Here is a 230,686-nt window from a genome sequence, read left to right as displayed (position 1 = left end):
AAGCGGAATATCTAACGCTTTAATAGGTTGTTCTTCAGATATTGCTTCCAGCGAAAGTTTTACTTCTCCTGCGGACTTTCTTTTAACGTAAACAAAATCTAAAGAAATGGTTCGAGGCTCAGCATCATGAATAGGCTGGAATATATACGAATTATTGACCATGAAACGATCATCATCCGCAATATTGAAACCGTACGCATAATCTCTCTTTAGGACGTATTTTTTTCCATCGCTTTGGGATAGTGAAACCCATCCAACTCGCGATATTTGTTCATCAGTCCTTGATACGCTTAATGCAGGCTGGATCATCGAAATCTCAGGAGTCTGTGCAGTGTTTAAGAGCGAAAAGAAAACGCCAGATTTTTCATCGATGACACTTTTTTTTTCGATACGCTGTCGGGAATCACCAGCTTCGAAGTCTAATACAATGACAGCTCCTTCTTTCAATGGCTGCTCATCAAAAGGAATTTGGTTAAAATCGAACGACACAATTTCCGGTGTTTCGTTTGTGAGGAATTCCAGTAATCCGGCGATAATCAATGTATCGCCCTGATTAATGAAACTGAAATGAGAACCGGATCCAGGAGTAAGCCATTCACCGGAAGGGATCCCTAACTCAGCTATTGGCAGATAACTGCCATTCAAACGATTCTGATCAGAAATCTTTGACTCCCAACTTTGCGGGAGTCCCCAAACAATGAAGCGTATCAGAATGCTGCCTTCATTGACGATTCCATCATTAATCTCGATGACCGCTTTTTCATCGGCTGATGTCAGAATTTCCGCGGTTTTGTTTTCCTTGAGAGAAAAAAGTGCCTCGTTTTTCCCGATCAACGTCACATCATCCGCATCCAATGCATCGACAGATCGAATGAAAAGGGACAAACTGAGTATCAGGAGGAAAAAGCATCCTGAAAAAAAAGCTTTAATTTTCATGGATTGAGCCCCTCTCAAATTTTTGCAGAATCCCGGGATTAATCAAACCGGGGAATGCATAAGGGTATTCTCCTGCTCCTAGCCTACAAATTTTTCGAATCACATCACAAACTGCATCAGCAATTGCTTGCCGCGCCTCGCTGGTATTTGCACTGATATGGGGAGTCAGAACGACATTGTCTATCTGTTTTAATCTTGTCGGGATATGTGGTTCATCGGGAAACACATCCAACCCTGCTCCATAGAGTTTCCCATTTTCTAAATAATGGATCAGGGCTTCATAATCAACAATCTTGCCTCTTGCTGTATTGATCAGAACAGCTCCGTTTTTCATTTTTTGAAATACATCTGCAGAAAAGAGATTTTCGGAATCTTTGTTGAATGGACAATGGATTGAAATGATGTCAGAAGTCTCCACTAATTCATCGAACGAAACAAAACGGATGGCTTTTTCGATGGCAAGCGGTTTTCGGTGCCGGCTGGTATAGATCATATTCATTTTTAATGGACTGCAAATCTCAGCTAATGCCGACCCGATATGGCCTAATCCGACAATGCCGAGCGTTTTGCCGCATAAATTCCTGGAAAGATTTTTCCCGGGTTGGAAGATTTCCTCCTCGTTGTTGACCGGATTGCGCAATTGCCGATCGTTTTCTGTAACTTTCCGCATGACATCCAGCATTAACGCAAGTGTCAGCTCGGCTGTTGTCATCGCTGTTGTGTCAGGTACGTTGACAACAGGAATTTTTCGAGCAGTGGCTGCGGCAATATCAATATGATCGAATCCGGCTCCGTTAACGACGATGACTTTCAGAGACAAAGCCTTTGCAATCATGTCCGAATTGATACCGGTCAATGCTACGATCGCTTTAGTATGCGGAAGGATTTCAGCCAATTCGTCATTGGAAAAGGCAGCGTAATCATTTATCGGTTCAACGATTGTAAATTCCGGTTCCAATGAATGAAAATTTTCTCCAGGTATTTTTACAGGAATTAAAACGATATTATCAGAGTCCGATAATAGAATCATAATCAATCCTTCTCAATTCTATGTTTGTATTCTTTGATTTTATTGGTCTTTTCGTTCTTCTCATATTTCAAGTCTCTGGGTCAGATTGTGCACTGTGATCCGTCATCAATATCAATTGCATGTAGCCGAATGAGACGGCTGTTTATTCTTTCTGCTGTCATGGCAAAATGAAACAGGTCAAACGAACAAACAAAATCGAGATCCTCTTTCGGCAGATCCTTTGAAGACGGATTCTGAAACCGCATACCATTCTTTGAATTGATCACCCGTTCCTTCAGCGTTTCTTCGGGAATCCTCTGGTTGGTTATGATTCCTTCGACATATTCTGCACATGCAATATCTTCATCCCCTCTGCCATCAGCTGTGACTCCGGTTTCGACAAAAAAAACTTCATCCGGCTGATGTGTTTGAATGTATGCTGCAGTTGCTGATGCGTTGACAAAGCTGCAGGCAAGTATCGTTTCTGCATGAACGGATCGAATTAATCCCTGTGTTCCGGCTGTCGTGCGCATAATGATGGTTTTGCCGGTTAAATCCACACTGCTGATCGCTGCCGGAGAATTATTGTAATGAAATCCTGGAATTCGATAGCCATTTATTTCTCCCAATAAATATGAATTTTTCATCTGTGTATGCAGGTGAAAAGCTTCTTCAACTTCAGAGACACAGAACATATCCTTCGCTCCTGACTGGAAGGCATAGGCTGCTGTCGTAAATGCCCTTAACACATCGATGACGACAACAAAATCTGTTGCAGTATGACAATCTGACAACGTCCCATGGCGGAATTTTATTTTTTGATTCATTGATTTCGATGATCGATCTCCGTATTGTTCGAACGGAACGAGAAAATTTGTTTGATATTTTTCTTTTATTCCGAAATTCTCATCTGTAATTCGAATTATGAAGAGAATTCTTTATCGTTCTTATGGTTTTTATCCGAAGCGTAAAACCATAAGAACAACCGTTTTTTTTTATTTATTCGAAATGTCAATCCATATTTCGAATTGGTGTTTTCCATCAATTATAATTACAAACGATGAGATCAATTCTGAATGTGGATTTAAATACGACCTGCAAATGTCCGATGACCGTTGTTGTATTGGGAGATACGCATATTCCTTCGGACATGGACAGGATCCCTGATGACACAATCGACCGGATCCGGGACTTAACTCCATCGATCATTTTTCATACCGGGGATATCGAAAAACCGAATGTAATTCAAGAATTGAACTTAATCGCTCCTGTCTTTGCTGTAAGAGGCAATCGGGATGTCCTGTATTGGAATCATTATCCGGCTATCTGTAACTTTACATTTCAAGGGGTAAAAATCTCGCTTTTTCATGGGCAAGGTGATTTCTGGCATTATTTGCGGTTAAAAATAATCAGTATTTTTAGAACCATTAACCCGTTGTATCTTTTGGATCAGATACCTGAGGAAGCAAAAGATGCGCAAATTCTTATTCATGGACATACTCATTTCCCGTTTCTTTGGAATGACGATCAACGCGTATTATTGAATCCGGGATCTCTGTTTATTGAAAATCCTGATAAGCATTTCCCGGAACCCTCCTTTGCTGTAATTCGGTGGTTTGAACCGCAGCGGATAAGCATAGAGATATTTTATAAAACAACAGAATGGCATAGTTATTGCAATAAGGAATTAGACAGGAAAATTTTTTGTTCTGAGGAGAGATAAAATGAGTGCGGGATGGATTTTTGGATTTTTCCTGGGTGTTTTAGGTATTATCAGTCATTTTACGTATATTCGATTTGCATCTGAGTATAACTATTGGCTGCTCGTAGTTGGTTTTTTCCTTGTCTGTGTAAATGCTCGCCGATAAACGGCAATTGAAAGCGAAAAAACACGCTTTCTAAGCGTGTTTTTTTTATGTTCTCAAGGGATAGCGGATGCTTTTGCCCTTAATGGTAATTAAAAATGACAAGATTCATAACAATGTAACTCATAAGATAATCTGTCATTGTGAGGAATGCATTAGCCTGAGGAAGCAATCATTTAAATTTTGAAAAAACATGTGTTCTGCAAGTGACGAAATGAAGTTTTGCTTATAAAGAAGTACATCCAATGTGAAAATGAGTACAGACTGACAATCGTGTCATAGGATAGCAACAGAAGAAAGCATAGAAGGGAACTGTTTAGCCGATGGTTGCGATTTTGATAATTTATCCTTCGTAAAGATTCAACGGTGCTATGTTCTGAAAGATTACTCTGATAAAAAAGATCAGCTATTCGATTATAAAGAAAACATTATTCGTTGTGGAACGATTTTGTGCTTGGCGAATAACAACACAAGAACAAGTTTTCTTGATAGAATCGGAATACAAGTCAATATTTAGAATTGATTTTTATTAAGACATCAAGCTTTTTTTTCTGAAAACCATTTACTCATCGATTGGACATTGAATTTATGAATTATGAAGCGATGGTGAAGTTATTTGGTTGTTGTATTCCTGTCTGTAAAACACAAAACAATGAAATCCGATATCTAACAGATACTATCCATGATTGGATGGAGATTATTTGCTATGCTGAAAAGTTTGGTTTTACCTCTTTATTGTATGGAAAAATAAAAGAATTTGATATTTCCTTACCTGCGGAAGCGGAATTGATGTGTCAAATAATCGTCAAACGGCATTATCTTTCAAATGAGGCAAAAATGCGCGTCCTGGAAAAGATTACTATGGCTTTTCAGGAGAATTCAATTCAGTCCATCGCTTTGAAAGGTGCTGCTTTGGCGAATGTCTTGTATCCGAATCTATCTGATCGGCCAATGGCTGATTTAGATGTGCTCATTTCTCAATCCATGACCGCGAAGGTTTCAGCTATCATGAAAGAAATGGGCTTTTCTTGTGTAACCAATGCCAATTCTTATCACTCCTGTGCTCATCTGCCGACTTTACAAATTAAACAAGACGGTTTCCCGGTTAATGTTGAAATTCATCAATTTTTATGTCAGGATACATCGTCACATCCGTGGTTGACATTGGATGATCTGCAGTATCCGACGCAGCAGTTTATGTTGTTTGATCGATGTCCGGTTTCGTATCTTTTCCATGAGGAAATGCTTTTCCATCTTTGCTGGCATGCTTTTTATGATCATCGCAGCTTCCAGCCTTTGAATTATCTTTGGATCAGCGATATTCTCAATTATGCAGAAAAATTTAAAGAACAAATTAACTGGGATGTAATTCGAAGAGATTTTTCGATTGTCATTAACTCATTATCTGTATTAAATGGTTTTGTCCCCCTATCCGAAAATTTGATTTCAAAATTGGGATTTGATACATCCTGTCGCTATCATCATGCTGGAAGTGAATCATTCGGTTGGCCGATGATTCCTATTTCAGAATTCCGGCGCAGAGGATTTTTAAAAACACTCAAGAGGACATTATTCCCTTCGGATTGGTGGCTTTATCTGCATTATGGAAAAAATGGTCAAACCTCTATTTATCCATACTGGCAGAATCATATAACCGATTTATTTGCTGAATCACGGGAACGAATTCAGTTGCGGATCAGAAAAAATTTTGGCCATTTTTTGCGAATTCCTCATGGTTAAGTAAATATCTCCAATATGAATTGAAACCAACTCAAAAAAATGGAAAAAAGGAAGACAGATGAATTTATGCGGAAAGCCACAAGCCAGAAGTAACTTTATAATCGAAAAGATCGATAAGGAATTTGTTCTGTTCAATACAGAAAATTTGGAAATCATGTATCTGAATCAATCCGCTGCCTTAATTTGGAGCCTGATGAATGGAATATTAACCACACAGGACATGATTGATTTGTTGATTGAGACCTATCCTGAGGCTGCATCTGAAATTCGAACAGATGTAATTGAGACTATGCAACGATTCCTTGAGCGGGATGTGATCCAATTCATATGAGCAGCCTCTGCACCAGAGAAGTTGTGTTTGCAGGAAGCCGTGCTGTGATTGAATGCGATGGGCTTATTGCGCGCAGGATTTGTGATTTTATCATTCCCCCGGATGCAGATAGAGGTAATGAAACTACGCAATCCAGTGTATCTTTTTTTCTAAGCGCGAACAATTCCGGAAATTTTTCATTATTCCAGAACGATGAATTAATATGGAAAGGAACCGACTCCGGATATCTGGCTGAAAAATTCTTGAGTCAGTTATGCTGGTATTTCGCAGACCGGTGCAACAATGGCCTATTATTTCATGCAGGTGCAGTTCAATACCAGGAGAATTGTATTTTAATTCCCGGTAAATGCGGATCAGGGAAAACAACCTTGATAAGCTGGTTAGTCAAGCAGATGGGGTGTAAGTATTTAACGGACGAGTTAGTTTTTTTCCCGTTCGGGAAAAAAGTTGTTCAATCGTTTCATCGTCCGCTTCATCTAAAAAAAGCATCACTTCCTGTCATTCAACCATTTTTGGATGTCGATCGTATTGAAGAAAAGTATCATATCTCCTGTCAGTTTTCCGATTTGATAGCTGTTCCCGGAAATTACTCCGGTGAATCGCAGATCAGGAAAGATACTCTTAAAGTTATTCTATTCCCTCAATATCAATATGATTCATCTGTTCAGTGGTCTTCCTTAACGGCTGCTGAGACCAGTTTTCATCTGATGCAAAACCTTGTAAATGCAAGAAATTTGGAAGGATATGGTTTTTCTGAAACCACTCGATTAATGAATAAAGTTCAAGGATATCTATTTACATATTCCTCTTTTAATCAAATCTATGAGAATATTCTTCGCGTGATCCACACAGAGAAGAAGCATACATGAAAATTTTTACATTTATTGCGCTCAGGTAATACGATCGAAAATCAGGATCGCTTATAAAGTGATTCTTTTTTTTCGAGATACTGGTTAAAATTACAAATTAATGGTTTACTCTTTGAGATACTGAAAATAACTATTATTTGATGAAGGGATCGATGAATGGGAAAAATGATTTCACGTCGCAATGTATTCAAGTTAGTATTAGCCGCAACTGGCAGCATCACTGCTTCAGCCTTCTTGCCAGAGAAATGGATTAAACCAATTGTCAGAGCCGGAGTTATTCCCGCTCATGCTCAAACATCTGTGACGCTGACTGCAACTACTCCGTCTGCAACGAACATCCCGACAGAAACTCCGACGGAACAACCATCCGGAACTCCGACGGAAACTCCGACGGAACAACCATCCGGAACTCCGACGGAAACTCCAACGGGAACACCAACAGAAACCCCGACTGAAACACTTACAGGAACTCCATATATTGAACCTACACCCACAGGATACTAAAAAAAATATTTTAATATAAAAAAATCAACACAAAAAAGTTAATTCAGGATTTTTTTCCGACTTTGGCAGATAAAAATCATTAAAAGGTGACATTTACGAATAAAAGAGAGAAAAAAAGCAACTTTTATTTTGGCTATTGTATATATAATAATGATATATTGCGATTGAATTGAATCTGACAGAGAAAAAAGCAGATGAGTAGTTTACACATACAAAATAGCCAGGGAAATGAATATGCCTGAATCATGGAAGATTATCGCGATTTAATGACGAAAGAGCCAAAGTCAAGAAAGTTTGCGATGGCAATTCAGATTTTTTTTATTATTTTGGATACTATGCAGCGGGTCTTACCTGTTTTCGCTTTTTTTCAGCGATTTGTGCGAACAGAATGCTGATAAAGAATAAGGCGATCAGCGGAATCATCAGGATTGTCATGTTTACCGGATCGACTGTCGGAGTGATCAGCATTGCGAGGATTGCGCAAATTACGACCGCATATCTCCAATTCCGCAACAGTTGTTTCGCAGTGATCCATCCGATGCGGGCAGGTATATAAACCATGATGGGCAATTCAAAGACGACCCCCACCCAAAAAATCATGCTGGTTACAAATGAAATGTAATTTGCAGGACGAACTTCGGTTTCAATTCCCATAAATGTCGTTAAAAATGGAATGGCAGTCGGCAGCAGCAGAAAATATGCAAAGCTGATTCCGCACAGGAAGAGGAAAATGGCTGAAGGAAGAAATGAAAACAATAGACGTTTTTCATTGGCTTTTAATGCTGGCAGGATGAAAGCAAAAATCTCATATAAGATTACCGGAAATGACAGAATTACACCGCCCAGAAGCGCAATACGGAAAACCGCACTGACATTTTCGGTGATTTCGATTGATCGCAGTTTATCAATACCTCCGATGGGGATACAAATAATCTCAAATAATTTCTCCGAGAAAAACAAACAAAGCACTGTCCCGAAAATCAGGGCGATGATCGCGATGATCATGCGATTCCTGAGCTCATAAATATGTTCGCTCATCGCACTCAGGAATTCTTTTGCAGACAAAGATTCATTTTCTTCATTGCTCATGAATTTTCTCCGGATCAATATGCGCTGCCGATTGTTCTTGTTGTGATTCCGCGTTGGTTTCTCGTGATTGTTCAGTTTCTTGTAAATTGATCTTTTGCGGGTTTATTTCCTGATTGATTTTTTGAATTTCATTGTCTGTTTTTTGTTGAATATCTCTTAGCTCCTTTTTGATTTCTTCCATGTTGACTTCCTGCATAATTTGCGAAGGATATTGTTTAATTTCTTTATAGATATCGAAAAAATTACGCCACGTATCAGATCGCATGATTTTCCTAAGAAATCTTGCAAAGCGATAGGCTGCGGAAGTCATGCGATGCGGACCCAGAAAAATCAGCATGATTACGAGAACGACCATTAATTCTGAGAATCCAATATTAAAAAAGTTCATTTTTTCCAGGTATTATCCTTGTCAAAATCTAAAAATACATTCACTGCGCATTGAATTTGATTGAGAGGAAAACGATATACCTTCTCTCTTACGAATCAGCGATTCGATACATAAAAAGGATTATTTGTATCAGTGATGTTTTTGCGATCTGTGCAAAAACATCACTGATAAAGGCTTCCTTTTTTTTCTTATAAGGCTTTATCAAATTTCGAATTGCTGCTTATCAACATGAAAATTATATCGTTGAATTCATACCGATAAGCGATCTGCTATTTTAATTATGGGGAAGATTCTTTGTTGTTGTGATGCGTTTGTCTTTTGTGAAAATGGATCACAAAAACAAATTTTTTCTCTTTATCCGAACAGAAAATTTATTTCTCGAATTATAGAAAAGCGATTTAAAATTACCAAAGAATTCTCTCCTGTATTTCGGATTGGTGATTGCTGTTTCGGCAAAAGATTTGAAAAAGCCGTTACAATAATATCTACAAAACTTCTTGAATTCGCGCGAACAACCAGCGATTCGAAATTGGGGAAGGATTTTTAAGTATTGTGCGGTGCAGAAAATCGATACAATAACGGATTTTCTCAATTTTTTCAAATGATGTTTCTAAATCTTGAATTGCCGGTAAATGAAATGAGGACTACGTGCTAAAAGTCTTTTTAGTGGAAGATGAAATTGTTGTGCGTCAGGGAATTAAAAATAAAGTCAATTGGGCGGAGCACGATTTTGAATTTATTGGGGAAGCCAGTGATGGCGAGCTTGCTTACCCGATGATTCAAAATTTAAAACCGGACATTCTGATTACTGATATCAAGATGCCCTTTATGGACGGTTTGGAACTGAGCCGCCTGGTTAAACAGGAAATGCCCTGGATAAAAATAGTCATCCTCAGCGGATATGACGAATTTCAATATGCCAAAGATGCAATCAGCATTGGCGTAACTGATTATTTATTAAAACCGATAACAAGCTCGAAAATCCTTGAAACGATGCTTCTCATCAAAAAGAAGGTCGAAGATGAAAGAAACCTGCAGAACTTGAGCCGTCAGTATAAATTGGAAATGCAGGAAAATGAAGAATTTCAAAGACGTAATTTTTTTACGCAGCTTGTGGATAATTCTCTATCGGTTACTGAATTATTGCAGAAAGCCAAAAAACTTGATATTGAACTGAGCGCACAAAGCTATAACATCATATTGTTCAAATGTTATCAAGATGAAGAGGAGATAAGCGAACAATACTCCGAATTAATAATTCAAATGGAGGAGCGGATTCAAAAAAGCTTTGCAATCAGAAATCATATGGTTCTATTCAGCCGGTCTTTGGAAGGATGGGCGATTCTGGTAAAAGGAAGCGAACATGAACCCGCATCGGCGGTTACGCGAAGATGCATCCAGGAACTGGAAACATTGTTTAAAGCAGAAAAAAATTTGGATTATTACATTGGCTCCGGTATGCCGGTGCAACGTCTGCAACAAATTCGGAAATCTTTTGATGAAGCCTGCAGGGCATTTGCATATCGTTATATTATTGGTAAGAATCAGGTTGTTTTTTATGATGATATTGCAAAAGCTCCCATTGCACAGAATGCAGGATTAAGCCTGAAAACCCTTGACACGGCAAAGATTGACAAAACGATCATCGAACGATTTTTCAAGAGCGGATTACGAGAGAATGTCGCGCATTTTGTGGATGATTATTTTGAGAGTGTTGGAAGAGAGCATATCAATTCGCTGATGTTCAGGCAATATATCGCGATGGATATCCATATCAACGCCGCTTCCTTTTTGGAAGAAATCGGTATCGGAAAGAAAGCGTTGATTGATAAATGCGGTGATTTGGATCAGATTACTGCTGACTTATCTTCGCTTGAAACAACCAAAGCAAATATTAAAAAAATTATTGATGGCACACTCTTGCTGCGTGATCAATCTGCAAAACAAAAATATCGAACGCTGCTCCAAGAGGCAGAAAATTTTATTCGAGATCATTATAATTCTGAAGATTTGTCATTGAATATGGTCTCACAGGCTGTTAACGTCAGTCCCACCCATTTCAGCACGATTTTCAGTCAGGAAAAGGGTGTGACTTTTATTGAATATCTGACTGAAGTCAGAATGGAGAAGGCAAAAGAACTGCTGCGTTGTTCCAGTCTAAAAAGTTCAGAAATCGGATATGCGATCGGTTACAAGGATCCGCATTATTTCAGTTATATATTTAAGAAACTTCAGGGTTGTACACCGAAAGAATATCGGGCGGGTAAAACGGAAAACGGATGAGACATACTCGCTTTTTTGAAAAGGTTCAGCATTCTTCATTAAGCGTAAAATTGAATTCGCTGATGACATTAATCATGATGACGATGGTTTTCATGATTGTTGTCATGCTGGCTATCCTGATCCGATCAACCAATCAATATAATCTGATCGTGCAGAATCTTGTGACTGCCAGTCAGTTTAATTTTGATTTTAAAGAAACACTTGATTATAAGATGTTTCAATATGTGATTGGCGATGGTAAAAACTTCGATACGTTGGATCCTTTGGCGGATGTAAAAAACGCAAGAGATGTCACAAAAAAGCTCAAATTGACGACCACGCGAAATGACAGTCTCAAGCGCTTGCAGAATATCGAAGATTTTCTGACGAATCTTGAAAACAAAATTATCAATATTCACAACACCAGCGGATATGAGAAAAATTACACCAGTTTGAAATATGATATTCGCGTTTTAACAGCGCTCATCCAGGAAAAAGTCCAGGAATATATCTTTTATGAAACAAATGAACTGGCAGTGATTCAACAGCGGACGAATCGCGAAATCCGCAATACAATTCTTTTATTTGCTTTGGGGTCGATTATTCTTATCGGCGTTTTGTGGTTTGTTTCCATCTTAATTGCGAACAGTATTACGCATCCGATTAAAGAATTATCTGAAAATATTCGTCTGGTTGGAAGCGGCGATTTTACGGTTCGATCTGTTGAAAGTTATGATGATGAGATCCAAACACTGAGTGTCGCTTTTGATGGAATGGTGGGTCAAATTGGAAGTCTGCTGGAAGATGTAAAAGAAGAACAGACCAATTTACGCCAAACGGAATTAAAATTGCTTCAGGCACAGATCAATCCTCATTTTTTGTACAATACGTTTGACACGATTATCTGGCTGGCTGAGGATCATCAGGATGAACAAGTAGTAAAAATGATCACTTCGCTTTCCAATTTTTTCCGGACGACTTTAAGTCGTGGCGAGGATTTTATCAGTCTCAAAGAAGAAGAAATTCATGTTCGGAGCTATCTGGAAATACAACAATCACGTTATCGGGATATTTTGGACTATGAAATAAACGTGCCAAGCGATCTTTATGATTCCAAAGTACCAAAATTAACATTACAGCCGCTTGTCGAAAACGCTTTATATCATGGTATTAAAAACAAGAGAGGCAAAGGTCGAATTGATGTATTGGCAAAAACCGATCAGAATAATCTGATTCTTGTCGTAACCGATAATGGTATCGGGATGGAAGAGGATGTTTTGTCGAAACTGAGGACGTCTATTAACACCGGCAATAAAATCGGATTCGGTTTGACAAACGTCCAGGAGCGGATCCGTTTGTATTATGGAAATAAATTTGGTTTGAATATTCAGAGCGAATATGGAACGGGGACCGTTGTAACCGTTTGTATCCCTCTGGAAAAAATTGACCAGACAAAACATGATTCATGATAATGGAAGGTTCGATTTGCGTAGTAAGGCGGATTTATGTTGAAAAAAATGAGAAAATTCTTTTTTTATTTTGGTATCTTGATGCTCATTTCAGGTTGCAGCGATATCAGAAAGTCAATAGAAATTCCAACTGAAGAAGGCATGCATCGAGATTTGATTAAAGTAGGATATGCTCAAGTTGGAGCGGAATCAGATTGGCGGGTTGCAAATACAGAATCTTTCAAGTCCACTTTTACTGAGGAGAATGGTTATGAATTGATTTTTATTGATTGCCAGCAGGAATCAGAAAATCAAATAAAAGCTTTACGAAATTTCATCCAGCAGGAAGTGGATTATATCGTTTTAGCTCCGATCATTGAATCGGGCTGGGACAGTGTTCTTGCAGAAGTGAAGGAAGCGAATATCCCGCTCATTTTATCCGATCGCATGGTCAATGTGGAAGATGATTCACTATATATGACATGGGTCGGAGGAGATTTTATACAGGAAGGCCGAAACGCGATCCTTTGGCTCAATCAATATCTGGAAAAAATGGGACGGGCAGATGAATCGATCAACATTGTCGAATTGCAGGGGACGTTAGGCGCTTCTGCTGAAATCGGGCGAACAAACGGTGTCGCTGAAATGATTGCGCAAAAACCGAATTATCATCTTATCGCTATTGAGACCGGCGATTTCATCCAATCCAAAGGAAAAGAAGTGATGGAATCTTTTCTGAAGACCTATCCTGATATTGATGTTCTCATCGCCCAAAATGATAACATGGCTTTTGGAGCTATAGAAGCGATAAAAGCAGCCGGAAAAGTTCCTGGAAAAGATATTATTATCATATCGTTCGATGCTGTACACGCGGCTTTTGAAGCAATGATTCGCGGTGAGCTGAATGCATCTGTTGAGTGCAATCCGCTGCATGGGCCGCGTGTGGCAGAAATTATTCAGAAACTGGAGTCCGGTCAAAAAGTCGAAAAAATCCAGTATGTCCCTGAAGGGGTTTTCGATCAGGAAAATGCTGCGAAAGAATTGCCGAACCGATTGTATTGATACAAAAATTCTGATCTGGCAAGCTACAAAACAGGTTTTCAGTATCGGCAGCGATTCGAAATTTGGGGAGGATTCTTTGTAGTTGTGAAGTTTTATGAGTATTGCGGAAAAACATTAAAACTATACAATTACAAGTCTTTCTTAGTTGATTCGAATAGCAATAGCAAGTCTTTTTTTGAATTACTGCAGAATCAGTGACAGGATTGCTGAAGAATTACCTGCCTGTTGTTGAAAACTCGATCCACCAATTTTCCGAATTAACCAAAAAACTGGACAAGCGAAATAAAAATCGAAGTGAATAACCCGCTCAATCCCATGGCGATTCCACTGACAGCCCCTTCGATTTCCCCAAGTTCGATAGCTTTGGATGTACCGATTCCATGACTGCTGACACCAATCGCGGTTCCAGCTGCAATTCTCTCTGAAATATGAAAAAAACGGATCAGAAATGGTGAAAATAAAGCCCCCAGTATTCCAGTGAGAATTACCAGAGAGACTGTGATGGATGGCATTCCCCCTAATTGAGCGCTGATTTCGATTGCGATAGGTGTTGTTACTGATTTTGGAATTATCGATGACGTTAAAGCATCATTGAAACCAAAGACCCTGCATAAGAAATATACGCTGCCGATGGAAGCGAGTGATCCACCAATACAACCGGCAATAATTGGAATTGCCCATTTTTTTAATATTCTGATTTGCTTAAAAACGGAATAGGCGATTGAGGCAGTTGCTGGTCCAAGAAATAAATTGATAATTTGTCCACCCTGATTATAGTCATCAAAGGGGATCTTAAACAATATTAATGTCAAGACGATTCCAATTATCGTCAGCAAAAGCGGATTGATGAAATCCGATTTGATTTTTTCCCTTAGAAACACACCGAACAGATAAAAGGCAATACTGATGATGATCCCGAATAATGGCTCTGCAGCGAAGTTATTCATGGTCTACCTCTTCACATCCTTTTATTCGCTTCATCATTGTTTCAACGATGATTGCGGTTACCCAAAATGAGCATACAAATGTTATAAAAAGAATGAAAAGGATCAAATGAATTTTATTAAGAAGAAATGGAATTTCATCCATGATGGCGACTCCTGAAGGAATAAAGAAAAACGCCATATTTTTCAATAGGAATTCAGAAAAATCACGAATTGACTCAGGTTTTATGGCTTTTGTAATTAAAAGCAAAAATAGCAGGATCATGCTGATGACATTGGATGGAAATTTCGCTGGGATCACAGTAGATATTATTTTTGAAATGTAACAGATCAAAAAAATAATACCAATTTGTCTTAAGTATCGCATAGTTATTATTCTTTATAGAACGAATTTGTTTTTATTTTATCAAAACGGCTGCTGAAATAAGATCCGTTCGATTTTCTAAATGATAGCATGGATTTTTTCAATAAAATTCAAATGAAATCAGAAATTCGAAATTTGATAAAGCCATATAAGATAAACGGGAAAAGTTGTTATAGTGTTATTTTTACGCGGAGCGTAAAAATAACACTATAACAAAAAACGCTTTTCATATTTCGTAATAGCAATTCGAAAAGATAATCCGTACTACAATTTGCTGATATTAAATCAATGATTTGAAGTATTGAAGCATATTCTGATGCTGTAATGCTATTGCGTTTTATGAAAAAAGCATCCAATGATTTTCTTTGATATTTTCAAAAAAAGATTTTTAAGAAAAATGGTGCAAAAGCATGTAATAAAAGATTTTCATTCAACTGGAATAAGAAATACAAAAAAATACTGAAAAAAACGAACAAAATGAATAGATCAAAAAAAAAACCTTCTAATGTCAAAAGAATGTCAATTGAAAAAAAAACTTGAGTCTCATAGAATAAGAATAACATTGATTCAATGCGGATATTCCGTATGATACAGATTCCTTAGGAGGGAAAATGAAAAAGTTTGTAAGTATGCTTGTTTGTGTTTTGATTTTCGCGAGTTTGTTTGCGATGACAGTCAGCGCTGCTGATCTTATTACTGTTGGTTATGCTCAAATTGGCGCTGAATCCGATTGGCGCACAGCAAATACAGAATCTTTCAAATCCACTTTCACTGAAGAAAATGGCTTTAAATTGATTTTTGATGATGCACAACAGAAACAGGAAAATCAGATTAAAGCAATCCGAAACTTCATTCAGCAGGAAGTTGATTACATCGTCTTAGCACCGATTGTTGAAACCGGATGGGAGACTGTTCTTGGTGAAGCAAAAGAAGCAGGAATTCCTGTGATTCTTTCTGACCGCCAGATTAAAGTTACCGATGATTCCTTGTATGTTGCATGGGTCGGTGGTAACTTCCTTCAGGAAGGCTACAATGCTGTTGAATGGCTCGATGGCTATCTGAAAGAAAATGGCAGAGAGAACGAAGATATCAATATCGTGTTATTACAGGGTACTATCGGTTCATCCGCTCAGGTTGGCCGTACAGAAGGCGTCGAAAAATTACTTGCTGATCGCCCGAAATACCATCTGCTTGCCAAGCAAACCGGCGAATTTACCCAGGCCAAAGGTCAGGAAGTTATGGAATCCTTCCTGAAATCCTATGACGATATCGATGTCGTAATTGCAGAAAATGATGACATGGGCTATGGCGCCATGGAAGCAATCAAAGCAGCTGGTAAAGTTCCTGGAAAAGATATCATCATGATTTCCTACGATTCCGGCCGCCGTGCATTTGAGAAGGTGATTGCTGGTGAATTAAACGTGACTGTTGAATGCAACCCGCTGCATGGTCCTCGTGTTGCTGAAATCATCAAGAAATTGGAAGCTGGCGAAACAGTTGATAAGATCCAATATGTTGATGAAGGTGTATTTGATATCAAGAACGCAGCAGAAATTCTTCCAACTCGTACATACTAATTTGTAAGATAGGATGATCAAAATGGCAGGTGGTAGCCCACCTGCCATTTTTTTCAAAAAAAAATAAATATAGATAGGGGAATATCAATATGAGCAAAGAGTTATTGACGATGCGACATATCACGAAAAATTTCCCGGGTGTCAGAGCATTATTTGATGTTGATTTTACGTTGCGAAGCGGTGAGATCCATGCACTGATGGGAGAAAATGGCGCCGGGAAGTCCACATTAATTAAAGTACTGACCGGTGTTGAGGATTTTGAGGAAGGCGAAGTTCTTGTCTCATGGATGGATCAACCCTTGATCAATCATTCACCTCAAGAGGCTCAAAAGAACGGAATCAGTACGGTCTACCAGGAAATCAATCTATGCCCTAATCTTTCAGTGGCCGAAAATATCTTTATCGGGAGAGAACCCAAGAAGAATGGCATGATTGATTGGAAAAAAATGAATGATTGTGCAAAGAAACTGCTTGCTGATCTGAATCTCGCTCATATTGATGTAACGAAATCATTGGAACATTATTCCGTAGCCATTCAGCAAATGGTGGCGATTGCACGCGCAGTGGATATCGAATCAAAGATTTTAATCTTTGATGAACCGACATCTTCGTTGGATGAACAGGAAACGGAAAAACTGTTTCAAATCATGCGGCAATTAAAAGACAAAGGAGTGGGAATCATTTTCATCACCCATTTCCTGGAACAGGTTTATCAGGTTTGCGATCGGATTACGGTCTTGCGGAATGGTGAACTGGTTGGTGAATACTTGATTAAAGATTTACCAAGAGTGCAATTGGTCGCAAAAATGTTAGGAAAAGATTTTGATGACCTGGCAGCGATCAAAAAAGAAGGAATCGAAAGACGCAACAGAGCGAATGAAGTACCATTAATCACAGCAAAAAATATCGGGCACAGAGGGACGATTAAACCTTTCAATGCGGAGATTTTTGAAGGGGAAGTGATCGGTTTAACCGGATTATTGGGGTCCGGCCGTTCCGAAATGGTGCGATCTATTTATGGAGCGGATCGTCCGGACAGCGGCGAATTGTCCATAAAAGGAAAAAAGAAAAAAATTACCGCACCAATCGATGCGATGAAAGCCGGCATGGGTTTTTTACCGGAAGACCGTAAAGCGGAAGGAATTATCAGTGATTTATCCGTGCGTGAAAATATCAACATCGCTCTTCAAACAAAAAGAGGGATGTTTCGACCTTTAAACAAAAAAGAACAGGCAGATTTTACAGAGAAATATATCAAATTACTGCAAATAAAAGTTGCAAATCCAGATAGTCCGGTCAAACAACTCAGCGGAGGGAACCAGCAAAAAGTAATCTTGGCTCGCTGGCTGCTGACACATCCGGATTTCTTAATTTTGGATGAACCTACACGCGGTATTGACGTTGGAACAAAAACAGAGATACAAAAATTGGTTCTAAAATTGGCTGAAGAGGGAATGACCATCATGTTTATTTCATCTGAAGTCGATGAAATGCTTCGAACGGTTGGCAGGATGTATGTTTTACGGGATGGAGAGCTGGTCGGCGAGTTGGCAGAAGACCAGATGAATGAAAATGCGGTAATGGCAGCGATCGCCGGAGGTGAAAAAGATGAGTAAATTCATACAAAAGATCACACGATCTCAACTGTTTTTACCGATTGTAGCATTAATTCTGGTGCTGGTATTTAATGTTATCAAAACCCCGACATTTTTCAAAATTACCATTATGAATGGAACGCTGTATGGTTTCATAATTGATATTATCAATCGAGCGAGCGAACTGGTCATTCTCGCCATTGGTATGACTGTGGTTGTTGCTTCTTCCGCCGGAACCGATATATCAGTTGGCGCTGTAGCTGCAGTTTCCGCCGCAATCATATGCTATTCTCTCGGACCTAGTCAGGAAGCCTATCAGGTCCCGTACCTTGTCGGTATTTCTCTGGGTTTATTAGGCGGGGTTCTATGCGGGATATGGAACGGTTTTCTTGTTGCAAAGATGAAAATCCAACCGATGGTGGCAACATTGATTCTATATACTGCCGGCAGAGGCATTGCGCAATTAATCTGTGCCGGGCAAATCATTCACGTGGAAAAGACGGATTATCGACTATTGGGGAGTTTCCTGCCAGGTGTTCCGTTTCCAACACCTGTTTTTGTCGCGATTCTGGTCGTTTTTATCACATGGGCAATGCTGCGTTATACTGCTCTGGGAATGTATATACAGGCTGTCGGTATCAATAGTAAAGCGGGCAGACTTGTCGGAATTAATTCGTCCATGATCATTTTTCTGACCTATATTTATTGTGGTTTGTGTTCTGGAATATCCGGTTCGATTATGAGCTCCCGAATTGCAGCCTGCGATGCAAATAATATCGGGCTGAATTATGAATTGGATGCTATTCTTGCTGTTGCTTTGGGCGGTAACAGTTTAGGCGGCGGGAAATTCTCTTTGGCAGGATCCGTCATTGGTGCAATCACAATTCAGGCATTGACGACATCCCTTTATGCGATGCAGGTGACTGCAGATCAGTTACCAATATACAAAGCCATTGTTGTGGTTATCATTGTTGCAATTCAATCTTCTGAGTTTAAAAAATGGTTCTCAAATTTGAAACGGAAACATGCGATCAAAGCAGAGGCGGCATCATGATCAAATTTTTCAAAGAACGCATTGACGAAAAGACTTATTTATTGCTGATCACCATTTTGATGTTTATCGTTATGTATGGTGCCGGCATGATCATTTTTGCTGACAAAGGTTTTGCAAAACCGCAGATGTTTTTTAATTTGTTTATTAACAATGCCGGATTGATCGTGACAGCCGTTGGTATGACAATGGTCATGATTACAGGGGGTATTGATATTTCTGTTGGTTCCGTTGTAGGTTTGACGTGTATGATGCTGGCTTACATGATGGAATTCATGAAGATACCTGCCGGACTTGCAATGGCTGTTGTACTGGTTTATGGAATTTTATTTGGCTGCGTCCAAGGCTTTCTGGTCGCATATTTAAAGATACAGCCGTTTATTGTAACCCTTGCTGGCATGTTTTTCTGCAGAGGCTTGACGGCGGTCATTAATTCAGAAATGATTAATATTTCCAATGCGGTTTTTCTCAAAATTGCCCAATTTAAAATCTATTTTCCATTTCTTGCCACATTAAATAAAAAGGGCAAATTGATCACGCCATTTATTTATCCAAGTGTGATCATCGCATTCGTAGTACTGATTCTGATCTATATCATGTTAAAATATACAAAGTTTGGTCGAGCAATTTATGCAGTTGGTGGAAGTGAACAATCCGCATTGTTGATGGGGTTGAATGTACGAACCACCAAGATGAAAACCTATATTTTCAACGGCTTTCTTGCTTCACTGGGAGGCATTCTGTTTTGTTTGAATACGTGCGCAGGATTTGTTGAACAGGCACGCGGTTTTGAAATGGAAGCTATTGCTTCTTCCGTGATAGGCGGTACCTTACTGACGGGTGGTGTCGGAAATGTCATCGGATCTTTATTCGGTGTTCTGATTAAGGGAACGATTGAATCTTTCATTACAACGCAGGGTACTCTTTCATCCTGGTGGACAAGAATCGTCATCTCTCTATTGCTGGCTTTCTTTATTGTTCTTCAAAGTATATTTGCTTCGATTAAAGCTAAAAACAAATAAGTATTATGAATCAGTACTATCAAATTAAAATCACTAAAAAATACGAGGAATTGGATGAAAAGATATACTATTGGTGTTGATTTTGGAACACTTTCCGGGCGGGCAATTCTGGTGGATGTCTCCAACGGGATTGAACTTGCGGACAGCGTATTTGATTATCCCCATGCTGTGATGGATACGACACTTCCGGATGGAACAAAACTGGGAGTCGATTGGGCTTTGCAGCATCCACAAGACTATTTGGATGTGTTTTATCATACAATTCCGGAGTTGTTGAAGAAAAGTGGTGTAAATCCTTCGGATATCATCGGGATTGGAATCGATTTTACAGCATGTACCTTTATGCCAGTGAAAAAAGATGGTACGCCTCTTTGTTTCTTAGATGAATTTCGTTCCAATCCGAATGCTTATGTAAAACTGTGGAAGCATCATGCAGCACAAGACAAGGCAAATCGTCTGAACGAAATTGCATACGAACGCGGTGAAGACTGGATTTCTCGATATGGCGGAAAAATTTCTTCAGAATGGCAGGTTCCCAAAGTCTGGCAAGTTGTAGATGAAGCTCCGGAAGTATATGCGGCAGCTGACCATTTCATGGAAGCTGCAGATTGGGTCATCTGGGCATTATCCGGCCAGATCACAAAAAATACCTGCACAGCCGGTTACAAGGGAATTTGGCATAACCGGGAAGGATATCCATCAAAGGAATTTTTTAAATCATTAAACCCGCTGCTGGAAAACTATGTGGAAGACAAATTGAATTATCCCATTGTCCAACTTGGAAGCCGTGTCGGAGGTATCACCGCAGAAATGGCGACAAAGACCGGACTGCGTGAAGGCACTGCAGTTGCAGCCGCCAATGTTGACGCACATGTTACTGTTCCAGCTGTGAAAATTACCGGATCCGGTAAAGTCCTTGCAATCATGGGAACTTCCACCTGCCATATTCTGCTTGGCGATGAAGAACATACAGTTCCAGGAATGTGCGGTGTGGTTGAAGGCGGTGTCTATCCTGGATTTTATGGATATGAAGCCGGTCAGAGTTGTGTCGGAGACCATTTTGCCTGGTTTGTAGAAAACTGTTGTCCGCCAGAATATTTTGAAGAAGCCAGACTTGAAAAGAAAAGTATTCACGAATATTTGACAGATAAGGCTTCAAAACTTGCCGTTGGTGAGAGCGGGCTTGTTGCATTGGACTGGTGGAATGGAAATCGTTCCGTCCTTGTTGATGTGGACTTGACCGGGATGATTCTTGGAATGACGCTCCAGACAAAACCGGAAGAAATCTATCGGGCGTTAATTGAAGCAACGGCATATGGCACGCGGAAGATCATTGAAACCTTTGTTCAAAACGGAGTACCTGTCGATGAATTCTATGCTTCTGGTGGAATCGCACAAAAGAATCCGATGATGATGCAGATTTATTCCGATGTAACCGGATTGCCGATTCGGATTGCAGGATCTTCTCAGGGACCTGCGCTTGGCAGTGCAATCTTCGCAGCAGTAGCAGCAGGAAAAGAAAACGGCGGTTATGATGATGTGTTTTCAGCTGCATTAGCAATGGGTCAACTGGATGAAAAAATATATACACCAATTCCTGAAAACAAGGTTGTATATGACAAAATTTATGCAGAATACAGTATTTTACATGACTACTTTGGCCGTGGTGAAAATAACGTAATGAAGCACATGAAAGAAATCAAGAAACAAGTAAAGAAGGCTTAGGGGAAATATGTCTGAATTGTCAAAAAGTGAATTTTGGTTTGTTGTGGGGTCTCAATTTCTGTACGGTCCTGAAGTTTTGGAAACAATTGAAAAACGGGCTGCTGAAATGGCTGAGGTGTTAAGTGCCAGTCCTTGGATCCCCTTTAAAGTTATTTATAAAGTAACTGCCAAGAGCCCTGAAGAAATTACGAAAATTGTAAAAGAAGCGAATTATGATGATCATTGTGCTGGAATAATTACCTGGATGCATACATTTTCTCCATCGAAGATGTGGATCAACGGATTAGCCCTGCTTCAGAAACCATATTTGCATTTACACACACAATATAATCGAAACATTCCGAATCTTGATATTGATATGGATTTTATGAATTTGAACCAGGCTGCGCACGGTGATCGGGAACATGGTTTTATCGGAGCACGGATGCGGCTGGCGCGTAAGGTTGTCGTCGGATTCTGGAAGGATCAGCAAGTTCAGGAGAAAATCGGAAGCTGGATGCGATCTGCGATCGGTTATAAAGTCAGTAAAAACTTGAAAGTAGTGCGGTTTGGCGACAACATGCGAAATGTCGCAGTGACCGAAGGGGATAAAGTCGAGACGCAAATTGTTCTGGGATGGCAAGTCAATACCTGGGCTACCGGTGATCTGGTTTCAGAAATGAAGCGTGTTACAGAATCTGAAATTGACCAATTAATGGATGAATACCGGAGGAATTATGAAATTGCATCCGATGATTTGGACGCAATTCGTTATCAAGCCCGAGAAGAAATTGCCATAAAGCGAATTCTGGATCGTGAGGGCGCTGGCGCATATTCGAATACGTTTGAAGATTTATGTGGAATGGATCAACTCCCCGGTCTGGCATCTCAGCATCTGATGGAAATGGGCTACGGATATGGCGGAGAAGGTGACTGGAAGGTTTCTGCAATGACTCATATTGTCAAACAGATGACTGAAGGACTTCCTGGTGGAACAACATTTATGGAAGACTACACCTATGATCTGGAACCTGGAAAAGAATTATCTTTAGGCGCTCATATGTTGGAGGTTTGTCCATCCATTGCAGCCGATAAACCACGAATTGAAGTACATCCATTGGGTATCGGCGGGAAAAATGATCCTGCTCGTCTTGTTTTTGAAGGGCATAGCGGAAAAGCGATTGTCGCCTCATTGATTGATATGGGTGGCCGACTGCGCCTGATCGTTCAGGATGTGGAAGCCGTAAAACCAATTTATGAGATGCCGAATTTGCCGGTTGCCCGAATCATGTGGAAAGCCATGCCGGATCTTCTTACCGGAGCACACTGTTGGATTATTGCTGGCGGTGCTCATCATACGGTATTGACATTTGCTGGTACTGCAGAGATGCTGGAGGATTGGGCGGAGATGATGGGCATCGAATATGTTCATATTTCTGAGACGACGACAGTTGAAACATTAAAGAACCAACTGTTTCTTGCGGATCTGGCATGGAAACTTCGGTCGCTATAGGATGATCGCTTATGCTTGAGTCGCTGAAAAAAACAGTTTGTGAAGCTAATTTGATGCTTCCGAAATATCAATTGGTGACCTTTACCTGGGGAAATGTTTCCGGTATTGATCGAGAAAAAGCGCTGGTGGTTATAAAGCCGTCCGGTGTTGAATATGAGAGCATGAAGCCCGAGGATATGGTGGTAGTTGATCTTGAGACTGGCAAAAAGGTGGAAGGATCTCTGAACTATTCTACTGATACAGCGACACACCTGGCTTTATATCGTGCATTCCCAGAAATTGGGGGAATCATTCATACGCATAGCCGCTGGGCGACAATTTTTGCACAATCAGGCCGGGGAATACCGGCTTTCGGAACTACGCATGCAGATTATTTTTACGGCGAAATTCCATGCACTCGGCGAATGACTCGGGATGAGATTGAAGGAGATCCCGGTTACTATGAACAAGAAACCGGTTCTGTCATCATCGAACGTTTCAGGGGTATGAATCCGATGGATATACCAGGTGTACTGGTTCATAGTCATGGACCTTTTGCATGGGGAAAAGATCCAATGGAGGCTGTGCATCATGCAGTAGTCATGGAAGAAGTTGCGTTTATGGCATGGCACAATCTTTCTCTTTCGGGAAATGCGCTTCCTCCAATGCAGTCAGAACTTCTTGACAAGCATTTTTTACGCAAACACGGAAAAAATGCATATTATGGACAGGGAAAAAAGGATAAATAATCCGGAATATTATCAGTACTTCGAACTATGAAAAAAATTCATTGTTGTTCTTATGGTTTAACGCTTCACGTAAACCATAAGAACAATCAATTTCCTTTCATTATTCGAAAAGTCACTCCATATTTCGAATTACTGACATACACTTAACGTTTTGAAAAATTCTGCTTTTTTTAAAGGCTTTTTCCAAATTTCGAGTGACTGGTTATTTGTCACATGTTTATGCGGCTCTCTTGACCGGTAATTGAAAAAATACTAAACTAATCTTTATGAATCATTTGTTTACGATGGGGTACGGAATGTTGATGTGCAGCCGCCGGGAAGGGCGGTGGAGCTTAACGTATCTCTGATCAAATTCAAATTATTGAAGTTCATGTATCGAATCGTGAGGCTCTTTTATTTCAAAGTAAAAGAGCTTTTTTTTTATAACACTCCATCAAAAAGAAAAACAAAGCCAGTCGGGTAAGTGAAATCAGGAAAACCGTAATGATTCGAATCCAAAATTTAACAAAAGTATTTAAAACAGAAAATTCACCATTTACAGCTCTTGAAAATGTTTCTCTTCATGTAGAATCGGAAGATATATACGGCATTATTGGTATGAGCGGTGCTGGTAAGAGTACATTGGTACGCTGTATCAATTTGCTGGAAGAACCTACTTTTGGCGAAATCCACATTGCTGGTCAATGTGTTTTTCGTCATACGATTTCTGAAAATTCCGAAAATTCCGCTCAGAATGAAAAAATTCGGCTTGTTGGCAGGGATTTACTTGAGCTGCGGCGTGAAATCGGAATGATTTTTCAATCTCCAAATTTGCTGATGCAGCGAAATGTTGAGGAGAATATCGGTTTTCCGATGGAAGTTGCCGGAGTTCCCAAAGAGAAAATTCAGAAGCGGGTAAATGAATTATTAGAGCTGGTAAATCTTCAAGAGAAAGCCCGTAACTATCCTTCGCAATTATCCGGTGGTCAAAGACAGCGTGTTTCAATTGCCAGAGCACTGGCTAACACGCCGAAAATACTTCTTTGTGATGAGCCAACTTCAGCTCTCGATTCGCTGACTACGAACCAGATTTTGGATTTATTGTGGGATATCAACCAAAAATTGCGCGTAACCATTGTGGTCATTACGCACGAAATCGACGTCGTCAAGAAAATTTGCAACAAGGTCGCTGTTATTGATCAGACAAAGATTGTAGAACAAGGAGAAATTGGTCAAGTGTTGTTAAATCCCTGCATGGAAATTACGCGTCAATTATTAATGGGAACCAGGGGGAATCATGACTGAATCAATCCCATTTTTCCAAGGCATCATTAATTTGCTGGCAGAGTTTAAAGATTTGTTGCTGATTGCAACCTGGCAGACGTTATACATCACGTTTATTTCGACATTTCTTGCCTATTTACTGGGCGTCCCTTTGGGCATCTGGGTTGTTGTGACAGCGCCAAATTCAATAGCTCCAAATCGAACTGTGAACGAAATATTAGGCGGAATTATCAATATCGGACGTTCAATTCCTTTCATCATTCTACTGGTTGCAGTTCTTCCTTTTACACGGTGGATTGTCGGTACGACAATCGGTCCAACCGCGACAATCGTCCCGTTGACGATTGCAGCAACACCCTTTGTTGCTCGAATTATCGAGCAATCTCTTGTTGAGGTTGATTCAGGACTGATTGAAATGGGTGAGGCAATGGGCGCGACATCCTGGCAGATTATTTTTAAAGTGCTCTTACCTGAAAGTCTCCCTTCGATTATTCGAGGTGTTTCGATTACGATTATCAATTTGATTGGTTATTCTGCCATGGCTGGAGCAGTTGGCGGAGGTGGTTTGGGCGATCTGGCAATTCGATACGGCTACTATCGGTACCAATCCGATGTCATGATTGTAACGATTATTCTTCTTGTGATTATCGTTGAACTGATTCAACTTATTGGGAACTATAGTGCAAAACGGATTGACAAGCGAAATATTCGTTAGTGATTTACCATAATGAGAATTTTCTCTGTTTCATAAACAGAGTTGTTGGGGATTATAAAAATTCTGATCCCATCATTATTTTATCAACGTAAAGTAAGAGGTATTTTATGAAGAAAAACATAATTTTTGTTGTTTGCGCTGTTCTTATCAGTGCGTTTGTTCTAACCGGATTTTCTCCCAAACCGGAAGAAACTGCGACATATTCTAAAGATAACCCGATTACTTTAAAAATTGGCGCTTCTCCTGTTCCCCATGCCGAAATTTTGAAATCTGTAAAAGACACGCTGGCTGAAAAGGGAATTAATCTGGAAATTATCGAATTCACAGATTATGTGCAGCCGAATACCGCGTTGGAAGATGGCAGTCTTGATGCGAATTTCTTCCAGCATTTCCCATATCTGGATGATTTTAATAAAGCAAGACTTGCGGAAGACAAAAACTGGACTGAATTGGTTCCGCTTGTTTATACACACTTCGAACCCATGGCAATTTACGGCGGAAAGACAAAAACGCTGGCAGAGATTAAAGAAGGTGCAAAAATTGCAGTTCCAAATGATGCAACCAATGAGGCTCGTGCCCTTCTGCTTCTCCAGGCAAACGGTTTGATTAAAATCACCGAAGGGAAAGGACTGGAAGCAACGGCGAAAGACATTGTAGAAAATCCGAAAAAAATCCAGGTGGTTGAATTAGAAGCAGCACAAGTTGCCCGTTCATTAGCCGATGTAGATTTTGCTGTCATTAATGGTAACTATGCATTAGAAGCCGGATTAACAACCGCGGATGTGCTTGCTGCTGAATCCGCTGAATCAGAAGCAGCCCAAAAGTATGCAAATCTGGTGGCAGTCCGGAAAGGCGAAGAAGAATTACCTCAGTTCAAAGCGCTTTCTGAAGCGTTAACCTCAGAATCGGTCAGAAAAATGCTTGAGGATACTTACAAGGGATCAGTAGCTCCGGTTTTCTAACGAAAAACATTCAAAAAGAGGTGTCTCACAATATGAGACACCTCTTTTTTTTATGGATTTTAAAATAATTTCATGATTTCGAATTGCTGCTTGTATTATGAATATCCTTTTCCCATCGATACTAAGAATTGATCAGGATCGTTTCTTTCCAATCAGGAGACCATGATTGCTGATTCCAAGGATTGATGGTTCCTCGCAGGTGCGGATATGAAATTCAGCCCAGCGTTTGAAATATTCAGAATTCATTGCATTCACCTGATCTGCAAGGATTCTTCCGATGCCATCTTGCGCAAGATGATGGATTTTTTCCAGATGAAATTTATTTACCAACGTTTCAATTTCGCCTGGTGTCGTGAACCAGGTATCTGTCCAGAAACAGTCTTCATCTGAGGAACGCATCACGCCTTCTTGGATGATCTTTTGGAACCATTTTTCTTGTAAGAACTGTTTGTTTTCTGATGAAAGATGAGAAAAGACGAAGTATTTATTGATATATGCCAGGAACAACAGCCCGCCAGGTTTTAGAACCCGTATACTTTCGCGCATTACCTTTTCACGATCTTCCTCGTCTGGCAGATGGTAAATTGGACCCATACAAAAGACATGGTCAAATGATTGATCACTGAACTTTGAAAGGTCTCTGGCATCATTAACGAATGTGCTTAAATGTATGTTCTGATCGGTTGCTTTTTGACGAAGAATATCGATATAGGAAGGAGTGATGTCTAACGCTGTCATTTGCACACCGCGCGCTGCGTAATACAGCGCGTAAGCTCCAGTTCCGGCAGCGACATCCAAAACACTGTCGCCAGGTTTCAGATACTTATTCATATATTCAATTGCGGTCATATATTCCAGCCGTCGTACGTTATCAGCAGATAAGCGTAAATCTTCATCGTATTTCTCGTACGATTGAACTACTGGATTCGACGTCATTTTTCCGTTTTCCATTTTTTCTCCCGTCATCGATAGCAATGGATTAATTATACAACAAGCGATTTCAGAATTTGGCTGCGATTCAAAATATCGACTTGCTATTCGCATCGAGAGAGAAAACTTATTGGTGTGATGGTTTTACGTGAAGCACAAAACCATCACACCAACATAGAATCCTACTCATATTGCGAATTGCTGGAAAAGAGGGGAGAATCTGTTTTATAATCTACGGCATGAGAACGCAACGATTTTCGATCATTTCACGTTTTGGTCCCTATTTGTTTTTTGCACTTTATGCCGTAATTGGTTTATTTTTGTTCAACGATTATGGATGCGGTCCGGATGAAGGGATGGAACGTCAAACATCCCTGGTGAATTTTCGATATGTCATCGAAACCCTTCAAATCCCTGTCCCTGAATCGACCACGACATGGCTTGCGTATCTGCCGGATCTTCATGAATACCGCGATCGTTACTACGGAATAGCGCTTCATTTTCCGCTTGTCGTGATTGAAAGCCTCTTTAATTTTCAAATGCAGCCAATTGAATTTTATTCGCTGCGTCATTTTTACACATTTCTTAATTATTTTATTGCAATGATTTGTTTCTATCGACTGCTTCTGTTTCGCTTTAAGGCGGTTCACTGGGCTTTGCTGGGAACACTGATGGTGATTCTGACTCCGCGGTTCTTTGCAGAGAGTTTTTATAATAATAAAGATATCCTTTTTTTTGCATGGTATATCATCAGTCTGGCATTCATCCTTCGCTGGTTTCACACCAAAAGTTATAAAAATGCGGCTCTTACAGGTATCATATTGGCATTTACCTGTAACACAAGACTGAATGGTATTGTATTCTACCCGCTCATTATTGCCTTTGTATTCCTTGAATTTCTCAACCAGAAGAGAATTTCAAAACAGACACTCGTTTCAGTTTTATTTTTGTTCCTTGTCAGCGCAAGCGTTTTCTATATCATCACGCCAAATTTCTGGGAGCACCCGATTCAGACTGCTTTGGAAACTTTTGCTTTTAACAGACGGCATCCGAACCACGGATCAACCGGAAACTTATTTCTTGGCAAACTTGTCGATACAACACAAGTCTGGTATTTTATTCCTGTATGGATCACAATCACTACTCCATTTATTTATCTTTTTTACAGCGGAATTGGATTTTTTATTGTCTTGTGGCAACAAGTTAAAAATCGATTCATCAAATTTCAAAATTTTTCAGAGTTGATGGATCTATTTGTGATTTCCTCCGGTTTTCTGCCGATAATCGTGATTATTGCTTTTGATGTGATTATTTATAATGGCTGGCGGCACTGTTATTTTGCCTACAGCGCTATCGTATATTTGGCGGTAGCTGGGATTGTTCGGATCTGTCGAGGTTCAGACAATCCATCTTTTTGGCACTCTGCAAAAAAAGTCGGATTAATATTTTTTCTAGTGCTTTCATTCGGTTTTAATGTTATTTGGATATGGGTCAATCATCCCTATGAATATGTCTACTTCAATCCCTTTGCGAGTAAATATTCGGTTTATTTTTCTGGTGATTATTGGGGAGTTGCATCCAGAGATCTTCTACAGTACATTATTGATCATGATTCGAGGCCTCAGATAATCATTGATCATTCTTACACACAAGCAGGAAGTATTAATCGAGGATTACTCGCAGAAAGCGATCGCGCTCGTATCAATTTGGTTTATGAGAAAGAAAACGCGGATTATATCCTTTTCAGCAGGGATGATAAGAAACCTGAAGAAGCAAATATCCCTGGATTTGAAAAGATTTTTTCAATTCAAGTTGATGACGATGAAATTGGAATTGTTCTGCGAAAAACTGGAAACGAATAGAAATACAGAGTTTATGGAATGAAAAAAGGAGCGCTTTCGATAATGCGCTCCTTTTTCTTCATATTTCTTGTGAACTTTAATGCAAACGATTCGAAATGCGTTTTCTTTCCTTATCGGATGAATCATTCACGTTTCGAATAGTCAGCTCAATTCAGGACATATAACTCGACGTCAGAAAACTTGCATTGAATTCCGTCACCCAAATTTGTGCCTGAATCGATGACAAATCCAAGTGTACCGGGATCCTTCAATGCCAGATCACTGCGTTTGAAAACGACTTTTCCGTCAACCATCATTGATATGCGATTTTCATAAACTGAGAGAACCACATTTTTTGAACCGGTCAGACTTGCAGGCCCATAAGGTGTTTTTTGATAAGAAAGATCGTCAAATCCCTGGATTCCTTTCAGATGAACAAATCCGTCCAGAAAGAGAGAAGCGCGAAGATGTTCGCCGTCATTTTCGCGGAAAATGAATCCGCAACCGGAACTGTCCCATTGCGGAGTATCGCTGGCAGAATTCCAACTGATTTTTGCCCGAATGACAAAATCTTTGACATCCTCTTTGAACGAATTCCAGCGATACCAATACATTTGAGCCCAATGGTCTTCAAAATCATCGATTTTTGAATAGGACCAGGTTCTGGTAGGGAGACTGCCATTCTTTTGAAGTTTCATGATGTCTGCTTCAAAGGAATCTGAACCTTCCGCTGCAAAAACAACGGCAGAAACCGATAATAAGAGGATCAATACCCCTAATAGAATAATGAACCACCGAGACGTTGACATTTTTATGTCTCCTGATTATGTCCCTGATTCCCATGAATTCAGATAGTGTACCTGTTCTTCTGTCAGAACATCACAACTGATACCCATGGATTTTAATTTAAGAGCCGCTATGGCAGTATCGATATCGGTCGGTACTGTATACACCTGTTTCTCAAGCGTTTTGTAATTTTTAACCATGTATTCTGCTGAGAGCGCCTGATTGGCGAATGACATATCCATAACCGATGCAGGATGTCCTTCTGCTGATGCCAGGTTGATGAGTCGTCCTTCGCCTAAAATATGGATCAAGCGTCCATCCTTTAATCGATATTGATCAACAAACGGGCGGACCAACCGTTTCTCTACAGACATTTTTTCCAAAGCTGGAATATTGATTTCGCAATTAAAATGTCCGGAATTGGCAACAATCGCTCCATCTTTCATAACTTCAAAATGGTTTTTATCGATGACGTTAATATCGCCGGTCATTGTGCAGAAAATGTCACCAATTTTTGATGCTTCCAGAATCGGCATGACCGTGAAACCATCCATCACAGCTTCCAGTGCTTTCAATGGATCAACTTCTGTAACGATCACGTTTGCACCCATTCCTCGTGCTTTTTGGGCTAAACCACGGCCGCACCAACCATAACCCACAACGACAAATACTTTGCCGGCAATAAGAATATTGGTCGCGCGGATGATACCGTCTAACGTAGATTGACCCGTGCCATAGCGATTGTCAAAGAAATGTTTTGTCATCGCATCATTGACAGCGATTACCGGGAACATTAACATTTTATCCGCAGCCATTGCTCTGAGGCGGATCACTCCGGTTGTCGTTTCTTCTGTACCGCCAAGAATATCCGGAAGTAATTCACGATGGGATTTATGAATAGTACTGACGAGATCTGCGCCGTCATCCATTGTAATTTGAGGTTTATGTGCTAATGCCGCTTCAATGTGTTTGTAATAAGTAGCGTTATCTTCCCCCTTGATTGCATGAACCGGTATTTCCTCATGGAGGACCAGCGATGCAGCGACATCATCCTGTGTTGAAAGCGGATTGGATGCAACAAGCACAACGTCAGCACCACCAGCTTGAAGTGTTCGCATCAGGTTCGCAGTCTCGGCAGTCACATGCAGACATGCAGACATACGTAAACCTTTCAGCGGCTTTTCCTTCAGAAAGCGTTCTTTAATCTGGCTTAAAACAGGCATTTCTCGTGCTGCCCAATCAATGCGGCGTCGGCCGCCTTCGGCAAGCGACTCATTTTTTATATCAAAATTTGACATGCGAACTCCTTATGTATTATAGAAACAGGTAAATTTTACTACAGATTGTATCCATATTGAATTTCAACCAACTGAAATTCGAAATAAGGACAAGCTTTTCGAATTATGAGCGATAATTCAGATTACAGGAAAGAAAAATTATAGATCTTATGGTTTTGCCCAAAGCGCAAAACCATAAGATCTATAAAAAATTTCCCCCTCATTCGAAATATTGTATTCAATCAGTCATTTATAACTTCAATTTGATAACAGGTAATCATCATCCAGCAATTTGAAAAGTCAATCGATATTTCAAATTGCTGATCATCACCGCTATCCAACTCAAATCTTAAATGATTGAAATAGATGGATTAACTGAAATCAGCGTTGTCCATGGGAAAATACAACGAAAATAAGTCGAATAGGTTGGAAAAAAAGCCTGTTCGTTTCAGTTTCATCTGTCTTTATCTTTTATTTTTGATCATAAACCATTGATCCCAAAAGGCATCAATGGTTTATGAAATTTGCCATTCATACTTTAATCCTTTGCAATCAGCCGCATAAATGGCGGCACGTCTAATTGACTGTTTGATAAAAAGTCGGATTGTTCGTTCTGTTTTTTCTGACGATTTTGCGGCAGAATATCTTTTCTGTCATTTACCGGTGTCATTGGTGTCCGGCTTCCCATGACCTTAAATCGGGAATCCATCTCGTTGTAAGACTGTTTTGCATTAATAATCGGTGTCGTTTTCGTTGGTTGATCGTAACCGGTTGCTACCACAGTAACCCGTATTTCATCCTTAAGATTGGGATCGACGACCGCACCAAATATGAAATTTACATCCGGGTGTGCGCTTTCTTTGATAATCGCCGCAGCTTCATTGACTTCATAAAGTGTCAAATCTTCACCACCGGTTACGTTGAACAGAATTCCTCGGGCTCCATCGATGGTAATATCTAACAATCGATTTGAAATTGCCATTTCTGCTGCTGCCCGAGCGCGATCCTCGCCTTTTCCGATTCCAATTGCCATCAATGCTGCTCCGCCTTCCGACATAATGGTTCGGACATCAGCAAAATCGAGATTGATTAATCCAGGGACTGTAATTAATTCGGAAATACCCTGAATACCCTGACGGAGAACATCATCAGCCTGGCAGAAAGCATTCTTCAGTGAAACTTTTTTGTCAACAATCTGAAGCAATCGGTCATTTGGAATTACGATAAGCGTATCCGCACGATCTTTCAGGTTTATTATGCCATCTTCCGCAGATTTTGCACGACGCGGTCCTTCGAAATCAAAAGGTTTTGTGACAACGCCGATTGTCAATGCATTCATCTCGCGGCAAATCTCGGCAACGATGGGAGCTGCGCCCGTACCGGTTCCGCCGCCCATGCCGGCGGTGATAAAAACCATGTCGGCGCCAACCAGTGCTTCACGAATTTCATCACGGCTTTCTTCAGCAGCTGTGCGGCCAACCTCCGGATTTCCGCCGGCGCCCAATCCGCGGGTCGATTTATCGCCAATTCGGACACGTTTATCAGCTTTTGATGCAATCAGTGCCTGAGAATCAGTATTGATTGCGATGAATTCCAAACCCTGCATTCCTTCATCAATCATCCGATTGACTGCATTGCAGCCGGCTCCGCCAACACCAATCACTTTAATTCTTGCGAAGCTTTCACCAAAATTTTGATAATTTGCTTCCATCGGTTCCTCTTCTTTCTCTAATTTGTTTTCCATTGCATTGTTGAACGATTCTTTTTTTCCTGCTTTGTCTAAATCCTCAGGTACGATTTAAGGAAGCAGATTTCTAAGAAAGGTTTTAATTTTATCCAGTGACTCATTACCGATTTTCTTTTTCGATTGCGTTTCTGTACTTTCCTGCATGATCATTGCCCAATAAAGCAAGCCGACACTGGTTGAAAAAGCCGGACTGTTCAACTGGTCGATCATTCCGGTCAGATTTTCAGGTTTGGCAATTCTGACAGGCATTTTGAGAACGTTTGAAGCTAATTCATCGATACCAGGAAGAAGAGCTGTTCCGCCTGTAAGTACCATTCCGGCTGGCAATAAGTTGTCATAACCGGATCGCTTAATTTCCTGAAGAACCAACTGAAAGATTTCTTCAGTTCTCATATGGATGATTTGAGATAATTCTTTGCGGTTGAATTTGGCAGCCTCATTTTTTCCAAATGTTTTACAGTAAAAATATTCTTCTTCACCAATATAATCCGGCAGTGCATGGCCATGCTGCTTTTTGACCTCTTCCGCCTGGCTAATCGGAAGGTGGAAAGCTTGTGCAATATCCGATGTAATATGGCTGCCGCCGACCGGGATCACGTTCGTATGCCAGACATCACTGTCAATATATAGCGCCAGATCTGTCGTTCCTCCGCCAATATCACATACAATCACACCCATTTGCTTTTCGATATCGGTCAGGACTGTTTCGCCATCTGCCAACGGATTGAGCACCCATTGATTTACTTCAACTTCAGCAGTCATAATGCACTGCCGCAGGTTTTCAATCGAGGATTCTGATCCAATAATAATATGAGCTTCTACATCCAATCTGGATCCGAACATTCCGATGGGTGAGCGAATTCCATCGACGCCGTCAACACTGAATGTTCTTTGGAGTGGATGAATAATTACTTTATTGTGAGGGACAGGAATCGCCCGTACAGCTTCCAATACTCGATTGACGTCATAGTGATCAATCACGCCACCGACAATACCGACTGTTGCTTTATTGTTAATCGAAGAAATATGAGATCCGGCTACACTCACGATTGCGCTTGTAACTTCCAGCCCGGAGGTTCGTTCTGCCTTTCGAACGGATTCAGCAATTGAACTGGCAGCAAGAGGAATATCAACAACGGATCCTTTGCGAATTCCTTGAGATGGTTCAATCCCAACGCCAAGGATTCGCATATGATTTTCACTTTCGATTTGTGCTATCAAAGTGCACACTTTTGTGGTTCCGACATCAATTGCGACGACAATCCTTTTTTCCATGCGTTTTACTCCGAAAACCGATAATATGGGGCATGCGTGAATTCGAGACTTAACATATCAGGCTCAATTTCTTCTTTTTTAAAATATTCCTGAATACTTTCCGCCATTTTCAGCTTTTCATCCAGCGCGTTACTATTTTTCCCAAGCCATAAACGATAACCTGACTGTGTGTCCCATCCAAAACCATTGTCATAGGTATAAAAAAGGGTTTTCCCTTTCGGACACTTTTCATTTATTCGAATGATGCTTTGCAGAACATTCTTACTGAAGGAGGAGGGTATTTTCCGATCAGAACGACTTTTTGCTCCTGGAAAGCTGTTGGCAAGAACATAAATTAATTCTTCATCCGAAGAATTCTCTTTAATTACAGTTCCTTCTTCGTCAATCCAAAACTTGCTTCCTCCAAAATCCCATTCGATAATCGGCTTTCTTTGTTCCATCAGGATTTCAATTGAGGATGGGAAACTTAGATTGATTTTGACATCTCTGATTTCCGGATATCTTTTTAATAAGGTTTCTCGGATGAATTTAGGATCAGCTTGATAGAAAGGTAAATTATTCAGACCTGTATAATACGCAATTTCCTCAACATTAATCACAGAATATCCATGAATGACTGGCTTATGAATTCGAAAAGTTGGCAGATAAGTAAAAGCTGCTGCTGCAAGTCCAAGAAAAATACTAAGAATCCCGGAAACGGCTCTTGAACTGACCGATCGGTTTTTCGCTTGTCTATGACCACCCGAATGCGTTTCTTGATTAGAAAGTGGATCGTGATAAATTCGTTTTTGCAGGCGAACAGGTTCAGCAGTTTTTTGCTGAGTACGATTAGTTGTGCTGTTTCGTCTGTTCCGATTTATCATAGGATTCCTCTTTGCAGGTTGTGTCAGGGTAGAACTTCAATTTCAGGGATCAGATCAATCCCGAAACGCTCTTTGACTTCTTTTTGCATCAATTGCATTAAAGCCACATAATCAGCGCTTTTCGCACCGGGTTCCGTAATAATCGTATTTCCATGTGCCTCACTAATGTGAACCCTTCCGATAGTTTTTCCTTTTAATCCGCATTCTTCGATCAGTTTTCCAGCATAAAATCCAGCTGGATTCTTGAATACTGATCCTAAACTACCTTTACCTTCCGGATGAACAACGCGTCGTTTCGCGATGATCTGATCCATTTTTTCTTTAATGACGAGCGGATCGCCATAATTCAGCTCCATTGCAACTCGTAGAACGGTACCCCTCATCAATTTGTCTTTTAAGATGCTGGATCGATAACCGAATCCCATTTTTTCATTGGGAATTTCAATTACTTCAGTATCTTCTTTTAATAATGTGATTGTTTTTACAAGTTCTTTGGTTTCATGGCCAAAAGCGCCTGCGTTACCGTAAACAGCCCCTCCCAACGTTCCAGGAATTCCATATGCCCATTCAAATCCTTCCAATCCTGTTTCGGCGCATGTTTTGACAACCGAAATCAACGGTAAACCGGAATCGGCAATAACTACCGCGGAATCACCTTGGGGATAGATGGCAATTTTTGCAGAATGATTCAAAATTACGGTTCCATCAAATCCGTTATCGCTGAAAAGGACATTGGTAAGCCCACCGAATACTTTATACGGATCGTGATTGATTTGATAGAACTTTATGATTTCTATCAATTCTTCTATTGAATTTGCTGTGATGATTTCTTTGGCAGGGCCGCCACAGAGCGCACGCGAAAATTGCGATAATGGCATATTGTGTTGAATCGTATTGCTGTATTTAACGTTGAAATCCGTTTTCATATCATCGATCATGCGATGGATGGCAGCCGGTCCGAACTGATTGGCATCACCGGCAGAGAGGGTGACGACAACATCATCGGGACGAAGCTGCTGTCTTAACAATTCAACTGCCATTTCGTTGGTATCCGCAAAGAACGCCTTCGGATATTTTTGTTTGAGAGCTGTTTTTAAATCCTCAAAACCGAAGTCAGTCTGTTTTTCTCTGGATGCATAAATATTGGTTACGAAAAGCACGTCCGCAAGATTAAAAGAATCACAAAACTCGTTTAGAAGCGATTTTGTTCGACTGTATGTATGCGGTTGCCAAAGAGCCCAGATCCGTCTATGCGGGAAAGCATCCCGCGCCGCAGTCAGAGTCGCTTTGATTTCAGTCGGGTGATGAGCATAATCATCAATGACTTTAATCCCGTTCCATTCGGCGATGGTTTCGAATCTTCGTTCAATTCCCTGAAAATTTTTCAATGCATCTGCTGCATCATCCAGATTCAGTCCTTTCAAAGAGCAAATGCTCAATGCTGCCAGTGCGTTATAGACATTATGCTTGCCTGCAATCGAAAGCTGAATAATGGTTTGTTTCTTTTGAAGATTGTCTGAAAAAACAAATCGATAACAGCCATTTTCTGTGATTTCACATTTCTCTGCCTGAAAATCAGAAGCTTTTTCGATGCCAAAAGTATATATTTTAACGAGAGAATTTACTTTTTCCGACAATGAGGCTTGTTTCGGATCATCTGAGTTCAGCAAAATAATACCGTTTTCCCGTGTGTTTGCCAGGAATTCAGAAAAAACACTCAAATATTGCGATTCTGTTGGATAGCAATCAGGATGATCGTGTTCAATCTTTGTCACTACAGCAATCGCTGGATGCAACCCAAGAAACATGCGATCATATTCATCCGCTTCGATCACAAACAAATTTCCTTTGCCTGCTTCGGCATTTTTACCGATATTTTTTGGAGTACTCCCTATGATGAATCCGGGCTGCATTTGTAGTGATTTTAAGATCCATGCAGTCATACTGGTTGTTGTGGTTTTCCCATGTGTTCCTGAAATCGCAATTACCTCGCGTTCCGACAGAATGCTGTCCAGAAACTCCATTCGTTTTTGTGCAGGAATGCCCATCCGACGGGCTTCGATCAATTCCGGATTCTCCTCTGCAATAGCAGAGGAATATACAACGATATCAGCATCCTTCACGTTTTCTGCGGAATGTCCGATCTTGACGTAAATCCCGTTTTTTTCTAATTGGCTTACAGAAATCGAGTTGGACCGATCCGATCCAGTCACATTTACTCCCAATTCGTGCAGAACCAATGCGATTGCTGACATACCAGTACCGCCGATTCCGATGATGTGAATATGTTTCCCCTTTAAATTTTTCATATCGTTATTATTTCCGAAGGCTTAATTCTTCTAACAGCAGGGCGATATTTCTGGCAGCGCCATGAACTGCCAAAGCACTCATTTTTTTCCTCATTGATGTAAGCTTTTCCCGGTTTTTCATCAGGTCCTGTATAACGGAAACGACGCTGTCCTTCAATTCTTCATCTTGAATTACAATCGCAGCTCCTTTTGAAGAAAGATAATCCGCGTTGACTTTCTGATAGCGCCACGCATATGGGTATGGAACTAATATTGCTGGCAGACCGAACAGCGGCAGTTCTCCAATCGTCGATGCGCCTGCACGGGAAAGTACTAAATCTGCAGAACAAAATGCAGCTCCCATTTCTTCATTCAAGTAAGGCGTTATATGATAATCTCCTTTTAACATTGGATCGATCGATTCATGAATTTTTTGCATCTCAATCCAATCAGGTTCTCCAGTGATATGGATAATCTGACAAATTGAAAGGAGGTTATCGAGATTCGAAGTAATTGCCTGATTAATGGATCGTGCTCCTTTGCTTCCGCCAAATACAAATAAAACTGGCTTGCTGGAAGAGAGATTCATCGTTTTTCTGGCTTCTGCCGGAGACCAGCTTTTCAAATCTCTTCTTGTTGGATAACCGGTCACGGCGATCCGTTTATTTTTTGGTAAGAATTTTTTGCTCTCTTCACAGATTACAGCAATTGTGTCAGAAAATCTTGTCAGGACTTTCAAAGCAATCCCGGGTTCAATGTCTGGAACAAACAGCAATTGTGGATAGCGAATTGCTGCCAGAGACATTGGAAATCCGACATATCCGCCTGTGAAAAAAAGGACATCCGGTTTAAATTGCTTCAGGATTCTTCTGGATGCAAAAAACCCTTTGATCAACTTAAAAATATTCCCCGGCAATTTTGCGAGACTGATCCCATGGACACCTGCAGACGGAATTTCTGTATAATCAATCCCAGCCCGTTGGATGATGGTTGATTCCATCCCGCCTTCAGACCCAACCCACAGAACGGCATCTTCCGGATTATTATTTCTTTCTTGAATTACGGCCAAGGCTGGATATACGCCACCCCCAGTCCCGCCTGCGCAGACTAATAAACGCATCCGGTGTTGTCCTTTCATTTTCCAAAGAATCAATTGCTGTACAACGTGAAATACTCATCAGAATTCCAATTCCAGCCATCGTACAGATCATGCTGGATCCGCCAAAACTGATAAACGGCAGTGCATTCCCCGCAAACGGGACGATATTGAGCATCACTCCGATATTAACGGCTGCTTCTATGGTGATCCAGAGCGTGATTCCGGCTGCCAGCAATTTTCCGAAATTATCCGGAGCCTTGACTGCAATCGCAAAACCGCGCCAAAGAAGAATCAGATAAAGGGCAGCGATCAGCGTTCCACCGATCAAACCTGTTTCTTCCAGGATGACTGCATAGATACTGTCTGTCCAGGCGACAGGTAATCCTGTCAGCTTAACAACCCCTTTCCCGATTCCGACACCGGTCCAGCCACCTCGAAGAATCGCTTCAATAGACCGCTGAATATGGTAGGATGCTTGTGCCGGATCGGTTAAACCATGGATAAAATCATCGATCCGGGTACTGACCTTATCGAATAAAAAGTAACCGCAGAAGATCATGATCATTGCCAGCACAATGATTGCCCCAATATGTTTGGTGTTTCCCCCTGCGATGAAAAACATGATTCCACCGAGAAAAACGACTGTAATAGTCGCACTGACATCGGGTTGAGCCAGGATTAACCCGCCGATGATTCCGATAATGACGATGACCGGAATAAAACCCCAGTAAAGTGTAGAGAGGCTTTCCTGTTTTTTACTTAACCAATGAGACAGGTAAATGATCAAAGCAATTTTTGCAAGTTCGGACGGTTGAACAGATCCGGTTAAAACCGTACGAGTAGTTCCCTGGATGCTGGAGGGCATAAAGAGAACTATTAGCAACAGTCCACAAGTCCCTGCCAGAATGAGCGTTGCTGTATGTTTCAAAAAATGATAATCAATCATCGTCAAAACAATTGCCGTAATGGAACTCAAAAAAATCCAAACAGCCTGTCTTGTCACCATATAGGTGCTGGATCCAAATTTTTGCAAACCGTAGTTCCAACTGGCTGAATAGAGAATCAACAGTCCAATTATGACGAGGATAATCACTGTAATCAAAAGGGGAACATCGATTAACAGTTTTGTTGATACTCGTGTCTTTTTGCTCTTAAAAAAAGTTACTTCAGTTGAAGTACCCATTCGATGAATTGTTTCCCCCTTTCCTCAAAGTCTTTGAAGGCATCATAACTGGTTCCACCTGGCGATAAGAGAATGACATCACCAGCCTGTGCCTGAGAAGCTGCAGCAGCCACTGCTTCCTGTAATGTGTGACACACAATAACTGCAAGGCTGCTGTCTGTTGTCTGTGCCTTTTCCAATGCAGTTTTTATCAATGGTGCAGCTTCTCCGAAAAGAATTGCACAGCGAGCACGGTGATGGATTTGGTCAGCTAATTCATCCCAGGGTAAATGCTTATCGCGGCCTCCCAACAGTAAAACCAGCGGTTCGTCGAAACTTTTCAACGCTGCCATCGTTCTTTCAGGTGCTGTCGCGATGGAGTCGTTATACCAATTGACGCCATTGAATTCTCTGACCCATTGAAGACGATGATCTACTCCTGAGAAATTTTCTATTCCTTCTCGCATGGCTTTTGGTGAGAATCCGGCAGCTGAGGCAATGGCGCATGCAGCCATAACATTCGCTATGTTATGACTTCCTCGTAGACGAATTAAATTAGCGCTAAAAAGATCTTCCTCTATACCTTTCATGCAGCGTTTGATCATCCCATTTTCCAAAAAGATCGCTGCTTCATGATCACAATCAACGGGTTTTACAAACCCAAAACTCATCAGTCTGCCATGAATTTCTTTTCTTAAATTCCATGAAATCTTATCATCGCGGTTTAATACTGCGATATCCATCTCATTCTGGTAATCTATGATATGTTTTTTCGCCGCTATGTAAGCTTCCATTGTTCCATGACGATCCAGGTGATTCGGTGTAATATTCAGAATTGCTGAAATTCTTGGACTGATTGTTGCGATTTCTAATTGAAAACTTGATAGCTCCAAAATTACAATATCGTCTTTTTTGATATCATCCACGAATGTCAGCAGTGGATTACCAATATTTCCACCAACCCAAATATGCTGTTCTTCTTTTTTTTGTGCCTCTGCGATTCGTCCGGTAAGGGTGGTAGTTGTCGTTTTGCCCGAAGAGCCTGTGATTCCAATCACCGGAGCCTGAACGGCGCTTAAGAAAACCTGCGTGTCATTTTGTATCGGAATGTTTCGAAAGACAGCTTCTCGAATAATCGGGATTTGAAGATCTGCGCCTCCCGTTACAAAGACAGAATCGACATCCGACAATAATTCGACAGGGTGTCCGCCAGTGACCCAATGGATTGGAAGATCTTTTAATGCGTCAAAAGCCGGGAATAATTTGTTGAATGGTTTTGCATCACTCAGCATCACTTCAGCGCCGTGTTCCGACATGTATCGGGCAATAGCCTGTCCCTGACGAGCTGCTCCCAACATCAAAATTTTTTTCCCGTACCAGTCAAATTTTTTCAAAGATTCTCTCCTCGCGAAGAATTCATCATAACTTAAGACCGAATTTGCGAATTCTGGACCTACAGCATCGCAATTGCAAATCCCAACATCAAGAACAATAAACTGACCAGCCAAAACCGTTGAACTACCTGAACTTCGCTCCATCCCAGTAATTCAAAGTGGTGATGAAGCGGTGCCATTCGAAAGAGGCGCTTGCCATGTGTATATTTGAAATACCCTACTTGGAGGATATCTGATAAGGCTTCACTGACTGGAATGATGGCAATGATGGGAAGGACTAAAATATGACCGGTCAGCAATGCGACAACTGCTAATGTCGCGCCTAATGCGAGGGATCCGCAATCCCCCATAAAGAGTTCTGCCGGATTGACATTAAACCAAAGAAAGCCAAATAAAGCACCAACTAAAATGAAACAGAATCTGCCGACATAGGTTTGACCTACCATGAGTGCGATGGCTCCATAACCGGCAAAAGCAGTAGCAGATATCAAGCCGGCTAATCCATCCAGTCCATCCGTTAAATTGATAGCATTTGACATGCCGACGATAAAAAAGACGGCGATTGGAATGAACCAATTGCCTAAATCGATTGGAAATTGATAATTTGGCCAGTAAATATAGGAAACGTTCAGATAATGTTTCATGATCCAGGCAAGAAAGATGGCGATGATGATTTGAAGTAAAAATTTCGTTTTCGCTCGCATACCCAATCCGCGCCGCGGTCCGCGAATTCCTTCCCAGTCATCGATCGATCCGAGCAAGGCATACAGAATCAGAGTAATCATTGGAAGGACAAAGGTCTGCCCCATGATATTTACTCCCAACAACGATGCTGCATTCAACATAGCATTGACTAATAAAGTGGGGATGATGAACATAATACCGCCCATTGTCGGAGTCCCCATCTTTAACATATGTGTGTCCGGTCCATCAATGCGGATCATCTTTCCGATTTTTAGGACATGGAGCAACCGTATAAAGGGACCGCCCCAAATAACAGTCATCATGAATCCTAAAATGGATAAGGCAAGGGTCAGGGGAGTCTCTTTCATTGTTTTGTCTCCATTACATCAACGATTCGTTCCATTTGCAGTCCTCTGGATCCTTTGATCAAGACTACTTCACCTTCTTTTAGTTTTCGAATTTTCAGGAAATCAATGACTTCCGGAACCGTTTCAAACCAGTGAATTTTTGATGATGCCAATCCGGTTTTATAAGCGCTTTCTGCTAAGATTCTTGCCTTTATACCCACTGTAATCAGTTCATCGCAGACTTCTGCTGCACGGGCTCCAACAATAGTGTGTCCATGTATTTCGTATTGTCCGAGTTCACGCATCTCTCCTAAAATTGCCAGTTTATATCCGCTCATTTCATGCAGCAGGTTTAAAGCAGCCATGGTTGAATCAGGTGATGCATTGTAGGTGTCATCAATGATCAGAGCGCCATCTTCTGAGTGAATGACTGCCATGCGAAGCTGCGATTGCGCATGATTTAATCCCTTAAAAATTTCACTCCAGTTTAATCCCTCAACTCTACCAACCGCTGCAGCACGCAGAGCGGTGTGAACGGAATGACGTCCAATCAGCGGAATCCGCAAATAATAACTTTCATTTTTGTAATGAAGACAGAAACGAATTCCTTCCAAACCAAATGATTCGATCTGGTCAGCCCATATCGTTGCATCCGGATTTAAACCATAATAAAAGGATTTTGCTTCGGTCAGCTCAGCCATCGGTTTAACAAGCGGATCATCATAATTCAGAATTGCATATCCATTTGGCGGCAATGACCGTATCAGTTCACTTTTCCCTTTTGCAATAACATCAATCGATCCGGCTCTTTCTGCATGAACGGTGCCGATGTTGGTGATGACGCCGATTTCTGGCTTAGCAATTTGACATAGCAAATCAATTTCTCCAGGTACATAGAATCCCATTTCCAGAACAGCACGTTGATGCCCTTTTCCTGCACGCAGTAAAGTAAGCGGTAATCCAATTTCGTTATTTAAATTTCCTGTATTCTTTAATGTGTGATATCGTTGGCTGAGGACTTCTGCAACCAATTCTTTTGTTGTCGATTTGCCTACTGTACCTGTGATGCCGATTACTTTCAGATCAATCTGATTCCGATGGTAAGCTGCGATGTCCTGTAGTGCTTTCAGTGTGTTATCTACGCGGATGCAAAACGGAAATGAGGGTATTTGATCCGGCTGAAAAGCATCAACAGCTTCTTTTCGTAAATCAATCGATGTAAATTGTTCCGCACAGTCTTTTTGTACAAGGGCTATCAGAGCTCCTTTTTTAAATGCCTGTGGAATAAACTGATGGCCGTCCGTATTTTCCCCTTCCATTGCAACAAACATGGCGCCACGAATTGCTTGACGGCTGTCTACAGTCGCTTCGCTGAAAAAGCGATCCTGTGTGTTGATTGGTTTACCGGTTATCGCCCGGAGGACTTCATTTAATGTGAACACGGCATTTCCTTTCTTTCATATTTCTACTGTGCGAAAAGGTTCCTACATGAAAACTACCAATAATAATATTCATCGGAATCTTTTGAAGGACATTTCTCCGTATAGATGCATGCCAACTGACGATCTGTCGGAAGATGCAAATAAGGATAAACTTTTGTCATAACCTCGCTGAATAATGGCGCTGAGACTTCAGATCCCCATATGTTTACCAACGGTTCCTGAAGCCATACATAGGTTACAAATTGCGGGTCATCGACAGGTCCCCATCCAACGAAAGATGCATTCGTCACGCTTAGAACATAACCAACACCCTCTTTCGCAATTTCTCCAGTTCCTGTTTTCCCTGCGATTCGAGTATATTCCATCAGTGAATCTGATGCTTCCACTTCCAGAGAAGTGGCAAGCATTTCTGTAACAGTCTTTGCTGTTTCAGCGCTAATGGGTTGTCCAATCACCTCAGGTTGTGTAATTTCCGTATGATCATCAAAATAGATGGCTTTTACGATATGAGGCTTCATCATTTTCCCGCCGTTGGCAAGCGCATTTACTGCTGTAATCATCTGAATCGGTGTGGACATGATTCCTTGTCCGAAAGAGTTCGTTGGCAGGTTGATAGGTGTCCAATATTTATCGCCGGGTTTGGAAATCGGGTAATACTCTTCATGCGCCAGCTCAATTCCTGTCGGTTGATTCAATCCAAATGCATCGAGATATTTGTAAAACCTTTCCACACCGATTTGTTCCGAAATCCAGGATAAACAGGTGTTCAATGAATGCTGCATGCAGCCAATCATTGTTTGCGGTCCCCAGGCGCCACGATCCCAATTATAGATACTGACTCCCATGATATTATAGGTTCCGGTGTCATTGAAAATCGTCTCGGGTTTAATCACTCCGGCATCGATTCCAGCTGCCAATGTTATTACTTTAAATACTGAACCGACTTCATACGGCTGCATCACAGCCGGATTAAAGCGATTGTCTTTTGTGAACACTTCTGAAGATTTCCAATATTCATTCGGATCAATTCTTGGATAAGTAGCCATCGCCATAATTTCACCGGTTTTTGGATTCGAAATGATAATTGTTCCACTCTTCGCTTTGTTATTGACCACTGCTTCTTTGATTGATTCTTCGACGATGCTTTGCACTTTTCGATCGATCGTTAAAACAATGGAAGCCCCTTTGGGCATGTCCGGTATTGTATCCGGTATATTGGGATCCAGCGAAAAAAGATGTTCAATGGAGTGGCCAGATAAAATGTCATCATATTCTTGCTCAATTCCATAGGATGCTCCTGCTGATGGATTCAGAAAAGGAAAGAATCCAATGACATTGGATGCCAGATCTTTATTAGGATAATAGCGGTGGATATTTGGATAATAGACAACGGAGTCCAAATCTTCCATAGCTTTTGACTTGCTTTCGATTTTTGACACTTCCCTTTGACTAAGGAAGGATTTTACCTGATCAATTTTTTCGATTTGTTCTTTGGTCGCAAAATTGGTTAATGGCATTTCAACCGCTTTTTTTTCATCGAACTTTATCTCTGCTGATTTCTTTATTACATCATGATCCATGTTTAAAATCGGAGCGAGATAATTCGCAATAAATTCTCCATGAGAATTGGATGCTTGTAATTTCAGTGATACTGTGTAGGATACTGAATTTCCTGCTAAGAGATATCCCTGACGGTCATAGATATTTCCGCGTTCCGAATTTATCTCCAATGTTCGATATTCAAAAGCCTGTCCAATGGTTTCTTTCAGCGCAATTGCAGAAGCATTCGTCTGGAGATAGAGAATTCGGAGGAATACTACCCCGAAAAAGACGCTTAAACCAATCACCAGTAATTTGAGACGGAAATCAATACGGTCCATTATTCACCACGCTTTTTAATCGATACGTGTTCTTTTAACCATCGTTGAAGACTTTCTGTATATTCTGGTTTTACAATCGATACCGGTATTGAAAGATTCCGAGGAACATTATCTAAACCGCTGTAATTGTCCTCTCGAAATCCTGCAATTGGAAGATAGGTGTATGTTTCTTCATCATTCATATCGATAGGAATATAACCAGCCTGCTGGGATCTTTTTTCCATTTCGTCGAAAGATGTTATTTGTCCTTCACGTGTCAAATAATCTGCAATCATTCTGGTTAAATTGCTTCTCTCTTCATGTAACTTCTGTATTTCCAGTTTCATTTTTGTCATTTGAGCTGAACTATACAGGTAGATCATCGTTACGGATGCAATGAATACCAACACAATGATTACATTTAGAATGTTTTGAACTTGTTTCCGCCATGGAGCTAATCGATAAGCGCTTTGAATGGTTTTCATCGTATTTCTCCAATTTTTTCTGCAACTCGAAGTTTTGCACTTCTGGAACGAATATTCGTATCGATTTCAGCACTGTTTGCAATCTGCGGATGTTGTGTAATGATTTTTATCGAAGCTGTGTGATTGCAGGTGCAGATCGGCTGGTTGGGCGGGCAGATACAATTTCGGCTTTCGAATTGGAAAAAATGTTTAATTATCCGATCTTCCAATGAGTGAAATGATATGATTGCCAGCCTTCCTCCGGGCTTTAAATAACTGACCGCCATCGGTAAAACTTTTTCAATTGCATCGAGCTCGCCGTTGACGGCAATTCGAATCGCCTGAAAACTTTTCGTGGCAGGGTGGATCTTTTGACGTGGTTGTTTCATGGCATCTGCTATGATAGCAGCCAATTCTGTCGTGGTCTGAATCGGTTTGTTTTTTCGGATGGAACAAATTCTGGCTGCGATTTGGCGGCTTTTACGTTCTTCTCCATAAACGAATAAAATACGTGCCAGTTCTTCTTCCGGATATTGATTAATAATCTGGTATGCCGATATGGATTGATCCGGATTGAATCGCATATCCAGAGGACCCTCTTTTTGAAATGAAAAGCCTCTTTCGGGATTGTCGATTTGCATGGATGAAACGCCAAGATCCAACAGTATACCGTCCACTGGTTTATTCTGATCCAAATAGGAGGACATTGAACTATACGAATCATGTATGATTTTTAAACGATCACTGAAAGATTTTAATCTTTCAGTGGCAATTTGGATCGCTTGTGGATCTAATTCGAAGGCAATTACTTTTCCGTCCGGTGAAGATGCTGATAATATCGACTCTGTATGCCCTCCCGCGCCTAAGGTTCCATCGACATAGGTTTTGCCTGGACCGGGCAATAAGGCATCCATCACAACTTGTCGCATCACTGAATAATGAGGAATCTCGTCGGTTATCATTAGCGGTTGTTCAAAAGATTCGCAAAATCTTCGGAGATTTTCTCGTCGTGGAAAGCTTCAATTTCTGCTTTTTTCCATTCTTCTTCCGTCCAAATTTCGATATAGTCAGAAGAACCTGCAAAAATGATTTTGTCGCCATCCTGGAAGTTGAATTCATCACGAAGGTAGGTCGGAAGCAGGAATCGACCGTTGGCATCAAATTCGATTAACTCTGCTTTGTTAAACATGCGGCGCCGATATTTTCGGGCTACCGGATCAGCAAGGCTGAAATCAGATACGTCATTTGCCATTTTTTCGAAGAATGGTATAGAATAAATGACCAGGTTTTTATCAAGGCCAACCGAAATATAGGCGCCTTCTATCAGTAAACTGCGAAAGCGAGCCGGAAGCGATGTTCTGCCTTTTTTGTCGATTGTATGTTCGTATATACCTGTGAACATATATTCTATTTTGTCCTTTAAAAAAACAGAAGACTGGCTGGCCAGTCTACCACTTTATGGGAATCTTTACCACTTCAATGACTTTATTATAGCAAGTTGGCTTAAAAATTGCAAGAGCTAATTCTTTTTATCAGCGATTTGAAATTTGGAAAATTTAAAAAAAAGGGGGGAATTATTTTTTTTGAATAAAAACGACACGACACTAACCGATTCATACAAATATTTCGAATCATAGGCTGATTGAAAACAGCTTGCATCTGATTTTAAATTATGTTAGAATATATACACACAGAAGTTGTAGCAACAACGAAAAGTGGGGATTTCCCCACTTTTCTGTTTATAAGGAAAAATGTGGGAGATGTGATCAAGGATGAAGAACGAATTTGTCCTGGCTTTTAATGAAATGTTGGACGAGAAACAATTGCCTCGTGATACCGTTATCAAGGCTTTGGAATCAGCGATGGTTTCAGCTTATCGAAAAGCTGTTGTGGCTTCAGCTGCGCAGCACATTGAGGCAAAACTCGATCCGGAAACCGGAAATTTTCTGATTTATGCAGAAAAAGAAGTCGTCGATGAAGTCGTCGATGAACGTACCGAAGTATTATTAGCTGACGCAAGAAAAGTGATGCCGGATGCAGAAATCGGTGATATGGCGATTGTTGAAAGTACACCGAAAGATTTTGGCCGTGTAGCAGCACAGACTGCTCGTCAGGTGATTCAGCAGCGTCTCCGTGATGCGGAACGAATGGATCAAATTGAGTTCTATGAAAAGAAGGTTGGTGAAATTGTCAGTGGAGTAGTGCAGTCGATCAGTAATGATGGATATACTATTGGCCTGGACAAAAAAGCGGAAGGAACCCTTTTGCGTAAGGACGTTATTAAAGGAGAACGTTTTCGACTCCATGAACATGTCCGCGCTTTGATCGTCGAAGTAAAGGACACTGCAAGAAATCCTCAGATATTGCTCTCAAGAACGGATCGCAAATTTTTGTTCCGGCTTCTTGAGATCGATGTTCCTGAAATATTCCACGGAATCGTTGAAGTTCGTTCGATTGCGCGTGAACCAGGTGCACGCGCAAAAATTGCAGTATCTGCGACCCAGCAAGGGATTGATCCGGTGGGTGCGTGTGTCGGCATTCAGGGGAAACGCATCCAGCCAATTGTCAAAGAATTACATGACGAAAAGATCGATGTTATCGAATGGAATCCGGATCCGGCTATATTTATTTCCAAAGCGATCAGCCCTGCGAAAGTAGTTGGCGTGTACCTGGGAAATGGGAAGACGGCAACCGTTGTTGTACCAGAAGATCAACTTTCGCTGGCAATTGGCCGTGATGGACAAAATGCGCGTCTTGCTGCAAAGTTGACGAGCTGGCGGATTGACATTAAGAGCGTTACCGAAGCTGCTTCCGATATTATCGGTATCTTCGAATCAAAACGAGATCTGATTGAGCATAACGATGAAACTGGTGAAAGAACAACGATCATCACACATAAAGAATTGTTCGATGGCGAAGAGAAAAGTATTGATTCAATTCGTGTGATTCTTTCCAAGAGGAATGAAGGGCGCAATCTTTCCGTTGATGAGATTGAAACATTGAATCGGTTTGTTGATCGAATCGAAAAACGAAAAGTAGCCGGTTTTAATGAGAGCAATGTTTCTGAGGTCATTCGAACTCTCATGAACAGTCAACTGTTAAAAGAAGATATTTCAAAGAAACATATCAACGAAAGTGGTCTGCCAAAGCATGTGGCTGCAATTCTGCAAAATGCTGGATTATTCACATTTGGTGATTTATATGAACGGATGAAAAAAGATCCGGATGAGATCTTTAAACTTCAGGGTATTTCAACAAAATCTATGAACGAAATCGCATCACTGGTCAAATTTATTGGCATCAGCACCAGCGTCGAACCGAATATGCAAACAGTTCCGACTGAGATGAATTCGGATTCAGGAATAGCTTCTGAGAGTACTGCATTGGAAGTACCAGCGGAAGTTGAAAATCAAGCGGAAACAGAACCCGAAAAACTTATTGCAGAAACGGTGATAATACCGCAAGTTCAAACTGAATCAGAAATGACAGAAAGTATACCGGAAAAGCCCGTTGAGCAAGAGGAAACAGAAGATATTTCTTTTGATGAGCTATTTAATACAATACGAACTGATGCAATTTCTCATGTCGATTATATAGACGATGAGGATGAAGATCGTATTGATGGCAATACGAAGAAAGATAAAAAGAAGAAAAAGAAGAAAAATGTCCAGGTCGAGTATGATCCGGAAAGCGATGTTACTTTAGTTCATAAGAAACATAAACGTACCGATGATGAGGATTGGGGCTGGTAAAGTGGCAAAAAATACTTTTAAGCGTTCAAAGCATGTTCCTCAACGTACATGCATTGGTTGTCGGGAAATATTGGGGAAACGATTATTAATTCGGTTGGTGAAGACCGCAGATGGATTGATGATCGATACAACCGGAAAGATTCCCGGCAGAGGCGCTTATCTGCATAATAAACGGGAATGTTGGGAAAAGGCGCTCTCCAGAGGATTATTAGCTAAGAGTCTGAAGACAGAGCTAAGCGCGTTGGATATCGAAAATATGAGAAAGTGGATGGAAGAATTTCCTGATTTGATCGATTCTTCGTCATAAACAGGAACCCCCCCGTTTTCGGAAAGTGAGCAGGTTATGGGTGAGAATGTAAAGAAAATTGAAATCCCTTACGCAATTACAGTTCGTGATTTAGCGAAACTGTTACAAAGCAACAGCATCCAGGTCATCAAAGTTTTAATGGCGAATGGCGTTATGGCAAATATTAATCAAATGATTGATTATGACACTGCTGCCATTGTTGCAAATGAAATTGGCTTTGAAGCGGTACCGGAATCAGAGAATGAAGTAGAAATTGAAAAAGATTTGGGAGAAGTTCCTTTATGGCGCCAAATCATTGAACGTGAAGACCAGAAGAATTTGATTCCGCGGCCTCCAGTTGTAACGATTTTAGGTCATGTCGACCATGGAAAAACGTCATTATTGGATGCCATTCGGCATACCAATGTAACCGCCGGTGAGGCTGGAGGAATTACACAACATATCGGCGCCTATCAAATAGAAAGCCATGGGAAAGCGATTACATTTTTGGATACGCCGGGACATGCTGCATTCAGCGCGATGCGTGCTCGCGGAGCTCAGGGTGCGGATATTGTCATTCTGGTTGTTGCAGCCAATGATGGCGTGATGCCTCAAACGAAAGAGGCGATTTCACATGCAAAAGCGGCTCGCGTCCCTATTATTGTGGCGTTAAATAAAATTGACAGGTCGGATGCAAATCAGGACCTTGTAAAAAAACAATTATCAGAACAGGGATTGATGGCGGATACCTGGGGTGGGAACACGATGGTTGTACCAGTTTCCGCAAAACAAAAAATCGGCATCGAAGATTTGATGGAAGCAATTTTAATGACCGCTGAAGAAATGAAAATTATGGCAAATCCGAAAGGAAAAGTTTTCGGAACGGTTGTTGAAGCTTCTGTTGATACAAAAAAAGGCGTTATGGCGACATTGCTTGTCCAAAATGGTACGTTAAAAATGGGAGATGTCGTTTTGGCTGGGAATTCTTATGGAAAAATCCGTGCGATGTTTGATTTTCGCGGCAAGAAGATTCAAAAAGCCGGACCTTCGACGCCAGTACAGATCATGGGATTGACCGATGTCCCGACTGCAGGCGATATTTTCCAGGTCTATTTTTCGGAAAAAGAGGCCCGAGCTGTCGTCAGTGCAGCGAAAGCGGATGCTGCTTTAAATCGAAATCTTCCGAAAGCAACACTGGAAGAATTATTTGCCAAATTTAAAGCTGGTGAAACGAAAGAACTATGTCTGATCATCAAAACCGATGTTAATGGATCTCTTGAACCGATTATTAATTCTTTGAATGAATTAAGTAAAGAAGGCGAAATTAAGGTAAACATACTTCATGCAGAGGCAGGAAACATCAGCGAGAACGATGTGATGCTTGCGGCTGCATCTCATGGCGTTGTGATCGGCTTTAATGTTCAGGCTGATCCTGTTGCCAGGAAAAAAGCTGAAAATGAAGGCGTCTCAATCCGAATATATGACATCATTTACCGCTTGACTGAAGATATTGAAAAAGCGCTGAAGGGTATGCTGGAACCGGAATATAAAGAAGTGACAACTGGAAAAGCTGAAGTTCTGGCGGTATTTAAAATCTCCAAACTTGGTTCCATTGCAGGAAGCCGTGTTCGTGAAGGCGAGTTACGCAAGAATTCAAAAATTCGTGTGGTTCGAAAAGGTGAGATTATTTATACTGGTGAAATTTCTTCTTTGAAACATGAAAAAGATGATGTTAAAGAAGTCAAAAATGGCTTGGAATGCGGCGTATCTATTAAAGGTTTTGACGCTTTTGAAGTTGGAGATATCTTGGAAGCCTTCACTTTAGAGCGATCTGGTTCCTGAAAGGAGTAAAAGATGCCATCACCAATACGTCTGCAGAAGATTGCTGACAGAATTCGCGAAGACCTTTCAGAGCTACTGATTTTTCAGGTGGATGATCCTCGTCTAAGCGGAGTTATGGTAACCGATGTAAAAGTTGATCGGGAATTATATTATGCTAATATTTATGTCTCTGCGGTTGAAGGGAAAGAACGGAGCAGTGAAATTCTTGCCGGTCTGGAAAGTGCAAACAGTTTTCTGCGACGGTCACTTTCGCAAACGATTGAGCTAAGGACTTTTCCAAAGTTGAGATTTTTTTGGGATCCAACTCCGGAAAATGCAGATCGTGTCGAGTTCTTGTTGAAACAAATTCAAAAGGAACGCGGGGAACAAGAGGGAGAAGTTCCAAAACCCGCTGAAGATACCGAAGAACAATGAAACACGAAAGTGAGGAATTCAAGATATGAATTTCTCACTTTTACACTATGAACAGTTATTTGAAAAATGAAAAGAATTCATTGTTGTTCTTATGCTTTGTGAGAAGCGCCAGAACCAGCCATTTTATAAGGCATTTATTAAATAACTAATAGCTGACGATCATTGTTTGTATTTACGAAATTAAACTTTATGATCATTTCTCCTTTTTTAGAAAGAAAATCAGATGAATTACGAGATTCATGACAAAACAATATCGGCGATTCATCAGTGTATTCAGAATTCAGACAGAATAGCATTATTTTGCCACATACGTCCGGATGGCGATACAATAGGTTCTGTCTTGGGATTTGGATGGGCTCTGCAGGCTGCTGGAAAAGAAGTTCAATTCATTTCGCAGGATGATATTCCCTCTCAGGATCGGTTGCGGTTTGAAGACTATGTTGACACTTCACCTTTTCAAAAAACTCCTGGATTATTTGATTGTTCCATTTTACTGGATATCAGCGATATTCAACGGGCAGGAGATTATTTTTCGAAAAATGAAACCTGCATCCCGGATATTTGTATTGATCATCATTCCTCCAACATCGGAATTGCGCGGATCAATTGGATTGATTCAGAAAAAGCTGCCACTGCTGTTATCATCGCAAAGCTCATTCCGCTGCTCGGATTATCTTTTAACAAGAAAACAGCCTCTGCCTTGCTGTCTGGAATATTAACGGATACACAAGGTTTCACAACACGAAATACCGATTCAGAAACACTCCAGATTGCATCCGAAATGATACAACATGGCGCCGATCTTTATGAGATTACACAAAGCGTGATGATGGCACATTCCTTTGAAGCCGGAAAATATTGGAGCTTTGGATTGGCAAAAATGCAGCGGGACGGAAAACTGTTGTGGAGTGTATTAAAATCCGAGGATAAAGAAAAATCCGGATATCCTGGAAACGATGATGCCAATTTGATCAATTACCTCTCGACGACTGAGGCTATTCAAATTGCCTTATTATTTGTTGAACAATCGCCTCAAAGTGTGAAAATTTCCTGGCGTGGCAGGCCGGGAGTAGATGTCGCTTCAATCGCGAAAAAATTCGGCGGTGGCGGTCACGTTTTAGCTGCCGGCGCAACAATCAATCAATCGTTCGAGAGCATTTTTCAGGAAGTTCTTAACGAAACAAAAAAAGCGATTGCATAATCAAGGATAAAAATACTTATCATTGAATGGGGAGATGTGTTTTTTGATTCGCATATCTCCGATATTTGTGGAACGATAGCAGGAAAAAAATGCGTGATGAAGATAGCAGAAAATTAAAAAGCGCAATTTCAGGTGTCATCGTCGTTGACAAACCTGTTGGCAAGACTTCTCATGATGTAGTACAGATTATTCGAAAAGGGACCGGTTTACGAAGAATCGGACATACTGGAACTTTGGACCCTCGTGCCTCCGGTGTTTTAGTCATTTTGATCGGACCGGCTGTGCGATTGAGTGAATACTTGCTGACTGATCGCAAGCGCTATGAAGCTACAATTCGACTCGGTGCTGTTTCCGATACCTATGATGGGGATGGTGTGATTCAATCGACAGGTGTTGAAGTTCGTTTGACAGAAGATCAAATCTTGGAAGCCATGAAAGAATTTACCGGTGAATTTGATCAAATCCCGCCAGCATATTCAGCAATTAAATTACAAGGGAAAAAAGCATATGAGTTGGCAAGACAAGGAAAACCTGTCCAAATTCCAAGCCGTAAAGTGAATGTATTTTCGTTTGATCTCGTTGAGTTCAACCTACCGGAAATTTCTGTTGATATATACTGTTCCTCTGGAACGTATATTCGTTCCATTGCCCACGATCTTGGAAAAAAATTAGGCTGTGGGGCATATCTCAACGGATTACGTCGAACAGTCAGCGGACATTTTTCTCTCAGAGATGCCATAACGATACCTGATCTGCAGACATGTTTTGAAGAAGGAACCTGGTATCAGCATCTCATCCCCGCTGCCGATTCGTTGGAGGGAATGCAGGAAGTACTGCTGGATATGGAACTGGAAGCAGCGATTCGATATGGCAAGAAAATACCTGCAAAACCGGAAGACGCAGCACTCGCCAAAGCAGTTTCTGAACAGGGCGAATTAATTGCAATTTTGGAGAAATCTTCTGATGGAATGGCCTGGCAGCCAAAAAAAGTATTATATTCATAAACTATGCTATCCGAATATCATTCATTTTCTTCTTTGCATTTAGAAAAAACCTGTGTCACAATCGGAGCTTTTGACGGTATTCATCTCGGTCATCGTTCTTTGTTGGATCCATTTATCGATTACGCTGAGCGTCTTCATCTCCCAACAGCTGTTGTGACATTTGATCCGCTTCCCACAGTTTTTTTTCAGAGAAATGGTATACAGAAGAACATCATCCTTCCGGAAGAGCGTGCTTCAATACTGAGCCCTCTGGGAATCCAGTATTTAATCACACTGAAATTTGATCAAAAACTTGCCGATCTTTCTCCGCATGAGTTCATTTCTGAAATGAAACACGCGTTGAACATGGAATCAATTTGGGTTGGAATGAATTTTTCCCTGGGAAAAAATCGATCCGGTACAACCGATGTCATTCGTGGATTGATGCAGGAATTCAATTTTTCCTTGTATGAAGTTCCTCAATTGACTTTAGATGGCGATGTCGTTTCTTCAACGAGAATTCGTGGATTATTGACAACCGGAAACATACGAGAAGCTAATCATTTGCTGGGTTATTCATTTTTTATCAATAACGAAATAATCCATGGAGAAGCCAGAGGCAGGAAACTCGGAATTCCTACGATAAATATGGCGTATCCGGAAAAGAAAGTAATGGTAGCAAAGGGTGTATATGCAACAAGAATTACTATCCAGGATGACATCTATGCTGCAGTAACAAATGTCGGGACTCGTCCAACGTTTCATGACGATGAAGAGCAAGTTGTAATTGAGTCTTTCCTAATGGAAAATGCTTTTAACGATTTATACGGAAAAACAGCCAGGATCGAGTTCGTCGAATATTTACGGACTGAAAAGAAATTCCCATCAGCGAAAGATTTAGTGGATCAGATTCATCAAGATATCGCTGAAGCGAGAGAAATTTTAAGCTGATAGCGGATCGTTCAACGGTGCAACAGTTTAATGACGGACTTTCCAGTTTTCCGAATACCAAATCAGGTAATTTAATAACTGTGAACTCCAGTAATTTTCATCATGTCCACCCGTGTTTATGATTCGGATATTGCTATAACCGTAATAATTCAGTTGATCGCTGAAAATCCGGCCTTTATGACGGTAGTTATCTTCACTCCCGACATCAATATAAACTCTTAGCATCAAATTGTTCTGAATTTGATTCTTAATCAGTACCTGTAAAGACTGGTCGTCAAAAAAAGTTCCGGGAATACTGTGGAGTCCTACTGATCCAAAAACTTCCGGATTGCTGAAAGCCATTTTTTCTGCCCATAGCGCTCCGCGGGATATCCCGCCAATTGCTCGGCAGGTACGATCTGTGCAGGTGTTGTAATTCTCATCAATCCATGGAATGATTGTCTCGAGAATCGCTGTATCCAGTTTTGACAGATAAATGTCTTCGAGAAAATTATCTTCCTGGATTGTGACCACAAGAAAATGCGGCAGAATCATACGCGCAAATCCATCCTGCATTTTATCTTGCAGTCCCATTTTTTGCCAAACAGAATTGTCCATATTCTGCCCGTGAATTAAATAAATTACCGGATAACCATCGGTAATTCTGTCATCGTAACAGGGGGGAATATAAATGGAAAAACGGACAGGATGCGCCATGACTGGCGATGTCATTTGAACGTTTTGAATTTTCACCGGCATGTCGGAACAAGATGCGAATCCCGGAATAAAATCACATAGAATTAATAGAAAAAAGAAACTGATTTGGATCTTTCGGGTAAGAATATTTGCTGCCTTCTTCATCGAACTAATTATAATCAATGCAGATGAATTTGAATTGGCAGCAATTCGATTTATGCAAAATATACTATGATGTTGTGATAATTTTGACGCTTTGAGTCGGATGATTCATTCATGGATGAATCGATCATTCCGAGGAGGGCGTCAGCCCGATGAAGTACTCTATTCTCGCGTATGGCGGGAGATCGCTTTGCATCTACGACAGTTTCACCCATTCCATTTGACATGTTTTCAAAACATCCTTCTTTAAGGTAAAAACCTTTATTTTTTTTAGACAATACTTATACATTCCTCTTTTATCGATTGATTCGGAAAGTCATTCGATATTTCGAATTGCCGAAGTTTCATCAACACATTAAAATTTGATAAACCCCTTTTATAAAAAGAGCAACAAAGAATAATCCCTCTCATATTCCGAATAGATGTTTCATGATCTGCTTCAAACTGTAAAAAATTACGTTATAAATAAATAGAATGTTTTTATTATTTGTTTACAAATGAAAGAGTACGATTATGGAGAAAAACCAACAGATTCATGAGATTCAACCAGAATCAGCGCTGACATTCCCATGCGATATGCCGATGAAAGTAATCGGACTGAATATCAGTGAATTTGAAAATACAATTTTTGAGATCATTGAGCGGAGAGATCTACGTATTGCAAAAGAGGATGTGACATCGATATTAAGCCGAAATGAAACATACCGATCCATGTCTTTCCATTTTTTTGCTGAAAATCGTGAACAGGTTGATGATCTATATCGGGAATTAACCTCAAATCAATATGTCAAGTGGGTGTTATAAAATGAGTAATCCAGTTTATCGAAAACCTGACCGGCGCGATTTCCTAAAAATGGTTGGGGCAGGAGCTGGAGCGTTTGCTTTTCAGCCTTTCTTTAGTGAAAATGATTTATTAACAAAAGGTGGAAAAACTGCCCGTGTTGCGATTGCCAATGTCAGTGTCTATAAAGAACCCTGGGATGAAAGCCAGATCCAATATCAAAAATATCGGGATGAATTGGTGAATGTTTATTATCAGGTTAAGTCAGAATATGGCCCGGGATACAATCCAATCTGGTATCGTGTTTGGGGCGGTTATATTCACTCCGGACATCTGCAATTGGTTGAAACACGGTTGAACGAAGTGGATTATTCTGTCATTGGCGCTAATCTTCCCGGAAAATTGGCAGAAGTGACAGTTCCGTTTACACAGGCACGGCTGCATAATTCAGATGGGTCGTGGCGCGATGTTTTTCGTTTGTACTATGAATCCGTTCATTGGGTAGTCGGGTTGATAGATGGACCGGATGGCAGGCCATGGTACAGAATCAAAGATGAAATCTTCGATGTCGATCGGTTGGATTACTATGTACCAGCTGAGCATATCCGAATCATTTCAGAATCAGAATTACTGCCGATTTCTCCCGAAGTCCCCTGGATTGAAAAACGAATTGAAGTATCGATAGCAATGCAGGAATTGACGGCTTATGAATACAATAAAGTCGTTTTAAAAACCAAAGTGTCCACTGGGATTCCAAGCGCTAAAGTTGAAGGAAAGATTCCAACTTCAACACCGACCGGGACTTTTAATATCCAAAACAAAATGCCTTCTAAACATATGGGAGATGGGCAGATGACGGATGATTTAGAAGCATATGAACTGCCGGGTGTCCCTTGGGTTTGTTTCTTTGAACCAAAAAATGGAGTGGCGACACATGGTACCTATTGGCATACCAATTACGGAATGACAATGAGCCATGGATGTGTCAACATGCCAAATGATAAGGCGAAATGGCTATATCGTTGGGCTTTACCGGCTGCAACCGAGTTTAAGTTGGAGACCATCGGTTATGGAACAACGGTGATTGTCTCATAGAATGGCGATTCATCCATGATCAAAGAAAATAAACCAGAAATAATAATGTTTTAAAGATTATTGATCCTGGATTTTATGCCCTACACTGAAACAAATTCCATAAAAACCTGATTCGCAATCAATATCGATTTTTTCTTTAAAAATAACCGTCCATCCGACGCAACTTCTATAAGTTTTTTCTGCAAAAGCCTTTCTATTTCATAATGGAAAATATCCTCTAATTCAATTCCAAAACGTTGTTTAAAAATTGCGGGATCCACCCCTGTCTGGATCAATCGAAATCGGAGCATGACGAAATCCTGCATTTCCATCATTTCCGTCTGCGGAATAATCTCCTTGGATGCCGGAAAGATTATACGATTTTTCCTGGCGAGTTTCATGCTTTCAAGATAATCATCGATCGTCGACATATTTACGGTACGTACGTGATCAATATTGCCATGCGCTCCGGTTCCAAAACCTAAATAGGGCAGGGTCAACCAGTACTGCATATTATGCCGGCTCTGCAGTTTTGGACTTTTTGCCCAGTTTGCAATCTCATAATGGATATAACCGCTCTTTTCCAGAAAATCTTCAGCATAATCATACATATCTGCGCTGATATCTTCATCAACCGGTTGCAGTTTCCCTTCAAAAATCCTTTTTTGGAGGAGTGTACCTTCTTCAATGCTAAGCGCATATAGTGAGATATGAGCAGGATTCAATTCAATTGCGGATTGAATGGAATCCTGCCAGCTCTGCATCGTTTGCGTAGGAAATCCGTAGATGAGATCGACGCTGAAATTTTGCAGGCCCGATTCACGTAGAAGCCTGACTGCCTCGATTGTCTGTTGCGGAGAATGACGTCTTCCCATGATTTCCAGTTCATCAGGATTGTTTGACTGCATACCGAGACTGACCCGGTTGATTCCGATTTGTTTCAGATCGCGCAGGTAATCAGCATTGGCGTCTCCAGGGTTCATTTCCAGTGTGATTTCTGCATCTGCATCAACCTGAAAGTTTTCCTGAATTGTTTCAAGGATGGAAGCAAGATTTTTCGCTTCGATCATGGAGGGCGTTCCGCCACCAAAATAAATACTGTGCACAGGGTTTTGAAGACAGAGTAAATCAGAATTTATCTCAATTTCGAGTTTCAGCGCTTCAATATATTCAGGAATTAATTCTTTCTTTCCTGCAAATGTTGTAAAATCACAGTAACTGCAGCGCGAAACGCAAAAAGGAATATGGATATACAGCGAGAGTGGATCATTCATGCTCATAAGATTACCATGTTATAATACGATTATTAAATTCAGGCAGCTATTTGAAGGAGAAAATCTATTCCAATAAGTTATACATACGGCAGCTTGCTGTTGCTGATCAAAACTTCTCTTCGAAATTCTGCCTGCTAATGAATCTCATCTTCATTCCATTGCGAATGAAGCTTTGTGCCATGGAATACATTTTGCAGAAATTATTATTCATTTTGTTAAAATTTATTTTAATATAAAAATTACAAACAGATTAAATGAATCAATAGCGTGGTCTCATGAGTCCAGAAAATTCAAATACACCGAAAACAAAAATATGCCCAACCTGCGGAACCCGCATGAATGAAACAGCTACACGCTGTCTGGTCTGCGGTCGGACTTTTACCGGATTACCTGATGAATTCGGAGTTCCGAAAAAGGGTGCTGCCAAAAGAGAAAATTCTCTTCAGAAGAAACCTCGATTACCTGAAATTACCTTAAGTCTCCCGATAGCCATTGGTCTGGCAATATTAATCCTGGGAGCCGGTGCTGCAGTTGTCTTTTTTATGCTGCAAAGTACCGGCAGAGTGGTGGAACCAACCGCAACGGCAACCAATACGTTTACACCGACCATTACGTTCACACCGACAACGACTTATACTCCAACGATGGAAATGACATCGACACCGCTCGCACCGATTGAATATACCGTCAAGGAAGGTGATTTGTGTGCTTCGATTGCGGCTTTGTTTGGCATTTCCGTTCCCAGTATCGTACTGGAAAATAATTTATCCTCTGATTGTTATCTGAATCCTGGGATGGTTTTGAAACTTCCGCAACCGACACCAACGATTACGCCGCTCCCGACAAACACATTATCCGGTTCTGAAGCGACGCTTGCAGCCTGTGGATCCTATGATTATGTCGTTAAGAATACGGATACCTTATTTGGAATTGCCTTAAATTTTGGTGTATCGACAGATATCATTCGGGAATATAACGGTCTTGCCAATGATATTGTCGTTGCAGGTTCAACCCTTCATATCCCATTGTGTGAGCGCGTTACTCCAGGACCAACTTCGACACCGACCAATCCACCTCCCTATGAAGCGCCGAATCTGTTACTGCCTGCTGATGGCGCATCCTATAATACGAGCGGTGAAACCATTTCACTTCAATGGGCTGGCGTTGGCACCTTATTGGATAACGAAGCTTATGAAGTTAATATTGAGGATATTACGGAAGGCTCAGGAAGAAAATTGATCGATTATGTCAAAGATACAAAATATATCGTTCCCATATCATTCCGTCCGAGTGATCCTGCTCCTCATGCGATTAAGTGGTATATACAGACGGTACGACAGACAGGAAGCCAGGAAGACGGCACGCCCATTTACAGCTCGGCAGGCGCCAGAAGCGACAGTCGAACCTTTATCTGGTCTGGCGTAGCGATTCAATAATATAGCGATTATTTTTCGAGCAGTTCAGATTTCACCGAATAATTCGAAATTTGGACTGACCTTTCGAATCATAAGAGAAAAATTAAATTCCATATATTTTTTGGGAGAAGCTCAAAAATATATGGATTTTAATTTAATACTCACTATATTTAGAATTTATGGATTACAACAACAATCTAAGCATTTTTTTATCAAACAGTAGCCAGACGATCATTTTGGATTATGTATCCTCTCCCATTGAAAATTTAGTCGAAAAAGTTCAGTTGCAATCCGCCATGCGCATAGTCGGAAATTTGTTTTGCATTAATTCCAAATGGATACAGAATCGTGCCGGCAGCCCGGGCTAAAAGTTCCCGATATTTGGATTTATCGATTTGCTCACGCTGAATCGGTTCGGGTATTTCCCATGCAAATACATCCGGTGTTCCGACGGTATACAGGTAGCGTATTTTTTGTCCGGGAGCAGTATTCTTACCAGTTGCCTCTAATAACTGCCGTGCAGCCCGTACAGCTGCAGTCGGCGCTTTATACTCACACAATTTCCGGCTGATTCTGTTTGTAACGATCAGTTTTTCCGGAGGTATTCTGTCCGCATTGATATCTTCCAGCGCATTATGAAAGATTCGAAAAGCTTTCGGCAAATAATCCGGCAGTTTTCGTGCATCCGCAGCTTTGGCCAGACAATTCAGCATTTCGAGCTGCGTTTCAATGATCCAGACTGGAACATCCCTGCGTCTTGCCTCGATACCGCGAATTTTCAGACTGCCATCTTCGAAAACGCCAAAATAACGATTGGGAACTGGCTGATCATCGTTGGCACGGGATGGCAAAAAAGCAATCCATCGGTAAATGCCGTCCATGGAAATGATCATTCCGGTTCGACGGGAAATTTCATCCAGTACCGGTTGAAAGTCGGACACTTTTTTGCATCCGGATTTTTGAATCCAGAGTGCGTCGACAAACATATGCAGCACTTCACAGTCCATTTCCTCGGAAGTCTCTTTGGCAATCAGCAGCGCTTCCCTTCCTCCGCGCGTAACCGCTTCATGGGCTTCGATCCGCCCGAATCGTGCATTTTTATACCCCAAAAAACCGAAGCAAACAACCAGCAGCCATTTCAGTGCAGAAGCTCTTGCCGTATAGCTTTTTGCAAGCGGGGCGCTTTTATCTGGAAAATGCAGCAGTTTTTCTTTAATAAGAACCCGTTTTTCATAAAGCGGTTTGAGTGTCAGCGGGACTATTCCGAGAACACTGCTGGCAGGTTTTAAACCATCCGGAAGCGGCACTTCTGGTGATATATTCCCATTGATGATAACAGCCGGATACATTGAGGTAAAATCAATTTCTGCCACATTGCAGTGAAGCCCGGTACGCGGTTGGTATATCAGACCGCCACGATCAAATTGGATTAGATCCAATGCGGATTTCGAAGCTTCAATCTGCTGCTTCTGTTCCGGAACCAGGACATCTTGTTCCAGTGCAGTGATCATTTGCATGGCGGAAATGCCGGACCCGGGAGAAACGCGTGCAGCCTGTTCTATGGGCAGCGTGGTGACACGGGCGGATTCCAGTGCGCCGTCCAGGTGATAATCACTCCACATTACCGCATTTTTTGTATCAATATGACAGCGTCCGAACAGATGTGCCTCTCGTCCGCGAAATACAATCTGGCCATAAGAGTAATAGGTGATTTCTTTTTTCCAGAATAGCTTTCGTTCTTCATCCCGATTCATTTTCAGCGGAATTCCGGCGGTGCTTTCCATTTCCAGCAGTTCCGGAAAAAGCCAATCGTCACCCCATTTTGTCTGAATCAGATCTGGATCGATTTTCTCAATCAACTGGTTGATATGATTCAGCACATTTGCTGGATCACTCATTCTGATTTGCTGTGTATGATGATTGTAACTGAGCCTTAGTGATTCCGGATTTTTCTTATTTGGATCACAGGACGGTTCCATTTCCAATATACGAAGTACCGGATGCAGTGGCGCCACATCCCAGCGGCTGTTTAACACTTCCAGGTTTAGAATTTCCTGGTTTTCCGAGTCATATGTAACGGAACAAAATGCCAGAGGGAAGGTATGATAACGGGCAGCATGGTGGATGTGGACAGCAAGGTCGGCATTGTAATAAATGAGATCAGGAAAATCTTTTTTTAAACGCTGAAAGCAGAGACGCTGGCGAACTGGATTGTCCATTTCAATTTCCAGAACACAGACCGGTTCGGGTTTAAAAACATCGCGTTTATTCTCACGGCTTAGATGAAGCAGTCCCGGCGTCCCTTGGATTGCCAGACAGTATTGATGAAGACGTTCCCGAGGACCCGCCGCAAAAAAGCGGACAGGCAGGTACTGTTTCAGGCAAATTCGCTGATTTTCTTCGGTGATGAACCAGATTCGTACGCCGTCTGTTTCATCTTCATAAATATCTAAAATCCATCCTTTCAGAAATGTTTTCATAGGACACGGCGTTTTCTTTGTTCATAGATGGATTAACGTTGAACAACAAGAATTTTTTGCGTATTTCGAATTACTGACATATTACGAGAATATTTGCAAAAAAATTTATGGCTCCTCGTCCAAATGCTCAATCAGTTCAGTCAAGCTAGGCAGGTCGGGGATTTCAGATTCCGGCGGAGGCTCAATCCCCTGCAATTTGCAGAGCTGAGCCACTTTGTTTTCCGTGCGTCTCAGCTTTTTGTACGTCTCAAGCAGCATGCTGATCAGATAAATATCCATCGGATACAAATTGCTGGCGTAAGACGCCTCCGCAATATGAAGACGCGAGAGATTGGTTAATTCCTGCAGTAACTGCTGATCGTCTTTTCGCAGTGCGCGCGTAAAACGCGAGAGCGCTTTTTCCTCTTCAATCCAGGTTTGTGTGGCGGAACGAATTGTCCTTCCCATACGTAGCCTCCCCTGCTTCTATCAAATTATCAGCAATTCGAAATATTGACTTGCTATTCTGATAACGAAGGAAAAACTTGTCGTTGTGATGTTTTTGCGCTTTGCGCAAAGACTTCACAATAACTAAGAATCCTCCCTCTATTTCGGATTGCTGTCGAATAATGGCAGTTGTTGATATTTTTCATTTTCAGTGTTCTGCGCTGTGTTCTGAAGCTGCTGAAACTGATCTGCCGCTTCTTTTAACTGATACATCAGATCGACTCGATCTGCAGCGAGTTCAGGAATGGGTTTAACGCCGACGAATACAGGATTTTTACGGCTTATTTTTTGGATATGATCCAACACATTTCCAAACAACCGCTCCGCTTCCTTTTTCTGAACACTTTCATCGAAAAACGTGGTTAATAGATCCAGTATCAGGATGGGCATATTCTCAAGAGACCGGCTTTCTGACAATAGCGCTTCAGTCTGATAACAGGTAAAGGCACGCGACAAACGAATATTCAGCATGGCGGCTGCAGGATCGCGTGTGATTTCTCGTAATTCACGTGCGACAAGATGCATATCCGATCGATTGCCGCAGTCCAGAATTCTGACCGCATTTTTCAATGCCAGCTTTGCGCAGAGCTGCAGTAATTGCGGCGTGGCCGCCTGCGGGCCATACAGAACGAAGAAACCGCAGGATAACGGCTGCTGCATAGCAACTGCTGTTTTATCAAGTGAATAACGTTCAATATTTGTTTCCATATTTCAATTATAGAACAATTATTCTATTTGTCAATGAAACGTAATTCGAAATATGAAATTCAGTTAATTTGTTCAACCGTAGCGTAAAAAAATCCTGCATTGTTCTTTATACAAAAAACAGTGCAGGATAAAAATATCAAGATTTTGGTCAGAATGATGATTTTAGGATTTTAATTGGATCCGGCAGATTTATTGACACGGATTTCATAGTTGCTGAAAGCGCAATCGACATATTGCGTATTCTCCCCAATGTAAGTACCCAGAAACATGGTGACATTGTTGGTAATCCCGTCATCCACTTCGCCAATGAAGACTCCATCAATAAAAACGTTGGCGATTCCATCGATTCGAATGATGTCAATGCTATACGTTTTGCCGATTTCGCCATAATTGCTGAGGTCGAAGAATTCATATGACTCGTCTTCCGGATAAGTGTATGTGTTGATTGAGTATCCCGGTTCAACATCAAACCATTTATATCGTTTTTCTCCGGCAATTTCCTGGTCGGTATACGAAATATAACAGTCGCCATAGCCATCGGCAGGGCGTACTGTTGTGATAGTAACATCTGTGTGAAGTGCAAAATTGCGAAAAGATCCTAATCGCGTGCTTAAATAATGTCCATAACTTTCATCTTCGATTGTACCTCCCGGTGCATCCAGTATGGTGTGGTATGTATTATTCTCCAATCGAGAATGGTAAGTTACTCCATCGCTGACAGTTTCATCGTTTTCTGAAATCCCCCAATTGTTTGGATTAACAGCAATATTCGGGAAAAGCGTTTGAACCTGGTCCAGCAGATTCTGCTTTTCCGGATTGATCTGCGGCGCAGCATTTTGCGTCGGATTCTGGATGGTCTGAACATTTTGTGTGGTTCGAATCTCAAAATTATTGAATGCACAATCGGTATAGGTACCTCCGCTTCCAGTGTATGAACCGAACCACCAGTTGATATTACCGTCTATTTCATCATCGAATTTTCCTATGTAGATACCATCAATAAAAAGATTCGCTGTTCCATTCAGCCGGATTATATCCACACGATAATTTTTGCCGATATTGCCGAAAGCGCTCAGATCAATCCCGTCCAGATAGGTTCCCCCATTTTTGTTCGAATAAAGAAATGACTCATAACCAAAATAAAAATTCACGGATTGATATTGATCATCTCCGATCATCCTGCCATTGGAATATGAAAGTACACAATTACCAGCGCTTCCATTCGGAAGAACCTCGGACAAGGTTATGTCTGCATGAAAAGCGAAGTCACTGATCGAGGCAGTATTTTGCCGGAAATACTCTCCATAGCTGTAACCTTCTGTCAGAGGGACTGATGCACTGAAAATGGTATGATAAATTCCATTTTTAAAGAGCGTAGTGTAATTCTTCCCGTCCCCAAGGTTTGTCTGCAAATTTTGCAGTCCCGAATTATTTCTATCCAGTATGATGGTTGGAAACAGTGATTCAATTTGTTCCACTTGTATTGGCTGATTCTCAACGGCTTGATTGCCAGGCTCGGAGATCAGGCTTATCGGACTGAAATCTTCCGGTGGCGTTGGTATATCGTCAAGAGTGCGAATCTGAAAATTTCTGAATAAACAATCAACAGACTGCCCTCCTTCACTCAACATGGCGCCAATTTTTACTGTGACATCTTCGATAGCGTTATCTTCCACTTCACCGATGAAGACCTGATTAAAGTAAATATTGGCTACACCGTTTACTCGGATGATATCAATACTATCTTCTGTTCCGATTTGCCCATAGGATGGAACACTGAACCAATCCTTATATTTTGAAGAGGATGGGTTCGCATTGTTGCCTGTATAAATATAATATCCTGGTTCGATAACGACCCATTGATAATTATTCAAATTTGTCCGGTCGGGATTTAAATTGGAATAGGATAAATAACATCTGCCTCGATTATCCGCAGGCAGCATTTCATTTTTGGTGATATCCACATGAAGATAGAAATCATGCAAAGGGCTTAAATCTGGTCTGATATCATGGATTGAATAAGTGATTTCTTTCAGTGGTGATTGCGTTCTTATTCCCAGGTGATAGTACTCGTTCTCCGCTTTCCCTTCAAAAATAACCCCTTCGCCTTTATCCTGTTGAAAATCGCTTTGTCCCCAGTTGTTTTGGTCAATTGCAACTTTCGGGAATATTGTCGGGACAAGGTACAGCAATAATCCTTTATCAATACCCTCGATAAAAACATTTGAAATCGCCGGTTCTGTCTCGGATTTTTCGATTTGACTGTCTTCAATTTGAGACGGGAGGGAAGTAGGTTTTGGCTGTATCAATCTATCAAAAATTGAACCGGAAGCAGGTTCATCTATAGCAGAAGCATTCAGTTGGCTGTTATCTTCTTCAGTTTCATCTGCAACCAATGATATATTCTGATTGATTAGCGTAATTTCATTTTCATCGGATGCAGTTTCAACATCTGCTCCTTCGACTATGTTATCGATTTGCCAAACCATATCATCTGTTGAGGGTCCCAAACCAGGCTGGTAATAAACTTTGTAAGGTGCAGGTTCCAGAATTTTAAAACAGACAGATCCGGATAGCTCGGAATTAGGCTGAATTGTTCCATTGATGGCTGGATGATTACAGCTGAAAGAATCATTGATCAGATCTTTTCCGGCAGCGTTTTCTGCCCGAAAATTGAGAAATGATGATATCTGGATATCGGAAGCACCCGTATTTCGAATTGAAAAATTGACCTCTAAGCGGCTGTCATCGATTACAGCTGTAAGGAGTGTAGTACTCCGATCACTCCTGGTGATCGTATCCCCAATTTGCGAAGTCCTCCAGAACGATTCAGCGGTAACGGAGGGGAATAACAGCAATATCAGGATCAACAAGCGAATACTTCGACAGCTTTTCATATATCCCTCCTTAAACTCAACGATATCTGCTTTCTGCTTTTATTCGAATCGATTTCAGATCGAACCAGCAATTCGAAATTATTATCAGTTTTTCGAATCAATCGAGAAATCTTGTTGTTGTGCTGTCTTTATGCGACGCGCAAAAACAGCACAACAATCTGTCATTCTTCCCGCATTTCGAATCGCTGGGATTGAACATTGAAACACTTACCTCGGTTTTTTGATAATCTTGTCAAAAAGTGAACCGGAATTTTCAGGCTCTTCTTTCGTTTCTTCTGTCGGTTCAATTATTTCCTCCTGTACAATTTCTGGTTCTCCGAATGTGCGAATTTCGAAATTATCAAAGGCACAATCTGCATATTGACTGCCTTCAATGAGATCGGTTCCAAGAAACATAAAGACATTTTCATTGATTTCATCTTTGATTTCACTGATGAATTGTCCATCGATGAAGAAATTCGCGATGCCATCTTTTCGAATGATATCGACGCTGTAATTCTGTCCGATTGTCTGATAATTTTGCAAATCTATTAAATCTCGGGATTCCCGACCTTTTGATTCTGAGAAAGCATAGGAGAAGGCTTTGTGTCCTGGAATAAAATACAAATTTTTAAAATCCTTGGTTCCAGTTAATCCATTATTGGAATAGGCAATCCAACAATAACCGCCATTTTTTACTGGTTGAGCTTCATTGACTTTTATATCTATATGAAGGGCAAAATCGGTAAAGGTTCCTAAATCTTTGCTGATCTGTTCAGCGTTTCCCCAGCGATTGGCAGAAGGAGCTTGTGCGCTCAAGATGATATGGTGCATACCTTCTTCATTTTTTGTTATAAAGGTATTTCCATTTCCCAGGTCGGTTTGTGTATCCGTTAATCCCCAATTCTCTTTATTGATAGCTGTTTTCCCAAAATTCACTGCAGCATCTTGCAGCATCTGCTGTTTCAGCGTAACCGCATCCTGACTCAGGCAGTTAGCCCTTAATCCCGAAACAACGCCATCCATCGGTTTCGGGGCAGGCATTGCATTTTTCAGATAGCATTTTGCTTCCTCTCCCAATATCCCCGGTGAAGCATAGGTAAATGCAATACAACTGACATCATCTACACAAGCGGCAGAACATTCTGAGGGATCTGGTTTGGTCAGACTGACACTGCGATAATCCAATCCGGGACGGTCGATATTTTGCTCGAGACAAGTGGATGAGACAATTTGGTTGAAATCGGCCGGTTTCTCTGTTGGCACTTCTGATTCAGTCGGTTTGACTTCCGGTTCATTGAGGGATGCCTGTTTTTCAGCAGTTCGGATTTCGATATTGTCAAAACTGCATGCGGCATTCTGACCTCCGGTTCCTAAAGTCATTCCAATGAAGCCGGAAACATTTCCATCGATTCCATCGTTGACTTCGCCGATAAAATTGCCATCAATAAATGCATTCGCCACACCATTTTGTCGGATTATATCCAGATGGTATTTTTTTCCTGATTCTTTGTAAGCACTCAGATCGATCAGGGTATTGCTCTTTCCGCCTTCTGCTTCTGTGTATGTGTAGGTATAAATGCCGTAGCCGAGTTTGAAAACCAGTTCATTAAATTCATTTCCTTGCACGAGGTTATGATTCGTGTAGACAAAAAAGCAATATCCGTTGCTTCCTTCCGGCTGTACTTCGGATATGGTTATGTCTGATCGAAATGCAAAATCTCCATAGGATCCCAGATCCGGGTTAATATAGGTACCTGCGGTGATACTTTTTGAAAGCGGAGCGGGTGCATTGATTCTTTCTGTGTAAATTTCATTGGCGTAGTCCGTCTTGTATGTTTTCCCGTCACCTAAGTCACGAGTTTCCAAAGGCAACGCCATGTTGGCTTCATTTATAAAAATCTGGGGAAAAGTTATTTCCAGATTATTCAGTAATTGTTGCTTTTGGGGATCAATTGTCGGGATTTCCGGTGGAACTGAAGTCGGTTCAGCGGTTGGAGCTGCTGGTGGTATTGCAGTCGGAGCAGGGATGGCTGTTGCGGTTGGAATCGGAGTTGGCGGGACAGGCATTGGAACTGCATTCCAAACAAAATCTTCAGGAGAGGCTCCCCATCCCGGTTGATAGAATACCTTATATGGGGAAGGTTCTCTGGTTTTAAAACAGACTGATCCTGTTTTTGTGTCACCGGGGATCAGTTTGCCGTCAATCGTAGGATTCTTACAACTGAACGAATCATTAGAAAGCGCAACTCCGCCATTATTTTCAGCTCGAAAACTCAAAAAAGAATCAATCTTAATATCTTCGATTCCCGTATTCTGGATTGTAAAGTTCAATTCAATCAAGTTTGGGGTAATATCAATTGAATTAAGTGTTACAGACCTTCCATTTCGCTCAATCGTTGATCCAATATAATATGTATCAGATTGAGCTGCGACGTTTGAAACGAAAAGAAATATGAGCAACAAAACAAGGATGGATATTCGATTCTTCATAAGTTTTTCCTTCTTTTTCCGGTTTTATCGATTGACTGTGTAAGAAAAAAGATTTTGTTGATGAATGATGCGAAAAAGGTTTGTGTTGCTGATCATTACGACTTTTTTACAGAAACCACAAACCTTTTTTGAAAATAGATCCGATCCGATTTTTTTTCGATGAAAATGTTGCATCCAAATTGGAAATTCGGCAGTTCAAAATTTAGATGGACATTTCGAATCAAGTGAGAATATTTGCTGCTCTTTTTTTATTGTTTTTCACAAAAACGTCAGAACCACAAATAATCTCTTTACGATGTTAAAATACGGTTGAAAAACAGTAAGCCTTAAGTTAGCTGACTATTTTGTCCGAATTGTAAAATTATCATAGGAACAGTCAACAACTTGACTGCCCTTGTCAAGGTACGTGCCAAACCATATCGTAACTTCTCCGGGGATACCATCTTCCGCTTCTCCAATATATTCACCATCGATATAGATATCAGCAAATCCATCTTGGCGGATGATATCGACACTGTATATTTTGCCGATTTCCCAATACGAACGCAAATCATACCAATAAGTGTTTTTCTGACTTGCCGAATCGTAAGCGTCAATGTTGTAGCCCAATTCCACATCAAACCAATTGCTCTTTCCTTCATCGACAAATTTTGAATTTGTATAAGAAATGAGACAGTCACCATAACCATCTTCAGGATAAACTTCATAAACCGAGATATCCACATGCAGAGCGAAATCGGTAAAAGGACCGATTTCTGAATTGAAAAACTCTCCATAGGAATCACCTTCAGTCAGTGGTTCCGACGCGCTGAAATTTACGTGATATACGCCTTTTCGAAAACGGGTTGTATACTTTTTTCCATCTTCAAGATTATCTTGCCAGCCATATAAGCCCAACCCTTTTTCATCATATGCGATTTTGGGAAATAGTTTTTCAATTTTGTTTGCAAGCTGCGAGTTTTCAACAGGAACATCTGTTATGATTTCCGGCTCAGGCGTTGGAGTACCTGGTATTTTGGGAAGCAGTTTATCAAAAATTGATCCGGATTGTGTGCCAGCCGATTCGGTTCTGACCGGTTCAACCGGTATAACCGTCGGAACTTCGGTTTCTTCTGCTGTAGGTTTAATAACATCCTGCGAAAAAACGAATCCGGATTGGGCTCCGGCATTGCTGAAAGAAATCAGAATGACAATAAAAATGAGGAAAAAAATCTTCTTTTTCATAATACTACCTGTCCTTTTGACTAATCCGGAAAAAACCTGTTAATTCAAAATTTGAAAGCCTAAAAAAAAGAGGATAAATCAGCCGCTTTGTTTTCTTATAGAAGATCGCTCATACAATATAATCGCTAATTATCCTTCCCATATTTCGAATCGTTGGAAAAAAACAAGAAATTTCATCGATTCCATCGATATCATTTTGTTGGGACTAATTCCATGTATCTATTTTGAATTATATTGAAAAAAAGATGATATTTCAACATCATTTCGTCATCGGTTCAGCAGCAGCAATTCGAAAAATGGATTTGCTTTTTGAATAAATTAAGAAATCATTGTTATTTATATTTCGAATCACTGGTTTGAATAACCGAGTTTGTCCATCCGCTCTGTAAAATGGTAAAATCATAGATCGTCAGTTTATCAAGAGGATATTTTTTATAGAAATCTATTCCATATCAAAGATGGCTGATCAAGGAAGGTAAAAAACATGAAAAAACCGATCGTGGCGCTGGTTGGGCGCCCTAATGTAGGAAAGAGTACATTGTTCAATCGCATGTCCGGCACACAAGATGCGATCGTGGATGACGTACCTGGCACGACGCGCGATCGTCTGTTCGGTCATGCTGAATGGTGTGGAGTCGAATTTGATATTGTTGATACCGGTGGTATTGATCCGGATTTTTCAAAACAGAACACCCCGTTATCGATCGGGTCATCCGAATTTATATCGGAAATTCGATCGCAAGCGTTGATTGCTGTAAAAGAAGCAGACGTTGTTCTTTTTCTGGTGGATGCTATTTCAGGTGTTACGTTGGCGGATCGTGAAATTGCAGAAATTTTGCGTAAAAGTCAAAAAATCGTTGACGGCGTAGAAAAACCGCCTGTTTTGTTGGTTGTCAATAAAGCTGATTCATCCAGACAACGGAATTTAGTTGCTGAATTTTATGAATTAGGAATGGGCGAGCCTTTCCCGATTTCAGCAATTCATGGGACAGAGACCGGTGATATGCTGGATGCATTGATTCAATTATTCCCTGCACAGGATAAAGAGCCAGAGGATGATTCTGTAAAAATCGCAATTGTCGGAAAACCAAATGTTGGTAAATCCAGTCTGCTGAACTGCCTGGTTGGTGAGGAACGCGTCATTGTAAGCGATATTGCCGGCACAACCCGAGATGCAATCGATACGAAAATGATGTATGGAGATATACCCGTAACGCTGATTGATACTGCCGGCATTCGCCGCCGCGGAAAGATCGAACCTGGCGTTGAAAAATATTCCGTGATTCGTTCCATGCGGGCGATTGAACAGGCTGATGTTTCATTATTGGTAATCGATGCAACACAGGGAATCTCTGTTCAGGACGCTCATATTGCCGGTTATATATTGGATGAATGGAAGAGTGTAGTAGTTGTTGTCAATAAATGGGATGCCATTGAAAAAGACACCTATACAATGCAAGCCTATACGGAAAAAATTCGTAATGAGTTGAATTTTATGCCGTACGTTCCAATCCTATTTGTTTCTGCTCTGACGAAATTACGCGTCAACCAGATCATGCCAATGGCTTTGCAAGTTCAGGAAGAACGACTGGTCAGAATAAAAACATCTGCTTTGAATGAAGTGATTCATGAAGCACAGGACAAGCACCACGCGACATCGAAAACCGGCAGATCCTTAAGTATGTATTATGCCACCCAGGTTCGCAGCGACCCGCCAACTTTTCTTATTTATGTCAATGATCCGGCGCTGGCACATTTCAGTTATAAACGATATATTGAGAACCAGATCCGTGAACGTTTCAGTTTTATTGGGACTCCGATACGAATCGCGTTTAAGGCGAGAAGATAATCCAGAATACCGAGCTTTTTAATCAACATGAAGAAGATTAAAAGCACTGAAAAGTAGTGATGCAGTCTTAAGAAAGATTTAATACAGACTTTTTCAGTTTTCCAAAGGAAGGCTTCGCGCTTAAATCCGGCAATTTGGCCTATAAATCGAACTTAAGTAACCCGAAATTTGTAAGATCTTTCAAATCAATTGAGAAAATTTGCTGCGTGGTTTTTAAACTTTGCGCGAAAACCACGCAGCAACAATTTATTCTCTTGATATTTCGCGTTGCTGAATTATCAATTATTTTTAAGACCTTTCAGAAAACAGGTGTATGATTATTAAAATATTGAGAATTTCTGATTTGAATGGAGTGAAATCAGCAGACAATGGCAAAGCAGCAACCCTATAAAAAAGAACCATCAAACAAACGGCCGCTTGAGAAAAAGAAGGAGCCGGTGAAGAAGAAAACGACATTAGGGATGATTTGGGAAATTGTTCAAACGTTATTAATGGCCGCAGTCTTGTATTTTGCGATTGATTATTGTATTGCACGAGTTCGCGTTGAAAATATCAGCATGGAGACCACTTTTACTGAGGGTCAATTACTGATGGTTAACAAACTGAATTATAAATTCAGCGAACCAAAACGCGGTGATGTTGTCATTTTTGAAGCACCAAAAGCTCCGGGAGAAGATTATATTAAACGGATGATTGGGCTTCCAGGTGATCATGTAGAGGTGAAAGAAGGAAAACTATTTATCAATGGGAATGAAATTGTTGAAGAGTGGATTCATGAACCGATGATCTATACTGGTTCATGGGATGTTCCGGAGAATTCTTACTTTGTTCTGGGCGACAATCGAAACCATTCTTCAGATTCTCATAGCTGGGGTTTTGTACCCCGTGAAAACCTGGTCGGGAATGCATTTTTCCGTTATTGGCCGCTGAACCGCATTCGGATTATCAATAACGAGATTGTACTGCCTGGCGAGGAGGAGATTGCTGCAATCAAGGAGGAAAAGAATGGAACAGGAACGAATTAAGTATTGCCCTGAATGTCAGGTCGGGATACCGCGTTTCGGATTTGCTACCTATTTTACCTGGATTGAAGATGAGCTGATTACCGTGCCGGATTTTCCCTGCTGGATCTGTGATGTATGCGGACGCAGAGAGTGGGATTCTCATTCATTGATGCAGCTCAATCTCTTGCTAAGCCCGAATGCAGGGAAGATTTCACAGAAGAGACGACCAATAACAAGCGATCGAGATCTTCCAATCCGCAAAACCACGCGCAAAACACTGCATTAATAAATTTTTCTTCAAACAGTGAGATAAAAAAGCAATATTCCAGAAAATAGGATGAGAACTATTCGACCGGCGAAACGGCAGTAAGCTCGCTTTCGCCGGTTTCGTTTGTTTCTCCATCTGGCTCTGCTGTCGTTTGCGTTTCTGCAGTTAAAACAATATCAAATTCTCCGGATTTGCATACGTCGGTCATATAAGCTGCATTTTCAACGGCGATGGCATCTTCCGGGATTCCTTGTGTTATTGCCCGCACAATTTCTGCTGCTTCCTGGCACATTCCGGAGCGGGCTAGAATCAAACCGTACATATAATAAAGCTCGGGGATCCGATTATCATAACTTAGCGGGATGCCTTTGATGATCTCTCCATCTGGCGTGATGCCTCCTTGAATTGCCAGTTTGAAATATTTCAACGCATCTGCAAATTTCTCGGAACGATAATATTGCGTTGCCAGATTCCAATAAAAAGTGGTTTCTGTTGGATCTAAATTAATAGCATCTTCTGCCTGTTGAATCGCTTTCGCGTATTCCCCGTTCCCGCTGTATGTGCGTGAAATATAATAAGGTGCCCATGGATCATAGGGATTCAGGGACCGAGCTCGCTCAAATGCTGTGATTGCATCCGAATCTTTTCCTGCCGCGCGCAAATTTCTGCCGAGCGCCAGATATAGATCTGCAATGTTGGGATTCATGGATATGGCAATTTGGAATTCATTAATAGCGTCTTCATAATTGCCGGTGATTTCAAGCAGCAATCCCCTTGCCCGATGTGTCTCCATCAAATTATTGCCATTGGTGACGCCCAGCCGTGAATATTCTGTGGCTTTTTCAAGGGTATTCAGGCTGTCTTCTCCATTGTTGATCTGTTCAACCAGGACTTCAGTCTGGTAAGCATACGTCAACGCGTTATTCGGATCGATTTCCAAAGCTCGATTAAAAGCGGTCTCGGCATCCAAATAATTTCCCTGTTTCCCAAGCGCCCAACCGCGGATTGCATGGGCAACTGCATTATTGCTGTTCAATAAAATGGCATTTTCTGCGTTTTTCAAGGCATCTTCATAATCAGATTCGAAGATTTGCAATTTGGCAACGTTGATGTAAGTGGATGAATTCTTGGGATCTGAATCAATCGCTTTTTGGTACAACTCAATCGCACGGGACAGTTTGCCTTCCTGTTCCAACTGTTCCGCTTCATGAATATAGGATTCCGGAGGAGTTGTTGGTGTGCTGGTGGGGATAAAAAGAGGCTGTGTCTCAGGGACAATCACGATACTGAAATACAGCCCGGCTGCTGCCAATACCATTAATAGGAACAATCGCCAGGGGCTGGATCGTCTCCTTCGATTGTTATAACTGTATTTTGAGCCTTTCAGATACACTTTTTCCTCAATTCTTTATGCAGTGCTCTGGTTTCAGCATATCCAAAACACCTCCCCAATTATAAACGATTCTCTTTTGTCAAAATTTCCTTGCCTAACCAGCAGTTCGGAATAAGAATAATTTTTTTGGATTGAAAGAGAATATATATTGTTGTGATGTTTTTGCACTTCGCGCAAAAACATCACAACAACAAAGAATCCACCCGATATTTCGAATTGCTGATAGATTTATAGGCGAGTGGCAGATCATGAGTTATTATTCCTGATACGGGATGAGCAAAAATCGTCAGTAAAGAAAGTTCACATCTTTTTTTGTCATTATATTAACACTGAAAAAGTGATATGTATGGTGGCAGTTTTTCGTCAAGTTAGTTAGGACCATATTGGCTTTTTTCTATATTCCATCCTTTCCGAACCATTTTTTGAGGTCCCCAGAAAACCGTTACAACTATCGCCGCAAGAATATAGAATATTATGTAAAACAACTTTGCCTGGGTAGTTAATTGAAACAGCTCGCCAACGAAATTCACCGAAAAATGAAATAATACTGCCGACAAGGTGCTCCGTCGATTGTTGTTATACACCCATGTCATGAGTACTGATAGAGGAATCTTGTCAGCCATAAATAACCAAAACGCTTCTGTTCCCAATCCCAATCCATGCTGATAACTCCCCGGAATGAGGAACAACGGAAGATGCCAAACTGTCCAGACTGTTCCCAGGAACAAACTCGCTGCTAAAGCATTCCATCTTTTTTGCAGCTGCTCAAGCGCATATCCTCGCCAGGCTAATTCTTCTGGCAGAGGGCCAAACAGCAGCATGAAGACTGCGAACAGCAACATGGCGAGAGGATGGGTAGTAAAATGAGCTGCCGTCTCTGATGCAATGCCTTTACCTCCGGTCATCACATCCAAGATTGCACCTAAACCAGCAAGCACGGGAGCCGTGAGAAAAATAACAGCATACCATTTTGTGCCTATCCATTTGAATCCAATTACTCGTTGGAAGTAATCCCGCCGCTCTTCTGGGGTATGTCGCATATAGATCAGAAGTATCGCAACGATCGGGGGGATAACTCCACCTATGTAAAGAAAAATCAGAACAGGGATTGTGGACTCTGCTTCGTATAAAAGAAATCCAATTATCCAGAACAGCCAAGAGAACATAAATGTCAAAATAAAGAACAGCCATAGATTCTGAATTCGTAGTGGTGGCAATTTTTTAAAGATCATCAATCCACGACCTATCTATGGGCTATCCAAGCTGGTTTATTCGTCATGACAATAATAGCAGCTATAACCCATAGTAGCGAAACAGCTATCCACAATGGTCTTAAATCGCCACCTGTGTCCATTGGTAGAATGGGCAACACCCCAAGCGTTGTATTACTTGCAGCATGAAATAGATTTACGATCAACAGACTTTTCTTTGTGCTGTTGTAGAGCCATGTTAGAACTATGGATAATGCAATATCCTGCAAAAGGAACAATATAAAAGGTATTTGATGATGAAAGTTGCTTTTCATCCAAAACTCCGGTAGATGCCACAAACCCCAAAGCAATCCAATGATCAAGCTGGCAAAAAGAGCGCTATGCTTCTGTTCTAATCTTGGTAAAATATATCCCCGCCATCCTATCTCTTCTCCCAACACGCTTAAAAAAAGAACGTAAGCAAAAACGGGTATTACCAGGTAAATCTGTCTGGGATCATTGAATTTTGGAACTTTCCCCCCCATAATCAGATGGATACCGATTGAAGCCATGACTACCAACATCGTCGAAAAAAAACTGAACAAATACCAAAAAAAGTTTAATCGCCAGATAAAAAAATGGCTGAGAAGTTCCTTCAGACCATTTCGTCCCGATTTTAGACCAGTCAGTAAAATCGCTACCGATGTTGGTCCAAATGTCCCTATTATTATAAATAAGCGACTTTCTTTGTTAGTAAATACCATTGGCATCCAGATTAACCATGAGAAGCTATAAGTCAACACGAAAAAAATGATTGCGGGGTGGCTTTCCAGCAAGCTTAATCTTTTCACAATTCAGCTCCAAAATTATATCGTTGTTGTAAATTTATTCTTTATAAATTATTTAGTACTTGAATATAAGAGGTAAGTCAGAAGAATTCTTATTGTTACAAAAATTATATGGGAGATCAACATGGCATATAAAACCGATTATAGCTTGTTTTTAAATTTGGAGGGTTAATCCATATTTCGCGACGTGAATCATAATTAATGTTACCGAAGAAGTATCGGTGAATCAAAATAAATTGTTACCATAAGCTGCGGAGGAAAGGCTGATGGGTAACAAAATGAGTAAGAAGAGCAGGCTGGAATTAGCAACGCAAATACAATCCCGATATCTAAAAGCGAACAAGGCGGCGAAAGAAAAAATTCTCGATGAATTTGTCGAGAGCACTGGTTACCACCGGAAGACGGCGATACGTTTATTGCATTCAGATCTTCGGCCAAAGACGTTCAAAAAGAGACCTGGGCGGAAAAAGAAGTATCCACGAGAGATAATCGAAAAGTTGGAACGGTTGTACGAGATCAGCAATTATATCTGCGGACAGCGATTACAGCCATACATTTCCGAGCTGATAGATATACTGGAGCGATGCAATGAAATGTACTTCACATCTGAGGAAAAACGTCTGCTAACTGAGATGAGTTCGGCAACTATCAATCGAAATCTGAGGGAATACAAGAAAAACCATCAAGGAAAAGGCAAAACCATGACTAAGCCCGGCGGATTACTCAAGAAACAGATTGCGATCCGAACGGGGATGGACTGGGATGATAATCGCCCTGGATTTCTGGAGATAGACCTTGTTGCTCATTGCGGGCAATCAGCAGCAGGAACTTTCTTTTACACATTGACAGCTACCGATGTATGCACCGGTTGGACAGATAACTTCATTCTCCGGAACAAATCAAAGGAAGCCGTTGTGGAAGTGATGACTTTGCTTGAATCCCTTTTACCTTATCCCATCCTTGGTATTGATTCTGATAATGGCTCCGAGTTCATCAACCATCTCCTTTTTGATTATTGCAATAATCGGGAAAGAAAGATAATCTTCACCCGATCAAGGCCCTACAGGAAGAACGATCAAGCTCATGTTGAACAAAAGAACTGGGCCGTAGTCAGACGTTTGCTTGGATACAACCGCTTCTATACTCCAGACCATTTTGCACTCATTCAACGTATTTATCAGCTGAACCATGTGTTCAATAATTTCTTCCAACCTGTACGTAAGACCATTGCCAGACCAGACAAAGATGCCGGTGTCTTTTCTCCAAAATATGATTCTGCTAAAACACCTTACCGTCGAATCCTTCAATCTGGCGACTTATCCTCTCCCAAAAAGGCTTCTCTTGTATACCTGTATGTTGCATCAAATCCCGTCAATATCCTTGCAGAAATCAATGATCTGCTCCGTATTCTTGCCGAAACTTCTTCTTATCAAACATAGTAACGATAAAAATTGGCTGTTTGGGTTTTTCGCTTTGGGCCAATTCCTATCGTTTATGGTAAAATGCCCCTGCACTTCCAGGGGATAGAGCTCTGCTGGGGAGCAACTCGAGCACTGGATGTGCCCAATTTACTATCGTAGAGATGCCTACACATCTCTACATTTTTCGTGGCTGTTGGGTAACATTTTTATTTGATTCTTCGATCCCCGCAAAGTAACATTTTCTTTTGATACACACCGTTCGAATCACTGAAATAAACTGGATATTTTTTGTGTTCGCTTGTATAATAAATTTACGAGAATGGAAACATAAATTCACCCAAATAAGGAGAGAAGAATGAAGAAAATCAGTTTGATTCTTGCATTATTGGTTGTATTGGTTTTGTGTATGCCAGTGATGGCGGCTGATCCAATTAAGATTTGTCAGGTTACCGATACGGGCGGCGTTGATGATAAATCCTTCAATGAGACAGCCTGGAACGGCGTTTTGCAGGCAGAAAAAGAGTTTGGTGTCGAAGGTGTTGTCCTGGAATCAACTTCGGATGCAGATTATGCACCCAATATTGAACAATTCATCGATGATGAATGTGATCTGATTATTACTGTTGGATATATGCTTTCTGACGCAACAATTGCTGCTTCTGATGCGTATCCGGATTTTAAATTCAGCACCATTGATGCCAGCATTTCGAAACCGAATACGGTTGATCAGGTTTTCCAGACTGATGAAGCTGCTTTCCTGGCTGGTTACGTTGCAGCCTCTGTAACGAAAACCGGTGTAATCGGCACCTATGGCGGTATGTGCATTCCGACTGTCACCATTTTCATGGACGGATATGCCCGCGGAGCTGCTTATTACAATGAAACACATGATACCAATGTGAAAGTACTGGGCTGGGATGTTGAAAAACAAGAAGGAACCTGTGTTGATTCCTTCGACGATCTGGAAAAAGGTAAGCAGGTTACCATCACCATGATGGACCAGGGCGCTGACATCATCATGCCGGTTGCCGGACCTGTCGGCGGTGGCACGATCGCAGCGATGGAAGATCGCGGATCCGGTTACGTGATCGGTGTCGATTCTGACTGGTATTATGCTTATCCTGAAAATACAGACATGATTTTGACATCCGTTGTGAAAAAGATGGATTCAACCACGTTGGAAGTGATTAAATCCGTTGTTGACGGGACCTTTAAAGGCGGTTTGATTGTTGGTACGCTTGCAACCAAGGGCGTTGATCTGGCTCCGTTCCATGATTTAGAATCTGTTGTTCCTGCCGATGTGATTGCCGACCTGGATCCAATTCGGGAGAAGATAATCAGCGGTGAAATTGCATTGAATCCGGCATTTAAACAGGTAAAATAGCCTGAAAGTCTTACAAAGATAAAAAGGAGGCGGAAAAAAACCGCCTCCTTTTTCATTCGATCAGAAATTCAATATATAGAGGGGAATCGTTGTTGTTGTGATGTTTATACGCTTTGCGTATAAACATCACAACAACAATTCTTTTTATTTTTTAAATTTTAAATCGGTGGCATAGTTGCATTTAGGGGATGATGATAAAATTATTGAAAAAATAGGATTCACGCAACGATAAGCCGAGTATGCAGAACGTTTCAATTTAATCTTATTTTTTCTGACATATTTTTATTTGAGAATCGCAAAAACGGGCATAAGAATATGGCATTGCAGTTCTTCACCCGTGTTTCTTTTCCAGAAAAAATACACAAAAGAGGAGAAGAAGATGACTCCAGTACTTGAATTAAAAGAAATCACAAAACAATTTCCGGGGGTTCTGGCAAATGATCATATTGATTTAAAGCTGGAAAAGGGCGAGATATTAGCGCTCCTGGGTGAGAATGGCGCCGGAAAATCCACACTGATGAATATTCTGTATGGATTATATCAGCCGGATGGCGGAACAATTTTCATTAATGGACAACAAATTAATGTCCATTCGTCGATTGACGCGATTAAGGCCGGAATTGGAATGGTTCATCAGCATTTCATGCTGATTCCAGTTTTTACAGTGACAGATAATGTGATGCTGGGTGAAGAATCTCTTATTTTGGGCGATATCCTTGATCGAAAAACAGCAGCAGCCAGGATCATGGAGATCTCCAAGCAGTTCAACCTGAATGTGGATCCGAATGCGATGGTAGGCGATTTACCTGTCGGTGTACAACAGCGCGTTGAAATTATTAAGTTGTTGTATCGCGATGCCAATATTCTGATATTTGATGAACCCACGGCTGTATTAACCCCGCAGGAAGCGGATGAGCTGTTTAAAATTATGCGCTCTTTGACGGATAAGGGAAAATCGATCATTTTCATTACGCATAAACTGCGCGAAGTATTGGAGTATTCCGACCGGATCATGGTAATCCGGCGCGGCAGAGTCATCGGGGAAACTACACCTGATAAAGCTGATCAGGAAAAATTAGCGGAAATGATGGTTGGACGGGCAGTCAATCTGAATCAGGAGAAGAACAAGGCAAAAAAGGGGGAGGTCGTTTTACAAGTCCAAGACCTTGTTGTGGCAGATTCGACCAAGAAAATTACTGTCCATGGCATATCCTTCACACTTCATAGCGGGGAAATCCTCGGAATTGCCGGAGTCCAGGGCAACGGTCAGACCGAACTTGAGGAAGCAGTAACCGGTATGCGTGAGTTTGAAAGCGGGGAAATCCAGATTTCTGGTAAGTCGATCCGAAAAATCAAACCGCGTGAATTTGTTGAAGCAGGTGGGGCTCATGTTCCGGAAGACAGGCAACGAGATGGATTAATTCTCAGCTTCCCGGTTGAGGATAATCTGATGTTATGCACTTATTACAAGCCGCCTTTTTCGAAAAATGGCATCTTAGACCGCAGAGAGATTCGCAAAAATGCTGAAAATCTAATTTCCGCGTTTGATGTACGAACTCCCAGCCCGCTGACCGATGTTGGAACTTTATCAGGTGGAAATCAGCAGAAAGTCATTGTTGCCCGTGAGTTAAGCCGAGACAACCGTCTGATTGTAGCGTCTCAGCCGACAAGGGGTCTGGATGTCGGTTCGATTGAATATATACATGGACAATTGTTGAAAAAACGGGATGAAGGATGCGGCATTCTGTTGATTTCTTCTGAATTGGATGAAATCATGGAACTGTCAGATCGAATTCTTGTTATGTATAAAGGCGAAGCCATTGTGACAGTCGATACAGAGGCCGTCTCAAAATCTGAAATCGGGCTTTATATGGCGGGCATCAGCCAGCAGAGCGTTTCCGGATCTGAAACCGTGGCTGAGAAATCTTCGACGGGAGAATGAATATGAGCGCATTAGAAAAAGATTCTGAACAGAAAAAAAATGAAGCGAAACAAGCCGGTGAAATCTTTTTGCAGGAATTATCACGAAAACCTTCTAACGACAGCAGCTTCTTTTCGAAGCTATGGTCTGCGATCCAGATCCCTTTTCTGGCAATATTTTCCGGTTTATTTTTAGGAGCGCTGATTATTGTCTTTACATCGCCGGACGTTTACGAAGCTTTTAGTAAAGGACTGGGGACAGGATTAAAAGCGGTTTTTTCCGTTGTGGGGAATGCATATGGTGCCTTATTTGCAGGTGCTTTCGGCAGCCCGTCAAAAATCATGGAGGCTTTGCGGACCGGTGAAAAAATTGACCGTGTGTTCAAACCGATTAGCCAGAGCCTGGTTGAAACCACTCCGTATCTTCTGTCCGGTCTGGCTTTGGCACTTGGTTTTCGTGCCGTTGTTTTTAATGTTGGCGGTGAAGGGCAGATTTATGTGGGTGGGACTGCAGCGGCCTTTGTCGGATTTGCTTTTGCCGATTTACCGAGAGCCATTCATTTGCCGTTATCGGTGCTGGTGGGAATTATCGCCGGAGGTATCTGGGGTTTTATTCCAGGCTGGTTGAAAGCAAAAACGGGTTCTCATGAGGTGATTAACACCATCATGCTGAATTATATAGCGCTGCGTCTGGTAGAATTTTTGCTGACCGGACCGATGACAAAAGCCGGCAGCGGCGGAATGCCGATTTCCAATTCTGTGCAGGAATCTGCGAAAATCCCGCTGATTTTCAAAAAGCCTCTGACGTTGCATTGGGGCTTTCTGTTTGCGCTGTTGATGGCAGTACTGATCTGGTTCTTCCTTTTCAAAACCAAATGGGGTTTCAATTTACAAATGGCCGGAGCGAATAAGCATGCTGCAAAATATGCCGGATTAAATATCGGAATATGGACTGTTCTTGGCATGACGATTTCCGGAGCATTGAACGGTTTATGCGGTGCTAATCAGGTGTTAGGAGTGACCTATACGATGGGTTTGGGTGTTTCTGCCGGATATGGCTTCGATTCCATTGCACTGGCTTTGCTGGCGAATAATAATCCGCTGGGCTGCATTCTGTCAGCACTGTTATTCGGTCTTTTAAGAACAGGATCGCGAAATATGATGTCGAACACAGGTATTCCCTTGGATATCGTTTCCATCGTCCAGGCATTTATTCTGATGTTCATTGCAGCTCCGGCAATTATCCGAACGGTTTATCATCTGCGTGCGAAGAAAACTCAAGCGCCGGCAGCGGTTAATGTCTCTGGTTGGGGAGGGAAATAATGATAAAGGCGAAACCTGTTTATCTGAAACATGAAGTCAGTCCGCGGGATCGTATCATGGGATTTGTTTTTCTTCTGTTGGGTCTCTTTGTTTTGTTGGTCTTTAATAGACATTTTTCTGCAGATACGGTTACTACTTTTGCAATGACTCCCGGTGGCATTACCCGCGGTATGATGTCGGATTGGCTGATCCAGACAAATCGTACACTTTGGATCTGTGGCATTCTGCTTTTTTTGATCGGGGCTTATCAATTTGTGTTTGGATTTGGGCGCCGCTCGAATTTGATTTTGATATTGGTGTCTCTGATTTTTGTCTTCGCCTTTACCGTCTATGTTGCAGCCAATAAAATGCTGAATTTAGCGGGACTGCTGGCATCTGCTTTATCGATGGCAGTACCGATTATTCTTGGCGGATTCTGTGGAATTCTGTGTGAGCGGGCTGGAGTTGTCAATATTGCCATTGAAGGAATGATGCTGATGGGTGCGATGCTGGGATCGGTTGTGGGTTCCACGACGAAGAATATTTGGCTCGGTCTGGCAGCAGCTATGTTAGGCGGCGGTATTTTGGCGTTGGTTCATGCCTGGCTTTCGATTAAATATAAAATTAACCAGATTGTATCCGGTACAGTTATCAATATATTTTCTACCGGAATGACCAGTTATATTTCTTCCATGTACCTGCAGAATTTTCCAAATCTGAATAAAACACCACGTTTTCCGAGTGTTGCCATTCCAGGACTTGCGGATATTCCATTTATCGGGCCGATCATCTTCGATAACAGTCTGTTTGTCTACGGCATGTTTCTTCTTTTGATCCTGCTGCAATTTGGTTTGTTTAAGACTCGCTGGGGTTTGCGTCTGCGTGCAGTAGGAGAACATCCTAAGGCAGCAGACACCTTGGGAATTAACGTGTTTAAGACGCGTTATATGGCTGTTATCCTGGGCGGGTTGCTGGCAGGTTTTGCCGGGGCTTATTTTTCACTTGGATCAGTCGGCCGCTTTGATGAGGGAATGACTTCCGGCAAAGGGTTCATCGGCCTTGCTGCTATGATCTTTGGCAACTGGATCCCCTTCCGCACGATGTTGGCTGGGATACTGTTTGGTTTTGCCGATTCATTGTCCTCATCTGTATCGATCCTCGGATCTTCCATTCCTGGCCAATTCATCAATATGCTGCCATATCTGGTGACGATTGTCGTATTAGCAGGTGTAGTTGGCAGCAGCTCAGGTCCGGCTGCCAGCGGTACTCCTTATGAAAAAGAATAAATAAATCTTTGCGTGACAACAGCGATTCAAGTATGAGTGGAATTACTTCATGATGGGGAGTTTTCACAGATCGCAAAAACAACACATCAGCGAGCTTTCTCGTTTTTAATAGAAGCCTTTTCAAAATTTTACATTATAGACTGTATTAAAAAACTCCGATTTTTCGGAGTTTTTTAATCTTTTATTTCCGGCCAAAGTCATCTTCAATACGGACGATGTCATCCTCCGGGCAGATTCCGATTTGTGTTTCGATGAGGACAAGCATTGTATCTGAATCATTTTCGACGCGATGGGGTTGTTCTTTTTCAATTTGAATGACATCTCCGGCTTTAATCGGAAATGTTTTTTCTCCCAGTGTCATTTTACCTGCACCTTCAACAATGACCCAGACTTCTGAGCGCATGCGGTGGTATTGCAGTGATAACCGTTTGTGCGGAAAAACCATAATGCGTTTTACGCGATAACCAGGTTCAAAAAGGTATTCTTCCCAGCGACCCCAAGGGCGATTATCGAAATCGATCATAGTGAGCGTCCTTTCTAATTATCTCAATTGCAGTGATTAATTATATGATTGCATAAATCAGCATAAAGGATGTGATCTGCAGCAGCTTCTTTGGGAAGCAAGCTGTTGGGTGTCATACCTGGAAGTGTATTGGCTTCCAGACAGTAAAAATCGCCGCTGGAGTCTGTTTTAAAATCGATCCGTGAATAGAATCCGAGTTTCAGCACATTGTGAATTTTTATGGCTGCCTGCTGCATGGCATCTGACAGTTTCTCGGAAATATCAGCCGGACAGATTTCAGCAGTTAAGCCGGGCTGGTATTTTTTTTCATAATCAAACCAGCCGTCTTTAGGGATGATTTCAATGACCGGCAGCGCTTTTTGATCGAGGATTCCGACGCAAAATTCCCGACCATCCAAATACTTTTCGATGATAATTTCTTTGTCACAATTGGCAGCTTTTTGAATGCCTTCTTTTAGTTCATCAATTGTTGTGGCAATGCTGACGCCAATGCTGGATCCCCCGTTCACAGGTTTAATCACGCAAGGAAGACCGATTTTACTGATTTTTTCAAAATTTGGACGATGAACATCTTGAATGTGAACCCAGGGAGAAGTAGGTAAACCATTGGCGTATAAGATCTGTTTTGTCAGATTTTTATCCATAGCCAACACGCAGCCCGGAAAACTGGATCCGCTGTAATGGATATTTAATAGATCAAAGGCAGCCTGTATCTGACCATTCTCTCCGGCATTCCCATGCAAACCGAGGAAAACAGCGTCAGCCATTCGGCATATTTCTAAAACATTTTCACCAAAGAACATTCCAGTATCCGGCTTTCGTTCCGCCCACATTTTTTCAAGATCCGGTGGAACGGTGGGTATTGGATACTGACATGGGACGTAGTCCGGATTCTTTTTAAATAATGACACAAGTCCAGCGGCAGGTTCTTTTATCCCGAGGAATGCATCCACAAGGACAACCGCATGTCCTTTTTCGGCTAAAGCATTGCTGATCATACAGCCTGATGAGAGCGATACGTCTCTTTCAGGTGAGTATCCTCCTGCAAGTACGACAACTTTCATAAGTCTTCCCTAAAAAATAAATTTCCGGAGATCCGGATGTTTCTAAATATCAGTGGAAATTTTATCATGATCCCTGAAAGACCAGTAATTTGAAATATGGGGAGGATTCTTTGTTGATGAGATGTTTTTGCGCGGAGCACAAAAACATCTCATCAACAATTTTTTCACAATTGATTCGAAGTATGGATTAACCTTTCGAATTAAAAGAGGGAATAAGTTGTTCTTATGGTTTTGCGCGAAGCGCAAAACCATAAGAACAACAAAGAATTATTTTCATATTTCGAATTCCTGGGTTATTAAGATTTTCAAACGTCAGTTTTCCAGCGCCTCACCGTTAGGCGGGAGCAATACAATGCTTTGAGAAGGCTGGTGTTGGTCTGGCTTTTGAAAACAAACATAACGATTTCTGCCGGATTCCTTTGCCTTATATAAGGCTGCATCTGCAGCGTGATACAGCTCATAAAAATTGCTGCCATCCAGATTATAAAAAGAGATCCCAATGCTGCAGGAGTAACCGATTGGACAATCGCAATGATTTACGTTATATAACCTGCAGTTCATTTTCTCTTCATCTGAAAAATTATTTCGAACATATTTTTTTTGAAATGCAGCAATCAGTCTACCGGCTTTTTCTAAAGCATCGCCCGAATCCCGAATGTCCCGCATAAAGACCACGAATTCATCTCCGCCGATTCTGCCGATTATATCATTCGTGCGAAATGTCTCTGTTAATAATCTTGCGAAGAGTTTCAGAATTAAATCACCAAATGGATGTCCAGCGGAATCGTTGATTATCTTGAAATGGTCGATATCCAGCAGCAGGAAAGCGTGTTTTGTGGAGCTGTTGTTTTCAATCGATTGATTGATAATTTGTTCGACAGATAATTTATTGTACAGTTTTGTCAGGCTGTCACGTTCCGCTTTCGTGGTCAGGTCTAAAATTCTCTTCTTTTCTGTATCAACAAAACGCAGCATTCCGATATAGCGGTTTTCTCTGCCATCCGTACCGCGACTGACCGATCCATAGACCTCATGCCAATAATAGTCAGCCGGATCCAGCCCTGCCACATGAAAACGCATTTCTGATCCGTTTAAAGGCTGTCTGTTTTTCAAAAACCAGATGGCGCGGTCGCGATCTGCAGGATGGATGATTTCCAGATCCGTCGCTCCAGGTTCACTGAAATGCTTTATGGTTATTGACCGATAACTTTTAACCTTTGATGTTTCAGCTAATAGGAACAATTCCATTTCATCCAGATCCATATTGTATTCAAAAATTGTCGTTCCTGTGCTCTCGACAAGCCTGCGATACTGATCCTTATGATCTGTTTTGTGCAGATTTAATACTTCAGGGGAACATTGATGCAGAAGGACGGAAGATATGTAATACTTGCCTTGATCATTGACCAGTTTGAAATATGCAATATCCGGACAGGTGTGTTCAAAATTAGAGGATTGTTCAACGGATTTGCTGAAAATAACAGCATAGAGGACCCCTTCATTAGGCAATATTTTTACAGAACTAATTTGATATGAAGTACAACCTGAATGCTGTTCTGATGAAATGACTTCTCTTAAGTAGCCTATAAACGCTCTTTTATCGCAAAACTCTCCCGGAACCCCAGGAATTGTTGCAATTAGATTTTCTGATAATACGGGAACTACCTGATCCAATTTTTTCTGGATTAAAATTTCATCCAAAAAAAAAGTGAGGATTGTCTGAGCTTTTCCTACATGTTCCTGCATTGCAAACATCCCCCGAATATTTTTATAGCCAAAATATTACTAAGTTTATCCTGATTATGTAAATGCTTCTGTTTTACCAGTTCGTGTTGCTTGAGAATCGATAAAAACGGCGCAATAGATTGCAACTCATTGCTGCTGTTAATTATTACATAGAATTATAAACAAAATAGCGTGCTTAATATTTTCCAGTCATTTTAATTTTCAAATTTTATCTATTAATATTTTGATATTATAAATCAAAAGAAAAAAAATGGAAAAACTTCCTTCCAGTAATTGATATATTGAAAAACTTCTCAAAAAAAGAGGGGATTTGTTGTTGCGGTGTTCTTGCGTAAAATTGAACACCATAGAAACAGCATATTTTCTTTCCTGATTCGAAAAGTTATTCCATTTTCTGAATTGCTGTTTATTTGATCATTCATAAAAAAACCTCCGTTTTTCTGACGGAGGTTTTTTAATCTTTATTTTTTAGTATTCAGGCATTGGAGCCGGCGCCGGTTTTTCCGGTTCCGGAATGTCAGTGACAAGCGCTTCGGTTGTCAGAATCATTGCAGCAATGGATGCGGCATTTTCCAGTGCACCGCGAGTGACTTTTGCAGGATCGATGACGCCGCCTTCCACCATATTGATATATGAGTCTTTCAGAACATCATAACCGATATGTTTGGATTTTTTGGCTTTTTGCTGTGCGCGAATGTTTGCAACGATTACTGCGCCGTCTTTGCCTGCATTTTCAACGATCTTTCGCATCGGGACTTCCAACGCTTTACGAACGATATTGACACCTGTCTGAACGTCTTCATCAGCGAATTTGAGCGCTTCCACTTTGGCAATGGTATTGATCAGTGCGACACCGCCGCCAGGAACGATACCTTCTTCAACGGCTGCACGTGTAGCGGAAAGTGCATCTTCAACACGATGTTTCTTTTCTTTAAGTTCTACTTCTGTCGCAGCGCCAACACGGATGATTGCGACACCGCCGGAAAGTTTTGCAAGGCGTTCCTGCAGTTTTTCACGGTCATAATCGCTGGTGGTTTTGTCGATTTCAACACGAATCTGATCGATGCGGGCTTTAATTTCAGCAGGATCACCTTTACCGCCGACAATAGTGGTATTGTCTTTATCGGAGATGACTTTTTCACAGTGACCGAGGTCAGAAAGCTGTGTAGTATCAAGTTTGCGGCCAGTTTCTTCAGAAATAACGGAAGCGCCGGTCAGAGTGGCAATATCTTGCAGCATGGCTTTGCGGCGATCCCCGAAACCGGGTGCTTTTACAGCCAGAACGTTCAGCATTCCGCGCAGTTTATTGAGGACCAATGTAGCAAGCGCTTCGCCGTCAATATCTTCCGCAATGATGACTAAATCACGTTTGCCGGTTTGGACAAGTTTCTCCAGAACTGGAACCATATCCTGTGCAGCGGAAATTTTCTTGTCATAGATCAGCAGGTAAGGATCAGAAATATTGGCTTCCATCTTGTCATGGTCGGTCATGAAATAGGAGCTGATGTAGCCGCGATCAAATTTCATACCTTCGACAAATTCAGTTTCGAATTCCAGACCTTTGGATTCTTCTACCGTGATAACGCCATCTTTGCCGACTTTATCCATGACATCTGCGATGAGATTACCAATTTTTTCATCCTGTGCAGAAATGGTTGCAACGTTGGCAATATCGTTTTTGGTTGTAATATCGATTGCCTGTGCTTTAATTTCATCGGCAACGACTTTTGCTGCAGATTCAATACCTTTTTTGAGGAGCATTGGATTTGCACCAGCTGCCAATGTTTTCAAACCTTCGGAAACAATGGAATGTGCTAAAACAGTTGATGTGGTTGTTCCGTCACCGGCGATATCATTTGTTTTTGAAGCAGCTTCTTTCAGAAGCTGGGCGCCCATATTTTCAAATGGATCTGGCAGTTCGATTTCTTTTGCAACAGTAACACCATCGTGTGTGATGGTCGGAGAACCATATTTGCGGTCAATCGCAACATTGCGGCCTTTTGGACCGAGTGTGGTTGCAACTGCGGAAGCTACTACATCAATACCGACTTTCAGACTTTTTCGTGCTTCTTCACCAAATTTTAATTGTTTTGCCATGATTTCTTTATCTCCTTAGAGTTCTTTCGAAAAATTATTCAACAATTGCGAGGACGTCACTCTCGCGGAGGATGAGCAGTTTCTTGCCGCTGACTTTAATTTCAGTGCCGGCATATTTTGCATACAGAACAACGTCGCCTTTTTTGATGTCCATCAGAATTCGGTCACCTTTTTCATTTCTTTCACCAGGACCAACAGAAATTACATTGCCTTTTTGCGGTTTTTCTTTAGCGGTTTCAGGAAGTACAATACCTCCGGCGGTGATATCCTCTTCTTCAATCGGTTCAACAACAACTCGGTTACCTAATGGCTTTAAATTCATTTTTTTCCTCCAAATATGGACTGTTTTAAGACTTTTTCATTATTTTAGCACTCAAAAATAGTGAGTGCTAATTACAAATCTTATAATAATCCTCTCAAAGGGGATTGTCAAGATTATTTTTATATTTCTAACAAATTTTTAATAATAAAATCGGGAAAATTTTAGAAATACTGTTTTATCAACCATTCATTTGAAATTTGGGTTGGTGTAACATATTTTCTGTAAAATAAAGAACCTTAACAAAAGAGGTGAGTCAGAAGTATCCTTATAGTAACCAAACCATAAAAGGAGACTAGAAATGACTCACCCAAATAATTATACCTTTGCAGAGGAAATAGCGGAAAAAGGATTGGAAGCAATTCCAGAAATGATGCGAGTGCTGATAAATAACGCCATGCAAGTAGAAAGATCAAGGTACTTACAAGCTGAACAGTACGAACGCACAAAGGATCGCAAGGGACATGCAAATGGTTTCAAACCGAAGACGATACAGACCAGGATAGGAAACATTACCTTTGCAGTTCCACAGGTTAGAGAGGGTGGTTTTTATCCCAGTGCTCTGGAAAAGGGACTGCGAAGTGAAAGAGCCCTTACGATCACACTGGCTGAAATGTATGTACAGGGAGTATCGACTCGGAAGGTAAAAACCATTACGGAACAGCTTTGTGGGATTGAGGTCTCAGCCACACAAGTCAGCCGGGCAACAGCGCAATTGGACGAAGTACTGCAAGAATGGCGTGAAAGGCCATTAGGAGAGATCAGCTATCTCTTTGTGGATGCCCGATATGAGAAGATTCGTGAAGCAGGACAAGTAAGAGATGCAGCGGTTTTGGTGGCCTCTGGCATTACGCCAGAAGGCGAACGGCAAATACTTGGGGTTTCAGTTTCGCTTAGTGAGCATGAAACACATTGGAAAGCATTTTTAAAGAGTCTAAAAGAGCGAGGGTTACACGGAATAAAGCTGATTATCAGTGATGACCATGAAGGTCTAGGGGCAGCCAGAAGAGCAGTTTTTGGCGGTATTCCCTGGCAACGGTGTCAGTTCCATCTGCAACAGAATGCCGGAGCTTATCTGCCCAGACAATCGATGAGATTGGAAGTGGCAGCAGACATCAGAGCCATATTTAATGCTCCTGATCGAAAGACAGCAGAAGAGCTCTTGCAGAGCGCCATCCAGAAGTATGCTATTTCTGCTCCGCGGCTTTCATCTTGGCTCGAAAATAACCTTTTTGAGGGTTTTTTGGTTTTTGATTTTCCATTGGAACATCGAAGAACGATACGAACAACCAATAGTCTGGAGAGGATTAATAAAGAGATTCGCAGACGGACAAGAGTGGTTGGTGTGTTTCCAAATCAAGCTTCTTGTCTCAGGTTGGTCTCGGCATTACTGATGGAGACCTGCGAAGAATGGCAGATCGGAAAACATTTTTGTACTGGCAAGTTTATGAATTCTTAAAGATCTATGGATATTTCAGACTCTAATTTACAGAAAAAGGGTTGCATAATCAAATTTGGATTGACTTTTCGCACAAAAAGCGGGAAATCTGATATTGTGATGGCTTTGCGCTCTGCGCAAAGCCATCACAATATCAAAGAATATTCCTTATCTTTCGAATTGAAAAAATAAAAAGGTACAACAAAAATTTCTTAATTGGAACGGAAGTTTGATTTAAATTTCGAATCGCTGTTATTTAACAAGAACAGATCTAATTGATTATTAATGTTGCTGAACCGGCTCTGAGAAAGCGCAGCGAAATCCTAAATCATAGGAAAATGCGTATGCATCTGCCCTGTTGCGGATTGTCATGGACTGATAGGTTGCGTTATAAGCCCAGGAAAGACCGCGAACAGTATGTATTTGACCTTCTATTCCGCCTTTTGGATTTTCACGCGGACTGTTGCTGTACGCTTTCCTGTCAAATAAATCAGCAGTCCATTCCCATACATTGCCTGCCATATCCAATGCTCCATATGGGCTTGCACCATCTGGATATGATCCGACTTTTTCCGTATCACCATCCTGTAGATGACCGCAGTTCATCAATTCAACCGGATCTCCTTCATTGCCCCAGGGATAGTAGTTGCTGTCAGTTCCTCTGGCTGCCTTTTCCCATTCTGCTTCAGTTGGAAGTCGCTTCCCAACCCAGGCGCAATAGTAATAAGCCTGATTCCAATCAACATAGATGACTGGATAATCTGCGAAATCCGCTAGGCCATAGTATTGTGGCCTGGTTTTACTGGCAACCGATCTTGGCTGAACACAATAACCCGAGGCGACACATTTAGCAAACTGCCCGTTGGTCACTTCATGCTTGTCAATCCAAAATGCGTCGAGAATAACTTCATGTGATGGTTTTTCCCAGGACATCGCCTGATGATTCTCTGAATCAGCCCCCATGATAAATTCTCCGGCTGGAACATAGACCATTTCGGACGTATCCAGACCATTCCCTTTCGGCTGATCGGAAAAATCCGGCTGCGGTGTACTTTGATCCGATAGATACGTTTCGAATTTCTGAATGTCTTGCGGTGAGATCACCGCAGTGCCAGTATCTTTTGCATATATTTCTTTTTCCGAAAAACTCAACATCAGCAACAGAAGGAAAATCTTAGCTATCCAGTGGACCGAAGATTTCGTAATTACTATTTGCCGCAATGATGCGAGAAGTATCTTCATATGATGTCCCTCCAGTTAAAGGTCGACTCATCCCTATTTATACCTTTATTTTTAGAATTTCTGCAAAGGTTGCAATTCGTATTAATCCTGCAATTACCTCGAATAACTGATCGTAATTCGAAATATAGACTCGCTATTTGAATCAATCGAGAAAGAAGTTTGTTGTTAAGATGTTTTGTGCAAAGCACAAAAACATCTTAACAACAAAGAATCCTTTTCATTTATTAAACTGCTGAATTACTGATGATTTCCTTTACAATCATGCATTTCAACATACAATTGAACCATGAAATTTGACGTTTTTTCACTCTTCCCCCAGGTTTTTAATGATTATTTAAACAGCAGTATACTGTTGAAAGCGATCGAAAATCAGTTAATCGAGGTGGCTGTGCATGATATCCGGGATTGGGCTTCCGGGAAGCATCATGTCACCGATGAACCACCTTATGGTGGTGGCGGCGGTATGGTCATGAAACCTGAACCGGTGTTTCATGCAATTGAAGGCGTGTTAGGTGTGCCCCCGGAATGCCCGATTATCCTTTTAACACCGCAAGGGCGAGTTTTTACACAGAAAGATGCGCAAAATTTCGCCCGCATTCCTCATGTTGCGCTGTTGTGCGGACGTTATGAAGGGTTCGATGAACGAATTCGACAGCATTTAGTGACTGATGAAATCTCGATTGGCGATTATGTTCTTACAGGAGGGGAACTTCCTGCACTGGTTCTTATCGACGCGATCAGCCGGAATATTTCTGGTGTGCTTGGTGACCCGGATGGAGCTCAAGATGATTCGCATGCGGAAAACTTGTTGGAATACCCGCATTACACACGGCCGGAGAATTTTCGCGGTTGGAAAGTTCCAGAAATTCTTCTCAGCGGAAATCACGCATTGATTGCTGACTGGCGGCGCGAACAATCACTCCGGCGGACATGGGAACGCCGCCCGGATTTACTGGAGAAAGCGGCACTATCTGCTGCTGATTATGCAAAATTGAAAAAAATCGGTTGGAAACCTGCTGAAAAAGAAACAGACCAGTCATAACCGGTCTGTTTTTTTATAGCTGATCAGATTTTATTAAGATACGGTTTTGTAGTTTTTCAAAAAATTTTCTGCGTATTGTGTATAAGTCCCATCGAAAATTGCTTGTCGTGATTGTTTGACCAGTTTTTCCAATGTCGCAATATTATGGATGGAAAGCAAAGTCGCTGCCAGCATCTCTTTGGATAGGATTAAATGGCGGATATAAGCGCGGCTGAAATTACGGCAGGCATAGCAATCACACTCTTCTGTGATCGGTCTGGAGTCATGAGCAAATATGGCATTATTCATATTTAAGCGACCCAAAAAAGTCATGGCAGCTCCATGCCTGGCAAGCCTTGTCGGAAGAACACAATCAAAAATATCAATTCCTCGCAAAATTCCGTTAATCAAATCTTCCGGAGAACCTACTCCCATCAGGTAACGCGGTTTGTTATTCGGAAGCATGGCCGGCACAATATCCAGTATGGCATTCATTTCCGCTTTACTTTCTCCTACCGACAGCCCGCCGATCGCAAAACCGGGAAGGTCAAAGGATGAAACAAATTCTGCGGAGGCTTTTCGTAAATCTTCAAAGATGCCGCCTTGGACAATTCCAAACAGCGCTTGATCATTCCGCTTTTTTGCCGCTATGCAACGCTCCAGCCAGCGATGAGTTCTTTCCATGGATTTTATGTTGTAGGCATAATCATTGGGATTTGAGCATTCATCAAAAGCCATGATGATATCCGCGCCCAATTTTTCCTGAACTGCGATCGAAATCTCAGGGCTGAAACGGTGTATGGAGCCGTCCAGATAACTTTTAAATGTGACGCCATCATCATCGATCTTTCGCAATCCTGTCAGGGAAAAAACCTGAAATCCACCCGAATCGGTGAGAATCGGTTTGGGCCATGCCATGAACTGGTGCAGTCCACCAAGTTCAGCAACCAGATCGGCGCCTGGACGGAGATAGAGATGATAGGTATTGGATAATACCAGACTGGCATCCAACGCTTCCAGTTGCTCAGGGGTGACTGCTTTAACAGTAGCCTGTGTGCCAACAGGGGCAAAGATAGGCGTAGGAATCGGACCATGCGGTGTATGAAAAATACCGGCGCGCGCTTTTCCATCGGTTGCTAATAATTCAAATGAGAAATTGTCTTTTGTCATAACAGAAGATATTTTACCATTGATAGAATTTGTTTCCAGCAATCCGAATTATCCAAAAAACTATCAGATGTTGTTTTAATTCTGTTCTATGTGCCAAAATTTTATTTGGTGAATCATTCTTGGATGAATCCGTCATTGCAATCATAGAGAAGCAATCTATTTTCGCCTATTGTAGGAGATTGCTTCAATCCTATGACAGGTTTCATCCATTCCCTTTGATTTGTTTTCAAATCGTTTTAAAAATTGCATGATTCATTTAGGTAAGAGTCTTTTTATTTTTTAGACATTTCTTAATTGTTCCTCTTACTTCCCATATTTCGAATTTCAGATTCGTTTTGTTGATCGATATGATTCGAAATAGCGGTTAAATTAATATTGGTTATTTATTTCTTACATGAAACGCAAAAAATAAATAACCAATCATTTTCACTTTTTTAATTTGGAAATCCAGTTCAACTCTCAAATTATTTTACAAAAAACCATCATGAAACTGGAATTCAGGAGTATACGGTGGCTAATTTCTTTGGAAAGCCCGTTTAACGTACAACGAGGAAATGAGCAATACAATCAATGTCATTACGATTGCGCCGGCTGAACTGAAGCCGATCCGATAATTACCGACGCCGTAATTGTAAATGTATTGAGTAATTGTGGCTGTTGTATTCGCCGGACCGCCTCTTGTCAGTATATTGACTTTGTCAAACAAGCGGATCGAATCGATCGACCGCAACAGGATGACGAGCACGATCCCACCCATGATATTGGGAATGGTTATGTACCAGAAACGATGGAAGGCATTGGCTCCGTCAATTTGTGCAGCTTCATATTGTGATTCAGGCACGGATTGCAAAGAAGCATAAATCAACAGGAAAGCAAATGGCATGTACTGCCAGACATCGATCACCAGGATGCAATAAAAGGCAGTTCTGACATCATTCAGCCAACTGACCGGTGCAATACCGATGAGCTCTAATAATTTATTGATAATGCCATAATTATTAGATAGCATAATACGCCAAATTAATGCTACCGTGACCGGAGGCAGAACAACAGGCAGCAAGAGTAAAGTGCGTATGATTTTCTGGTCTTTTGTCAGACTGTTAACGAGTAACGCAACCAGCAATCCAATTCCTGTTTCAAGAATGACTGCCAGTACCATAAATTTCAATGTGTTCAGCAGTGCCTGCTGGAAATAGGAGTCCGCGAGGATTTTTTCGAAATTGGACAGGCCGATAAATTTCAATGTTTTCGGCTTCAGCATATTGAAATTGGTAAAACTGTAATAGATCGTATATCCCAGCGGAAAAACCGTCAAAAATGCCAGAATGATGACGGTTGGAAGAGACATCAAATATGAAAACTTTTTGTTTTGTTTCAAAAATGACCTCAATCAGGAAACCTGTCATCCCTTAAGAGATGACAGGTTTGATACGATAAACGAAGGACAAATTACTCAGCCATTATAGCGGTGATAGCGGCTGCGGCATCAGTCAGAGCCTGATCCACAGTCTTGACACCCGATATGGCGCTGGAAAGCTCTGTTCCTAATGCGGTTTCTACATTGCTCCAAAGCGGAGTTCGCGGCCGGACAACCGAGTTGTTGGTGGCTTCCAGAAGTGTTGGGAAATATGGATATTTCGCGGTTAATTCTGGATCAGTCAGGACGCTTGCTCGTGTTGGAACTCCACCGAAGGTTGCTTCAATTTTTTGATTTTCAGCAGAAGTGACAAATTTCAAAAACTCGAGCGCTAATTCTTTGTTATGAGAATTGGCGGTGACTGCCATCATCCAGTTTCCAATCATACCGGAGCCGTGCAATTCAGAATCCGCATCTACTTTACCGGGGATCGGGGCATAGGCAGCTTTTGCGTCTGCGCCAGAAATGTACCAGGAAGGCCATCCCAGAGACATTGCGGCTTTCCCTTCAGATACAGCGGCAACGATGTCATTCTTTTCATAGTTTACGCCGTTGGCAAGCAATTCCATATAGAGTTCCAATGCTGCTTTAGCTTCCGGAGAGTTAATCGTTACATTCCAATCTGCATCAAATACATTTCCGCCGAATGACCAGAGAATCGGCAGATAATCGGTTACAATCGGATTTCCTTGCTGACCGCGGATGACATAGCCGATTTTTCCATCGCTTTTCATCTGTTTTGCGATATCCAAAACGGACTTCCAGTCAGTGGGAACAGAAAGCGATTTCGAATCGAAAAGGTCTTTATTGTAGAAGAAAAGCATCACATTTCCGGAATATGGGAGCGCATAGACATCACCTTCACCATAGGGGTCTTTTCCGATTGCGCGGGAAGGCGCAGCAAAATCCTCATCTTCCACATAACCCATCTCTGTCAGGTTGGCCATGATCCCGCTTTCAGCAAATTCCGGCATCCATGGATCATCAATCATGATCAGATCCAATTGTCCGGTCTTGTTGACGGAATCGAGACCAATTTTTTGTTTGAGATCGGCGCTTTCAAGACCTAAAATCTCAATTTTAACATTATTGGCGGTTTCAAATTCACCTTTGACTGCTTCCATTGCATCCACGTGGGATCCGCCGCGGGCAGCAATCGTCAGCGTTTCCTGATTGGCTGGTGCGAACGCACTGGTCAAGAGGATGACAGACAACAACATGATCGTGACAACTAAAATTTTCTTCATTTTTTTCCTTTCAATTCTTATAAGGTTTTTATAATTTTCCTGCAATAAGGAATTCTTAGAATCCTTACTCTTTTACAGCGCCGCTGGAAAGGCCGCTGATCAGATAGTTTTGAGCGAAAATAACGAACAGGAGTATGGGAATTAAAGATATAGTCCCGCCGGCTGCAATCAAACCGTAATCCGCTAATTCCTGTTCTGAATTCAATGTAGCCAGAATCAGCGGAATTGTATAATTTTTTGGACTCTGTATAAATATCACCCCATATAAATACTCATTCCAGGAGGTCATAAACGCAAGGATTGCAACTGAAGCTACTCCCGGCATTACCAGTGGAAAAATAATTTTTGTCAGAAGCTGCATTTCAGATGCACCGTCAATTCGGGCGCTGTCTTCCATTTCTTCAGGCAGTGTGATGAAGAAGGTGATCATAAACCAAACAATAAAAGCAATATTGATCATGATGTGTGCGGAAATGATCGGTATTTTCGTTTGAATCAAATTGAGCCGAGTCATGATAAGATACAGCGGAATCGCAAATGCAATTGGCGGTAAGATTCTGACTAAAAGAATCCAAAATAATGAGACGTCTCCGCCGGTAATTTTCAATCGCTTTCGGGACAGAATATATGCTGTGGCCAATCCAAATGCCAAAGCAAAAAATAAGGATATTACGGTTACCTGAAGACTGTTAAACAATGCTCTGCCAAAATCTTTTTCTGTAAATAATCTTGAAAAATGTTCGGTTGCGAAGGATTGGGGTATTAATGGAATTGATGATCGCAATTCTGCACTGTTTCGCAGCGAAAGAGAGATCATCCAATAAATTGGAAATAATGTCCAGATCAGCAATATCCCGATCAGAATGATTTTATACCACGAAGTTTTCTTTTTCATTATTCTGTAATCCCTAGCAGTCCAAATTTTTGCAGGATTTTATCTTTTCTTTATTATTCGATTTGTATATTAACAAATTACCATCAAACTTACTTTCCTGATTTATTGGATCTTCCAAATTATAAATTGCTGAATCTCCAATGGTTTGTTTTCTATTTGTAATTATACAAAGGAACCTTCTGCTTTTTGTCATGATTCTGTAAAGTTTTTAGCATGTATTTACGTCGAATAGTAGTGATTCGATATATGAAATGAAATATTTGTTATTCTTATGAGTTTACGCTAACCCATAAGAATAACAAATTTTATTGATGGATTCGAAATGTCAATCCATAATTCGAATTGCTGCGAGATTTGATCATGCTTTCCGATTGAGAAAATTAGATTTCTATTTTCTTTGTTTGACTTTTTCAAGGAACTGATCGATGTTGACAATGAAGCGCTCGTGTACTCCGCTTCCAATTTCTCCATTTTCATCTGAAACGACAACATGGAAAACAAGTCTTTTACGGTCAATTTCAATCAGTTCGCTTTCACAAGTAACAGTGGATCCAATTGGTGTTGCCGCTTTGTGCTGAATATTTACAAGCGTACCTACGGTTGTCATTCCCGGGTCCAGATATGGTTGAACACTGTATAGGGCAGTACCTTCCATCAATGCTATCATGGCTGGTGTGCCGTAAACATCCAAACCGCCGCTTCCCAGTGAACTGGCTGCTTTTTCCATGGTCACAATTTCTGTATGTCTACCTCTAATTCCAAGTATCAGCATGATAAACCCTCCGTTTGAATCTGGTATTTATTTTGGTAATTCTAAATATCAAAAGGATTTTTTGTTGTTCTTATAGTTTTTCGTTTCACGCACAACTATAAGAACAACTATAAGAACAACTGATTTTCTTTCTTAATTCAAAAAGTCAATCCATATTTCGAATTACTGTATCCGAAGATTATAAAAGAAATCAGGAATTCAATCGAATAACAAAGAATTCTTTTCATAAAACAAGTAATTATACAAAAAGGAAAAAACTAATCATTGAATTTACTAATTCTCTGTGAAAAAATATCAAAACAATAAAGGATCCTTTCTAAATTTTTTAATTTCCAGAATAAGACTGGTCTTATAAAATAGAAAACAGGATAAAATTTTTTTATGAAGAATTTTTCCGATGAAATCTCCAACTTCAGGCAAAATAGAAAAACAATTTCTTAAAAATCTATTTTGGTAATCGCAAGTATTTTAGGAACAGGTATAATCCTTCTGTATTTTTGCTGATTCAGAACCGTGTTTGTCATTGAATGTACATCGAATTGGGGAGTTTTTATGACAAAATTTATTTTTGTAACAGGAGGGGTTGTTTCCGGCCTCGGAAAAGGTATCACGGCAGCATCACTCGGCCGTTTGTTAAAAACACGCGGTCTGAAAGTCGCTGCGCAAAAACTGGATCCTTATATCAATGTGGATCCAGGAACGATGAATCCATATCAGCATGGTGAAGTTTTTGTTACCGAAGACGGTGCAGAAACCGATCTCGATCTGGGGCATTACGAACGATTTATTGACGAGGATCTGAACAAGTTTTCGAACCTGACAACTGGAAAAGTCTATTGGAATGTATTAAATAAAGAGCGCAATGGAGAATATTTAGGAGAAACAGTTCAGGTTATTCCGCATATCACCAATGAAATCAAATCCTTTATTTATAATGTTGGCTCAAAATCCAATGCGGATGTTGTCATTACAGAAATCGGCGGAACAGCCGGCGATATTGAAAGCCAGCCATTTTTGGAAGCAATCCGCCAGGTTGCGATTGAAGTCGGACAGGAAAACTGCCTGTTTATTCATGTTACTTTGGTTCCATTTTTAAAAAGTTCGGGGGAACAAAAATCCAAACCGACACAACATTCCGTAAAGGAATTGCAATCAATGGGAATTTCTCCCCGTATCATTGTTCTGCGCTGTGACGAACCCATTGAACACGAAATTATCAATAAAATCTCCCTGTTTTGTAATGTAAAACCTGATTGTGTTATCGAGAATAAAACCATTTCCGTATTATACGAAGCGCCTTTAATGCTCGAAAAGAGCCATTTTTCCGAAATTGTGTGCAGGGAATTAGCGATTAAAGCATCCGACCCAGACCTTTCTGACTGGAAAAAGATGGTGGATCGAATTGAAAAACGGAACAAGACAGTAAAAATCGCTCTGGTAGGCAAGTACACGAAGCTGCATGATGCGTATCTTTCTGTGATGGAGGCGCTGCAGCATGCAGGTTATGAGCTGGGATCGAAGGTGGAAATCAACTGGGTCGATTCAGAATGTGTCTGTGAAGAAAACATCGATCAGCTGCTTTCAGGTTGTTCTGGTATCATCATTCCCGGGGGCTTTGGGAACCGTGGAATTGAAGGTATGATCCTGTCCGCAAAATATGCTCGTGAAAAGAATATTCCATACCTTGGATTATGCCTGGGTATGCAGATTGCCGTTATTGAGTATGCGCGTACCATCTGTGGCCTGAGCGATGCAAATTCAAGAGAGTTTAATGAAAATTCACAGAATTTGGTTATAGACTTTATGCCGGATCAAAGCAATGAAATTGCCAAAGGCGGGACCATGCGGCTTGGCAGTTATCCCTGTAAAATTGTGAAGGGTACCTTGTTGGAGCGCTGCTATCAGCAAGAACTGATTTCGGAACGCCATCGCCATCGCTATGAGTTTAATAATGAGTATCGGGAAATGATCGAGAAGATGGGAATGAAAATCAGCGGGATTTCTCCGAACGGGCACATTGTCGAAACAATTGAAATTCCTTCAAATTCATTTTTTATTGGTGTTCAATTTCACCCGGAATTTAAGAGCCGTCCGAATCGGGCTCATCCGCTTTTTCTTGGTTTTGTGCGCGCAGCTTTGGAAAAACAAGGATCTTAATGGAATGATAAATGAATGACTGATCGAAAAGGAATGAAAGATTTTTAAATGATTGATCAGTAATTCATAATATAAACCATTCTTTCGAATCAATCGAGAAGATTTGTTGTTGTGATGTTTTTGCACAAAGTAAAAAAACATCACAACAATAATTTAACAATAAATATTTCTCCCCATATTTTGAATTAATACTGATCGATAAGCATCATATAGAAAAATTGGCTGTCCTGTTTCTTTAAAATTTTCTACTAATGACTTAGACTTGGTTCTTCGATTATTCGGTTTAAAAGGAAAAAAGAAACGCGCTTATTTCGAGCGCGTTTCTTTTGATCAGCCATAGAACGCTTTCTTATACAGCTCCTGAAGCTCGGAGATCAGCGGATACCTTGGATTTGCATTGGTACACTGATCTTCGAAGGCATTTTCTGACATTTTTTCCAAAGAAGCGAGAAATGTCTTTTCCTCAATACCGCATTCCTGGATACTTTTTGGCAAAGCCACCCGTTCCATCAAGTTTTTAACGGCTTTTATCAGATTTTGGATTTGTTCTTCTTTTGTTTCGCCTCCAAATCCCATAAACCTTGCGATCTGAGCATATTTTTCATCAGCTACAAATTCCGAATATTTTGGAAAGGAGGTGAACTTCGTAGGTTTTTGCGCGTTATATTCGATGACATGCGGCAATAACAGTGCGTTGGCTCTGCCGTGCGGAATGTGAAACTCTCCTCCCAATTTATGAGCCAGTGAATGATTGATGCCTAAAAAGGCATTGGTAAATGCCATGCCGGCGATGCAGGAAGCGTTGTGCATCTTTTCGCGGGCGATCTCATCCTTTGGATCATCCCAACTGCGGGGCAGATAATGGAAGACCAGTTCGATCGCTTTCAACGCCAAACCATCGGTGTAATCGGAGGCAAGTACCGATACATAAGCTTCAATTGCATGCGTCAGAACATCCAATCCAGTATCAGCTGCAATTGATTTCGGCATCGTATCCACAAATTGCGGATCAATGATTGCAACATCCGGCGTTAATTCGTAATCAGCGAGCGGATATTTAATATTGCCGTTCTTTTTGTCGGTGATGACAGCAAAGGATGTCACCTCGGATCCGGTACCGCTTGTTGTCGGAATCGCTACCATCTGTGCTTTCTTTCCAAGATTGGGAAAATGAAAGGCACGTTTGCGGATATCCATAAATTTCAATCGAAGCCCGTCAAAATCTGTATCGGGATTTTCGTAGAAAAGCCACATCCCTTTTGCTGCGTCGATTGCGGACCCGCCGCCTAAAGCGATAATGACATCCGGCTGAAAGCGATTCATAGCTTCCACGCCACGTTGAATGGTTTCAACGGATGGATCGGATTCTACTTCTGAAAAGACTTCATAATGAATATGATCCGGACGTTTTCCGAGATAATAGGTTAATTTTTCTACATATCCTAACTTAAGAATGATCGGATCTGTGACGATGAAAGCCCGCGTGATATTTGGCATCTTCTCCAGATATTGAACGGATCCTCTTTCAAAGTAAATTTTCGGAGGTATTTTGAACCATTGCATATTGACTCTCCTTTGAGCCAACCTTTTCTTATTGATCAAATTTACACTGGAGACATTGGCAGTTGTCGAATTCCGTCCATATGAACCGCAGCCTAATGTAAGGGATGGCGTATTCGTATTGTAGATATCTCCGATCGCTCCCTGCGAAGAAGGCGAATTGACAATAACTCGCCCGACTTTCATTTCCTGACCGTACCGAACGCATAAATCCTGATCGTTGCTGTGAATGACGGCGGAGTGACCGAGCCCTCCCAATTCCAGCATTTTTTTTGCATATTGAAAACCCTGATCGGAGTCCTTACACACAAAATAGGCTAAAACCGGAGATAATTTTTCCAATGAGAGCGGATAATTCAGCGATGGCTCGGGTAATTTTGCCAGCAGAATTTTCGTATCGGCAGGAACATGGACTCCTGCTTGCGCTGCAATCTCAGCGGCCGGATGCCCGACAATCTTTGCATTAAGCGAATGCAAATCGGGAGGAAAGATAAAATCCGATACCTTTTTCGTTTCATCTTCATTCAAGAAGTAGCAATGATTCTCTTGCATGAAAACTTCAAATTCAGCTTGAATATCCTGATCAACGATGACTGCCTGTTCGGAGGCGCAGATCATCCCGTTATCAAAGGATTTTGAAAGAATCAGGTCTGTACAGGCGCGTTTCAGATTGACGTTTTTGTTGATATAGCAAGGTACATTTCCCGGACCGACACCCAGGGCTGGTTTACCGGCGCTGTATGCTGATTTGACCATTCCTGATCCGCCCGTTGCCAGAATCATAGAAACTCCCGGATGATTCATTAATAAATTCGTTGCTTCTATTGAAGGGACCTCAATCCATTGGATACAATGTTCTGGCGCTCCATGCTTGATTGCTGCTTCTTTAAGAATACGGGCAGCCTCTGAAGAACATTTTTGAGCTGACGGATGAAAACCAAAAATAATCGGATTCCTCGTTTTAATACAGATCAAACTTTTGAACATCGTAGTCGATGTCGGATTGGTCACCGGCGTCACGCCTGCCACAACGCCGACTGGTTCAGCTACTTCTATGTATCCTTCCATTTCGTTTTCATCCACGACGCCGACGGTTTTTTGGTCTTTGATCGAGTGCCAGATATACTCAGTTGCAAAGATATTCTTGATATCTTTATCTTCAACAATGCCGCGACCAGTCTCTTCAAACGCCATTTTCGCCAGTTTGAAGTGATTTTCAAGCCCTGCGAGTGTCATGGCATGGACGATTTCGTTAATCTGCTCCTGATCCATCTTCAAAAATTCTTTCAGCGCTTCTTCAGCGTTTCGGACCAGTATGTCGATCATTGTTTTGGGTTCCATATTTTCTGTTTCAAGACTTATTTTTGTTTTCATTTTCCCCTCAATCTTCTTCGATTTCATTCAATAATTTGCATTTCGAAAGGTCGTTCCACATTTCGAATTGCTTGAATTCAGTCGTTTTTCTTCAGTTTGACTGACAAATGTTTGGACAGGATCGCAAGCGAAACGGCCATATTTTCATTTTGAACCAGGATATCTTGCGGAACATTCAATAAAACGGGTGCGAAATTCCAGATAGCGCGAATTCCGCTTTTGACAAATTGATCGCAGACGAGCTGTGCATAAGCTGCCGGAACGGTAATAATTCCGATCTGGATATTCAGAAGATGACAGATTTCCGGCATTTTTTCTATCGGATAGACCATTTTCGCATTTACACTTTGATGGATTACAGCCGGATCTGAATCAAATGCCGCCAGGATATTTAATCCATATTCTGAAAAGCCATCATAACAAAGTAGTGCTTGTCCCAATTTTCCTGCGCCTGCAATGACAGCATTGTTGACATCATCGTAACCGAGATATGCTTTGATATCTTCAATCAGCATATGAATATCAAAGCCTTTCCGCGGTTTTCCGCCGGATGAGCTGACTGCAGCTAAATCTTTTCTTACTTGAATTTCGTTCAGATTCAGATCACTGGCAATTGCGGAAGCAGAAATTGATTGACGTTCTTGTAAATCTAAATTTTTCAGATATAGAAGATATGCCGGCATGCGGTTCAATGTCTGTTTGGATATTGGCGCTTTGTTTTGTTCATCCCTATTCATGCAGATCTCCTTTGACTATTCGATATATATTTATCGATATATTTATATCGATAAATATATATCGAATAGTCAAAGACGTCAACATCCTTTTTGCAAAGAAATGACAAATTTTTAGAAGGAATTCGAAATACGGGGAAATTTTTTTGTTGTTGTGGTGTTTTTTGCGCGAAGCGCAAAAAACACCACAATAATCGTTTTTCTTTTGCTATTCGAGAAGTTTGTCCATATTTCGAATTTCTGTTTCTCGAGTCAGGTGATTGACCCTTTCACTGGTCAGAAGCATAATGGAAGTAAAAAGAAACAGAAAAAATGGCAAAATTACCATGGAAGTCCGTGCTCCGATAAATCCGATGATTGGGGGAAAGAAAGTGGACCCAGTATAAGCCGCAGCCATCTGAATACCCATGATTTCCTGCGACTGATTTTTTCCAAATCGGACTGGTGTCTCATGCAGAATGCAGGGATAGATCGGAGCGCAGCCAAGTCCGGCAAGTAATATCCCTGCTGGCAGGAAAAATTCTGGCAGCGGAAGGATAATCACCAGCAACCCGATCAATATTGTGATCTGCCCAATGCGAATTATACGGATGTTATCGATTCTTAAAGTGACAAATCCGGAGAGAAATCGTCCGACCGTAATACCTCCAAGAAAGAGTGAAATCCAGGCTGCCGCTGTCGATACCTGAATTTCGTGAATCCGGATCAGGTAGGTAGCCCCCCATAACATCATGGTTTGTTCAGTCCCGCAGTAGAATAACACTGAGAGGAGCACTGCGACAACTCCTTTTAATCGGAACACTTCTTTTAATCCGGATCGTTTTTTCGGATTTGTTTTTTCAATTGATTCCAACGGGAAAGCTTCTTTTTGCATTGCATCTCTTCGCGCTACTTTTTTCCACATTGGCAAGGTCAGGAATATGACGACAGCCAGAGTCAGTTGAATGATGGAGACGATTTGATACACACTGCGCCAATTTTGACCTCCAGCCAGTAATTGGGAAAGCAGAATCGGCCCTGCCATCGCTCCTACTCCCCAAAAACAATGCAGCCAGCTCATGTGGCGGGATTCATAATGCTCTGCAACAAATTCATTCAAACCGGCATCAATAGACCCGGCGCCCAACCCCAGAGGGATTGCAAAAATTGGCAACCAGAAAAAAGAGGGGGCAAAGTGAAATCCCATTAGAGAAATTGCAGTCATCAGAATGCTGATGAACGTTACATTCCCGGTTCCAATGCGGCGAATAATCTTGCTGCTGAAGAAGCTGGAAATGATTGTTCCGCCTGCGATAATCATGGAGATGATCCCAGCGCTGTCGGTGGAAACTTGAAAATCCGCTTGCATCAAAGGCCATGCTGTTCCCAGGAGAGAATCCGGAAGCCCCAGGCTGATGAAAGCGGCATAGATGATGAGGATAAAAAAAGTTGTCATGGTGTAGGTTTTCTATTTTTTTTGTATGAATAAATTTGGTTCAAGAACGTTGAGAGTTGTTTCGATCATACCGTTCTCAAAATCCTGATGAAATGATTCTGTAAGAAAAAATTTTGGGATGGCACGAGAGTCCAGGTCCATTTTACATTGACGGATTATTTTTTCTGCATACGATTCCTGAATGGTAGTGCCGGACAATACCACAACATGCGGACTGAGAATCGCGCAAATACCGATAATGAATTGTGCGATTTTTGAACAATATTGATTCTCGTTTTTCAAGAATTCTTCATCCGTCCAGGGAATATGAAAGTAGTTTTCGCGTATTTCTCCGGCAAAATTGCGGAATCCTTTATGGATCTTTCCATTACAGAAAATTGCAGTTCCAGGACAGTATTTTTTCGGGAAAAATAAATACAATACAGTCTGTTCAGGATCAATCTGGTGGCTGCGACAATAGCCCAGACAGGCAGCATTGACGTCATTTTCAAATATGGTCGTTTTTTGAAATTTATTCCGAAAGAATTCCAAGAAACCTGACTGGTTTAAATCGGGGTAGTCGCAGTGAAGCTGCCCATTAAATTCAACTCCCGGCAATCCCAATCCGATCACTTGAATGGATGGAACTTGATGAAACATATCCTGAAGCAGCATTTCCAGCGTTTGTAATGAGATACGGGTAAACTTTTTTTGATAACTGATGACAATATCCCCGTACAAATCTACAATTCGAAGGAAAATCGTATCTTCTGCTACAAATTCATGAGCATAGAGAATGGCAGCATGCGCAAATTGATGATTGAAGCGGAACAATTGTGCAGGTCGACCTCCGCTTGAAGGGCTTTTTTCCACTTCAAAAACCTCGCCGTTTTGGAGCAGTATGTTTATGATGGAATGAATGGTTACAACACTTAACCCTGTAGCTTTTGCGAGTCCTTGAATACTGGCTGTATGTTCTTCTTTTAGCGTTTTTTTCACGAGATTGATATTGATCTCTTTAATCATTAAGGAATTACAAGACAAATTATCCATTGCAATGATCATCTCCCGTTTTAGAATTTTTAAATACTTGCTTCGAAATTTATAAAAATATATTAGAAAAGTGAGAAAAAAATTTCTCTCATATTTCAAGTTGCTGATTCCGAAGCGGGATCACTACGATAGTATGGTTTTAAACCACAACAACCAACTTTATAAAATAGTTTATTAAACTATTTTATAAAGTATATCATTTTATTACCTGAGTTTCTCACTTTTTAAAAAATTTCCCTTTTTATGTTCAGATTTGGAGATTTCAAGGCACTAATTTGAGGAACGCAGGATGACACACACGGCAATTTGTCATTGCGAGGAGGGCGTCAGACTGACGAAGCAATATCTTTTCGTGCGGTAATCTTTTCTTAATGAGGAAGGAAGATTGCCATGCCACTTCGGGGCTCGCGATGACAAGTTTTTTCGGGATCGCACGCATTAATTCGAAAAATGAAAAGAATTATTTGTTGTTCTTATGGTTTTGTTCAAAGCGCAAAACCATAAGAACAGCAAATTTTCTTGATTGATTCGAAAAATCAGTCCATATTTTAAATTTACTGTACTGGTATTTCGAAATTTGGTTTGGCTTTCCGAATTGCAGATCATGCAAATTAACTGGTCTTTTTCTCGGAATATATTTTTACAATTTCAACGATCATATCTGCGCAGCTTTCAAGGCTTTCTGCTGTGATATGCTCAAAAGGGCCGTGAAAAGCATATCCGCCGGTGCACAAATTGGGACAGGGAAGCCCTTCATATGTCAGTCGGGCGCCATCTGTTCCTCCGCGAATCGGGACAAGAACCGGTGTAAAACCGACATTTTGCATCGCTGCAATGGCTGTTTCGATGAGATGGCGGTGTGGTTCGATCAATGCAGCCATATTTGCATATTGATCCTTAATCGATAGCTGAACAGTCCCTGTGCCATATTTCTCATTGATCACTTTTTCGATATGTCGCAGCATTTCTTTACGTATTTCAAAATATTCATTGGAATGGTCTCTGACAATATATTCCAATTTAGCATTTTCGACCGTTCCTTCCATTTTTGTCAGATGGAAAAAGCCTTCATATCCCTCTGTATTTCTGGGAGTATCAGCACAAGGTAACATACTGTTGATTTCAAATGCTACAAGGGAAGCATTCACCATGATGTTTTTTGCGGAACCTGGATGGACATTCACACCATGAATTTGAAAGACTGCTTCACAGGCATTGAAATTTTCGAAATTTATTTCTCCTTCCTGATCACCGTCCACGGTAAAGGCAAATTTTGACGTGAACAAATCTCTGTCGAAAAATTCTGTCCCTTTACCAATTTCTTCATCCGGAGTAAAGGCAATACATAGCTTTCCATGTGGAATTTTTTCTCGCATAATAATTTCGCATGCAGTCATTATCTCGGCAATTCCTGCTTTATTATCGGCTCCCAATAACGTCGTTCCATCTGTTGTGATGAGCGTTCTTCCTTTCAATAAAGACAGATGCGGAAAATTATCGACTGACAAGCAGCGATTTCCGTTTTTCAGCCAAAGGTCATTTCCATCATAATTTTCAATAATCTGCGGATTAACGTTTTCACCTGAAAAATCCGGACTTGTATCCATATGGGCAATAAAACCGGGCATGGGTGCATTTTCATAACCTTCTGATGCATCGATCGTTCCGTACACATAACAGTGGTCAGTCACAACGACATTCTTCATTCCCAGCTTTCTCATTTCTTCAGCAAGTTCATTCGCAAGGTCAAACTGTCGGGAAGTGGATGGCGTTATATTTGCGGTTGGATCGGAAGTGGTATGTACCTTTACATATTTTAAGAATCGTTCTGTAGCTTTCATGGTTTTCCTTTTTTCGAATCACGATCTGATGACAGTGATTCGAAACACTCATTTACTTTTGGAACCAATGGGAAAAGTTTTTTGCGAGAAACACAAGAAAAACACAAAAATAAATACTTCATCCCAAATCTCGAATCGCTGATCTGATGAACGATTTTAGCATTATTTCGAAAAGTCAATCCAAATTCCGAATGCTGGAATTGTTGAGACTAAATCTTTTATCTGATAACTATTCGAAAAATCACTTGCTTTTTGATTAAGGAAAAGATATCCGTTTTTTTATAGGATCAGATCCAGATATAGACTGTTTTTATAAATGGAAAGGGGGAATCTTTAATTGTTAATCAACTTATCTTTCGATAAGAAAGATTGGATCATATTTGTATAATCGGAAATTACTGCCAAGCAATTTGCAATTACAGGCGTGAAGGGTACTTCTTCAGCGTATCAATCAGGTTTGTTTTTGTCCTCAACGCCAGATTCGGATTCATCTTGTATTTCCAGATTTTTTTTGGCGACCCGAATTAAGTCATCATATAATAATCCATCATCCGGAAATTGTGAAATGCCGATTCGGATCGATAATTTCATTTTTTCCGTGAAACTCTGACGCAATCGATCAATCAGGAAATGGGCATTTTGTTGGTATGTATTGGGCAGTACGATGACATAATAATCATTCATCTCAACAAACACATCGGTTTCTCGAATCGTTGCGTAAAAAATCTTCAATACATCGTTAGCTAAATATTGTTTAAAAAATTTACCCATGATCCGATATTTCCATCTTTTTTTGATGGTTTCAAAGGATTGATAATCCGGCTCAATCAGAAGCAACGTCAATGGATATTCATATCTGCGGCTTCGATTGATTTCATAATTAATAATTCGGTCAGATTCATTATGATCAAAGACGTTGGTCGGGATGTTTGAGAAAGCCAACTTCCGTGATGTGCTGATAATTTCCTCAAAGGAACTCTTCATATCGCTGGCTAAAATCATACCAATTAAGACGAAAAGCAATTCTATTAAGAAATTGGTGATATTCAGATCGCCCAGCGCTGTGTGCGCCATGTAATATACCATTGTATAGAAAATCACACATAAAAAAGTCTGTGCGAACATTGTCAGGTATTTTGGAGGATCAAAGACAAAAACGATGATATAGACAAAAAGAATATAGATATAGGTGATGTTCGATATATAAATATTAATTCCTGAAATATTTAACATATCTATGTTGCCAAGACCAAATGCATAGATGATCATCAATAACACAGAAAAACCTATTTTATCCACTCGATTCTCCTTTCACCTGTGATAAGTATGTCGATGATTATATTATCATTGTTTTTGGATCGAGAAAAAAGTTAGTTTTATTTTTTTTAGAGGTAAGAATGTTTTGAAATCGTTTTCCGAATCATCATACAAATCAATTAATAATCCTATTATAATCGACAATATTCAAAAATCACCGTTTCGAAAATTTCTATTTTTAACTGATGTAAATCCGTTATGGTTCTATAATCACAGCGATTCAAAATTTGGAAAAAATATTGGTATTGTGGTGTCTCTGCAAGTCGCAAAAACGCCGCAACAACATATTTTCTTTGCTCAAATTGAGAAGTTTGTCGATATTTAGAATTGCTACTGCAATACGAAATTTAGAACAATTTTAAAAAGTAAGAAAACTTGTTGTTCTTTCTTTTCCAAAGTCATTCCAAGTTTCGAATTAATGCGAAATTCAAAAAGTCCCTTTTTTTCTTGATTGTGCAATTATCGTACCTAATTTAAAATCAGTTCCGATTCTTTTTTTCTTCTTTTTGATTCATATCAGATTTTTTTCTTCTTATTTTATATTGAAGTATTTTTATGCTGGTGAAAACGATCAGAAAAATCACAAGACTGGCATAGAGTGTCAGCGTCACTTCAAACAGTTGCTTTTCCAGAAATTCGGAAATCTTGTGAATATTTTCTTCTTGTAAAAAAGAAGGAATTTTAATACATTGATTTTGGATACAAAACGCCTTTTGATCCGATTTGGATTTTTCCTGTCGGTTTTCTTCTGATAATACAGTATCCAATGCAGTAAGACTGGCAGTCGTTAAAATGAATGTTGGTTTCAAAGGGACCGGCAGGTATGTATTGGTGCGGCTCGGGGCAGGCAGCGGCGAAGATGTGGCGGACGGGATGCGTGTCGGTGAAGCAACAGCCGTAGGCGAGGAAGTCGGCGGAATGGTCGAAGTAGAAGTCGGCAGGGACGTATTGGTGCGGCTCGGGGCAGGCAGCGGCGAAGATGTGGCGGACGGGATGCGAGTTGGTGAAGCAGCAACCGTTGGCGAGGAAGTCGGCGGAATGGTCGAAGTAGAAGTCGGCAGGGACGTATTAGTGCGGCTCGGGGCAGGCAGCTGCGAAGATGTGGCGGATGGGATGCGTGTCGGTGAAGCCGCAACCGTAGGCGAGGAAGTCGGCGGAATGGTCGAAGTAGAAGTCGGCAGGTATGTATTGGTGCGGCTCGGGGCAGGCAGCGGCGAAGATGTGGCGGACGGGATGCGTGTCGGTGAAGCAACAACCGTTGGCGAGGAAGTCGGCGGAATGGTCGAAGTAGAAGTCGGCAGGGACGTATTGGTGCGGCTCGGGGGAGGCAGCGGCGAAGATGTGGCGGACGATATGCGAGTTGGTGAAGCAGCAACCGTTGGCGAGGAAGTCGGCGGAATGGTCGAAGTAGAAGTCGGCAGGGACGTATTGGTGCGGCTCGGGGCAGGCAGCGGCGAAGATGTGGCGGATGGGATGCGTGTCGGTGAAGCAACAACCGTTGGCGAGGAAGTCGGCGGAATGGTCGAAGTAGAAGTCGGCAGGGACGTATTGGTGCGGCTCGGGGCAGGCAGCGGCGAAGATGTGGCGGACGATATGCGTGTTGGTGAAGCCGCAACCGTAGGCGAGGAAGTCGGCAGGGATGTCATGGTCAGTGTCTTTGAGATAATCGGAGAAGCGGCCGTAAAAAATGATTGAAATACAGGAACTCTTGTTGCGTCCATAGCTGTTTCTGAATTTTCAGTAAGCATGGAATTATCCTCGAACAATTTCGGGACAACGGTTGCTTCAATTAACGGTTCGATTTCAAGGACAGTTGAAACAGCAGGTTGAAAAAATTCCGGGGGGAGGCTGACGGTTTGTGTAATTTTTGCGAGGATGGTCTGATCTTTTAATAACGAAAGGGAGAGAATAATCGGATCATTATCCTTCGAAATCAAGTTTTCCGGGATGGTTCCCTGAATGACCAGCTTTTTATTGATAGCGGTTAAAAGGCGATCTTTGAAAATTGCTGTTTGATTTATTGCTTCAGCGGAAGTGACTAATCCTCCAGTATCGAAAACAAATTCAGTAAACCAGTTGGGAACTGAGGAGTTCAACGATTCAGTATCCGTGCTAACCATATCAACAAGGTGAATCGTAATTCCACTCGATGCAATCATTTGTTCGATTTTCTCTTTGTCTATCTGATTCTCGTTATAACCAGTTCCATCGGTAATTAAAACGATTTGGCTCAATCCCGATAAAAACGTATCATCATTCTTGATTGAATTGATCGAATTTAGCAGTTTATTTTCGAAATTCATATCCGATGTCTCGAAATCCAAATGTTCAACTGCAGTGATTATTGCGGCTTGATCTTCAGGAGAAAAGAATTGTAACTCCGCGTTTTCGTGAAAAATACCGATGCGCAATTTTTTTTGATCTTTTGACAAAGGGGCGCCGGCGAATTGCAGGATCAGTTCCGTTATCCATAACCGATTTGCTCTTAGAAAATCTTTTGATCCATCCAGGAAAAATATCAAATTGATTGGTAGGCTGCTTTCTTCCAGGTCGGTTATGTTAACCTTTTCTAATGCTGTCTGGTTGATCTGGATTTCAGCGTCGAAAGGCTGTAATGCCTTCCAATCGGATGAACCATATCCCACGAAGGTGACCTGGTGATTATAAAAAAACGAATGAAAAAGCGGATTGATTTGTACATTCTGCGCTGAACAAATGAAGCATGAAATGACTAATAAGATCAATATGCAAGTATGTTGTCTTTTTTTCATAGTCCCTGGAACAGATCCGCTATCGTCTTTTAATCATACAATGGGGAAAATTTGACTTACATTTAATACCAAATCAAAACACAATGAATCAGTAATTGAAAATATTGATATGCTAATCGAAACCGTCGAGAAAAACTTATTGTTATGATATTCTTACGCTTCGTGTAAAAAATATCATAACAAATAAGAATCCTCTCACAAATTCGAATTGCTGTTTACTAATGAAAAGTATATCAGAATCGCCCTAAAAATGAGGATCATCAACAATTAGAACAGTAATTCGAAATATAAACCAACCTTTCTTATCAATCACAACAACAAAAAACTGTCCTCATATTTCAAATCGCATGAAGTTGATCATTCTCCTGAAGAATAAGAAGTTACAGCCAAAAGTGAAAAAAAAGGTGGGATTCTGTTCTCACCTTTTTTTATGGGATGATTGATTATTTTACTTCGAGGGTCCAATGGAATGTGTCTTCGATTTTTCCCAGTTGAATACCCGTAATGGTATCGTAGAGTTTTTGGCTCAAAGGACCTATTTTCCCGGGATTGACCGGCATCAGATGATCTTTCCATTTTAATTGATCTACCGGAGAAATGACTGCAGCGGTACCTGTACCCCAGACTTCTTCCAACTGACCTTTTTGGAAAGCTTCAAAAACCTCATCAATCGAAATCTTTCGTTCTTCGGTCGGGTATCCCCAGCTTTTGCATAGATCAACGACAGATGACCGTGTGACGCCTGGAAGAATACTGCCATTTAATTGCGGGGTAATTACTGTACCATTTATCTTGAAGAATATATTCATTGCACCGACTTCTTCGATGTACTTTCGTTCGACACCATCCAGCCACAGAACCTGATTGTACCCGCCGTCGTGTGCTTTTTCTTGTGCTTTCAGACTGGCTACGTAGTTGCCGCCAGTTTTTGATTCGCCGATACCGCCGCGAACTGCACGGACGTAATCGTCTTCAATCCAGATTTTGACAGGATTAAAACCGTTGGCATAATATGCGCCGCTTGGTGAAAGAATGATGATGAAGAGATAGGAGGAAGAAGCTTTCACACCCAGATGCGGTTCGGTTGCGATGACAAATGGTCTGATATACAAGGATGTACCTTCTGCGGTCGGAATCCAGTCTTCATCCATTTTAACTACTGCTTTTAATGCATCCAGGAATATTTCAGGGGGAATCTGAGGAATGCAAAGCCGTGCATTCGAATTATTAGCCCGTTCAATATTTTTTTGAGGACGAAAGAGAAGCGTTCTTCCATCATCGGTTTTATATGCTTTGAGTCCTTCGAACATTTCCTGTCCGTAATGAAAAACCATTGCGGATGGCTCTAATGAGAGATTCTGATACGGAATGATTCTGGCATCATGCCAGCCTTTTCCTTCATCATAATTCATTACAAACATATGATCAGTAAAAATCGAACCAAAGGGAAGTTTTGCACTGTTTTCCGGCTTCTGTTTTGGCTTTGTTGTTTTCTCGATCCTGATTTCCAACATAATTTCTTCCTTTCTTATCTAACATTTATCTGATAACTAAAAAATTACCACGCATTAAGCGGAGGTTCCTGATGAATGAAAACGTATTGATCAGCGATTTGAAATATGGAAACGATGATTTGTTGTTGTGGTATTTTTGTGCTTTATACAAGACAGCACAACAACAAGCTTTCTCTCTTTTCTTTAAGTACGCTTCCATCTTTCGAATTACCGGGTATCGATTGGATGATTAGCAATAGATTATACACCGTCTGTGACATTGCCATAGAAAATCCAGCGGTTCAAATTATGAGAGGGAGTATTTATTGTTGTGTCGTTTTTGCACGGAGTGCAAAAACATCGTACCGAAAAAATATCTTTCTGTTCTCAATAGATTTTTTCATCTATCGAATTCCGGTGAAAAAAGAAGAGGATATTTTAAAGCCAGAGAACACCTTTTTTCACCGGAAATGATGCAATCGATATTATTTATTCTACAGTTACACTTTTCGCAAGATTTCTTGGCTTATCCACATCCAGATCTCTTATTACAGCAGAGTAATAAGCCAATAATTGCAACACAATGACTCCGACCAACGGCATGAAGATATCATCGAGCGCCGGCAGATCAATCCGATGATTATATAACTCGGGATCAATTTCCATTCCCTCTTTGGTAATCAGCAGCACATTGGCGCCACGGCTTTGAACTTCTTTAATGTTTCCGATCATTTTTGAGAGCAAAAATTCCTGTGTACAAACTGCAACAACTGGAACATCGGGAGCAATCAACGCAATGGTTCCGTGTTTCATTTCGCCGGCAGCATAGGCTTCACAGTGAATATAGCTGATTTCTTTCATCTTCAGAGAGCCTTCCAGAGAGAGCGAGTAATCAAGTCCACGTCCGAAGAAAAACAGGTCTTTAATCTTTGCGAACTGCTGTGCGCAAAATTTGGCTTCTTCTTTCAGTTTCAGCACCTGTTGAGATGCTTCAGCTGCCTCTAAAAGTCCTTTGGATAATGTGCGTATTTCTTCAAAGCTGCGCGTACCGGTCGTCATTGCCAGTTTCATGGCAACCAGGTACATAATCGATAACTGGACGGAATACGCCTTGGTTGAAGCAACGGAGATTTCCGGACCGGCATAGGTGTAAATGGTATAATCCGCTTCCCGTGAAATGGATGACCCTGGAACGTTAACGATGGCAAGTGTAGGAAGACCGCGCAGTTTGGCCAGACGTACTGCAGCCAGTGTGTCCAGGGTTTCTCCGGATTGGGAAATGACGATAACCAGCGTGTTTTTCGTCATGATCGGATTGCGATACCGAAATTCGGAGGCAATATCGCATTCTACAGGGATATGGGAAAGTTTTTCAATAATTGCTTTTCCGACCATTCCAGCGTGCAGTGCTGTACCACAGGCAACGATGGAAATGCGGTTAAAATGGAGCCAGAAATTATCATTAATACCGTCCTGTGTGAAAGACGGGAATCCGTCGATGATGCGAGGGTGGATCGTATCAGACAGAACCTGCGGTTGCTCAAAGATTTCTTTCAACATAAAGTGGTCAAAACCGCCCTTTTTTGCCTGTTCCATCGTCCATTTTGCGGTCTGCCATTCCGGATTACGAGTTTCTTTTTCGGATGTATAAATCGTGATTTGATCGGATCCTAAGCATACGACTTCAAATTCATTAATTAGAGTGTATGTCTGCGTGTATTTTAAAATTGCTGGCATGTCGGAAGATAAGAATGAACCTTCCTCGTTCTTTGCGCAAATTAACGTACTGGAATTCCGCATGGCATAGATTTGGCCCGGGTGATCAGCGAAGATCATTGCAAAGGCGTAGGATCCTTCCAGTTTTTTCTGGATATCAAATAAAGTCCTGATCGGATTCCCAGTGTAAAGGCTGTCTATCAATTTAACCGCGACTTCGGTATCCGTCTCAGAAACAAATTCATAGCCTTTGTCATAGAGATCTTTCCGGATGGCTTGATAGTTCTCGATAATGCCGTTGTGAATCAGCGATAATTTCTCCGTGGTATGCGGATGTGCATTTGTGTCAGACGGCTTGCCGTGCGTCGCCCAGCGTGTGTGTCCGATTCCGCAGGTGCTGTAAAGATTTGGATATAATTTCTCTATCCGATTTCGTAATCTTTCTAAACGTCCGACAGATTTTATTGTCGTTATGTCCTGATTTACAAAAATTGAAATACCAGCAGAATCATACCCCCGGTATTCGAGACCGGATAATGAATCCAGAAGGATTTCCACCGAATTGTTTTTACCTGTATATCCAACAATACCACACATAGAGTTTCTCCTTATGAAAACTGCATCAGTAATCTGTTCAAGACCTTAAAATGTTGGAAAATCTCATTAAAGCGCAAATTCTCAGCGAATTATAAAAGCTAATCTTCAATTCAAATTGCTGGTATATTCTAACAGCAGTTCTTTATTTTTTCTATGACTATCGATTCAGGTCTTCGATTATAGGGTTCCACTTCACCATCTATGAAAAAAAATGTTGTTGTGTCGGTTTAAGATTTCACGATACAACAACAATTTTTCTCTCTTTATTTAAAAGGTGTTTCTAAATTTCCAATCTCTGATCAGGAGCCGAAATAATGGAAATTATTTTATAATTATTTTAAGGAATCAGAGTCAGGAAAGGAAAAAATATGATTAAACATATTGTAATGTGGAGATTTCTGGATAAGGCGGAAGAACATACAAAACAGGAAAATATGGATATCGTCCGCGAACGCGCGCTTGCTTTGCGGCCAATTATTCCACAGATAAAATCGATGCAAATTGGAAAAGATATCCTGCACACAATAGCATCTTATGATTATGTTCTGATTGCAGATTTTGAAAATGAAACTGATCTTCAGATTTATATTAACCATCCAGACCATAAAAAAGTAGGAGAATATCTTTCAAAAGTAACAGCTTCACGGGTAGTGGTTGATTTTCAATACAATCCGTGATCTGCTTGCAGAATTTTTACGAGGTTGTTTTCATGCTTCTTATTGAAAACAACCTCGTAATTGCTGCTGCTGAATGGTTATAAAATCCCTACAAATTATCGAAAATTCCCGGAAGCAACTGGTAAATAGAACAACTGGTTTCTTTTTCAAAGTATTTTTTTAATTCGATCACTTTCCTCCAGGCTATGATCGAATGATCGCTGACGCCATACCGTAGACCTACATCTACAAACCGTTTTTCAATAATACAAAATCCGTACGGCATTGCCAAACAATCGCACAATTGTATTAGACGGTCGTAATCATCAAAAGTGGTTTCCTCCACAAAGTGCCGTAAAAACTCGCAATCCGTATAGGGAATGTCCCAATTCTGGAAATTGGCTGAAACCACCTGGGTCGGATGGCTATGAGTAAGACAGATTCGGGCAGCATCTTCCCATCCACGTTCCATGCAATACTGGTATCCGGCAATCTGGTGCTTCTCTTTAACAACACCAACGTACCGACCGATGTCATGCAGTAAACCCAAAACAAACGATTTCTCTGCATCCAGATTTTCGCATCGCTCGGCGATCGCTTTGCAGGCCATGGCAGTATACTCTGAATGTGGAACCCAGTTGCCGGGATTGCGCAGCGCAGCTTCTGCTAATGCTGCTTTTGCTTCTTCCATGGAAGGGTATTTTCTGCCGTTTTGATTTCTTTCCATACTTGAATTTCCATTTCTGTTAATCATCAGATTTTATTGAAAAAATATCGAATCAATCAAGAAAATTTGTTGTTCTTATGGATTTACGCATAGCGTAAATCCATAAGAACAACTATGAATTCTGTTCCGATTTCGAATTTCTGGCAGCCGGTGTGTATCAAAAGAAAATGTTACTTTGAGGGGATCGAAGAATCAAATAAAAATGTTACCCAACGACCACGAAAAATGTAGAGATGCGTAGGCATCTCTACGATAGTAAATTGGGCACATCCAGTGCTCGAGTTGCTCCCCAGCAGAGCTCTACTCCCTGGAAGTGCAGGGGCATTTTACCATAAACGATAGGGATTGGCCTAAAGCGAAAAAACCCAAGCAGCCAATTTTTATCGTTACTTTGTTTGATAAGAAGAAGTTTCGGCAAGAATACGGAGCAGATCATTGATTTCTGCAAGGATCTTGACGGGATTTGATGCATTATACAGGTTTACAAGAGAGGCCTTTTTAGGAAATGATAAGACGCCAGATGGAAGGATACGACGGAAAGGTGTTTTAGCAGATTCGTATTTAGGAGAAAAGACACCGGCATCTTTGTCTGGTCTGGCAATGGTCTTACGTACAGGTTGGAAGAAATTATTGAACACATGGTTCAGCTGATAAATACGCTGAATGAGTACAAAATGGTCTGGAGTATAGAAGCGGTTATATCCAAGCAACCGTCTGACTACGGCCCAGTTCTTTTGCTCAACATGAGCTTGATCGTTTTTCCTGTAGGGTCTTGATCGGGTGAAGATTATCTTTCTTTCCCGATTGTTGCAATAATCAAAAAGGAGATAATTGATGAACTCGGAGCCATTATCAGAATCAATACCAAGGATGGGATAAGGTAAAAGGGATTCAAGCAAAGTCATTGCTTCCACAACGGCTTCTTTTGATTTGTTCCGGAGAATGAAGTTATCTGTCCAACCAGTGCATACATCGGTAGCTGTCAATGTGTAAAAGAAAGCTCCTGCTTCCGATTGCCCGCAATGAGCAACCAGGTCTATCTCCAGAAAACCTGGGCGATTATCATCCCAGTCCATCCCCGTCCGGATCGCAATCTGTTTCTTGAGTAATCCGCCGGGCTTCGTCATGGTTTTGCCTTTTCCTTGGTGGTTTTTCTTGTATTCCCTCAGATTTCGATTGATCGTTGCCGAACTCATCTCGGTTAGCAGACGTTTTTCCTCAGATGTGAAGTACATTTCATTGCATCGCTCCAGTATATCTATCAGCTCGGAAATGTATGGCTGTAATCGCTGTCCGCAGATATAATTGCTGATCTCGTACAACCGTTCCAACTTTTTGATTATCTCTCGAGGATACTTCTTTTTCCGCCCAGGTCTCTTTTTGAATGTCTTTGGTCGAAGATCTGAATGCAATAAACGTATCGCCGTCTTCCTGTGGTAACCAGTGCTCTCGACAAATTCATCGAGAATTTTTCCTTTTACCCCATTGTTCGCTTTTAGATATCGGGATTGTATTTGTGTTGCTAATTCCAGCCTGCTCTTCTTACTCATTTTGTTACCCATCAGCCTTTCCTCCGCAGCTTATGGTAACAATTTATTTTGATTCACCGATACTTCTTGGGTAACATTAATTATGATTCACGTCGCAGCGGATCGAATCGCTCAATAACAAGCTGTATCGTTTATAATTTTTAAAAGTTCTTAAATAATTCTACTTTCTGAAAGAATAAAACACTAAAAATAATGCTGATCCATTCGGATATTAATAAGGAGTGAATAATGATTATTGATCAAATCGAACGTGCAAATTCCTACGCTTATTTGGGAGAAGGTTTTGAGAAAGCGATGAATTTCCTGTATGATCACCGCAATGGCGACCTTGAGCTGGGACGTTATGAAATCAGCGATGATGATTATGCGCTGGTACAGTCTTATGAGACGAAACCCATCGAGGAATGCCATTTTGAAGCCCACAAACGCTATATTGATGTCCAGTATAGTATTTCCGGCTCTGAAGGCATCAGTTGGGCGTTGACAGACCATCTGCATCAGGCAGATTATGATGAAAAGAAGGATTTTATCCGCCTGGAAGGAAAAGGCGATATTTTCCCGTTAACCGCCGGAAATTTCTTCATCCTGTTTCCGAGCGATGCCCACCAGCCGAAAATTATGATCGGAAAAAGCGAACAGATCCGGAAAATTGTTCTGAAGATTCGGATTCGTTAACTTTAAGATTCACATCGATTCATAAGCATCTGTCCGTTTGAAAAGGGAAGGATCCTATGGCAGTATCCATTCGGATTACGGAAAAAAGTGACTCAGTACGGCACCTATCTTCTGTGGATGGGAAGATGAAATCCCTCATCCGATCAATCGGCGCAATCGAATATCACTGCGATTTTGACTCGTACGAATTTCTCGTCAAAACGATTATCGGGCAGATGCTCTCCAATAAGGCTGCCGATGTGATTACGCAGCGCTTTGAAAAGATATGCGGCGGTGTAGTGACGCCGCAAGCGGTTTCCGGCCTTTCGGTTGCTGACTTACGGGGTGTCGGGCTTTCGAATTCAAAAGCCGGATTTATTCTACAATTGACTGAAAATGTGCTTTCAGAAAAGCTGAATTTTTCGATTTTCGAAGCGATGTCGGATGCAGAAGTCCTCAAGGCATTGACTGCACTTAATGGGATCGGACCCTGGTCAGCCAAAATGTACCTGATTTTTATGCTGTGCCGTGAAGATGTCCTTCCGTATGAGGATGGCGCTTTTCTACAGGCTTATTCCTGGCTGTATCCGATGGTCGGACAGAAACCATCCGAGATTGCCGCAGCGTGTGCGCATTGGCGTCCCTATTCGAGCATCGCTGCCCGCTATCTGTATAAGGCGCTGGACATGGGCATGACGAAAGGTCTGCCGCCGGAATAAGATCAGGATTGCTCTTGAATTCTCTTTGGATTATTGACTGAATAAAGCGCCCGATAGGATCACCGCGATGAAAATCAACAGCCAATTTCCCTTTCTGATACCGCTGATGGTTAAGATCATCGGTAGGATCAACGATCCATAAGTTCCAGGAGCACTGATTATCAGACCAATCTGACCAATCAACATCAGCCATCCGATCAATTTCAATAGAGAGTGCTTCTTTTTCGGTTTCTCTGGCACATGAACATTACTGACCGTGTTGAACAGTTGTGGCTGAGGAGCGACAGGCTGGTTGTAATAATAATAGTTATTGTTATGCGTGATCACCTGCGGATTCATTCGATCAGGAGTTTCGCCAAAATCTGAGGGAAGAGGCTGCGAGGGAGCCGCAACCGGGAATTGAACGCCGCAATATTCGCAGCTGGAAGATTTGTCTGCGCTAAGCGCTCCGCAATGTTGACATTTTTTCATAATTTGCTCGCTGTTTATTCCTATTATTGCATGTACGTGACATTAATTATACATAAAAGAATGAATCGGAATAGCCTGTCTTTTGATTTATATCTCGTGGAATGAGATGTTGATGATGGGAAATTAGAAATAGATATTAAAATGAGTTAAAAAAACTCATAGAAGATGTTATATTAATTATGTTATATTTGTAAGTGATAATAATTATGCATGCTATTAATTGTTATAATTGCGATTGTGACATCATCGTACGATAAAAAAAATTGAACCGCCTGGCCGGACAGGCTCCCCGGCATCAATTGCTCGCGCGTAATAGCGCCTGTCTCTCTACCTCAAGCGGTTCCTTAATGATCTGGCTGGGCCACCACATCCAGCGTCTTCCTTGACTGGCCGTTTACGGACTCAGTGCGTGAGCGGTGGATTTCCTCACCTCAGATCTATATATGATAAAGGATTTTTTCATCTTTTTCCATGCCCGAAATTAAAAAATAAATTCGGACAACGTGTGTTAAATAGAATCCATGACAGCGATTCCAAATATGGAAAGGAATAAATGTTGTTGTGTTGTTTTTGCGCTTCGCGCAAAAACAACACAACAACAAGTTCTCCCTTCTTTCTTAAAAGACTTTTCCAAATTTCGAATTACTGAATCCATGAAAAGCGTTAAGACAATAATAAGACAATATGATAAGGTGATCCTCAAAACGAGAGAAGAGGCAACGATCGTCGAAATTTATGAGCATGGCGTCACTTATGAAGCTGATATTCGTGATGGTGATGATTATCGCACGGAATTAATTTGCCAGGATGATATATTATCTCTGAGGGATCAATAAAGACTAAAATTCTGGAAATAAAAAATAGAATCATATCGAAATGAAAAATCCTTACTACTGTTACCTGAACGATATAGGAATTATCGCAAAAAAAGAAAATTCTATCCCATATATATACATCAAAGGGAAAGGCTGGATAGTTGATAATGATAATGTGATGGAGGATCGTATCATGGATTATGGTACGCACTCTTGGGCGGATGTGGATGATATCACTTTAGAACAGGCGAACAAATTTATAGAATTGTTAGAGTCTGGAAAAAAACCAAAACCGGCGACAGAGCTATAAAGCCTAAATATCTGGGAATTAAATAAAAATAGAAAAATCAGAAAATTTTTCTATTTAGATAATCCCGTACGCCGTGCGCCACGTCGGCATCGCTCAATGACAGTGAGGGGCGCCTTCTCACCCCAGGATTAACTATATTATATCGGAATTTATAGCAGGAATACAACACGGTCGACAAATAAAAAAGTAGCCTGGCGATTAATCAGGCTACATAATTATCTGGCTGGGCCACCCACATCCAGCGTCTTCCTTGACTGGCCGTTTACGGACTCAGTGCGTGAGCGGTGGATTTCCTCACCTCAGATATCTAAATTATACAGAATATTTCCATGATTTCTAGCCCTTGACATGAAAATAAAACCGTTTAGTGCAAAACACAAAACAAAAAGAAAAGAAAAAGTGTAACGGGGAGAGGATGAATGCAAGAGAGGGAAGGGTTTGCAATCCCAGCAACTCGAGATATGGATAAATTTTTCGAATCAAAAAAGTATTAAAATTGAATATTTTTTGTCGAAATAGTACTATTTGTTGATGATTTGGAAGGAGAAAATAAGATTCGAAAGCAGTCAAGAGGGGCGGATTCACATCTGTCTTGATGCTGTTTTATCCATTCAGTAATTTTCAGCCCAATATATATCAGACGATTTGTTTTTCAATTTGACATGATCACTGTAACTGATAAAAAAAATCGAAAAAAAAACTTTATGTTTCGTTTTCTCAATATCGATTAATAATTGTAAAAAAATGGATTGTGACCCATCTGGGACTCGAACCCAGAACACATTGATTAAGAGTCAATTGCTCTGCCAAATTGAGCTAATGGGCCTTGTTCGTGCTGAACAATGCAGGATTATACCATAATTCTTTTGGATTCAACCTTTTTTGCGAAAATTTGCATTTCTCGAGACGTGAGGATTCACAATTCAAAATTACCGCTGATCAAAAAACATATTTATGCGATTTTACTTTACGAAAAATCTATTATTTGGTAGAATACAAAGCGTTTCAAAAATTTGGGGACTCGTCTAATGGCAGGACAGCAGACTCTGAATCTGTATGTAAGGGTTCGACTCCTTTGTCCCCAGCAATCAAAAGGTTCAAGGAAAACTTGGACCTTTTTTATTTAAGTGTTAAAGCTCTCGGTTATAAATGGGAAGGAAGAAGATTCAGTCGAAAAGGAGAGCTTCCAATGCGAACATGGAAACAGGATGACAATTTGTCGTTGCGATCATAGAGAAGCAATCACTTTTCGTATGACACTCTTCCCTTCATACGGCAGGGAGATTGCCATGCCCTTGCAGGGCTCGCAATGACAGGTTTCGCCCTTGTTCGGCTCACGATGATCGGATTGAACAAACTCTGTTGGCTTAACCAATGGTAATGATTGTTGTTTTTCTTTACGGCAATTCGGATTTGTATTTTGCACAGAACTAAAAAACGCGTCATTTCAAATGATAATGACGCGTTTTTTTTATGGCTGAATGAAACGATTAAATATTTTTAGAATTCGTCCTCTTCATCTTCCATCCAAGGATCATCATCTTTATCTTCATCATCTTCTTCAGTGAGATCTTCCCAGTCTTCCAAATCTTCTGTATCGGTATCCACCCAATCATCTTCAACCGGCGTTTCGGCGTTGGGGGAATAGGTCAAACAGCCTTTATTCGAGTCCAACTCGACCAATGCTGCACTGCAGTAACCCTCATCTAAAAACGCGCAGTCAAGATACTTACATCGAATTCTAGCCATTATTTCAGCCTCCTGATTTTTGTGGAATCGATTCACACGAACCGTTTATTTCATATGGCGACAATTTGGCGATATTCTACCGCAAGGAGTCAACTGTGTAAAGGATGAAATTTGAATTCGTGCAATCGAAAGGAACCCGTTTTTTCGCTTCGCTTCAGGATGTGCGCAAATTTATTGCAAAATTGTCGGGAAGTATACAGTTTTCAACCTGGACGATTGCGGTAGGCTTCAACAACATTCGGCAGTCCTTCGATTTTTGTCAGAATGCGGCTGAGCTGATTGATATCCAGAACATCGATCACGATCTGAATGTTAGCGTAATTATGCGCAACATTGACATTGATGTTTTCCAGATTGACCGCTTCGGTAACCAGCATGTTGGTGATGTCGTTAACCAGCCCCTGACGATCATACGCTTTGATGGTGACACCGACGGGATAGCGTTGTTCAGGCTGTCCCCAAGTGACGTTGATCAGTCTTTCACGGTCTTTCACGCGTTTTACATTAGGACAGTCGCTTTTGTGAATGGTTGCGCCGCGTCCTTTTGTGATGTAACCGATGATATCATCCCCTGGCGCGGGGCTGCAGCATTTCCCGAAGGTAGTGTAGATGCTGCCTGCTCCTAAAACGGATATACCGGACTCTTTTGTATGATCAAATTGTTGGGGACGCGGTGTCAGTACTTGCTGCTCGTTGGTTTTCAGTCCTTCGTTAATTTTATTGATTACCCGATAGGATGATAAATCACCGCAGCCAATGGCGATGTATAGTTCGTCTACGTTTTTATAATCAAGGTCACGAGCAATCTCGCTCAGGTCTGTGTCACTCATACCTAAGCGCTGCAGATCCTTTTTAATGGTTTCTTTGCCCTGAGTCAGATTCAGTTCACGATCCTGCCATTTGAACCAGGCGCGAATTTTTGATCGGGCACGTTGTGTATTAGCAAGCCCGAGATTCGGATTCAGCCAGTCTCGGCTGGGACCGCCCTGTTTGGAAGTCATGATCGAAACCTGATCTCCGGTTTTCAGTTGATAGGTTAATGGAACCATTTTGCCGTTGATCTTGGCGCCTCGGCAGCGATGTCCGATTTCCGTATGAACGCCATAGGCAAAATCAATCGGGGTTGAGCCAACCGGCAAATCGATCACATCACCACGGGGTGTGAAAACAAAGACTCTGTCCTGGAGAACATCCGATTTCATCCCTTCCACAAACTCACCGGCGTCTTCGACATCCTTCCGCCAGTCCATGATTCGGCGAAGATAGTCCAGACGTTTTTCAAAGTAGGCATCGGATTTGGCGTGTTCTTTATAACGCCAATGAGCCGCGATACCGTACTCTGCATTTTGATGCATTTCCGGCGTTCGGATTTGAACTTCCAGCGGTTTTCCGTCGTCATAATAAACAGCGGTATGAAGAGATTGATAAAAATTATCTTTTGGGACTGCGATGTAATCATCGAATTCCTGTGGGATCGGTCGCCAATGCGTATGAATTTGACCTAAAGCCATATAACAGGAAGGTATATCCTTGACGATTACACGGACACCGCGCAGATCGCGGAGCATTTCAAACGGTTTATTCCGATCCAACATTTTATTGTAAATGGAATAGATGTGTTTCGGCCTTCCGGAAATTTCACATTCAATCTGTGCCTGTTCCATGACAGATTTCAGTTTGGCTATAATTTCCTCGACTTCTTTTTCTCTTAAGGCGTGGGTGGTGGCAAGATTTTCAGCAATCTGGATGTATTCTTCCGGATGGACATAACGGAAAGCCAGATCCTCTAATTCCCATTTGATGCGCCAAATGCCCAGCCGATTTGCCAGCGGTGCATAGATATCCAATGTTTCTTGAGCGATGCGTTTTTGCTTTTCTTTGCTGGTGTGGCTTAGCGTTCGCATGTTATGAAGGCGGTCTGCCAGTTTGATGATGATAACGCGGACGTCATCTACCATTGCGATAAAGGTTTTCCGCAATGTTTCATTTTTTAATCTGCGCTTGCTTTCGCGAATGGCGGCTTCTTTTTGTTCCGGATCTTCAATATTGGATTCGCCTTTTTCAGGATTGTCTGCAGCGGCAGATGACGTAAACGATTTTTCATAGCGGTGGGCGTCCGGTAAATTGGTGAGCTTTGTGACGCCGTCCACCAGTTGAGAAATTTCATCACCAAATTCTTTTCGGATTTGATCCAGTGTGATTTCCGTATCTTCAACAGTATCATGCAGAAGTGCTGCGGCAATGACGTTGCTTTGAACCTTTAATTCGCACAGGATCATCGCGACGGCAACGCAATGTGTAAAATACGGTTCACCGGAAGCTCGTTTTTGCCCTTCATGCGCTTTTTCTGCAAAGTAATAAGCTTTCTCAATGAGATCTTTGTCGGATTGTGTAAAGGAATCGGGTGAGACTGCAAAAAGGTCGTCCAGCAGCATGTGGTATCGTGCCTTTCCTAATTTGAGTAATTTTCAATAAAAAAAATCGACCTTCATTGTGAACAACTACAAGCGTTAGTATTTCTCTGCATAACAACAAGTTTTTTCTTCTTTATTCAAATAGAAAATCGAAATATCGAATTACTGTTTTCTCTGTATGACTGTGATATACCAGCACGCTGCTATTCCTCTTGTGATTCGAAATTTGAATAAAATTTTGTGTAATGTTTTTTAGGTGGAGCGTAAAATAATTTCAAAATAAATAAGTGATTTTTCCATATTTCGAATCATTTCTGCATCGGCTGTTTTCAGCAGAAAACCGGTTGATGTATTGCATTAAATTATACGGTATTTTGATTGATTGAGAGAAACCAGCATTCTTTGTTCATGATACCAAATACCAGGAATCCTTCCCATAAAGCAATTCGAAATATCGATTAACTTTTCTTTCCATATTTCAAATTACTGATTGACGATGATCGAGAGAGAAAAAAGTGAGATAAAATTAGCAGCATTGAACAACCTGGAAAATGAGGAAGCCGAAATATGCTGGCTATAGCTGGAAAAAATAATATCGCATGCGATTTATTGGAATATGCACTCGAGCGGATTGATCATCATGAAATTTGTGCGATTGTAAATCAAACCGATCAGGGAATTGATGGCTGGCAACGATCCTTTAAAAAAGCTGCAGCGCAATGGAATATTCCGATAGTCCCACTGGAATCGGTTTATGGCGTTCCGAATCTGATTTTTTTATCATTGGAATTTGATACGATCATTCGTCCTGATTTGTTTCAATCTACCCGTCTTTACAATATTCATTTTTCGCTTCTGCCGAAATATCGCGGGATGTATACCTCTGCCTGGCCGATTCTTAATAATGAATCTGAATCCGGAGTGACGCTGCACTGTATTGATTGGGGTATCGATACAGGAGCTATCATCGATCAGATTGCTTTTCCAATCACTATAACGGATAACGGCAAAGATTTGTACTTGAAATATATCCGTTACGGAACGGAACTCACAAAAAAGAATTTTGATCTCCTTTTAAGCGGAGAAATCGTTGCGAAACCACAAAACAGATGGAATGCAACCTATTATTCAAGGAAGAGTATCAATTACAAGGATTTGAAAATTGATTTTCAACAGCCTGCCATTGCCGTATATAATCAGATTCGAGCTTTTTCATTCGATGTTTATCAACTTCCGATTGTCTATAACAGGACGATTAACCGTTGCGTGATCACGGATGATCGTTCCCGAGGGAAAGCCGGTGCGATAATTCGTCAGGATCAGCAGAAAATGACAGTTTCCACCCTGGATTTTGATGTGATTTTATACTTCTCAATGGATCAAACGATCGTTTAGATATTGGAATCAGTGACGAAAATGAAGCAAATCAAAGCGAATGATATATCCCGCCTTTATTTTCGATATCAGGATGAGTTCGAAGAGAAGGCATTGTCTGTCTTACGAAGCGGTCATTACGTTCTTGGACCGGAAGTGACGTCATTCGAAAAAGAATTTGCCGCATTTGCTGGTTCGGATTTCTGTGTTGGATTAGGCAGCGGGTTGGATGCTTTGTGGCTCTCTTTTCGAATCTTGGGAATCGGCCGAGGGGATGAGGTGATTGTCCCTTCCAATACCTATATCGCCAGCGTCATGGGAATCACAATCAATGGAGCGAAACCTGTTTTTGTCGAGCCTGACGCGTATTTTACAATTGATCCGGATAAAATTGAATCAAAGATCTCTGAGAGAACAAAGGCGATTTTGTCGGTAAATTTGTATGGTCAATCCTGTCATATGCAGCGGCTGCGAGAGATTTGTGACACTTATCACCTCCTTTTAATAGAAGACAGCGCACAATCTCATGGCGCCAAATTCGATGGAAAATTCACGAATACCTATACCGATATTTCTTGTTTCAGCTTCTATCCAACGAAAAATTTGGGCGGTTTTGGAGAAGGCGGCGCGATTCTCACGAACAATCCGGATTATGACAGAGCTTTCCGCATGTATCGCAATTACGGCAGCGAAAAACGCTATTACAATCAGGTTGTCGGAACGAACTCGCGCTTGGATGAACTGCAGGCTGGCTTGCTGCGGGTAAAGCTGGCACATTTGAACGAAACGAATGAAGAACGCCAAAGATTGACTGATCGATACGCATTGGAAATCCAAAATCCGATGATTCTGCTGCCGAAAGTGCGGCCTTATGCTTCGTCTGTCTGGCATCAGTATGTGATCCGTTGTACAAAAAGAGACCATTTGAAAGCTTACTTGCAGGAACATGGCGTTGACAGCATCATTCACTATCCGATTCCGCCTCATTTATCCGAAGCCTACGGATATTTAGGTTTCCGTCGGGGGGATTTGCCGATCGCTGAGGACTATGCGGATACAGTGTTATCCCTTCCGCTTTATAATGGGATGACTGAATCCGAACAAGCGTATGTAATTCAGATCCTGAACAGTTATACAGGTTAACCGAATGAGAAAAGCGAAACTGATTGAATTTCCGCAGCATGGTGATGAAAAAGGATACCTTGTTGTCATTGAAGAAAAATTAGATGTTCCGTTTGAAATTAAACGAGTATTTTATATTTACGGAAGTCAGCGCGATGCGTTGAGGGGAAAGCATGCCAACCGGAAAAGTGAATTTATGCTGATCAATGTCAGCGGAACTTCCAAAGTGCGGGTGGATTATGGTAATTCAACCGAAGAATTCGATCTGAATCGTGCGCATGTAGGAGTATATATTCCCAAAATGGTCTGGAAAGAAATGTTTGATTTTTCTGAGGATTCAGTCTTGCTGGTGTTGTGCAGCGAACTGTATGATCCTGATGAATATATCCGAGATAAAGCAGTGTATTATTCGGAGGTTAATCAGTAAATGAAGAAAATTTCGATCATTATTCCGGTTTATTATAATGAAGAAAATCTTATCCCGCTGTATGAGGATCTGAAAGAAAAGGTTCTGGACCAACTGGTTCGATATGATTTCGATTATGAGATCATCTTTGTCGATGATGGATCCGGCGATCATTCTTTTCAAGTGATGACAGATCTGGCTGAAAAAGACGAAAAAATTGTCAATTTGCGTTTATCGAGAAATTTTGGTTCCCATGCTGCAGTTCTGGCGGGGCTGTCTGTGAGTACTGGCTGCTGTGCAACTATGAAAGCGGCAGATTTGCAGGAACCCTCGGAAATGATTCTTGAAATGATCGAAAAATATCTAGAAGGGAATAAAGTGGTTTTGGCGGTTCGGGAGGGCAGAGAGGAAGGGTTTTCTCAGCGATTCTTTGCAAACGCCTATTATTTTTTGGTTAAGAAAATCGCATTGAAAGAAATGCCCAGAAACGGATTTGACTGCTATCTGATCGACAGGAAAGTCATCGATGTCCTCAACTTGATGGAGGAAAAAAATACTGCATTAACTGGACAAATACTTTGGAGTGGGTTTCAGAGAGCGGAAGTCCGATATGTACGCAAAAAGCGGAATATCGGAAAATCACGCTGGACATTAGGAAAAAAATACAAACTGGTCGTCGATTCTTTATTGGGATTTTCATATTTTCCAATCCGCTTTATTTCATCGATCGGTGTATTGATGTTTTTTGGAGCATTCATCTGGATGGTTTTCTTGCTGATTAATAAACTGAGCGGAAAGATTCCTGTTACAGGATATACAACGCTGGCAATATTACTTTTAGGCGGTTTTGGTATTGTGATGCTTTCACTTGGTGTGTTAGGTGAGTATTTATGGCGTATGTTTGATGCAGCTCGAAATCGTCCGCCTTACATTATTGATGAAAACTCGAAAAAGAAGGATCCGATTTTAAAATAACTGCGTAATCCCCGCAAGTTATTAACGTGGTATTCAGCAATTCGAAATATGGGGAGGATTCATTTTTATTGTGATGATTTTGATCTTCACGCAAAATCATCACAATAAATAGTTTTTCCTTCTTAATTTAAATAGCACATCGATATTTCGCATTGTTGCGTGGTGATTCCAAAACTCCTGACGGAGAACTTAATCATTTGTTGAAGAAAAAAATATGAAATTAAGTGAAAAAATTTTATTAGGTCGCTGGTTCCCCTTTTTGCTTTTGTTGATTATGATCTGTACCTGGGCAATTCAACTGCCGCAGGTTGGTTTTTATCTGGATGACTGGGTGAGTCTTTCCGGATATGATCAGGGCGGTTATCAGGCACTGCTGGATTATTCCATCAATGACAGCCGTCCGGTCATAATGGCGTGGGTGCTGTCAATGGATTTTAAGATTGCCGGGACCAGTAAGATCGCCTGGCAAATCTATTCCCTCTTCTGGCGTTTTCTGGCAGGTGTCATCAGTTGGGCATTAATACGCCGTTTATGGCTCGAATGTAAAGAAATTGCCGCAATTTCTGCGATTCTATTTTCGATCTTTCCATTTTTTAAACATCAGGCGCTAAGTATCACGTACAATCAGATTTGGATGCAGTATCCCGTAATTCTTGGCTCTTTTCTGCTTACAGCGGCAGCAATTCAGACACAGAATATGCGGAAGCGGATACCGCTTTTTCTGATTTCTGCCGTATTGAGCGCATTTCAACTGCTGGTGACCGAATATTATCTGACGCTTGAATTATTGCGTATAGGTATTATCTGGTTCGCGCTTCGTCCTCAAAAATTGGCGATTAAGAAGCGGATTCAAAAAACGATTCTTTACGAATTGCCATTTTTATTCATCTTTTTCGCATATTTCTTCTATCGTTTCTTTATCATGCCGAAATTGATTCATGACCGGAACGAATTGGAAATATTGCAGCAGACCGATGGTGTGTTGTCAATGGTTGTGTTTGTGATTCAAAGAATGATACAGTACATAACCGAATCGGTCTGGGGTATCTGGTATCGCAGTATCAATCCTGCTAATTTTGATCTGACAAAGAAAAACACACAAGCGGCTTGTGCGGTTGGTTTTCTGATTGCTGTATTAATTTTTCTGATTTTGTTCCGACTCCGAAAGAAAAAACAACTGTTTTCGGACACAATCGATTCACGAGAGATTTTTCTGTTGGGTATGGCTGCAGCAGTAATCGGTTTCCTCCCGGGAATTGCGATCGATAAGACACCTTCTTCAACGTTTCTTTATCATGACCGGTTTCTGATTCCCAGTTTTTGGGGTATTTCACTTTCAATCGCAGCGGCTGCAGCGACTTGTTTGAATGGGAATGTTAAAAAGATACTGATTCTGGCAGCATTGTGCGGGATCAGCACATTTTTCCAGATTCAAAATTCCGCTACCTATCGATATGCTTGGGAATCGCAGCAAAAGTTTCAATGGCAGATGAAATGGCGCGTTCCAGATCTTCAAGAAAATACAGCCATACTCGGAGATGCGATTATCGCTTCTTATATGGGTGGATGGGCAGACGGAGGTATGGTTTTTGAGATGTATGGCAAGAATACGGGGCATAAACCGACTCCGTACTGGTATTTCAATATGAGTGGAAAGGATTTCTGGCAGGAGATTCGTGAAGGATTGCCACTTGGATATACAACGAAAATGTTTGAAACAAACATGGATTCAAAAAATTCGGTGGTGATCACAAAGCCCGAATGGGATCGGTGCCTTTGGCTTCTGGATGAAGCTGATTTAAAAAATCCTTACATTGATCCAAAAATGAAAGAATTGATTCCGTATCAGAATAAGAGCCGGATTCTCTATAATTCTGATTATCAGATGCCGACTGAAATATTTGGTTCGGATTTTCGCCATGATTGGTGTTATTACTATGAAAAAGCAGCGCTTGCAGTGGATCTCGGCGATTACGAAACCGTTTTTCGGTTGCATGATGAAGCGATTGCGAACGGATATAACATGCTGAAACCGGTTGAGATGACCCCCTTTATTCGGGGTGCTGCTATGAGCGGGAATTGGGAACAAGCAGCGCAATGGACGATTGATGCCAGCATTGAACCGCATATCACCTGGGAATATTTTAAAAACCTGTGGGAACTATTGTTCCGCGATACGGTTGATTCTCCGGCGAGATCTGCGGCTCTCGAAAAAATCACATCGGTGATTCAACCATAAACGGAATCGTTCTTTTCATATTATGAACAGCAGATGAAAGAAATTACACATCTGATAATGAAAATTCAATCTTCAGAGGAATTGGTGGAGTGAAATAATAAGGCTGGTTGTCAAAATTTGACCAGTGTGGTATATTTTATTCGGTATTCGTTCGGAAACTAAGAATTATTTCCGAAAAGAAGGAAGGAGCTACCATAAGTACACAAGATTTTCGTGTTAATGAAACTATCAGAATCCCTGAAGTTCGTGTAATCGATCATAAAGGTGAAAATCTGGGCGTAATTTCAACCCGTGAGGCGTTACAAATAGCGCGGGAAGCTGAATTGGATCTCGTTGAAGTCTCTCCAAATGCGAATCCTCCGGTCTGTCGTGTGATGGACTTTGGAAAATTTCTTTATGAGAGAACAAAGAAAGAAAAGGAAGCGCGAAAAGCCCAAACAAAAATTGAAATCAAAGAGATTCGTCTTCGGCCAAAGACCAATGAGCATCACCGGGGATTTAAGACACGTGATGCGCGCCGTTGGTTGGAAGATGGAATGAAGGTCCGTGTCACAATCCGCTTTCGCGGTCGAGAGATCTCATATCCGGAACTGGCACTTGAAGATTTAAAAGAGATTGCCCAAGAATTAAGCGATATCGCATCCATTGAACAGGCTCCGGGAATCGAAGGCCGCGTCATGAGCATGCTTCTGATGCCCAATGCAAAGAAAATTGCCAAACGGAAAGCAGCCATTGAATCCGGTGAGATTCAACCGGTCGTCATTGAAGATGAATCTGATGAAACCGATGAAGATTTCGATGATGAAGATGATGACGAGGACGAAACAACGGATTCTGAATCATAGAATTTTTGAAAACAAAAAATAGTGTATAATTAGCCCGCTAATCGAATGGCAAATCGTTCTGATTGCCATTGAATTTTGTTGTAAGGAGTTTCGTTGTGCCACGCAAACAAACAGTAGGTAAATTCAAACTAAAGACCCATAAGGCTACGTCAAAACGTTTCCGCATGACAGGGTCTGGCATTGTTGTTCGGACGAAAGGTGGAAAAAGCCATTTCCGCCGTCGTTCATCCGATCGAACAAAGGCGCTTTTGTCTGAGATGATTGTGGTTGAAGGAAAGAAAACCATTCAGCGCATCAAACGTCTCGCTCCATACATGGAGAAATAATCGTATTCTTTTTTAGTGCGACTGTCGGGTGTATATAACAAATCATTTTTCATGATTGACGTCCGAGGGAAGCAAAGGAGTTATTTATGGCACGTGTAAAGGGTGGTCCTCAGGGACATCGCCGTCACAAAAAATTATTAAAAATGAACGAGGGTTATCATGCCACTCGTCATAAACTGTATCGCCGCGCCAATGAAGCGATGCTGGCAAGTTTATGGTATGCATATCGTGATCGTCGAACACGGAGACGTGATCTGCGGAAGCTTTGGATTACCAGAATCAACGCTGCAGCTCGCTTGAATGGAATTTCTTACAGCCGTCTGATTTCCGGTCTGAAAAAGAACAATATCAGTTTGAATCGAAAGATGCTTGCTGATGTGGCTGTTCGTGACCTGCAGGCATTCTCCAAAATTGTTGAATTAGCGAAAACGGAATAAACAAAGCAAAAAAAAGAGCCTAAATAAAAAAAGGCTCTTTTTTTTTCTCTATGTGATGGAGGATTGCTTCGCTACGCTCGCAATGACAAACTACGCCCCTGTTGTGGCTCGCAAAACAATCTGTCATTGCGAGGAGGGCATAAGCCCGACGAAGCAATCTTTTCAAATTTCGAATTACTGTTTTAGAAACTTTCAAAATTCTTTTGCGCGGATTCTGACCCGCCTGCAATATCCTGATCCGGTTGTTGGAAAAAACCGAACAATTCGGAGTCCAGGAATTCGTCTTCCAAACTTTCATCTTCCAGAAGGGTTTCTTTAAAACAAAAGGTTTGAAAACGACAGAAGCGGCAATTATTTTGCTGGAGTGTCTGCGGATAATTTGCGCGATCATCATAGCACAATTTTTCTGCCATATCTTTGAAATAAAACAAATCTTTGTCATATAACTCTGCAGAATACTGCAAATGAATCGGATCAGATGGAAAACGTGCGTACCAGTAAACCATTTCAATTTGATCCGGCGAGATATTTCCTGAAAAATTCAGAAAATTTTGATGATTCTGCATCATTAGAAAGCAATAAAGCCGTGTCTGCGGTGAATTCAACAGGACTTTCGGATCCCCGACGCGTCTGGAAGTCTTCCAGTCAAAGATTTGAATTTTATCCGGCAGAAATGCAACAGCGTCCATATAACCGATCCATAGAATCTCTGCAAAAATTGCGGATATTTCGATTTCAGAGAAGATTTTGGCGTTATCGGGAAGTGGATTATATTTTTTAAAATTTTTCAGCCATTGATTCAAATCCGTTTCATAAACCTGGGAAATAAGTTCCTTGTAACTGACTCCCTGAATCAAACGATTGATAAAGAGATGGAATGCCTTGCCCTGACGATTGCTCTCTTCGATTTTTTCGAATGATGGCGAGACAGGTTCCGGCCAGGTTATTTTTTGAATGTGGGAAAGAAAGTACCGCCGCGGACAAAACAGATAATCCTGAATCTGAGTCTGACTGAACTGTTTCATGAGTGAGCCTCGTTTTGTTTTTTCCTCAGCATTGTACATGCGATTGCCTCGGATTGTTTACCGAATCGTCCGGTATTCCAGGAGACATACAAACCTTTTTTTGCACGCGTAATTCCGACAAATAGCAGCCTTAATCGTTCGGATGCAGCGTTATTATATGCTTTCTGGCTGCCTTCTCCTTCAACATACACAAGTCCTTGTTCCGGGAAACTGATTGTTTCCAATTGCTGCAGCGCTTCAGCCTGTAAATCAAGATTATTACGGATATAAAAGGGCCGTGCAATCTTTTTCCTTTGATTTGCCGAATTTTTTAGCAAATCCAATGTTCCGGATGGAAAATCGTAATTATTACAGCTTGTTAAAAAAACCTGATCCCATTCCAGTCCTTTCGCGCGATGATACGTGATGACAACGATCTTTCCCCGATACAATTCCGGATCAAATTGCGAATCTGTACTTTGTAATCCTGGATATACAGATGCATTGGCAGCCGCTTCCCGCAGTTTTTCTGCCAGTGCGTTTAATCGCAATGAAGGATCGGTACGTACCATTTGAGCCAGTATTCGGCCAAATTGGTTGGAAATCGACAAATCCTCCGAAGAAGTGAAAAGATCCTGAGCAATCAGCAGAATCAATTGGTCAATTTTAAGAAATCGGGCGTCCAGCCAACGTTTTAACAAGAAGCGAAAAGAGAAAAAAGTTTGCATGACAATCTCCGGATCATCCCAGCCGGATAATTCGCTTCTGAATGTTTCCTCGGAGAGCGGAAATAAGAAATCTTCCACATTTTGAATGGACAATAATCGATCCCTGGCAATTTTGCAGTGTTCAGGACTCAGGTAGAAATCATTTTCCGCATGATGATGAAAGAGCATTTCGAATAAATCAAGCCAAATTTTCTGATTCAGAGGTCTTGAAAGCCAGGTTAAGATTTTTGCCAGATAATCCGCAGTGTTTCTCGTTTTTCGGTTGCTTTTAAGAATTTCAATTACATCAACCGGATATTTTTCAAGTTCAGCAATAAATTGCGTTCCAAAATCATTGCTGGGCGTCAGAATGGCGAGTGTTTCTTCCGGATGTTTTTGGATGTGCTCATACGCAAGTCTGCTGATTTTTTCCACTTCTTCAGCGGGTTCATAATTTCTGGGATCATAGATAATTCGCCTGGGATCATCCGGCGGATTATGCTGCGGATCATCTTTGGGTGTTGTTTTAATATAAGGTTCGACCAGAGCGGTGCGGCAGGGGCTCGAAGGATGCTCGTGACTGGTCCATTTTACCAGCCGATTGGCTTGTCTTAAAACGCTCACGCTGGATCGGCCTGAATTGAACAAATCCACCGTTTTTTGTGCTTCTTTCAGGAAGCTTTTTAAATATTTGGGATCAGCAGTTGTGAAAGTCTCGTTGATCGCCTGATTCGGATCACCCACACGAACCCAATTCCCATGTTTCTGGGTCAGTAGACGCAGGATCTTCTCCTGGATCAAGGAACTATCCTGAGCTTCATCTTCCAAAATGATCGGCCAGCGATCCTGTAAAAAATCCAGATAGGCCGGATCATTTTGCAAAATATGATAGGCATGAAACATTAAATCGGCATAATCCAGCGCTGGATAAATTTTCAGCAAGGACTGATATGTCTCATAGATGTCACAAATGGCAGCTAAAATTCGAAAAGATCCGGCGGCATTGTCAGCGGCAATCGCCTGACGGATTGTCTCCGGCAGCATCATGTAATCCTTTGCCTGAGATATCACATTTCTGGAAATACTGATAACGTCCGACCGCCATTTTTCGGTATAAAATTTGTCTTTTTGATTTTGTGAAATCGTCGATTCTGCAAATGCTTCATAAATGGCTCGTGAATCTTTTTCCAGCCATAAATCAACCGCCCGAATCAGCAGAGCGTCAGAGGCAATTTCATCCAGAATAACAAAATCCGGATCAATTCCGAAACTTTCAGCTCTTCCGCGAATGATGTCCACAGCCATACCGTGGAGTGTACGAACGCGGTAACCGATTCCGGGAACCATTCCTTCTTCACTGAGAAATCCGGCAATTCTGGCAGAAAAATTGGCTACAGCTGAATTTGAAAACGTTACGATTAAAATCTCCTTTTCGAATTTTTCCAAATCCATTTGCTGGTGCAGTTGTAGCACATTTTTCTCAACCAGTCTGGCAGCCAGAGCAGAGAGCGTATGCGTTTTCCCGCTGCCGGGAACTGCGGAAATGCCCATTGTTCCGCCTGAATAGTTTAGAATTTCCGCCTGTGTGGGACGCGGAGTAAACGTCATCTTCCGTCCTCTTCTAAAAGGAATTGATTGGACTCATCGCCCAATATTTCCTCTTCATTTTTTCCCGCGATATTCATATCCTTGTCATCGATTCCGGGATAGAATGCGTCAGAAGATATTTCTTGTGTGAGTTTATTAGCAATTCCTTCCATGAAGTCTTTATTTTTTCCAAAGCGGTATGAGAGGTCTGCGAATAGATACAACAGACGAGATTTTTGATCCTGTCCGGATTCGGATAACTCACTTGCATAGACGCGAACCTGTTTTCTACAGCGCGAAAGTAACGCGAGAATTTGGCGAATCATACTGTCATTGTTGGCTTCATATTCTTTTTGAATATCCCATTGGTCGCCATCCTGCCAGGATCTTGAAAGGACGATATCGTTGGTAAGCTGTCCGTAGATACGTTCCCACCAGCGCGGACTGCCTGCATTGAGCCAGATTTGATAGGAGACCGGACGATTCATTACCGCATATGCGGATGCCAGCGAAATCAGCACAGAGTTCTCAGGCTGAAGAAACCAGTCTTCATAATATTGTGCTGCAATCATCCCTTCATTGACAAGGCGGAAGTAGTCTTTCCAGCTGAGCAAATCCTGATCCACATGTTCCAGAATTACTCTGAATTTTTTCAGAGATTCAATAACTTTTTTTATTCCAAGGTTCAATTCTTCCGCGCCTTCATTCCCGGCTGCAAAACCATTTTTTGTCAGAACAGTATGAAAAAAGCGAGATAGCGAAATGTCCGGTGTTTCTTCAATTCCTTTATTGGATAGGATCCATTGCCGAAAAGTGTCGAACAGAAGACCGATTGAGGTCGGAATCCGCTTGCGTGAATCGGATGGAATTTCCGAAAAAGCTTTTATTTCATAATCGACTGCTTCTTGAACGTCATTGAATATTTCTTTGAATGCTCTGGCAACCAGTACATGTCCACGAATCGGATCCAAATTCGGAATGATCGTCTGCAGCATTTGAACGATATCCAGAAGACGAGGATGGATTCCCCATTCAGGATGGATCAAGGCGATCACAGTCAAAATGCTTTTAGAGGCGTTTTCTCCGATCAGCGGTCTTGAGGGGCGATAAATGAAACAGGGAATGTTCTGAATTCGCAATTCGCGTTCCATGGAGGTATAAAGGACATCGGAAACCAGTGGTGCGATAATCACAATATCTGAGGGCAGGACATTTTGCCGATGAATTAAGTCCGCGACATCGGCAGCGGCTTGTTTTATCATAGCAGGATACTGATGGTAAGGATGGAAAGTATACGCAGTTTTGGGATCTCCAGGAAGGTCTTTTTGCGCGATAAATGGATTTTCAACACACATCGCCATGGATTGAATGGAATCCGAACAAATCAGTGTTTTTTCGAACACGATTTGACGGTCGCACAGCGTTTTCAGTTCGGCTGCAGATGAAGGATCACCTCCTAAAAAAGAACGAAATCCGCCTAAATGGTCAGCGATGATGAGCGCCGACTGGCAGTTTTTTAAGAGAACGCGGGCAAAGTGATGTGCTGCGGGAATATCCTCTTCAACGTTGTCATAGATAAAATGATGATAGGAAGATTCAAGCCATTTTTGGTATCTTTTTAACGGCAGCAAGTATTGTTGAAAGACCTCGACCTGGATTGAATAGTCCAACAGATTGTTCTGATAACAGATTTTTTTGAAAATCTCACCGCATTCCTGCGTCTGATCAAAAATCTGGAGCAGACTTTTTTCTCCTGTCCAGCTTTTTTTCATTCGCTCAGCATAGTCTTGAAATGGAAATTCTGCCGCTGCAGCTTTATGCATACTGATCATAATTTGATTATAAATTCGGCTGGATGGAACTCTCAGTGCGCTGAAATAACCTTGTTCAAGTTTGGATTCTATCAAACGTGCCATTAAAATTTGCGCAGTTTCGATTGTTAAAAAACAAGGTGGTTTTTCCGGAAAAGCAAAACCGGCTTTTTCTGAGATAATCGGCCAAAAAATCTGAAGACTGCGTTGAATGAAACCATTGTAGGTTTGAATCTGCGGCTTAACTCCCCGAGATGAGAATGCCTCCTGATATGGCTTTGCAAGCGTCCGATTCGGAATGAACGTCAGTATTTCAGAACCCAGAGCAACATTTTCAAGGATGCGGTTTAGCCTTGCGATGGCTGCTGTCGTCTTTCCACAGCCAAATTTTCCTTCTGCATAGATTTTTTGATTCAGCGGGAGATTGGCAAATTCTTCTTGAAAGGTCGTGAGTTGGATCATCTACTTTTTTCTACGGATTTTCTTTGATGAGGCTGGATATAATTTTCAACTTCGGATGTCTTTTTTTTTACCCATTTCAGTATACCGCGATCTCTCTCTCCACACAAATTTCAGACAGCAATTTCTATGAAAATTGGAATTTCATTTTCATTATTGGTTGTGTAATATTTTCATCTGTTGTTTGAAGTAATCCTTCTTCCCTTAAAAGTCTTTTTAATATTTCGAATTACTACCTCTTTATTCGATGTTTATCGATATTTAGAATTGTATAAAAAACTCATTCGATGGAACAAATTCTTCTGAGAATCGTATAACATGTAATCGTATTTTTAATATTACCGAGGGAAAATATCATACTTCGAAAAATGAAAAAGGTTATTTTTATTTCGAAAGGTCAATCGAAATTTAGAATTGCTTGTCATATTATCAAAGAATTGAAAATGGATGATTTTATTGGCGTGTACTTGGGTAGAATTGAATTATCAGTATTTCGAAGCATGAAATAGTTTTTGTTTTTTATTTCTTTTCGAAATGCCGTTTGATGTTTTGAGTTTTTGTTGAATTCTTTAATCTTTTTTCCTAAAGGATGGCTATCATGCGTTCTATGATTCATTTAAAAAGAAGGAATTATCTCATATTCTTACTGATCGTGCTTCTTTTCAGCATGTATATTCCCGTTTCTGCATTTTATCAGGACGGAACGCCTGCTTATGTAGGGATGAATGAAAATGATCTGAATACATTGCAACTGATTTACAACCAGATGACTCCGGAAGGGATTAATCAATCGGGGTGGTTTCAGGCAAATGATCAGCCTTGCACCTGGAACGGCATCGCCTGTGACGGAAACGGATCTGTCATCCGGCTTGATTTTGATTCAACAGATTTTTTCTGTTTCATTCCACCTGAAATTACCAATCTGACAAACTTGCAGGAGTTGCGTCTGAGAAATCTGGGACTGCGGGGTATCCTTCCCTCTGGATTATTAAGCATGCCCAATCTGCGTTCTATTGAGATATCCGGTAACCTTTTGACAGGCAATATCCCACAAGCTAATTTTCCGACACCTTTGCAGATCTTGATTCTTGAAGACAACCGCTGGACAGATGCCAAACAGCAGAACTTGAATAGTCGCCCCAATCTTTCGATTTGTTCCAGTGTTGTGACTTATCCGGAAGGTATTGATACAGAACCTGGTTTGGACGGATCCATTCCGGGATCATTGGGTAATCTTCAAAATCTGCAAAAATTGGACCTTTCCGGGAACAACTTGCAGGGTGAAATCCCCGGTGAACTGGAATACTTGTACAGTATCCAGTCCATCGATTTGAGTGATAACAGTACTCAAAATCCGCTCGTAATCAGCAATCCGACTTTGGCTCAACGTTTTTCTTCACTACCTGAAAATAATCTTTCCGGAGTATCGATGCCTCAAGCTATCGAAACGCCAGATTATGCACAAACAGAATCTTCAGCGATTGCCTATCAGCAGACAGCGGATGCAGCGGCAGCCATCGCCTATCAGCAGACAGCGGATGCAGCAGTAGCGATTGCCTATCAGCAGACCGCGGATGCAGCAGTAGCGATTGCCTATCAGCAGACCGCGGATGCAGCGGCAGCCATCGCCTATCAGCAGACAGCGGATGCAGCGGCAGCCATCGCTTATCAGCAGACCGCGGATGCAGCGGCAGCGATTGCATATCAGCAGACAGCGGATGCAGCAGCAGCGATTGCTTATCAGCAGACCGCGGATGCAGCGGCAGCCATCGCCTATCAGCAGACCGCGGATGCAGCGGCAGCGATTGCCTATCAGCAGACAGCGGATGCAGCAGCAGCGATTGCCTATCAGCAGACTGCGGATGCAGCGGCAGCGAATAAAGTTGTTGACGAAGACCTGGCAGTCTTATATGCAATTTTCAATAAAATGACTCCTTTTGGAAAAACAGATTCAGGATGGTTCATGACAGAATCTTCCTGTGAATGGAAAGGGATCACGTGCGAAAATCATCGGGTGACCGAATTGAAATTTGACTCTGTTGATTATTTTTGTTTTATTCCGGATGAGATTGCCAACTTATCTGCATTGAGAGTTCTCTCGCTTTCCAACATGGGTCTACGCGGAATAATTCCATCTGGAATACTCTCGATGGCAAATTTGACCATTTTAAATCTATCCAACAATATCCTTTCCGGATCATTACCTGAGATCGATCCTGCTTTATCCGGTCGCCTTTCATTGCAGACATTAGTCATTGCGAATAACCAGCTGACTGCTGAAAAACAATCGGATCTTGACAATCGTCCGAATCTCCAAATTTGTCAGTCGGCTGTTCAATATCCGGATCGAAGGAGAGCGGATAGTGGAATACCATTGCGTGGTGGAATACCGGCTTCGTTTTCTGTATTTTCGAATTTGCAGAATCTCGATCTTTCAGGAAATTTATTGGAAGGAGAAATTCCGTCTTCACTTGGCGATTTATCTCAATTGTCCGCCATTAATCTGAGTAATAACAATACGGAGAATCCTTTAACAATCAGCGACATGAATTTGGCGCAAAGGTTTGCCAGTTTGCCTCAAAGTAATCTTTCCGGCGTTGTAATTTTACAGCCAACGGAAGTTTTTACTGAAACACCAGTTCCGGTTATAACGGATACCGCTATCCCTCCAACCGATGTTCCTACGAATACATCCGTACCGCCAACAGGAGTTCCTACGAGTACATCTGTACCGCCAACTGCAATTCCTTCGAATACAGCGATTCCTGTCTTTACCAATACTCCGATCGCGCCGACAGCAATTCCGACCAATACGCCTGTTCCTCCAACAGCGGCACCGACAAACACTGCTGTTCCGCCCACATCGGTTCCGACACTGGTCCCTACCAATACGCCACAACCGACTATCGCCATCATCATTATCGTCATGACTTCTACACCGCAGCCTACGCAGCCTGTCATCGGATCACCTACGCCAATTCGCTGGATTACTGCAACACAGGTCCCCTGGAAAAAACCGACTCCATATTACTGGCCATATCGAACTGCGACTCCTGTACCATATAATCCTCCGATTTGGTATTATCCAACGTCAAGCGGAAATGTGACTTATCCGATAGCGACAGCATATGTGCCGCCATTGATAAAGACTCCAACACCGACAGTGAATCCGGCTTCAAAATTTGCATTCAACTATGTGACGGAAAAAATGACATCAGAAAAGATTCCCATGACATGGAAATTTACAGGAATGAAGGAGTACATGATTAATTTTCTGACGGCTTCCCGCAGTCTGTATCCAGGATTTGCGATGGAGTGGACTCCTGCCACAAAACTGTGTAATGCCTCGAATTGTAACTATGACATCGTGAAGATTCCGGATTCCTTACTCAAAAATGGTATGTTCTATATACAACTACAGGCAAAGGATTATTCTGGAAAAATTTATCAAAGTGATCCGATCGGTTTCCAGGTAGCTGGCAGTTTGACTCCAACACCTGTGCCAACTGAAAAGCCGGTTGAAAAGCCATCGATTGGTTCATTTTTCTCAAGACTACTGCGATTCATATTTTGGCCGCTGATAAAATTGTTCCAAGGTGGTTCCTGATATGGATCTTTTTGTGTACCTTTCAAAATTCCTGCCGCAATTGGTCTATCCGGCAGGATTGATCTTTTTTATGCTGTTCGCTGCCATTCTGTTGATCCGCCACAGAAAATTGCTGAAAATATTGCTGATAACTGCTCTGGTTGTATTATGGATCAGCGGTAATCCATTGCCTTCAGCTTTCTTAATCAGAAGTCTGGAAAAATCCTATCCTCCATATACCGGGGAGGAGACAGCAGATGTGATTGTTGTTTTAGGCGGGGGAACGGAAACAAAAAGCTACCCGCGACAGATCACTGAGATTTCCGGAGCGGGTGATCGGATTCTATATGCATCGGATCTGTATCAAAAAGGATTCGGCAAATATTTATTAACTGGCGGCAGTTATATCAATTGGATTCATCAAACAGAAAGTTCTCCGGCTTCTGAATTGGCTGAGATAGCGGAGAAATTAGGGGTTCCAAAGGATAGGATTATCATCCAAAATACTTCTGTCAATACACAAGAAGAAGCAGTTTACGATGCGGAAATCTTAAGAAAAATGGGCGTTGGAAAAATCATTCTGGTTACTTCAGCTACGCATATGCGGCGTGCTGTCGGGTTGTTCGAAGCGCAAGGGCTTGAAGTGATTCCTGCTCCGACTGATTACAACTTTTCCGATGATGAATGGGATATATTGACTTCATTTTCCTGGTCTCGTTTGTTTATGAACATTGTTCCACAATCTTCCAACATGAGTTCTTTGGAAACAGCGTTAAAGGAATATATCGGTATTGCAGTATATCGGTTACGGGGCTGGATGGATTAACAGTACCGTTTAACCATCCTCACTTTTCTCATGTCGCAGCGGATTGTTTTGCACCTGCTAAGCTACTATGTCACAATGTCATTGCGAGGAGTGCAAAAGCCCGAAGAAGTACGGGGTTGTCAACGACTCTAAGCTCCCTACCCTCCTTATTGGAAAATGAAACCACCCGCTATGCGGGTGATTCTGATTTATATTGAGTAAGAATTATTCTTCCGGAATGATCAAATCGACAAATTTAAGGGGAGCATTGGATTTAAGTTCCACAAGCCCCTGATTACTTAAATGGAGCTCTTCAATCACAATCAGCCCCAGGAGACTAAGTGTCATTTCAATTGAGGGATAAGGGCAACCGGCTTTTTTTAATGCCAGTTCGACAGCATTGATCTTTTTAGCGACGACCTCCATAGGTTCCAAAGACATCAATCCTGCAAACGGCAATTCGATGATTGCATCCAGAATTCCGTTTACAACCACCGCTATTCCCCCGCCAGCCTGGATCACTTCATTGGCTGCCAGTGCCATGGCTTCATCGCTGGTTCCGACAACTAACAGATTATGGCAGTCATGTGAAACTGTGGAAGCATAAGCACAATTCGAATTAAATTTCGTTCCAGCGACAAAACCATATCCGCGAGACCCTTTCAGCGTTTCTTTCGGCTGGTGTCGATAGAAAACGAACGCCTTTGCCAGGTCTCGTGAGCTGTCTGCAATTAAATTCCCGTTGACCGGGCGCATCCGTTTCATTTTCTCGATAGTATGAACCATACCCGGGATGATTTCAATTGCTCTGATTTTAACGGGATTCTCGGTACCAGCAGGAATTTTAAAATCTTCAGGGGATAAAGGATCTAAATACATCGTTTTAGTAGCAATTTCCGGATAAGAATACGGTTCAAAATCAACGGAAAGGATTCCATTCTTTGCAACTAACACACCGTCACTATAAACCTCATCGATGACGAGTTCTGTCAAATTACTGACAATCAGGATGTCGGCTGCACGTCCTGGTGCGATAGAACCAATCCAGCGGGCTTTTTCCAGAAGCTGGGCAGGATTAAGCGTTGCCATTTGAATCGCTGTTATTGGCGGTACACCATTTCGAATTGCAGTACGGATGGCTCGATCCATTTGCCCTTCTTCTACAATCGTCGATGCGTTTACATCGTCGGTGCAGATGGTTAAAAATCGGGAATCAATTCCTGGATTGTTTGTATACGCTTTGATGGTGTTCGGCAGATCCAGCCATGCTGATCCGTAGCGTAACTGACTGTAAAAACCGAGTTCAGCCCGACGGAGGACTGAGTCTGCCGTGGTAACTTCATGGCAGCAATTAATTCCTGTTGCTGCAAATGCATTTAATCCCTGATCAAGTTCCAGGCTGGAATAATGACCAGTAAGGATCATACCGGCATCATGGGATGCTTTAATGATGGAGTGAACGTGTTCATCGCCATGAATCACCCCGACAAAATTCATCTGCTCTCCCTGGAGCTGTGCCCAGCCGTTTTGGTAAGCTTTGGACACATCCGCAGCGTTAATTTCTGCTCCGGCATTCTCAAATCCTGCAACAGCCGGAACACAAACCGGCATTGCCAGTAAAAACTTGATGGGCAATCCCTGAGCAGCCTGATGAAATAACTCGACAGCTTTTAATCCAAGAACGTTTGTAATTTCATGGTTGTCAGGACAGATTGTAGTAGTTCCCCTCGGAAGAATTCCCTTAATAAAATGACGGGGATCCGTCATTGAGCTCTCTATGTGGACATGGCTGTCAATGAAACCAGGCACCAGATAACGCCCGTTTGCATCTACAATTTTCGTATGATCGTCTGTTTTAATTTTTCCTTCTGATTCTTGACCGACATAGACAATAAAACCGTGTTTGACAGCAACATCGATATTTTTTTGAATGCAACCGATATTGACATTGACTAAATTACCGTTGCGAATGATCAGATCCGCTGGTAAACTGCCCATGGCGACAGCCGCAAGGTCACGGGTAACATCGGCAAGCTTTTTCGGTTTGTGATTATAAATTGTCATGTGTTATTCCTCCTGCCTGTTATTGTTTTATCCGACCAGATATTTTGTCCGAAATTTTTATGAAAAAAGGCATGGATCGTTTTATATACAATCCATGCCTGCCATTAGCGATCTTCCCGGAAATAGGGAAGCCCAAGCGCATTGGGCGGTTGATTGTCCGGTTTATGCTGATAAGCCACGACAATCAGAACTAGAACAGTCACGATATAGGGAAGCATTTTGAATATTTCCTGTGAACTGCGTGTCAGTTCCGGGATATAGAAATAAGCCCATGAGAGCATTCCAAACAGGTAAGATCCCCAGATCGCGCGAGGTGCTTTCCAGGAGGCGAAAATGACCAGCGCCACCGCAAGCCAACCCAGCCCTTCGATTGAGCCATCGCTGTCCCAGGTGCCTTTCATATAATCCATCACATAATAGAGACCACCGAGGCCTGAAATTGCAGCGCCGACGCAAGTTGAAACGTACTTGTACTTTGTGACGTTAATTCCTGCCGCATCTGCGGTCGCTGGATTTTCACCGACCGAGCGCAGATTTAATCCGACTGTAGTACGAGTCAAAAACCAGCTGATCGCGAAAGCCAGGAAAATTGCGAGATAGACCAAAAATCCATAAGACAGGAAAAGATGGCCGAAGGGTCCTAAACTTTGATAGGAGGGAATTTTAGTTCTGAATGCCGCACTGGTTGCCAACACGTTGATTTGACCGACGCCACCAGCCAGTTTGTTGAGGGAGCCGCCATAAAAATTGGCGAATCCGCCAGCAAAAATATTGAATGCAAGCCCCATCACATTCTGGTTGCAGCGCAGCGTGATGGTCATAAAGCTGAACAACAGCCCCCCCAGCATGGAGGCGATGATTGCGCAGACGAGCGCGATCAGAATACAGACAATCGGGATCGGATTTTCGACATATCGTTCATAATAGAAAACACCGATCAGACTGGCTATACTTCCAAGATACATAATGCCTGGAACACCAAGGTTCAGGTTACCCGATTTTTCGGTCAGGATTTCTCCAACTGCACCGAAAAGGATGACGGTTCCAAAAACGATGGATGCCTGAAATAATGAGATGAATTGGTTCATTGGGACTTATCCTTTGTAAAGCGCTGGCGTAATCTGACTTTGAAGTTGATAAAGAATTCACTTCCCAAAATGAAAAACAGGATAATGCCGATAATCATATTTGAGACATAATCTGAAAGCTGATAACGGGAAGCGATTTCCATTGCGCCTTTTTCGAGGAAAACCAGCAGCGATGAGAATAAAACCATCACAAACGAATTGAATTTTGCCATCCAGGCGACGATGATGGTCGTAAAGCCACGACCGCCGGCGGTACTGACTGAGATCGTGTGTCCGGCACCGGCGACCGCCAGAAAGCCGGCGATTCCGCAGATTGCTCCGGAGATGATCATTGTTCGGATGATGACTCGTTTGACGTCAATGCCGCAGTATCTGGCGGTATTTTCGCTGTCACCAACTACGGAAATCTCAAAGCCCTGTTTGGTGTAATTCAGATAAACATAAATTAAGACCACCAGCACCAGGACAATGATGACGTTCAAGCCATACATCTGTCCGAATATCGGCGGGAACCACCCAAATTTATCGCGGGAGTTGATGATTCCGACTGTGTTCGAACCGTAAGGATTTTCCCAGAGCGCCACAAAGTATGAGGTCAGCTGGATCGCGATGTAGTTCATCATCAGCGTGAACAGCGTTTCATTTGTTCCATATTTGGCTTTGAAATAGCCGGGAATGAATCCCCAGATAGCGCCCGCCAACATGCTGCAGACAAACATGATGGGCAGCACTGCCGTTGCGGACATCTTCCCTCTGAGATAAATCATGCAGGCAGCTGAGGCGATTCCGCCAACGAGCACCTGACCCTCGGCACCGATATTCCAAAAACGCATTTTGAATGCCGGCGCAAGCCCCAATCCGATGCAGAGAAGCATCATGGTGTCGCGGATGGTGACCCACATGCGCTTGTTGGTTCCAAAAGCACCCTGGAACATCGTTCCATAAACTTTCAGCGGGTTTAGTTTGGTTATTGAATAAATGATGAACGCGCATACGACTAAAGCCAGCAGCAACGCGCCGATTCGGATTGCCCACGCTTTATAAAGCGGGACAAAACCGTTCTTGGAGATGCGAAACAGAGGTTCCTTCTTTCTATGTTTTTGTTTCATCATGCTGTCTCCTCCTTGAAATGCGTCATTAACAGACCAACTTCTTCTTTCTTCGCTGTCCGGCCGTCGACGATCCCGCTGACACGTCCGCTACATAACACCAGAATGCGGTCACAAAGCTCAAGCAGAACGTCCAGGTCTTCACCGACATAAATCACGGCTGTTCCTTTTTTCTTTTGCTCGTTAAGCAACCGATAGATTGTGTAGGAAGTGTTGATGTCAAGTCCGCGTACTGCGTAAGCCGTCATCAGCAGATAAGGATCGGAGGAGATTTCCCGACCGACCAGAATCTTCTGGACGTTCCCACCGGAGAGACGACGAATGGGCGTCCGCAATCCCGGAGTCACGATTTCAAGATCATGGATGATTTCGATCGCCTGTTGCCGCGGCTTTTTTTTGTTAGTAAAGGGTGATTTGCCCTGATCATAGCATTTGAGCATTATGTTGTCAGGAATGTTCATGTTTCCAACCAGCCCCATACCGAGCCGGTCTTCGGGGACAAAGGCCAGATGAACGCCTTTATGCTTGATATCGATCGGCGACTGACCGGCAAGGTCTTCTCCCTCTTCTTTGTTTCCACGGGGATAAAACATGATGCTACTACCTGGTTCCAGCTTGTGCAATCCGGCAATCGCTTCAAGTAATTCTTTCTGTCCGCAGCCTGAAATGCCGGCGATGCCGAGGATTTCACCGGTGTAAGCTGTGAAAGATACATTTTCAAGTTTTTTCACGCCGTTGATGTCTTTGACGCCCAAGTTCTTTACAACCAGGCTTTCCTTCGGATTGACTGGTTCCGGCCGATCGATGTTGAGTGTAACTGAACGACCCACCATCATGTCGGTCAGTTTCTGCGGATCCGTTTGGCTCGTGAGAACATCGCCGATGTATTCACCTTTGCGTAGAACGGCAACCCGATCTGAAATTTCCATCACTTCGTGCAATTTGTGCGTGATGATCACAATTGATTTCCCATCCGCTTTCATGTTGCGCATGACAACGAAGAGCTTGTCAGTTTCCTGAGGGGTCAGCACTGCAGTCGGTTCGTCCAGAATCAGAATATCAGCACCACGATAAAGAACCTTGACGATTTCGAGCGTCTGTTTTTCGGAAACGGACATATCGTAAACTTTTTTATCCGGATCAACGACGAATCCATAACGATCACAGATTTTTTTAACCTGTTCACGGACGTTTTTTAAATCGATCAGGCGGGTTTCATTCAGCCCGAGGATAATGTTTTCTGCAGCAGTCAGCACTTCTACCAATTTAAAGTGCTGGTGGATCATACCGATGTGCAGACTATATGCATCGTGCGGGTCTTTGATTGTAATCCGTTCACCTTTGACATAGATGGCACCGCTGTCCTGCATGTAGATTCCGGACAGCATGTTCATTAATGTGGTCTTGCCGCTGCCGTTTTCACCAAGGAGAGCCAAAATTTCTCCGAACCGAATTTCCAGATTAATTTTGTTGTTGGCGACCACATCAGCGAATCGTTTGGTGATATCGACCATTCGAATAGCTACATTCTGTTCCAAGTAGGGTTCCTTTCTCATGACAGGGCGATAACGCTGCTCTGCCTTGAATAAAATCCTGAAAAACAGTTATTTTTTTTTGTTTTTTAACAGAGGTGTAACTCATATTTATTAAGGGTTACACCTCTGTTAAAAATATTGACAGGAAGTGAAAACTCAATCAGCAGATATTTCGTTGAATCGTCTGGAATATTCTGCTATTTTTTTATTAATCCTATACTGCTCAAATCGTTTTGATTATGAGAAGCGACTGATATCAGTCGCTTCTCATTGTTAGTGATTAATAATTACTCGTTTGTGAGTTCAGTGATGCCGTCAATTCGCAGCGAGAAATAAGGAGCGCTGATGAGTTTGGATTCATAGAAGATACCATCCTCAATTGCTTCGCCAGTGTCTCCAGTCCAGTCGCCATCAGTGTCGAGAGCCAGGAAAGAGGTGATTTTTTCGCCTTTGACGGTGAAATTGTCAGTGTCAAAGACATTCAGGCTGCCATCAATGATTCCAGCGATGGCGGCATCAACCGCTTCCTGAGTTCCTTCAGCAACTTCCGGGCCAAGCGGAGCGATCTGAACGGCGTCATTTGCGTACCCTACTGAAAAGTCCTTCGGGATTGCTTCGCCCTTCATCGCTTTTTCGATAATCGGTGTGTAGAGCGCAGCCCAACGGTTCTGGGCACTGGTCAGAGCAGCGGTCGGAGCAACAGCGAGCATGCTGATGTTGTAACCAACGCTGTAAACAATTTTGCCGCTGTCTTTGGCTGCCTGAATGGCTGACGGGGCGCCGGTGGAGTCAGCGTGCTGACCAATGATGACGCAACCTCTGGATATCAAAGCGTTAGCTGCTTCGCCTTCAGCTTTCGGATCGTACCATGAGTTCGTATATTGAACGTCCATGTGAGCGTCCGGAACGATTGAGCGGATGCCGAGGAAGAAGGCAGTGTAACCACTGACCACTTCGGCGTACGGGTATGCGCCAACATATCCGACATACGGATCGGTAATTTTTCCGGAATCAAGCAATTCCTTCAGCTTCATTCCAGCGACAATTCCGGAAACGTAGCGGGATTCGTACGTGTGAGGGAAGAAGTTCGCGACATTTTCCATCGGTTCTTTCCAGGCGGTATCACCGGTTGCAGCCAGGAAGATCACGTCCGGATATTCTGCTGCTGCCTGCATCATATAAGACTGATGTCCATATGAATCTGAGATAATCAGGTCGCAGCCCTGCTCGGCAAGGTCGACTGCATTGTCGTAACATGCTTCAGTTTCTGGGATATTGTATTTGAAGATGATTTGATCATCTGTCAGGCCTAATTTTTCCTGAGCGCCTTTGACGCCATCAATGTGCGCCATATCATAGCCTGAGTTTTCATCATGGACAAGGATAACGCCCAGTTTGAAGTCTTCAGCCGCAGCTTCAGCGTTGAACGCAACAACGGTCAACGTGAAAACAAGAACAAACAGTACTGTAAAAAGCTTCTTCATAATAATGATTCTCCTCTTATGTTTTTTATCTCTCAGTCATAAAGCTGAGAAGACCTTAGAACGAACTTATATAAATAAGTCATCAATATAATTCATTTTATGAGAGCAGATTATCGAAAGATGATCTGCTGTTCAACAAAAAAAGTCATTTCGGAGATTATTTTGGCTCAGTTTTTTTTTGGGCCTCCTTTTTCGAAACAGCGTTTTTCCTGTGATTGACTGAGACAGAAAATTAGTTTCGTGGGTTAATTATATGGAATGAAACAAAAAAATGCAATAAAATGTCAGACAATAGAAATTTTTAGTGCAATTAATCTTGTTTTAAATATGTAGTTTATTACAAGCTTTCATTTCCAAGCGTAAAAAACGCTATTTTACTTGTGTGAACAACTATTACTTGTTTAATACGTATTATACTCCAGCGATTCGAAATATGAGAAATATGATTAGGTGTCGTGTTGTTTCCGCGTAGAGCGCGGAAACAACACGACACCTAATCATATCTTTTTCTCAAAAGGCTTTATCAAATTCAGAATTGCTGATCATACTCCTGCTGATACGAATTTCCCTGATAAAATACTCAAAATGGAAAAACAAAAATTCACTAAATCAGACTTTTTTTCAACATGGTTGGAAATCGATTTAAATGCAATCCGGGAAAATTGCCGGAGCTGCATGGAAATAACCGGAACCCCCGTGATGGCGGTTGTTAAAGCAAACGCTTATGGTTATGGCGCAGTGGATGTGGCTCGCATCGCCGATGAGGTAGGTGTGGATTCTTTTGCCGTTGCGCGGGTACAGGAAGGTCTTACACTGCTGGAAAATGGAATTAAGAAGGATATTCTTGTTTTTCATGCCTTTTCTCAGGAGGAAATCGATACAGCAGTCAGCAATCGTTTAGTATTATCGTTAAACGGTATCGAAATGCTGCCGAAAATTGAATGCTCTTTCCGCAAATTTCAGATACCTGCCAGAATTCACTTAAAAGTAGATACAGGCATGGGACGTTTTGGAGTCTTCCCTGAGGAAATACCGTCTTTAGCAGAAGCTGCGATGGCGACGGGATGTATTCAGATTGAAGGTATCTACAGCCATTATGCGAATATCGATGATGATCCCGATTCCCCTTTGAATGTGATTCAGAAAGAACGATTTGAAAAATCGCTGGATTTGCTCAGATCTATTAACATTTATCCTGCAAAAATTCATTGCTCCAACTCAGCAGCAGCTTTTAATACTCCTTCATCTCGCTATAATTTAGTGCGGGTCGGCTGCGCTCTTTTAGGAGTTAATCCATTCTATTATGAACCTTTTCCATCTTACCTGCAGAGAGCGTTAGTCTGGAAAACACGGCTTGTATCTGTCAGGAAATTACCAGCAGGATATGGAATCGGGTATGGACAACATTATCATCTTGCTGAAGATTCCTGGATTGGAGTAATTCCGGTTGGTTATGGGGATGGATTCAGACGAATGCATGATAATGTCGTTTTAATTGGTGGGAAAAAAATTCCGGTTGTCGGGAGTGTGTGTACTGATGCCTGTATGGTATTGCTGCCGGATTATTTTCCAATCGGTGAAGAGGTGATCCTTCTGGGCAAGCAAGGCTCGGAATCCATCGAAGTTGAAGATCTCGCTGAAAGATGGCATACCACCCGAGCTGATGTTACGACTGGAATAACGGATCGTGTTGACCGAATTTATTTATAAATTCAGCCAGCGGCGTGCTACTTGCGGCAGATCACGGATGCTGTTAATGATTTGAGTGCACTTGGGAATGGAGTTGATAAATTCTCTCCCATATTTTTTTGTCAGTACACGGGAATCCAGAACCAGGATGATCCCCCGATCTGATTGGGATCGAATTAAACGACCAAATCCCTGCCTGAATTTCAAGATTGCTTCCGGCAGGTTGTATTGGCCAAATGAATTCTCAAAACTCTCTGACCGTGCTGCAATGATCGGATCGGAAGGCACATCAAACGGAAGTTTGACAATCACAACGACAGATAATTTTTCGCCTTGAATATCAACACCTTCCCAAAAACTGCGCGTTCCCAGCAAAATTGCCTGATCTGTCTCACGAAATGTTTCCAACAAAGAAGATGCCGAAGCTCCTTCCCCTTGTTCAAAGACTGTAATACCGGCTTCAGCCAATTGAGGAGCAATACTGTTGGATGTTCGTTTCAACTGGGCATACGATGTGAAAAGCGCCAATGTTCTGCCACCGGTCGCTTTGCATAACTTTATAAGGGTCGTTTCAACCATATGCTGAGAGGCGCCCTGGTTTGGATCCGGTATGTCATTCGGAATGTACAATAAAACCGCATTCTCATAATCAAAGGGTGATCCGACACATAATTCTTCCGCTTCGTCAGCGCATAATCTTTCCTTCATATAGTCAAAGCTGTTATCAGTCGTTAATGTGGCGGAGGTAAGAATGATGCTCTCTTTTTCATGCCAGAGTAATTTTTCGACAATCGGTCCAACAGCAAGCGGCGCAGAATTCAGTGTCAACCGGTTGTTGACTGGAGAAATGTCGATCCAATAGACAAAATTTTGAATCGGATTGGCAATTAATCCATCGATTTGATTTCTGGCTTCCAGCAACTGTTTTCCGATACCGCGAAAAAGATCAATCAATTCCAGAATATTTTCATCATCAAGATCGTCATTATCAGCAAAATCTTTGGAAACAAGAGTCATTTCAGAAATGATTTTCTCAAACGCATTGTTTGTATCATCCCAGGCGATCTCTAAGTCACTCCAGCCTGCTGCTGTACGAACTGATGAGGTTATCCGAAGCTGCTGACCATAGACTGAAAGCGGTGTACCCTCTCTGGCTTCTGACATAAAGAATTGAATCAATCCAAACAATGCTTTGCAGGAGATGTCAAGCTGGGAAGAGTATTGTGTGATGAAATTGAAGCGCTCGATCAACTGCGCATAGTTATCTTGTTTTAGTATTGGCTGCAATTCAGTTTGCAGCCGTCCGATTAATCCTTTGCCGATACTACCCAGTTCTAACAGCATCCGGTTAATTTCTATCGGGGACAGACGATAGCTGAATGCGCTTGTCGCAGCGGATTCCAGATGGTGTCCTTCGTCGATGATCAGATATTTATAATCCGGTAAGACGCCGCCATTATTTGCCAGATCCGCTAAAAGCAGCGCATGGTTTGCGATGATGACGTGCGAGCGCAGCGCCTGATCGCGTATGTTGTAGAATGGACATGCACCCTTGCGCCTGATTTGGCATTGGTTTGAACGACAACTATCATTTTCAGCGCTGAGCTGACTCCAGATGTCTTTTTCAATCGGACCATTCAAATTTATTTCGCTGCGGTCACCATTTCCGCCTTCATGCAGCCAAACTAAGATTTTACCGATGACACGGACTTCTTCCGGTGATTCAGCCCCACGGTTATGGATGAGTTGAAGTTTGCGTGGACAAAGATAATTATTACGACCTTTTTGGATTGTCGCGCGCAGGTCTATTCCCAGTGCTTGTCCCAATTCAGGGATGTCTTTATGAATTAGCTGATCCTGAAGGTTGATCGTATTGGTTGAGACGATTACCCGTTCTCCATTTTTTATCGCCCAATGAAAGGCAGGAATCAGATAGGCAAATGATTTTCCAGTGCCGGTACCTGCTTCGATAAACATGTGTTTCCCTTCAGAAAAAGCGTGACAAATGGAACGCAGCATCTCAATTTGTTGTGGGCGTTGTTCATAATTTGGAAAATGTTTGTGAAATTCACCGCCATATTCAAGAATCGCAGCAATTTCATCAGCATCAAGTCGATCGGGTTTTTCTGCAGGTTTCAGTTCTAATTTCTGGTCAGTCCATTGGTTTTTAATTGCAGGAATCGGGATCTGGAAACTGGATTGGGGCTTTTCGCCATTTTTAATCCGTTTTTGAATGATCTGCCGGAAAAACTCTGAACCGCTCCATCCTGTGCCGGATGCCAGTGAAACAATATCCATCAGAAGATTTAAAGGAAGTGAATTGGCTTTTTCGACCAGCCGATTATAAACCTGATAATTCGAAATGCAATCCGCTAAAGCCCTATGCTGGTCTTGAACAAAGATTCCCATCTGTTGCGCTAATGAACCGAGATTATATCGGGAGGCGCAAGGTAAGAGTACGGAAGCTATTTCATAGGTGTCGAAGACCTGATTTTTTTTCAGGTAATTACCGCGCTTTAAAAAGCTGAGGTCAAATCCAACGTTGTGTCCAACGATCGTATCATCACCGATAAACTCTATAAATTTCGAATAAACATCACTGATCTGTGGAGCATTTCGCACCATATCATTGGTGATGTGAGTGAGCTGCGTGATATTTGAAGGAATCGGCCGGTTGGGGTTCACAAGTGTTTGAAAAGAGTCTTCAATTCTTGAAGCTGAAAACCTGACCGCAGCAATTTCTGTGATGCTATCAATTTGGGGATCAAGTCCGGTTGTTTCAATGTCCAATGCGATCATGAATCGTTTTCTTTCCTTTAATTCTTCAAGATTTTCGTACTTTCTGTCTGAACAGTTCAAACCTTTTGATTCTCATCTTATGTCGATCAATCAGAGCAGCATTATACTTTGGAAAGATCTTTTTTTCAGAAATTCGAAATATTAACTTGCTATTCGAATCAATCGAGGAAAAACCTGTCGTTATGATGTTTTATGGAAAGTTCAAAAACAATATAACAACAAAGAATCCTCTCATATTTCGAATAACTGCATTTTTTTAAGTCTTTTCCAAATTTCGAAATTACGGCTAATTGCCCTATCAGAGGAGATTATGATTTTTGATTATCGATAGTCTTGTATTGCGGAAAATCATCTGGGCTCAATTCCTCAATTTTCTTAACTGTCTACAATTATGACACACCAATAGCGGATTTGTGGCAGTAATTCGAAATATTGACTCGCAATTTGTATCCATCGGAAAAAAACTTGTTCTTTTGATGTCTTTGCGCTAAGCATAAAACAGTATGAACATCAATGAATTCTTTTCATATTTCGAATTATTCGTTAATAATTGTAACCAATGCTACAATCTGCCTTTAATCATTGAAGGATTTTTTGCGCCAATTCAAATCGATTTTTCAATGGGGTATTCTCGATATTTATTCCAATGAAGAACAAAACGGTTGAGCTCAAGCAGCAGTCATCCGGATTTAGAAGGATACTAATTATCGAATATCTGCGACTTTATATACAAGCGGTGTAATTGCCTGTTTTAACTCATATTTTTCAATTCCGTCAATTTTTAACGTCATCATCTTATAACCTTTTTCTTCCGAGTTGTATGTTGAAAAAGAAACGACATTTCCATTCATTTCACAAATTTTCTTAAAAATGGAGAAAATCTTGCCAGGAACGTCTTCAACTTGCAGCGTCAAGCGAATTCCCTGGGAACGGGCTCCAGTCATTTCAAGGAAGATACGGATAAGAGAGGTGGCTGTAATAATTCCTACGACATAATTACCGCGTATTACCGGAAGAGATTTAATGTCATAATCCGAAATAATCCGTGCAGCTTCTTCAATGGGAGTATTTTCAGTAACAGTCAATACTTGCGTCATCATAAAGTCTTCGACTAAAAGCTCTGATTCTACTTCATTAGTCGAACCGTTTTTGCAAAGAACGCTGTCAATTTTATCTTTTGTAATTAAACCTAATAAACGCCCCTGTCGATCGACAACCGGCAGCGAATGAATGGATTCCTTATTGATCAAATCATTGGCTGAATCCAATGTCGCTCTTGGACTGATTGTAATCACGGGATACGTCATTCGAGAACCAACTAACATAAAAACTCCTTGTTTCGATTCATTATTTCGGGGCTTCCAATTCCATTCAAATGACCTTGGTGATAAAATTATCACGAGTATATTGGAGTAATATTACAAATGTCATAAGGATTCTATGACGCTTATCAATTTTAGCATGAATATTTTTTTCAAATCTATAGGAATTATAGACTTAGTGACAATTGCGAATTACTTTTCTATTACTAAAAAGAATTAAATTGCAAAAGGACAGTTGCTCATTATGGAGGCAAATAAAGTGTCTTTTGATATTTTGGCTCAATTTCCGGCGTTGATTACAACAGATCGGTTAATTCTTCGTCCAATCCGATGGGAAGATGAAAACGATATTTTTGAGTATGCATCCAAACCTGAGGTCGCCCAGTTTATGAGCTGGTCTGCCCACAGGACTATTGAAGACACACGAGCTTTTCTGAAGTTTCTTGAAGATGTGGAAGGGAAAAGATTGCAAATTGACAGAGGAATTATTCTGAAAGAAGAAAATAAATTGATTGGAACAATAGCATTCGTGACAGTCGATTTTGATCTGTTGATGGGAGAGTTAGGATACTGCTTGTCCCCGCGATATTGGGGACATGGGTATATTGTTGAGGCAGCAAATGCGATGATCGATGCTGGAGCAAAATATCTGAATTTACATCGCGTTGAGGCTCAATGCGAAATTGATAACTACAAATCAGAACGCGTTATGCAAAAACTTGGAATGCAGCAGGAAGGTGTTTATCGGAAACGTCTGCCGGTGCATGGAGAATTCTGTGACGCAAAAATTTATGCAAAAATTTTAAAATAGTTCCTCCTTCAAATTACAGAAGGAGATTTATACAACGATTCGAAATTCGAAAAACCCTTTTGTAAAAATTGAAGATTAAAAAGTTATACCGTTATTGTTGAACGATTCTCAACAATAACGGTATAACCAATAGTTCTTTTCTCAAATAAAAAAAGCTTCTTAAAAATGGAAGCATTGACTGATTATGATCGGTGCATCCACTTTTTATGTGAAACCATAATGGTAACCGGATTAAAAAACAGTTCCAAATTGTCGATCTCCGGCATCTCCCAGCCCAGGAACAATGTATCCTTTTTCATTGAGATGATCGTCAATGGCTGCCAGATGGATATCGACATCCGGATGCACTTCTTGTAATGCACGGATTCCTTCCGGCGCGCCAATCAACCCAACAAATTTGATCTTTTTCGCTCCCCAACGTTTGATGATATCGGTTGTTGCAATTGCCGATCCGCCTGTCGCGAGCATTGGATCAAGAATCAGACAGGTATTAAATGGATGATTCTTGGGGAGTTTGTTGTAATACTCAACCGGCTCCAGTGTTTGTTCATTACGATAGAAACCGATATGGAAAACATGCGCATTGGGGATTAACGCCCATATACCTTCCACCATTCCTAAGCCGGCACGAAGAATCGGAATAAGCGCGATACTTTCCTGCATTTCATAGGCTGTCATCGTTGTCAAAGGAGTCTGAACTTCAACGGGTTTTATCGGCAGATCACGTGTTGCTTCATAACATAAAAGAGCCCCCAATTCACTCACCAGTTGGCGAAAAATTGTGGGGTTCGTGTTAACGTCACGTAAAATTGACAATTTGTGTTCAATTAATGGATGATTCGTAATTGTTACGTTGGACATTGGGCCTCCGTTATAAATATTTCGAAACCAATTATACCCGTTAGAAAAAGGAAAACTGAAAATTGCCAATAATCAGTAATTCCTATGAAAATAGGATTCAATTTTCATTATCGGATGTGTAATTTCTTTCATCTGCTGTTCGAAATATTGATTGATCTGTCATTGCGATCATTGAGAAGCAATCTCTTTCCGGATGGCGCTCTGCCCTACGTGTGGCGGGGAGATTGCCACGCCCCTTTTGGGGCTCGCAATGACAGGTTCCTTATAGCAATTCCTATGAAAATAGGATTCAATTTTCATATTTCGAATTGCTGGTAAATCAAGATCGGTTGAATGAAAAAAAAGCGGATCATGGCAATCTAACTTGGAGCCATGATCCGCTTTGTCAAAATATCTTTTCAGTATTATGCTTTCGTAAATATGAGATTTTCCTGGTTCGGATCCACATTGACGTGAATTGTATCTCCTGATACAAATTTTCCGCTGATCATTTCAGACGCGAGAGGATCCAACAGGTTTTGCTGGATAGCCCGCTTTAAAGGCCGAGCGCCATATTCGATATCTGTTCCTGCTTCAACCAGATAACGAATGGCAGAATCCGATAGCTCGAGCGCCATCTCCCTTTGCCGTAGGAGCTGACGGACTTTTTCCAATTGGATGTTCACGATGCGTTGCAGATCACTGATCGTCAATGGATGGAAAACAACGATCTCATCAAGCCGGTTAAGAAATTCGGGGCGAAAAGTGTTTTGTAAAACACGGTTAATGGCTTCACGACTCACAAGCTGAGCTCCATTCATCCATAATTCAGATCCTGCATTCGAAGTCATTATGATCACCGTATTGCGAAAATCGACTGTCCTGCCCTGACCGTCAGTAAGCCGTCCATCGTCAAGGACTTGCAGTAAAACATTAAAGACTTCACTGTGAGCTTTTTCGATTTCATCAAATAAGACGACGCTGTACGGATGACGGCGGATGGATTCAGTCAATTGTCCGCCCTCTTCATAACCGACATATCCGGGAGGCGCACCGATCAGTCGAGAAACGGTATGCTTTTCCTGATATTCGCTCATATCAATTCGTACGATTGCCTTTTCGTCGTCAAACAGAAATTCTGCCAGCGCTTTTGCCAGTTCGGTTTTACCGACGCCAGTCGGACCAATAAAGATAAACGATCCGATGGGGCGGTTTGGATCCTGTAAACCAGCTCGAGAACGGCGGACTGCATTGCTGACGGCGTTGACCGCATCATTCTGACCGACTACGCGTTGATGCAGCCGTTCTTCCATATGAGAAAGTTTCTGCATTTCGCTTTCCAAAAGGCGTGACACTGGAATTCCCGTCCATTTACCGACGACAGCTGCGATTTCCTCATCATCAACTTCCTCTTTTAGCAAAGCTCCTTCTTTCTGCAGCGTTTTTAGCAGATTTTCAGCTTCACTTCGTTCTTTTTCCAGTGCAGGCAGTTCACCGTAACGCAGCCGCGCTGCCTGTTCCAAGTTGCTGTTTCGTTCGGATTGTTCGATTTTCAGATTAGTCTCTTCCAATCTTTCTTTTATCGTGCGAAGCTTTAGAATTGCCTCTTTTTCCGTGTGCCATCGGGTCGACAGGGAATTTGCCTTTTCTTTCAGATTGGACAGATCCTCTTCAATTTTCTTCAGGCGTTCTTTCGATGCGGCATCATGCTCTTTCTGGAGTGCCTGTTTTTCAATTTCGAGTTGCATAATTTGTCGGTCGACATCATCCAGGATCTGCGGCTTTGAATCAATTTCAGTCCGAAGGCGGGCTGCCGCTTCATCGATCAGATCAATTGCTTTATCTGGCAGGTGCCTGTCAGTGATATAGCGGTTTGAGAGCGTCGCCGCAGCAATAACAGCCGGATCTGTGATTCGAACTCCGTGATGGACTTCATACCGTTGTTTCAAACCACGCAGGATGCTGATGGTATCTTCAACACTGGGTTCATTGACCAGAACCGTCTGAAAACGTCTTTCCAGCGCAGCATCTTTTTCGATATATTTTCGATATTCATCCAGCGTGGTGGCTCCGATCAGATGTAATTCACCGCGTGCCAGCATCGGTTTGATCATATTACCGGCATCCATGGATCCTTCTGCAGCGCCCGCTCCAACGATGGTATGCATTTCGTCAATAAAAAGGATAATTTCACCTTCTGAGTCCGTAATCTCTTTCAGGACCGCTTTCAGTCGTTCTTCAAAGTCACCACGATATTTTGCACCTGCAACCAGTGCGGACATGTCCAATTGGACCAATCGTTTATTTTTTAGACCTTCCGGGACATCTCCTTTGACTATTCGCTGTGCAAGCCCTTCCACAACTGCAGTTTTTCCGACACCCGGGTCACCGATTAATGCCGGATTATTTTTCGTCCTGCGGGATAATATTTGAATTGTCCGCCGGATTTCGTCATCTCTTCCGATGACAGGATCCAGTTTTCCCTGGCGGGCAATGGCAGTCAAATCACGGCCATATTTTTCCAATGACTGATAGGTTTCCTCAGGGTTTTGATTGGTCACTCTTTGGCGGCCGCGAATAGACATTAATGCTTTAAGAATCGAATCCTTTGTCAATCCGAATTGTGATAATCGTTTTCCTTCTGTACTGTCACACAGTGCAAGGAATAGATGTTCGGTTGAAACATATTCATCTTGCATGCCTTTGGCAATTTTTTCAGCGTTTCCCAAGATGTCTGCTGTAGTTTTGGACATGCTTAACGATGTGTTGCTTCCATATACTTTCGAACGAGCTTCAAGATCCTTTTCAAGATCCGTTTGCAGCCCGGCAACACTACCTGATACGCGTGTGACGATCGCTGGAACGATGCCTTCCTGTTGACGGATCAGCGCTAATAACAGATGTGCCGGTTCAATCGTCTGATGGGAAAATTCGATGGCAATTTGCTGTGATTGACTGACCGCTTCCTGTGCTTTTTGTGTAAATTTATCAAAATTCATTTTTTACTCCATGGTGCAATCATTTGTCTGACTGCAGCCCTAAATTTTGTAGGAATACTCTTATTTCATATCGTCTGACTTTTAAAGATTGTGGTCTTTTTTCTCAATTGGCGATAATTCTATTAAAGAGTCCTGTATTATTATCGATGAAACCTGATAATATTGTATAAAAATTTTGTATAAATGCTGTTAACAATCAGTAATTCGAAATCTGAGAAGAATTCTTTGTTACTCTTATCGTTATTCGGTTCGCGCAAAAATCATAAGGATAATAAATTTTCTTGATTGATTTGAAAAATCAATCTAAATTTCGAATTACTGATTATCAACGGAGGAATTTGCATTAATATTTGTAGAATTGAAGATCTCGGCTATCTACAGCTTCATTACGAAAACGAGAAGATTTAGAATTCTGCTTTTGAATAGAAAATACATGAAAAAAATATTACGAATAAAGGAGCGAGATGGTAAATTTTGAAACGATGAATGAATACCAGGATTTCTGTCTGCGAACAGCAACAGTACCGATGGATGAAAAAACGATGCATTTGACCTGGTCGCTGGCATTGGCTGGGGAAGTGGGAGAACTGGCCAATCGTACTAAGAAAGTATTTTTACATGGGCATCCCTATGATCAAGAAAAGGTCATAGAGGAATTGGGTGATATCCTTTGGTATATTGCCGTATATTCCCATGATATTGGTGTTGATTTGCAGGAAATTGCACAAAAAAATATCACCAAACTTGAAAAGCGATATCCGGATGGCTTCAGTAGTGAAGCAAGTCAGAATCGAATTGCATGATATTCCTCCTGTATTTTGAGGAATAATATCCATTAATTTGTGGTAATTCTGTGATTCATGAGGGAATATTTCGATATCTTAACAAGACGAATGGAAAAATAATTAGAATTCTTTCTGCTTTTAAAAAAAGCTTGAATATTCCTTAAAACCGGAAAATCTATATGAGTTAATGCATTGACAAAAACATTTCTTTTTATAGTATAATTGTATTATAACCTGACAGAAGTAAAACCATTGTTTCCCTGTTTGTTCAAAAAATCCCTCAAGGAGTGATCGATTCCCGGGGGATTTTTTGATTAACGGATCCTTGCCTTCCAGTCGTTGAAGAAAAGTATTCTTTTCATATTTCGAATTTCCGGCGAAAATCGCTTGACAATGAAAAACTATAGTATAATGTGTTGCGTTCGGGCGGATAGCTCAGTTGGTTAGAGCACATCCCTTACAAGGATGGGGTCGCAGGTTCGAGTCCTGTTCCGCCCACTATTTCTTTCTTTGATACAAAACCAAAACGCTTTCCAATCCGGTTCGATCCGAAAAACTAATAACAGCCTCTTGAATTCAGCAGAAAAGCTTCGCCTTGTCCGCGGCTTAGTCCATAAATCCCATACCAGCCATAAATCAACATATTTGCAGATCCTACGGTCGTTTTTGCATTCGGGTATTCGGTGTAACCGCTGCAATAAACCTCATTCGCAGTTCCGTTCAATACAACAGTGGATTGGTTGACAAAGGTTTCGCCATAAATGGTTCGGCCTCCGGCAAATACGCGGTCGACTTTGCCATTAATAATCACGAGGGCATTATCCACGGTAGAACTGTAACCGTTGTCACCTGACTGGCCGCCAGCGTAAACCCACCAGGCTGATCCATTAATGATGATGACGCTTTGCGGAGTTTGCACATTATGCCGGGAATAAGTGATGGCGCCGCCCATGATCATGCTTTTGTTCGCGAACTCAACATCCGGTTCGATAATGAACGGGACGCCATTGCAGAAAAACCAAATCGAACGACCGGCAGGCCATGCAGTTCGATGTTCTCCCGTATTGGACGCAATTCGCAGCACTGTGATTTTTTTATCGATAGGAATACCAAATCCATCGGAAGGTTCTTCGGTATCACTTGTCATGTACAGGATCACTTCCCCTGCATTATCTGGCAAATTTTTCAAAGCCTCAGCGATTGTTCGATAGGAACCGGATTCGCCAACATAAATTTCTGTTAAATGATTGGTTCTCGGCTTTTCCCATCTCGGCGGAGGACCATACGGAACTTGTGGACGAACCAATGCTGGAAAGTTTTGCATATTGATAGGAGCATAATTACTTCCCAAGGCGGTTGGAGTGGGAGAATATGCTGAATTCTGACTTCCCCATGTCAATTTCCCACCGCTTGGGTCTTCGGGAATCTTATTTGTCTGATTCATTTCAGCCTGCAGGGCATCCATCGTTGCCTGGAGTTTCATAATATTCAGTTCCAATTGCAGCGCCTGGTTGGTCGCTTGCAGATCTTGCGCTGAAACGAGGCTGACTGAAATCAATGTCATCAGAATCGTCAGAAACCAATAAGTAATTTTTTTCATTTTTTCCGCCTGGCCTTTTCTTGTTAGACGATCATAGAACGATCGAATCATCATTACACGCTTATGAACTGAATCAAATCAGATAGCGTTGGTCAAAAATTAATTTTGCTGAAGAAGCGTATTAAAAGGATCTTACTGATCTGCAAATTGCCTGGCGCAGATTATTTTATTGATCAGCAGGATGCTATAACGTGCAGTATTCTTGCAAAAACGACCATGGATACATCATTCATGTCACATAGTTTGATTGTGATGTAATCAGTATTTTATCAGAACAATCTGTTCAAGAAAAGACAACAGAAAGGAATTGTTTAATTATGAATTGACTTAAGATGGTTTATTTAACTTATATTTTTGTACAAAACGGTTAACAAGTGAATTAATAAATGTTTCTCTTTATTCGGATGACCGATCAAGATCAGAACAGCGTTTCATAAATCTGGAAAAACCTTATAAGGAAAACGAACAGTATGTTATTGTGTTGTTTTTAAACGAAGCATAATAACAACACAATAACAACGAATTCTATTCGGATTTCGAATTGATTATTCGTAATTAACCTGCGGTTATGATATAATTTCGGACATTCGGGCGGATAGCTCAGTTGGTTAGAGCACATCCCTTACAAGGATGGGGTCGCAGGTTCGAGTCCTGTTCCGCCCACTCAAAAAATCCCTGATTATTATAAAAAAAATTACGATTTATCAAATTTTGATTTCATATGTGTGTTTATGTAGCCGTTTGGCCGTTTGGATCAGATTATTTCATTGTATGAGGTTAGATAAATATTGAAGCGCTTGACAACAATGTAAGGTTGGTATACATTAATGTATACTATGCTAACACAAGATCAAACTCAAAAATTCGCATTAGAGCAACAAACCACTGTTGATAATATTCTCAAGGAACATTATCAAATGTTTTTGCTGGATATTTTGTTTAATTCCTCTTTTGAAAATAATCTGGTTTTTAAAGGTGGAACTGCTTTGAGATTAGCTTATGGTTCGGTCAGATTCTCCGAAGATTTGGATTTTTCTTTGTTGGATGAGGTGGCTTTTACTGATTTCAGCCGGGTACTCAAAAAGATTGAAAAAATCATTCCGGAAGCAGCGATCAAAGACATTTATGATAAACGATATACACTATTTGCTAAAGTACTCATCCATGTGGACTACCGACCTATTCCTATTGGTATAAAAGTTGAGGTTAACAAGAATCCCCGGGATTTTATACAGACGATCGCATTAATCAAAAGTCCTTTTAATAATCTTGAAGTGATCGGTCGGGTTTACACACTGGAGTCAATTCTTAAAGATAAAATCCGCATTATTGAGGATCGCGAACGGCGAGAACCCAGGGATTTATTCGATGCCTGGTATATCAGCCAAAAATTGGGCCAAAATTTTATTATCAGAGATGATTATAAATATGATCAAAAAGAACTAATGGATAGTCTATACCATTATCTGCCTAAAAACCAACGGAAAGTAATCGAGTTATTCAAAAAATGAAACGCCAACAGTTAATCCAAAAACTGGAAATATTAGGAAAAGATGTCTTTAGCATTAAAGACTTGAAAAAATTGTTCCCGGAAGAAACACATCTCAAAATTCCGGTTAAAAGAATGCTAGACGCAGGTGTTTTAATTCAGATTACGCGTGGTATCTATACTCTGAAACGAGAAAAATTGGATATCGAAAAAGTGGCTACACAGCTTTATTATCCCAGTTATATCAGTTTTGAAAGCGCATTATCAAAATACGGAATTATCAATCAGGGATTATATGGATTGACGTTGGCTACAACCCGTCATACTAAGAAAATGACCTTCGCTGATGTGGAATGTGAATATTCCAAATTACAGGAAGCATTATTTTTTGGTTTTGATTTGATCAATGGAACCTACCTGGCACAGCCGGAGAAGGCTTTTTTGGATCAGATTTATTTAATGACTTTGGGTAAGAGAATCGGAAACACTTCAGAATGGTACCTGAGTGACCTGGATAAGGAAAAGTTAGCGGAATATTTGCCATTTTACAATGCCAGCGTCCGGAAAAAGGTTTCAGAGTTGGGGTTTTAAAAGCAGACCGATCTATGTAATACCAACCTAGATTCGATGCTCATGTTGATTATTTTCTTTACAGAATTTTGTCGATGTAATAACATAAGCTATCCCAATTCTTTTACTTCAGGAAGAGAATTATGGCATGGATTAAACAAACGAGTCGCCCTTCTTGTTTAAATTAATCTGGTGCAGATGAAACACCAAAGCATAGAATATTGAGACTATATAGACAGTTGTACTACCATATATAGGTATGTAGTAGGCAATTAGTTACTATATATATGGTATAGACATAATTAAGCACTGCTCAGCATCTCTTACAAGGATGGGGTCGCAGGTTCGAGTCCTGTTACGCCCACTCAAAAAATCTCATATTAATATTGAAAAAATGACGAATTATCAAATCTTGATTTCATATGTGTGTTTATGCAGCCATCAGGTTGTTCGGACTGGGCTTTTTCATTGGATGTCTTTTCCCTGATGAGAGAAAAATATATGTAAAAATATGCAATTGAATCGTATCAATCTGCGGCATGGGGATGCTTTTCTGTATTTCGAGTTGTTGTCTTTTTACTCTCATTGTTCATAAGGTAATTTTTTTGTCATCAAGATTTATAATAATCTTTGAAAGTCGAATCCTATCCCTATAATTCTGAATAGTAAAAACAATACATAAGGCATGCCGAATGAGTGAACTTGAAGAAAAATTTCTAAAACTGCAAAATTACCTGAAAGAATTGGGCAGCGTGGCAATCGCTTTTTCAGGTGGTGTTGATTCCACATTTTTGCTGAAGACCGCTCATGATGTTTTAGGCGATCAGGTGATTGCAGTTACTGCAAGATCAGCATCTTTTCCAAAGCGAGAATTAACGGAAGCGATTAACTTTACCGAGACGAATCATATTCGACATATAATATTCGATTCAAATGAAATGAGCATACCCGGATTTGCCCAGAATCCTCCCAACCGCTGTTATCTATGCAAGAAAGGGATTTTTTCAAAGATCATTGAAATCTCGAAAGAGCAGGGGATTTCTTTTGTAGCAGAAGGTTCCAATATGGATGATTTGGGCGATTATCGCCCCGGGCTGCAGGCAATTCGGGAACTGGCGGTAAAAAGTCCATTACAGTATGCACAGCTATATAAAAAAGAAATTCGTCAGCTTTCGAAAGACATCGGAATTTCGACCTGGGAAAAGCCTTCTTATGCCTGTCTGGCTTCCCGTTTTGTCTATGGAGAAACGATCACAGCGGATAAATTGAGCATGGTGGATCAGGCCGAACAATTTTTAATGGATCTTGGCTTTGTCCAGGTCCGAGTGAGAATTCACGGACTGATGGCCAGAATTGAAATTGAACCGGAAGCATTCGATCGCTTTCTGGAAAAAGCAATCCGCGAAAAAGTGGAAGCGAAATTGAAACAAATCGGTTTTACTTATGTCACATTGGATTTGCAAGGGTATCGCTCAGGCAGTATGAATGAAATACTATGATATTTCGAACTGTTGGGTGAAAGATAACGAAAATTTCTCCTCTTCAAGAAAATAACATTGATATAGAATAAAGGTATGAATCATAATTTATGATTCGTACCTTTATTTCGGTCGATCAACAGAAATTTGAAAAACGGATTGACTTTTCGAATCAATCAAGAAAATTTGTTGTTCTTATCGAATTTCGAATTACTGGTCGCTTAATAATCAGCTCAGTTTTTTGTGCTTCACAAAGCATGTCAAGAAAATCATGGTCAAAATTTAAATACGCTCCGAATTCGAATACCTGCTGTGAAAAACCGGATTTGAATCGCTGCAGCCATTAACAAGTTGCTTTTTTGTTAAAGGAAAAAGGTACCCAAAATGAAAATTGCTTCCAATGTTACAGAACTTATCGGTAATACTCCTCTGGTTCGTATAAACCAATTATCCAGGGGAACCGGCGCTGTTATCGCAGTAAAACTTGAGTCTTTTAATCCTGCGCACAGCATCAAGGATCGCATTGCGGCCGCTATGATTGAGACTGCAGAGCTTGATGGAAAACTAAAGAAGGGCATGACGATTGTTGAGCCCACCAGCGGAAATACCGGTATTGGACTATCCATGGTTGCTGCTGCAAAAGGTTATCCCATCATGATTTTTCTGCCTGAAAATTTCAGCCGGGAACGGCGCCTGATGATGCGTGCATATGGTGCGGAGCTTGTTCTGACACCAGCCTCTGAAGGGATGAGCGGAGCCATTAATAGAGCGGAAGAATTGGTCTTCCAGGAACCGGACAAATATTTCCTCCCTCAGCAATTCAAGAATCCTGCCAATCCGGAAATTCATCGGAAAACGACTGCGGAAGAGATTTGGCGCGATACGGATGGCAAAATCGATATACTGATTGCTGGCGTCGGAACAGGTGGGACAATTACCGGTGTGGGCGAAGTCTTAAAAAGCCGCAAACCTTCTATGCATATCATCGCTGTTGAACCGGATGCGTCTCCGGTTTTATCCGGTGGCTCAAAAGGACCACATCAGATTCAGGGAATTGGAGCCGGGTTCATTCCGGAGGTTCTTAACACGCAAATCTATGATGAAGTGATCCGAGTGAAAAATGAAGATGCAATGAGTACGGCACGCAGATTAGCGGCTGAGGAAGGTATTTTAGTCGGAATCTCCTCCGGTGCAGCAATGTGGGCTGCTTTACAGGTAGCTGCACGGCCTGAAAGCTTAGAAAAACTGATTGTTGTAATCATTCCGGATTTTGGAGAGCGTTACCTGAGTACTGGTTTGTTTTCAGATCTTCCGGAATAATTTGTTTTTCGCGCGATTATCTGTCGAATTATGAAAAAAGGCACTTTTTCTATTCAAATAGCTTGTTCATATTTCGAATCATTGAATTAGCATATCTTGCTATGTTCTTTTTGTTAAAAATCTCTTGAACGAAATTATGAAAATGGAGGAGTGATGAATTCACGGGAACGCGTTTATGCTGCATTGCGTCATGAAAAGGTGGACAGGGTTCCGATTTTCATGTGGTTTCATCCGGAAACAGCCAGACATTTAAGCGAACTGTTGGAGATACCTGTCGATGCAGTCGGTGATGCGATGGGCAATGATATCCATCAGACATGGGTGAACAATAATCTTGCCATGGAGGGAATCGTTCATGATCAGGATGGCGAATCCCATGTTGATGATTGGGGTATCACCTGGACGAGAAGCTATGGCTTCAATCAAATTACACATTTCCCGTTGAAGAATAAGACCAAAGAGGAAGTACTGGCATATCAGTTTCCGCTATCGAAAATTGATGAGTTTATGAATCGAATGGTTCCAATTGCAGATACGCGAAACCATTATTTTATAGGTTGTGATGTGTCACCATGCGCATTTGAATTGTTATGGCGGCTGCGCGGTATGGATTCTGTATTGCTGGATATGATTGAAGATCCTGAATTTTCACAGATCATGATCAACCGTTGTATTGATTTTTCGATCCAATTAGCCGAAACAGCCTGCAGTCGATACTCGTTGGATTGGCTCTGGACTGGTGATGATGTGGCGTCTCAACAACAAATGATGTTTCGCCCGAACCTGTGGCGACAGATGATCCGTCCCGGATTACAACGTCTGTTTGATGTGGGCAGATCACATCATTTGTTCGTCGCTTATCATTGCTGCGGCAGTCTGCGTCCGATTATTCCCGATCTTATCGAGATGGGATTGAATGTCCTCAATCCAATTCAGAGCAACTGCCCTGGCATGGAAGCGTTGTCACTGAAACGGGAATTCGGCAAAGATTTGACCTTTATGGGCGGAGTCGATACCCAGCGATTGCTTCCCAACGGGACGATTCGGGAAGTTCGGGATGCAATTCATCAGCTTTTGAGCCAAATGGAAGCGCAAAACGGCGGATATATTCTTGCCGCTTCTCATACGATACCTCCGGAAACTCCGGATGAAAATATTTTTGCCATGTATGAAGAAGCCGGTTTGAGCAGGGAAGCGATTTTTGATCAGGCTGCGCAAATCAGGAGAAAAATCCGGGAAAATACCGAAAAAATTCGTTAGAAATAAAACCATACACTTTTTTATGGATTACCAGCAATTTGAAATATGGAAATTAGGAGACACGAATAAAAATTGTCTAAAAATATTAAAGACTTTTACCTTCATTAATGATGATTTATATGAAATTATTTGATAACAAGTCAAATGGAATGGATCAAATCTGTCATTGCGAGTCCCTTAGAGACGAAGCAATCTTCTACCATATGTGGGAATAGATTGCTTTGTCGGGCTAACGCCCTCCTCGCAATGACAGATTAATCTATGAATTATTCATCCTATAAATCTTTGGCACAAAGCGCAAAATCGACACAACATCATATAATTCTTTCCATAATTCGAATTGATGGCAAAACCATAAGAACAACAAATTTTCTTGATTGATTCGAAAAGTCAATCCATATTTCGAATTGCTGATGGGTTATCCATTCCATCGAAAGGTGTCTGTTTATTGATGGAATGAAATAATCCTCGTATTGCCTGGAATAAATTCCTACTGTTTCAGTAAAATTCCATCAAAAAATGCATATACTATTTTCCCCTCATCATCTGTCGAAAATTGGATCAGAGAAAAGTAAATCGTGTCGCCTTCCTTTGTAACCAGGCGATTTGATAATTCAGCCATTTTTTGTTCATCCTTAGGATCTACTGCCAGAAATTCCTGAAAAAGGTTTGACATATCTACAGTGATAACAGATTTTTCCTCGACATTCGTAAATGGAACGGCATTCAGGGTTACCGGTTCCTGATTGGAGTAATAATTGATTTCACTCAAACTTCGAAAATCCTGGATATCAATCCCATCAAGCGTAAATTGATGGACGAAATTCCGTTCCTGGTTGAAAACCTTCTGAAATTGAACGCTGTTTTCAATGCTGCTGATTTGTTCCGCGCTGAAATTCCCAAGAATCTTTTTCGCTTCGTTGGAATCTTTCAAGAAGAAATAAGCGCCAGCGATTCTTCTTTGTTCTTCCGGTGTCCATTGTTCAAACGGCGCAGTATTTATCTTGTTTAATGATTGTTGTTGATTGTGGATCGAACTGCTGAACATATTTAGACCTGGGAGGAGTAATGCGAAAAGTGTAAAGATCGAAAATATGATCAAGATTAACTCGGTCTGCCCTTTTTTCAGCCAATACAATAGGATATAGGCGGCTTCAAAGATGATCATCACAACACAAAGATATCGGAGTGGCGTTAATCCATATTCAAAAATTCGAATTCCTATCGAATAAGCCTGAAGGCCCAGAAAAGGGATGAAACTATAAGGCAATTTCTTTGTGATTTTGGTGAGAAGATTGTCTTCTTTAAAATATCCTGCCATCGTCCAGATTGGCAGTCCTATTGTGAACAAAGCAGCGATGATCCTGAAAATTTCGTTGGATGGAATAATCTGGGTAATGAAAATTCGCGCGATATATAAATAGATGATCGCGAATGCCACAATGAGCAAAATACATAAAATGTATTTCACGATGATGCTGAAAAAATTGGATATTTCTTCTCTGAGGTTATGTAACGAAGACAGAAATCCAATTCCGATAACGCTGCTGTTGATCAGCAACTGCGACCTTATCATGGAGTCATAATTCTTTCCATCCAGAATCAGAAAAATGAAAATCAGAGAAATCAGCGATACACCGGCAGAAAGAACCGCTGCGATAATTCCAATTTTGGTAATGTTTTCAATAACACGAGTTAAAAAATGGCTGAACAGGAAACCGGATTTTCGGTAACTTCCATAAATGCCGAAAACGAACAGAATGATCCACCATGCAAGGATAGCCCTTGCGATCTGGTATTGATTCGGATCAGCAGCGATTGACCAGAAGGTGCTATCATTTTTTTGAGCCAGGAATACGAATAAGAGAGCTGGAGCTGCAAAAAATCCGATAAAAGCCCAACGAATTTTTTTCTGGAATGGAAAATAGACTTCGGACAGAAAAGCTCCTGGTCCCCAGAGAATGAGAAAGGGAAGCATTGTATTTAACAGGAATTGATAATTTTGGTCTTTTTGATCGATGACAATCGACAAGATGATCGAAATGAGAATAATCAGCGCAGCGGTAGCTGGAAATGTGTGTAATGTAATTTCTATTTCACTTGATAAATGATTATAAATCGATCTAAATTTCATATTTTTCTTTCTTTTGATAATTTTCCATACTTCAAATTATGAATTTTGCTTCCGTTTTGAACTCAAATTTCTTTCCTTCTTTTCAAATAACCATCCAATTGTTCCAACGCCTCCGGAAAATTTTCACGACCAAAACCAATACGAAAATGTTTCGTGTCAAAATCATATACGTAAGAAGGCAGTAAAAGGATTCCAGCCTTTTCAATGATTTCCTGACAGAAACCGGTTGAGTCTTGATTGGTTTTCAATTTTGGAAAACCAATGGTACCTGCTTTCGGTTTTATCCAATCCAGCATTTCCGAGTGTTTTAATAAAAACGAATCCAATACTGACAGATTTCTGTGAATTCTCTCCAAATGTTCACTGATGACTTTATCTTTGTTTCTTAATACGATGATGGATAGAATTTCGCCTGGAGCGTTGCTGCAAATCGTAGTGTAATCTTTTTGTTCAGCGATTTTTGAGAACAAATCGCGGTTTCTTGTGACAATCCAGCCGATTCTTGCTCCTGCCAGTCCAAATGTCTTTGACATTCCCATCAGCGATACTGCATTTTCATAAATTTCACAGGCAGCCGGAAGCCGATTTGAATCATCGTATTCCAGAAAGCGGTACATTTCATCGGAGAACAGATATAGATGATGGCTTTCTGCAAAGGAAATGATTTTTCGAAAATCCTCATGCGAAGGCAGAAAACCTGTCGGATTGTGAGGGAAATTAATCACCAATAATTTCGTATTTGGCCGGATATGCGATTCCAAAAAATCGGGATTAAAGCGCCATCCATTTTCTTCCTCAGGAGTCCAAAGCGTGACTTCACATTTCGCATTTTGAGCAATTTGGTAAAGTGATTGGTATCCAGGAAATGTGCAAATAACATGGTCCCCTTCATCTAAAATGGCGTTCATGGTCAGGAGGATTCCTTCTTCGGGAGCGGTTACCAGACACTGTTCTGGTTGAATTCCTCGATATAATGACGCAATTTCTTCTCTCAGCAGCGGGTGCCCCAACGATTCGGTATAACCGAGATGCAGGTCGTCCCATAACTGTCTGGTTTCTGCATCGGCCATATTCAGAATAGAATTCAGCGATAATCCATCGCAGTCAGAACAGCAGAGTAAATGACGGGCTGTAAATTCATAACGGGCAAAGTAACGTTCCAAATGAAAAGGTTCAAATTTCAAGATGATTTTTCTCCATTTTTTTTATAAAAAAAATTACAACAAAATAGAATAATTCGAAAATATTGACCGATTATTCGAATCGAGTGAGAAAACCAGTACCTGGTTAGCGAATAAATGAACGAATCAGGAAAATATTGAATTTATTTCTTTCATACAGGCGCTTTTTATGTTTCGAATTATTCTCTTTTATATAATCCGATCAACTCAGCCTGAGCGAGAATGTGGTTTTTCATCGCTGTTTCGATGGCTTTTTTATCCGGATGGTCGAAAACAGGTAGAACTGTATTTAATGCGTATAGTTTAAAATAGTAACGGTGTGTACCTGATGGGGGACAGGGACCTCCATAAGACGATTTACTAAAACTGTTTTTCCCCTGTAAACCATCAGGCACGTCATCTTCTTTAATTGTGGAAACATCAGGCGGAATGTTGTATAAAACCCAATGAACCCACGTTCCAGCTGGAGCATCCGGGTCATCAACAATGAGTACAAAACTCCGCGTACCTTCAGGAATTTCAGAAAATGCCAGCGGCGGATTGATGTTTTTCCCATCACATGTATATTTGGATGGAATAAATTGATTGTTATCGAAGGCGACACTGGTTATCTTCATCGTTGCGTCCTTTGTCTTTTCTTGCTGGAATGACTGCTGTGAATAATTACCTGCAAAAAAAAGGAAAGTTGTCATCCCGATCATAAATAAACAATCAATGAATTTACTCTTTTTCATCGATTTTACCTTTATATCACACCGATATCAACATTATATAATGAAACCAGAAATTTCAAATATAGAATGGAATAATTGTTGTGTTGTTTATGCACTTCGCGCATAAACAACACAACAGGTTCTTGTTTTTGCTTAAAAAATTTTTCCAAAATTCGAATTACCGGAATGAAACCTGTCATCGCGAATAACCTAGAGCGAAGCTATCTTTTGAAACTTACCGAAACAAAGCTTTGTCCAGTGAGCGCTCTTCTCACAATGACAGATCCATCTATGGATCATTTATTTAAGAAATCTTTGGCATGAAGCAAAAAACCATAAAAACAGTTAAAAATCCTTCCCGCTTTTCGAATAGCAGAGGCGTATTAGTATGGGCCTAAACCTGGAATCAAATATTTGTTATAGGAATTGGTAATGGTGCAGATGACATCTTCGCCATTATTCAGAATGATTGAATTTCCATTAAAGAGCGGAATTTCGATCCCTTCGCGCGTTCTACAATTCCATTCGCTGCGGTCATAATCATCCGGATCAATATCGAAATTGTTAACAGTTGCGTTTAATGAATACATTACTCCGGCATGAACCGATTGCGGTATTCCGGATTCAAATATTTTAAGGTTGTCATCGGCAGCGGCAGTCATTGACCAGTCGGATCGTTTTGCCAGTCCATCCCCTTTTACATGGTTGATCAACGTTAGAATCGGATAATTCGGTGTGCTTCCCAAGCTTCTGGAATTTGTAAATGTACAGGTAACAATTTCATTTTCTGCAATGTTGATATTTGAGGCAATCTGACTTTTTCCCAGGGAACTGGTGCAGGCTGATTCAGTTCTCCATCCTGTTATGCCAGTCTGCGTCAAACTGTAGATCCCAGGCATCGGATAACCGCTCCATTGCAGCGGGTAAATGGCACTATTGGAATATGTATCATCATTATCATCATCAAGTGTAAAATACTTCTCTGCCATTGCGGATGACTGCCCTATTAATGAATATTGAAAATCCTGGGGATCCACATCTGAGAGTGTGTCTTCTTTAATGATGAGGATGGGTGTACGCGGGCGACTGAAAAAATAGCATTGGACATCTGTGCTGTCACCTACTTCGATCTCCTGGATTCCGCGATCGTCTCCATCAAGGTAATCCAAATCCAATTCATAGCTGTCAGTTCCTGTGCAGTATCCATATACAAATGTGTAAAAGGAGGGAACAACCGGGATATTCAGATTAACATAAGCAAAAGAGCTGGTGAGTGTGACTGTATAAGGTCCTAAGACTCCTTGCGCATTGGTTGTTCCGGTTGAAGGAGATATACTGCCACCGCTTGAAACGGATGCCTGGAATGACCATCCACTACCTGGAAGCTGGTCATTATCGCTGTTGGATTGTGTATTATTGCCATTCAAGTCGATTATATTGTGAATGGTGACTGTGCTGGATGCTTCCACTGGCGCTGCGGCCATCAGAAGAAATACCGCTAAAATGGATATCAAAATTATTTGAATATAGCGGGTTCTATTAACAGCGTGATAACGTTTATTTATATGTTTTTGATTTTGCATTTTTCAATTGCCTTTCGATAAAAATTTGCAGTAGAGACTACTTTTTTATTGTTTTGAAAACATCGAAGCTTTTTCGCTTCTCATAAATCCACAAAAAAGAGGACTGTTTTGATTGAAAACCAATTGGATTATTATCATATGGATGATTGCGACGATTTTATAGAGAAAGTTGCAAGATTTATTCCATATGTCCCTGAGATTGATCAAGAACAGCTAATTTCCAAATGACTGTCAATCGACATCCAAAAATTCATAACAATAAGAATTTTTTTCATTTTATGAATTGCCGGATTTATTAACATTCAGTCCAGTAATTCCTATGAAAATAGAATTCAATTTTCATTATCGGATGTGTAGTTTCTTTCCTCTGCTATTCGAAATATTGATTGATCTGTCATTGCGAGGAGGGCGTCAGCACGACGAAGCAATCTCTTACCGGATGGAGCTCTGCCCTACATGTAGCTGGGAGATTGCCACGCCCCTTCGGGGCTCGCAATGACAGGTTCCTTATAGTAATTCCTATGAAAATAGAATTCAATTTTCATTATCGGATGTGTAGTTTCTTTCCTCTGCTATTCGAAATATTGATTGATCTGTCATTGCGAGGAGGGCGTCAGCCCGACGAAGCAATCTCTTTCCGGATGGAGCTCTGCCCTACATGTAGCTGGGAGATTGCCACGCCCCTTCGGGGCTCGCAATGACAGGTTCCTTATAGCAATTCCTATGAAAATTGAATTCTATTTTCATAGGAATTGCTGATGTATTATTTGAAGGATGGATTTTTACAAGAGAATGATACAATACTAAAAAAAATACGAGTGAGAAAATGAATCAATTTCAGAACAAATTCAATCAATTTATGCGCGGTCGTTATGGAAACGATCAGCTGAATATCGCAGTATTAATCCTTGGAGTCATCCTTTCGCTAATTTCCTCTTTGGTCCGAATTGAAATCCTGATGCTTCCGAGTTATATTCTTTTGGGATTCATGATCTATCGTGCATTTTCCCGCGATTATCTGCGCAGAAGTAAGGAAAATTCATGGTTTCTAAAGTATTGGTATCCGGTTGAGAACTGGCTGCTGCGGCAAAAACGGCAGTTGAAAGAGATGAAAACGTATAAGTTTTATCGCTGTCCTGAATGCCGACAAAAGATTCGCGTACCAAAAGGAAAAGGGAAAATCTGCATCACCTGTCCAAAATGCCGAACAGAATTTATTAAACGGACATAACACGATCACTATAAAAAATGGCAATTTTTCATTGCTTACTACAATGATTCGAGATATAGGAAGGATTGATACTTATTGTGTTGTTTTTGCGCTTCGCGCAGAAACAACACAATAAGCAGTCAGTTTTATCGGTCAGCCAATTGATAAATAGCCAGCACATCTTCCCAGGTAAGTTTTTTCAATCCGCCGATTTTATTTTCTTTTCCAAATGCAAATCCGGTAGCCTTCTTCGCCATCAATTCAAAGTTTTCGCTGTCAATGTCAATTTCTTTCATGGATAATGGCATTTCCATTCTAGAATAGAAATCCTCCAGCCTGCGAATCCCTTCCAGCGCAATCCATTCCTGATCACGGAAACTGCCTTCAACGCCCATTACATTGACAGCAAATTGAACGAACATCGGTAAATTGGTTTGATAGACATATTTCATCCAGGCTGGGGTTACGACGGTCAGACCTGCCGCATGCGCAACGTCATAGATTGCGCTCATCTCATGCTCCATGGCATGACAAGCCCAATCCTGCTCTCTGCCCAAATTTAGAAATCCGTTATGTGCCAGTGTGCCAGAGAATGCCACTTCAGCCCAGGCGTCATAATTTGTATGGTCACGTTTCAGGATTAAACCGTTTTTCATGATCGTTTTCATAGTACTTTCCGAAAGTCCATCGATCAAGTCGGTATGAGTCGTATTTGTAAAATATCTTTCCATAATATGGCTCATCATGTCACAAACACCGCAGGCAATTTGAAAATCCGGAAGTGAAAAATAAATTTCAGGATTGATGACACTGACAACCGGACGAATTTTTTCGTCACCATATCCCAGCTTGCGCTGTGTCTTTTCATCCGATATGACGGATCGGATACTGGATTCTGATCCTGTCGCAGGAATGGTTAATACCGTGGCAACCGGCAGCACAGTATCGGGATGTTTACCGGCTGCGAAGAAATCCCAAACATCGCCATCATAAGGAACTCCCATGGCAATGGCTTTTGCGGAATCGATTACGCTGCCGCCTCCTACAGCCAGGATGAATCCGATTTTTTCTTTCCGACAGAGATCGATCCCTTCATGAATCAATGATAGTCGTGGATTTGGCTTTACACCGCCCAGTTCAATAAATTCGATCGATTGTTCTTTTAGGGAACGGATCACATCATCATAGATGCCATTTTTTTTAATACTTCCGCTGCCATAATGCAGCAGAACTTTTGATGTGAACGGTTTAATCAGGCTTCCGATTTGTTTGTGGGTATCTTTTCCGAATACAATTCTTGTTTTATTCTGATAGTCAAAATTCAGCATCGTTCTCTCCTTATTCGTTGCCAATGGGTTACAAAATTAACGTAAGAATAATTATAGTCAGATTTTTCATCGTAATTCCAGCGATTCGAAATATGAGAAATACTATTTATTGAAGTATTGTTTTTACGCTCTGCTCAAAAAAACTCAATAATACTCTTTTTTCTGAAAAGACTTTTCGCAATTTCGAACTACTGCAGCGGATTTGATGAATTTGGAAAACCCATTGTAACTTTCTTTTGATTTTTGCATCTAATATCAATGAAGAAAAAAAATGGAGCTGATGATGGAAGATAATCAAATAAAAAACAATTCAAATGAGAGTCAGAAAGCGTCTGCAAATTATGATGTTGTGATCATCGGCGGCGGTCCTGCCGGTTCAACTGCAGCAATCTATGCAGCCCGCTCAGGATTAAAAACATTGGTTGTGGACAAAGGATTGACATCCGGAGCACTTGGTATTACTTCAAAAATCGTCAATTATCCCGGAATTGTAGAAGAGATCAGCGGCGCACAACTGGTTGAAAAAATGCGGGAGCAGGCAAAATTATTCGGAGCTGAATATATTTCTGATAAAGTGATTGGGGTTGATCTACAAAGTGAAACGAAAAGCATTTTTGGAAATGGAGGCGTATATAACAGCCGATTCGTGATTATCTCCACGGGGTCGATGGGAAGAGGGGTCAGAATTCAAGGAGAAGATCGGCTGCTTGGTCATGGCGTTTCCTATTGCGCAACTTGTGATGCGGCTTTTTATCGAAATAAAGATGTTGTTGTCGCAGGAAATACTGATGAAGCGATAGAGGAGGCTTTATTTTTAACCAAATATGCGAATCAGGTCTATTTCCTGTCCCAGACGGAACGTTTGGCTGCACCGCAAGAACTTGTGGAAACGCTGAAGAATCATCCAAAAGTTATTCTATATGCAGGAACAAAACTAAAAGAAATTATTGGCGAAAATCGCGTAGAAGCTGTATTAGCGGTTCAATCGGATCAGCATGAGGTATTGCTGAGCGTTTCAGGTGCATTTGTGTACTTGCAAGGCGGCAGACCGGTGACAGATTTTATTCAGGGACAACTGGAAGTTTCACAAAGCGGATGCCTGATAGTGGATTCCAGTTTTCAGACCAGCATTCCGGGAGTTTATGCTATTGGGGATGTTTTATGTACCCATGTAAAGCAAGTAGTTGTTTCTGCCGCAGAGGGTGCTATAGCTGCAATGGCAATTGAAAAAGAAATAAATGGCCGCAGTCGCATGATGGTTGATTGGTCAGAGAAAAAACAATAAAATAATTGGAGAAAAAAATGAACAGTGTTATTCATGTCAATGATGATCAATTTGAAGAAGTAGTATTAAAAGCTGAGCTTCCGGTTCTTGTAGATTTTTGGGCTCCCTGGTGCGGGCCTTGCCGGATGGTTGCTCCATTGTTAGATAAAATTGCGTCAGAGTATTCCGGTAAAATCATTGTGGCAAAGGTCAATACGGATGAAAACAGCCAATGGGCGGTCAATTATCGTGTTCAGGGTATACCGACAATGCTTTTTATTTCCAAGGGGCAAGTTGTAAAAACACAGGTAGGCGCTCTTTCCGAATCAGGGTTGAAAAACCTGGTGAATGATTTCCTTGCTGGAAAAAACTAAGTTATCACCGGAAAATGTTTAATAAGGTTCGTAAAAAACTTTATTGATGAAATTAAAAAAAGAAGTGTTGATGCGATCTGATGAGGATCAGCCTCAACACTTTTTTTTTATTCGAATGCAGCGTGCTTTGTGTCATAAATATCGTTTCACAGTGGTTCGAAATATTGAAAAATTGGAGTTGAATGGTTTCTCCGGATAATAAATTCCGTCAGGGTTTGAAATCGATAAATGTAATCATTCTTTTTCAAACGTGATGTTCTGTAGTGAAATTATGAATGTATTAATCCAATTATTACAACAGGTGAAACAATGAATGAACGTTATGAATTAAATAAAAATCTTGCACAGATGCTGAAAGGCGGTGTCATCATGGATGTGACATCTCCGGAACAGGCACGCATTGCTGAAAATGCCGGTGCGTGTGCAGTGATGGCGTTGGAACGGATCCCCGCGGACATTCGGGCAGCGGGCGGCGTATCGCGCATGAGTGATCCGAAGATGATCAAGGAAATCCAGCATGCTGTATCCATTCCCGTCATGGCAAAAGTGCGAATCGGGCATTTTGTTGAAGCTCAGATTCTGGAAGCAATTGAGATTGATTACATTGATGAAAGCGAAGTGCTTTCACCGGCAGATGATTTGTTCCACATTGACAAAACGAAATTCAATGTTCCATTTGTGTGCGGGGCAAAGGATCTGGGCGAAGCCTTACGAAGAATTTCTGAAGGGGCTTCCATGATTCGCACAAAAGGGGAACCTGGAACAGGCGATATCATTCAGGCTGTCCGTCATATGCGGATGATGATGTCACAAATTCGACAAATTCAAAACCAGCGCGAAGATGAACTTTTTCATACAGCTAAAGAACTGCAGGTATCCTATGAACTCGTTCAGTATGTTCATGAGAATGGAAAACTTCCGGTGGTGAATTTCGCGGCAGGCGGTGTTGCAACACCGGCTGATGCTGCTTTAATGATGCAATTAGGCGCAGAAGGCGTTTTTGTGGGATCAGGAATTTTTAAGTCCGGAAATCCAGCAAAACGGGCTGAAGCTATTGTTAAGTCGGTAACCAATTTTAATAATCCTGCCTTAATCGCTCAACTCTCTGAGGATTTAGGGGAAGCCATGGTCGGTATTAATGAACAGGAAATTGACCTTTTAATGGCGGAGCGCGGCAAATAATGATCGGTGTGCTGGCATTACAAGGTGGTTTTATCGAACATATTCATGCCCTTGAAAAATTAGGCGTCCCTAATTTTGAGATTCGGGAGATGGGCGATTTGGAGAAAAATAAGCCGGATGGGATCATTCTTCCAGGCGGCGAGAGTACAACGATCGGAAAATTATTGCACAGCAGCGGACTTTTTCAATGTATCGATGATCTGATACGAAGCGGTGTACCGGTTTTAGGCACTTGTGCCGGTATGATTCTGCTGGCAAAAAGAATCGTCAATGATGATCGTCTTTACTTTCAGGCCATGGATATTTCGGTGAAAAGAAATGCTTATGGAAGGCAGCTTGGAAGTTTTTGCGCGGTTGAGAATTTTGAAGGAATTGGAAGAATTCCGATGACGTTTATTCGTGCGCCATTTATTGAGCGAATCGATGATGAAAATGTTCAAATCCTTTGCCGCATGGATGACCATATTGTTGCTGCAAGACAGAAGAACATGCTCGTTACTTCTTTTCATCCGGAACTGACCGATGATCTCAGGGTACATCAATACTTTTTGGATAAATTCTAAACAAATTGACTGCTCTGAATTGATTTCCATTAATTCGAAATCGTAGGAGGATTGTTTGATGTTGTGTGATTTATAAGTTCTGCTCAAAAATCACACAGCATCAAAATTTCTCTCAGTATCCGATAATCTGCATAAATTTCGAAATGCTGATCCATTATGAAGATTCTTGGTGCTTTTTCAAATCATCTAATGCTAATTTTTTAAATAATCGTTCGCGCACGTCATTCGGTAAATTTGTTTCTTCAGAAGCACATTTTTCATAAAGTTCTACAGTCTTTTTCAGTGTGTCAACTACGATGCGGCAATTTTTGCAATTTTTTAAATGTTCTTCAATTTCAGAGCACAATTCCGCTTGCAGATCACCATCAATGAATTCCGAAAGATTTCCTAACATTTGTTTGCATGATGGAGCATGGTTATGGTTTTTCATAATTCTTTTTCCTCAATGAAAAACTTGTTGAAGTATGCTGAAAGTTTTTTTCTTAGGATCATCCGTGCCCGCATCAGTCTGATTTTCACATTGTTTTCACTGATTTGTAATGCATCAGCGGTTTCTTGCGTCGATAATCCTTCTATATCGCGCATTACGAAAACAATTCTGAGAGATTCGGGAAGGGTTTGGACTGCCTGATCTAAAAAATGCCGGCTTTCTTTGGAGAGCAATTCTCCTTCAGGCAGACAGCAGAAATCAACAATGTCCTTCTGTTCAATATCCAGATCATCGGAAAAAGGCTCATTGTCATCAATAGAGACAATCTGCGGTTTCCGAATCCGAATCTGCATCAGTGCTTCATTCAGGGCAATGCGGTGAAGCCAGGTATATAAACCGGATCGGTTTTCAAATTCAGGGATGGCACGATAGGCTTTCAAATACGTTTCTTGTAAAATATCTTCCGCGTCTTGTTCGTTGCCCAGAATCTGAAGTAAGGTGCGATAAATTTTCCCAGATGTCTCATCAACTAACATTGCAAACGATTCCTCGTCTCCGGACTTTAATTTATCTATTTGGACTGTAGATTTTTCTTGATTCATGACGCGATTCTTTTTTTTCTCATTTCAAAAGCAGAGTCTGGAAATCCAATTTCATTTTGGATAATTATATGCGTTATTAAAGGATGCTGATCTCGAATCATCCGATCAATGATAGATGCATTTTTGAAATGAGACTCTGATTCCCAGTATAGATTCAGTTTTAAGTCTTTCCCGATCCATGCAGCATTAAAACCATTGATTCCGGATTGGTCGAAGATTAAATCATCCAATTGTTGGATCGAAATGATTGATGGATCATCATCTTTTCGCTTTTTAATCCATTCATAAGTTTTTTGAACCGTGCCGCAGGGGCAGTCTCCTTGGATCACCCGACTGATATCTTTCGATCGATAGCGGATCAACGGCATTCCTTTCCGCGTCAGAGTTGTGAGAACGACTTCTCCGGGAGTCCCGTCAGGAACTGGCAGCCCATTTGAATCAATCAATTCAAAATAGAGATCGGCTTCCCGCAAGTGGAATCCTCTTGCCGCAGCGCAATCAATCCCGACGCCCAAACCAGCTTCTGTCATACCGTAGTGCTGCAATATGCTGCAATTCCAGGTTTCTCGTATACGATTCATCAGAGAAGGTGCTGCATAATCGGTCGATAATAAAATAGAACGAACCGGACAATTTTTCATTCCAGCTATTTGCCAGACTCGAGCCAGCGTAAATACTTGTTTTGGCGTACCGACAAGCGTTTGAATCCGGAGCGCTTCGATCCGTGTATTGGTAGCATATGGATCAGTAAACGGTCCATGCTGGATCCCGATAGAACCGACTCTTTCGATACCTTTCTGTAAAAGATCTCCGACACTTCCTGGAGTATTCCCGGGTAAAAGGATCAGAACTTTGTATCCTGGTTCGATCAGAGTGGACATACCAACACCAAAAAAATCAATCGTCAATTCTTGATCTTCCCGTGTGAAAAAGATGCGTTTTGGTTTACCGGTTGTTCCTGAGGTATCCAGCGTGACGATTCGGGCAATCTCGCTTTGTGAGACACAGATCATCCGATTTCCTTCTTTTGCGATGTCATCAGCCGTTGTAAAGGGATATTTTTCAAATTCTGTAAAACTATTCAGGTGTTCAGGGAAAGATGCAAACAAATTTTGATAAAATGGGCTGCGTTTTTTTACATATTGCAATACCTGATTCAATCGAGCTAACTGCCATTGTTGTAAGATTTGTGTCGACAATGAGTCCCTTAAAATCCCAATTTTCCGCTCAATTTCAAGTTGAACGGGTGTCAGCGGCAATGCAGTCAGTTCTGTTTGATTGATTTTGGGATCGGAGACGATATTTGGATTCATCGATAGATTGAATTTCCGGATTCACCTGTTAAATTACAGGCACAGAAAGGAACCAGATTCCCTTCCGGCGATACGATCATGATATAACAGCTTCTAAGGCGTTCCAGGTCTAAATTCCAGGCATCCTGGAATGCCATTCCTGAAATGGTGAACTGATAGTTCTTCTTCCGCTCAAGAAAATGATCCCATTCCGAAAAAAACGGCTCTGGATTCCTTTGTTTTAAGTGAATTTTTTCAGGAAAAGTCCATGTCTTTGCGACAAAATTTTGAGCTTTTATTCTACTGGCTGAAGCTTCTATGGATTTACAGCAGCAACCTTCCGTTTTTTCATTCGGAACAAATTTTGATAAAGCTTTTAAGGTCCCATCCTCCATCAGGACAAAATTTGCCTGAAAACCGCACATCGGATGCTGACCACCGCCTGGTTTAAAATGGTCAACTTTTATCAATCCGTTTGTCTGTTCTTCCACTTTTCGAAATATTTCCGGAATGGTCAACCGGTCTTTATTTTCAGGCTTTTGCATCATTCTTCCGGAATAACAAACAGGTTGGATATGGACACACCGAACTACTGGAATATGAGAAATAGCGTAATGGATGATTTCTCCCAGATTCCAGTCATTGATTCCCGGAATTACCGTTGGAACCAGGACGACACCGATTTCTGCATTCTGACATCGTTCTATGACTTTCTTCTTCAAATCGAATAGCGGTTTTCCGCGAATGCGTTGGTAAATTGAATCTTCTGTCCCATCAAATTGAAGATAGACAGTATTTAGTCCGGCTTCTTTCAGTGTTTCAAGAAAACCTTCCTCCTCTGCGATTCGAATTCCATTCGTATTGAGTTGAAAGAAGTTAAACCCCATCTGTTTCCCGATGCGAATGATCTCCGGAAGATCGTCTCGGAGCGATGGTTCCCCGCCGGAAAGCTGAATATTAAATGGACCGCCTGCTTCCATCAGTCGCTGATACCAGAAACGGATCGTGTCGATGGATGGATCCATTCGTTTGGAGATCCCGGCAGAAGCGTAACAAACAGGACATTGCAGATTACATCGCTGCGTGACTTCCAATAAAACACAACAGGGTTGCTGTTCATGATCCGGACAGAGCCCGCAATCATACGGGCAGCCATAGTTCAGATTGGTAAATGGATGATCCGGATGAGCGGGGATGTTTTTCATCCCCCAAGTTTCCAGCGAAGGTTCACCCCGCCAGGTAATCACAGAGAAAGAACCATGATCCGGGCACGTTTTTTCCAAATAGACATGATGATTTTCTCTGATGACTTCCATTGCCGGGATGACTTTTAAACAAACCGGACAGACGCTTTGTGTCTGTGAAAATATTCGGGGTTCATTCATCCAGGATTCCCCCGGTAAGATCGTAACCATTTTTGACTAATAACTCTTTAATATATTGTAACGTTTCAGCGATCATGACAGGGCAGCGATCCATATCAATTTTCCCTGAATTTAAACCTAAAATCTCATTGCAATGAATTCCGCCGTATGTTTCCCCATATCTCTCTTTAAACCACTTAATCAGATCTTCAATCATAAACATCAGCCGTACATCATCCTGATCCTGTAAAGATCCTTTGCCTGCATATAGCCCCAACACAGCAACGGCGCCCGTGAGCACTCCGCAAAGATCGCCTGACCATCCTATTCCGCCTGCGAAGCCGGTCATAGCACGCACAACATCAGGATTTTCTTTCCCTTGCATCTCTAAAGCCCGGATCATCATAATTTGACCGCAATTGTAGCCTTGACGGCCATATTGTAATAATTCTTCGATTTCTTCCATCGATAACTCCTTTTTACCAGTTTCGATTCAGTATTCTGTTTTTAACAAAATCTCCAATCGAGTATTTCTCTTGCGATTCGAAATATGGGGAAATTCATTTATTTTTGTGTTGTTTCTGTACAAAGCGAAAAAAAACACGACAACGGGTTTTCTCGATTGATTCGAAAAGTTGGTTAATATCTCGAATTACTGGAATTTTTCAAATTCAATAACATTGATAAAGCCGAATAATTGAACGGATTTATCCATATGTATGAGCGTTTTTTCTCCCGATCAATATAAAATAGCCCAGATTTCTCGATCCTTTCATTCCATGCTGCCCGTTTGGAAAACAACAAGGCTCTATGGAATCTTGTTCCCATAAAATTTTAAAAATCAAGTCTCTTAATTCTCGTGTATGATCTTCCCATTGGATAATCTGAAAACCCATCTTCCTGATTATCTCAAGATATTGGTTCATTGTAATCAGATTACAATCGCTATCTTGATCGGAATGCAGATACAGATCGCTCAATAGTAATAATCCAGATTGTTTCAGGATTCGACGGGCTTCCGATAAACCTGTTGAAAGATCATTCTGGATGGATAGAACACATTCCATCATAACTGCGTCAAAAGAGTTTGATATCAATGGCAAGTCCAGAAAATCAGCTTGTATAAACTTGATTTCATTGGAATTAATAAAATGCTTACTCAGATCGACACCAGTTGGCTCAAACCCATTGCGATGCAAGAATTCACAAACAATACCCTCCCCGCATCCCAAATCTGCAATGGCTGCATGAGCGGGAATTCCACTCAATTGGACCAGACGTTTTGTCAATTCCAAACCACCTGGATGAAAGCAAGTTTCAAAGGTAGTGCCGGAAATTATTTGTCCTCCATTTGTTGTTCAATTTCGAGCATCTTATGAATGGCTAACGATTCTGGAATGAACACTTGACCGCACTTCTTACAGACTGGAAGATCTACTGGAAATGAACCTTCCAAATACGATACAACGACCTTTTTCAATTCCAGTTCGCAGTTGCATTTATCACATCGCCATTCTGCGAACTCTTCATTTTTAACATATTGCGCCATCAGTTTGCCTCCTCAATGAACATTCTGTGTGAATAGGCAGTAAAAATCTGATATCCATCATTCTTCGGCAAATATTCAATCCAATACGTTACATGTCCCGGAGTAGCATGGGTCAGGTAATGCCCAGTTTGTGCATTGACCATCCGGTTTCCTGTTTCGAGCGTTTGATACAAAACCTGCTGCAAATCCTCCACTAAAATCATTCTTTCTTCTAACACGCTGCGGACTTCCTCAGAAATAAAAAGTTTGATCTTTTCATAAGGTGCAGATGCGTTCATTTCTTCACTCCAATACTTTTTTAATAAGTGCTTTTTTAAACGAGATCGGTTTTCATGCCGCATGGAATAATCCGGTCTTGGCATGGCTTTGCCGCTGATGATTCGCTCCGGATCAAAAAATAAATCTAAAATATGATACGCATTTTTCCCCCGTTTCAGAAAAAAATCACGGCACATGGCGCAATAGGTTAAATAATCATGAGGATTCTCTGCAGCAAGGGCATCCACAGCGGCATCGCTGAGCGAGCGATTTGCGTTCCAGGCGTTACCTCCATAAGTACAACAGGAAGTTTGATCTCTGTTCAGCGGGAGTTCTTCCAATTGAATGCCAATTTTTTTTGCTAACGATCGCACAGCGTCCTGAACTTCTGGTTGATATCTTGCTCCACATGGATCATGAATCGCAAAGGTTTGTATTGTTTCATGTTGTTTCGAATGAATATCCATTTGATCCAATATGGTCCAAAGGGAACGAATCTTTAATGCAGGGTAGAAATTTCGAAATGTTTGCATGCAACCAGGACAACCGACAATCAATTCGGGATTTCCGAGAGATTCAACTTCCTGAAGCAATTCATTGCGAGCCTGCTGAAATTTCTCTTTTTCGCCAGCCCAATCTGCAATAATTCCGCAGCATCTCAGCAATAAACCGGTGGAATCGCTGAATTTTTCCAGCAATAACGCATAAACTTTTTCCACTGCAGCAGGATTTGAGGCAGAAAGCTGACATCCGGGGAAGAATACAAATGAACAAACTTTATGTCCTTCCGGGCTTTTCGCTACCATAAACGCATCGCTGTTAGAAAAAATCATATCTCGCAAAGCAAAGTCAAATGCTGAAGGGGGCATTTTTTTTGTCTCCACCATAGTTTGCCTTGTTTCCCGTATGACATCGTGAAAATTCAATTTATTTGGACAGACGCTTTCACATTGACCGCAAACGGAACAAGAATTAATCATATTATTCTTTTGCCGTAATCCCGTGCAGATGGACACATTGTTGTAAACCTGCCGCAGGTAAACACGGGGATACGCTTCATAATGGCGGATAAATTCACATCCTTTCGCACATTCCATACAAGTACATTGGATACATCTGGCTGCTTCCTGTATGGCAGTGTCTTCGTCCGGTATTGTTTGCGAATTCCGAATGAAAGTATGGGATGGCGGAACAGAAGTTAACGATGTAAACAGACGCGTCTCATAACTGCCTTCATCGGATCTGGAAGCAGTCATCGATACATTTTGTATATAACGATCCATTGAAATTGCTGCCCGTCTTCCGTCAGCTGCCTGCTCAATCCATGATTCTGGAGCGGCTGTCCCGCCAAAAATACCGCTGGTTTCTGTCATGCGAGTAATTTGATCAATTCGGTTAATTTCCAGGTTGCCGGAAATGTACACACAAATAAATTCATCATCCTGTATTTTGAATTTTCCACTGTCAATAATTTGCAGGGCAGAAGATCCTGTTGTATGCTGCGATAGGTTTAATTCGATTCCCATCTTAATAAGAAGAGAACAAGTGTCATCGATGATCTGAGAGGGCAAAATCGTTTCCGATACATTTTTCAGAAATCCGCCAGCTGATGATGCAGGTTCATAAATCTTCGTAATATAGCCTTTACGGCGCAGGTCATATGCCGCAGCCAGAGCATCCAGCCCGGAACCCAGAAATGCCACTTTTTTATTTTTTTGCGGAAGCATCGTCGGCAAAGCGGATGAATTCGAACGGGAGAAAAGGAAGGATTCGAGAGCGCGAATGCTTATTCCTTCGCCAATTTCTGAGAGCCGGCATTTTTTCTGGCAAGGTTCTTCGCATATTCGGCTTAATATTGATGGAAACGGGATACTTTTTCGATAAGTTTTAAACGCTCCATCCATATCATGATCTCTCAATTGGCGAAGCAATAATCGGACATCCATATGCATGGGGCAGGCAGCAATACATGCTGGCGCTTCTTCCTGTATACAGTACGATTCCAACAATCTTAATTTCTGTTGATCCATGTTGTATTACCCTCCAGTAATTCGAAATATCAATTTGCTATTCGAATTAATCGGGAAAAAATAGTCATTGTGATGTTTTTGCGCTGCACATAAAAACATCACAATGACAAAGAATTCCCCCCCGTATTTCAAATTGCTGATTTCCCTCTGATTCATTGATTGTATTCGGTATTGATTTGTTCGTAAAGTTCCTCAGTCGCTCAAATTATTGACCAACGATTGAATATCGATATCAATTTGTTGTACAGTGATTGTTGGGATCCGAACAACAATTACTGTTAAACAAATACTCTTTCTCATTAGCTGAGATCGATTACATATAAATCGCTGTCTCTCTGTTCTCTCTAATAACGAAAGAGGCTGCCGATTCAAGACAGCCTCTTCATACCTTATCAAATTGCAGTTAATTTTTTAGCGCTTTCAGACCTTCCAGTACTTTTTCCGGATACGCTGGTAAATGGCGGATGCGGACGCCGCAAGCGTTGTAGATCGCATTGATTACCGCAACATGCGGAGATGTCAGCGGTAATTCACCGACACCGCCGGCGCCGTACGGACCGTATTCACGTGGATTCTCAAAGAAGCGGATATCCCATTCATCCGGCACATCATTGCAGTACGGAACACCTGCGCCACGCATTGTTGTGTGTTTTTGGTAATCTTCGATATCCTCTGAAAGAGCCAATCCGATGCCTTGTGTACACCCGCCGAGAATTTGCCCTTCAACGATCAGATAGTTGTTGATTTTCCCGCAGTCTCCATAGCAGGTATATTTATCCACTTTGGTTTTACCGGTTGCTGTTTCCACGGTTACTTCCGCCATAAACAAACCGTATTCATAAACCATAAACGGTTTACCCTGCGCTTTATCATCGCAGCCGACTGCATCGGACATCGCAAATTTTCCGGATACTTTTGTGCTTTTCCCGTCTTTTTTCATTTCATCAAAATTCCGGTAAGTACCATCATTCTTCTTCATCTCTGCTAACAGGTTTTCACAGGCAATCTTAATTGCGTTGCCAACCATGGTTTGCGAGCGGGAACCACCTGCAGGTCCTGAATTCGGCGTATATTTCATGTCATTGAAAATCAACTTAATCTGATCTACTGTGAAACCAGCTGTTCGTAATGTTTCATGAGCTGTACCGAGAGCGCCGGCATCATTTCCCTGACCATGTTCACCCCACGAGGAGAAGATGATCACTTTCCCTTCCGGAGTCAGTTCGGCATACGCTTCAGCACTGTCAACGCCATCGAGACCGCAGCCATACACACCCAGTGAGATACCAACGCCTTTCTTAAACTCAGGGGTGGATTCTTTTCTTGCTTTTTCTTTTGCAGCTTCATAATACGGTTTGAGTGTGTCAAACATTTTTTCGAAGCATAGACTGTCCGGCTTTTGTCCTGTCGGAGTGGTGGAACCTTCCCGATAAATGTTCTTGTATCGCAGATCAAATGGATCCATACCCATTTTTTCTGCCAGTTCATCGATACAGGATTCGGAGGCCAGATACGCCTGCGGAGATCCATAACCGCGGAACGCTGCGCCCCAGATATGATTGGTGCAAACGGTTCGACCAATTCCGCGGATGTTGGGAATGTTATAACCGCCACCCATAAACTGATTGACGCGCAATGTCAATAAATCGCCAAATTCGGAATAAGGACCATGGTCAACGAACCAATCACCTTCCATGGCAATCAGCTTTCCATCTTTATCTGCTCCCATCTTACAATGTAAGAACATCGGAGAACGTTTTCCTGTGTAAGTCATGTGCTGGTAGTAGTTATAGATTAAAACAACAGGACGCTGTGTCGCCAGACATGCTACACCCAGCAGCGCTTCTAATGTAGGACTGAATTTATAACCGAAGGTTCCGCCGGCATTGTTCTCAACCAGTCTGAGTTTATCCATGGAGATTCCCATGCCTTCGGCAATCATCGCTGCATGAAGATGAATCCCGATTGATTTTGAATGAATGGTGAGACAACCATCTTCATCCATATACGCAAAACCATTATCCGGTTCCACTGTCAGATGCGGTTGACGCTGCAGATAGTAATCACCTTCTGCAACAAAAGCGGCTTTTTCGAACAACGGTCCGACTTCTTCTCCTTTTACCGTTTTTTGTTCAAAGTAAATATTGGGTGTTCCCGGGTGAATCTCAATGGCATCATCTGCCATAGCTTCCGGTGCACTCATATAAGCAGGCAACACTTCCAATTCCACTTTGACGAGTTTCGCTGCAGCTTCTGCGTGTTCTTTGGTATCAGCACAGACAATTGCCATTGCATCGCCGATCTGGAATACTTTCTTATCGCACAGAATCGGACGATCCCATCCATCACCTTTATTGGTCGGGAAGGTAATTAATCCGGTGATCTGATTTCGGCCTTTGACATCTTTGGCTGTGACGACTTTGAAGACTCCCGGCATTTTCTCAGCTTCTGATGTGTCGATTCCAAGGATATTCGCGTGTGCAACTTCAGATTGAACCAAAGCGCATTGCAGTGTATCTGAAGGAAGTTTTTGGGCAAGATCAGCGCCAAAATCCCAAGTTCCGGTCACTTTTGCTTCTTCTGAAGGCCTTGGACGGCTTGTACCCCAAACTTTGTTTTCTGCCGGTTCTTTGTAAATCAGTTCTTCCAGTTTCTTCTCACCGCGGAGAACAGCAGCGGCTTCCATTAAAGCGTCGACATACGGTTTATAACCATTACAGCGGCAGACGTTATGATGTTTTGTAAACCAGTCTCGAATTTCCTGGCGGCTTGGCTTTGGGTTTTCAAGCAACAGCGCGTAGGATGAAACGACAAATCCGGGTGTGCAGAAACCGCATTGAGCGACACCGTGTAACTTGAAGGCAGCCTGAATCGGGTGTAGTTTGCCCGGAGTCCCGATACCCTCAACAGTGAGGATGGTTGATTCATCCGGGACTCGTTCCATTCTTACTATACAGGAAAGTGTTAACTTACCATTCAGAATGACTGAGCAGGCGCCGCAGTGTCCTTGGCCGCATCCCTTTTTTACACCTAAGACATGGATTTGATTGCGCAGCACATCTGCAAGCATCGAATCCGGATGATGGATGACTGTCTGTCGAATACCGTTAATTGTTAAAAACTTTTTCTCCATGAATACTCCTTATTCTACTGAATTGGATTGAGCCATTTAAACATGCTTGTTTTGATGAATGGGATAGGTTAACAATTCTCATGAAAACAATCATTTGTAAAGCAATTACATTAATGGTAAGAAGGATGTTAAAAAAGGTCAATGATGAATTGATGAGAATTGCAAATTTATAAAAAAATTGTTATAAAATACACACAAAAAACGCAATATGTCATAATAAAATTTTAAATAATTAATAATTGAATATTCGCCTCCTCGATTGAAAAACGGATTGATCGATTCGAATTGTTAGAGGTTTCAGGTTTTTGAGGATTCTGAAGGAGAATCTGATTATACTTATGGCTATGTTTAATACAACGATCTATCCAAAAATTGAAATTATGACCTCACCCGATTGGATTGATTACGAATTAATCGACAGCGGAGAGGGAAGAAAACTGGAACGTTTTGGTAATATTCGGGTAATTCGTCCGGAAGCAGAAGCAGTATGGAAATGTCTGCTGCCAGCCAGTGAATGGGAAAAAGTCGATGCGGAATTTATCCCTTCACCGGAAGAGAATGGCGGACATTGGAAGCCCTTTCATAAAATTCCAGAATCCTGGAATATTCAATATAAAGGACTTTCCTTTAAGTTGATGTTTTCCAACTCAAAACAACTTGGAATTTTCCCTGAACAGGCTTGTCAGTGGGATTGGGTTCAAGAACGGATTCGTATGGCGAAAAGGCCGATGCGGATATTAAACCTTTTTGGATATACCGGTGCCATTTCTTTGGCAGCAGCTTCTGCAGGAGCAAAGGTAACGCATTTGGATGCCTCAAAAAAAGCAATTCAATGGGCAAAAGACAATCAAAGTCTTTCATCATTGCAAGCAGATTCCATCCGTTGGATGATGGATGATGGTTTGAAATTTGTCCAACGAGAATCACGGCGGGGATCTTTTTATCAGGGGATCATTCTTGATCCACCAAAGTTCGGAAGAGGACCCAAAGGAGAAGTCTGGGAGTTTTATAAAGGCTTTCCAGAATTGGTTCAGGCATGCAGATCGATCCTGGCAGCGGACGCTGATTTTATGCTGATTACTGCTTATGCAATTAAAGCATCTTCATTGACGCTGAATAATTCACTCAGCGAAATCACACGAAGTATTGGCGGATCCATCTCCAATGGAGAAGTCTGTTTACAGGATCGATCCGGAGGCAGATTGTTGTCCATGGCAGTCTATGGTCGCTGGCAGAAAAATTAGACGTATATCAATGAAAATGCAATCTGCTTCTTTTGAAGACCTTATCATTTATTTAATGGAAAAGGTTTCTCGAAATCTCGAATTGCTGTTAACTAACTTACCGACAAGAAAGGTAATTTCATGGAAAATATGAAAATGGCAATTATCGGTTCCGGAATGATGGGGCGGGCAATCATCACAGGAATCATTCAGAATCAAATTTTTAATCCGGAAACAATTTTTGTTTCGGATGTCGATCCGGAAAAAACGAAGGCACTTCATGAAGAGCTGGGTGTTTCAACTGCAATCTCGAATACTGAATGTGTAGAAGGCGCAGATATTGTTTTAATCGCTGTGAAACCGCAATTCTTGCAACCTGTTTTGGATGAATTACATGGAAAAATCAATTCAGAGTCGCTGATTATCTCGATTGTTGCCGGCGTTCCAATTCAGCGATTTGTGGACGGACTGGGAAATCAGAAAATTGTTCGAGTGATGCCGAATACTCCGGCTCAAATTTTGGAGGGAATGTCTGGATGGTTCACATCTGCGGAAGTCAGTTCCGATCAAAAAAGGCTTGTTGAGAAAATTCTAAGCGGTTTAGGACTTGCGATCTATTTTGATAAAGAATCGGATCTGGATCAAGTCGCAGCAGTTTCCGGCTCCGGTCCTGCCTATGTATTCCTGTTTATGGAAGCAATGATTGATACGGCTGTCCATATGGGATTCCCGAGAAAAATTGCAGAGAAACTGGTTATACAAACCGTACGCGGATCGGCTGATTATTTTGAAAGACGGGGCGTCCATCCGGCTGTTCTTCGTAATGAGGTGACATCTCCCGGCGGAACAACTGCGGAAGCATTATATTATATGGAAAAGGAAGGACTTCGACATGCAGTTTCTTCCGGGATGTGGGCTTGTTTGAACCGGACAATCGAACTCCGAGAGAATCTGCCTCGACAGAAGGGACCGACAGTGTAGCTCGTGAAAGTTTTTTTTGATTTAATTGGATGTCGTCTTAACCAAGCAGAAATTGAGCAATACGCTGCTCAATTTCGTTCCCAGGGACATGAAATCACCGGCAGCCGGGAAAATGCTGATTTGATTATCATTAATACTTGCGCCGTAACGGCTGCTGCAGCCTCAGATTCTCGCGAAAAGATTCGTATTGCAGGAAACAATAAGAAAGCTCAGATAATTGTAACTGGCTGCTGGTCAGACATGGATTCTGAAACCGCAGCAGCGTTGCCCGGTGTCGTGAAAATCATTCCTAATCAGAAAAAAGATTTTTTGCCATCGATCATATTAGGCATATCTCCAGAGCTATTTGATCTGGAACCGATTAAACGGGAACCGCTGCCTGGTGTTCATGCGAGAACCCGCGCCTTCATAAAAGTTCAAGATGGCTGTGACAATTTTTGTACATTTTGTGTAACCAGACTTGTGCGAGGGAAAGCGCGCAGTGTTTCATTTGAGGAAATACTTCAACGCATTCAATCTGTTCAGCTTGCTGATGGTAAAGAAATTGTTTTAACCGGCGTCAATCTTGGCGCCTGGGGCCTTGATCTGAATCCGAGAACTGATTTAACCGGTTTGCTGAAGCGAATTCTGATGGAGACGGATATTCCACGGATTCGGCTCTCATCGTTGGAAACCTGGAATCTAACGGAAGATTTTGTAAGATTATGGGAGAATCCACGACTTTGTCCGCATTTTCATATTCCTCTGCAATCCGGATCGGAAAGTGTGTTGAAGCGTATGGCTCGGAGAACCAGATTATCCGATTTTCGTGAACTGGTTCGGCAAGCTCGCTATTTGGATCCTGCTTTTGCCATAACCACTGATGTGATCGTCGGATTTCCTGGAGAGACGGAACAAGAATTTCAGCAGACGCTCGATTTTATCCGCGAAATTAATTTTAGCGGAGGTCATGTGTTTCCATTTTCTTCCAGACCCGGTACTGCTGCAGCTCGTATGGATGGAAAAATTACTGGAAGAATTGTTAAAGAACGATCAAGAATTTTACGTGATGAATTCCTAAAACAAAAAGACCGTTTTTACCAATCCTTTGTCGGGGAAACAATGCGTGTTTTGTGGGAAAACAGTTCGGTTTATGAGAATAACAATTGGGAATTACACGGCATGACCGGCAATTATTTAACCATTAAATCGCATTTTCCAAAAAGACTGCAGAATGAAATCAGCGAAGTAAAAATTGAGCATTATGATGGAAAATCGCTGACAGGTTTGATCCTTTAGAAAATGGTTATTGTTATTTCGTAAACAGTGATTTGAAATGTTGGTAAATATTTCGAATTACTGTTCCATTATTCTATCTGGTGCTTTTTCTGATATCCCAAAATGCGCGAATTGTTGCCGGAATCTCTCGAATATGCCACCATATTACGTCATCAACGCGATGTATTTCATGCTTCGCGATAATCCCATGTGCTTCGATACCCAGATTCGATGCAATAAAAAGAACACGCGGAAGATGAAAAGATTGCGTAATGAGCGCTGCTTCGTTAATTTGATACATATTTTTTGCATTAAAACAGGTATTGAAACTGCGAAAACCGTCAGGATCGATGAGAATGTCCTGTTCGGGAATTCCGGCCTGAATTCCAGCAAGTTTCATCGCCATTGGCTCATTATAATAAATCCAGCGGTTGGTTCCGCTAAAAATTACTTTTCTGACTCTACCGGAATGATATAAACTTGCTGCGGTTTGGATGCGCTCCATCAATACTTTTGACGGCTGTCCATTTTTTTCTAACCCTGCACCAAAAACAATCGCGGTTGAATGACAGGGAGCAGTCTGAACGGGAAAGCACAAATGTCGACTCCATGCAATCAACACAACGCGGGTGATGATCGGAATCAGAACGATCACAGAGAAAAACAGGATTATCGGGATTAGAATCATTGATTGGTTCCTTATAATTCTGACATACAAATGTGATTCATCATTATACCTTTTGATGAATACTGATCTTATATACAGCAATGCAAAAGGTCAATCTTCATTTATATGTTGCTCAATAAATTCAAACATTTTCCAGCGATTCGAAATTTAAAAACAAATGTTGTTAAGGTGTTGTTATGGCGTTTTACGCGGAGCACAAAAACACCATAACTATTTTTTTATTCTGTTCGAAAAGCATATCCATATTGTGTATCTTTGAACAATTACCGTTTCACATGTTTTCGTCATATGATTATATAATTCGTTTGAAACAGGAGTGATGGTTTTCGGCATTAGTTCGAAATGTGATAAGAATCCTTGTTTTTATTTGATAAGGTAAATCCGTATTTCTCATTGCGATGCTTTTTTGAAAAGAATGCTCTTGAAGAAAAATCGGAAAATTCATGGAAGATGAAATTTCTTTTACATGCTTTTCCATGAATAAAGTGGAATATGAAATGTAAATAAACCTTTCGAGGATATTGAAAAATTGGTTATCATTTTATTTTTACGCAGAACGCTAAACAACATGATGACAATCAAAATAATGGATATTTCGAATTCCTGATGAATTGAGGACAAGATGGAAGAAAAATTTTGTTTTGTTGAGACCGGAAATATGATTGAAGTCGAGTTGCCTGACGGACGAATTATTAAGGGACCGCGAGGCAGTACAGTCGAGCAATTTCTCCAATTGATCGTTCCCGAACTAACCCATCCTTTAACAAGTGCGATCGTCAATAATGAATTGCGGGAATTGTCATATATAATCGATCGAAATTCGACAGTTCGTCCTGTAACCACGGTTGAGTCTGACGGCAAAAACATTTATCGCCGCTCCCTTGTATTCTTGCTATCAGCAACGTTTGAGCATTTGTATCCCAATCATGAATTAAAAGTCGATCATTCAATTCAATCTGGTGGCTTGTTTTGCAGTATCAGTGGACCTGAAATCCGGAATCAAAAAGAATTTATCACAAAACTTGAATCCGAAATGCGGTCTATGGTGGATCGCAATTTACCAATTCAAAGAAGCAGATTATCTTTGGATGAGGCGAAAGCGATGTTTACCCGCAGGCATCAAAAAGAAAAAGTACATTTACTGAAATTCAGAAATAAACCGTATCTGACGATCTATCAACTGGAAGATTTTATTGATTACCATTACGGGTATATGGTTCCTTCAACCGGCTATCTGAAAACTTTTGCTATCGAACCATCCCTGAATGCGAATGAATTCTTCCTTCGTTATCCGAAGGATATGCTGACTAATGAAATCTCACCGTTAAATGAATCACCAAAGATGATGCTTGAATTTCGACGATACGGTGATTGGCTGAAGAAACTGGGTATTGATTCCATTGCATCGTTAAATGAAGCCATTGAAAAAGATAGAATTCAAGAAGTGATACTTGTCAGCGAGGCTTTGCATGATCAAAAATTCGTACAGGTTGCTAAAGAAATTGCAGAAGGCGAAAAAAAGGTCAAAGTCGTCTTAATAGCCGGCCCGTCATCTTCCGGAAAGACAACATTTTCAAAACGATTATCCATCGAGCTGCTTGCATTGGGAATCTCACCAGTACCGATTGAAATGGATGACTTTTTTGTCGATCGAACGCTAAGCCCAAAAGACAAGGACGGCAATTATGATTTTGAGTCATTTCATAATTTGAACCTGCCATTGTTGGAAGATTGCGTTAAAAAGCTGATAAAAGGGGAAGAAGTTCAGCTACCCAGGTATGATTTTTTGGACGGGAAGAGCAAACCTGGGAAGATAATAAAACTGGTAAAAGATCAAATGATCATTTTGGAGGGAATTCATGGATTAAATCCGGAGTTGTTGAAGGAGATTAATCCGAATCTGATGTACAAGATATTTGTATCCCCTTTAACCCAGCTTAATGTTGATCGCTATAACCGTGTTTCCACAGTGGATACCCGATTAATACGTAGGATTGTCCGGGATTATCGTGATCGCGGGTACAGTGCTCAGGAAACAATCGCACGCTGGAATTCTGTTCGCGCAGGTGAAGAGCGAAATATTTTTCCTTACCAAGGCATGGCGGATGAATTCTGCAATACTTCCTTAGTGTATGAACTATCGGCTTTAAAAACTTTGGCAGAGACGGCGCTGCAGCAAGTACCCTGGGGAAATCAGGAATTCATTGAAGCAAAACGATTGCTTTCGTTTTTAGAATGGGTACTTCCATTGGATACCAGCCTGATCCCTGAAAATTCAATATTAGCTGAATTTATCGGTGGATCCAATTTAAAAAATTTTTCAGTGTGGAGACATTTCTAAAACAGCACTTCAAAATTTGATTTAGGTTTATGATGAAAATGAGTAAATATGCGTAATGTTATTTTTTACGCAGAACGTAAAAATAACATTTCAACAGAATATCCTTCTCATATTTCAAATTGCTTGAAAAAGAAGAATTCCGCATAAGTCAATCGTTATCTGACAAATATGCGGAATTCTTATCTGTTGATGAATCGATTATGAAGGAATCAGCTCTTTTTTTTCCGGTTTGGGGAAACGGCTGATAACAACGGCCTGATTGGGCAGTGTCATCTTTTCTCCATCGGATAATTGATCAGGATTTTTTAGCTGTGTCTTCTCGCTGTTTTGATAGATATACAAAGTTGTCCCTTCTTCAGTATACTTCATATCCAGCATTGCCAGCCCCATAATCCAGCCTTCTTTATCCATCGCGCAGCTGGTTACCCTTCCAATAACTTTCCCTTTGCAATCCAAAACGGGATCATTGTTGTGTGCCAGGCGGACGGTTTTATCCGTGAAGCGGAAGCGAACAAGGATTCGTTTTTGATTTTCTTCGTCCTTTCGAAATGCTGATCGACCGATGAACCAGGATTTATAGGTTTTTACAAAACTGCTCAAACCGGCTTCTCCAACGCGATAATCACATTGTCCGGCCAATTCGTGACCATACAATGGAAGTCCTGCTTCAATTCGCAGCGAATCCCTTGATCCCAAACCACAAGGTTTCAGACCCATCGGTGATCCGATTTCTAAAAGCTTATTCCAGAGTGCTGGCAGCTTTTCCGGATGGACAAAAATTTCAAATGAGATTTTTTCTCCTGTGTACCCTGTACGCGCTGTATAAAGATCGAATCCGCCCAGTGTAACATGACAGATGTGACCTTTTTTAAGATTCCTGATTTTTGCGGAATCTTCTTCAGACGCTCCCAACTTTAGTAATATATCTGTCGATAACTGTCCTTGCAGCGCCAGATCAACTCGCATCCGATCACCAGCTTTTGGATCGCGAAGATTTTCAAGAATGACATTTCTGCCAAACGCGCAGGCATCTGGTTGTTCATTATCAACTAAAACTGAATGTTCCCGGACAGCGTTTATCCAGTCCCAATCTTTTGCATCATTTGAGGCATTGACTACAACCAGATATTTTTCTGATTCAATTCTGTAAATGATTAAATCATCAATTACATGGCCATCCGGATCCAACAAGTGTGTATAACAGGTATCTCCAATCTGAACTGCGGCTACATCATTACCAACAATGCTGTCAAGAAAAACCATTGCGTCAGGACCAGATGCAAGGTAAACGCCCATATGAGACACATCGAACAATCCTGCAGCATTCCGTACGGCAGCATGTTCTTCTTTAATTGAAGTGTACCAAACCGGCATTTCCCAACCGGCAAAAGGAACCATTTTTGCTCCAAGGGCTTTGTGAGTTTCAAATAATGGCGTCTTTTTTGCCGGAAGACTTTCATCTTCAGCGTACTTGGAAAAATCGAATTTTGGAAGTGGATTCCCTGCTGTGACTTTAGAACCAATTGAATAGGGCTTGACAAAAACCTTTTGGGAAGATTCAATTCCCTTAATCGGTTCACATTCTGAAATATAAACCGGGCCAGGCAGACGTTTACGCAGATCATCATCAAATTTTACAAACCCGTCCGAGAGCGCACGCAGCCAGGCTGCCACAATCGGCATCTTAGATGATTCACATTCAAATTGGAATCCTTCCTCTCTTAATGTAAGGCGGCCTTCAATAAGCTGTCCATCTACGCTTATGGTAGTTTTTTGATATGTGTGCATTTGCAAAGCTTCCGCATCACTTTGAAACGCATAATTGACAAATTCTCGATTGAGACAGCCATGAATCAGAATGGCGGATTGACCGTTGCGGGATTTGAATTGATCATCTATGTAATAAAAATGCGGATAGCCATATGCGGGATCAGGATTCAGCTCGCGTTTTTGTGCGCAAAGGTTTCTAACGCGAATCTTACAATCTTCCATAACCGAGAAATCGATTCTGGCCCGCTGTAATTTGCCTTTGGCTCCTGGCATGGAATATGGATGAATTGCAAAGAGTACATCCGCAATGATGTCAGCAACTTCTTTCATATCCGCTTCTTTCAGACCAATCTGCGTGATACAGGGAGTGCCCATGCGGATTCCACTGGCTTTCAAAGCTGATTTGTCTCCTGGAATTGTGTTCCGATTCAGAACGATACCGACGATATCCAGGATACGGGCGGCGATGTCACCGGAAAGTGTCGTTCCATCAGTGCCTTTGATCCCTTTGCAATCCAGCAGTACCATATGGCTGTTGGATCCATGATAGGCGATTTTCAATCCTCTGGCTTGAAATTGGCGGATTAAAGCTTGTGTATTGTCAAGAATTTGCTGTTGATATCTTTTGAATTGGTCAGTTTTTGCAATTTTAAACGAGGTTGCCAATGCGGCAAATACATGAGCGTGCGGACCTCCTTGTTCTCCTGGGAAAACCGCTTTATCGATAATTTTTGCCAGTTTCGGATCGGTTGTCAAAATAACGGCGCCTCTTGGACCCGAAATAGTTTTATGTGTCGTAAAAGAAATCACATCAGCATATCCGACAGGAGATTCAATCACGCCTGCTGCGGCTAAACCCGCGATATGAGCCAAGTCTACAAAAAGATACGCTCCAACACTATCTGCAATTTCCCGATAGCGTTTCCAATCAGGAATATACGGGTAGGAAGTATATCCTGCGATGATCATCCTCGGTTTATGTTCCGTTGCCAACCGTTGGATCTCATCGTAATTCAGCATATCCGTATCCGGATCAACGGTGTAATGGACAATATTATACAGAATTCCGGATCGATTTACCGGACTCCCATGTGTTAAATGTCCGCCGTGCAGAAGATCCATGGCAAGAACAGTGTCTCCGGGATTAATGAGATGATAAATTGCATTATTGGCAGGAGCTCCTGATAATGGCTGCACATTTACCTGAATATCATCAGCGCTGACGCGATCGTTAGCAAAAGCTTCGGCACATCGGCGGCGGGTTAATGCTTCTAAGATGTCAATATAATCCACCCCTTTGTAGTATCGCGGATCTGAGTTTCGGCGATAGTCGCCCAGCATAGAAGGATAATCTAACAGCTCTTCTTCAGATAATGACCGGGATTCCTCGTTCGGATAGCCTTCTGCATAGATATTCTGAAAAACTGATCCCAATGATTCACGAACAGACTCAGGTGCAAAAGATTCGCTGGGAATCATGATGAGTTTTCGCTTTTGACGTTCTGTTTCGAGCTTCGTCAACCATTCGATCGCTCCGTCAATTTCTGAAAGAGGACCATCGAACAAATAGTTTTCCATGAAAAAACCTCCTGGACTGTACAATTGATTAATTAATTTTAAGTTTATCGCAATTTACCAAAAAGCATCTTATCCAATGCTAAAACCGCGATTCGAGAAGTATGTCCAAGGTTATTTTGAGGTTTCAACAGATCTCAAAGATTTATTCAGAATTGGTCAGGATGTTGAGCTTTTCTCCTTCAGCCTTGATGGTTTCAAGAATCCAGTCGCGAATTGTAAAAAAAATATCTTCTTTATTTGGCTCATTATGCAATTCATGAAAACCGTCCTTTATTTGGTGATAAGTTACATTCCCTTTGATTTTTGCGGCAAATCGATTGGTAGCACTCGGATCTACCAAAATATCCTTGTCACCTTGAAGCAGCAACAACGGAAGTGGATAAGCGGATTGAGCCAGCAAGCGTTTCCCTGTTTTGTAAATATCTACGCCTAATTGTAAGGATACGCGATTATGCACCAGCGGATCAGAACGATATTTTTCAGCGATTGATGGATCCTGTGAAAGACCCTGAACGTTCATTCTATTTTGAATTGTCAAATCTGGAAAAAGGCGAATCATTAATTCAAGAATTTGAATAACACGATCGGGCAACGGATTTGCCAATCCAATTGCTGGTGATGACGCGATGATCCCGCAGATAGATTCTGGATGATTCAGCCCGTAGGCAAGAACAATTGCACCTCCCATAGAGTGACCATAAAGCAGGATTGGTATTTCCGGCTGTTCATTTCTCAATCGATTTATCAAATTCGTGATGATTTCAAAAACTTGCTGATACGATTCCGCTCCTCGTTTGCCGCTCGATTTTCCGTGCCCGATTTGATCAAATGTATGAAATTCGATTGACAAGGGCGTAAAGAACTCGGCAGCATCTCGATAACGATTTGAATGTTCACCGATTCCATGAACGAGAATGATTCTGGCGATCGCTGCTTGGTCATCCGGCAGCCAGGATTGCATAAAAATTTTGTGATTTCCTGAAAGTATATCTAATGACGACTCGGTTCTCATAGGGCCTCCAAATATCCATTCATAAATACCAAACACAGTTCATGAAGATCTGTGAGTCGAAATATGAGAAGAATTCTTTGTAATTCTTACGATTTTACGCGGGACATAAAACCATCAGTACTACTTTTTTTTCTTGCTTCATTAGAAAAGTCAATCCATATTTCGAATTGCTCCATAAGTTTCGAATTCTGATGAGAAGGAAAATAGAATCATTAATCATGCGATTTTAGCTATATCATACAACGAAAATATTTCTTGCGAATCTGTCGTTTCTATGATTCCCTGATTCGGTCAATTAAAAACTCGATTTTACGAGGTGCAATACTTGCACACTCGATTTTCTAAAATAAATCACATCGATCGTATTCATATTCTTTTTATGCGGACTGCTTAATAGCACACTATGAAAATAAAAAAAATTTTGAAAAAAAACAAAAAACGGATTACCGATTCTATCAAGAAGGTAGAAAATTAAATAAAAGTCTCATGACAAAATAGTCTTGAATCATAGTTTCTAACCATGTTTTTCGGATGAAAAGATGAAAAAAATTTTAGGAGAAAATCAATGTCATTTAAGATAATCCTCAGATGTCCCAATTGTGGAAAAAAATTAAAACAAATACCGGAATCCAGGCACTTTTTTTGTGACCAATGTAATGACGAACTGGCGATGCGATTGATTGACGGGAAAATTGCGCTCCTTTCAATCCGTAAGGAAAAAAAAGATTCTGGGGAAAAAGAATGATGTGAAATTCCTCTTTTTTACCAGACATTCTCCTTGAACGAAAATAAATATCTAACAATTTCATGAGGGTTTTCCCCTGCTTTTTGTAAATCTTATTTTAAATTCTGCTGATTCAGAATGAATCATCAGAATTTAAAAAATAGGGGGAGTTATTTATTGCCGTTTTGTTTTTACTCGAGCAAAACAACACGACAATATTTTCCCTCAATTGAATTAAAAAGGCAGGCTTATATTTCGAATTGCTGATTCGGAATTCTTAAATTATCCAATGACGAATTGAAAAATCTTAATTATTTTGTGATAATGAGTATAAATCCGGAATATGAATTAGAAATGCAAGAGTAGGAGCCTCCAATGAAAATAGTCAGGATTGCGGTATTGATTTTCGTTTTCTTAATGACAACATTTACTGTCACCGCCCAATCAGAACCCCTTGTTTTTGAAGGAACTGAGGAAGATGTGATCGAAGAAAAGATTAATGTTGCGGAATATCCAATTATTCAACTCGAATCCGATTGTCAAAATGAATATGACACGATTTCGATTACCCTTTATGGCTCTAAAGATGAGGAAATTGTTGTCTTTTATAACTCCTGTCCAAGCCAGGGGAAAATTTATTACGCGAATAATGAAATTGATCAGATCGAATATGTCCAGGTCTCCTCAGAGGGCAATTGGAAGATTTCCTTTTTGCCGATGAGCGCTGCTTATATGGATACCTATCAGGCGCCTGTGACGGTAACCGGTTCCGGATCATCCGCCTTTATGATTCAAAATTTTGATAAGATTCTGACTTATTCATTCAAAGCTGAAAGCTTTTTTGATTTAACGCAGTATTCTTCGGATGGAATTAAAGGATATGAAGGATCTAAAATGCTCCTTTTTGAAATGGGACCGAAAGAAGGAAAAACCATTATTGATCCGAATTTTTCGATTTTCCAGGTTACCTCATCCGGAGAATGGAGCCTCGAATTTTCCGCAGGAAAATCTGCTGCTGCAGCGGATGATATAATTCCCGAACAACCAGTGGAACAGGTGCTTCCCAGCGTTGATCACTTACAACCGGATTTTCTGAACGTTTACTTTACCAAGGAGATGAATTCAGATCCAACTGTGGAAAAAGAGTTGGAAGGGATAGCTGATTCTCTGGGACTACTGGACGAAGAGGTACTAATCGATTGGCAGTTATATACTTATAATGGAAAAATCTCAATAGAAAAATTGATGAAAGAAGTTCAAAGCTTTTATCAGGAAGAATATGCGGATGATGGATATCTCTTGTTGTCAGAACCTGTAAAACTTCCTTTGGTCATTCTGGAAGAAGATCTGGGTGATGGATACCGGATTCTTTTAGAAAAAGAAGAAAATAAAATTTGGATCTACATAACGAATTCGAATTCAGAAGAAGAAAAACACATTTTTGTATTCTTTTGTGCTCCCGAATCCGTATAACGATCAAAAATCTTTAATATTTATTCTTATAAAGATAGATCGATCTTGGAGTAATCAATTTAACGATCAGGATTTCCTGAATCAAAAAATAATTCTGTGAAAAAAAAGTTCTTCTGCGTAGTACGAAAAAAGATTGAAGGACTTTTTTTTAATTCATACACAGCGATTTAAAATACGGGGAAGCTTCTTTGTTGATGTGATGTTTTTGCGCTTCGCGCAATAACATCACATCAACAAGTTTTTCCCTCTTTATTCGAATAGTAAGTCTATATTACGAATTACTCGAAAAAAATAATGAATTAAAATTTTCTGCACTTATCAAATCATTCAGTCAAATTCGAATTGCTTTTTCCATTATTCAAGACTTTACAAAAACTTTACATTTCAATTATTTTTTTCTTTACATTTCTTTAGTAATATCAGTAAATGGAAAACCGGAGGGAAAAATGAAACGGCCAATTTATCGCATAATTTTGGCAATCTTTGCGTCAATTGTATTATTTTCCGGCTGTTTAGAAAAAGGGGCTTTCCAATCAGATAAGGAAATCTCCGTTATTTCCCGTGAGGATGGATCTGGTACTCGAGGTGCTTTTATTGATTTGTTTGATATTGAAGAAAAAGAAGATGACGGTACAAAAGTCGATCATACAACGGATGAAGCCAGTATCACAAATAATACGTCGGTGATGCTTACCGCGGTCATCGGAAATCCTTACGCGATCGGTTATATCTCCCTGGGTTCAATGAATGAAGCGGTGAAAGCGGTCAAAATTGATGGACGGGAAGCAAATGAGAAAAACATCTTGAATAATTCATATAAAATCTATCGTCCCTTTTCGATAGTCGTAAAAAATGAAGCGAATGTTCTCTGCAACGATTTTATTAATTTTATTCTAAGCTCGGATGGACAGGCAATTGTAACGTCCAACGGTTACGTTGCTGTCACGAAAAATCCGCCTTATACAAATCGTCGAATGACAGGAAAACTGGTCATTGCAGGTTCTTCATCAGTGACACCGGTCATGGAAAAACTGAAAGAAGCGTATATCCTCCAAAATCCGGATGTTTCTATCGAAATCCAGCAAAGTGATTCATCAACCGGCATGACTTCAGTGATTGCGGGTATATGTGACATTGGTATGGCTTCCCGTAATTTGAAGGACAGTGAATTGGAAGCAGGTCTGGTTCCGACAATCATTGCAAAAGATGGACTTGCTGTGATTGTCAATAAGAAAAATCCGATTCAGGATTTAAGTTTTGATCAAGTGAAATCGATTTTCACGGGGAAAACTCTGTTTTGGTCAGATTTGCATAAATAACGCAAATCAGGAAAAAGGAAGGATCAAATGAAACGCGTGTTATTTGTCTGTGTGCATAATTCTGCCAGAAGCCAAATGGCAGAAGCTTTTTTGAATCAATTAGGCAAAGGGAAATTTTTTGCCGAAAGTGCCGGATTGGAACCTGGAAAATTGAATCCCCTGGTTGTTAGAGTGATGAGCGAAATTGGAATCGATATCAGCAAGAATTCCACCAATTCTGTTTTTGAATATCTTAAAGAGGGTAGGACTTATTCCATTGTTGTCAAAGTCTGTGATCAGATCAACGGACAACGCTGTCCGATCTTTCCATCTGCCGGTATTTCGCTGAACTGGAATATCACAGATCCATCAGCAGTTGTCGGTTCGGAAGAAGAAAAACTGGCGCAGATCAGAGCCATACGAGATGAAATCAAAACGAAAGTCGAAGCATTGATTACAGTATATGGCTAATAACTTTTATTCCCGTTGGATTCAAAAGACTGGGGAATGTTCCGCTATGACGAAGCGAATAAGACGGGAAATAATCGTTTTCAGAAAAGGATTTTCCAATGCTTAAGAAAAAAGAACAATTCATGCGTTTGATATTTCTTTTTTCAGCCTGCACATCGATTATTGCGGTTTTTTTAATCTGCATCTTTTTGTTTGCAAACGGTATTCCGGCAATGTCAAAAATCGGCGTTTTTAATTTCCTCCTCGGGAAAAACTGGAAACCATCCAACGCGCTTTTTGGAATTCTTCCGATGATATTGGGAAGTATTTACGTAACTGCCGGAGCAATTCTGATCGGAGTTCCGATTGGCGTTTTGACAGCCATGTACCTCTCATTATTCTGTCCAAAAAAGCTGTATCGCCTGATCAAACCTGCCATCGAACTGCTGGCGGGGATTCCCTCGGTGGTCTACGGGTTTTTTGGACTTGTGGTTCTTGTTCCTTTTATTCGAAATTATATTGGTGGAAATGGCAGCGTTATGCTGACTGCATCCATTCTGCTGGGTATGATGATTTTACCAACAATCATCAACGTCTCTGAGTCGGCAATTCGAGCTGTTCCATCGAATTATTATGAGGGCGGCAGAGCGCTTGGCGCGAGTCATGAACGCAGCGCGTTTTTTGTGATTTTGCCAGCCGCTAAATCGGGGGTTTTTGCCAGCATTGTTTTGGGTGTAGGCAGAGCTATCGGTGAAACCATGGCGGTTATCATGGTGGCAGGCAATCAGGCGCGTATGCCCAAAGGATTACTGAAAGGTGTTCGCACTCTGACTGCTAATATCGTTATTGAAATGGGTTATGCTGCAGATTTACATCGCGAAGCTTTAATCGCAACTGCTGTTGTTTTATTTATCTTTATCTTGATCATCAATCTTTCCTTCTCGCTTCTTAATCGGAAATCCATATGAGCACTTCCAAAAAAACGGTAATAAATAATAATAAAAAATTAACATCAAAATCCAAAGATCCTGTGTCTCTAATTCTTCGAATTCTTGTCTGGTGCGCTGCCGCATTGACGATCATGATACTTTTTGTGATCATCGGATATATTCTCTATAAAGGAATTCCGAACCTCTCTTTGGACCTCTTTGATCTTGAATACAATACACAGAATGTTTCTCTCATGCCAGCTCTGATCAATACAGTGATAATGACAATTCTTTCAATCACGATAGCAGTACCGCTTGGCATTTTTTCTGCGATTTACCTTACTGAGTATGCCAGACGTGGAAGCAGACTGGTTAAAATTGTTCGGATCACGGCAGAGACTTTATCCGGAATTCCTTCTATTATTTATGGTCTTTTTGGGCTTCTGTTTTTTGTGACAACATTGCATTGGGGATTCTCCATGCTGGCTGGTGGATTTACACTTTCGATTATGATACTTCCTCTGATTATGAGAACGACTGAAGAAGCGCTCCACGCTGTTCCGGATTCGTATCGCGAAGGAAGTTATGGACTTGGCGCAGGAAAAATGCGTACAGTCTTTACAATTGTTCTACCCTCTGCAACTCCTGGTATTCTGGCTGGAGTAATTCTGGCTATCGGTCGAATTGTGGGTGAGACTGCCGCGTTGATCTATACATCCGGAACAGTCGCAGACATTCCCGACAGTCTATTATCTTCCGGCAGAACGCTTTCCGTTCATATGTACGCCCTATCCAGTGAAGGTTTGTTTATGGATAAAGCCTATGCGACAGCAGTAGTCCTGATAATTCTGGTTATCCTTCTGAATCGCATCTCTTCATATACCGCCGGAAAAATTTCAAAAAGCTGAGAATATATGGAAAAATTTAAAATTACTGATCTGGATTTATATTATGGAACTTTTAAAGCTTTAATAAAAGTCAATCTGACGATTGAAGCGAATCAGATTACTGCTTTCATCGGGCCATCCGGATGTGGAAAATCAACGCTGCTGAAAAGCCTGAATCGCATGAATGATCTGATTGAAGGCTGCCGGATTGACGGCAATGTTTTATTGGATGGCGAGGACATTTATGGAAATATCGACGTGAATTTATTACGAAAACGGGTAGGAATGGTTTTTCAAAAACCGAATCCATTTCCGATGAGCATTTATGATAACGTTGCCTATGGCCCGAGAACTCATGGAATCCATTCAAAAATAAAATTAGATGAAATTGTTGAGACTTCTCTTCGAAATGCCGCGATTTGGGACGAGCTTAAGGATAGACTAAAAAAAAGCGCTTTGGGAATATCCGGAGGACAACAGCAACGTCTCTGCATTGCAAGAGCGTTAGCAGTTCAGCCTGAAGTTTTGCTCATGGATGAACCGACATCCGCATTGGATCCGATATCAACCTCGAAGATCGAGGATCTTATTTCCGAGCTTAAAGAACGATATACTATTATTATCGTTACGCATAATATGCAACAAGCCGTTCGCATATCCGATAAAACGGCATTCTTTCTCCTTGGTCAGGTGATTGAATATGACACCACGGAGAATATTTTTTCCAATCCCAGGCAGAAGGAAACGGAAGATTATATCACCGGGAGGTTTGGATAATGAGAAATAAATTTGATGAACAGCTTGAACTGCTCAATTCCGAACTTATTATGATGGGTGGTTTATGTGAAGAAGTAATCAATATGACGACAAAGGCGCTGCTGAGCGGTAATCCGAAGCTTGCGAAAGAAGTTTTTCCGCTTGTAGAGGAAATTGAAAAAAAAGAACGGGAAATTGAGACACTCTGTTTGAAACTGCTTCTGCAGCAGCAACCAGTGGCAAAAGATTTGCGTTTGATTTCATCCGCACTCAAAATGATTACTGATATGGCGCGTGTGGGAACGCAGGCAGCTGATATATCGGAAATCACTTTGCTTGAAAACATCACAAAAGAAAACAGCAATATTCATATTCAAGACATGGCGCTGGCGACGATTGACATGGTCAATGGGAGCATCAGTGCATTTGTACAACGCGATTTGGAACTGGCACAAGCTGTGATTGATTATGATGACATTGTCGATGAGATGTTCAATGAGATAAAAGACGATCTGATCAAACTTATCGGTCAGGATCCTTCGATTGGTGAGTATGCGGTTGATATGCTGATGGTTTCGAAGTATTTTGAAAAAATCGGCGATCATGCAGTGAATATCGCTGAATGGGTTGTGTTTTCCATCACTGGAATTCATAAGGAAGATCACGAATGATGGTTTATTGTGTCGAGGATGATGAAGCAATTCGTGAAATTGTTGTTTACACGCTTCGTTCTACAGGATTTGATGCTGAAGGTTTTTCAGATGGGAAGGAATTTTTCTCAGCGCTCAGGCTGAATGAAAATGAACCTCAACGAATTAATTCCGAAGACTCAAAAAAAAATTTGTTGCCGGATTTGGTTTTATTAGATATTATGCTGCCAGGTGAAGATGGTCTTCAAATATTAAAAAAGCTGCGTAATGATCATCGAACGCGTCAAATTCCGGTAATTATGCTGACCGCGAAAGGTTCAGAATTTGATAAAGTAACCGGACTTGATCTTGGTGCTGACGATTATATGATCAAACCTTTTGGGATGATGGAGCTTGTCTCGAGAATTCGAGCAGTTTTACGGCGATCGGAAAAAACGACCGAAAAAGCAGAAATAATTAAAGGGAATGTAGCACTTTTTTTTGCTGAACATCGTGTTACCGTTGATGGTAAGGAAATTAGTTTAACACCTAAAGAATTTCAATTACTCAGTCTGTTAATGGAACATCAGGGAATCGTTTTTTCCAGAGAACAACTCTTTTCACAAATTTGGGGCTTTGAATATTATGGGGAAACGCGTACAGTGGATGTTCATATTCGCTCTCTACGATCAAAGCTCGGTTCTGCGGCTGATTTGATCGAAACGATTCGCGGAATTGGTTATAAAATCAGAAAATAGGCATTCATGACTAGCGATTTGAAATATGAGGAAGGAATTTTTTTTGAAAAACTTTTTCGAATTTCAAAAGATTCGTTGGTATATACAGCGGCTGGTTGAATAGGAGTTATCTGTGAGACGGAAAATCCTGAAGAATACTTTTTTCCTGGCTATGTTAACGATTCTGATTACAACTGCTTTAATTGGCGCTGTTATGTATCAGCAGCTCTATCGTCAGATGCGCAGGACAGTTGAAAATGAAGCTTCAATGATTGCAGCAGCGCTTGATAATCTCGAGAATCCTGCGCTTTCGGTGCCATTTCTCCTGAATGATATATCCGGGAGAATTGAGGAAAAAGCGCTTAATAAAAATAATTCACGAATCACTTATGTTTCGAATAACGGGACAGTCTTATATGATAATTATGAGAATCCTGAGAGAATGGAAAACCATGCTGACCGACTTGAAATCGCAGCGGCGCTCGAGAAAGGAAAAGGTGAAGCTGCAAGATTCTCTGAGACTTTAGGCAAACGAACTTTTTATTGTGCGATTCGTTTGAAAGATGGTTCTGTAATTCGAGTAGCTGAAACCAGTGTCAGCGTCTGGTATTCTGTTTTCAGTACGGTTCCGTACTTGATCTTAATTGGCATAATTGTTCTGATTCTTGCCATTATTCTTGCTAATCGTCAGACAAAACGAATTATCGCTCCCATTAATAATTTAAATCTTGATGATCCGGAATCCAATGAGATTTATGACGAGATTTTACCCTTATTAAAACGAATATCAAAACAACGCAGCGAGATTGAAGCGCAGATTACCGAGATTCAAAAAAAGCAAAAAGAATTTGATTTTATCGTTGCAAATTTACGAGAAGGGTTCGTATTGGTGAATTCTCATGCTTCCATTGTTTCAATCAATCAGAGTGCCCTCAAAATTTTAGGCGTGGATCGTAACGATTACATAGGAAAATTGATTTATACGCTTAATCGCAGTGCTGCCATGCAGTGCGTTGTCAGCCATGCGTTAACTGGTTCCTCTGCTGAGGATGTTCTTGAAATTGAGAATCGATATTATCAATTATTAGCAAATCCGGTTCATGAAGATGGAAAAATCATCGGAATTGTCCTTCTGATTTTGGATATTACCGAAAAACATGAAGCAGAAATCCGACGAAAGGAATTTTCTGCCAATGTCTCTCATGAACTTAAGACACCTCTGACAGCAATTTCCGGATATGCGGAAATCTTAAAAAACAACCTCGCAAAACCGGAAGATATTCCGTATTTTTGTGAAAAAATCTTCAACGAATCTGCAAGAATGACCGCGTTACTCAACGATATCATGATACTTTCGAAACTTGATGAAAACCAGATTGAAACTGTAATGGAACCAGTCGATTTACTTCAAATTGCGAATGATGTCAAAGAACGATTGTCGGTATTAGGCAAAGAAAAACACGTTCAGATATCGATTGAGCAACAGGGCTTTCCGACAACTGTCACAGGCGTTCACCGAATTCTGGACGAAATGATTTTTAACCTGTGTGAGAATGCCGTTAAATATAATAAAGAAAATGGCAGCGTAATTATCCGGATAACTGGCACTTATCAGGGATCTGAAGAGAAATGTGTAAAATTATGTGTTATTGACACAGGTATTGGTATCCCCAAGGAGGATCTGGATCGTGTATTTGAACGTTTCTATCGTGTGGATAAATCAAGATCACGGGATACCGGAGGAACTGGACTTGGACTCTCGATCGTGAAGCATGGCGCCTTGCTCCATCATGCAAAAGTCGAATTATCGAGTATCCCTGGAACTGGAACAACCGTTTGTCTAAGTTTCCCTACGACTTAATCTATAAATCAAAATCCGGAAATAATGCAACTTGTCCCGGTAATTGAAATTCGGAAAGAGTTCATTGTTGTTCTTATGGTTTTGCGCTTAGCGCAAAACCATAAGAACAACAAATTTTTTTGATTGATTCAAAAAGTCAATCCAAATTTTAAATTGTTGACCTTGTTTATTAATGCGATTTTTGCAGAAATAATGATTTTTTTCGCTGATTGGTGCACGAACTTCGAAGTATTTCTCACTTGTGAGATAGAATAAGGAACAGTATTCTTAAATTGAATTTTGGAGAAAAACCTGATGAATCAAATGGAAAACCTCAAAAACACAGAAATTAACAGTAATGTAGATTCGACAGAAAATTTAAAAACCAAAAAAACAGGAAACATCGTTATCGAATGGGTCATTCGACTGATCAAGGGTGTCCTGGTCGGTATCGGTGCAATCGTCCCAGGTTTGTCCGGGGGTGTATTAATGGTGGTTTTCGGAATTTACGAACCGTTAATCCGCTTTTTAGCAAATTTACGGCATAAATTTATTGAAAATATTCGGTATTTCCTGCCGGTAGGCATTGGTGGAATTCTGGGAATTGTTGGTTTTTCCGCTGTGGTTGATTATGCTTTCACGCATTTTGCAGCTCAATTTACCTGGTTGTTTATTGGTTTTATTTCCGGAACATTCCCTTCGCTGATCAAAACATCTGGTAAAGAAGGACGAAAAACTTGGCATTGGATCCTTCTATTAAGTGTTGCATTGGGAACTTTCTTCCTGATGAATTGGATGGAGACAATTCGGAATGTCACGCTGACACCGAATTTCTTTATTTGGGTGATGAGCGGCGCATTAACCGGGTTGGGTTTGGTGGTACCCGGAATGTCCCCTTCGAACTTTTTAATTTATCTGGGATTGTATCAACCGATGGCAAGCGGAATTCGTCAGTTTAATTTTGGCGTAATTATTCCTTTAATTCTGGGTGTTGTTATTGTGGTTCTGATTTTTGCCAAACTAATTAACTGGTTATTTAAAAAATATTATACAAACATGTATCATTTCATTCTTGGCGTTGTTGTTGGATCAACAGCAGCGATTATTCCTGGCGGTGTCAGTGGATGGTCTATTGCTGTATGTATTGTTTTATTTATCGCAGGTGCGGCAGGTTCTTATATTTTGTCGATCGTTGATGAAAAACACCCGCATGAGTCATTGTTTTAAGAGTTTTATATAGATATCCAAAAATAATATAGCCGGTATTGTGGCTTTTTTTCACAATACCGGCTTTTATTTTTATTGATAAAATTATAAGAAAGCGAATTGATTTCTCCGTGGTCAGTAATTTGAAATTTGTAATGAATCCGTTTGGTCCTTATGGTTTTAGGCTCCGCGTAAAAACCATAAGAGCTACATATTTCCTCTTTTTATTCGAAAGGTTTTTCCATATTTTGAATTACTGATCAAATGGATTATGGATTGAGTATAATCAAAAGAGTAAAACGTAATGAAAATCGAATATTCCTTTTCAAATTTTTAATCACTAAACGATAAATTGATCAAATATAAATTATATGATTTATTGATTTCATCACGGATTCTACATGAAAAATACTATGAAATTCTTTATGTTTTTCGAAACAAGAAGTCCCAGAATACTAAATCTGATTTTGTCTCTGTTTTTTCTTATTTTCTGGTTGATGTTCATTGTTCCATCGGTCCAATCAGAAAGTAAGACAATTCGTGTAGGATTATATGAAAACGAGCCAAAAATCTTTTTGAATAAAGAGGGAAATCCGGATGGTTTTTTTGTCGACTTACTGTCCGAAATCGCATATAAAGAAAAATGGTCCATCAATTATTTCCCGTGCGAATGGGATGAATGCCTGGAAGCATTAGATAACGGCTCCATTGATTTGATGCCTGATGTCGCCTTTTCCCCGCAGCGAGATGAAATATTTGATTTTAATCAAATTCCCGTATTTAAAAGCTGGTCTCGGATATATTCAAATAAAGATTTCCCGATTGAATGGATCAACCAATTAGAAGGAAAAAAAATCTCAATTCTAAGAGACTCAATTCAACTTCCTCTTTTTCAGGAAATGATCGCTAAAGATAAGCTTTCGGTCGAAATCGTACTGGTTAATTCGCAATCAGAGGCTTTCGAGTTAGCGTCTAATGGAACTGTAGCTGCTGCACTTACAAATCAATTTTTTGGCGACTATCACACCCAAAAGTATGAGTTAAAAAAGACAAATATCCTTCTATTTCCATCCTCCTTGTTCTTCGCAGTGGATAATGGAAAAAATCACGATTTACTGGATCAAATTGATATTCAGTTGGCGTTATGGCAAAATGATACACGATCAGTCTATTATAAAATTGCAGATCGCTGGTTAAATCCGTCAACAACTGGAAAATGGCCCAGAATTGTTTTAATATTCCTTTTTTCCGCAATACTATTGCTTGGTGTTGCAATGGGGTGGATTGCGCTGCTGCGAAAAGAAGTCAACGAGCGAACACGCCATTTAATGGAGGCAAATGCAAAAAATCTGGAAAATGAGGAAAGATACCGCTCGATTCTTGGGGTAACAACCGATTATATTTTTTCATCTGTTGTAGATGAAAACGGATCCGTCAGAACGAGTTGGGTTGGCGGCGCTTTTGAAAAAATTACCGGATACACGTTTCAGGAATACCTGGATCATGGCGGATGGCGAGCGCATGTCTATCCGGAAGATCTTAAGATTGATGATCGGGATATGGAGAAGCTGCGCAGAAATGAATCGATCATCAGCGATATCCGAACAGTAACGAAAGATGGAAGAATTGTCTGGGTTCGATCCTATTCGCGGCCCGTATGGGATGCGGAGAATCATCGGCTGATCGGTATCAATGGAGCTGTCCAGGATATTACAGAAAAAAAGATTATTGAAGAAAACCTGATTGCCAGTGAACATCGAAATAAGGTCATTGTTGACGCAATTCCCGATTTATTGTTCCGAATTCGTAAAGATGGTACATTCCTTGATTATCACTCTGCTGGCGATTTCTTGTTTCTTGACCTGCCTGATCAATTCATCGGAAAGAATATTCGAGATTTAATCTCAGAGGAAATCAGCTCTGTCTGTATGGGAGCGGTTGAAAAGGCATTTGAAGAAAAACGAACTCAATTTTTTGAATATCAATTGCAGCGGGAAGGTCAAGTATTCACTTATGAATCACGTGTCGTAGCAAATTCGGTCGCTGGTGAAGCGGTTTTGATCATCCGTGATGTAACTGACCAGCGGAATAATGAAAAAAAGTTGCGTGAGAGTGAAGAAAAATATCGCAATCTTTCCAGAGAGTTGGAAAGGCGTGTCGATGAACGAACTGCCGAGGTTCAGGATTTATATGATCATGCGCCGATTGGATACCATTCATTGGATCGAAATGGAGTATTTCAAATGATCAATGAAACTGAATTGAAGTGGTTGGGATACTCCGAAAAAGAAATTGTTGGAGAAAAAACTGAATTGGAAATAGCGACCCCGGAAAGCCAGGAGAAAATTAAAGCGACCTTTTCGCAGTTTATAGAAAACGGGAGTATTTCTAATCTGGAGCTTGAATATGTGCGGAAAGATGGCAGCGTATTTCCTGTCATTATCAGCGCAGTCGGTATTTATGATTCCGATGGCAACTTTATCAGAAGCCGAACGGCTGTTTTTGATAATTCTGAGCGGAAAGAAATTGAAGAAGAAATCCGAAGAGTCAACAATTTTTCAGATATAGCCTTTGAGCTGTCAAAATCGGGCTATTGGTATATCCCGTTGGATAACAAGGGTAATTTTTATGCCTCTGATCGTGTCGTAGAAATCTGCGGTGAAGAAGTTCGAAATGACCATTGTTATAGTCTTGAAAAAGATTGTCTGATAAATGCCCGACTTGGAGATTTTGACTTGGCAACGGAAGCATTTCGAGCAATCTACGATACGATATCAGGGAAAATAGATCGTTTTGATGTTGAATTTATTTACAAAAGACCTATTGACGGACGAAATATCTGGATTCATGAGACTGGAAATGTCTTGCGGGATAAAAATGGAAAGCGGATGCTTATTTCCGGAGTATTGCAGGATATTACAAGCCAGAAGCAAATGGAAAGTGAATTGAAAGCTGCAAAAGAAGCTGCGGAAGATGCCAATAAAGCAAAAAGTATATTCTTAGCGAATATGAGCCACGAAATCCGTACTCCAATGAATGCTATATTGGGCTTTTCACAAATAATCCGCAAAAGCAACCAGTTGGATGAAAAAAATCGCGAATTTTTAGACATCATCAACCGGTCTGGGGAGCACCTATTAACGCTCATCAATGAGATTCTGGAAATGTCAAAAATTGAAGCCGGTCATTCCACATATAATCCTGCTGAGTTCTCTCTTCCGTCTCTGATAAAAGATATTCAAAATATGTTCATCCCAAAAATTAAAGGGAAGGATCTGATATTAACCGTTCAACTTGATTCAAAATTGCCTCAATTCATTATTTCCGATGAGAATAAATTAAAAGCAATATTAATCAATCTGATCGGAAATGCAGTGAAATTTACTGAAGAGGGTGAAATTTCTATTATTTGCCATGCTGAGAAAAATAATTCGAGTTCTGACCCGAGGAGTTTGAATTTGTTTATCGATGTCAAAGATACCGGCATCGGAATTCAAGCGGATGATATTCCAAAGTTGTTCCAGAAATTTGAACAAACTCAAAGGGGATCTCAAGTAATTGGCGGAACAGGCCTTGGACTGGCAATCAGCAAAGGACACGCAAAATTAATGGGAGGCGATATTACTGTGATCAGTACGCCTGGCAAAGGAAGCTGTTTTCATGTGGTCATCGAAGTTCAGGAATGTGAAGAAATCAGTAAACCGGTCGATCGTATTGAAAAGCAGGTTATCGGTCTGAAACCGGGTTTAAACGATATTCGCATATTAATCGTGGATGACAATGAAGAAAACCGACTCGTCATTAAAGATTTGCTGGATCCGATTGGTTTCACAACGATGGTTGCTGAAGATGGCGGAAAAGCTATCGAAGCTGTGCAAAAAGTGAAGCCAGATCTGATTTTTATGGATATTCGAATGCCCAATATCGACGGGTTTGAAGCAGCCAGAAGAATTCTTGCGATGGAATTAACCAAATCGACACCAATTATTGCATTGACTGCAACCGTCCTGAATCTGGATACACAGAAAATTATGGATAGCGGAATGCGTGGATATATCAGCAAACCCTTTAAGGATTATGAACTGTTTTCCGTAATTGAGGAACAACTTGGAAAAATCTTTATTTATCAAGAAGAGCAAGTTGAGACAGAAAATCAGAAGAATTTGAAAGAGTCCTTATTAACCCGTTCTGATATGGCATTAATCCCTGCGACAATGCTCAGTCAGTTAAAAAACGTTACCTTGAATGCTCAATTCGATAAATTAATGGAGTTAATTGAAGAAATTTCGGACATTTCGCCGAATCTCTCTTATCAGTTGCGAAAAATGGCTGACCGATATCAATATGATGATTTATTAAGATTATTTGAAAACAATGGTAAAAAATAAGCTGAGATTCAATATCCTGGCAAATTTATTTTCACAAATTATTACAGAAAATCGGTAATCCGATATTTGATGAGGATGGTTTATAGGTGTGTTGTTTTTGCGTTTCACGCTCATCCAACGCACCTATAAGCTATTTCAATTAATTCGTAAGACTCTTATATTTCGAAATTCGGGGATTACTGCCTTTTTGTGAATTTAACTTTCAATCTGAATATTGGATATGAACCAATGCGCCTTCTTTAAAAGAACGCGTTGTGGCAAATGCGATTTGAGTTGATCGTGTTCCATCATAAACATTGATTTCAGGAGTTTTACCGGTCAGAACGCAATCAATGAAATACTGTAATTCTGAGCGATAGGCTTCATCAAAACGTTCCGGGAACGCTTCGACGCATTCTGTGACAACGCCCTGTTCGTTGTATAAAATTGCTAGATTTTTTTGCGGGACTGGACTGATCCGGATCGATCCCTTTGTACCGACTATTTCTGTTTCGATATGATATCCGTGAGCTGCAGTTCGTCCTGTGTGAATGATTCCCATCGCATCATTTTGAAATTTGTAGAGTGCACAACCGGCTTCGGCATCACCGATTTCTGCAAATTGTGGGAATCCATAACTGGATCCGACAGCATAAACGGAGACAGGATCCGATTTAAGGAACCATCGCATCAGATCAATATCATGAATCGCCATGTCGATGAACAAGCCGCCGCTTGTTTTTGCAAATTTTAGTGCGCCCTCAATATATTTCAAAGGATCGACTCCCGTTGCTTTTACAAGGTAAGGTTCTCCAATCGCACCATCTTCTATTTTCGCTTTGGCATATACATACGATGGATCAAATCGCCGCATAAAACCGAGTAAAAAGACTTTTTCGGGGTGCTTTTCAACTGCTTTTTCCGCTGCAAAGCACTCATCCACTGTGATGCCCAACGGTTTTTCACAAAAAACATGTTTTCCCGCATCTAACGCCGCAGCAAGCTGTTTGCAATGTTCTCCGCTTGACGTGACGATTGCAACTGCCTGAATATCTGCTTTGGCAAGCATTTCATCATAATTGGTATAGCAGTCCTGAACATTCAGCTCATTTTTTGCATAGGCTAATTCGCTTTCCAATAAACTGCAGGCGGCGGTTAATTCTGCTCCGGGAATTTTAAATGCCAGATTTCTTGCGTGTATTTTTCCTAAACGACCCAACCCTGCAACTCCAATTTTTACCTTTTCCATATATGCTCCTTTTCATGGAATTTAATATATTGTCGAAAATAATCTGCAATTCTGTCTGCGGGTATATTTGCGATCTGTATTACTGAGCTGTGAATCCTCGATCTGTAAAGGATTATTTTTCATTCTCAGGTAATTTTCAATTGCCAGACGTGCATATCGAATTTTAGATATCCTGCAAGAATTAGATCGAGAACTGCAGAAAAAATGCAGATATTTTCATATATGATCGATTGATTGTAAAACTAAAAGCCGAATTTTTGAATAACCTTTCAAACCAGCAATTCGAAATCGGGTAAGAACTTTTGACCTAAGAGAGAAGTTTTGTTATCGTGTTGTTTTTGCGCAGAACGTAAACGAACTACGATAAAAAAAATTCACCTCTTAATACGAATCGTATTATTGATTTTAGAATAACAATTTATGATTTATGTCATATAATTTGTTTAAGAATCATAGCTTAATATCATCTATATATTTACTCGAGACTTGATATAATCAGTTATACCGTTGTAAACGTTTGCAATCCCAAATCGTTTTCCATTATTGCAGGCGTTTCGGCAAAATCCAGTTTGTGTAAGTTGTTATAAGTTTTCTATATTTTTAAGGAGAAGATAATGAAAAAGTATTTAGTATTAATTCTTATTGTTGTCCTTGCCATGGGAGTTCTTCCCGGAGCAGTAAGCGCTGCGGATAAAATCAAAATTGGTTATTCCTGCAACAACTTCAATGATACATTCCAGACTGTGATCGAAGGATATGCGAGAGCCTATGCGGAAGCAAATGGTATCGATTATTCTTATTCGGATGCTGGCGAAGATGTTATTAAACAGCAGGATCAGATCAAGGTTTTTATTTCCGAAGGCGTTGATGCATTGGTTGTCGTCCCGGTCGATACAAGCGCGATGGATCCGATTATCAAATTAGCTGCCGAAGCAAAAATTCCGCTCGTTTTTGTCAATAGAAATCCCTTCGCTGGGCTCAAGGCTGAAGAAATTCCTGCCAACACGTACTATGTTGGTTCGGAATCAATCGATGCCGGTATTTTCCAGGCTGAATATCTTGTCAAAAAATTAGGCGAAGATGCAAAAGCAGGCTATGCGATCCTTGTCGGTATGCTTTCCAATGAAGCTGCTGTTGCTCGAACTGAAGGGAACAAACAGGTTCTGAATAAATATCCTGGTTACAAACTGTTGGCTGAGAAAAACGGTGACTGGCAGCGTGATCAGGGTATGTCCATTACTGAAAACTGGATTACCGCTTTTGGTGATGAATTGAAAGCGATTCTGGCAAATAATGACGAAATGGCACTTGGCGCCATTGAAGCGTTAGAAGCTGCAAAAATAAAAGACAAAGTAATCGTAATGGGTGTTGATCTGATTGACGATGCTAAGGTAGCGATTAAAGAAGGACGTCTGGATGCATCTGTGTTGCAGGATGGCAAAGGGCAGGGCGAAGGTGGAATGAAAATTGCCATGCAAGTTCTTGCCGGTGAAAAAGTCGATCCGATTACGATGATTCCGTATGTTCTGGTAACCCCTGAAAACATTGCAGATTTCGAATAATTTATTGGTTGTGAATTAAAGAGGAGGGAGGAAGGAATTCCCTTCCTCCTCTTTTTTTGGATTTTTTATTTTAGGAAATTTACATGCATCTTGTGATTAAAAGTCTTTTACTTTCTTTTCTATAGTTAGTAGAATATTTTTGAATTCAAGATGAAAAAAATCCTACGAGGAGAAACGATGGAAAAAGAAAAAGATCTTCTGCAGATGGTGAACATTGAGAAGAATTTCCCAGGTGTGAAAGCCCTCAAAGGTGTAAATCTGAATGTCGGTTATGGTGAAGTTCATGCATTGGTAGGTGAGAATGGAGCCGGCAAGTCTACATTAATGAAATGTTTGATCGGATTGTATCCGGTTTCTTCCGGAGATATTTATTTTGCTGGAAAAAAGATTGAGCATTATTCAACTGCACAGGCATTGACGATGGGTATCTCTATGATCCATCAGGAACTGTCACCTGTTTTGTATCGCCCGATCATGGAAAACCTTTGGCTTGGAAGAGAACCGTTAAACCGATTCGGACTAGTCGATCATCAGGAAATGTATAACAAAAGCTTGAGGGTGCTGCAAGAAATTGAACTGGACGAAGATCCTCGCACTTTGATGGTAAATTTGACTGTTGCAAAGATGCAGATGGTGGAAATTGCGAAAGCGATTTCTTATGATGCCAAGTTGATTATTATGGATGAGCCATCCTCTGCTTTGACGGAACACGAAGAACAGCAGTTGTTCAAAATTATCCGGAAACTGAAAAAACAGGGTACTTCAATCATCTATATCTCTCATCGATTAGCTGAGATTTTTGAAATTGCAGATAAGGTAACTGTTTTCAGAGATGGAAAGAATGTTGGCACTGAAGCAATCGATCAATTAACGATGGATCAAATCATTACAATGATGATTGGCCGTACCATGGATGAGATGTATCCTAAAATCCCGTGTACGATTGGTGAAACAATCCTTGAAGTAAAGAATTTATCTCATAAAAAGTATTTTCATAATATTTCTTTTGAAGTACGAAAGGGTGAAATTTTCGGAATTGCCGGATTGGTAGGAGCTGGCAGAACGGAAGTGATTGAAACGATATTTGGCATGCGTCCAAAAATATCCGGCGAAATTTGGATTAATGGGAAACTGGCCGAAATTAATAGCCCTATGGATGGCATAGCCAATAAAATGGGCTTTTTAACAGAGGATCGCAGAGCAACAGGAATTTTTGCAGTATTGGGAGTGGATTCAAATATTGCGATTCCGAATTACGATCAATTCCTTTCAAAAATCGGGCTGGTGGATGACAGAGCAGTTACAAAAGGGTGTAATGAATTTGTTGAGAAGATTCAGATCAAAACGCCGAGTCTGAAACAGGCAATCCAGAATCTCAGCGGCGGGAATCAGCAAAAAGTATTAATGGCGAGGTGGCTGATGACAGGTCCCGATATCCTATTCCTGGACGAACCGACTCGCGGAATCGATGTTGGCGCTAAAGCAGAGATTTATAAATTGATCACAATGCTCGCCAGTGAAGGAAAATGTATTGTGATGGTTTCTTCGGAATTGCCGGAAATATTAGGCATGAGCGACAGAATCATGGTGATGCATGAAGGGAAAATGACAGGCTTGTTGGAGAACTCATCGGATTTGACACAAGATACCATCATGCGGTATGCAACCGGAACGCAAGATGATTTTTAAGGGATAAAAGAGGATTCAATGAAACATCAAAATCGATTGCAAGAGATTTTTACAAAATATGGAATCGTGTTTGTATTAATCGTAATGATTATTGCGATGAGTATGATCAAACCGAGCTTTCGAACATTGAATAATATTTTGAATATTTTAACGCAATGTTCCGTGTATGGAATATTAGCGCTGGGTATGACCGTTGTAATTGTTTCGAAAGGAATTGATCTTTCTGTAGGCTCGATTTTAGCATTGTGCGCTGTGATAGCTGCCAGTCTGGGCCAGAGCAGTACGGCATCTACGAAATATTTTGCCAATATGGCCGAACTGCCGATTATTGTACCCATTCTGGCTGGATTATTGATCGGTGCGATTTGCGGTGCAATTAATGGTGGTCTGATTGCTTTTACCGGCATTCCGGCTTTTATTGCAACTTTGGGGATGATGACGATTTGCCGTGGTTTTGCGTATATCTATACATCCGGAAAACCTGTCAGTACCTTAATTCCATCCTTTGAATTTATCGGGCAGGGACGACTGTTGGGTATACCAATGCCGGTAGTAATATACTTGGGCATGATCATCATTACAAAAATTTTATTGAATAACACACGCTTTGGAAAAAGAACTTTTGCTGTTGGAGGAAATATTAACGCAGCAGAAGTATCTGGCGTCAACGTAAAGAAAATCCTGCTTTGGGTATATACCTATATGGGGATGTGCGCCGGCGTTGCGGCAATTGTTTCAACCGGCCGAATGGTCTCAGCCCAACCCGGATTGGCTTCCGGCTATGAGTTGACTGCAATTGCGTCAACGACAATTGGCGGTACCAGTCAGTCCGGCGGGATCGGAACGGTCTGGGGCGCTGTTGTTGGTGCTTTGGTGCTTTCCGTTATGCGCAATGGTATGACAATTTTAGGAATCCAATCTTATTTGCAGCAAATCGTGGAAGGTGTTGTGATTATTGTTGCGGTTATTCTTGATATGAGAAAGAATGCACGCAAAGCTTAAAAGTAATTTCCGATTTTGAAAGAGTGGGGCTTTATAAAATAGCGATTCGAAATTGGGACAAAATAAGAAGTTGTTGTGATTTTTTAACGCGAAGCGAAAGAAAATCACAACAACTTCTTTTCTACTTTTTTGAAAAGCTTATATCTACATTTCGAATTTCTGTTTATAAAGCGCATTAGACAGTTTATTTCCGGATCGTAATTTGTAAACCATCCGAAAAAAATTTTCCGACTTTTCGGACTTCCTCATGATTCCTTATTATGGGAAAAACTCCAACAATTGACAAATCCTGGCTGTATGCCGGATTCCATTCACGAAATCGACAATTTTAATGTTTTCGTTAGGACTATGAATTGCAGATTGCGGATTGCCAATTCCTGCAGTGAAAACTGGAGTTTCAGCAATCCCATCAAATAGAAATGCTGGACCGCTGCCACCGCAGATTGGTAGTACTCTTTGCGGTTTTCCGTACACATCTTCTGCTGAAGAGGACAGGAGTTTAACAAGTGGATGATCTGAAGGTGTACGGCTGGCAGATAATTTTCCAAGGACTTTGATGCTGATATCCGTAAAACCGTTATGATCCAGATGACGGCGGACTTTAGCCAGAATATCTTCTGCGTCTTGTCCCGGAGAAAGGCGAAAATCGACTTTAGCGCTTGCATTGCAGGGAACGATCGTTTTGGCTCCTTCACCTTGATATCCGGAAGTTAGTCCGCAGATTGTACAACTTGGCTGCATGACCGATTGGATAATCAGATCAGCATTATCAAGATCACCGGTAACGAGCGTATTTGATCCTGCCGTGGTGATATATTTTTCACGCATTGGCGGCAACTGTTTTAGATAGTTGATATCCGATTCCGAGGGAGGAATGATATGATCATAAAAACCTGGAACCAGAACTTTTTCATTCGAATCTTTTAAAGAAGCAAGTGCCCAAACCAAACGCCAGGCCGCATTTGGCATAAGATTTCCCCAGATACCGGAATGGCCATCGCTTGAGGCTGTTTGTATATTTAATTCAATATTTAGCATTCCGCGATATCCGAGATATTGGATTGAATAACCATCCTCATCAACATCTCCGAATTCCCATAAACAAAGATCAGAATGAATTCTATCTTTATATTGTTCAACAACTGTCGGTAAGTCCGGACTTCCGATTTCTTCTTCCCCTTCAATAAGAAATTTGATTGTGCAAGGAAGCTCGTCGTTTAGTGCTAAGAGCGAATCAATGGCTGCAATTCTGCAAATTAAATGACCTTTATCATCCATTGCTCCGCGGGCGAATAACCTTCCGTCCCGGATTTGAGGTTCAAACGGCGGAGAAACCCATAAATTCAACGGATCACCCGGCTGAACATCGTAATGATTATAGAAAATAATCGACCGATCGCTCCTGCCTTTTCGTTCTGCAAAGATTACAGGCCAATGATTTGTCGGAATTATCTCAACCGAAAAACCTCGAGTTTGCAGGGATTCAGCAACTATTTCAACCATTTTTTCAATTCCATCGCCGTTTACCGAAAGACTGGGTTGTCGTAAGTACCTAACCAACTCTTGAATATATTGATCAGAATTATTCTCAATAATCTTATCCAGCGTATTTTGATTCATTCTGTTTCCATTTCCTATTTCTGAATGATAAATTTTCTTAAAGAGATTCGATAAATGTCTTAACTATTGGAATCGAAGCTTCGGTTAGCGCATCCAAAATTAACCAACCTTTTTCAGCGGTTGCTTTTGTTGGATCCCCAAAAACACCGTTTGGATTGAAATCAGATAGGAATGTCGGACAAGCCGAGTAGGTTATCGGAAAAATTGGATATCCGGGTTCTGCCTTTTCCATTTGAACGGTGTGCGGAGCTACAGCTAATATGACCGATGTTTCAAATTCATCTGCATGATAAAAACCAGGAGCAGGGGGTTTTGATTCACAAATCTCAGAAAAAATCCTGTCGATGTCCGGATAATCCAACACCATAACAGGATAATCAAGCATCTCTTTCATTCGTCTTGATGCCAGGAATAACGGCGATTGGTTTCCAAAATGTCCATTGACGATTAATAAAGCTCGGACAAGGTTTTTCTGTAAACTTTTTGCGATATCGGTAACCAGCGCTATCAACGTCTCGGGTTGTAAGGAAATCGTACCTGGATATTTGGAAGTTGACCAACATTCACCGTAAGGAATTGCAGGCAGAAGGATCGCATCGATCTGGTCGGCGATTCTCTCAGCCAGCGCCTGCGACATGATTGTATCTGTTTGCAGACAACAGTGCGGTCCATGCTCTTCATGAGCGCCGACAGCGAAAACTGCTATGGCACCGTCTTTTGCTATCCGTTCAAAATCTGGCCAGGTTAGTTCTTGACTTTTATATCTCACTTTTCTTTCCTCCACGGTCATACGGTTCACCCAAAGCAGCTGGAGCACGAGATGATTTGCTGAAGAAAATCATAACGACCATGCAAAGGATGTATGGAAGCATGACTAAAAACTGATAGGGGATGTCGAAATTGAAAAGCTGCGTCCGAAGTTGCAATGCATCCGCTGCACCGAATAATAATGCGGCTATAAATACACCAAACGGATCCCAGCGCCCGATGACTAAAATCGCTAATGCAATATAACCACGGCCGGCAGTCATGTTTTGAACAAAAAGACCTGTACTGGCAGTGGAAAGAAATGCACCGCCGATTGAACATAGAACACCTGATATGATAATTGCATAATAGCGTGTCCGGATGACATCAACACCCATCGTTTCAGCAGCTTCAGGATTCTCTCCAGCAGCAATGATATTCATTCCCCATGCACTACGATACATGATGATCGCTGTGATCAATACCAGAATATACGTGATATAAGCTAAAGCTGTTTGTTGAAAGAGAATTGGTCCAATAACCGGAATTTTCGAAAGGATCGGGATCATGATGGTTGGAAGAGGTGTAATTCTCGGAGAATTCGATGTAATTCCGAAGATAATTCGAAAAAGAAAGCTGGTCAGGCCAACACAAAAAAGATTTAAAGAAATTCCAAAAACTACCTGATTGACTTTCAACGTAATTTCGAAATAGCCCATAATCAGACCAAGCAGGATCCCCAGAAAAATCGCGGCAAGAATACCAATCCAAACAGAACCGGAATAATAGGAAACGACAAATCCTGTCAGACTGCCTACGATCATAAATCCTTCCATACCGATATTAGAAATCCCCGCTCTTTCGTTATAAATTCCTCCAATGGCAGCGAGCATGATCGGGATTGCTAATCGCATGCTGGCAGTAAGAAATCCTTCAAAAATGGATGATGTCAGAAAAGAAAAAAGATCTCCAATCATGCTGCAACCTTTCGATTCTTTTTCATTTGTTGAATGATTAAACTGAACGCTTTTCGTCCGATAAACAAAATCACGATCAAATATTGAATCAATGTAACTGCAGATGCCGGAACACCGACTGCAGTCTCCATGGTACTGGCGCCAATCTGTAAGCCTCCGAATAGTATTGCAGCAAGCAAAACTCCGAACGGATTGAGCTGCCCTAATAACGCAACCACGATCGCTGTATAGCCATATCCCGATGAGATGTTTTCAATCATCCGGTGTTGAATTCCTGCAGCTTCGAAAAATCCTGCCAATCCAGCCATTGCACCGCTGAAAAGCATTGAGGATAGGAAAACCCACTTAACTTTTATACCCGCAGCTTGTGATGCAAACATATTTTTCCCGGTTACTCTGATCTGATAGCCCCAAACAGTTCGATAGATCAGAAAACCTGTAAGCAGAACCATTAAAAGCGTGATAATAAATCCAATATGAAGTCGAGTTTGCTTTAATATGATCGGAAGAATCGCATTGTCGGATAAGCCTGCTGTTTGACCAAGCGGTGAACCAGGCTGTTGGATCGGTCCATGAACAAGCCAGGAAACAAAATATATGGCAATATAGTTCATCATGATCGTGTTGATCATCTCATTTGCATTGAATTTGAGTTTGAGCAATACTGCAATTCCTCCCCACAACGCTCCTGTTATCATTCCGGCTATAGCCATGAGAGGAAGGAGTATTGCAGGATGCAATGTAGGAAATGCCAGTCCAACGCATACTGCGGATGTAGCTCCAAGGTAAAGTTGTCCTTCTGCTCCTACATTAAAGATTGAAGCGCGAAACGCAGCAGTGATACCAATTCCGGTTATCGCTAAAGGAACTGCCCTAAGCAGCGTCTCTGCAATACTATTTTTTGTGCCAAAAGCGCCATCTATCAACGCACGATACGCATCAAAAGGATTTACTCCCAATAAGCGGATGATGACAGCCCCAATGATTAGCGCAAGGATTACTGCACCGATACTGGATCCGGCTGCAGTAAGTGTCTCAGCCCTACGTTGCTTTTTGAATTCAAGTTCGATATTATGGTTATCCGCTTTGTTAAACATCAGTTTTTCCAGTCATTAATAATCCAATACGCTCTCGATTTGCTACTTCCCGAGATAAAGTGGCGAGAATTTTCCCCTCATAAATTACGGAAATTCTG

185 protein-coding genes and 4 tRNA genes (2 of these 189 running past the window's edge) are annotated in these 230,686 nt (G+C 41.2%); 92 read left to right on the top strand and 97 right to left on the bottom strand.

The window, feature by feature from the left end:
* The 3 genes from ATC1_RS14060 to ATC1_RS14050 form a co-directional block, all read right to left on the bottom strand.
* Positions 1–936: the 5' end (the start) of a hypothetical protein gene (locus ATC1_RS14060; RefSeq protein WP_062283716.1), read on the bottom strand. 1,068 nt of this gene lie to the left of the window's left edge; only the first 936 of its 2,004 coding nucleotides appear in the window; the start codon lies at positions 934–936; its stop codon lies beyond the left edge, outside the window.
* Entirely contained in the window at positions 926–1,966 is a 1,041-nt protein-coding gene (locus ATC1_RS14055) for a 2-hydroxyacid dehydrogenase (protein ID WP_062283712.1), read from the bottom strand. The genes ATC1_RS14060 and ATC1_RS14055 overlap by 11 nt, the downstream gene beginning before the upstream one ends.
* Before the next feature lie 80 nt (positions 1,967–2,046).
* Entirely contained in the window at positions 2,047–2,772 is a 726-nt protein-coding gene (locus ATC1_RS14050; protein ID WP_062283709.1) for a 2-phosphosulfolactate phosphatase, read from the bottom strand.
* 251 nt (positions 2,773–3,023) lie between these two features.
* Between ATC1_RS14050 and ATC1_RS14045 the strand changes: the two genes are divergently transcribed.
* From ATC1_RS14045 to ATC1_RS14770, 6 genes are all read left to right on the top strand, one after another.
* Positions 3,024–3,668: a metallophosphoesterase family protein gene (locus ATC1_RS14045; protein WP_236688143.1), complete on the top strand. Its 645-nt coding sequence runs from the start codon at positions 3,024–3,026 to the stop codon at positions 3,666–3,668.
* 1 nt (position 3,669) lies between these two features.
* The gene (locus ATC1_RS14860) at positions 3,670–3,813 is read left to right on the top strand and encodes a hypothetical protein (RefSeq protein WP_154664747.1); all 144 of its coding nucleotides are present in this window, start codon (positions 3,670–3,672) and stop codon (positions 3,811–3,813) included.
* Between the two features lie 585 nt (positions 3,814–4,398).
* Positions 4,399–5,550, top strand: a complete 1,152-nt coding sequence (locus ATC1_RS14040; protein WP_062283704.1) for a nucleotidyltransferase family protein — start codon at positions 4,399–4,401, stop codon at positions 5,548–5,550.
* 58 nt (positions 5,551–5,608) lie between these two features.
* Positions 5,609–5,881 carry a PqqD family protein gene (locus ATC1_RS14035; RefSeq protein ID WP_062283702.1) on the top strand — a complete coding sequence of 91 codons (273 nt, stop codon included), beginning with the start codon at positions 5,609–5,611 and terminating at the stop codon, positions 5,879–5,881.
* Complete coding sequence (locus ATC1_RS14030) at positions 5,878–6,750, top strand: hypothetical protein (RefSeq protein ID WP_062283699.1); 873 nt, start codon at positions 5,878–5,880, stop codon at positions 6,748–6,750. Before ATC1_RS14035 ends, ATC1_RS14030 begins: the two co-directional genes overlap by 4 nt.
* Before the next feature lie 156 nt (positions 6,751–6,906).
* Positions 6,907–7,254, top strand: coding sequence for a hypothetical protein (locus tag ATC1_RS14770; RefSeq protein ID WP_062283697.1), 348 nt, complete (start codon positions 6,907–6,909; stop codon positions 7,252–7,254).
* A 333-nt stretch (positions 7,255–7,587) separates the two neighbouring features.
* Here ATC1_RS14770 and tatC read toward each other — a convergent pair whose 3' ends face one another.
* A complete protein-coding gene (tatC, locus tag ATC1_RS14020) occupies positions 7,588–8,343 on the bottom strand; it encodes a twin-arginine translocase subunit TatC (protein ID WP_062283694.1) in 756 nt (251 codons plus the stop codon).
* A complete protein-coding gene (locus tag ATC1_RS14015; RefSeq protein WP_062283692.1) occupies positions 8,333–8,731 on the bottom strand; it encodes a Sec-independent protein translocase family protein in 399 nt (132 codons plus the stop codon). Before ATC1_RS14015 ends, tatC begins: the two co-directional genes overlap by 11 nt.
* Positions 8,732–9,379: 648 nt before the next feature.
* Between ATC1_RS14015 and ATC1_RS14005 the strand changes: the two genes are divergently transcribed.
* Genes ATC1_RS14005 through ATC1_RS13995 form a run of 3 tightly spaced genes read left to right on the top strand, consistent with a single transcriptional unit; the run spans position 9,380 to position 13,503 of the window.
* Entirely contained in the window at positions 9,380–11,014 is a 1,635-nt protein-coding gene (locus ATC1_RS14005) for a response regulator (protein WP_062283670.1), read from the top strand.
* A complete protein-coding gene (locus tag ATC1_RS14000) occupies positions 11,011–12,462 on the top strand; it encodes a sensor histidine kinase (protein WP_062283667.1) in 1,452 nt (483 codons plus the stop codon). Before ATC1_RS14005 ends, ATC1_RS14000 begins: the two co-directional genes overlap by 4 nt.
* Positions 12,463–12,498: 36 nt before the next feature.
* Positions 12,499–13,503, top strand: coding sequence for an ABC transporter substrate-binding protein (locus ATC1_RS13995; protein WP_062283664.1), 1,005 nt, complete (start codon positions 12,499–12,501; stop codon positions 13,501–13,503).
* A 257-nt stretch (positions 13,504–13,760) separates the two neighbouring features.
* Here the strand turns inward: ATC1_RS13995 and ATC1_RS13990 are convergent, their stop codons facing one another.
* The gene (locus ATC1_RS13990; protein WP_062283661.1) at positions 13,761–14,450 is read right to left on the bottom strand and encodes an LrgB family protein; all 690 of its coding nucleotides are present in this window, start codon (positions 14,448–14,450) and stop codon (positions 13,761–13,763) included.
* Positions 14,443–14,814 (bottom strand): CidA/LrgA family protein, encoded by a 372-nt coding sequence (locus ATC1_RS13985; protein ID WP_062283658.1) that lies wholly within the window; start codon positions 14,812–14,814, stop codon positions 14,443–14,445. The genes ATC1_RS13990 and ATC1_RS13985 overlap by 8 nt, the downstream gene beginning before the upstream one ends.
* A 626-nt stretch (positions 14,815–15,440) precedes the next feature.
* On the opposite strand from ATC1_RS13985, the gene ATC1_RS13975 reads away from it, so the two are divergent.
* The 10 genes from ATC1_RS13975 (at position 15,441) to ATC1_RS13930 (ending at position 26,941) form a co-directional block, all read left to right on the top strand.
* Positions 15,441–16,388, top strand: a complete 948-nt coding sequence (locus ATC1_RS13975) for an ABC transporter substrate-binding protein (RefSeq protein ID WP_407920574.1) — start codon at positions 15,441–15,443, stop codon at positions 16,386–16,388.
* A gap of 89 nt (positions 16,389–16,477) precedes the next feature.
* Entirely contained in the window at positions 16,478–18,004 is a 1,527-nt protein-coding gene (locus tag ATC1_RS13970) for a sugar ABC transporter ATP-binding protein (protein WP_062283649.1), read from the top strand.
* Positions 17,997–19,037 (top strand): ABC transporter permease, encoded by a 1,041-nt coding sequence (locus ATC1_RS13965; RefSeq protein ID WP_062283646.1) that lies wholly within the window; start codon positions 17,997–17,999, stop codon positions 19,035–19,037. Before ATC1_RS13970 ends, ATC1_RS13965 begins: the two co-directional genes overlap by 8 nt.
* On the top strand, positions 19,034–20,056 hold the full coding sequence (locus ATC1_RS13960) for an ABC transporter permease subunit (protein WP_062284185.1): 1,023 nt from the start codon (positions 19,034–19,036) through the stop codon (positions 20,054–20,056). Before ATC1_RS13965 ends, ATC1_RS13960 begins: the two co-directional genes overlap by 4 nt.
* 54 nt (positions 20,057–20,110) lie before the next feature.
* A complete protein-coding gene (gene araB, locus ATC1_RS13955; protein ID WP_062283643.1) occupies positions 20,111–21,781 on the top strand; it encodes a ribulokinase in 1,671 nt (556 codons plus the stop codon).
* Positions 21,782–21,788: 7 nt separating this feature from the next.
* Positions 21,789–23,273: an L-arabinose isomerase gene (gene araA, locus ATC1_RS13950; protein WP_062283625.1), complete on the top strand. Its 1,485-nt coding sequence runs from the start codon at positions 21,789–21,791 to the stop codon at positions 23,271–23,273.
* A gap of 11 nt (positions 23,274–23,284) precedes the next feature.
* A complete protein-coding gene (locus ATC1_RS13945; protein WP_062283621.1) occupies positions 23,285–24,001 on the top strand; it encodes an L-ribulose-5-phosphate 4-epimerase in 717 nt (238 codons plus the stop codon).
* A gap of 483 nt (positions 24,002–24,484) precedes the next feature.
* Complete coding sequence (locus tag ATC1_RS13940; RefSeq protein WP_062283618.1) at positions 24,485–25,285, top strand: methionine ABC transporter ATP-binding protein; 801 nt, start codon at positions 24,485–24,487, stop codon at positions 25,283–25,285.
* Positions 25,278–25,979, top strand: coding sequence for a methionine ABC transporter permease (locus ATC1_RS13935; RefSeq protein ID WP_062283615.1), 702 nt, complete (start codon positions 25,278–25,280; stop codon positions 25,977–25,979). Before ATC1_RS13940 ends, ATC1_RS13935 begins: the two co-directional genes overlap by 8 nt.
* A gap of 107 nt (positions 25,980–26,086) precedes the next feature.
* On the top strand, positions 26,087–26,941 hold the full coding sequence (locus ATC1_RS13930; RefSeq protein WP_062283612.1) for a MetQ/NlpA family ABC transporter substrate-binding protein: 855 nt from the start codon (positions 26,087–26,089) through the stop codon (positions 26,939–26,941).
* 132 nt (positions 26,942–27,073) lie between these two features.
* Here the strand turns inward: ATC1_RS13930 and ATC1_RS13925 are convergent, their stop codons facing one another.
* On the bottom strand, positions 27,074–27,892 hold the full coding sequence (locus ATC1_RS13925) for a class I SAM-dependent methyltransferase (protein WP_062283609.1): 819 nt from the start codon (positions 27,890–27,892) through the stop codon (positions 27,074–27,076).
* Positions 27,893–28,110: 218 nt separating this feature from the next.
* Here ATC1_RS13925 and ATC1_RS13920 point away from each other — a divergent pair, with 218 nt between their 5' ends.
* Positions 28,111–29,733 (top strand): ArnT family glycosyltransferase, encoded by a 1,623-nt coding sequence (locus ATC1_RS13920; protein WP_062283607.1) that lies wholly within the window; start codon positions 28,111–28,113, stop codon positions 29,731–29,733.
* 146 nt (positions 29,734–29,879) lie between these two features.
* Here ATC1_RS13920 and ATC1_RS13915 read toward each other — a convergent pair whose 3' ends face one another.
* The 15 genes from ATC1_RS13915 to ATC1_RS13845 form a co-directional block, all read right to left on the bottom strand.
* Entirely contained in the window at positions 29,880–30,521 is a 642-nt protein-coding gene (locus ATC1_RS13915; protein ID WP_062283604.1) for a hypothetical protein, read from the bottom strand.
* A gap of 15 nt (positions 30,522–30,536) precedes the next feature.
* A complete protein-coding gene (gene ahcY, locus ATC1_RS13910) occupies positions 30,537–31,796 on the bottom strand; it encodes an adenosylhomocysteinase (RefSeq protein WP_062283601.1) in 1,260 nt (419 codons plus the stop codon).
* Between the two features lie 517 nt (positions 31,797–32,313).
* Positions 32,314–33,486, bottom strand: a complete 1,173-nt coding sequence (ftsZ, locus tag ATC1_RS13905; RefSeq protein WP_062284182.1) for a cell division protein FtsZ — start codon at positions 33,484–33,486, stop codon at positions 32,314–32,316.
* Between the two features lie 87 nt (positions 33,487–33,573).
* The gene (ftsA, locus tag ATC1_RS13900) at positions 33,574–34,797 is read right to left on the bottom strand and encodes a cell division protein FtsA (RefSeq protein WP_062283598.1); all 1,224 of its coding nucleotides are present in this window, start codon (positions 34,795–34,797) and stop codon (positions 33,574–33,576) included.
* Between the two features lie 5 nt (positions 34,798–34,802).
* Entirely contained in the window at positions 34,803–35,660 is an 858-nt protein-coding gene (locus ATC1_RS13895; RefSeq protein ID WP_062283595.1) for a cell division protein FtsQ/DivIB, read from the bottom strand.
* A 23-nt stretch (positions 35,661–35,683) separates the two neighbouring features.
* The gene (gene murC, locus ATC1_RS13890) at positions 35,684–37,969 is read right to left on the bottom strand and encodes a UDP-N-acetylmuramate--L-alanine ligase (RefSeq protein ID WP_062283590.1); all 2,286 of its coding nucleotides are present in this window, start codon (positions 37,967–37,969) and stop codon (positions 35,684–35,686) included.
* Between the two features lie 7 nt (positions 37,970–37,976).
* Complete coding sequence (gene murG, locus ATC1_RS13885; RefSeq protein WP_172667795.1) at positions 37,977–39,068, bottom strand: undecaprenyldiphospho-muramoylpentapeptide beta-N-acetylglucosaminyltransferase; 1,092 nt, start codon at positions 39,066–39,068, stop codon at positions 37,977–37,979.
* Positions 38,992–40,230 (bottom strand): FtsW/RodA/SpoVE family cell cycle protein, encoded by a 1,239-nt coding sequence (locus ATC1_RS13880; RefSeq protein WP_082174854.1) that lies wholly within the window; start codon positions 40,228–40,230, stop codon positions 38,992–38,994. The genes murG and ATC1_RS13880 overlap by 77 nt, the downstream gene beginning before the upstream one ends.
* The gene (murD, locus tag ATC1_RS13875) at positions 40,209–41,603 is read right to left on the bottom strand and encodes a UDP-N-acetylmuramoyl-L-alanine--D-glutamate ligase (protein WP_062283579.1); all 1,395 of its coding nucleotides are present in this window, start codon (positions 41,601–41,603) and stop codon (positions 40,209–40,211) included. The genes ATC1_RS13880 and murD overlap by 22 nt, the downstream gene beginning before the upstream one ends.
* A gap of 59 nt (positions 41,604–41,662) precedes the next feature.
* Entirely contained in the window at positions 41,663–42,655 is a 993-nt protein-coding gene (gene mraY, locus ATC1_RS13870; protein ID WP_062283576.1) for a phospho-N-acetylmuramoyl-pentapeptide-transferase, read from the bottom strand.
* Positions 42,652–44,076 carry a UDP-N-acetylmuramoyl-tripeptide--D-alanyl-D-alanine ligase gene (locus tag ATC1_RS13865; protein ID WP_062283573.1) on the bottom strand — a complete coding sequence of 475 codons (1,425 nt, stop codon included), beginning with the start codon at positions 44,074–44,076 and terminating at the stop codon, positions 42,652–42,654. Before ATC1_RS13865 ends, mraY begins: the two co-directional genes overlap by 4 nt.
* A 53-nt stretch (positions 44,077–44,129) precedes the next feature.
* Complete coding sequence (locus tag ATC1_RS13860; RefSeq protein ID WP_062283571.1) at positions 44,130–45,956, bottom strand: peptidoglycan D,D-transpeptidase FtsI family protein; 1,827 nt, start codon at positions 45,954–45,956, stop codon at positions 44,130–44,132.
* Positions 45,956–46,420, bottom strand: coding sequence for a hypothetical protein (locus tag ATC1_RS13855; RefSeq protein WP_062283568.1), 465 nt, complete (start codon positions 46,418–46,420; stop codon positions 45,956–45,958). Before ATC1_RS13855 ends, ATC1_RS13860 begins: the two co-directional genes overlap by 1 nt.
* Positions 46,417–47,361: a 16S rRNA (cytosine(1402)-N(4))-methyltransferase RsmH gene (gene rsmH, locus ATC1_RS13850; RefSeq protein WP_062283565.1), complete on the bottom strand. Its 945-nt coding sequence runs from the start codon at positions 47,359–47,361 to the stop codon at positions 46,417–46,419. Before rsmH ends, ATC1_RS13855 begins: the two co-directional genes overlap by 4 nt.
* Positions 47,361–47,801: a division/cell wall cluster transcriptional repressor MraZ gene (locus ATC1_RS13845; protein ID WP_062283562.1), complete on the bottom strand. Its 441-nt coding sequence runs from the start codon at positions 47,799–47,801 to the stop codon at positions 47,361–47,363. Before ATC1_RS13845 ends, rsmH begins: the two co-directional genes overlap by 1 nt.
* A gap of 370 nt (positions 47,802–48,171) precedes the next feature.
* Here ATC1_RS13845 and nusA point away from each other — a divergent pair, with 370 nt between their 5' ends.
* From nusA to ATC1_RS13810, 7 genes are all read left to right on the top strand, one after another.
* Positions 48,172–50,151, top strand: a complete 1,980-nt coding sequence (nusA, locus tag ATC1_RS13840; RefSeq protein WP_062283559.1) for a transcription termination factor NusA — start codon at positions 48,172–48,174, stop codon at positions 50,149–50,151.
* Between the two features lies 1 nt (position 50,152).
* Complete coding sequence (locus ATC1_RS13835) at positions 50,153–50,458, top strand: YlxR family protein (RefSeq protein WP_152024326.1); 306 nt, start codon at positions 50,153–50,155, stop codon at positions 50,456–50,458.
* A gap of 36 nt (positions 50,459–50,494) precedes the next feature.
* The gene (gene infB, locus ATC1_RS13830) at positions 50,495–52,279 is read left to right on the top strand and encodes a translation initiation factor IF-2 (RefSeq protein WP_062283556.1); all 1,785 of its coding nucleotides are present in this window, start codon (positions 50,495–50,497) and stop codon (positions 52,277–52,279) included.
* Between the two features lie 12 nt (positions 52,280–52,291).
* Complete coding sequence (gene rbfA, locus ATC1_RS13825) at positions 52,292–52,693, top strand: 30S ribosome-binding factor RbfA (protein WP_062283552.1); 402 nt, start codon at positions 52,292–52,294, stop codon at positions 52,691–52,693.
* 223 nt (positions 52,694–52,916) lie between these two features.
* The gene (locus ATC1_RS13820) at positions 52,917–53,894 is read left to right on the top strand and encodes a DHH family phosphoesterase (protein WP_062283549.1); all 978 of its coding nucleotides are present in this window, start codon (positions 52,917–52,919) and stop codon (positions 53,892–53,894) included.
* A gap of 89 nt (positions 53,895–53,983) precedes the next feature.
* Entirely contained in the window at positions 53,984–54,898 is a 915-nt protein-coding gene (truB, locus tag ATC1_RS13815; RefSeq protein ID WP_062283546.1) for a tRNA pseudouridine(55) synthase TruB, read from the top strand.
* A gap of 3 nt (positions 54,899–54,901) precedes the next feature.
* A complete protein-coding gene (locus ATC1_RS13810) occupies positions 54,902–55,828 on the top strand; it encodes a bifunctional riboflavin kinase/FAD synthetase (protein WP_062283543.1) in 927 nt (308 codons plus the stop codon).
* 27 nt (positions 55,829–55,855) lie between these two features.
* On the opposite strand, the gene ATC1_RS13805 is transcribed toward ATC1_RS13810, so the two are convergent.
* A complete protein-coding gene (locus tag ATC1_RS13805) occupies positions 55,856–56,668 on the bottom strand; it encodes an alpha/beta hydrolase (RefSeq protein WP_082174814.1) in 813 nt (270 codons plus the stop codon).
* A 50-nt stretch (positions 56,669–56,718) separates the two neighbouring features.
* Positions 56,719–56,892 carry a hypothetical protein gene (locus ATC1_RS15060; protein ID WP_154664746.1) on the bottom strand — a complete coding sequence of 58 codons (174 nt, stop codon included), beginning with the start codon at positions 56,890–56,892 and terminating at the stop codon, positions 56,719–56,721.
* 286 nt (positions 56,893–57,178) lie between these two features.
* Here ATC1_RS15060 and ATC1_RS13795 point away from each other — a divergent pair, with 286 nt between their 5' ends.
* Together ATC1_RS13795 and ATC1_RS13790 are read left to right on the top strand one after the other, a co-directional pair.
* A complete protein-coding gene (locus ATC1_RS13795; protein ID WP_062283530.1) occupies positions 57,179–57,469 on the top strand; it encodes a YbeD family protein in 291 nt (96 codons plus the stop codon).
* A 1-nt stretch (position 57,470) separates the two neighbouring features.
* Complete coding sequence (locus ATC1_RS13790) at positions 57,471–58,541, top strand: L,D-transpeptidase family protein (RefSeq protein WP_062283527.1); 1,071 nt, start codon at positions 57,471–57,473, stop codon at positions 58,539–58,541.
* Positions 58,542–58,621: 80 nt separating this feature from the next.
* Here ATC1_RS13790 and hemW read toward each other — a convergent pair whose 3' ends face one another.
* A complete protein-coding gene (gene hemW, locus ATC1_RS13785) occupies positions 58,622–59,794 on the bottom strand; it encodes a radical SAM family heme chaperone HemW (RefSeq protein WP_172667794.1) in 1,173 nt (390 codons plus the stop codon).
* Between the two features lie 335 nt (positions 59,795–60,129).
* Here hemW and ATC1_RS13780 point away from each other — a divergent pair, with 335 nt between their 5' ends.
* Positions 60,130–61,230, top strand: coding sequence for a LysM peptidoglycan-binding domain-containing protein (locus ATC1_RS13780; RefSeq protein WP_172667793.1), 1,101 nt, complete (start codon positions 60,130–60,132; stop codon positions 61,228–61,230).
* 245 nt (positions 61,231–61,475) lie between these two features.
* Here ATC1_RS13780 and ATC1_RS13775 read toward each other — a convergent pair whose 3' ends face one another.
* The 6 genes from ATC1_RS13775 to ATC1_RS13750 form a co-directional block, all read right to left on the bottom strand.
* Entirely contained in the window at positions 61,476–63,689 is a 2,214-nt protein-coding gene (locus ATC1_RS13775) for a DNA polymerase domain-containing protein (RefSeq protein ID WP_062283518.1), read from the bottom strand.
* Positions 63,690–63,794: 105 nt separating this feature from the next.
* On the bottom strand, positions 63,795–64,136 hold the full coding sequence (locus ATC1_RS13770; protein WP_062283516.1) for a hypothetical protein: 342 nt from the start codon (positions 64,134–64,136) through the stop codon (positions 63,795–63,797).
* A 138-nt stretch (positions 64,137–64,274) separates the two neighbouring features.
* On the bottom strand, positions 64,275–64,883 hold the full coding sequence (locus tag ATC1_RS13765; protein WP_062283513.1) for a hypothetical protein: 609 nt from the start codon (positions 64,881–64,883) through the stop codon (positions 64,275–64,277).
* Between the two features lie 170 nt (positions 64,884–65,053).
* Positions 65,054–67,780, bottom strand: coding sequence for a DUF4352 domain-containing protein (locus ATC1_RS13760; RefSeq protein ID WP_062283510.1), 2,727 nt, complete (start codon positions 67,778–67,780; stop codon positions 65,054–65,056).
* 207 nt (positions 67,781–67,987) lie between these two features.
* Positions 67,988–70,252, bottom strand: a complete 2,265-nt coding sequence (locus tag ATC1_RS13755) for a PAN/Apple domain-containing protein (RefSeq protein ID WP_062283508.1) — start codon at positions 70,250–70,252, stop codon at positions 67,988–67,990.
* A gap of 339 nt (positions 70,253–70,591) precedes the next feature.
* Entirely contained in the window at positions 70,592–71,476 is an 885-nt protein-coding gene (locus ATC1_RS13750) for a hypothetical protein (RefSeq protein WP_062283505.1), read from the bottom strand.
* Between the two features lie 484 nt (positions 71,477–71,960).
* Here ATC1_RS13750 and der point away from each other — a divergent pair, with 484 nt between their 5' ends.
* The 3 genes from der (at position 71,961) to ATC1_RS13735 (ending at position 74,615) form a co-directional block, all read left to right on the top strand.
* Complete coding sequence (gene der, locus ATC1_RS13745; protein ID WP_062283501.1) at positions 71,961–73,325, top strand: ribosome biogenesis GTPase Der; 1,365 nt, start codon at positions 71,961–71,963, stop codon at positions 73,323–73,325.
* A 368-nt stretch (positions 73,326–73,693) separates the two neighbouring features.
* Positions 73,694–74,350 (top strand): signal peptidase I, encoded by a 657-nt coding sequence (gene lepB, locus ATC1_RS13740; protein WP_082174812.1) that lies wholly within the window; start codon positions 73,694–73,696, stop codon positions 74,348–74,350.
* Positions 74,331–74,615, top strand: a complete 285-nt coding sequence (locus tag ATC1_RS13735; protein ID WP_062283498.1) for a YgiT-type zinc finger protein — start codon at positions 74,331–74,333, stop codon at positions 74,613–74,615. Before lepB ends, ATC1_RS13735 begins: the two co-directional genes overlap by 20 nt.
* A gap of 58 nt (positions 74,616–74,673) precedes the next feature.
* Here the strand turns inward: ATC1_RS13735 and ATC1_RS13730 are convergent, their stop codons facing one another.
* The 3 genes from ATC1_RS13730 to ATC1_RS13720 form a co-directional block, all read right to left on the bottom strand.
* A complete protein-coding gene (locus tag ATC1_RS13730) occupies positions 74,674–75,990 on the bottom strand; it encodes a tetratricopeptide repeat protein (RefSeq protein WP_152024325.1) in 1,317 nt (438 codons plus the stop codon).
* 368 nt (positions 75,991–76,358) lie between these two features.
* Positions 76,359–77,222, bottom strand: a complete 864-nt coding sequence (locus tag ATC1_RS13725; protein ID WP_062283491.1) for a CPBP family intramembrane glutamic endopeptidase — start codon at positions 77,220–77,222, stop codon at positions 76,359–76,361.
* Positions 77,223–77,233: 11 nt separating this feature from the next.
* Complete coding sequence (locus ATC1_RS13720; RefSeq protein WP_062283488.1) at positions 77,234–77,944, bottom strand: CPBP family intramembrane glutamic endopeptidase; 711 nt, start codon at positions 77,942–77,944, stop codon at positions 77,234–77,236.
* A 350-nt stretch (positions 77,945–78,294) separates the two neighbouring features.
* On the opposite strand from ATC1_RS13720, the gene ATC1_RS13715 reads away from it, so the two are divergent.
* The 5 genes from ATC1_RS13715 (at position 78,295) to ATC1_RS13695 (ending at position 85,341) form a co-directional block, all read left to right on the top strand.
* A complete protein-coding gene (locus ATC1_RS13715; protein ID WP_062283486.1) occupies positions 78,295–79,467 on the top strand; it encodes an integrase catalytic domain-containing protein in 1,173 nt (390 codons plus the stop codon).
* A 337-nt stretch (positions 79,468–79,804) separates the two neighbouring features.
* Positions 79,805–80,833: a BMP family lipoprotein gene (locus tag ATC1_RS13710; RefSeq protein ID WP_062283483.1), complete on the top strand. Its 1,029-nt coding sequence runs from the start codon at positions 79,805–79,807 to the stop codon at positions 80,831–80,833.
* A gap of 379 nt (positions 80,834–81,212) precedes the next feature.
* Entirely contained in the window at positions 81,213–82,775 is a 1,563-nt protein-coding gene (locus ATC1_RS13705) for an ABC transporter ATP-binding protein (protein WP_062283480.1), read from the top strand.
* Between the two features lie 2 nt (positions 82,776–82,777).
* A complete protein-coding gene (locus ATC1_RS13700) occupies positions 82,778–84,076 on the top strand; it encodes an ABC transporter permease (RefSeq protein ID WP_062283477.1) in 1,299 nt (432 codons plus the stop codon).
* Positions 84,076–85,341, top strand: a complete 1,266-nt coding sequence (locus ATC1_RS13695) for an ABC transporter permease (RefSeq protein ID WP_062283475.1) — start codon at positions 84,076–84,078, stop codon at positions 85,339–85,341. Before ATC1_RS13700 ends, ATC1_RS13695 begins: the two co-directional genes overlap by 1 nt.
* Before the next feature lie 181 nt (positions 85,342–85,522).
* Here the strand turns inward: ATC1_RS13695 and ATC1_RS13690 are convergent, their stop codons facing one another.
* From ATC1_RS13690 to groES, 5 genes are all read right to left on the bottom strand, one after another.
* Entirely contained in the window at positions 85,523–85,864 is a 342-nt protein-coding gene (locus ATC1_RS13690) for a phosphomannose isomerase type II C-terminal cupin domain (RefSeq protein WP_062283473.1), read from the bottom strand.
* A 23-nt stretch (positions 85,865–85,887) separates the two neighbouring features.
* Positions 85,888–86,928 carry a D-alanine--D-alanine ligase family protein gene (locus ATC1_RS13685; RefSeq protein ID WP_062283469.1) on the bottom strand — a complete coding sequence of 347 codons (1,041 nt, stop codon included), beginning with the start codon at positions 86,926–86,928 and terminating at the stop codon, positions 85,888–85,890.
* 312 nt (positions 86,929–87,240) lie between these two features.
* Positions 87,241–88,674 (bottom strand): GGDEF domain-containing protein, encoded by a 1,434-nt coding sequence (locus tag ATC1_RS13680; RefSeq protein ID WP_062283466.1) that lies wholly within the window; start codon positions 88,672–88,674, stop codon positions 87,241–87,243.
* Between the two features lie 468 nt (positions 88,675–89,142).
* Complete coding sequence (gene groL / locus ATC1_RS13675; RefSeq protein ID WP_062283463.1) at positions 89,143–90,771, bottom strand: chaperonin GroEL; 1,629 nt, start codon at positions 90,769–90,771, stop codon at positions 89,143–89,145.
* Positions 90,772–90,805: 34 nt separating this feature from the next.
* Positions 90,806–91,093 carry a co-chaperone GroES gene (gene groES, locus ATC1_RS13670; RefSeq protein ID WP_062283459.1) on the bottom strand — a complete coding sequence of 96 codons (288 nt, stop codon included), beginning with the start codon at positions 91,091–91,093 and terminating at the stop codon, positions 90,806–90,808.
* Between the two features lie 298 nt (positions 91,094–91,391).
* On the opposite strand from groES, the gene ATC1_RS13665 reads away from it, so the two are divergent.
* Positions 91,392–92,549, top strand: a complete 1,158-nt coding sequence (locus ATC1_RS13665; protein ID WP_062278182.1) for an IS256 family transposase — start codon at positions 91,392–91,394, stop codon at positions 92,547–92,549.
* A 261-nt stretch (positions 92,550–92,810) separates the two neighbouring features.
* Here ATC1_RS13665 and ATC1_RS13660 read toward each other — a convergent pair whose 3' ends face one another.
* Positions 92,811–93,770, bottom strand: a complete 960-nt coding sequence (locus ATC1_RS13660; RefSeq protein ID WP_062283456.1) for a formylglycine-generating enzyme family protein — start codon at positions 93,768–93,770, stop codon at positions 92,811–92,813.
* A 286-nt stretch (positions 93,771–94,056) separates the two neighbouring features.
* Here ATC1_RS13660 and trmD point away from each other — a divergent pair, with 286 nt between their 5' ends.
* Positions 94,057–94,812 (top strand): tRNA (guanosine(37)-N1)-methyltransferase TrmD, encoded by a 756-nt coding sequence (gene trmD, locus ATC1_RS13655; protein ID WP_062283453.1) that lies wholly within the window; start codon positions 94,057–94,059, stop codon positions 94,810–94,812.
* A gap of 33 nt (positions 94,813–94,845) precedes the next feature.
* Here trmD and tgt read toward each other — a convergent pair whose 3' ends face one another.
* The 5 genes from tgt to ATC1_RS13630 form a co-directional block, all read right to left on the bottom strand.
* Complete coding sequence (tgt, locus tag ATC1_RS13650; protein ID WP_201777297.1) at positions 94,846–96,003, bottom strand: tRNA guanosine(34) transglycosylase Tgt; 1,158 nt, start codon at positions 96,001–96,003, stop codon at positions 94,846–94,848.
* Positions 96,004–96,475: 472 nt separating this feature from the next.
* The gene (locus tag ATC1_RS13645) at positions 96,476–97,339 is read right to left on the bottom strand and encodes a carbohydrate ABC transporter permease (RefSeq protein ID WP_201777296.1); all 864 of its coding nucleotides are present in this window, start codon (positions 97,337–97,339) and stop codon (positions 96,476–96,478) included.
* A 71-nt stretch (positions 97,340–97,410) separates the two neighbouring features.
* The gene (locus tag ATC1_RS13640; protein ID WP_062283446.1) at positions 97,411–98,625 is read right to left on the bottom strand and encodes an ABC transporter substrate-binding protein; all 1,215 of its coding nucleotides are present in this window, start codon (positions 98,623–98,625) and stop codon (positions 97,411–97,413) included.
* Positions 98,626–98,689: 64 nt separating this feature from the next.
* Positions 98,690–99,520, bottom strand: a complete 831-nt coding sequence (locus tag ATC1_RS13635) for a carbohydrate ABC transporter permease (RefSeq protein ID WP_062283444.1) — start codon at positions 99,518–99,520, stop codon at positions 98,690–98,692.
* A 388-nt stretch (positions 99,521–99,908) separates the two neighbouring features.
* Positions 99,909–100,292, bottom strand: a complete 384-nt coding sequence (locus ATC1_RS13630; RefSeq protein WP_062283440.1) for a thioesterase family protein — start codon at positions 100,290–100,292, stop codon at positions 99,909–99,911.
* A 552-nt stretch (positions 100,293–100,844) separates the two neighbouring features.
* Between ATC1_RS13630 and ATC1_RS13625 the strand changes: the two genes are divergently transcribed.
* Positions 100,845–102,449 (top strand): CTP synthase, encoded by a 1,605-nt coding sequence (locus ATC1_RS13625; protein ID WP_062283438.1) that lies wholly within the window; start codon positions 100,845–100,847, stop codon positions 102,447–102,449.
* A gap of 330 nt (positions 102,450–102,779) precedes the next feature.
* Here the strand turns inward: ATC1_RS13625 and adhE are convergent, their stop codons facing one another.
* From adhE to ATC1_RS13575, 8 genes are all read right to left on the bottom strand, one after another.
* Positions 102,780–105,383: a bifunctional acetaldehyde-CoA/alcohol dehydrogenase gene (adhE, locus tag ATC1_RS13620; RefSeq protein WP_062283435.1), complete on the bottom strand. Its 2,604-nt coding sequence runs from the start codon at positions 105,381–105,383 to the stop codon at positions 102,780–102,782.
* A gap of 77 nt (positions 105,384–105,460) precedes the next feature.
* Positions 105,461–106,120 carry a redox-sensing transcriptional repressor Rex gene (locus ATC1_RS13615; RefSeq protein ID WP_062283433.1) on the bottom strand — a complete coding sequence of 220 codons (660 nt, stop codon included), beginning with the start codon at positions 106,118–106,120 and terminating at the stop codon, positions 105,461–105,463.
* Between the two features lie 205 nt (positions 106,121–106,325).
* Positions 106,326–107,552 carry an MFS transporter gene (locus tag ATC1_RS13610; protein WP_062283430.1) on the bottom strand — a complete coding sequence of 409 codons (1,227 nt, stop codon included), beginning with the start codon at positions 107,550–107,552 and terminating at the stop codon, positions 106,326–106,328.
* A 12-nt stretch (positions 107,553–107,564) separates the two neighbouring features.
* Complete coding sequence (locus tag ATC1_RS13605) at positions 107,565–108,584, bottom strand: ROK family transcriptional regulator (RefSeq protein WP_062283427.1); 1,020 nt, start codon at positions 108,582–108,584, stop codon at positions 107,565–107,567.
* A 611-nt stretch (positions 108,585–109,195) separates the two neighbouring features.
* Positions 109,196–110,425, bottom strand: a complete 1,230-nt coding sequence (pepT, locus tag ATC1_RS13600) for a peptidase T (RefSeq protein ID WP_062283424.1) — start codon at positions 110,423–110,425, stop codon at positions 109,196–109,198.
* Between the two features lie 447 nt (positions 110,426–110,872).
* The gene (locus tag ATC1_RS13590) at positions 110,873–111,724 is read right to left on the bottom strand and encodes a GGDEF domain-containing protein (protein ID WP_062283419.1); all 852 of its coding nucleotides are present in this window, start codon (positions 111,722–111,724) and stop codon (positions 110,873–110,875) included.
* 497 nt (positions 111,725–112,221) lie between these two features.
* Entirely contained in the window at positions 112,222–114,513 is a 2,292-nt protein-coding gene (locus tag ATC1_RS13580; RefSeq protein ID WP_152024324.1) for a hypothetical protein, read from the bottom strand.
* Between the two features lie 443 nt (positions 114,514–114,956).
* Complete coding sequence (locus tag ATC1_RS13575) at positions 114,957–116,027, bottom strand: branched-chain amino acid aminotransferase (RefSeq protein WP_062283410.1); 1,071 nt, start codon at positions 116,025–116,027, stop codon at positions 114,957–114,959.
* A 71-nt stretch (positions 116,028–116,098) separates the two neighbouring features.
* Here ATC1_RS13575 and ATC1_RS14850 point away from each other — a divergent pair, with 71 nt between their 5' ends.
* Entirely contained in the window at positions 116,099–116,260 is a 162-nt protein-coding gene (locus ATC1_RS14850) for a hypothetical protein (RefSeq protein ID WP_154664745.1), read from the top strand.
* 235 nt (positions 116,261–116,495) lie between these two features.
* On the opposite strand, the gene glmS is transcribed toward ATC1_RS14850, so the two are convergent.
* Complete coding sequence (gene glmS, locus ATC1_RS13570) at positions 116,496–118,319, bottom strand: glutamine--fructose-6-phosphate transaminase (isomerizing) (RefSeq protein ID WP_062283407.1); 1,824 nt, start codon at positions 118,317–118,319, stop codon at positions 116,496–116,498.
* Between the two features lie 368 nt (positions 118,320–118,687).
* Here glmS and ATC1_RS13565 point away from each other — a divergent pair, with 368 nt between their 5' ends.
* Positions 118,688–118,996 carry a Dabb family protein gene (locus ATC1_RS13565; RefSeq protein ID WP_062283404.1) on the top strand — a complete coding sequence of 103 codons (309 nt, stop codon included), beginning with the start codon at positions 118,688–118,690 and terminating at the stop codon, positions 118,994–118,996.
* Between the two features lie 88 nt (positions 118,997–119,084).
* Here the strand turns inward: ATC1_RS13565 and ATC1_RS13560 are convergent, their stop codons facing one another.
* Both ATC1_RS13560 and ATC1_RS13555 read right to left on the bottom strand, forming a co-directional pair.
* Positions 119,085–119,702, bottom strand: a complete 618-nt coding sequence (locus tag ATC1_RS13560; RefSeq protein ID WP_062283402.1) for an HDOD domain-containing protein — start codon at positions 119,700–119,702, stop codon at positions 119,085–119,087.
* Positions 119,703–120,088: 386 nt separating this feature from the next.
* On the bottom strand, positions 120,089–121,264 hold the full coding sequence (locus tag ATC1_RS13555; RefSeq protein WP_062278202.1) for an integrase catalytic domain-containing protein: 1,176 nt from the start codon (positions 121,262–121,264) through the stop codon (positions 120,089–120,091).
* Positions 121,265–121,480: 216 nt separating this feature from the next.
* Here ATC1_RS13555 and ATC1_RS13550 point away from each other — a divergent pair, with 216 nt between their 5' ends.
* Both ATC1_RS13550 and ATC1_RS13545 read left to right on the top strand, forming a co-directional pair.
* Complete coding sequence (locus ATC1_RS13550) at positions 121,481–121,927, top strand: YhcH/YjgK/YiaL family protein (RefSeq protein ID WP_062283398.1); 447 nt, start codon at positions 121,481–121,483, stop codon at positions 121,925–121,927.
* Between the two features lie 56 nt (positions 121,928–121,983).
* On the top strand, positions 121,984–122,625 hold the full coding sequence (locus ATC1_RS13545) for a DNA-3-methyladenine glycosylase family protein (RefSeq protein WP_062283395.1): 642 nt from the start codon (positions 121,984–121,986) through the stop codon (positions 122,623–122,625).
* Positions 122,626–122,655: 30 nt separating this feature from the next.
* Here the strand turns inward: ATC1_RS13545 and ATC1_RS13540 are convergent, their stop codons facing one another.
* Positions 122,656–123,096 carry a hypothetical protein gene (locus ATC1_RS13540; protein WP_062283391.1) on the bottom strand — a complete coding sequence of 147 codons (441 nt, stop codon included), beginning with the start codon at positions 123,094–123,096 and terminating at the stop codon, positions 122,656–122,658.
* 539 nt (positions 123,097–123,635) lie between these two features.
* Between ATC1_RS13540 and ATC1_RS15015 the strand changes: the two genes are divergently transcribed.
* Positions 123,636–123,932 carry a hypothetical protein gene (locus ATC1_RS15015; RefSeq protein ID WP_201777295.1) on the top strand — a complete coding sequence of 99 codons (297 nt, stop codon included), beginning with the start codon at positions 123,636–123,638 and terminating at the stop codon, positions 123,930–123,932.
* A gap of 40 nt (positions 123,933–123,972) precedes the next feature.
* A complete protein-coding gene (locus tag ATC1_RS13530) occupies positions 123,973–124,221 on the top strand; it encodes a hypothetical protein (RefSeq protein ID WP_062283384.1) in 249 nt (82 codons plus the stop codon).
* Positions 124,222–124,973: 752 nt separating this feature from the next.
* Here ATC1_RS13530 and ATC1_RS13525 read toward each other — a convergent pair.
* A tRNA-Lys gene (locus ATC1_RS13525) sits at positions 124,974–125,047 on the bottom strand.
* A 188-nt stretch (positions 125,048–125,235) separates the two neighbouring features.
* Here ATC1_RS13525 and ATC1_RS13520 point away from each other — a divergent pair.
* Positions 125,236–125,306, top strand: a tRNA-Gln gene (locus tag ATC1_RS13520).
* Positions 125,307–125,721: 415 nt separating this feature from the next.
* Here the strand turns inward: ATC1_RS13520 and ATC1_RS13515 are convergent.
* Together ATC1_RS13515 and ATC1_RS13510 are read right to left on the bottom strand one after the other, a co-directional pair.
* The gene (locus ATC1_RS13515; RefSeq protein ID WP_062283381.1) at positions 125,722–125,970 is read right to left on the bottom strand and encodes a hypothetical protein; all 249 of its coding nucleotides are present in this window, start codon (positions 125,968–125,970) and stop codon (positions 125,722–125,724) included.
* A 203-nt stretch (positions 125,971–126,173) separates the two neighbouring features.
* Positions 126,174–128,405 carry a RelA/SpoT family protein gene (locus ATC1_RS13510; RefSeq protein ID WP_062283378.1) on the bottom strand — a complete coding sequence of 744 codons (2,232 nt, stop codon included), beginning with the start codon at positions 128,403–128,405 and terminating at the stop codon, positions 126,174–126,176.
* 546 nt (positions 128,406–128,951) lie between these two features.
* On the opposite strand from ATC1_RS13510, the gene ATC1_RS13505 reads away from it, so the two are divergent.
* From ATC1_RS13505 to rplT, 8 genes are all read left to right on the top strand, one after another.
* Positions 128,952–129,779, top strand: a complete 828-nt coding sequence (locus ATC1_RS13505) for a formyltransferase family protein (RefSeq protein ID WP_062283375.1) — start codon at positions 128,952–128,954, stop codon at positions 129,777–129,779.
* 21 nt (positions 129,780–129,800) lie between these two features.
* Positions 129,801–130,901 (top strand): DegT/DnrJ/EryC1/StrS family aminotransferase, encoded by a 1,101-nt coding sequence (locus tag ATC1_RS13500; protein ID WP_062283371.1) that lies wholly within the window; start codon positions 129,801–129,803, stop codon positions 130,899–130,901.
* Positions 130,902–130,905: 4 nt separating this feature from the next.
* Positions 130,906–131,307 carry a sugar 3,4-ketoisomerase gene (locus ATC1_RS13495; RefSeq protein ID WP_062283367.1) on the top strand — a complete coding sequence of 134 codons (402 nt, stop codon included), beginning with the start codon at positions 130,906–130,908 and terminating at the stop codon, positions 131,305–131,307.
* Positions 131,308–132,261 carry a glycosyltransferase family 2 protein gene (locus ATC1_RS13490; RefSeq protein WP_062283364.1) on the top strand — a complete coding sequence of 318 codons (954 nt, stop codon included), beginning with the start codon at positions 131,308–131,310 and terminating at the stop codon, positions 132,259–132,261.
* A gap of 214 nt (positions 132,262–132,475) precedes the next feature.
* Positions 132,476–134,500, top strand: coding sequence for a hypothetical protein (locus ATC1_RS13485; RefSeq protein WP_062283362.1), 2,025 nt, complete (start codon positions 132,476–132,478; stop codon positions 134,498–134,500).
* A gap of 107 nt (positions 134,501–134,607) precedes the next feature.
* A complete protein-coding gene (gene infC, locus ATC1_RS13480; RefSeq protein ID WP_236688141.1) occupies positions 134,608–135,345 on the top strand; it encodes a translation initiation factor IF-3 in 738 nt (245 codons plus the stop codon).
* Between the two features lie 95 nt (positions 135,346–135,440).
* Complete coding sequence (locus ATC1_RS13475; protein ID WP_062283359.1) at positions 135,441–135,671, top strand: large ribosomal subunit protein bL35; 231 nt, start codon at positions 135,441–135,443, stop codon at positions 135,669–135,671.
* 86 nt (positions 135,672–135,757) lie between these two features.
* Complete coding sequence (gene rplT / locus ATC1_RS13470) at positions 135,758–136,108, top strand: 50S ribosomal protein L20 (RefSeq protein ID WP_062283356.1); 351 nt, start codon at positions 135,758–135,760, stop codon at positions 136,106–136,108.
* A 182-nt stretch (positions 136,109–136,290) separates the two neighbouring features.
* On the opposite strand, the gene ATC1_RS13465 is transcribed toward rplT, so the two are convergent.
* The 3 genes from ATC1_RS13465 to ATC1_RS13455 are packed head-to-tail and all read right to left on the bottom strand — an operon-like array spanning position 136,291 to position 141,679.
* Positions 136,291–137,133 (bottom strand): PD-(D/E)XK nuclease family protein, encoded by an 843-nt coding sequence (locus ATC1_RS13465; RefSeq protein WP_062283352.1) that lies wholly within the window; start codon positions 137,131–137,133, stop codon positions 136,291–136,293.
* A complete protein-coding gene (locus ATC1_RS13460) occupies positions 137,130–139,427 on the bottom strand; it encodes an ATP-dependent helicase (RefSeq protein WP_062283349.1) in 2,298 nt (765 codons plus the stop codon). The genes ATC1_RS13465 and ATC1_RS13460 overlap by 4 nt, the downstream gene beginning before the upstream one ends.
* Positions 139,424–141,679, bottom strand: coding sequence for a hypothetical protein (locus tag ATC1_RS13455; RefSeq protein ID WP_062283346.1), 2,256 nt, complete (start codon positions 141,677–141,679; stop codon positions 139,424–139,426). The genes ATC1_RS13460 and ATC1_RS13455 overlap by 4 nt, the downstream gene beginning before the upstream one ends.
* Before the next feature lie 595 nt (positions 141,680–142,274).
* Here ATC1_RS13455 and ATC1_RS13450 point away from each other — a divergent pair.
* Positions 142,275–145,283 (top strand): leucine-rich repeat domain-containing protein, encoded by a 3,009-nt coding sequence (locus tag ATC1_RS13450; RefSeq protein ID WP_062283343.1) that lies wholly within the window; start codon positions 142,275–142,277, stop codon positions 145,281–145,283.
* A gap of 1 nt (position 145,284) precedes the next feature.
* The gene (locus ATC1_RS13445; protein WP_062283339.1) at positions 145,285–146,088 is read left to right on the top strand and encodes a YdcF family protein; all 804 of its coding nucleotides are present in this window, start codon (positions 145,285–145,287) and stop codon (positions 146,086–146,088) included.
* 204 nt (positions 146,089–146,292) lie between these two features.
* Here the strand turns inward: ATC1_RS13445 and ATC1_RS13440 are convergent, their stop codons facing one another.
* The 5 genes from ATC1_RS13440 to ATC1_RS13420 all read right to left on the bottom strand — a co-directional run bounded on the left by ATC1_RS13440 (position 146,293) and on the right by ATC1_RS13420 (position 153,347).
* Entirely contained in the window at positions 146,293–148,131 is a 1,839-nt protein-coding gene (locus ATC1_RS13440) for an adenine deaminase (protein ID WP_062283336.1), read from the bottom strand.
* Between the two features lie 104 nt (positions 148,132–148,235).
* Positions 148,236–149,219: an ABC transporter permease gene (locus tag ATC1_RS13435; protein ID WP_062283333.1), complete on the bottom strand. Its 984-nt coding sequence runs from the start codon at positions 149,217–149,219 to the stop codon at positions 148,236–148,238.
* The gene (locus ATC1_RS13430; protein WP_062283327.1) at positions 149,216–150,331 is read right to left on the bottom strand and encodes an ABC transporter permease; all 1,116 of its coding nucleotides are present in this window, start codon (positions 150,329–150,331) and stop codon (positions 149,216–149,218) included. The genes ATC1_RS13435 and ATC1_RS13430 overlap by 4 nt, the downstream gene beginning before the upstream one ends.
* Positions 150,328–151,866 (bottom strand): ABC transporter ATP-binding protein, encoded by a 1,539-nt coding sequence (locus ATC1_RS13425; RefSeq protein ID WP_062283323.1) that lies wholly within the window; start codon positions 151,864–151,866, stop codon positions 150,328–150,330. The genes ATC1_RS13430 and ATC1_RS13425 overlap by 4 nt, the downstream gene beginning before the upstream one ends.
* Before the next feature lie 284 nt (positions 151,867–152,150).
* Positions 152,151–153,347, bottom strand: coding sequence for a BMP family ABC transporter substrate-binding protein (locus tag ATC1_RS13420; RefSeq protein WP_062283320.1), 1,197 nt, complete (start codon positions 153,345–153,347; stop codon positions 152,151–152,153).
* Between the two features lie 585 nt (positions 153,348–153,932).
* Between ATC1_RS13420 and alr the strand changes: the two genes are divergently transcribed.
* Positions 153,933–155,057 (top strand): alanine racemase, encoded by a 1,125-nt coding sequence (gene alr, locus ATC1_RS13415; RefSeq protein ID WP_152024323.1) that lies wholly within the window; start codon positions 153,933–153,935, stop codon positions 155,055–155,057.
* Here the strand turns inward: alr and ATC1_RS13410 are convergent.
* Both ATC1_RS13410 and ATC1_RS13405 read right to left on the bottom strand, forming a co-directional pair.
* Positions 155,052–157,895 carry a helicase C-terminal domain-containing protein gene (locus ATC1_RS13410; protein WP_269079297.1) on the bottom strand — a complete coding sequence of 948 codons (2,844 nt, stop codon included), beginning with the start codon at positions 157,893–157,895 and terminating at the stop codon, positions 155,052–155,054. The two genes, alr and ATC1_RS13410, sit on opposite strands and share 6 nt — an antisense overlap.
* 644 nt (positions 157,896–158,539) lie before the next feature.
* Positions 158,540–159,160, bottom strand: a complete 621-nt coding sequence (locus ATC1_RS13405; RefSeq protein ID WP_062283309.1) for a CBS domain-containing protein — start codon at positions 159,158–159,160, stop codon at positions 158,540–158,542.
* Positions 159,161–159,416: 256 nt separating this feature from the next.
* On the opposite strand from ATC1_RS13405, the gene ATC1_RS13400 reads away from it, so the two are divergent.
* Positions 159,417–159,968 (top strand): GNAT family N-acetyltransferase, encoded by a 552-nt coding sequence (locus ATC1_RS13400; protein ID WP_172667792.1) that lies wholly within the window; start codon positions 159,417–159,419, stop codon positions 159,966–159,968.
* Positions 159,969–160,199: 231 nt separating this feature from the next.
* Here ATC1_RS13400 and upp read toward each other — a convergent pair whose 3' ends face one another.
* The gene (upp, locus tag ATC1_RS13395; protein ID WP_062283304.1) at positions 160,200–160,829 is read right to left on the bottom strand and encodes a uracil phosphoribosyltransferase; all 630 of its coding nucleotides are present in this window, start codon (positions 160,827–160,829) and stop codon (positions 160,200–160,202) included.
* 404 nt (positions 160,830–161,233) lie between these two features.
* The gene (clpB, locus tag ATC1_RS13390; RefSeq protein ID WP_062283301.1) at positions 161,234–163,807 is read right to left on the bottom strand and encodes an ATP-dependent chaperone ClpB; all 2,574 of its coding nucleotides are present in this window, start codon (positions 163,805–163,807) and stop codon (positions 161,234–161,236) included.
* Between the two features lie 464 nt (positions 163,808–164,271).
* Here clpB and ATC1_RS13385 point away from each other — a divergent pair, with 464 nt between their 5' ends.
* Both ATC1_RS13385 and ATC1_RS13380 read left to right on the top strand, forming a co-directional pair.
* On the top strand, positions 164,272–164,610 hold the full coding sequence (locus tag ATC1_RS13385) for a nucleoside triphosphate pyrophosphohydrolase family protein (RefSeq protein ID WP_201777294.1): 339 nt from the start codon (positions 164,272–164,274) through the stop codon (positions 164,608–164,610).
* Positions 164,611–165,016: 406 nt separating this feature from the next.
* Positions 165,017–165,090, top strand: a tRNA-Val gene (locus tag ATC1_RS13380).
* 58 nt (positions 165,091–165,148) lie between these two features.
* Here the strand turns inward: ATC1_RS13380 and ATC1_RS13375 are convergent.
* Positions 165,149–166,192, bottom strand: coding sequence for a hypothetical protein (locus ATC1_RS13375; protein ID WP_062283298.1), 1,044 nt, complete (start codon positions 166,190–166,192; stop codon positions 165,149–165,151).
* A 589-nt stretch (positions 166,193–166,781) separates the two neighbouring features.
* Here ATC1_RS13375 and ATC1_RS13370 point away from each other — a divergent pair.
* The 6 genes from ATC1_RS13370 (at position 166,782) to ATC1_RS13340 (ending at position 172,309) form a co-directional block, all read left to right on the top strand.
* Positions 166,782–166,855 (top strand) — tRNA-Val (locus tag ATC1_RS13370).
* A gap of 164 nt (positions 166,856–167,019) precedes the next feature.
* Positions 167,020–167,703, top strand: coding sequence for a nucleotidyl transferase AbiEii/AbiGii toxin family protein (locus ATC1_RS13365; RefSeq protein WP_082174806.1), 684 nt, complete (start codon positions 167,020–167,022; stop codon positions 167,701–167,703).
* Positions 167,700–168,272 carry a type IV toxin-antitoxin system AbiEi family antitoxin domain-containing protein gene (locus tag ATC1_RS13360; protein WP_062283290.1) on the top strand — a complete coding sequence of 191 codons (573 nt, stop codon included), beginning with the start codon at positions 167,700–167,702 and terminating at the stop codon, positions 168,270–168,272. Before ATC1_RS13365 ends, ATC1_RS13360 begins: the two co-directional genes overlap by 4 nt.
* A gap of 671 nt (positions 168,273–168,943) precedes the next feature.
* Positions 168,944–169,750 (top strand): ATP-dependent sacrificial sulfur transferase LarE, encoded by an 807-nt coding sequence (gene larE, locus ATC1_RS13355; protein ID WP_062283287.1) that lies wholly within the window; start codon positions 168,944–168,946, stop codon positions 169,748–169,750.
* Positions 169,751–170,113: 363 nt separating this feature from the next.
* Positions 170,114–171,049: a cysteine synthase A gene (cysK, locus tag ATC1_RS13345; protein WP_062283280.1), complete on the top strand. Its 936-nt coding sequence runs from the start codon at positions 170,114–170,116 to the stop codon at positions 171,047–171,049.
* A gap of 153 nt (positions 171,050–171,202) precedes the next feature.
* On the top strand, positions 171,203–172,309 hold the full coding sequence (locus ATC1_RS13340; protein ID WP_062283277.1) for a uroporphyrinogen decarboxylase family protein: 1,107 nt from the start codon (positions 171,203–171,205) through the stop codon (positions 172,307–172,309).
* Positions 172,310–172,799: 490 nt separating this feature from the next.
* On the opposite strand, the gene ATC1_RS13335 is transcribed toward ATC1_RS13340, so the two are convergent.
* From ATC1_RS13335 to ATC1_RS13320, 4 genes are all read right to left on the bottom strand, one after another.
* Positions 172,800–174,443: a DUF4153 domain-containing protein gene (locus ATC1_RS13335; protein ID WP_062283274.1), complete on the bottom strand. Its 1,644-nt coding sequence runs from the start codon at positions 174,441–174,443 to the stop codon at positions 172,800–172,802.
* Between the two features lie 62 nt (positions 174,444–174,505).
* Entirely contained in the window at positions 174,506–175,627 is a 1,122-nt protein-coding gene (locus ATC1_RS13330; RefSeq protein WP_062283271.1) for an aminotransferase class I/II-fold pyridoxal phosphate-dependent enzyme, read from the bottom strand.
* Between the two features lie 176 nt (positions 175,628–175,803).
* Complete coding sequence (locus ATC1_RS13325) at positions 175,804–176,358, bottom strand: YbhB/YbcL family Raf kinase inhibitor-like protein (protein WP_201777293.1); 555 nt, start codon at positions 176,356–176,358, stop codon at positions 175,804–175,806.
* A 362-nt stretch (positions 176,359–176,720) separates the two neighbouring features.
* The gene (locus ATC1_RS13320; RefSeq protein ID WP_062283267.1) at positions 176,721–177,920 is read right to left on the bottom strand and encodes a hypothetical protein; all 1,200 of its coding nucleotides are present in this window, start codon (positions 177,918–177,920) and stop codon (positions 176,721–176,723) included.
* Between the two features lie 826 nt (positions 177,921–178,746).
* On the opposite strand from ATC1_RS13320, the gene ATC1_RS13315 reads away from it, so the two are divergent.
* Positions 178,747–179,151: a hypothetical protein gene (locus tag ATC1_RS13315; RefSeq protein WP_062283264.1), complete on the top strand. Its 405-nt coding sequence runs from the start codon at positions 178,747–178,749 to the stop codon at positions 179,149–179,151.
* 125 nt (positions 179,152–179,276) lie between these two features.
* Here the strand turns inward: ATC1_RS13315 and ATC1_RS13310 are convergent, their stop codons facing one another.
* Positions 179,277–180,458: an iron-containing alcohol dehydrogenase gene (locus tag ATC1_RS13310; RefSeq protein WP_062283261.1), complete on the bottom strand. Its 1,182-nt coding sequence runs from the start codon at positions 180,456–180,458 to the stop codon at positions 179,277–179,279.
* Between the two features lie 283 nt (positions 180,459–180,741).
* Between ATC1_RS13310 and ATC1_RS13305 the strand changes: the two genes are divergently transcribed.
* The 4 genes from ATC1_RS13305 (at position 180,742) to pdxT (ending at position 183,841) form a co-directional block, all read left to right on the top strand.
* Positions 180,742–181,743, top strand: a complete 1,002-nt coding sequence (locus ATC1_RS13305; protein WP_236688139.1) for an NAD(P)/FAD-dependent oxidoreductase — start codon at positions 180,742–180,744, stop codon at positions 181,741–181,743.
* Positions 181,744–181,760: 17 nt separating this feature from the next.
* Complete coding sequence (trxA, locus tag ATC1_RS13300) at positions 181,761–182,096, top strand: thioredoxin (RefSeq protein ID WP_062283254.1); 336 nt, start codon at positions 181,761–181,763, stop codon at positions 182,094–182,096.
* Between the two features lie 309 nt (positions 182,097–182,405).
* Entirely contained in the window at positions 182,406–183,278 is an 873-nt protein-coding gene (gene pdxS / locus ATC1_RS13295; protein WP_062283251.1) for a pyridoxal 5'-phosphate synthase lyase subunit PdxS, read from the top strand.
* Positions 183,275–183,841, top strand: coding sequence for a pyridoxal 5'-phosphate synthase glutaminase subunit PdxT (gene pdxT, locus ATC1_RS13290; RefSeq protein WP_062283248.1), 567 nt, complete (start codon positions 183,275–183,277; stop codon positions 183,839–183,841). Before pdxS ends, pdxT begins: the two co-directional genes overlap by 4 nt.
* A gap of 154 nt (positions 183,842–183,995) precedes the next feature.
* Here the strand turns inward: pdxT and ATC1_RS13285 are convergent, their stop codons facing one another.
* From ATC1_RS13285 to ATC1_RS13245, 9 genes are all read right to left on the bottom strand, one after another.
* Positions 183,996–184,271, bottom strand: a complete 276-nt coding sequence (locus ATC1_RS13285) for an anti-sigma factor family protein (protein ID WP_062283245.1) — start codon at positions 184,269–184,271, stop codon at positions 183,996–183,998.
* Positions 184,268–184,873 (bottom strand): sigma-70 family RNA polymerase sigma factor, encoded by a 606-nt coding sequence (locus ATC1_RS13280; protein WP_062283242.1) that lies wholly within the window; start codon positions 184,871–184,873, stop codon positions 184,268–184,270. The genes ATC1_RS13285 and ATC1_RS13280 overlap by 4 nt, the downstream gene beginning before the upstream one ends.
* Entirely contained in the window at positions 184,870–186,186 is a 1,317-nt protein-coding gene (locus tag ATC1_RS13275; RefSeq protein WP_062283229.1) for a DVU_1553 family AMP-dependent CoA ligase, read from the bottom strand. Before ATC1_RS13275 ends, ATC1_RS13280 begins: the two co-directional genes overlap by 4 nt.
* Entirely contained in the window at positions 186,183–187,580 is a 1,398-nt protein-coding gene (gene trsS, locus ATC1_RS13270; RefSeq protein WP_236688138.1) for a radical SAM (seleno)protein TrsS, read from the bottom strand. Before trsS ends, ATC1_RS13275 begins: the two co-directional genes overlap by 4 nt.
* Positions 187,543–187,995 (bottom strand): DVU_1555 family C-GCAxxG-C-C protein, encoded by a 453-nt coding sequence (locus tag ATC1_RS13265; RefSeq protein ID WP_062283223.1) that lies wholly within the window; start codon positions 187,993–187,995, stop codon positions 187,543–187,545. Before ATC1_RS13265 ends, trsS begins: the two co-directional genes overlap by 38 nt.
* A 241-nt stretch (positions 187,996–188,236) precedes the next feature.
* Entirely contained in the window at positions 188,237–188,866 is a 630-nt protein-coding gene (gene trsM / locus ATC1_RS13260) for a DVU_1556 family methyltransferase (RefSeq protein WP_407920573.1), read from the bottom strand.
* Positions 188,866–189,078 carry a DVU_1557 family redox protein gene (locus ATC1_RS13255; protein ID WP_062283217.1) on the bottom strand — a complete coding sequence of 71 codons (213 nt, stop codon included), beginning with the start codon at positions 189,076–189,078 and terminating at the stop codon, positions 188,866–188,868. The genes trsM and ATC1_RS13255 overlap by 1 nt, the downstream gene beginning before the upstream one ends.
* Positions 189,078–191,366, bottom strand: coding sequence for a pyridine nucleotide-disulfide oxidoreductase/dicluster-binding protein (locus ATC1_RS13250; RefSeq protein ID WP_062283214.1), 2,289 nt, complete (start codon positions 191,364–191,366; stop codon positions 189,078–189,080). The genes ATC1_RS13255 and ATC1_RS13250 overlap by 1 nt, the downstream gene beginning before the upstream one ends.
* Positions 191,367–191,769: 403 nt before the next feature.
* Positions 191,770–194,499: a molybdopterin-dependent aldehyde oxidoreductase gene (locus ATC1_RS13245; RefSeq protein ID WP_062283210.1), complete on the bottom strand. Its 2,730-nt coding sequence runs from the start codon at positions 194,497–194,499 to the stop codon at positions 191,770–191,772.
* A gap of 338 nt (positions 194,500–194,837) precedes the next feature.
* Between ATC1_RS13245 and ATC1_RS13240 the strand changes: the two genes are divergently transcribed.
* The 3 genes from ATC1_RS13240 (at position 194,838) to mtaB (ending at position 197,981) form a co-directional block, all read left to right on the top strand.
* Entirely contained in the window at positions 194,838–195,743 is a 906-nt protein-coding gene (locus ATC1_RS13240; protein WP_062283207.1) for a class I SAM-dependent methyltransferase, read from the top strand.
* A gap of 120 nt (positions 195,744–195,863) precedes the next feature.
* Positions 195,864–196,703 carry a pyrroline-5-carboxylate reductase gene (gene proC / locus ATC1_RS13235; RefSeq protein WP_062283204.1) on the top strand — a complete coding sequence of 280 codons (840 nt, stop codon included), beginning with the start codon at positions 195,864–195,866 and terminating at the stop codon, positions 196,701–196,703.
* A gap of 3 nt (positions 196,704–196,706) precedes the next feature.
* Positions 196,707–197,981, top strand: a complete 1,275-nt coding sequence (gene mtaB, locus ATC1_RS13230) for a tRNA (N(6)-L-threonylcarbamoyladenosine(37)-C(2))-methylthiotransferase MtaB (RefSeq protein WP_062283201.1) — start codon at positions 196,707–196,709, stop codon at positions 197,979–197,981.
* 73 nt (positions 197,982–198,054) lie between these two features.
* Here the strand turns inward: mtaB and ATC1_RS13225 are convergent, their stop codons facing one another.
* Entirely contained in the window at positions 198,055–198,648 is a 594-nt protein-coding gene (locus ATC1_RS13225) for a SanA/YdcF family protein (protein ID WP_062283197.1), read from the bottom strand.
* Positions 198,649–199,270: 622 nt separating this feature from the next.
* Here ATC1_RS13225 and ATC1_RS13215 point away from each other — a divergent pair.
* Positions 199,271–200,989, top strand: coding sequence for a nucleoside kinase (locus tag ATC1_RS13215; RefSeq protein ID WP_062283191.1), 1,719 nt, complete (start codon positions 199,271–199,273; stop codon positions 200,987–200,989).
* A gap of 198 nt (positions 200,990–201,187) precedes the next feature.
* Here ATC1_RS13215 and gcvT read toward each other — a convergent pair whose 3' ends face one another.
* The gene (gcvT, locus tag ATC1_RS13210; RefSeq protein WP_062283187.1) at positions 201,188–204,337 is read right to left on the bottom strand and encodes a glycine cleavage system aminomethyltransferase GcvT; all 3,150 of its coding nucleotides are present in this window, start codon (positions 204,335–204,337) and stop codon (positions 201,188–201,190) included.
* Positions 204,338–204,479: 142 nt separating this feature from the next.
* Complete coding sequence (locus ATC1_RS13205) at positions 204,480–205,349, bottom strand: alpha/beta hydrolase (protein WP_062283184.1); 870 nt, start codon at positions 205,347–205,349, stop codon at positions 204,480–204,482.
* Positions 205,350–205,914: 565 nt separating this feature from the next.
* On the opposite strand from ATC1_RS13205, the gene ATC1_RS14760 reads away from it, so the two are divergent.
* The 12 genes from ATC1_RS14760 (at position 205,915) to ATC1_RS13145 (ending at position 220,666) form a co-directional block, all read left to right on the top strand.
* Positions 205,915–206,094 carry a hypothetical protein gene (locus ATC1_RS14760; protein ID WP_152024322.1) on the top strand — a complete coding sequence of 60 codons (180 nt, stop codon included), beginning with the start codon at positions 205,915–205,917 and terminating at the stop codon, positions 206,092–206,094.
* 354 nt (positions 206,095–206,448) lie between these two features.
* Entirely contained in the window at positions 206,449–207,546 is a 1,098-nt protein-coding gene (locus ATC1_RS13195; RefSeq protein WP_062283178.1) for a hypothetical protein, read from the top strand.
* 446 nt (positions 207,547–207,992) lie between these two features.
* Positions 207,993–208,865: a substrate-binding domain-containing protein gene (locus ATC1_RS13190; RefSeq protein WP_062283175.1), complete on the top strand. Its 873-nt coding sequence runs from the start codon at positions 207,993–207,995 to the stop codon at positions 208,863–208,865.
* 27 nt (positions 208,866–208,892) lie between these two features.
* On the top strand, positions 208,893–209,315 hold the full coding sequence (locus tag ATC1_RS13185; protein ID WP_062283172.1) for an arsenate reductase ArsC: 423 nt from the start codon (positions 208,893–208,895) through the stop codon (positions 209,313–209,315).
* 98 nt (positions 209,316–209,413) lie between these two features.
* Positions 209,414–210,262: a phosphate ABC transporter permease subunit PstC gene (gene pstC, locus ATC1_RS13180; protein ID WP_062283168.1), complete on the top strand. Its 849-nt coding sequence runs from the start codon at positions 209,414–209,416 to the stop codon at positions 210,260–210,262.
* Positions 210,259–211,131 carry a phosphate ABC transporter permease PstA gene (gene pstA / locus ATC1_RS13175; RefSeq protein WP_062283164.1) on the top strand — a complete coding sequence of 291 codons (873 nt, stop codon included), beginning with the start codon at positions 210,259–210,261 and terminating at the stop codon, positions 211,129–211,131. The genes pstC and pstA overlap by 4 nt, the downstream gene beginning before the upstream one ends.
* A 6-nt stretch (positions 211,132–211,137) precedes the next feature.
* On the top strand, positions 211,138–211,887 hold the full coding sequence (gene pstB / locus ATC1_RS13170; protein WP_062283163.1) for a phosphate ABC transporter ATP-binding protein PstB: 750 nt from the start codon (positions 211,138–211,140) through the stop codon (positions 211,885–211,887).
* The gene (phoU, locus tag ATC1_RS13165; protein WP_062283160.1) at positions 211,887–212,537 is read left to right on the top strand and encodes a phosphate signaling complex protein PhoU; all 651 of its coding nucleotides are present in this window, start codon (positions 211,887–211,889) and stop codon (positions 212,535–212,537) included. Before pstB ends, phoU begins: the two co-directional genes overlap by 1 nt.
* On the top strand, positions 212,537–213,253 hold the full coding sequence (locus ATC1_RS13160) for a winged helix-turn-helix domain-containing protein (protein ID WP_062284168.1): 717 nt from the start codon (positions 212,537–212,539) through the stop codon (positions 213,251–213,253). The genes phoU and ATC1_RS13160 overlap by 1 nt, the downstream gene beginning before the upstream one ends.
* Positions 213,254–213,365: 112 nt before the next feature.
* A complete protein-coding gene (locus ATC1_RS13155) occupies positions 213,366–215,093 on the top strand; it encodes a sensor histidine kinase (RefSeq protein WP_062283156.1) in 1,728 nt (575 codons plus the stop codon).
* A gap of 294 nt (positions 215,094–215,387) precedes the next feature.
* Positions 215,388–216,299: a DUF368 domain-containing protein gene (locus tag ATC1_RS13150; RefSeq protein ID WP_201777289.1), complete on the top strand. Its 912-nt coding sequence runs from the start codon at positions 215,388–215,390 to the stop codon at positions 216,297–216,299.
* 380 nt (positions 216,300–216,679) lie between these two features.
* Positions 216,680–220,666, top strand: coding sequence for a PAS domain S-box protein (locus tag ATC1_RS13145; RefSeq protein ID WP_082174804.1), 3,987 nt, complete (start codon positions 216,680–216,682; stop codon positions 220,664–220,666).
* Between the two features lie 202 nt (positions 220,667–220,868).
* On the opposite strand, the gene ATC1_RS13140 is transcribed toward ATC1_RS13145, so the two are convergent.
* Positions 220,869–221,894 (bottom strand): Gfo/Idh/MocA family protein, encoded by a 1,026-nt coding sequence (locus tag ATC1_RS13140; RefSeq protein ID WP_062283151.1) that lies wholly within the window; start codon positions 221,892–221,894, stop codon positions 220,869–220,871.
* Positions 221,895–222,508: 614 nt separating this feature from the next.
* Here ATC1_RS13140 and ATC1_RS13135 point away from each other — a divergent pair.
* The 3 genes from ATC1_RS13135 to ATC1_RS13125 all read left to right on the top strand — a co-directional run bounded on the left by ATC1_RS13135 (position 222,509) and on the right by ATC1_RS13125 (position 226,147).
* A complete protein-coding gene (locus ATC1_RS13135; protein ID WP_062283148.1) occupies positions 222,509–223,456 on the top strand; it encodes a sugar ABC transporter substrate-binding protein in 948 nt (315 codons plus the stop codon).
* 177 nt (positions 223,457–223,633) lie between these two features.
* Positions 223,634–225,145, top strand: coding sequence for a sugar ABC transporter ATP-binding protein (locus tag ATC1_RS13130; RefSeq protein WP_062283144.1), 1,512 nt, complete (start codon positions 223,634–223,636; stop codon positions 225,143–225,145).
* Positions 225,146–225,163: 18 nt separating this feature from the next.
* A complete protein-coding gene (locus tag ATC1_RS13125; protein WP_062283140.1) occupies positions 225,164–226,147 on the top strand; it encodes an ABC transporter permease in 984 nt (327 codons plus the stop codon).
* Positions 226,148–226,405: 258 nt separating this feature from the next.
* Here ATC1_RS13125 and ATC1_RS13120 read toward each other — a convergent pair whose 3' ends face one another.
* The 5 genes in view from ATC1_RS13120 to ATC1_RS13100 are tightly spaced (at most 37 nt apart) and all read right to left on the bottom strand, a layout consistent with a single transcriptional unit that may run on beyond the window.
* Positions 226,406–227,767 (bottom strand): M20/M25/M40 family metallo-hydrolase, encoded by a 1,362-nt coding sequence (locus ATC1_RS13120; protein WP_062283136.1) that lies wholly within the window; start codon positions 227,765–227,767, stop codon positions 226,406–226,408.
* A 37-nt stretch (positions 227,768–227,804) separates the two neighbouring features.
* The gene (locus ATC1_RS13115; RefSeq protein ID WP_062283134.1) at positions 227,805–228,536 is read right to left on the bottom strand and encodes a creatininase family protein; all 732 of its coding nucleotides are present in this window, start codon (positions 228,534–228,536) and stop codon (positions 227,805–227,807) included.
* Positions 228,526–229,491, bottom strand: a complete 966-nt coding sequence (locus ATC1_RS13110) for an ABC transporter permease (protein WP_062283131.1) — start codon at positions 229,489–229,491, stop codon at positions 228,526–228,528. Before ATC1_RS13110 ends, ATC1_RS13115 begins: the two co-directional genes overlap by 11 nt.
* Positions 229,488–230,588 (bottom strand): ABC transporter permease, encoded by a 1,101-nt coding sequence (locus ATC1_RS13105; protein WP_062283128.1) that lies wholly within the window; start codon positions 230,586–230,588, stop codon positions 229,488–229,490. Before ATC1_RS13105 ends, ATC1_RS13110 begins: the two co-directional genes overlap by 4 nt.
* Positions 230,581–230,686, bottom strand: the 3' portion of a protein-coding gene (locus ATC1_RS13100; RefSeq protein ID WP_201777288.1) for an ABC transporter ATP-binding protein. It continues 1,430 nt past the right edge of the window; only the last 106 of its 1,536 coding nucleotides appear in the window; the start codon falls outside the window, past its right edge; its stop codon occupies positions 230,581–230,583. Before ATC1_RS13100 ends, ATC1_RS13105 begins: the two co-directional genes overlap by 8 nt.

The organism is Flexilinea flocculi, assembly GCF_001192795.1.
Lineage (GTDB): Bacteria > Chloroflexota > Anaerolineae > Anaerolineales > Anaerolineaceae > Flexilinea > Flexilinea flocculi.
The sequence above is the reverse complement of the archived record's forward strand: the minus strand, read 5'-3'. Positions and strand labels throughout refer to the sequence as shown.

Bases quoted from the DNA above. Each gene is read 5' to 3' on its own strand.
- ATC1_RS14055 (WP_062283712.1), bottom strand. From the start codon at position 1,966: ATGATTCTATTATCGGACTCTGATAATATCGTTTTAATTCCTGTAAAA.
- ATC1_RS14050 (WP_062283709.1), bottom strand. From the start codon at position 2,772: ATGAATCAAAAAATAAAATTCCGCCATGGGACGTTGTCAGATTGTCAT.
- ATC1_RS14860 (WP_154664747.1), top strand. From the start codon at position 3,670: ATGAGTGCGGGATGGATTTTTGGATTTTTCCTGGGTGTTTTAGGTATT.
- ATC1_RS14040 (WP_062283704.1), top strand. From the start codon at position 4,399: ATGAATTATGAAGCGATGGTGAAGTTATTTGGTTGTTGTATTCCTGTC.
- ATC1_RS14035 (WP_062283702.1), top strand. From the start codon at position 5,609: ATGAATTTATGCGGAAAGCCACAAGCCAGAAGTAACTTTATAATCGAA.
- ATC1_RS14030 (WP_062283699.1), top strand. From the start codon at position 5,878: ATGAGCAGCCTCTGCACCAGAGAAGTTGTGTTTGCAGGAAGCCGTGCT.
- ATC1_RS14770 (WP_062283697.1), top strand. From the start codon at position 6,907: ATGGGAAAAATGATTTCACGTCGCAATGTATTCAAGTTAGTATTAGCC.
- tatC (WP_062283694.1), bottom strand. From the start codon at position 8,343: ATGAGCAATGAAGAAAATGAATCTTTGTCTGCAAAAGAATTCCTGAGT.
- ATC1_RS14015 (WP_062283692.1), bottom strand. From the start codon at position 8,731: ATGAACTTTTTTAATATTGGATTCTCAGAATTAATGGTCGTTCTCGTA.
- ATC1_RS14000 (WP_062283667.1), top strand. From the start codon at position 11,011: ATGAGACATACTCGCTTTTTTGAAAAGGTTCAGCATTCTTCATTAAGC.
- ATC1_RS13995 (WP_062283664.1), top strand. From the start codon at position 12,499: ATGTTGAAAAAAATGAGAAAATTCTTTTTTTATTTTGGTATCTTGATG.
- ATC1_RS13990 (WP_062283661.1), bottom strand. From the start codon at position 14,450: ATGAATAACTTCGCTGCAGAGCCATTATTCGGGATCATCATCAGTATT.
- ATC1_RS13985 (WP_062283658.1), bottom strand. From the start codon at position 14,814: ATGCGATACTTAAGACAAATTGGTATTATTTTTTTGATCTGTTACATT.
- ATC1_RS13975 (WP_407920574.1), top strand. From the start codon at position 15,441: ATGCTTGTTTGTGTTTTGATTTTCGCGAGTTTGTTTGCGATGACAGTC.
- ATC1_RS13970 (WP_062283649.1), top strand. From the start codon at position 16,478: ATGAGCAAAGAGTTATTGACGATGCGACATATCACGAAAAATTTCCCG.
- ATC1_RS13965 (WP_062283646.1), top strand. From the start codon at position 17,997: ATGAGTAAATTCATACAAAAGATCACACGATCTCAACTGTTTTTACCG.
- ATC1_RS13960 (WP_062284185.1), top strand. From the start codon at position 19,034: ATGATCAAATTTTTCAAAGAACGCATTGACGAAAAGACTTATTTATTG.
- araB (WP_062283643.1), top strand. From the start codon at position 20,111: ATGAAAAGATATACTATTGGTGTTGATTTTGGAACACTTTCCGGGCGG.
- araA (WP_062283625.1), top strand. From the start codon at position 21,789: ATGTCTGAATTGTCAAAAAGTGAATTTTGGTTTGTTGTGGGGTCTCAA.
- ATC1_RS13945 (WP_062283621.1), top strand. From the start codon at position 23,285: ATGCTTGAGTCGCTGAAAAAAACAGTTTGTGAAGCTAATTTGATGCTT.
- ATC1_RS13940 (WP_062283618.1), top strand. From the start codon at position 24,485: ATGATTCGAATCCAAAATTTAACAAAAGTATTTAAAACAGAAAATTCA.
- ATC1_RS13935 (WP_062283615.1), top strand. From the start codon at position 25,278: ATGACTGAATCAATCCCATTTTTCCAAGGCATCATTAATTTGCTGGCA.
- ATC1_RS13930 (WP_062283612.1), top strand. From the start codon at position 26,087: ATGAAGAAAAACATAATTTTTGTTGTTTGCGCTGTTCTTATCAGTGCG.
- ATC1_RS13925 (WP_062283609.1), bottom strand. From the start codon at position 27,892: ATGGAAAACGGAAAAATGACGTCGAATCCAGTAGTTCAATCGTACGAG.
- ATC1_RS13920 (WP_062283607.1), top strand. From the start codon at position 28,111: ATGAGAACGCAACGATTTTCGATCATTTCACGTTTTGGTCCCTATTTG.
- ATC1_RS13915 (WP_062283604.1), bottom strand. From the start codon at position 30,521: ATGTCAACGTCTCGGTGGTTCATTATTCTATTAGGGGTATTGATCCTC.
- ahcY (WP_062283601.1), bottom strand. From the start codon at position 31,796: ATGTCAAATTTTGATATAAAAAATGAGTCGCTTGCCGAAGGCGGCCGA.
- ftsZ (WP_062284182.1), bottom strand. From the start codon at position 33,486: ATGGAAGCAAATTATCAAAATTTTGGTGAAAGCTTCGCAAGAATTAAA.
- ftsA (WP_062283598.1), bottom strand. From the start codon at position 34,797: ATGGAAAAAAGGATTGTCGTCGCAATTGATGTCGGAACCACAAAAGTG.
- ATC1_RS13895 (WP_062283595.1), bottom strand. From the start codon at position 35,660: ATGATAAATCGGAACAGACGAAACAGCACAACTAATCGTACTCAGCAA.
- murC (WP_062283590.1), bottom strand. From the start codon at position 37,969: ATGAAAAATTTAAAGGGGAAACATATTCACATCATCGGAATCGGCGGT.
- murG (WP_172667795.1), bottom strand. From the start codon at position 39,068: ATGCGTTTATTAGTCTGCGCAGGCGGGACTGGGGGTGGCGTATATCCA.
- ATC1_RS13880 (WP_082174854.1), bottom strand. From the start codon at position 40,230: ATGGGTACTTCAACTGAAGTAACTTTTTTTAAGAGCAAAAAGACACGA.
- mraY (WP_062283576.1), bottom strand. From the start codon at position 42,655: ATGAAAGAGACTCCCCTGACCCTTGCCTTATCCATTTTAGGATTCATG.
- ATC1_RS13860 (WP_062283571.1), bottom strand. From the start codon at position 45,956: ATGGACCGTATTGATTTCCGTCTCAAATTACTGGTGATTGGTTTAAGC.
- ATC1_RS13855 (WP_062283568.1), bottom strand. From the start codon at position 46,420: ATGAAAACCATTCAAAGCGCTTATCGATTAGCTCCATGGCGGAAACAA.
- rsmH (WP_062283565.1), bottom strand. From the start codon at position 47,361: ATGATAACCGACGAGATTCCTCATTATTCAGTGATGCGACAAGTTGTG.
- ATC1_RS13845 (WP_062283562.1), bottom strand. From the start codon at position 47,801: ATGTTCACAGGTATATACGAACATACAATCGACAAAAAAGGCAGAACA.
- nusA (WP_062283559.1), top strand. From the start codon at position 48,172: ATGAAGAACGAATTTGTCCTGGCTTTTAATGAAATGTTGGACGAGAAA.
- infB (WP_062283556.1), top strand. From the start codon at position 50,495: ATGGGTGAGAATGTAAAGAAAATTGAAATCCCTTACGCAATTACAGTT.
- rbfA (WP_062283552.1), top strand. From the start codon at position 52,292: ATGCCATCACCAATACGTCTGCAGAAGATTGCTGACAGAATTCGCGAA.
- ATC1_RS13820 (WP_062283549.1), top strand. From the start codon at position 52,917: ATGAATTACGAGATTCATGACAAAACAATATCGGCGATTCATCAGTGT.
- truB (WP_062283546.1), top strand. From the start codon at position 53,984: ATGCGTGATGAAGATAGCAGAAAATTAAAAAGCGCAATTTCAGGTGTC.
- ATC1_RS13810 (WP_062283543.1), top strand. From the start codon at position 54,902: ATGCTATCCGAATATCATTCATTTTCTTCTTTGCATTTAGAAAAAACC.
- ATC1_RS13805 (WP_082174814.1), bottom strand. From the start codon at position 56,668: ATGAAGAAGGCAGCAAATATTCTTACCCGAAAGATCCAAATCAGTTTC.
- ATC1_RS15060 (WP_154664746.1), bottom strand. From the start codon at position 56,892: ATGTCAAATGGAATGGGTGAAACTGTCGTAGATGCAAAGCGATCTCCC.
- ATC1_RS13795 (WP_062283530.1), top strand. From the start codon at position 57,179: ATGGAGAAAAACCAACAGATTCATGAGATTCAACCAGAATCAGCGCTG.
- ATC1_RS13790 (WP_062283527.1), top strand. From the start codon at position 57,471: ATGAGTAATCCAGTTTATCGAAAACCTGACCGGCGCGATTTCCTAAAA.
- hemW (WP_172667794.1), bottom strand. From the start codon at position 59,794: ATGAATGATCCACTCTCGCTGTATATCCATATTCCTTTTTGCGTTTCG.
- ATC1_RS13780 (WP_172667793.1), top strand. From the start codon at position 60,130: ATGAATGAAACAGCTACACGCTGTCTGGTCTGCGGTCGGACTTTTACC.
- ATC1_RS13775 (WP_062283518.1), bottom strand. From the start codon at position 63,689: ATGAAAACATTTCTGAAAGGATGGATTTTAGATATTTATGAAGATGAA.
- ATC1_RS13770 (WP_062283516.1), bottom strand. From the start codon at position 64,136: ATGGGAAGGACAATTCGTTCCGCCACACAAACCTGGATTGAAGAGGAA.
- ATC1_RS13765 (WP_062283513.1), bottom strand. From the start codon at position 64,883: ATGGAAACAAATATTGAACGTTATTCACTTGATAAAACAGCAGTTGCT.
- ATC1_RS13760 (WP_062283510.1), bottom strand. From the start codon at position 67,780: ATGAAAAGCTGTCGAAGTATTCGCTTGTTGATCCTGATATTGCTGTTA.
- ATC1_RS13755 (WP_062283508.1), bottom strand. From the start codon at position 70,252: ATGAAGAATCGAATATCCATCCTTGTTTTGTTGCTCATATTTCTTTTC.
- ATC1_RS13750 (WP_062283505.1), bottom strand. From the start codon at position 71,476: ATGAAAAAGAAGATTTTTTTCCTCATTTTTATTGTCATTCTGATTTCT.
- der (WP_062283501.1), top strand. From the start codon at position 71,961: ATGAAAAAACCGATCGTGGCGCTGGTTGGGCGCCCTAATGTAGGAAAG.
- lepB (WP_082174812.1), top strand. From the start codon at position 73,694: ATGGCAAAGCAGCAACCCTATAAAAAAGAACCATCAAACAAACGGCCG.
- ATC1_RS13735 (WP_062283498.1), top strand. From the start codon at position 74,331: ATGGAACAGGAACGAATTAAGTATTGCCCTGAATGTCAGGTCGGGATA.
- ATC1_RS13725 (WP_062283491.1), bottom strand. From the start codon at position 77,222: ATGATCTTTAAAAAATTGCCACCACTACGAATTCAGAATCTATGGCTG.
- ATC1_RS13720 (WP_062283488.1), bottom strand. From the start codon at position 77,944: ATGGTATTTACTAACAAAGAAAGTCGCTTATTTATAATAATAGGGACA.
- ATC1_RS13715 (WP_062283486.1), top strand. From the start codon at position 78,295: ATGGGTAACAAAATGAGTAAGAAGAGCAGGCTGGAATTAGCAACGCAA.
- ATC1_RS13710 (WP_062283483.1), top strand. From the start codon at position 79,805: ATGAAGAAAATCAGTTTGATTCTTGCATTATTGGTTGTATTGGTTTTG.
- ATC1_RS13705 (WP_062283480.1), top strand. From the start codon at position 81,213: ATGACTCCAGTACTTGAATTAAAAGAAATCACAAAACAATTTCCGGGG.
- ATC1_RS13700 (WP_062283477.1), top strand. From the start codon at position 82,778: ATGAGCGCATTAGAAAAAGATTCTGAACAGAAAAAAAATGAAGCGAAA.
- ATC1_RS13695 (WP_062283475.1), top strand. From the start codon at position 84,076: ATGATAAAGGCGAAACCTGTTTATCTGAAACATGAAGTCAGTCCGCGG.
- ATC1_RS13690 (WP_062283473.1), bottom strand. From the start codon at position 85,864: ATGATCGATTTCGATAATCGCCCTTGGGGTCGCTGGGAAGAATACCTT.
- ATC1_RS13685 (WP_062283469.1), bottom strand. From the start codon at position 86,928: ATGAAAGTTGTCGTACTTGCAGGAGGATACTCACCTGAAAGAGACGTA.
- ATC1_RS13680 (WP_062283466.1), bottom strand. From the start codon at position 88,674: ATGCAGGAACATGTAGGAAAAGCTCAGACAATCCTCACTTTTTTTTTG.
- groL (WP_062283463.1), bottom strand. From the start codon at position 90,771: ATGGCAAAACAATTAAAATTTGGTGAAGAAGCACGAAAAAGTCTGAAA.
- groES (WP_062283459.1), bottom strand. From the start codon at position 91,093: ATGAATTTAAAGCCATTAGGTAACCGAGTTGTTGTTGAACCGATTGAA.
- ATC1_RS13665 (WP_062278182.1), top strand. From the start codon at position 91,392: ATGACTCACCCAAATAATTATACCTTTGCAGAGGAAATAGCGGAAAAA.
- ATC1_RS13660 (WP_062283456.1), bottom strand. From the start codon at position 93,770: ATGAAGATACTTCTCGCATCATTGCGGCAAATAGTAATTACGAAATCT.
- trmD (WP_062283453.1), top strand. From the start codon at position 94,057: ATGAAATTTGACGTTTTTTCACTCTTCCCCCAGGTTTTTAATGATTAT.
- ATC1_RS13640 (WP_062283446.1), bottom strand. From the start codon at position 98,625: ATGAAGAAAATTTTAGTTGTCACGATCATGTTGTTGTCTGTCATCCTC.
- ATC1_RS13635 (WP_062283444.1), bottom strand. From the start codon at position 99,520: ATGAAAAAGAAAACTTCGTGGTATAAAATCATTCTGATCGGGATATTG.
- ATC1_RS13630 (WP_062283440.1), bottom strand. From the start codon at position 100,292: ATGCTGATACTTGGAATTAGAGGTAGACATACAGAAATTGTGACCATG.
- ATC1_RS13625 (WP_062283438.1), top strand. From the start codon at position 100,845: ATGACAAAATTTATTTTTGTAACAGGAGGGGTTGTTTCCGGCCTCGGA.
- adhE (WP_062283435.1), bottom strand. From the start codon at position 105,383: ATGAAAACAAAAATAAGTCTTGAAACAGAAAATATGGAACCCAAAACA.
- ATC1_RS13615 (WP_062283433.1), bottom strand. From the start codon at position 106,120: ATGAATAGGGATGAACAAAACAAAGCGCCAATATCCAAACAGACATTG.
- ATC1_RS13610 (WP_062283430.1), bottom strand. From the start codon at position 107,552: ATGACAACTTTTTTTATCCTCATCATCTATGCCGCTTTCATCAGCCTG.
- ATC1_RS13605 (WP_062283427.1), bottom strand. From the start codon at position 108,584: ATGGATAATTTGTCTTGTAATTCCTTAATGATTAAAGAGATCAATATC.
- pepT (WP_062283424.1), bottom strand. From the start codon at position 110,425: ATGAAAGCTACAGAACGATTCTTAAAATATGTAAAGGTACATACCACT.
- ATC1_RS13580 (WP_152024324.1), bottom strand. From the start codon at position 114,513: ATGAAAAAAAGACAACATACTTGCATATTGATCTTATTAGTCATTTCA.
- ATC1_RS13575 (WP_062283410.1), bottom strand. From the start codon at position 116,027: ATGTTGGAAATCAGGATCGAGAAAACAACAAAGCCAAAACAGAAGCCG.
- ATC1_RS14850 (WP_154664745.1), top strand. From the start codon at position 116,099: ATGAATGAAAACGTATTGATCAGCGATTTGAAATATGGAAACGATGAT.
- glmS (WP_062283407.1), bottom strand. From the start codon at position 118,319: ATGTGTGGTATTGTTGGATATACAGGTAAAAACAATTCGGTGGAAATC.
- ATC1_RS13565 (WP_062283404.1), top strand. From the start codon at position 118,688: ATGATTAAACATATTGTAATGTGGAGATTTCTGGATAAGGCGGAAGAA.
- ATC1_RS13560 (WP_062283402.1), bottom strand. From the start codon at position 119,702: ATGGAAAGAAATCAAAACGGCAGAAAATACCCTTCCATGGAAGAAGCA.
- ATC1_RS13555 (WP_062278202.1), bottom strand. From the start codon at position 121,264: ATGGGTAACAAAATGAGTAAGAAGAGCAGGCTGGAATTAGCAACACAA.
- ATC1_RS13550 (WP_062283398.1), top strand. From the start codon at position 121,481: ATGATTATTGATCAAATCGAACGTGCAAATTCCTACGCTTATTTGGGA.
- ATC1_RS13545 (WP_062283395.1), top strand. From the start codon at position 121,984: ATGGCAGTATCCATTCGGATTACGGAAAAAAGTGACTCAGTACGGCAC.
- ATC1_RS13540 (WP_062283391.1), bottom strand. From the start codon at position 123,096: ATGAAAAAATGTCAACATTGCGGAGCGCTTAGCGCAGACAAATCTTCC.
- ATC1_RS15015 (WP_201777295.1), top strand. From the start codon at position 123,636: ATGGAAAGGAATAAATGTTGTTGTGTTGTTTTTGCGCTTCGCGCAAAA.
- ATC1_RS13530 (WP_062283384.1), top strand. From the start codon at position 123,973: ATGAAAAATCCTTACTACTGTTACCTGAACGATATAGGAATTATCGCA.
- ATC1_RS13515 (WP_062283381.1), bottom strand. From the start codon at position 125,970: ATGGCTAGAATTCGATGTAAGTATCTTGACTGCGCGTTTTTAGATGAG.
- ATC1_RS13510 (WP_062283378.1), bottom strand. From the start codon at position 128,405: ATGCTGCTGGACGACCTTTTTGCAGTCTCACCCGATTCCTTTACACAA.
- ATC1_RS13505 (WP_062283375.1), top strand. From the start codon at position 128,952: ATGCTGGCTATAGCTGGAAAAAATAATATCGCATGCGATTTATTGGAA.
- ATC1_RS13500 (WP_062283371.1), top strand. From the start codon at position 129,801: ATGAAGCAAATCAAAGCGAATGATATATCCCGCCTTTATTTTCGATAT.
- ATC1_RS13495 (WP_062283367.1), top strand. From the start codon at position 130,906: ATGAGAAAAGCGAAACTGATTGAATTTCCGCAGCATGGTGATGAAAAA.
- ATC1_RS13490 (WP_062283364.1), top strand. From the start codon at position 131,308: ATGAAGAAAATTTCGATCATTATTCCGGTTTATTATAATGAAGAAAAT.
- ATC1_RS13485 (WP_062283362.1), top strand. From the start codon at position 132,476: ATGAAATTAAGTGAAAAAATTTTATTAGGTCGCTGGTTCCCCTTTTTG.
- rplT (WP_062283356.1), top strand. From the start codon at position 135,758: ATGGCACGTGTAAAGGGTGGTCCTCAGGGACATCGCCGTCACAAAAAA.
- ATC1_RS13465 (WP_062283352.1), bottom strand. From the start codon at position 137,133: ATGAAACAGTTCAGTCAGACTCAGATTCAGGATTATCTGTTTTGTCCG.
- ATC1_RS13460 (WP_062283349.1), bottom strand. From the start codon at position 139,427: ATGACGTTTACTCCGCGTCCCACACAGGCGGAAATTCTAAACTATTCA.
- ATC1_RS13455 (WP_062283346.1), bottom strand. From the start codon at position 141,679: ATGATCCAACTCACGACCTTTCAAGAAGAATTTGCCAATCTCCCGCTG.
- ATC1_RS13450 (WP_062283343.1), top strand. From the start codon at position 142,275: ATGCGTTCTATGATTCATTTAAAAAGAAGGAATTATCTCATATTCTTA.
- ATC1_RS13445 (WP_062283339.1), top strand. From the start codon at position 145,285: ATGGATCTTTTTGTGTACCTTTCAAAATTCCTGCCGCAATTGGTCTAT.
- ATC1_RS13440 (WP_062283336.1), bottom strand. From the start codon at position 148,131: ATGACAATTTATAATCACAAACCGAAAAAGCTTGCCGATGTTACCCGT.
- ATC1_RS13435 (WP_062283333.1), bottom strand. From the start codon at position 149,219: ATGAACCAATTCATCTCATTATTTCAGGCATCCATCGTTTTTGGAACC.
- ATC1_RS13430 (WP_062283327.1), bottom strand. From the start codon at position 150,331: ATGATGAAACAAAAACATAGAAAGAAGGAACCTCTGTTTCGCATCTCC.
- ATC1_RS13420 (WP_062283320.1), bottom strand. From the start codon at position 153,347: ATGAAGAAGCTTTTTACAGTACTGTTTGTTCTTGTTTTCACGTTGACC.
- alr (WP_152024323.1), top strand. From the start codon at position 153,933: ATGGAAAAACAAAAATTCACTAAATCAGACTTTTTTTCAACATGGTTG.
- ATC1_RS13405 (WP_062283309.1), bottom strand. From the start codon at position 159,160: ATGTTAGTTGGTTCTCGAATGACGTATCCCGTGATTACAATCAGTCCA.
- upp (WP_062283304.1), bottom strand. From the start codon at position 160,829: ATGTCCAACGTAACAATTACGAATCATCCATTAATTGAACACAAATTG.
- clpB (WP_062283301.1), bottom strand. From the start codon at position 163,807: ATGAATTTTGATAAATTTACACAAAAAGCACAGGAAGCGGTCAGTCAA.
- ATC1_RS13385 (WP_201777294.1), top strand. From the start codon at position 164,272: ATGGTAAATTTTGAAACGATGAATGAATACCAGGATTTCTGTCTGCGA.
- ATC1_RS13375 (WP_062283298.1), bottom strand. From the start codon at position 166,192: ATGAAAAAAATTACTTATTGGTTTCTGACGATTCTGATGACATTGATT.
- ATC1_RS13365 (WP_082174806.1), top strand. From the start codon at position 167,020: ATGTATACTATGCTAACACAAGATCAAACTCAAAAATTCGCATTAGAG.
- ATC1_RS13360 (WP_062283290.1), top strand. From the start codon at position 167,700: ATGAAACGCCAACAGTTAATCCAAAAACTGGAAATATTAGGAAAAGAT.
- larE (WP_062283287.1), top strand. From the start codon at position 168,944: ATGAGTGAACTTGAAGAAAAATTTCTAAAACTGCAAAATTACCTGAAA.
- cysK (WP_062283280.1), top strand. From the start codon at position 170,114: ATGAAAATTGCTTCCAATGTTACAGAACTTATCGGTAATACTCCTCTG.
- ATC1_RS13340 (WP_062283277.1), top strand. From the start codon at position 171,203: ATGAATTCACGGGAACGCGTTTATGCTGCATTGCGTCATGAAAAGGTG.
- ATC1_RS13335 (WP_062283274.1), bottom strand. From the start codon at position 174,443: ATGAAATTTAGATCGATTTATAATCATTTATCAAGTGAAATAGAAATT.
- ATC1_RS13325 (WP_201777293.1), bottom strand. From the start codon at position 176,358: ATGAAAAAGAGTAAATTCATTGATTGTTTATTTATGATCGGGATGACA.
- ATC1_RS13320 (WP_062283267.1), bottom strand. From the start codon at position 177,920: ATGCAAAATCAAAAACATATAAATAAACGTTATCACGCTGTTAATAGA.
- ATC1_RS13315 (WP_062283264.1), top strand. From the start codon at position 178,747: ATGAATCAATTTCAGAACAAATTCAATCAATTTATGCGCGGTCGTTAT.
- ATC1_RS13310 (WP_062283261.1), bottom strand. From the start codon at position 180,458: ATGCTGAATTTTGACTATCAGAATAAAACAAGAATTGTATTCGGAAAA.
- ATC1_RS13305 (WP_236688139.1), top strand. From the start codon at position 180,742: ATGGAAGATAATCAAATAAAAAACAATTCAAATGAGAGTCAGAAAGCG.
- trxA (WP_062283254.1), top strand. From the start codon at position 181,761: ATGAACAGTGTTATTCATGTCAATGATGATCAATTTGAAGAAGTAGTA.
- pdxS (WP_062283251.1), top strand. From the start codon at position 182,406: ATGAATGAACGTTATGAATTAAATAAAAATCTTGCACAGATGCTGAAA.
- ATC1_RS13285 (WP_062283245.1), bottom strand. From the start codon at position 184,271: ATGAAAAACCATAACCATGCTCCATCATGCAAACAAATGTTAGGAAAT.
- ATC1_RS13280 (WP_062283242.1), bottom strand. From the start codon at position 184,873: ATGAATCAAGAAAAATCTACAGTCCAAATAGATAAATTAAAGTCCGGA.
- ATC1_RS13275 (WP_062283229.1), bottom strand. From the start codon at position 186,186: ATGAATCCAAATATCGTCTCCGATCCCAAAATCAATCAAACAGAACTG.
- trsS (WP_236688138.1), bottom strand. From the start codon at position 187,580: ATGGTTACGATCTTACCGGGGGAATCCTGGATGAATGAACCCCGAATA.
- ATC1_RS13265 (WP_062283223.1), bottom strand. From the start codon at position 187,995: ATGGAAGAAATCGAAGAATTATTACAATATGGCCGTCAAGGCTACAAT.
- ATC1_RS13255 (WP_062283217.1), bottom strand. From the start codon at position 189,078: ATGGCGCAATATGTTAAAAATGAAGAGTTCGCAGAATGGCGATGTGAT.
- ATC1_RS13250 (WP_062283214.1), bottom strand. From the start codon at position 191,366: ATGGATCAACAGAAATTAAGATTGTTGGAATCGTACTGTATACAGGAA.
- ATC1_RS13245 (WP_062283210.1), bottom strand. From the start codon at position 194,499: ATGGAGAAAAAGTTTTTAACAATTAACGGTATTCGACAGACAGTCATC.
- ATC1_RS13240 (WP_062283207.1), top strand. From the start codon at position 194,838: ATGGCTATGTTTAATACAACGATCTATCCAAAAATTGAAATTATGACC.
- proC (WP_062283204.1), top strand. From the start codon at position 195,864: ATGGAAAATATGAAAATGGCAATTATCGGTTCCGGAATGATGGGGCGG.
- ATC1_RS13225 (WP_062283197.1), bottom strand. From the start codon at position 198,648: ATGATTCTAATCCCGATAATCCTGTTTTTCTCTGTGATCGTTCTGATT.
- ATC1_RS13215 (WP_062283191.1), top strand. From the start codon at position 199,271: ATGGAAGAAAAATTTTGTTTTGTTGAGACCGGAAATATGATTGAAGTC.
- gcvT (WP_062283187.1), bottom strand. From the start codon at position 204,337: ATGGAAAACTATTTGTTCGATGGTCCTCTTTCAGAAATTGACGGAGCG.
- ATC1_RS13205 (WP_062283184.1), bottom strand. From the start codon at position 205,349: ATGAGAACCGAGTCGTCATTAGATATACTTTCAGGAAATCACAAAATT.
- ATC1_RS14760 (WP_152024322.1), top strand. From the start codon at position 205,915: ATGTCATTTAAGATAATCCTCAGATGTCCCAATTGTGGAAAAAAATTA.
- ATC1_RS13195 (WP_062283178.1), top strand. From the start codon at position 206,449: ATGAAAATAGTCAGGATTGCGGTATTGATTTTCGTTTTCTTAATGACA.
- ATC1_RS13190 (WP_062283175.1), top strand. From the start codon at position 207,993: ATGAAACGGCCAATTTATCGCATAATTTTGGCAATCTTTGCGTCAATT.
- ATC1_RS13185 (WP_062283172.1), top strand. From the start codon at position 208,893: ATGAAACGCGTGTTATTTGTCTGTGTGCATAATTCTGCCAGAAGCCAA.
- pstC (WP_062283168.1), top strand. From the start codon at position 209,414: ATGCTTAAGAAAAAAGAACAATTCATGCGTTTGATATTTCTTTTTTCA.
- pstA (WP_062283164.1), top strand. From the start codon at position 210,259: ATGAGCACTTCCAAAAAAACGGTAATAAATAATAATAAAAAATTAACA.
- pstB (WP_062283163.1), top strand. From the start codon at position 211,138: ATGGAAAAATTTAAAATTACTGATCTGGATTTATATTATGGAACTTTT.
- phoU (WP_062283160.1), top strand. From the start codon at position 211,887: ATGAGAAATAAATTTGATGAACAGCTTGAACTGCTCAATTCCGAACTT.
- ATC1_RS13160 (WP_062284168.1), top strand. From the start codon at position 212,537: ATGGTTTATTGTGTCGAGGATGATGAAGCAATTCGTGAAATTGTTGTT.
- ATC1_RS13150 (WP_201777289.1), top strand. From the start codon at position 215,388: ATGAATCAAATGGAAAACCTCAAAAACACAGAAATTAACAGTAATGTA.
- ATC1_RS13145 (WP_082174804.1), top strand. From the start codon at position 216,680: ATGAAAAATACTATGAAATTCTTTATGTTTTTCGAAACAAGAAGTCCC.
- ATC1_RS13140 (WP_062283151.1), bottom strand. From the start codon at position 221,894: ATGGAAAAGGTAAAAATTGGAGTTGCAGGGTTGGGTCGTTTAGGAAAA.
- ATC1_RS13135 (WP_062283148.1), top strand. From the start codon at position 222,509: ATGAAAAAGTATTTAGTATTAATTCTTATTGTTGTCCTTGCCATGGGA.
- ATC1_RS13130 (WP_062283144.1), top strand. From the start codon at position 223,634: ATGGAAAAAGAAAAAGATCTTCTGCAGATGGTGAACATTGAGAAGAAT.
- ATC1_RS13125 (WP_062283140.1), top strand. From the start codon at position 225,164: ATGAAACATCAAAATCGATTGCAAGAGATTTTTACAAAATATGGAATC.
- ATC1_RS13120 (WP_062283136.1), bottom strand. From the start codon at position 227,767: ATGAATCAAAATACGCTGGATAAGATTATTGAGAATAATTCTGATCAA.
- ATC1_RS13110 (WP_062283131.1), bottom strand. From the start codon at position 229,491: ATGATTGGAGATCTTTTTTCTTTTCTGACATCATCCATTTTTGAAGGA.
- ATC1_RS13105 (WP_062283128.1), bottom strand. From the start codon at position 230,588: ATGTTTAACAAAGCGGATAACCATAATATCGAACTTGAATTCAAAAAG.